This is a genomic window from Sulfitobacter sp. 1A13353, assembly GCF_043557255.1.
Lineage (GTDB): Bacteria > Pseudomonadota > Alphaproteobacteria > Rhodobacterales > Rhodobacteraceae > Sulfitobacter > Sulfitobacter faviae.
This window is the reverse complement of sequence record NZ_JBIFFS010000002.1, coordinates 54,627-282,176: the sequence shown is the minus strand read 5'-3', so window position 1 is coordinate 282,176 and position 227,550 is coordinate 54,627. Positions and strand designations below refer to the sequence as shown.

Below are 227,550 nucleotides of genomic sequence, written 5' to 3'. Positions count from 1 at the left end.
CATCCAGCAAGAGCCCGCAGGAGGTTCGCGCGATGACCTCTGCCAAAAAGTCAGTTTCGGACAAGTCAGATTCTTCGAATGCGAGGTAGCTGGAGGGGTTTTCGAGCAGCATTTGCCGCCCTAAGACGTCTTGCACCTGATTGATATGCGCGGCGACGCGTGTCAGCGTTTCCTCGGTATAGGGCAGGGGGAGGAGGTCGTTGAGATACTCCATCCCATGGGTCGACCACGCCAGATGTTCGGAGAAGGACGCGGGCTGGGTTCGGTCACAGAGGGTCTTGAGCCGCGCGAGATGGTCGGTGTCGAGGGGGCCTTCGCCGCCGATCGACAGGCCGACGCCATGAACCGACAGGGCAAAACGTTCCTGCAAGGCACGCAGCTGCGCATGGGGGCGGCCACCGTCGCCCATGTAGTTCTCGGCATGCACCTCGATCCAGCGGACCTGGCCGGGATCGGCCATCAAACCATCGAAGTGCCGGGATTTATATCCGACCCCGGGGGCATTGGGCAGCGTGGTGAGAGGGGGGGTATCGTCGCGCATATCGGCCTCCGGCATGGGGCGGGGCAGGGTCCGGGCGGGTGCCGCCCGGACCGCTTTGATTAAGCGGGCAGGTCGCGGTCGAGCGGCTCCAGAGAGCCGGTCCGCTCGGTCCCGTCGGCCATGGCGGGCAGGTCGATCTCGGCGCAGGTGCCTTCGTCGACGAGGGTCCATGCGTTGCCCTGGTAGTCGGTCACGGAGGTGCCGGCGCAGGTCGTGCCGGGGCCAGCGGCGCAGTCGTTCTCACCAGCCAGCGACACGCCGTAGCATTTCTCTTGCGAGGCGGCGGTTGCGGTGGTGGCGTGGCTGCCGAGTGCGGCCGCGACGGCCCCTGCGATGGCGGCGGTCTTGAGTGTATTGGACATTGTCATTTCCCTTCCTGACGGTGTTGACAGGCTTACTAGAGCAGCCCGTTCGCTCACAAGCCAGTCACGAGCGAGTGTGTCACAGTCCCGTCAGAATTCACGCGGAAAAACGGCGAAAGTTGTAATGATCCCGCGCAGGAAGGGAGGGATTGTTACAAAAACGCTCCGGCAGGCAGGGGGCATATTGCCCGCAAACCCGCCGGAGCGCATGTTTGTTACAGCGCTTTAGCGCAGGTCAGGCGGGGTCGCGTCCTGTGCCAGTTCGGCGGTGAGTGCGTCGAGCGGCTTTACGGATGTCTGCTTTTGCCCCAGACGCCGCACCGAGACCGTGCGCTCTTCGACTTCGCGCGCGCCCACGGCGAGGATTACCGGCACCTTGCCCAGCGAATGCTCGCGGACCTTGTAGTTGATCTTCTCGTTGCGCATGTCCGCCTCGGCGCGGACGCCGGCGGCGCGCAATGTCTCCACGACCTCTGCCACATAGTCATCAGCCTCGGACGTGATGGAGGCCACAACGACCTGCCGCGGCGCGATCCAGAAGGGCAGCTTGCCGGCGTGTTCCTCGATCAGGATACCGATGAACCGCTCGAAACTGCCCAGGGTGGCGCGGTGCAGCATCACGGGGCGATGCTTATTGCCGTCCTGCCCGATGAAGCTCGCCTCCAGCCGTTCGGGCAGGTTCGCGTCGACTTGCAGGGTGCCGCATTGCCAGTTGCGCCCGATGGCGTCGGTCAGGGTGAACTCCAGCTTCGGGCCGTAGAAGGCGCCTTCGCCCTCCAGCACCTCGAAGTCATAGCCCGCGGCCTTGCAGGCATCGCCAAGCGCCTGTTCCATGTGGTCCCAGGTCTCGTCCGAGCCGATCCGCTTTTCGGGGCGGGTGGAGAGTTTGATGGTCCAGTTATGGAAGCCGAGGTCGGCATAGACTTTGGACAGGAAGGCGATGAACTTCGCGGTTTCCGAGGTGATCTGATCCTCGGCGCAGAAAATATGCCCGTCGTCTTGGGTAAAGCCGCGCACCCGCATGATGCCGTGCAACGCGCCCGAAGGCTCGTAGCGCGCGCAAGAGCCGAACTCGGCCATGCGCAGCGGCAGGTCGCGGTAGGATTTGAGACCTTGGTTGAAGACCTGAACGTGGCAGGGGCAGTTCATCGGCTTGAGCGCATTCACCGCCTTTTCGCGGGCATGGTCCTCGTCGACTTCGACGATGAACATGTTCTCTTGATACTTGTCCCAGTGGCCGGATTTTTCCCACAGCTTGCGGTCCACGACCTGCGGGGTGTTCACCTCGACATAGCCGTCGCGGTCCTGCATCCGCCGCATGTAATCTTGCAGGGTGGTGTAGATGCGCCAGCCGTTGGGGTGCCAGAAGACCTGACCGGGTGCCTCTTCCTGCATGTGGAACAGGCCCATTTCCTTGCCCAGCTTGCGGTGGTCGCGTTTGGCGGCTTCCTCCAGCATGTTGAGATGGGCGCGCAGTTTCTCCTTGCCGGTGAAGGCCACGCCGTAGATGCGCTGGAGCATGGCGCGGCTGCTGTCGCCGCGCCAATAGGCGCCGGCGATGGACATCAGTTTGAAAGCGTCGCCCGGCACTTGGCCGGTGTGTTGCAGGTGCGGACCACGGCAGAGGTCTTGCCAATCGCCGTGCCAATACATGCGCAGAGGCTCGTCGCCGGGGATCGCCTCAATCAGCTCGACCTTATAGGGCTCGTTCAGGTCTTCGTAATGTTTGATCGCGCGGGCGCGGTCCCAGACCTCGGTGCGGACTGGGTCGCGCTTGTTGATGATCTCCTTCATCTTTTTCTCGATGAGGCCGAGATCCTCAGGAGTGAAGGGCTCTGCGCGGTCGAAGTCGTAATACCAGCCATCCTTGATCACCGGGCCGATGGTGACCTTGGTGTCGGGCCAGATTTCCTGCACGGCGCGGGCCATGATATGCGCAAGGTCGTGGCGCACCAGCTCGTTGGCCTGTTCTTCGTCGGCCATGGTGTGGATTGCGATGCTGGCGTCGGTTTCGATCGGCCAAGCCAGATCGTAATGCGCGCCGTTCACGGTGGCACTGATGGCCTTTTTGCCGAGCGATTTAGAGATATCGGCAGCCACTTCACCAGCGGTGATCCCGGCGTCGTACTGCCGGCTGTTGCCATCGGGAAGGGTGAGGGAGATTTGGGCCATCTTGGGCGCTCCTCGTCGGTTTGGCGCCTACGAGACGCCCGGTTGCGGGTTATGTGTTGGGCCTATGTGGCGGGGCGGGCGCGGCTTGTCAATGCAAGCGGGGCCACTTGGGGAAAGTTGCGGCATGGCGATGGCGCGCTATGTCAGGCGGGCAACAACGAGGATCGGTCAGATGCAAGACGACACGGCGCAGCGCGCATTCGAGACGATTTCGGGGGCGGACGACCCGGCACCGGGGTTGGACGACAAGGCGCAGCAGGCCGAGGCGCGCAACGGGCTGCGCCATATCGTGTCGCTGTCGATGACCAAAGTGGCCGATGGTCTGATCGACCCGAAACTGGTCTTGGCTTGGCTGTTGAGCGCCCTCGGCGCGCCTGCGGTTTTCGCGGGCGCCTTGGTGCCGATCCGCGAGGCCGGGTCGCTTTTGCCGCAGATCGCGCTGGCGGGCGTGGTGCAGCGCATGGCGCGGCGCAAATGGGCTTGGGTCTGGGGATCGGTCGGGCAGGGGGTGGCGGCGGGGCTGATCGCCCTTGCTGCGCTGAGCCTTGAGGGGGGCACGGCGGGCTATGCGGTCTGCGCCGCGCTGGCGCTGCTCGCCGTTTGCCGCGCGGCCTGTTCGGTGTCGTTCAAGGAAATTCTAGGCAAGACAGTGGGCAAGACCCGGCGCGGATCGGTGACCGGCTTGGCGGGGTCGGTCTCCTCGGTCGGGGTGGTGATCTTTGCGGGGCTTTTGATGTCGGGCCTTTTTCAAAGTCGGGGTGTCGTCGTGGCGGCCATCGCGCTGGCGGCGGCGCTATGGATCGGCGCGGCGCTGTTGTTCTCGACAATCATGGAAACGCCGAGCGAGACCGAAGAGGCCGATGGCGTGGATTTCAAACTGCTGCGCGGCAACCGGGAACTGTGGCTTTTCATTCTGGTGCGCGGGCTCTTGGTCTCTACCGCGCTGGCGCCGCCCTATTTGGTGGTGCTCGCGGGCTCGTCAGAGAGTGAGCAGTTGGGCCAATTGGGGGCCTTGGTGCTGGCCTCGGCGCTGGCGTCTTTGGTCAGCTCCTACGTCTGGGGGCGGCTGTCGGATATGTCGAGCCGCCGTGTGCTGATGCTGACCGGCATCGTTGGCGCAGTGGCGATGGCGCTGGCGGTGGGGCTGTGGTTCCTTGGTCTGGCGCAGGCGGTCTGGGCGATGCCTGCCGTGCTCTTCATCCTGATGATCGCCTATCACGGCGTGCGGCAGGGGCGGTCGACCTATCTGGTCGATATGGCCCCGAAAGACCAACGCGCCGCCTATGCTGCCGTCAGCAATACGGTGATCGGGCTGCTCTTGCTGCTGGCGGGCGTGCTGGGCGGCGGGGCCGCGCTGATCGGGGCGCAAGCAACGCTGATGCTTTTTGCCGTCATGGCGCTGGCCGCCGCCGTGTTGGCCCATTGGCTGCCGGAGGTTGAGCATCTGGCCGAGGACTGACTTGCCCTCATCCGCCGCGATGCCCATGATTGGACGAACGACGGAGGCAGCATGGCAGACAGCAAATTCATCGACACGCCGCAGGGGCGGCGCATCGCCTATCACAAGACCGAAGGGGCGGGGCCCTGCGTGGTGTTTCTGGGCGGGCTGAAGTCCGACATGATGGGGACCAAGGCGGTCTATCTTGAAGACTGGGCCCGGGCCGAGGGGCGCGCCTTTCTGCGCTTCGACTATTCGGGCCATGGGGAATCGTCGGGCCTATTCACCGAAGGGTGCATTGGCGATTGGCACGAAGACACGCTGGCCGCGGTCGCGGCGCTGACCGAGGGGCCGCTGATCGTCGTCGGCTCCTCCATGGGCGGCTGGCAGGCGCTGCTCTTGGCGCGGCATCTGCCCGAGCGGATCGCCGGGTTGGTCGGCATCGCCGCGGCGCCCGATTTCACCGAAGATGGCTATTGGGCGAATTTCACCGAGGCGCAAAAACAGGCGTTGGAAGAGGTCGGGCTGGTCGAATTGCCGTCGGACTATATGGAGCCCTACGTCATCACCCGCCGGATGATCGAGGACGGGCGCGCGCGGTTGGTGCTGCGCGACCCGCTGAGCCTGCCGTTCCCCGTGCGCCTGTTGCAGGGCACGGCGGACACCGCCGTCAGCACGGCCACGGCGGTGCGGCTGTTGGAGCATGCGCAGAGCCCCGATATGCAACTGACGCTGGTCAAGGATGCCGATCACCGGTTCTCGGACGCGCGCTGTCTGGCGATGATCGTCGAGGCGATCAACACGGTCTCCGGCATCGCGGGGTGACCAAGGGCGCGGGCATGGAACCGCCGACGCGCCCGCGTCCCGCTGCCCCCCGAAACCACCCATGCTAAGAGACCGCCAAACCCAAGGGGGACGGCATGAAACCACGTTATTTCAATCGCATACCGCACCGGAGCCTGCCCAATGGCTGAGCCGATCGTTCTGCTGCCCGGCATGATGTGCGACGCGCGTGTCTTCACGCCGCAGATCCAAGCGCTCTCCCCGCGCGGGACCGTGGTGCTGGCCCCGATCACCCAAGGCGAACGGATCGAAGAGATTGCCTCGGGCCTGTTGGATCAACTGCCGCCGCGTTTCGCGCTGGTGGGGCAGGGCATGGGCGGTGTGGTGGCGCTGGAATTGCTGCGCCGCGCGCCCGACCGGATCAGCCGTATCGCCCTCTTGGCGACCCAAGTGCTGGCCGAATTGCCCGCCATTGCCGCGGACCGTGAACCGCAGATCATCATGGCGCAATCGGGCAAGCTGGGGGAGGCGATGCAGGCACGGATGGCCAATGGTTTCCTCGCCCCCGGCAAGGGGCGGGGCGAGGTGCTGACCCGCGCGATGGAGATGGCCGAGACGCTGGGCGGCGATGTCTTCGTCCGCCAATCCCGCGCTTTGCAACGGCGGCGCGATCAACAGGCGGTGCTGCGCAAGTGCAAGGTGCCCGCGCTGGTGCTTTGTGGGGAGCATGACGCGCTCTGCCCGGTCAAACGCCATGCCTTCATGGCCGAGATGATCCCCTATGCCAAGCTGACGGTGCTCGAAGACGCGGGCCATCTGCCCAGCCTAGAGCAGCCAGAGGCGACCACCGCCGCGCTGCGCGACTGGCTGCATCAACCTCTGGTGCTGCAATAGGGCAGCGGGTCAGGCCGCTGCGGGTTTATCGCTTTTCTTGGCCTCGGGTTTCTGAGAGGCGGGCTTTTGCAGCTCGGGGGTTTGGGGCGCAGGGCTCTGTGGCTCAGGCGTGCCGTTGTTCGCGTCGATAAAGTCAAGCACCAAGGGCCGGATGTTGTTGCGCCAGCTTTTGCCCGCGAAGATCCCGTAATGGCCCGCCCCCTGCTCAAGATGGCTGGCCTTCTTGGCATCCGGTAGCCCGGTCAGCAGATCAAGCGCCGCGATGCACTGGCCGGGGGCCGAAATGTCGTCCTTGCTGCCCTCGACCGTCTTGACCGCCACGGTGGTGATCTTGCCGATGTCGACCTGACGGCCCGCCACGGTAAAGACGTTGCGCGCGATCTCGCGCTCTTTGAAAATCCGCTCGACGGTCGAGAGGTAGAACTCCGCCGGCATGTCCATCACGGCGAGGTATTCGTCGTAGAACTTGTTGTGCTTGTCATGCTCATGCGCCGTCTTTTGCGCCACGCGGGTGATCTGATTGGCAAAGGCATCGCGGTGGGTGTCATTATTCATCGAAATGAAAGAAGTAAGCTGCAACAGCCCCGGATAGACCTTGCGCCCCACGCCCGCGTATTTGAAGCCGACCTGCTGGATCATCATCTGCTCAAGCTGGCCCATGGTCACGCTATGGCCGAAATCGGTCACGTCTGTAGGTGCAGCATCGGGATCGATCGGTCCGCCGATCAGCGTCAGCGTGCGCGGCTGTGCTTCGGGCGCTTCCTCGGCCAGATAGGCAGTGGCGGCCAGCGTCAGCGGCGCAGGCTGACAGACCGCGATCACATGGGTGTCAGGGCCAAGGTGATGCATGAAATCAACGAGGTAGAGCGTATAATCCTCGATGTCGAACTTCCCCGCACTAACTGGAATATCACGCGCATTGTGCCAGTCCGTCACATAGACGTCGCAATCAGGCAGCAGGGAGATCACAGTGGAACGGAGCAGCGTGGCGTAATGACCCGACATCGGCGCGACCAAAAGAACCTTGCGGCCCGTCTCTTTGCGGCCTTGGACCGAGAATTTAAGCAAATCGCCAAAGGGCCGTTCCATCACAGGCTCGATGCTGACCAGACAGTCCTGCCCCGTGGGGCCGACCACCGGGGGGATGTCCCAATCGGGTTTCACGACCATGCGGGCAAAGGTCCGTTCCGTCACCTCACCCCAAGCGGCGAGCCATTCCATCGCAGGGTTTGGAAACAGAGAGAAAGCCGGGTAGGATGCCATAGCAAGCGCAGAAGCGCCGAGCCATTGATTGGTGTTCCGGATGGACTCCATCATGTCGTAGGTGGCCATATAGCGCATGTGGGGGCTCCTTTATGCTGCACCTGCGAAGATAGGAGGTAAGGGTTAAGATGACAACAGAATCCGAGAATCCCGAGATTGCCGAGCCTCAAGCCCTGTCTCGTATGGCGCAAAACTTGAAAAAGGTTGAAGAATTAAGCCAGCGCCTGACCCGTGTGATGGCGCAGCGCGAAGGACATCAGCCTGCGTTGGACGCGCCGAACCAACAGCTTTTCGCCAAGGCGGCACAGTCTTACTGGGCCGAGGCGATGACCAATCCGGCCCGTTTGATGGAGCATCAGATGGGCTATTGGACCAAATCGGTCGCGCATTTCGTCGAGGCGCAGCAGGCGCTGGCCAAGGGCGGTTTGGCCCCGGTTGAAGAGGACGCGCCGACCGACAAACGTTTCGCCAACCCGCTGTGGCAAACGCATCCCTATTTCAACTTCATCAAACAGCAGTATCTGATCAACGCCGAGGCGCTGCGCCAAGCGGTCGAAGATGCCCAAGACATGGACCCGGCCGAGAAGAAGCGGCTGGTCTATTTCAGCCAGCAGATCATCGCGATGATGTCCCCGACCAACTTCCTCGCCACCAATCCCGATGTGTTGGAACGCGCGGTGGAGACCGAGGGCGAGAGCCTCGTGAAAGGTCTGGAGAACCTGATCGCGGATCTGGAGGCCAATAACGGCGAGCTGGTCGTGAAACTGGCGGATGACAGCGCCTTTGAGCTGGGCCGCAACATCGCCACCACGCCGGGCAAGGTGGTGTTTCGCAACCGCATGTTCGAGTTGATCCAATACTCCCCCAGCACCGAAGAGGTCCATAAAACCCCGCTGTTGATCTTCCCGCCGTGGATCAACAAGTTCTACATTCTCGACCTCAAGGCGCAGAACAGTCTCGTCAAATGGCTGGTCGATCAGGGGCACACGCTGTTCATCGTCTCATGGGTGAACCCCGATGCCAGCTATGCCCAGATCGGCATGGAGGATTACGTCGAAGAGGGCTACCTCGCCGCGATTGAAGAGGTGAAGGCGATCACTCAGGAAAAGCGCCTCAACGTGGTGGGCTATTGCATCGCCGGCACCACACTGGCGCTGACCCTGTCGCTGTTGAAAAAACGTGGCGATAGCTCGATCAAATCCGCGACCTTCTTCACCGCGCTCACCGATTTCTCGGATCAGGGGGAGTTTCAGCCCTTCCTCACCAATGACTTCATCGACGGGATCGAGGCCGAGACGGCGGATAAGGGCATTTTGCCCTCGGTCGTCATGGCGCGCACCTTCTCATTCCTGCGCTCCAACGATCTGGTCTATGGCCCCGCCGTGCGCAGCTACATGATGGGCGAGACGCCCCCGGCCTTTGACCTGCTCTATTGGAACGGCGACGGGGCCAATCTGCCGGGGCAGATGGCAATGCAATACCTGCGCGGTCTCTGCCAGCGAAACGAATTGGCCGAGGGCGGTTTCAAACTTCTCGGAGAGCGGCTGACGCTGGATGATATCGAGGTGCCGCTCTGCGCCGTGGCCTGTGAGACGGATCACATCGCGCCGTGGAAAGACTGCTACCGCGGGGTGCAGCAGATGGGCTCGAAGGACAAGACCTTCATCATGGCGCAATCGGGCCATATCGCGGGCATCGTCAATCCACCCAATCGGAAGAAATACGGCCACTATGTGAACGGCGATCTCACGCAGGACTACGCCGCATGGCGCGAGGCCGCCGCCTTTCACGAAGGGTCTTGGTGGCCGCGGTGGGGCAAGTGGCTCACCAAACGGGCAGGGGCAATGATTCCCGCACGGTTTCCCGGCGACGATGGCCGGGAAATTCTCGCCGATGCCCCGGGCAGCTATGTGACCCGCAAGGCAAACGACTGATTACCTTAGGTAATCCAAACACCCTTCGGGCTCATGCTGCAATGCAGAAAAAACCTTGAAATGCTGCGCTGCGGCATCTATGTTGTGGTCAGACGCGAAACGGACGGGTCTCCCCGCTCCCTTGCCACAGTAGCATTAAAAGGATTGAGACATGACCAAGACACCTGACATGACCGCGATGTTCAAAGACGTTCTGGGCGCTTTCCCGGTGGATAACGCCGCCATGCAAGACGCATTCAAAAACACCGCCACCCTGAACGAGAAACTCTCCGGCGTTGCCTTCGACGCGGCTGAAAAATCCGCCGACATCTCCACAGCCTGGACCAAAGAGACGCTGGCCCGCCTGACCGAGATGACCAAGGTCAAAGCCGAGCCCACGGACTATGCCAAAGCGATGACCGATTTCGCCTCCGCCTCCGCCGAATCCGCTGCCGAGCATATGGCCGCCTTCGCCGAGATCGCGAAAAAGGTTCAGATGGACACCGTCGAGCTGATGATGTCGGCTGGCAAAGACCTGCAAAGCGACGCCAAAGCCGCGACCACCGAAGGCGTGGCCACCGCACAGGCTGCCGCTAAAAAAGCGACAGTGAAGTAAATCTGACGCTGGGCTTTCCAGCGCCAGGGAATGCTTAAAGAAAGGGCAGGTCCAGACGGGCCTGCCCTTTTGTCATGCGCTCTTTCTATTTGCCGATCGCTGTCCTAAGCTGCGATGCAGCACCATTGGTCGGGAGTAACATCATGGCGGACAAACCGAAGCCCTTGCTGATAAAACGCTACGCCAGCCGCAGGCTCTACAACACCGAAACAAGCGATTACGTCACGCTGGAGGATATCGCCGGTTTCATCCGCGATGGCCGCGAGGTTCAGATCGTCGATCTGAAATCCGGCGATGACCTGACACGGCAGTATCTGTTGCAAATCATCGCCGAACACGAAAGCCGGGGCGAAGCCGTTTTGCCGGTCGATGTGCTGACCGATCTGGTGCGCAGCTATATGTCAGGCAATGTCTCGGTGGTGCCGCAGTTTCTGCAGGCCTCCTTCGACATGCTGCGCGATGGCCAATCCAAGGCGATCGAAAACATGAGCGCGATGAACCCGATGGCCAAGATGCCCGGCATGGAAGCGATGCAGGCGCAGCAAGAAGCCTTCATGAAGGCGATGACCGGCGGCTGGGCCAAATCCACCACGCCAGAGCCGCCCAAACAGCAGGCCGAACAGGGCGACGATCTGGACGCGATCAAAAAGCAGTTGGCAGAGTTGCAGGATAAACTGTCAAAGCTGAACTAACCCCAGAAGACGCGGGCGTCGCGCGCCCGCCTCAGGCCGCCTGCGCCTCGGCCACATCCCTCAGCGCGCCCAAAATCACATCCGCCACGGCGTCGATCTCCTCCAGTGTCAACTGCACCGGCAGCCGCACGTCGCAGGCCCGCATCAGCATGGCGCGGGTGCGCGGCAGCTCGGGCAGGTCTTCGATGAATTGCCAGTTCCAAAAAGCGCGGGCGTTGTCGGTGCTTTGGCCAAAGACCTGCACCTTCACCCCCACCGCCTCCGCCGCTGCCGCGAAAGCGCAGATGCTGGCATCAGAGAGGCCCACCAGATTGAACTGGATCGAATCCGGCGCCCGGGTCTCACCGGGCAGGGGGCTCGGCACCTCGATCAAGGGGGAGGCCGCCAGCCGCGCCGCCATGTGATCGTGATTGCGCAGCCCATCGGCCACCCGGCGCGGCAAATGCGGCAATTGCGGCCGGATGATCGCAGCCGAAAGGTTGGACATGCGCAGATTGTACAGCGGCAGCCGGTTCTGCCATTTGGCAAAACTGTCTTGCAGGGCCGCGTGTTTCTTCCAATTATGCTCATAAGCGCCCGACATGATGATCGCCCGCGCCACCAGATCGGCGTCATCGGTGATCAGGATACCGCCTTCGCCCGCGTTAATCATCTTGTAGGACTGGAAGGAAAAACAGCCGATCTTGCCAATCGTCCCGATTTTCCGCCCCCGCCAAAGCGTGCCCAGCGAATGGGCCGCGTCTTCGATCACCGGCACGCCAGCGGCCTCGCAAAGCCCCATGATCGCATCCATATCCGAAGTATGCCCCCGCATATGGCTGATGATCACCGCCCGAACGCCCGGCAGTTTGGCGGCGAAATCCTCCAAATCCACACGGTAATTCTCGCCCACCTCACAAAGCACCGGCTTGCAGCCTGCGTGGATCACTGCAGAAGGCACGGCAGCAAAGGTGAAACCCGGGATCAACACCGGCGCCCCAACCGGCAAGTCCAAAGCAAGCAAGGACAGAAACAGCGCGGCCGAGCAGGAGGACACGGCCAGCGCATATTCACTGCCCATCATCTGCGCAAATTCGACCTCCAACAGGGAAACAGGCGCGTCCTTGGCCGCAGTATAGCGAAAAAGATCGCCACTTTGCAAAAGCTCCGCAATGGCGGCCTCCGCTTCGGCAGGGATCGGTTCGGCACGGTGCATGTCGGGCAAAGCCATATTTCAAAATCCTGAATAATGATTTCCAGAATAGTAAAACAAACGCCCGCGCAAACCAAGGGGGGATGCCCCCACAACAGGCCACCCCCTCTTCCCCTCCATCCTTTCTCAAATACCCTCGGGGGAATCGCGCCAAAGGCGCGATGGGGGCAGAGCCCCCGCACTCCACCACCAGCCAAACCCGCGCGACCGCTCAGAGCGAAGTCAAAGCCCCAACCGATCCCGCGTCGCATACCAAAGCATCGCAAGCACCAAAAGCGGGCTCCGCAGAGAGGCCCCGCCGGGGAAAGCCTGCGTCGGGATCGCGGCCATCGTGTCGAAACCCGCGGCATCGCCTTCGATCGCCTTGGCCATCAGATAGCCCGCATGGGTCGCGGTCCCAACCCCGTGACCGGAATAGCCCGAGGCCGAGAGGATGTTCGGCGCGAGCCGGGCCACATAGGGCAGGCGCTTCATCGTGATGCCAAGAGTGCCGCCCCAAGCGTAGTCGATCTTAACGTCCTTCAAATGCGGAAAGACCTGCGACATCGGTTTGCGCACCTTGGCGGCGATGTCCTGCGGGAAGCGATAGCCATAGCTCTCGCCGCCGCCAAACAGCAGCCGTCCGTCGTGCGACAGTCGGAAATAGTTTACCACAAAGCGGCTGTCGGCCACGGCCACGTCGCGGGGCAGCACGTCTTTCACGCGCGCGCCCAAGGGTTCGGTCGCGGCGATGAAATTGTTGATCGGCATGACCTTGGCGGCCACGTCGCCGTTGAGCTTGCCCAGATAGCCGTTGCAGGCCAGCACCACATGATCGGCGCTGACGCTGCCGGTGGCGGTTTGCACCAGCGCCTTGCTGCCTTCGACGATGTTCTCGGCGGGGCTTGTCTCATGAATGCGCACGCCTGCGGCGGCAGCGGCGCGGGCAAGGCCGAGGGCGTAGTTCAATGGGTGCAAATGCGCGGCCCCCATGTCGAGCACGCCGCCCTTGTAGTCGGGCGAGGGGCAGACCGATTGCAGCGCGGCGTGATCCAACACTTCGATCTCATCATAGCCATAGCGCTTTTGCAGATGCTCTGCATAATCGTGCAGATGCCGCACGTCAGATGTGGTGGAGCCGGTCCAGGCCACGCCGGGCTTCAGGTGACAGTCGATCTCATGTTTCGCGATGAGGGATTTGACCAGTTCCTTCGCCTCTTCGCCCATCTGCCACAGCTTGGCGGCATGGTCTTCGCCCAGCATCTTTTCGAGCCCATCTTGCTCGACCCGTTGGCCCGAGCCTAACTGTCCGCCATTGCGCCCCGAAGCGCCGAAACCCACGCGCTGCGCGTCCAAAAGCACCACGTCGTAACCTGCCTCGGCCAGATGCAGTGCGGAGGAAAGCCCGGTGTAGCCGCCGCCAACAACACAGACATCGGCCTTGGTATCGCCCTGAAGCGGCGGGTAGGCCGCATGTTTCGTGGCGGTGGCGGCGTACCAGCTGGTAGGGTACTGGCCGGGCGTGTCATTGGCGTAGAGCAGGTTCATCGGGCCTCCGGGCGTTAGACGTTCATCAGCAGATGTTCACGTTCCCAAGGCGAGATGACCTGTAGGAACTCCTCATATTCCGCTCGCTTCACAATGGAATAGACGCGGGCGAAATCCGGGCCCAAAGCCTCGTGCAGCTCTGTCGCCTCCTCGAAAAGGTCGAGCGCTTGGCCCAGAACTTGCGGAATATCCCCTTCGCCGACATAGGCATCGCCCTTGAATTCGGGCAGCGGGTCTTTCTGCTGGATCAGCCCCAGATAGCCGCAGGCAAGGCTGGCGGCGATGCCGAGGTAGGGGTTGCAGTCCATCCCGGCGAGACGGTTTTCCACCCGGCGCGACTTTGGCCCCGAGAGCGGCACGCGAATGCCCGTGGTACGGTTGTCGCGGCCCCATTCAAGGTTGATCGGCGCGGCGTGATCCTTGACGTAGCGACGGTAGGAATTGACATAGGGCGCGATCACGGCGAGCGCGCTCGGCATGTGGTTTTGCAAACCGGCGATGAAATGGCGGAAGGGGGCGGTCTCTTCGCCTTCGGCATCGACAAAGATGTTTTCGCCGGTTTTCACATCCAGCACCGAATGGTGGATATGCATGGCGCTGCCCGGCTCATCGGCGATGGGTTTGGCCATGAAGGTGGCGTAGCATTCATGCCGCATCGCCGCTTCGCGGATCAGCCGTTTGAAATAGAACACCTCATCGGCCAGCCGCACCGGATCACCATGTTGCAGGTTGATCTCAAGCTGGCCTGCGCCGCCCTCTTGGGTGATGCCGTCGATCTCGAAACCCTGCGCCTCGGCAAAGTCGTAGATGTCGTCGATCACGGGGCCGAATTCATCCACCGCGGTCATCGAATAGGCCTGACGCGCCGCTGCCGGACGGCCCGAGCGGCCCATCATCGGCAGGATTTCCTTGGCCGGGTCGATGTTGCGGGCCACAAGAAAAAATTCCATCTCGGGGGCCACGACCGGCTCCCACCCCTTGTCGCGGTAAAGCTGCACCACGCGTTTGAGCACATTGCGCGGCGAATAGGCCACCGGCTTGTCGTTGCGGTCATAGGCGTCGTGGATGACCTGAAGCGTCCAATCGCCGGTCCAAGGTGCGGCGGTGGCCGTGTCCATATCCGGGCGCAGGATCATGTCTTTTTCGATGAAACCGTCATCGCCCGCCGCTTCGCCCCATTCGCCGGTGATGGTCTGGTAGAAGATGCTGTCGGGCAGGTGGAAATATTCTTGCCGCGCGAATTTCGACGCCGGGACGGCTTTGCCCCGGGCGATGCCGGGCAGGTCGGGGATGATACATTCCACTTCGTCCAGACGCCGGCCCTCAAGATAGGCGCGCGCCGCTTCGGGTAGTGCTTCTGTCCAATCCTCGGCCATCAGGCCCTCTCTTTCCTGTTGTCTTTAAAGAATGCGGCCATTTGGTCCGCGATTTTTTGGTTGTCGATGGGGCCGCCCAAGGCGGCTGTCGCCTGCTCCAGCAGATGCTCGGGCACCACGCCCTTGCCACGGGTTTTGATCAAGCCGTCGATGAAGTCATGGCCGAATTCGGGATGCGGCTGCACCGTCCAGATGCGGTCGTCATAGGCCAGCGCTGCATAGGCGCAAAAGTCAGATGAGGCGACGACACGCGCGCCTTCGGGCAGTTCCACGATCTGATCCTGATGCCATGCGTTCAGCGCTAGTTTGTCACCGTCCATATCGTATTCGGTGCGGCCAATGGACCAGCCGTTGGTAAACTTCTCGACCTTGCCGCCAAGCGCTTGGGCGATGATCTGATGCCCAAAGCAGACGCCGATCAGGGGGCGGCCATCGGCATAGGTCTGGCGGATGAACTCCTCCAGCGGCGGGATCCAATCGTGATCCTCATAGGCGCCGTGTTTCGATCCGGTGATCAGCCAGCCGTCGGCCTGCGTCACGCTGTCGGGCAGGATGCCATCGACGACCGACCAGATTTGAAAGTCAAACCCTTGGCCATCCAGCAGTTTGGTGAACATCTCCCCATAGTCGCCGAGCTGTTCGCGAAAGTCATCGGGGGAGTGGCCGGTTTGCAGAATGCCGATTTTCATGTGTCACCTGTTACACAGTGTCGAGGTAGATCTCGACCTGTTCCTCTGGGGTCAATTCCTGCATGTAATGCAATTCTTGGCGTTTGGTCAGCACGAAGTTGCGGATCATCTCGGGCGCGAAGATGCGCGCCACATGGGGGCAACTTTCAAACAGGTCGATGGCGGTTTTCCAATCGCTCGGCATGCGCGGCAATTCGGCGGCATAGGCGTTGCCGGTGATCGGGGCGGGCGGCTCAAGCGCATCTTCGATCCCGTTGAGCGCTGCACCCAGCACGGCGGCGAGCATCAGATAGGGGTTCACATCCCCGCCCGAGACGCGGTGTTCGATGCGCCGCGCCTTGTGGCTGCCCGAGGGGATGCGGATCGCGGCGGTGCGGTTCTCATAGGCCCAGCAAACCCCGGTGGGCGCATGGGATTCCGGCACCATCCGGTCAAAGCTATTGGCATGCGGGCAAAAGACCAGCGCCGAGCCCTGCATCGCGTTCATGCAGCCCGCCACAGCATGGCGCAAGGTGTCGGTCCCCTTCGGTCCGCCATCGTCGAAGATGTTGTCGCCATTTTCATCCAGCACCGAGAAATGGGTGTGCAGGCCGGAGCCGGAGTAATCCTCGTAAGGTTTCGCCATAAAGCTTGCGGCAAAGCCGTGCCGCCGTGCCAGACCCTTGACCAGCATCTTGAACAGCCATGCGTCATCGGCGGCGCGCAGGGCGTCATCGCAATGCATGAGGTTGATCTCGAACTGACCCAGACCCGCCTCGGAAATGGCGGTGTCGGCGGGGATGTCCATCTCTTCGCAGGCGTCATAAAGATCGGTGAAGAACAGATCGAACTGGTCGAGCGCGCGGATCGACATCGTCTCGGCCGCTTTGCGCCGCTTGCCCGACCGGGGGGAGACGGGCACCTGAAGGTTGCGGCCCGAATCGTCGATCAGGAAGAATTCCAGCTCAACGGCGCAGACCGGCGTCAGCCCGCGCGCCTTGTAGCGATCCAGCACCGCGCGCAGCGCATGGCGCGGATCGCCGGGATAGGGGCGGCCATCTTCGCGGAACATCCAGATGGGCAGCAGGGCCGAGGGCGCGTCGAGCCATGGCATCGGCATGAAGCCCCGCTCGGTCGGTTTCAGCACGCCATCCGCATCGCCCGTTTCGAACACCAGCGGACTGTCGTCGATATCCTCGCCCCAGATGTCGAGGTTCAACACTGAGACGGGAAAGCGGGTGCCTTCGGTCGTGACCTTATCGGCAAAACGCGAGGGGATGCGCTTGCCCCGGGCTTGGCCATTGAGGTCTGCGGCGGCCACACGAATGGTGCGGACCTGAGGATTTTTGCGAAGCCAGTTGTTCATACATCACCTGAAAGGGCGGTGGGCATGTCACAAAGCGGTTCGCCCGGGGGCAAAAGCGGTTGGCGCCCACGCGCCGCGTAATTTGATCAAATAATGGATACTACCGGATCAAATTAGGACGCAAGCGAATTTTACGGCGTTGCGCCTGGGGCAGGTGGCGGTTGAGGCGGGAATTGATCAAACCGAAGACGCCGATGATGCAGAGCGTCAGAAGGATGAAATAACCGGCAAGAATGGGATAGGGGACGAAGGGGTTGAAGGTCTTATCCGCGAAATAGCTGGCGTAATAAAGCGCGTCACCGCGCTGTTGCCATGCCGGGAAACCGCTGAAAAACACCAGTGTCGTGGCGTGAAACAGGAAAATCGCCTCATTCGTATAGGCGGGCCAAGCGAGCCGCAGCGAGGTGGGCCAGATCACCCGGCGAAAGCGCGACCAGCCCGACAGACCATAGGCATCCGCGGCCTCCACATCGCCCTTGGGGATGGATTGCAGCGCGCCGTAAAAAATTTCGCCCGAATATGCGGCAGTGTTGAGAAAGAGCACGATCAACGCGCCCAGCCATGCCGCCGTGAAGGGGGCGAAGAAGGCGTATTCCGATTTCAGCGACAGAAACAGGAAGTAGCCAAAGAAGAACTGGATGAAGAGCGGCGAGCCGCGGAAGATGAAGATGAACCACTCCGCCGGTTTGCGGAACCACGGGTTCGCGCTGGCCTTGCCAACGCCGAGCGCCGTCGCAAAGAAAAAGCCGGTCAGCAAAGCGACGACGCCAAAATATACGTTCCAGATCATGCCCGAGCCAATCAGCGTGAACTGCTCGCAAAGCGTGAAACCGTCGCGCGGCAGCAGCCGCTCGCCATAGCCCAAGGACCGCAGGCCGTAGTCCTGAATCGTTTGCAGACAGCTCATGCGTCGGCCCTCCGCTGGGCTTCGCCGCCGGTGGTGGCTTGGCCGCGTGTCAGTCGTTTCATCAGACGGTCCAACGTGATCTCGGAAATGCGGGTGAAGAGCAGGTAGAACACCAGCAGCGCGAGGAAGTACCACATGCGCCAGTCAGGGTGCGGGTAATCGGTAAAGCGCGGCGTCTTGGTGCCGCCCAGTTCACGCGCCCAATAGACGATATCTTCGACCCCCAGCAGGAACAGCAGCGGCGTGGCCTTGATCAACACCATCCACAGGTTGCTGAGGCCGGGCAGGGCATAGACCCACATCTGCGGCACCAGTACCCGCCAGAAGGTCTGGCGATGGTTCATGCCGTAAGCCTCGGCTGTTTCAAGCTGCGCCTGTGGCACGGCGCGCATCGCACCGAACAGCACATTGGCCGCAAAGGCGCCGAAAACGATGGCAAAGGTAAAGACGGCGAGGCCGAAGCCATAGGTCTCATGCACCCATTGGGCGGCATTGCCCAAGGGCATCTTGGCTTCTTGGCAGACGACGAAGTCGCTGCCTTGGCGGATCGGCATATCCCAATCGGGGCAAAGCACCTTGTGGCGCAGATACTCGATGCCCTGATCGAGCGCGATCACGAAAAACAGGAAAAAGGCGATATCCGGCACACCGCGCACCAGCGCGATATAGCCCTTGCCGACCCAGCTGAGCGGCGCGAAACGCGCGCGTGCCATCATGGCCCCGCCAAAGCCGAAGGCCAGTGCCACGGGGGCGGTAACCGCCAAAAGCAGCAGGACCTTCAGGAAGGACAGGTAGAAGGACATATGGACGCCGGTGGTCAGGTAACAGGCGGTCCAGAGCCAGTCATTCAGGGTCGACGGATCGGTGCAGAAAGAGAACATGGGCCCCCGTGGGCTGATCTGCGCGCGGGGCCCGCGCAGGCGTGGTCAGGCGCGCCGCGACGGGCGCGCCTGAGATGGAATCACTCGTAGGTGGTGGTGTCTTCGCCGAACCACTTCTTGAGCATCTCGTTGAGGGTACCGTCTTCCTTCATCTCGGTGATGACGGCGTCGAAGGTGTCGCGCAGTTCGGTGTCGGACTGGCGCAGGCCCATGCCGATGCCACCGCCGAGCGGCACATCGTCGCCCACGAACATCAGCTCACCGCCGGATTCCTCGACGATCGGCACGAGGTAATCTTTGTCGGCGAAGACCGCGTCGGCCTCACCGTTGCGCACGGCGGCGACGGTCTCTTCCGGGGTCGCGAATTCGATCAGCGTGGCGCCGCTTTCGGCGACATAGCCCGCTTGGATGGTCGCGGTCTGACCGGCGACAACGCCGCCTTCGAGATCCGCGTCCTCAGATGCCGCCACATAGGCCGAGGCGGTGGGCGGATAGTAGTTCTGCGTGAAGGCGATGACTTCCTTACGCTCGTCGGTGATGCTCATGCCCGCCATGATGGTGTCGTAGTTGCCCGACACGAGGTTGGGGATGATGCTGTCCCAGTCGTTCTTGACCCATTCGCAGGTCAGCTCAGCGCGCTCGCACAGCTCGTCGCCCAGCTCACGCTCGAACCCGTCGACTTCGCCGGCGTCGTTGATGAAGTTGTAGGGGGGGTAGGCGCCCTCGGTGCCCATGCGGATGGTTTTGCCATGGGCTTCGGCCATCGCGAAGCCAGCGGTCATGCTGAGCGCGACGCTTGCCAGTAGGATCTTTTTCATTTGGTAACTCCCTTTGGTTCTTGTTTACGCAGGCTGGGTTGCCGAAAGGAACCCACGCAGACGTTCCGATTTGGGCGCGCCGAAGACTTCTTCGGGCGTCCCTTGTTCTTCGATCAGACCTTGGTGCAAAAAGACGACATGATCGCTGACATCGGCGGCCAGCTTCATGTCATGGGTCACGATCACCATCGTGCGCCCCTCTGCGGCCAGATCCTTGATAACCTTGACGACTTCCTGTTCCAACTCGGGGTCGAGCGCGCTGGTCGGCTCATCGAACAGCAGCGCCTCGGGCTCCATGCACAGTGCACGGGCAATCGCGGCACGCTGTTGCTGGCCACCGGAAAGCTGCGCCGGGTAGACATCGCATTTGTCGCCGATCCCGACCTTTTCCAGATAGCCGCGCGCGGCGCGTTCCACCTCGGCCCGGTCGCGGCCCAGTACGGTCAGCGGCGCTTCCATCACGTTTTGCAGGATCGACATATGCGCCCAGAGATTGAACTGCTGGAACACCATCGACAGGTTGGTGCGGATGCGCAGCACCTGTTTGGCGTCCGCCGGGCAGCGCTGGTGGCCGTCGCCCTTCCACCGCACCGGTTCGCCCTTAAAGATCACCTCGCCCTGTTGGCTGTCTTCCAACAAGTTGCAGCAGCGCAGCAGGGTCGATTTGCCCGAGCCGGAGGACCCGATGAGCGAGATCACATGGCCACGCGGGGCGGTCAGATCGACCCCTTTGAGAACCTCCAGCGCGCCATAGGCCTTGTGGAGGTTCTTGATCTGGATAACCGGGGTGTCTGTGGTCACGGAAACTGTCGCCAATCTGTCATTTCAGTGCGCTATAAAGCGACGAATCGACGGAAATTGCAACGCAGAGTTTGCCCCGCGTTGCATCACAGTCCCGGTGCTGACGCTAGGTCAGTTTTCTTTGGCAACACGCTGGCGGGCCATGGCGCTGTCGGTATCTGTGACGCCCAGGAGGTTCGACACCAGCCGCAGCAACGCGTCTTCTTCGTCGGAACGGCTGCCGTCGGCCAGAACCACCTGCCAAAGCGCCTCGATGACCTCCAGCCGGTGCTCATAGGGCACCGCATCCTTGATCGCGCGGGTAAAGCGCACGGTGTCGGGGGCTTGGGCCTCCAGCGCCTCGGCCTCTTTACGCAGGGCGGTGGCGTCGGCCTCGTTCAGGCCGTAGCGCTCGGCGGCGATCCGGTCGATCAGACGCCGTTCGCTCATCGCGTAGTCATTGTCAGACCGGGCGATGCGCACCAAAAGCGCGGTCAGCGCGAGGCGGGCGTCATTATCGGCCAATGGATCGGGTTCGGGCTGGGTAAGCCGTTTGAGAAAGTCACCAAACATATATGCGTCATCATCCTGCTGCGGGAAAAGGGAATGTCATAGCTCGTTCAAAGCGTTGGCGCGGGCCAAGGCCATATCCTCATCCGACAGGCCAAGCGCGGTTTCGATGGCGACAAGCTGGATCTCCTCGTCATCATTGCGCGCCCCGTCCGAAAGGGCCACCTGCCACATCGCTTCGCCCAATGCCTTGCGGTCGGCATAGTCGACCTCTTCGCGCAGGATGCGGGTGAACTCCGGCGTGCCGGGGGCGTCGCGCTCAAGCGCTTCGCAAGTGGCACGCAGTTTCGCCGCCTCGATGGGTTTGAGGCCAAAGGTCTGCGCCAGAATGAGGTCGATCTGGCCAATCTCAGAGGCGCGATAGTTGCGATCGGCAAAGGCCACACGCACCAAAAGCGCGCCCAGTGCCAGTTGGGCATTGGGCTGCGGCAAAGGTTTCGGCTGTGCCTTGCGGCGGGGGAAAAGTCGGTTCAGCATGGGGCTCACTTATCGCAGGAAACAGGGTCGCCATAGAGGAAACTGCGCACCGGGGGCGCGGGTTCCTGCAGGGGGCCGCATCGGCTTAGCCGTCATAGCCTTCGACGATCACCAAAGACCCGTCCGCCACGTTCAGGCGAATGTCTTTCGCCCGCTGGTAGCCGGGGCTTTCGTAACAAGCGACCGCATCGGCGTAGCTGTCGAATTCCAAAACAACGGTGCGGGCGCGCATCTGCCCTTCGCGGATCTGCTGGGTGCCGCCGCGAACAAGGAAGCGTGCGCCGTAATCCGCAAAGGGTTTGGCATTGGCAGCACGGTATTTGTCGTAAATCGCAGTGTCGTGGATATCCATGGTGGCGATCCAATAGCCCTTTGGCATCTGTTATCTCTCCTGTTGGGTCAAGGTGGCGAAACGGGCGGTGAGGTTCTTTGCCTCATTGTCGAGCCCGTAGGGGGGATTGATCACGAACATGCCCGAGCCGACCATACCATGCCCGGGCCGCGCGGGGGGAAAGCGCACTTCGTGGCGCAGCGCATCGGGGTGGTTGGCGGTGAGCTTGTCGAGCATCGGCTCATGCGCGCGATTGGTCAGGATCGGATACCACAGCGCGATGATGCCCACGTTCCAAGCGCGGTTGAGTTTGGCGATCTGGCGCGGAATGGTCTCGTAATCGGTTTTGATCTCGTAAGAGGGGTCGATCAGCAGCATCCCCCGGCGCGGTGTTGGCGGGGTGAGGGCAAAGGCCATCTCGAACCCGTCGCTGAGGTGGCATTTCGCGGGGTAGGGCGACATCGCTAGATCAAGGGCGCTGTGTTCTTGCGGGTGCAACTCGGCCAGATGGATGCGGTCATCGGGGCGCAGCAGTTTCGCGGCCAGCAGGGGAGAGCCGGGGTAGGCGCGCGGGCCGTGGGCCTCGCGCAGCGCTTCCAGAACCTGCCTGTAAGGGTGATCTGGGGCGAACCAATCGCGCACCTTGTCGATGCCCTGCCGCGCCTCGCCGGTCTTTTCCGCCGCCGCATCCGACAGGTCATAGAGCGCCCGGCCTGCATGGGTTTCCAGATAGGTGAGCGGTTTGTCCTTGCGGGTAAGATAGGACAGCATCCACGCCAAAAGCGCGTGTTTCTGCACGTCTGCAAGGTTTCCGGCGTGGTAAATGTGTTGATAGCTCAGCATGGCCTAGCTGTAGCGGAGTGGTTGGCGGGTGCAACGTGAAAGAGGGGGGAGGGCCAGCGCCTGTCCGCGGGTGGGCGAACCAAACCGCGATCCATGCCACTTTATGGTGCTACCGTGATGTGTTCTCGCAGAAGTACGCGCCCGTCGCGAAATCGCCTACCCGACGCACCGCAGGTGCGCCGAATGAATGATGGCACGCCTACGGCGTGGCGGGCGGGCAGGCGATGGCCCGGCGCCTGCGGCTTGATTCCGGGCCTTTTAGTGGTTGCCCGGCAGAAAAAAGGCCCGGCGCAAAACGCACGGGCCTCAAGAGCTTATACCAACCGCGACACATCCTTGGCGGCGCGCACGAAATCCTTGAACAGGGGGTGCGGGTCGAAGGGCTTGGACTTCAGCTCAGGGTGGAACTGAACGCCGATGAACCACGGGTGATCCGACCATTCGACAATCTCAGGCAGCTTGCCGTCGGGCGACATGCCCGAGAACTTCAGCCCGGCCTTCTCAAGCTGGTCCTTATAGGCGATGTCGACCTCGTAGCGGTGGCGGTGGCGCTCGTCGATGGTGGTGGTGCCATAGGCTTCGGCCACGCGCGACCCTTCGACCAGCGTCGCGTCATAGGCGCCCAAACGCATGGTGCCGCCCTTGTCGTCATCGACTTTGCGCGCCACCTTGTGGTTGCCCTGAACCCATTCCTTGAGGTGATAAACCACCGGCTCAAAACGCTTTTTCCCGGCTTCATGGTCGAATTCCTCCGACCCTGCCGTTTTCAGACCCGCCACGTTGCGCGCCGCTTCGATCACGGCCATCTGCATGCCAAGGCAGATGCCCAGATAGGGCACCTTATGCTCGCGGGCATATTGCGCGGCCTTGATCTTGCCCTCGGTCCCGCGCTCACCAAAGCCGCCGGGGACGAGGATCGCGTGGAACCCTTCGAGATGCGGGCCGGGGTCTTCGCTGTCGAAAATCTCGGCATCGACCCATTCGACTTTGACCTTCACCCGGTTCGCCATGCCGCCATGGGTCAGTGCCTCGGCGATGGATTTATAGGCGTCTTCAAGCTGAGTGTATTTGCCGACGATGGCGACTTTGACTTCGCCCTCGGGGTTGTAAATGCGGTCGGCCACATCTTCCCAACGCGACAGGTTCGGCTTGGGCGCGGGGGTGATCTGGAAGGCATCCAGAACCGCCTGATCCAGCCCCTCGCGGTGATAGGCGAGCGGGGCTTCGTAGATCGATTTCAAATCCTGCGCGGCGATCACCGAGTCCGGGCGCACGTTGCAGAAGAGCGCCAGCTTCTCACGCTCTTTGGCGGGGATCGGCCCTTCGGAGCGGCAAACCAGAATGTCGGGCGCGATGCCGATAGAGCGGAGTTCTTTGACCGAGTGCTGCGTCGGCTTGGTCTTCAATTCGCCGCTGGCCTTGACGTAGGGGAGCAGCGTGAGGTGCATGAAGATACACTGGCCGCGCGGCTTGTCTTGGCTGAACTGGCGGATCGCCTCGAAGAAGGGAAGCCCCTCGATATCGCCCACGGTGCCGCCAATTTCGCAAAGCATGAAGTCGACCTCATCATCGCCAATGTCGATGAAGTCTTTGATTTCATTGGTAACGTGGGGGATCACCTGAATGGTCTTGCCCAGATAATCGCCGCGGCGCTCTTTCTCTAGCACGGTGGAGTAAACCCGGCCCGAGCTGATGCTGTCGGTCTTGCGCGCAGCAACACCGGTGAAACGTTCGTAATGCCCAAGGTCGAGGTCGGTCTCTGCGCCGTCATCTGTGACGAAGACCTCGCCATGCTCGAAGGGCGACATCGTGCCGGGATCGACGTTCAGATAGGGGTCCAGCTTGCGCAGACGTACCGAAAAACCGCGTGCCTGAAGCAAGGCACCCAAAGCCGCCGAGGCCAGACCCTTGCCCAGCGACGAGACCACACCGCCTGTGATGAAGATATAGCGTGCCATGTGATCGGAGACTCCCGTGAATTCAAAGTTTGTTGCAGGCAAAAACCAGCCAAACGCGCTGCGGAAAACCGCAACGCCACGGGATTTAAGCCTTACAGGATTCGTGCGTGTGAGGCAAGGCCTGCCGCAACATACAGTTGCGGAACCTGGCCGTGCCTCAAGGTTTTGTGTTCGTTAGCTTAATCGGCCGCAGGGACCAGCGGTGTGTTGCCATCCGCGGAAGGCGGCAGCAGATCGTCGCCCGCGGGCAGGGCCGGGCTGCCATCTTGGCTCTGGGCGGGCGGTGTCGCGCTCAGCCGGTCGATGACCGACGAGCCTGCGGATTTTTCCGCCGCGATGATGGTCAGCGTGATCGATGTGGCGATGAAACCGGCTGCTAGCGCCCAAGTCACCTTGCCCAATGCCGTGGCCGCCGCGCGGCCCGAAACGGCACCGCCGCCACCACCGCCCATGCCAAGGCCGCCGCCCTCGGACCGTTGCAGAAGTACCACGGCGATCAGGCCAAGAGCCAGAATCAGGTGAATGATCAGAACGACATTTTCCATGGGTACGACAGCTTTCGGTTTTGGTTGGCGGGTATCTATTCGTCTTTGCCCATGGGGGCAAGGGTGGATTGCCGCCGGGTGGCGATCGGATCAGGAGGGGGCGGCCTAAGGGATCAAAGGCACGCGCAAAGACCGCCGCATGGGGGCGACGGTCTTTTGAAGCAGTACTCAACCACAATATGTAAGAGGGCTATCCTGGAATTAAGGTGGTGCAGACTCGCTTCGTACATTCACTATAGCATGAAATGCGGGCAAATTCGCCCATATTCTTTGCAGAGAAATGAAGGGATTGCCCGTGATCGGCGATGGACAGCCGAGTGCCGCTGGGGCAGTCTGCCGCCATGCCACATGATCATTCGGACCACGACCACCCCCATGCCCTGCTGCCGCCCGAGCCTGCGCTCAGGGTCAAAGCGTTGGAGACGCTGCTGACGGCCAAGGGGCTTATCGACCCCGCCGCCTTGGATGAGATCATCGACACCTATGAAAACCGCATCGGCCCGCGCAACGGGGCCGAGGTCGTCGCCCGCGCCTGGAGCGATCCTGATTTCCACGCGGCGCTGCTTGAGGACGCGACCGCCGTGGTGGCCGAGATGGGGTTTTTCGGGCGGCAGGGCGAACATATGGTCGCGGTCGAAAATACGGATGAGGTGCATAATATTGTCGTCTGTACCTTGTGCTCTTGCTACCCTTGGCCGCTTTTGGGCATCCCGCCGGGCTGGTACAAATCCGATGCCTACCGCGCCCGCGTGGTGCGCGAGCCGCGCAAAGTGCTGGCTGAATTCGGCGTCGACCTGCCCGAAGAGACCGCCGTGCGCGTTTGGGATTCGACGGCTGAGGTGCGTTATCTGGTGATCCCGCAACGCCCGGCGGGGAGCGACGGCATGGATGTCGCCGCGCTGGCCGATCTTGTCACCCGCGACAGTATGATCGGCACCGGATTGGCGAAAGCGCCATGACCCGCGTGCATGACATGGGCGGACGTTTCGGCGATGGCGCGGTAGTGCCCGAGGGCGAAGATGTGGTCTTTCACGCCGATTGGCACCGCCGCGCGCTGGCGCTGACCTTGGCCACGGGGACGTTGGGCAAATGGAATATCGATGTGTCGCGCCATGCCCGCGAATGTCTGGCCCCGACCGATTACATGCGGTTCAGCTATTACGAGAAATGGATTGCCGGGGTGGCCGATATGCTGGTCGCCCGCGGGGTGGTCAGCCGTGAGGAACTCTCGGGCGAAGCCGCGCCCACGCCCAGCCCGCTAGCGGAAAAGGCGCTGAAACCGCCGCAGGTGGCCGGGGTGCTGGCCCGTGGTGGTCCGGCGGACCGCCCTTCGGACATCACGCCGCTCTTTTCGCCGGGCGACAGGGTCGTCACCCGCAAGCAGCCGGAAAACACCATTGTTCCGGGCGGGCACACCCGGCTGCCCGCCTATGCCGCGGGCGCTTCAGGGCGGGTGCTGCGGTTGCATGGCGCGCATGTTCTGCCTGATAGCAACGCCCATGATCTGGGCGAAGCGCCTGAGCCGCTTTACGCGGTGGCCTTCCCGGCCTCTGAACTTTGGGCGCACCCTGAACATCCCCGCGATGAGGTCGTGCTTGATCTCTGGCAAAGTTATCTGGAGGCCCCATGAGCGCCCCGGAACCCGTGTTCGAGGCGCCATGGCACGCGCAGCTTTTCGCGCTGACGGTGCATCTGAACGAAAGCGGCCTTTTCGACTGGCCCTTCTGGGCCGACCGCTTTGGCGCAACCTTGGCGCGCCACGGACTGACGCGGGCGTTGAACGGCGGGGAGGACTATTTCAACGCTTGGCTCGAAACCCTCGAAACCCTGTTGATCGACGCGGGCCATGCCCGCCCGGGTGATCTGCGCGCTCTGCGCGACGGGTGGGAGGCCGCCTATCTCAGCACCCCGCATGGCGAGCCGGTGCATCTGAAGGCGGGGCAAAGCGTCTAAATCCGCTCCCGCGTTTTTTCGAGTTTCACACGCCTGCCACTGTCGCTATACGGGCGCGGGACATCGCAAAGGAATATATCATGGCCAATGTCGTCGTTGTCGGCGCCCAATGGGGTGACGAGGGAAAAGGCAAGATCGTTGACTGGCTCAGCGAACGCGCCGATGTGATCGCACGCTTCCAAGGCGGGCATAACGCGGGCCACACTCTGGTCATCGACGGCAAGGTTTACAAGCTGCATGCGCTGCCTTCGGGCGTGGTGCGCGGCGGCAAGCTGTCTGTCATCGGCAATGGCGTGGTGCTGGACCCGTGGCACCTGCTGAAAGAGATCGAAACGATCGAAGGGCAGGGGGTTGTGATCAATCCCGAGAACCTGATGATCGCGGAAAACACGCCGCTGATCCTGCCCTTCCACGGTGAGCTTGACCGCGCCCGCGAAGAGGCGGCGAGCAAGGGCACCAAGATCGGCACCACCGGACGCGGCATCGGTCCGTGCTATGAGGACAAGGTTGGCCGCCGCGCCATCCGCGTGGCCGATCTGGCCGACGCCGCGACACTGGAAGCCCGCGTCGACCGCGCGCTGCAGCACCACGACCCGCTGCGCAAGGGGCTGGGGGTCGAGGCCATCGACCGCGACGCGCTGATCGCGCAACTGCAAGAAATCGCTCCGAAAATCCTGCGTTTCGCCGCCCCCGTCTGGAAGGTGCTGGCCGAGAAGCGCAAGGCGGGCAAGCGCATCCTTTTTGAGGGCGCACAGGGCGCACTTTTGGACATCGACTTTGGCACCTATCCCTTCGTCACCTCCTCGAACGTGATCGCGGGGCAAGCGGCGACCGGTGTGGGCCTTGGCCCCACCGCCATCGACTATGTGTTGGGCATCGTGAAGGCTTATACCACACGCGTTGGCGAAGGCCCTTTTCCGACCGAATTGGAAGACGCCGACGGTCAACGTCTGGGCGAACGCGGCCATGAGTTTGGCACCACCACCGGGCGCAAACGCCGCTGTGGTTGGTTCGACGCGGCGCTGCTGCGCCAGACCTGCGCGACCTCCGGTATCACTGGCATCTGTCTGACCAAGCTCGACGTGCTTGACGGCTTCGAGACGCTGAAGGTCTGCGTGGGCTACGAGTTGGACGGTGAACGGCTGGACTATCTGCCCACCGCCGCCGAGCAGCAGGCGCGGTGCACGCCCATCTACGAAGAGCTGCCGGGCTGGTCCGAATCGACCGAAGGCGCGCGCAGCTGGGCCGATCTTCCGGCCAATGCGATCAAATATGTGCGCCGGGTCGAAGAGTTGATCCAATGCCCCGTGGCCCTCGTCTCGACCTCGCCGGAGCGGGAGGACACCATTCTGGTGACCGACCCTTTCGCGGACTGATCTGATGGCGCTGAGCTACAAAGCACGTCGCCGTTGGGCGCTGGTGATCCTGCTGATCGGGCTGCCGAGCTATATCGCGGTGGCGGTCTGGACGGTGGCCCAATTCGACCGCCCGCCGGTGCTGCTTGAGCTTGGCATCTATGTCGCCCTTGGCATCGTCTGGGCACTGCCGTTCAAATTTGTCTTTAAAGGCATCGGACAGGCGGACCCGGACGCGGACGACGACCAGTAACACGCAATAAAAAAGCGCCCCGTGGGGCGCTTTTTCGTATCAGCACTGTGGCTGGGTTTAACCCACGGCGCGGTGATCGGGGCGGTAGCCGATTTCATCCGAAACGGTGAACCGCCCGCCTTTGATTTTCTCGATCTTACCTGCGCGCAGCAGTTGACCGAAGGAGCGCAGCCCGTCTTCGCGGGTGAAGTCCGGCAGCCCGATCGAGCGGACCTTGCCCATCAACTGCGGGCGGGAGAACTGGTCGCGCCCCTCGACAAAGGACATGTAAGACGCCGCCGCCTCAAGCAGTTCGGGCAGTTTGGTGGCGCCCATGTCGGCGGCGAAATCGGCAAAGCTTTCCGCGTCGGGGTTGGTTTTGACCGGCTCTACCACGGCGGCCACCCGGCGCGGACGCACGGGGCCCGCGCTGCGCAGCTTGTCGACGTCGATGCGCTGCTCGGCCACCAATTTCAGCGGCGCGGAGCGGGCATCGGCCTTGGGCCGCTCGGTCCGGGCCGGGCGGGTGACGGGGCGGCGCGGGCGGACCACATCGGCCAAGTCTTCGCGGTAGGCGTCATCCGAGGTCGCGGTGGTGGCGCGGCCCCCCATCGCTTCGTCGGCTTTCTTGGCGGCTACGGCGGCGCGCAGATGGGCAAAGGCATCGCGGCGCGTGGTGCTTTCGGCCTCGTCCATCTTGCTGTCGGTTTCCGCCATCAGGCGCGACATGTCGGGGCCGGTCTCATCGTCGATGGTGGGCAGGCTGTGGCGGGCCGCTTGAGCTGGCTCGGGCTGCTCTTCGACCGGCTCCGCTGCGGCTTCGACCTCTTCGGGCTCTTCCTGAGCGGGCGCCGCTTCCGCCTCGGCCATCTCAACCGCAGGCGCAGGCGTCTCTTCAGCCTCTTCCGGGGCGGCGGCACCGAGTTCGGCTTCCAAAGCGGCCAATTCGCGGGCCAGCTCGTCTTCATCCTCGGGCGACAGGGAAGAGCTGCGCTTTTCCTCTGTCTTCGCGGCAGGTGCCTCTTGCGGTGCCGGGTCCGAGACTTCTTCGAGATCGCCCCGCGCCACGGCGGCTTCGAGATGCGCGCGCTTGACCTTGATCACGCGCCCTTTGCGCGGCAGGTCGGCAGCGTCGATTTCGGGTGCGGCTTCGGCTTGGGCTTCGGCCTCAGGCTGTTCATCGGCCTCGGCGTCGAACAGGCTCTCGTCGGTCTCGGCGCTTTCCGCCTCATACTCCTCTTCGGCCTCAAGCCGGTTGAGGATATCGGCGAGATCGTCGTCCTCATCCTCCGCAGCCTCCTGCGTCATTTCGGTCGCTTCATCGGCCTCCAGCGCGTCTACGATGTCACGGCGGGCGGCGGCGATGGCGGCATGGCTCTCTTCCGGCGTTGCTTGCGTTTCGGCGGTGGCGCGGGCCACGGGCGCGGCTTCTTCCTCGTCATAGCCAGCCGCTTCGTCTTCGTCCTGCTGGGCGACGACGGCGCGGATGCGCTGCAGCTTCGCGGCGATGCTGTCGGCAGGGGCGGCGCTTGCGGCGGGCAGCTCTTCGACGCTGGCATCCTGCGCTTCGTCCTCGAAATGAGTCTGCGGCTGCGGGCTGGCGGCAAAGAAGGCTTCGGCTTCGCTGGTGTCCCCGGCTTCGGCAGCCGGTGCAGGCTTTGGGGCAGGCGCGGGCTCTTCGGCAGGCGCGGGCTCTTCAGCGGTCTCTGCGATCTGGGGTTCCGGCGTGGCGGGCGCTTCCACCGCGGCGGTGTCGGCGATCTCGGCCTTGAGGGGGGCGGGGGCCTCTTCCTCTACCGGCGCAGGCTGTGCTGCGACGGGGGCTTGCGGCGCTGCGGCCTCGGTTTGAGCCGGCGCGGCGGCGGGGGCCGCCGCTGGGGGCGCTTGGGTTGGAGCTTCGGCGCTTTGGTTCTCCAGCGCACTCAGTACGATCTTGCCTTCCTGCTCACGGGCTTGCACCCGGCGGGAAACTTCGCGCTGCGCGATCCGGGCGAGCATCTCGGCATCGGGTTGCGGTGGTTCGGCACCGAAGTAGCGGTCATCCGAGGCCAGATCGCGGAAATACTCGGCAATGGCCTTCATCGTGCCGAAGGAATCGTCGAAGCCTTCCAGCGTGCACGAAAAAGTGCCATAGGAGACCGTCAAGATTTTGTTGCTGTTCATCATCGGATGCTCGTCCTCTGCGGTGTTGCAGGTATCGTTTACCACGATGTCCAAGACCAAAGCGGCTCGAATCTGTGCCATTCAACGTATGATTTCAAGGCAAGATTAAGGCAGATTTCCAAAAGGGGCATTAATTGACCACTTCAGAGCATATCGTAAGGGAGGAGGGGCCAGTCACGCTGCTCGGCGGCGGAGAGGTCTTTGCAGGGGACATTGAAGCGGCGCTGGCGTTGGCCCCGACCTGCGTGGCGGCAGACAGCGGGGTTGCGGTGGGCGTGGCGGCGGGGGTGGAACTGGCTGCGGTCATCGGCGATCTTGATTCCGCCCCGGCAGAGGTCTTGGCCCAGATCCCGGCCGCGCGACGCCACCGCATCACCGAGCAAGAGAGCACCGATTTCGACAAGGCGCTGACGCGGATCGACGCGCCGCTGGTGCTCGGGGTCGGTTTTACCGGGGCGCGGTTGGATCATCAGCTTGCGGCTTTCAACACGCTCGCCACCCATCCGCATCGCTCCTGCATCCTGTTGGGCGCGCATGAGATCGTGCTGCTGGCCCCGCCGCGGATCACGCTGCCGACGACGGCGGGGGATGTCGTCTCTCTCATGCCTCTGGCCCCGGTGACGGGGCGCAGCCAAGGGTTGGAATGGTCGATCGACGGGCTGGATTTCGCGCCGGGTGGCCGGACCGGCACGTCGAACCGCGCCTTGGGGCCGGTCACGCTTGAGATCGATGGCCCTGATATGCTGCTGATTCTGCCGCGCCGTCTTATGGCGCCACTGGCGGCGCAACTGCTGCGGCCAGAGCACGCGCCGTGGCCCGCTCGCGCATGACGATGTAAAGCCCCGCGCCCACGGTGATCAGAATGCCGAGGCCCGCCAATGGGTTGGGCAAGTCGGAGAAGATCAACAGCCCAAGCAGCGTGGCAAAGGGAATTTCCAGATATTGCATCGGCGCCAAAGTGGCCGAGGGGGCAAAGCGCAGGGACCAGGTCATCAAAAGATGCGCCACCGTGCCGAGCACCCCGATGCCGAGCAGGAGGGTCCAGTCGAGCGCATCGGGTTGGATGAGCCGAAGCGGCGCGATCTGTGTCATGGTGCCAAGCGCGAGGAGCGGCAGGATCATCACCACCGCCATGACCCCGCTGACGGCTTGCAGGCTGATCGGATCGGTTTCTTTCGCGATCTGGCGCGTCACCAGCATGAAGAAAGAAAAGACGACCGCCACGACGACGGGCAGCAGCGCGGGCCAGCCGACATTGGCAAAGCTCGGCTGCACGATCAAAAGCGTGCCGAGAAAGCCCACGATGCTCGCGCCCAAACGTCTGGGGCCGACCTCTTCGTTCAGGATGAACTTGCCGAGCAGCAGCATGAAAAAAGGCATGACGAATGCGATGGCGACCGCATCGGCGAGGGGCAGGTATTTCAGCGCGGTAAACATCGCCGCGATGCCCGCCATATGCAAAAGGGTGCGTAGAAAGGTCAGCCGTAACACCCGGCCCCGCATCCGCCAGATGCGCCCGGAGTACCAGACGATGGGGATCAGGATCAGCGCCTGAATGGCAAAGCGGAGCAGCACCACCTGCCCCAAGGGGACCGAAGCGCCCAGTAATTTGGCCACCGCATCGCCCACGGGGGCGACGATGCAGAAGCCCATCATGAGGGCTATTCCAATGAGGGGCCGATCCTGTTGCATTGCGTTACGCTAAGGAAGCTTTGTTGCAAATGCAATCTTTGGTTGAAGTTTGATTGCTGTTGTCTCGTGTTTGTTCTCAGAGGCAGAGGCAGAGGCAGAGGCAGAGGCAGAGGCAGAGGCAGAGGCAGAGGCAGAGGCAGAGGCAGAGGCAGAGGCAAGGGTCCGATCAGCACCCGCTCTTGAAGGCAGTCAACGCTGTGCACCTTCCAGCGGCAACGCGCCCCGCCTATCCGAACCTCAGGCCGCGGGGCGGCTCAGGTTCACCCGATTCCGGCCATGGGTTTTCGCCGTGTAAAGCGCACGATCCGCTCGCGCCATCAGGGCCTCGGCCGAAAGCGGGTGGCCTTCCTCTTCCATAGGGCCGACGGAAAGGCCGATGCTGATGGTCACATGGATCGGCTGGGGCGTGTCGGGGACGACAAAGCCGCGGTTGCCGATATCGGCACAGATGGCCGCCGCCGTCTTCTCTGCATCCGCAAGGCCGGTGCCGGGCATGACGATCAGAAATTCCTCCCCCCCGATCCGGGCGACGAGGTCCATGCCGCGCAGGTTATTGCGCAGCCGTTCCGCCGTTTGCACCAGAACGGAATCCCCCGCGGCATGGCCGTAACGGTCATTGATGCCTTTGAAGTGGTCCAGATCGGCGACCATTACCGAAAAGGGGCGGGCAGTCGCGACGGCATGTTCCGCGATATGGTCCAGATGGGGCAGGGCATAGCGGCGGTTGTGCAGCCCTGTCAGCGGGTCGAAAACGGCGGCCTTCAGCCCCGTGCGCACCGTGTCGCGCAGTTGGTCCGTCATCCGCTTGCGCCGCAAGATCGCATGCAGGCGCAGCGCCATTTCCGCCGGGTTGAAACCTTCGGTCATCAAATCATCCGCCCCCAGATCAAGGGCGGTGGCGGCAAGCGCCGCATCCGGGGCCAGTTGCACCACCAGCAGCCCGGTATGGCGGGTCTGGGCGTTGGCCCGGAGCGTCGAGATCAGACGCAAGGCTGCCGTGGCGGGCACGGGGTCTTTTGGCAGAACCAAAACGAAAGCGTCGGGCGGTCCATTGGCGGCGGCGGCGCGAATGGCCTCCTCCGGATTGGCGAGGGTGAGGCGCGCGCGCAATTGAGGGCGGAGTTGTTTCGCCCAATTCACGCTTACCGCGCTGTCGGAATGGATGATCACACAGTGACTGCGGGCGGTGAATTCCGCCGCAGGCTCCGCCAGCCCGAGCGCGCGGGACGTATCCTCGCGCATTTCCCATTCGTCCGCCGCGTTGCGGGCGCGGATAAGGCTGCGGGTCCGGCCCAACAGCAACGTGCAATCGAGCGGTTTCAGCAACACATCGCTCGCTCCCGCTTCGAGCGCGGTGAACCGATCCACGGCCTGATCGCTATTCCCGATGGCCAAAACCGGGAGCTGCGCGGTATCGGGAGTGGCTTTGAGCACGCGACAGAGGTCCGCCGCCCCGCCACCCGGCAATGTCAGCGCGCAGATCACCAGATCCGGCGGGTTTTCCCCCAGGCAGGCCAAAGCCTCTTCCATGTCTTCGGCCTGAACGACGTGATAGTATGCCGCACAAAGCTTGACCTTGAGGGCGATGCGATTGGTCGCGATCGCATCTGCAATAAGGATGGTCCCTTGCACGACAACTCCTTCACCGTACAAATCAGTTTGATGCGAGAGTCTTTGCCCCCTAATGGTTAACAAAGGGTTTCCAACCTTCAGCAAAAGACGGTTTTCCAATGTCCTATACCCAAGACACCGCTGAGACTTTGGCGCTTCAGGCGCTGGGCTGGCTGGCGGCGAATGATGATCTGTTGCCGGTGTTTCTGGGCAGCACCGGTGCCTCCGAAGCGGACCTCAAAACACAGGCCAGCGACCCTATTTTTCTGGGCGCTGTGCTGGATTTCCTGATGATGGACGACGCGTGGGTGATCGGGTTTTGCGACCATCTGGCGATCCCCTATGAGCGGATCATGCAAGCCCGCGCGGCGCTGCCCGGGGGGGAGCAGGTGCATTGGACTTAAGAAATGTTAAAGCGCTGCTGTTCGACAAGGATGGCACGCTTTTCGACTTTGCCGCGACTTGGGAGCCTTGGGCCGAGGCCTTCTTGCTGCGGGTCTGTGAGGGGGATCGCGGGCTGGCCGCACGGGTGGGCGCGGGCATCGGCTTTGACCTCGCCACGCGCCGTTTCGCCCCGGACAGTATCGCCATCGCCGGCACGCCGCAGCAGGTGGTCGATGCCTTGGCCCCGCATTTTCCTGACCGCCTGCCAGCGGACCTGTTGGACATCATCAATGCCGAAGCCAGCGCCGCGCCACAGCGCGAGGCGGTGCCGCTAAGACCGTTTCTGCAAGGGCTCCGCGACCGGGGTCTGCGCCTTGGCGTGGCGACGAACGATGCCGAACACCCCGCGCGGGCCCATCTGCTGGCGGCGGGGGTGGTCGATATGTTCGACTTTATGGCAGGATTTGACAGCGGCCATGGGGGCAAGCCTTCGCCGGGGCAGTTGCACGCCTTTGCCGCCCATGTGAACCTTCCGGCCGCCTATGTCGCGATGATTGGAGACAGTGTTCACGATCTGGAAGCCGCGCGGGTGGCGGGGATGCTGCGGGTCGCGGTGCTGACCGGCCCCGCCACGGCGGAAGACCTCGCCCCATACGCCGATCTGGTCTTGCCGGATATCGGCCATTTGGCGCAGCGCTTGGCTTGAGGGCGCTTTATTTTTCGACCATGCGCGCGCCTTCGAGCAGCCCCTCTTCAAGAGTATCGCCATGGAGGACCGAGATATCGCCCGTGGTCTCCAACACCACGGCGCGCACATCAGAGAAGCGCAGTGCATTGGCCTCTCGCAACTTGGCGATCAGGTCGGCGCGCGCGACGCGGGTCTCGCTGAGGGCGGCATCGAAAATCTCACCCTCTCGCATCAGGATCACGGGTTCGTTCTGCACGGCCTGCTCAAAGCTGTCGGAAGCCTGCCGTATCTTCGCGATGACGAATTGCGCGCCGAGCAGGGCGGAGATGGCCAAGGTCGGCTGGGCGAATTCCGGCCAAGTGGTGGCCTGACAGGCGCCGGCAAGCAGCGAGCCGGTGGCGACCGTGGCGACAAAGTCAAAAGCGGTCATTTTTGAGAAGGTGCGCAGCCCGATGACCCGGACCACGATGATCACCCAAGTCAGCGCAATGGCCGAAAGCAGCAGCGCCCGGGCGAGGATGTCCAGCGGGACGTGATCAAAGAACATCAGCCGTGCCCCCCGTTCAATGCCCGGCCCCGTTGGATAAAGAACCGCCCCAGCAGCACCACCATCGCCATGGCAATCAGGCCCAGATAGCGCTCATAGACGCCATCAATGCCGGTGGGCAGAAAAAAGAACGGCGGGGCCGAGACCAGCCAGAGGAGCGAGATCACCTTGAGCGATTTGGCAAGGAAGCTTGATGTATCGGCGAACCCCTTCGACAGCAGCCAAGGCACGGTGAGCATGATCAGGCCGAGCGCGTAGACCAGATAGATATGGATCACCACACCGTCGGAATCGCGGTCTCCGTACTCGTTGCGCGCGCCGACGAGAAAGACGATGAGCCCCAACAGGGCGAGCCCGATGGTGGCGATGCTCCACCAACGGTCGCCAAAATGTACGTGAGCGCAAAGCAGGGCGCAGGCGATGAGCGCGGCGGAGAAGGCATAGATGCCGATGTCGACGATGAACTCATACCGTCCCGCGCCCAGATCGCTGATCGTGTCGGCGATCCAATCGTGATCCGGCACGACGAAATCCGCGATCAGGATCGATATGGCGAATATCACACAGCCAAGGATGGCCACCCAGCCCAGACAGACCATAAACCCCGGCGCGCTGTGCTGCCGGGGTGCTGTGACGTCATTGTTCATGTTGCGTAACCCTTCTTGGCCGCCTTGGTCGGTCAAAGGTCCGACCCCTTGGTCGGACCCAATGCATCAATCCGAAAGCCGCGAGCGTTCTTCGGCGTTGGGGCTGCCGGCGGGGGCTTCGTCCAATGTGGCCTCGGGGCGGTGCAGGTCTTCTTGAGGTTTCTTGGGCGGTGTCTTGTTCTCGTGCTTGGGGTGTTTGGGATCATCGCTCATGAAAAGTCTCCTCAGGCTGGGGAGAGGCGGGGCATCGCCTCTTCTTCCTTTACCGAACGCGCAGCATATAGCGGCGGTTCCGCGCGCGGCGCGGGGCGGGGCGGGGCCAAGGCAATTTCCCGACAACTGTATTCATCAGGTCAATCTTAACCACTGCCCCCGCAATCTGGGGTTGGGAAAATGGGAATGAGGCAATCATGCACGGGCTTATCAACCGCAGCATACAAAACTACTTTTGCGCGAACTACGGGCAGAGGCTCTGGGCCGATGTGGCCGCGCGGGCCGGGTTGGATTTCACCGAATTCGAGGCGATGCTGACCTATCCGGATCACGTCACCCCGGCGGTGCTCGAAGCGGTCTGTGCCGTGCTGGACCGGCCCCTGGCCGAGGTGATGGAGGATGTCGGCACCTTTCTCGTGGCGCAGCCGGGCTATGAGGCTGTGCGGCGCTTGCTACGGTTCGGCGGGGTCAGCTTCAGCGATTTCCTGCAATCGCTCGACGATCTGCCGGACCGGACCCGCCTTGCCCTATCGGAACTGCATCTGCCCCCGGTCGAACTGCGCGAAGACCCTGATGGCCAATATTCCCTGATCTGTGAGGCGCCGCTGGTGGGATACGGCTATCTGATGATGGGCGTTCTGCGGGCCATGGCCGACGACTATGGCGCGCTGGTGCTGCTGGAACATTGCGGGCGATCCGAAGGCGCCGAGGCGTTGAAGATCATTCTGGTCGAAGCCGAATTCTCCGAAGGGCGCCGGTTTGAGCTTGGGGCGCGGGCATGAGTGGCGCAGGCCACGATCCGGCGGTTCTGGACAAGCTCTGCCCGATGCATCTGCTGCTCTCGGCCAGCGGCAGAATTCGCCACGCTGGGCCCACGATCCAGAAGTTGCGCCCGCAGGCGCCGCTGGCGGGGCGGCGGTTTCTGGATACGGTCACCGTCAAACGGCCCCGTGGCATAGCGGGAATGGAAGACCTGCGCCGGGCCGCCGGGGTCAAACTACACCTCGCCTTTCGCGATGCGCCGCGAACCGAGTTGAAGGGCCTGCTGGTGCCGCTGGGGGATCGGCGGTTGATCGTGAACCTCTCTTTCGGGATTTCGATTTTCGACGGGGTGCAGGACTATGCGCTGACCAATGCGGATTTCGCCGCCACCGATCTGGCGATCGAGATGTTGTACCTGATGGAGGCGAAATCCGCCGCGATGGAAGCCTCGCGCCGTTTGAACCTGCGTCTGCAAGAGGCGCGGATCGCGGCGGAGGAACAGGCCTTTACCGATACGCTGACGGGGCTGAAAAACCGGCGCGCGCTCAACGCGGTGCTGGAGCGGTTGATCACCGCCGGTGAGGGGTTTGCCGTGATGCATGTCGATCTCGACTATTTCAAAGCGGTGAACGACCGTTTGGGCCATGCGGCGGGCGATCATGTGCTGCAAGTCGTCGCCCGGATCATGCAGCAAGAGACGCGCAGCTCTGACATGGTGGTGCGTTTGGGCGGGGATGAGTTCACCGTGGTTCTACCCGATGTGCGCAGCGAGGGCATCCTGCGCGGGATCGGCCAGCGGATCATCGACCGGCTGGAAGAGCCCATTCATTTCAAGGGCGAGGTCTGCAAAGTCTCCGCCAGCATCGGCACGGTCTGGATTCAGCGGGGGGACCGGCGATCGCGCGACGTGGTCTTGGCCAATGCCGATGCCGCGCTCTATGCCTCGAAACACGCAGGCCGGGCGCGGCATACCTTCTTTGACCCGGCCCTGCGTGCGAGGGGCGGGATGGTCGCCGCACCTGTCGAAAAGGGCGGCGGCTAATCGCTCGGGGGCGCTGCGGGGCAGGGCGGAAGGGCACGGGGACAGTGGACCGCGCAGAGCGGCTGGCGTATCACAAGGGCATGAAATCGCCCCTGCATCTGTTCCGCCGCCTGCGCCAACGCCTGATCAACGCCCGCCGTCGCGCGCGCTTTGCCGCTTCCTTGCAGCATCTGCATGGGCCGAGCAAACTCGACACCGCCCCGGGCGAGGTGGTGCTGATCGCCTTGGTGCGCGACGGCAGCTATTACCTCGACGCTTTCTTTCGCCATTACCGCGCGATGGGGGTGCAGCATTTCGTCTTTATCGACAACGGCTCACGCGATGACACCATCGCCCGGATCAAGGCCCAAAAGGGCACGGTGATCGACCGTTGCACCCTGCCATTGGCCGAATACGAAGACCTGATCCGCCAATACCCCGCGCAGACCTATGGTAAGGACCGCTGGTGTCTCTATGTCGATATGGACGAGATTTTCGATTTCGAAGGGCGCAGCCAGATCGGCATCAAGGGGCTGACCGCCTATCTCGACCGACAGGGCTATACCGCCTTGGCCGCGCAAATGCTTGAGATGTTTCCCAAAACCAGCCTCGCGGCGGCGGCGGGGATGCCCTACAAACAGGCGCTGCAATCCTTCCTTTATTACGACATCAGCGCGGTGCGCAAAATCGATTACCACAGCCCAGAGATTCCGTTTTCCGCCCTGCTGGCAGACAACGAACTTTCCAACGACGCAGTGAAATTCGCCTTCGGCGGCGTGCGTGGCAAGGTCTTTGGCGAAGACTGCTGCCTGACGAAACATCCGCTGATTTTCAATGGGACAGAGGTCACGCCCGCGCCGCATCCGCATCTCTCTTCGGGGGTGCGGGTGGCGGATATGACGGCGGTGATCAAACACTATAAATTCGCCAATGACGCCGCCGCGCGGGATGCCGAGACGCTGGGCGCGGGCAACCTGTCTCACGGCGAGGATGCGCGGCGGATGGCGGTGATCGGGCAGAACCCCGATGTCTCGCTCTTCTCGCTGGACGCGCGGCGCTGGAACCGGGTCGAACTTCTCTATCGCGCGGGCTTTCTGGTGCCGTCGGAGGCCTATAGCGCCCATGTCGCCGCTTGGCGTGAAGAGCATGCCGCATGAGCATCGGTGCTGTCGTCATCGGCCGGAATGAGGGCGCGCGGTTGGAGCGGTCCTTGCAAGGACTGGCAGGGCAGGTGACGCAGATCGTCTATGTCGACAGCGGCTCGACCGATGGCTCGGTCGCCATGGCGCGGGGGCTGGGGGCCGAGGTGATCGAGCTTGACATGCAGCAGCCCTTCACCGCCGCGCGGGCGCGCAATGCGGGCATGGCGGCATTGGGTGAGGGGATCACGCTGGTGCAGTTCCTTGACGGGGATTGCATCCTTCGAGACGGTTGGCTGGCGGTGGCGGAGGCCCATCTGAGCGCTCATCCGCAGGTTGCCGTGGTCTGCGGCAGGCGGCGTGAGGAAAACCCCGAGACCTCTGTCTACAACAGGCTGATCGACCGCGAATGGGATACGCCCGTGGGCGAGGCGCGCGCCTGTGGCGGTGACGCGCTGATGCGGTTGGAGGCGCTGCGCGCCCTGGGCGGCTACCGGGCCGAGATGATCGCCGGGGAAGAGCCGGAGCTTTGCCAAAGGCTGCGCCGCGCGGGCTGGCAGATATGGCGGCTCGACGCCGAGATGACATGGCACGACGCGCAGATCACAAAGGTTGGCCAGTGGTGGTGGCGCAGCCTGCGTGCGGGCCATGCCTTTGCCGAAGGAGCCGCGCTGCATGGCCGCGGGCCGGATCGGCATTGGGTGGCCGAAACGCGCCGCGCGCTGCTCTGGGGGGCGCTTCTGCCCGCCGTGATCCTGCTCTTGGCGCTGATGCTCCCTTGGGCCGGGCTTGGGCTGGCTCTGATCTATCCGCTGCAACTGTTGCGGTTGATGCGGCGGGGCGGGGCGGCTTGGGGCTTCTTCACCCTGCTGGGCAAATTTCCCGAAGCCTTGGGCGTGCTCAAATACCACATGCGCCGCGACGGGCGGATCATCGAATACCGCTGAGGGCTAGCGCGCCCGCCATGCTGCAAGAGTCAACCGCGGCAGGATCGCGAAACAACGGGCATAGCGCGGCACCATCCGCGCCGGGCTTTGCATAGCCCGCCAAAGCCACTCCAAAGCCAGCATCCGCATCCATTTCGGCGCGCGGCGCTGCCGCCCGGCGAGGAAGTCCAACCCCGCCCCGATCGAGGCAAAGCCAACCCCCGGCGCTATGTCGCGCCCGCGAGCGGCAAGGATTTCTTGCTTAGGCGCGCCAAGGGCCAGAAAACACAGGCGCGCGCCGCTTTGGGCGATCTCCCGCAGGGCGGTATCCGCCTCGGCACTTTCGGGGTCAAAGCCCATGGGCGGGGCGGCGATATGGCATATCTCCAACCCCGGCAGGCGGGTCCGCAGGGCCACTGCGGCCCCTTGCAGCGCGTCTTTATCGCTGCCGAAAAAGGCGACAGGCAGCGAGTGTGCGGCGGCCAATTCGCAAAGCGGAAGGATCAGATCGGAGCCGGGCATCAGCTCGACCGGCTGTTTGGCGAGTTGCGAGAGCCAGACCACGGGGCGGCCATCGGCCACGATGAAATCCTGCGCGCGATAGGCGGCGGCGAAGCCCGCATCGCGGGGCAATTTGGTCAGATGGTCGAGGTTAAGCGTGGCAAGGGCGAATCCCTGACCCGTGGCAAAGCGGGCGCGCAGGGCCTGAAACAATGCGGCCCGCGTCGCCACATTGACCTCCACGGCGGCAGTGCCCGTGCCATACTTCATGCCGCGCCTTCCGCTGTCGCACCACCACGGGCAGGCGAATGAGCATAAACTGCGCGATCTATTCCATTGATTTCATGTGCCATCTGTCAGCCACGCCCGCACCAAAGTGAACCTGCGGCAAAACTAGCGGGATGACAGGGCTGGGGCCAGATGGTATTTTCGCCCGGCCCCATCCTGCCGCGCCCCGACGCGGCTTTCGCGAAGGACGTCATGCCAAATCCCGTCGCCTATCTGATGTTGCTGATCTGGCCCTTCGTCTGTCTGGCCCTGTTTCGCAACCTGCCGCTCCAGCGGGCGCTGATCTGGTCGATCCTCGGCGGCTATCTGTTCCTGCCCCCGCTGGCGGAGTTCAACCTGCCGCTGGTGCCGGGGCTCGACAAAGTGTCGATCCCGAACCTGAGCGTTTTGCTGATCATCTGGCTGGGCAGGCAGGAGAAATTGCAGCTTTGGCCCGCCTCCCGTGTGGCGGGGCTTTTGGTGCTGGGGCTGGTCTTTTCGGCGGTGCCCACGGTGCTGACCAATGGCGATCCGATCCTGTTTCAGTCGATCCGCGGCTTTGAGCCGATCCTTTTCCCCGTCGACACGCTGCCGGGGCTTTCGATCCGGGACATCGGGTCGGTGTTGATCGGGCAGGTGCTGATGCTGGTGCCCTTCCTGCTGGCGCGGCAGTTCCTTGCGGATGAAAAGGGGCTGCGGGAATTGCTCTTGGCCTTCATGGTAGGCGGGGTGATCTACTCCGTGCCTTCGCTGTTCGAGATCCGTTTTTCACCGCAGCTCAACACATGGATCTACGGGTTCTTCCAGCACTCCTTTGAACAGATGATGCGCAATGGGGGCTTTCGCCCCATCGTGTTTCTGCCCCATGCGCTGTGGCTGGCGCTGTTTATGTGTATCGCGCTGCTGTCGGCGGTGGCGCTGGCGCGGCAGACCCCGGTGATCGACCGCTGGAAGATGCTCTTGCTGGCGGCCTATCTCGCCGTGGTTCTGCTGCTGTGCAAAAGCCTTGCCTCGCTGGCCTATGCGCTGCTTTTGGTGCCGATGGTGCTGCTGACCCCGGCGCGGTGGCAGATCCGTCTGGCGGTGGTCTTTGCCATCGTGGCGGTGATCTATCCGATGCTGCGCAATGCCGGTCTGGTGCCGCTCGATGCGATCCTTGCACAGGCCGAGGCGATCAGCGCGGACCGGGCGCAATCGCTTGGCTACCGCTTTATGAACGAAGAGCAACTGTTGGCACGGGCCGCCGAGAAACCGTGGTTCGGCTGGGGCGGATGGGGGCGCAACCTGATCCGCGATGCGACGAACGGCAATATCCTGTCGATCCCCGATGGCCGCTGGATCATCGTTTTCGGCACTTTCGGCTGGCTGGGCTACCTATGCGAGATGGGCCTTCTGGCGCTGCCGATCATCCTCGTGGGGCTGCACCTCTACCGGATGGGCGATGCGGGCCTATCCCCATGGCTCGCACCGCTGCTTTTGATCCTTGGCATTACCATGATGGACATGTTGCTTAATGCCACGCTGACGCCGCTTACTTGGCTCACGGCTGGGGCGATCCTTGGCCATGCCGAAGGGTTGGCGGCGGCGCGCAAGGGGCGGAACAGGATCGACGCCCCCGCGTTGAACGCAAAGCGGACGGTTTTCTAAACCGCGTCCCATTCACGGCGCTGTGAAGTGATTTGGGCCGAAAGTGACCCTAGGGCACGTTATCGGCTCATTTTCGCCAGATTTGCCTGTTGTATGCTTCACCCGAAGCTTAAATTGAACCTCAAGGGTGCCGCACTCTGGCCAAGCGGGCGGTGGGACATGTGTCGCAATGAATAGCACGGACAACACTCTTTCGCGCGGTGACATCGCGATCGTCGGCATGTCGGTGACGGTGCCGGGCGCCGAAGGGATAGACGCCTATTGGGCGAACCTGCGCGACGGGGTGAGCGCGCTCAAGCACCGCGAGGCGGCAGAGCTGCGCGCCGCCGGAGAGAGCGCCGAGCGGATGGCCCGGCCAAACTATGTGCCCGTCACCGCCGATATGCCCGGCTATGACATGTTCGATGCGGAGTTCTTTGGCTTTTCGCCAAAAGACGCCGCCATCCTCGACCCGCAGCACCGCAAGTTTCTTGAGATCGCTTGGGAGGCGATGGAACAGGCGGGGCATATGCCCGAAAGCCTCTCCGGCCCGGTGGGCGTCTATGCCGGCTGCGGCATGGGGAGCTATTTTTATTTCAACATCTGCTCGAACCCAGACCTCGTCGACGATGTGGGCATGTTCCTGCTGCGCCATACCGGGAACGACAAGGATTTCCTCTCGACCCGGGTGAGCCATGTGCTTGACCTCAAAGGTCCGTCGATCAACCTGCAAACCGCCTGTTCGACCTCGCTGGTGGCGATCCACTACGCGGCCCAAGCGCTGCGCGCGGGTGAGATCGACATGGCGCTCGCAGGCGGGGTGACGATCGAACTGCCGCAGGGGCGCGGCTATGAATTCAAGGAAAACGAGATCCTTTCGCCCGACGGCGAATGCCACGCTTTCGACCACCGCGCGCAGGGCACCGTCTTTGGCTCCGGCGCGGGCGCCGTGGCGCTCAGACGGTTGGAGGATGCCATCGCCGATGGTGACCACATCTGGGCGGTCATCAAAGGCTCGGCGGTGAACAACGACGGGGCGGCAAAGGCGGGCTATCTGGCACCTTCGGTGGACGGGCAGACCGCCGCCATTGCCCGCGCGCTCGATGATGCGGGCGTGGCGGCGCAGAGCATCGGCATGGTCGAATGCCACGGCACCGGCACCTATCTGGGCGACCCGATCGAGGTGGCCGCGCTGACCCAAGCCTACCGCGCCGAGACGCAGGCCGAAGATTTCTGCCGCATCGGATCGGTCAAGACCAACATCGGCCATCTCGACACCGCGGCGGGGGTGGCGGGGCTGGCCAAGGCGGCGCTGTCGCTGCACCACCAGCAGATCCCGCCCTCGCTAGGCTATGAAGCGCCGAACCCGGCGATCCCTTTTGAGGGCTCGCCCTTCCGCGTCAATGACCGGCTCTATGACTGGCCCGGGCAAAACACCCCGCGCCGCGCTGCCGTCAATGCGCTTGGCGTGGGCGGCACCAATGCGCATATGATCTTGGAAGAGGCACCGGCCCGCGCGGCCTCGGAAGACAGCGATTTCCCTTTCCATGTGCTCTGCCTTTCGGGGCGCAGCAAAGCGGCCTTGGACGCCAATAGCGCCGCGCTCGCGGCACATCTGCGCGCCCATCCCGAACAGCCTTTGGCCGATGTGGCTTTCACCCTGAAAGAGGGCCGTCGCGGTTTTGACAAACGCCGCGTCTTGGTGGCCGAAAGCCATGAGGAAGCCGCGGCCCTGCTGGAGGCGGGCGACAGCCGCCGTGTCTTTACCCATGACCACCTCGGCCCTGATCCCGAAGTCGTTTTCATGTTCCCCGGCGGCGGCGCGCAATATGCCGATATGGCCCGCGATCTTTACGAGACCGAGCCGGTCTTTGCCGAATGGATGGACCGGGGGCTGGACCATCTGGCCCCGCAACTCGACTACGACATTCGCGCGATCTGGCTGCCGGAGGCTGAGGGCCGCGCAGCAGCCGAGGCCAAGCTGAAACGCCCCTCGGTGCAACTGCCGCTGATCATGATCGTTGAATATGCGCTGGCGCAGCTTTGGCTGTCTTGGGGCGTGAAACCCGCCGCAATGGTCGGGCATTCCATGGGCGAGAATGTCGCCGCCTGCCTTACCGGGGTGATGCGCTTTGAGGACTGTATCGACCTTGTGCTGCTGCGCGGGCAGTTGTTTGACGAGGTGCCGTCGGGCGGGATGATCAGCATTGCCGCGCCGCTGGACCGGATCACGCCGCTTCTGGGCGAGGCCCTTGATATCGCCAGCGTGAACGGCCCGGAACTGATCGCCGTTTCCGGCCCCGAAGACGCGCTAAAGGCGCTGCAAGAGCGGCTCGACGCCGCCGGTCTTGACCATCAGCGCATCGCCATCGACATCGCCGCGCACTCGCGGATGTTGGACCCGATCCTTGACCGATACCGCGCCTTCCTCGCCACGCTTGACCTGCGCGCGCCGCAGATGCCCTTCCTGTCGAACCGCAGCGGCGAGGTGATCACGGCGCAGATGGCGACGGACCCCGATTATTGGGTCGAACAGCTCCGTCACACGGTGAATTTCGCGAATTGCATCAACACTTTGAGCCGCGATGCGCCGCGGGTTTTCCTTGAGGTCGGGCCGGGCAAGGCGCTTTCCGCCTTGGCGCAGATGCACGCGGATGTGGCCCCGGGGCAGGTGATGTCTTCGCTGCGCCACCCCGAGCAAGAGATCGCGGATGATGCCTATTTCCTCGGGGTGATCGGGCGGCTCTGGGCCTGCGGGGTCGAGGCTGATTGGGCGCAGATTTGGGGCGAGGCACGGCGCAACCGCGTGGTGCTGCCGACCTATCAATTCCAACGCGCGCGCTATTTCATCGCGCCGGGTGAGGCGGCGGCGCGCCCTGCCGAGCAACCGCTGCAACGGCTGGAGGATATCGGCGACTGGGGCGCGCTGCCGCATTGGCAACCGCGCTATGCCGAACGGGATTTGGACCTGTCCGGCCCGCTGAACTGGCTTGTCTTTGCCGATACGGCGGGGCTGGGGGCCGAGGCGGCGGCACGGTTGCGGGCCGAAGGGCACCGGGTGGCAGAGGTCACGGCGGGGGATGCCTTTGACCGCGTCAGCGCCGATCATTTCACGCTTGCCGCCGAACAGGGGCGGTCAGGCTATGACCAGTTGATCGCAGCGCTTGAGGCCGATGGGCGGAGGCCCGACCGGATCGCGCATTTCTGGCTGACCGATGATCAGGCCGCCCCGCGCCCCGGCTCCAGCCGGTTTGACCGCAACGTCGAACAGGGGTTCTGGAGCCTGACGTGGCTCGCCCAGTCCTTGGCCGAGGCCGAGAACCCCGCGCCGATGCACCTCAGCGTCTTCACAACCGGTGCCGCGCAGGTGGCAGAGGAGGGGCTGGCCTACCCCGAAAAAACGCTCATTTCCGGCCCCGTCGGGGTCATGGCGCGCGAGGTGCCGGGGCTGACGGCGGCGCAGATTGACCTGCCCGAGGCCGCCCCTGTCGCGCTTTCCGGGTGGTTCGCGAAGCCGGTGACGCCCGCGCCGGTGATTGACCCCTCGGACCTAATCGAAGAGCTTTTGGCGACCCCCGCCAACCCCCAAGTCGCCCATCGTGCTGGCCGCCGCTATGAGTTGGGCTACCGCGCCGCCGCGCTGCCCGAGGCTGATCTGCCGGGCTGGAAGTCACAGGGAAGCTACCTCATCACCGGCGGTTTCGGGGGCATCGGCATGACCCTCGCGGCGGATATTCTTGACACGCCCGGCACCCGCGTGATCCTGCTGAGCCGCGCGGCCCTCCCGATGCGCCATGAATGGGAAAGCTACCTTGCCAGCCACGGCCCGGCTGATGCCACAGCGCGCCGCCTGCGGGCTGTCCTGCGGCTTGAGGCCAAGGCGGCGCAATCGGGCGGCGCGGTCGAAGTGGCCCGCGCGGATGTCGCCAACCTTGCGCAGATGCGCCGGGTGATCGACGACCTGGCCGCGCGCCACGGCGGGCTGACGGGGGTGATCCATGCCGCGGGGGTGCTGGATGACGCGCCGCTTTTGGCCAAAACGGATGCGAATATCGACGCGGTGCTTGCGCCCAAGGTGCAGGGGCTGCGGGTCTTGGATCAACTGCTGCCCGATGGCACGCTCGACCTCATGGTGCTCTTTTCCTCGACCTCCACCGCGACCCGCGCGGCGGGGCAGGTGGATTATGTGGCGGCCAATGCCTGGCTCAACGCCTTTGCCCAATCGCGGCGCGCGGCGCAGACCCGCGTGGTGGCGGTGAACTGGGGCGTTTGGGCCGATGTCGGCATGGCGGCAGAAAGCCTTGGCGGCGGCGGTGCCGTGGCGCTGCCGGCCCGCCCGATCAAGGCGGCGCTGCTGGAAACCGCCGGGTCGGGCGAGAGCGGCGCGCCCGAATTCACGACCGAGGTTGCAGCCTCGCATTGGCTGCTTGACCAACACCGCACCTTGGATGGCCGCGCGATCATGCCCGGCACGGGCTATATCGAGCTTTTGGCCGAAGCGGCGGCGGCCCAAGGGCTAGGCGGCTTCACCCTGCAAGACCTCTATTTCCTGCGCCCCCTGCCGCTGGCCGATGGGGCGCGGCGCAGGATCAAGATCACCCTGACCCCGGAGGGCAAAGGTTTCGCCGCCGAGTTGCACAGCGCTTGCGTGGTCAACGGCAAGCCTGCGTGGCAGTTGCATGTCCAAGCGCGGCTGTCTCGGGCGGGCGACAGTGCCGAATCGCTTGACCTCGCGGCCATCGCCGCCCGTTGCGAGGATGTGGCCGAGGCCGCCCCCGGGCGCCATCTGCCCGCGGTTCAAGAAGCGCATTTGAAGTTCGGCCCGCGCTGGCATGTGCTGCAATGCACCGCCCTCGGGCAGGGTGAGGGCATCGCCACGTTGCACCTGCCCGAGGCAGCACAGGGTGATCTGACCGATGGCTACCTGATGCACCCCGGTCTGATGGATATCGCCACCGGCTGGGCCATGGCGCTGATCCCCAGCTATGCCGCGCGCCACCTTTGGGTGCCGCTGTCCTATGGGGAGATCACGCTCCACGCCCCGCTGCCTGCCGAAGTCCGCTCGCATGTCCGGCTGGCCGAGGGCACGGGGGCCGAGGGTTTGGCCCGTTTCGACGTGACGATCACCGATCCGCAGGGCATGGTTCTGGTCGAGGTTCGCGATTTCGCGATGAAGCGGCTCGAAGGGGCCTTTGCCGATGTGCCCCCGCCCGACGCCCGCGAAGTGATCTTTGAGGATGCCGACAACAGCGAGAGCCTCAGCCCCGCCGAAGAGCGTCTGGCCCGTCTGGTGCGCCAAGGCATCCGCGCGCAGGAGGGGCCAGAGGCGCTGCGCCGCGCGCTGGCGCTGGAGGCACCGCAGGTCATGGTCTCTCCGCTGCCCTTGCAAGGGCTGATCGCGCAGGCCGATGCGCCGCTGACCGATGCCGCCGCCCAAGGGCAGAGCTTTGAGCGGCCCGATCTCGACGGCTCCTTCGTGGCCCCGCGCAATGGGATCGAAGAGAGATTGGCCGAGATTTGGTCGAACCTTTTGGGTGTCAGCCCCGTGGGGGTCGAGGACAGTTTCTTTGACCTCGGCGGCCATTCCCTGATCGCGGTGCGCCTCTTCGCGGCGGTCAAACGTGAGTTCAAGGTGGAGTTCCCGATCTCCGTCCTTTTCGAAGCGCCGACCATCGCCAAATGCGCAGCCCTGATCGCGGCGGAACGCGGGGATCTGGCGCAGGCGGAGGCGGTCGAGACAGACGCGGCGGGCTCGCAACAGCGCTTTGACTACCTGGTGCCGCTCAACCAGTCCTCGCAGAACGCGACGCCGCTGTTCGTGGTCGCAGGGATGTTCGGCAATGTGCTGAACCTGCGCCACCTTGCCTTGCCGTTTAGCAATGAGCGCCCGGTCTATGGGGTGCAGGCCCGTGGGCTGATCGGGGACGCGGCCCCCCATGAAGAGGTGCAAGCCGCCGCGGCGGATTACATCGCCGAAATCCGCGCCTTGCAGCCCCAAGGGCCTTATTTGCTGGCCGGATACTCCGGCGGCGGGATCACGGCCTATGAGATGGCGCAGCAGTTGAAAGCCGCGGGGCAGGAGGTGGCCGTTCTTGCGATGCTCGACACGCCGTTGCCCGTACGCCCGTCGCTCAGCAAGATCGACAAGGCGCATATCAAGCTGGCCGAACTGCGGCGCAAAGGCCCGGTCTATCTGCTGGAATGGGCGCGCAACCGCTGGGCGTGGGAGCGTGAGCGGCGCCGGGCGCCGCAAGAGACGAGCGGCGAGGGCGAGGGGGTTTCCTTTAACAGCCTGCGCATTCAGGCGGCGTTCCTCCGCGCGGTGGGACGGTATGAAACCCCGCAGTGGGACGGGCCGATGACCCTGTTCCGCCCGCCGCTGGATCGGCATTGGGCGGTCTCTGACGGGCAGTATGTCACGGCGGAAAAGGAATATGTCTATGAGGACAACCAGTGGCGGCAATACGCGCCGCGCTTGCAGGTGATCGAAGTGCCGGGCGATCACGTCAGCATGGTGCTGGCCCCGAATGTGACCGTGCTGGCCCAAGAACTGGCCGAGGTGATTGTGGCAGCCCTGCCCGAAGGCGCAGGCCAAGACCACACCCAAGCCACGGCGGCGGAATGATGCAAAAACCGCCCCGCCTTCTGGTCGTCATCCTCAATTACCGCACCGCAGAGATGACCCTGCGCGCGGCTGAGGCCGCATTGGCCGATATGCCCGATGCGGGTGCCGAATTGGTGATCGTCGACAATGACAGCGGCGATGGCTCTGCCGCGCTACTGGCGCAGGAGATCGCCGCGCGGGGCTGGGGCGCGGGCAACCGGGTGCGGCTGATCGCATCGCCCCGCAACGGCGGCTTTGGCGCGGGCAACAACTTGGCCATGCGGGCGGGAATGTCGGACGGGTCCGCGCCGGATTTCGTGCATGTGGTGAACTCGGATGCCTTCCTCGATCGCGGCTGTATCGGGGCGCTCTTGGACCACCTGCAAAACCACCCCCGCGCCGGATTGGCCGGAAGCCATGTGCGCGGGGAGGATGATGTGCCTCATGCGACTGCCTTTCGTTTCCCCTCAGCCGCCGGAGAGTTGGAGGCCGCTGCGCGCTTTGGCCCGCTGACGCGGCTGCTCTCTGCCTCGGTCGTGGCGCCGCCCCTGCCTGAAAAGGCGGCGCAGGTCGATTGGGTGGCCGGTGCCAGCGTCATGATGCGGTGGGACATGCTGGCCGAGATCGGCCTCTTCGACGAAGCCTATTTCCTCTATTACGAAGAAACCGACCTTTGCCTTCGGGCCGCGCGGGCGGGTTGGGACTGCTGGTATGTCCCGCAGGCGCGCTGCGTGCATGTCGGCTCGGTCTCCACCGGGATGAAGGAATGGCGGCGCATGCCGCGCTATTGGTTCGACAGCCGCCACCGCTATTTCGCCAAGAACCATGGCCGCGCCTATGCGGCACTGGCCACGCTCGCCCGGCTTGCCGGGGGCGGGTTGCACCATCTGCGCTGCCTGCTCACCGGGCGCCGCCCGGAAGACGCGCCGGGTTTCTATCGCGACCTTGCGGCCCATGCGCGCACCGCGCGGCGCGCGGCCCCCGCCGTTCAAGACCCAAGCCGTAGCCCCGCCACGGAGGACCGTTGATGACCGTCAGCTTCAAGACAGACCCGTTCACCGCCTTCCTGATGGGCGACGAATCCCTGACCATCGCCTGCGGCGACATGCTGCTGGCGGGCGGGCACCGGATCGCTGCCGTGATCACCCGCGACGACGCGGTGCGCGCTTGGGCCGAGGGGCAGGGGCTGGCGCTTTGCCGCGATGCCGAGGAACTCTTGCCGATGGGGCTGTCCGCCGACTGGCTGTTAAGCATCGCCAACCTGCGGCTGATCCCCGACACGGTTCTGGCGCTGCCCAAACGCGGGGCGGTCAACTTTCACGATGGTCCGCTGCCGCGCTATGCCGGGCTCAACACACCCGCTTGGGCAATCATCAATGGCGAGGCGCGGCATGGGGTCAGTTGGCATCTGATCGAGACCGGCGTCGATACCGGCGACCTACTGGCGCAGCGCAAGGTTGATATCGCAGCCGATGAGACGGCCTTTAGCCTCAACTCCAAATGCTACGCCGCCGGGATGGAAAGCTTTGGCGAGGTTCTGGCCCAGTTGGAAAGCGGCAGCCTGCAAGGCACCGCCCAAGACCTGAGCCAGCGCAGCTATTTCGCGAAGGACAAACGGCCCGAGAACGGCGGGCTGATCGATTTTACCAAAACGGCGGAGGAGATCGGTGCGCTGGCCCGCGGCCTTGATTTCGGAAGCTATTGGAACCCGCTGACCACGGCGAAAATCCTAGGCGCGGATGGCGCGGTGCTGGCCGTGTCCCGCGTGGAACGCGCGGCGGGGCAGGGCGGCACGCCCGGCGAGGTTGTCGAGGTCGACGAGGCGCGGGTGATCGTGGCGGCGCAGGACGGGCATATCGCCCTCCATGACCTGCGCGATATGGCGGGCGAAAGCGTTGCACCTGCGCAGTTTTTCGCCCCCGGGGATATGTTGCCCCAGACGGCAGGCCCGGTTCCCGCTCCGGCTGATGAGGTATATTGGCGGCGCGCTCTGACCAGCTTCGACGCGCTGCCGGTCCCCTTGGCCACCGCAACCGAAACGCCGGAGGCATGGGTGGCGCGGGAGATCACCTTGCCGCAGGGAAGCGACCCGTTGCACCAAGTCGCCGCCGCCGCCCTCGTCGCGCTGCGCAGCGCCGGGGCCACCGAAGGCGGCATCGCCATGCGGCGTAAAGGCGCGCCCGCGCTGCTCATCGCCGATTGGCTGCCGATCACCATCTCGGCAGAGGCGGAGACACCGGTGGCGGAACTGCTGGCTCAGTTGGACCCGCAACTTACCCGCGCGAAAGATGCCGTCGGTTTCGCCCGCGACCTGCCGCTGCGCGATCCGGCGATTGATGTGGCTGCCACTCCGGAGTTCGCGATCTCCTTTGACGATGAACCGCTTGCGGGGTCGGCGCTGACCCTCTGCCTCACACCACAGGGCGCGCGGCTTTTTGCCGACGGTGCGCGGCTGTCCGACGCCGCGGTCGACCTCCTCGCCGCACGCCTTGAGGCGGCCTTTGCCAAGATCATCGAGGCCTCGGACTGCGGCACCGTCTGGGCGCTCCCAGAGACTGAGGCGCAGACCTTGGCCCGCGTCAACGCGACGACGCGCGCCTATGACCCCCACACCATCCACGCCGCTTTCGAGGCGCAGGTGGAGCGCACCCCCGACGCGCCCGCGCTGGTCTTTGAAGGTGAGACGCTGAGCTACGCCGCATTGAACACCCGCGCCAACCAATTGGCGCATCTGCTGCGCGATAGGGGGGCGGGGCCGGGGATGCCGGTGGCGCTTTGCGTCGCACGGGGCGTAGACCTGCTGGTCGGCACGCTTGGCATTTTGAAAGCCGGGGCCGCCTATGTGCCGCTTGATCCGGCCTATCCGGCAGACCGTCTGGCGCACTACCTCTCAGACAGCGGCGCATCTATTGTGGTCGCGCAATCGGCCCTCACCGCCAGCCTGCCCGCGCATGGCGCGCAGGTGGTTGAGATCGACCGCGACCCGCGCCTTGCCACGGCACCGAGGGCGAACCCCGCCGCCAGCGCCGGGCCGGATGACCTCGCCTATCTGATCTACACCTCCGGCTCGACCGGGACGCCCAAGGGGGTGATGGTCAGCCATGGCAATGTGGCGAATTTCTTTGCCGGGATGGACGACCGGATCGACCATGAGGCGGGGGCGGTCTGGCTTGCCGTGACAAGCCTCAGCTTCGACATTTCGGTGTTGGAACTGTTTTGGACCCTCGCGCGGGGGTTCAAACTGGTGCTGGCGGGCGATGACAGCCGGGCGCTCATGTCGAACGGCCCAATTGCCACGAGCGACCGCAGGATCGACTTTAACCTGTTCTATTGGGGCAATGACGATGGTGTCGGCCCCAAGAAATACGAACTGCTTCTTGAAGGGGCGAAATTCGCCGACGCCCACGGGTTCAACGCGGTCTGGACGCCCGAGCGGCACTTTCATGCCTTTGGCGGCCCTTACCCCAACCCCTCCGTCACCGGCGCGGCGGTGGCGGCGGTGACGCAGAACCTCGACGTGCGGGCAGGGTCTTGCGTGGCGCCGCTGCACCATCCCGCACGGATTGCCGAGGAATGGGCGGTGATCGACAATCTGACCAATGGGCGCGTCGGTCTCGCCATTGCCAGCGGCTGGCAGCCCGACGATTTCGTGCTGCGCCCCGAGAACACGCCGCCCGAAAACAAGCCCGCGATGTATGACGCCATCGACCAGCTGCGCAGGCTCTGGGCCGGGGAGCCGGTAGAGTTCCCCCGCGCCGATGGCATGCCCCACGCGGTGGTGACCCAGCCGCGCCCCGTCTCTGACAAACTGCCGATCTGGGTGACCACGGCGGGCAATCCGCAGACTTGGAAGGAAGCGGGGGAGATCGGGGCGAACGTGCTGACCCACCTACTGGGGCAGTCGGTGGAGGAGGTTGCCGAGAAGATCAAGATTTACCATGACGCCCTGCGCGCGGCGGGCCATGATCCGGCGGGCCATCGGGTTACCGTCATGCTGCACAGCTATCTCGCCGCCACCCGGGCCGAGGCCGAAGAGACGGCGCGCGGGCCGATGAAGGACTACCTGCGCTCGGCGGCGGGGTTGATCAAACAATACGCATGGGCCTTCCCGGCCTTCAAGAAACCGGCGGGGACGACGAACCCGTTTGAGATCGACCTCGAAGGTCTCTCGCCCGAGGAAATGGATGCGATCCTTGAGTTTGCCTTTCAGCGCTATTTCAACGACAGCGGCATGTTCGGCACCGTGGCCGATGGTCTGGCGCGAGCCGAGCAGCTCAAGCGGATCGGCGTGGATGAGATCGCCTGTCTGATCGACTATGGCATTCCGACCGACAAGGTGATGGCGGGGCTTGCCCCCTTGGCCGAGGTGTTGCACCGCGCCAATGCGGGCGGGCAACCGGCGGCGGATGACCACTCCATCGCCGCGCAGATCATCCGCCACGGGGTGACCCATCTGCAATGCACGCCTTCGATGGCGCAGATGATGGTGATGAACGACGAGGCGCGCGGCGCTTTGGCGCGGATCAAATCGCTGATGATCGGGGGGGAGGCGCTGCCCGGCACCCTGCTGCGCACCCTGCGCGGTGCGACCTCGGCGCAGATCCAGAACATGTATGGCCCGACCGAGACGACGATCTGGTCCACGACCCATATGCTCGACAGTGCCGAGGCCACCACCGCGCCCATCGGCAGGCCAATTGCCAATACGCAGGTTCATATCCTCGACCCCGCGCGGCAGCCGCTGCCCATCGGTGCTTCGGGGGAGCTTTGGATCGGGGGCGATGGCGTCACGCAGGGCTATTGGCAACGGGCCGAGATGACAGCGGCGCGTTTCATCGACGATCCTTTCACCGGCAGGGGCCACCTTTACGGCACGGGCGATCTGGTGCGGATGGACGCCGAGGGCGTGCTGCATTTCGAGGGCCGCGCCGATGCGCAGGTCAAGATACGCGGCCATCGGATTGAGCTGGGCGAGGTTGAGGCGCGTCTCGCCGAATTGCCGGGCGTGCGCCAAGCCGTGGCGGTGCTGCGCGAGGATGCCGGGCAGGGTGGCGCGCAGTTGATCGGCTATGTGGTCGCGGAAAAGACGGTTGATAGCGACGCCGCGCGGCGGCAATTGGCCGCGCATCTGCCCGATATCATGGTGCCGCAGGCCATCGTCACCCTCTCTGCCATGCCGCTGACGCCGAACAAGAAAATCGACCGCAAGGCGCTGCCCGCCCCGATCCGACAAAGCGCGCCGACCCCTGCCGCGCCGCAGGCCGAGACGCCCGCGGGCGGCAGCCAAGCGGCGATCGCGCAGGTCTGGAGCGCGCTTTTGGGGCTAGGGGACATTCGCGGCGAGGATAACTTCTTTGCCCTCGGCGGCCACTCGCTGCTGGCGGTACAGGCGCATCGCGACATCAAGGCGGCTTTGGACGTCAGCGCGCTGTCGATCACCGATATCTTCCGTTTCCCTACCCTTGCCGGACTGGCGGCACATATCGACGGGCTGGGGGGCAAGACCGCCGCACCGGCCAAGGCACCCTCCGCCGCCGAGACGCCCGCACGGTCCGAGACCATGTCGAAACGTCGCCTCATGCGGGCCGCGCGTGGCCGCGGGCGGGGGTGAGGTGACGACGGAGGGCGAGATCAGGGCGGCTGTTCAGGCTATTTTCGATCTGCCGGTCGCCGTCGCTGTGACCCGCCCCGGCAGAGCCTATCCGCCCTTGCTGGCGGGCGAAGCCGCCCTCATCGCACGGGCACAGCCAAAACGGGTCGCCGAGTTTACCGCCGGACGCCACGCCGCGCGGGAGGCGATGCAGGCGCTTGGCCATCCGCCCGCGCCGGTGCTGGCCAGCGCCGACCGCGCGCCGATTTGGCCACCCGCCCTGACCGGCTCAATCAGCCACTGTGACGACTGGTGCATCGCGGTTCTGGCGCGCAGGGCAGAGGTGGAGACCCTCGGCGTCGACATCGAAGACGACAGCCCACTGCCCGCAGACCTGCTCACCGAAATCTGCCTTCCGGCGGAAATCACCCGCCTCGGCGGCGCGGACCTAGCGGCTGCGAAACGCATCTTTTGCGCCAAGGAGGCGGCCTATAAGGCGCAGTACCCAGCGACCAAGGCGCTTTTTGGCTTTGATCGGCTTGAGGTCACCCTATCTGGCGGTAATACCACCTTCGACGCGCGATTTACCCAAGACACAGAGGGCTTTAGCCGCGGCGATAAGCTGCCGGGGCGGATCGCGTCGGTGGCGGGCCACCTTGTCAGCGGGGTGGCGATTGGGCAGATTGATCGCAAAGGAGCTTGATCTCATGGTCGCACTCTCACGCCGTCTCTTTCTGGGGGGCGCCGCGCTTGCCAGCCTCGGCGGCGGGTCTTGGGTCTTTCGCCGGGCGCAGTTGCAGGACCGGGCGGAGGAACTCTATGCCACGCCGCTGAGCGCGCCTTCGGGGCCGATGCAGGTCTATCATCTGGGGCATTCACTGGTGGGCCGCGACATGCCCGCGATGTTGGCGCAGTTGGCAGGGGCGGGGCATAGCTATCACAGCCAGACCGGCTGGGGCAGTTCGCTGCGCGACCATTGGGAGCCGGATGTGCCGGTGAACGGGTTCGAGCGGTCCAACGATCACGCGCAGCACCGGCCCGCCCGGGCGGCCATCGGCTCGGGCGATTACGACGCGGTGGTGCTGACCGAAATGGTCGAGATCGCCGATGCCATCCGCTATCACGACAGCCCTGACTACCTTGCCCATTGGGCGCGGCTGGCCCATGCCGCCCGGCCCGACACCCGCGTCTACCTCTATGAGACTTGGCACCATACGGATGACGGCCAAGGCTGGCTGAAGCGCATCGACCGGGACTTGGATAAATACTGGCGGCGGCAGGTGATCTACCCCGCCTTGCAGGAAGCGGAGGTGCCCATTCATCTGATCCCCGCGGGGCAGGTCATGGCGGCCTTTGTCCGGGCGGTCGACGCCGCTGGCGGGGTGGGCGGTATCATCAGCCTGCATGACCTCTTTTCGCGCGATGAGAATGGCCGCCCCGATACGATCCACTTTAACGATCAGGGGGCTTACCTCGTGGCACTGACCCATTACGCGACCCTCTATCACCGCGACCCGGCAGGGCTGCCGCACGAATTGCTGCGCGCCGACGGCACCCCGGCGCAGGCGCCAAGCGCGGAGGCCGCGCGGCTGATGCAGCGGGTGGTCTGGGACGTGGTCCGCGCCCATCCCGACAGCGGGGTCGCGGCATGAGCGGTCTGGGCGGGCTGTTCTCGGTCCTGATGGTGGGCCACAGTCTTTTTGGGGCCGACGGGCCGGATATGCTGCAAGAGGCGCTGCGCGCCGGGGTGGGCCAAGGCGAGGTGCGCGCGCAGATCATCAACGGCGCGCCCCTGCGCTACAATTGGGATGAATCGGACCGGGCCGAGGGCGTGGATGCCCGTGCGCTGCTGCCCGAGGGGGACATCACCCATCTCATCCTGACCGAGGCGATCCCGCTGGCCAATCATACCCGTTGGTCGGACACCGAAGTCTATGCGCAGGCCTTCTTTGGGCTTGCTGCGGCGGCCAATCCGGAAGTGAAAGTCTATCTGCAAGAGACTTGGCATTCGCTGAAAAGCGGCAGCGGGGAGGCGGTGGCCTATGACGATCACGCCCATATCCCGTGGCGCGAGAGGTTGGAGAGCGATCTGCCCGCGTGGGAGGGGATCGCATCGGCGGTGCGCAGTTCGGAGAACGCGACGATCGAGGTGATCCCAGCCGGGCAAGCGATGGCCCGGCTCTATGATGAAATCGCTGCCGAGAACCTTTCCGGGCTGACCGGGATCGACGCGCTCTTCGCGGATGACATCCATTTGAACGACCTCGGCCACTACTTCGTCGCCATGGTACAATATGCCACGCTGACGGGCAAAGACCCGCTGGGGCTGCCGACGGATTTTAACGATCGCTGGGGCAAGGCTTTCGACACGCCCCAGCCTGATCTTGCCCGCGCCCTGCAGCGGGTGGCCTGGGAGGCGGTGCAGGACTATCAGGGCGGTGCCGTGATGCCGGCGCCCCTCGCGACGCGGCCCGTGGCCGAGGACAACGCCCAGACCGCGCCGATAGCCCCGACCGGCCCGCCCGCGCCCAGCCCGGACAGCGATGCGCCCGAGGCGGCGAAACCTCTCGATCCGCCAGCCCCATTTAAGATTACCGCCCCCGAGGAGGCCGTTGCGGGCACCCGCGACATGGGCATCGGCCTCGCCGCCATCGCGGATTGGAGCGTGCAAGCGCCCTTCCTCGACTTGATGAAAACCGCCCGCCCGTGGCTTGGCCATGTGGCCGGGCGCTTTGGCGGGATGGAATATGCGCAGCTGGTCCAAGGCGGCTATCTCAATGCCGAGGGCTGGCCGGTGAAGATGCCGCGCGAACTTGGCAGCATTGGCACGCTGATCCTGACCGATATGCCGGCGCAGGCGGCGACGCTTAAAGGCCGCTATCTGCTCCGCTTCAAAGGGCAGGGCGTGATTGAGGTCACGGGCCGGGCCGAGAATGTGCGCTATGGCAAGAACGAGGTGCGGTTCGACTATGCGCCGGGGCCGGGCAGTGTCGACATTCGCATTCAACGCATGCACCGCAGCGACCCGCCGCGTGAGATCACCGTGGTCCGCGAAGACCGCGTGGCCGATTACGACGCCGGGGCGCGTTTCAACCCCGATTGGACGCGGCATCTGACGGGGATGAAGGTACTGCGCTTCATGGATTGGATGGCCACCAACGACAGCCCCATCGCCAGTTGGGAAGACCGCCCGCGCCCCGAGGACGTGACCTATGCCCTGCGCGGCGTCCCGGTGGAGGTGATGGTCGCATTGGCCAATGAACTGGGGATCGACCCATGGTTCAACATGCCGCATCTGGCGGATGATGGCTATGTGACCGCCTTTGCGACCTATGTCGAAGAGGCGTTGGAGGGCGAGCGCAAAGCCTATGTGGAGTTCTCGAACGAGGTGTGGAACTGGCAATTCGCCCAGACCCAATGGGCCGATGAGATGGCGCAGGCCCGCTGGGATGAGGCCGAGAAGGGGATGCAGTTCTACGGTCTGCGGGCCGCTGAAGTGGCGCGCATCTGGACGGATGTTTTCGGCGGAGAGGCCGAGGCGCGGTTGCGCAATGTGATCGCGAGCCAAACGGGGTGGCCGGGGCTTGAGCGCGAAGCCTTGGACGCGCCGCTTTACGTGGCCGAGCAGGCGGGCAACAGCGCCCCCGCCACGGCCTTCGATGCCTATGCGATCACCGGGTATTTCGGCGGCGTGCTGGGGTTGGAGGAGAATGCCGAGTTGGTCAGCGGCTGGCTGTCGGACAGCCTTGCTGAGGCTCGCGCCGAGGGGGAGGCGCTGGGGCTGAGCGGCGGCGCTTTGGCCGATTATATCGCGGCCCACCGCTTCGATGCGGCCACAGCCCTTGCGGCGCAGGACCTGCGCCACGGTGGCACCAGCGGTTTGGAGACTGACACGCTGGCCGATCTCATTGGCCGGGTTTGGCCCCATCACGCCGCCGTGGCGCGGGCGCATGACCTCGATCTGGTGATGTACGAAGGCGGCAGCCATGTGGTCGGGCTTGGGGCGCAGGTGAATGACGAAGGACTGACCGAGTTCTTTCACCATCTGAACTACGCCCCCGAGATGGGCGCGCTCTATACCGATCTGATGGCGGGCTGGTTGGCCGTGGGCGGGCAGCTTTTCACCCATTACGCCGACGTCTACGCCCCGACGAAATGGGGCTCTTGGGGGGCGCTGCGCTATCTGGCGGACGACAATCCGCGGTGGGACGCTTTGACCGCATGGAAGTGACCAATGGCGCGTTCCAAGGGGTGAGCGTGTTGATCCCCGCCCATGATGAAGCCGACTGGCTGCCCGCCTGCCTTGATGCGCTCTGCGCCTCCGCGCCGCTGGCGGGGCCGGTCGAGGTGATCGTCGTGGCCAATGGCTGTTCGGACAACACCGCCGAACGCGCCCGTGCAGCGATCCCCTCATTCGAGGCGCGGGGCTGGGTCTTGCGGGTGCTGGAACTGGCCCAAGGCAGCAAGCTGGGCGCGTGGAACGCAGGCGAGGCGGCGGCGCGGGGGGGCGTGTTGGTCTATCTCGACGCCGATGTGCTGGTCTCACCGCCCTTGCTGAGCCAGTTGCAAGAGGCGCTGGCGGGGGACGCGCCGCGCTATGGCAGCGGGGTGCCACGGGTGACGACCTCGGGCGATTGGGTGACGCGCCATTACACGCGGTTCTGGCGGACGACCGGTTTCATGACCCATGGCGTCCCGGGCTTTGGGGCCTTTGCGATGAACCGCGCCGGGCGGGCGCGGTGGGGGGCGTGGCCCGATATCATCTCGGACGACACTTTCGCGCGGCTGAACTTTCGCCCCGAGGAGCGCATCGCCGTGCCCGCCCGCTATGACTGGCCGATGATCGAAGGTTTCGCGCCGTTGGTGCGGGTGCGCCGGCGGCAGGACGCAGGCGTGGCCGAGGTGGCGCGGCTGTTCCCCGAATTGATGCGCAATGACGACCCCCATGACCGACTGCGCCCCTTTTGGCGGCGGGCGCTGGCCGATCCCTTGGGCGCGCTAGTCTTTGTTGCCGTGCGGCTTACGATCCATGCGCCGGTTTTGCGCAGCGCCAACCGCTGGGTGCGGGGGCGCTAGCGGGCGGCCTCTTGCATGTGCTGGGCCAGTTTCGCCGCCTCGCGGGCGACATCATGGCGTGCAAAGACCCGCGTCCGGGCTTTCGTGCCCATTTCCTCTAACGCGGGGAGGGGGGCGTCGTGCAGGGCGGCCATCGCCTCGGCCAAGGCCGCCACATCGCCTGCGGGCACCAGCCATCCGGTCTCGCCCGGCTGCACCAATTCCGGCGTGCCTGCGATATAGGTGGCGATCACGGGGCGGGCGGCGGCCATCGCCTCCATCACCACCATGGGCAGACCTTCGGCGAAACTGGGCATCACAAGTGCATGGGCGGCGCCAAGTTCCGCCGTCACGCGGGCCTCATCGACCCAGCCGGTCAGGGTGATGCGTTCTTGCAGGCCGTGGCGGGCGATCTCGGCATCGATCGCGCCGCGCAGGGGGCCGTCGCCGATCAGGGTGAGATGCAGATCGGGGTGGCTCTCGCGCAGCCGGGCCATGGCGTCGATCAGGGCAAGCTGGCCTTTCTGCTCTACAAACCGTCCGATGGAGACGAGGCGGCGCGGGCCATCGGGCAGGGGGGCGGGGGCCGGGAATTTGGCAAGCTCGATGCCGCAATGCACGACCTTGATGCGCGGCCAATCCGCCGGGGCGGCCCAACGGCACAGCTGGCTGCGCCCGAACTGGCTGATCGCCACGGCAAAGGCCGCGTGGTGGGTTTTCGCACCGAGCGAAAGGGCGCGCGGGCTGTCGAATTCCTCGGGCCCGTGGGTGGTGAAACTATAGCGCGGCCCGCCCAACCTGTGGCAAAGCATCGCGACCATCGCGGCGTTTGTGCCGAAATGGGCGTGCAGATGTTGGATGCCACTCCCCTCAAGCCGGGCGCGCAGATAACAGGCCTCGGCCAGATAGATCAGATGGCGGGCCAGTCCCGTCTCGGCCCGGCGGGCGGCTTGCCGGACATCGCGCAGCGCTTGGCCGAACCGCCGCGGCGCGCGCAGCATCATGCGCAGACTGGCACGGGCGAGGGCGCTGCCACCGGCGGCCAGCACATACTGGGTCGCTGCCGCCTCGGCCTTGTCTTGTGGATCAACCAGCGGCACATCGGGGCCACGCATGGCGAAACGGTCCACCTCATGGCCCGCCGCCTCTAGCGCCGCGATCTCGCGCCGGATGAAGGAATGCGAGGGCTGCGGATAGGTGTTGAGAATATAGGCGATCTTCACGGGCGGTGCGGCCTTGGCTTGGGGCTGATAAACCTTGTTACCCGCCCGCTTGCCACTGGCACAAGGGCGGGCAAGGCTTTAGGCTTTCACAGAGAACTGGCAGAGGCGCAGCAACGGGTGTTTTCCAAGCTTTCCCAAGCGGTAACGGGCAATCGCCTGATGGCACGGGCGCTGCGCTCGACCTCTTGGATCGTCTTGGGTTATGGCGGGTCGCAGGCGATCCGGCTGGCGTCGAACCTGATCCTGACGCGGCTGCTCTTTCCCGAAGCCTTTGGTCTGATGGCGTTAATACAGGTGGTGATTGTCGGGCTGACGCTGTTCTCGGACGTGGGCATCGCCCCCTCCATCGCGCAGAGCAAGCGTGGCGATGATCCGGACTTTCTGAACACCGCTTGGACAATCCAAGCGATCCGGGGGGCGTGTCTGTGGCTCGTCGCCTCTGCATTGGCATGGCCGGTGGCGGCGTTTTACGGCGAGCCGCTCCTGCTGACCTATCTGCCCATCGCCGCGCTAAGCCTCGTGGTCGCCGGGTTCAATCCGACGCGGATCGAGACGGCGCATCGGCATTTGCAAATGGGGCGGCTGACGCTACTGGACCTGACATCGCAGGTGATCGGCATCGTGGTGATGATTCTGGGCGCGGCTCTGTATCAATCGGTGGCGGCGCTGGTGGTCGGCGGCGTCGTGGGCGCCTTGGCGAAACTGGCGCTGACCCATGCTTTCCTGCCGGGGCCGGGCAACCGCTTTCGTTGGGAGCGTCCGGCGGTGCGCGAGTTGGTTCATTTCGGCAAATGGATCTTCCTGTCGACCATGTTCTGGTTCTTTGCCAGTCAGGGTGACAAGGCGATCTTGGGCAAGTTCCTATCGCTCGAAGGGTTGGGCATCTACAACATCGGTTATTTCCTGGCGAGTTTCCCGCTGCTGCTGGGGCAGAATGTCACCGGGCGGGTGATGATCCCGATCTACCGAGAGGCGGGGGGCGGCGACCATCCCAAGCTCAAGCGGATGCGCTATGGGCTGAGCGGCGGGCTGCTGGCACTTTTGGTGGTCATGGCGCTGGCGGGGCCGTGGTTGGTCTCGGTCCTCTATGACCCGCGCTATCTGCAAAGCGGCGCGATTCTGGTGATGCTGGCGCTGGCGCTGATGCCGCAGGTGATCGGGATGACCTATGACCAAGCGGCCCTTGCCGCGGGGGATTCGCGGCGGTTCTTCATCTCTTCTGCCTCAAGGGCCAGCCTGCAAGTGGGGCTGCTGCTGGCGGGGGTGGTCACCGCCGGTTTGCCGGGGGCGCTGATCGGGTTGGGGGCTGCGATGGTGCTGTCGCATCTGGTGCTGATCTGGCTCGCAAGGGCGCATGGCGTCTGGGACGCGCGGCATGATCTGACCTTCGCCCTCTTGGGGCTGGCGCTCGGCGCGCTGGCGCTTTGGTTGCATTGGGACCGGGTGCTGGGGCTGAGTGCCACGGTCTGAGCGGTTCAGCTCTTTTGCTTGCGGGCCATCCGCGCGGCGCGGCCTTCTTTCCCGGCCTTCAAGCGCTCCTGCCAAACCTTGCCCAAGGTCCGGCGCTTTTCGCGCGGGCTGAGGTCGGGGATCGACACGACTGGGATCAACCCCGTCTCGCGCGTCATCTGCCGGGCCGAGCGGATCACCGGGCGGCGCAGTTCCAGCAGGAAGGCCACGATCAGCGCCAGCGCCAAGCTGGCCATCCCGCCCACCGCCGCGCGTTTCTTGCGGCTGAGCGATACGGGGTAATCAGGCAGTTCGGCCTGCTCCAAGGTGATCAGCTTCTCGCCCCGCTGATCGGATTCGAGAGAGAATCCCACCTCCGCCTCATTCCGGCGGGCGGTGATCACCTCCAACTGGTCTTGCAACTGGGTCAGACGGCGTTCGAACCGGGCCAGCTCCCGCTCGACCTCGGGCGAGGTTTGCAGGCTGGCGGTCAGGGTTTCGCGCTGTTCTTGCAGCAGGTCGCGCTGCGTGGTCAGGCTTTCGAGCGTGGCATCCAACTCGGCCTGTTCGCGGGCGATGGTGGCGGCGCGGGCATCGGGGTTGACCCGATCGCGCGCCAGCCGCGTGGCGATGATTTCACGGTCAAGTTCAAGAATGGCGTCATTGAGGCTGCTGATCTCGCCGCGGCGAAACTCAAGACTGCCTTCGAGCGACAGGTCGTTTTCGGCCCGGTAATCGGCCAGTTCGGCCTCAAGCTCCGAAATGTCGCGGATCAGGTTCTGCTCTTGGCGCTGGAAAAACTCCAAGGTTTCTTGCGTCTGGCTCTGGCGTCGGGCGGCGGACATCTGGCGCGTGCGGTCGGCGAATTCGCGGGCCACGGCCTGCGCATCGGCGGGGTTGTCCATCTCGGCGGTGAAGGTCATGACCGAGATGGTCCCGTCATCCGCATAGCCTTCGCGCGGGGCGGCGACGCCGGTGATGGTGACCGAACGGCGCAGCAGATCGACTTTCTCGGACATGCGCAGCGCGGTCAGATCGTCATAAAGATCAAAGCGTTGAATGATATCGACCAAGGTGCCGCGCGCCATCAACTGCTGTTCGATCAATTGCAAACGCCGCGCCGAAGACCCTTCGACCGTGGAGGGGGCCAGATCATTGGCGATCTTGGGCTGCTCGATCTGGATGACTTCGGAGGATTGGTAGACATGCGGGGTCGCAAGCGCCCAGTAGACCGAGGCGATACAGCCCAGAAGCGTGATCAAAATGATCACGCCCGCGCGGCGGCGGATCATGTCGATGAAGTCATCGAATGTATAGATCGGTCCCATGTGCCTCTTTCCAACCTGCCCAAAGCCCCCGACCGTTGCCCGGCGGAGTTTCCCTGCCTAGATCAGATGACTTGGGCGATAATAGGGCGCAAGCAAGGACGGCGACAGGGGGTGTCAGGCATATTTCGGCAGGCTAGAGGCCCGCGCCCGGTTCAGCACGATGCCCAAGAGCGGCACCTGACCTTCGAGCATCCGTTCGCATTCGCGCAGGTGACGCGCCATGGTTTGGCTGCCGTCTGAGATCAGCAAGACCCCGTCCAATTGCGGCAAGAAGGCCGAGAGATCGTCATGCTCAAGCATCGGCGGCATGTCGTAGAGGACGATTTCAGGCTGGAGCGAAGCACGCAGGCGCAGCAGGGTTTCCGCCGTGGCACTGTCTTGCAGGATTTCGGCGGCATTCACCTCGGCCCGGTCATTCAGACCGAGGGCCAACGTGTCGCTCACCCGCAGCATGCCTTTGCCAAGGTCGGCGCGACCGCTCAGCAAATCGCTCATCGCGCCGGGGGCCTGCATGTCGAACGCACGGGCCAGACCGGGGCTGCGCATGTTCATGTCCATTAGCACGGTGCGCGATCCCGGCACACGCGACAGGCTCAGCGCCAGATTGGTCGCGGAAAAGCTGTTACCGCAGCCCGAGGTGGGGGCGGTGATTGCGATATTGACCCAGCGATGCTCTAACGTGGTTTGACGCAGGCGCGTACGCAGCAGGTCAAAGGCCCGCGCGGCGGCGCTGTTGCGGTGATCGTCGACCAGCGGCATGTCTCCGCCGGGGCCGGGTGTGGCGATGGGCAGATCTTGCCAGCGCGGCGCGCGGTCGTCACCGATGTAGCGGGAAACGGCAGGGGCGGCGGGCAGGCTGTCTTCAACGGTCAGGTCGCCTTCGGAGAAATCGCCGTCGAACTCATCTTCATGGTCGATCACGGTGCGGCGCGGGCGGATGCTGTGGCGCATCCCCGGGCCGCCGAACTGCGCCGTCACATCGCTGTTGTCCGCGCCGAGGGCATCGGATGCGTAGAGGTCTCTCATCGTCTTCCCTTTCGATTTCTTGAACATAAGGCGCTGAATTTCTCGTTATTGCCGGGCGCGGCGAGCATCGCTCAGCACCCGGTCCGGCGCAAGACGACGCCGACGGTTTTCAGCAAAATGGTCAGGTCCATCGGCAGCGACAGATTGCGGCGATAGGCGGCGTCGACCTCATTGCGATAGGTGAAACGGCTGTTGTTACGGGCCGAGACCTGCCACAGCCCAGTGATGCCAGGGCGCAGCGCGAAATAGGCTTTCGCATCGCCGTACATCTTAAGCTGGTCGGGCATCATGGGGCGCGGGCCGATCAGGCTCATGTCACCCTTGAACACGTTCCAAAGCTGCGGCAGCTCATCCAGCGAGGTTGCCCGCAGGAAAGCGCCCACCCGCGTGATGCGCGGATCGTCCTTCAGCTTTTGCATCTCATCCCATTCCGCCCGCATTGCCGGGTTCGCGGCAAGGTAGCTCTCCAGCACCGCGTCGGCATCGCGCACCATGGTGCGCAGCTTCAGGATGGAGAATCCTTTGCCGCTCCGGCCAAGGCGCTTTTGCGTATAGAAGGGCTGACCGCTTTCGATCCACAGCGCCAGCGCGCAAAGCGCGATGATCGGCAGGGCGATGGGCAGGGACGCGAGGATCAGCAGCCGGTCGAGAAGCGGTTTCGCGTAGCGGCCATAAAGGCCGGTCGGACGCAGACGAAGGGCCGCCAGCGCGCGCGGCGCGGGCAGCACCGCAGTCCCCGCCATGACAGGCTGTGCACGGCCCAGCACAGGACCGGCGATCACTTCCATCGAGCCATAGGCATGGCTGTGTGCGTCAAAGTACTTCATTCCAAACCCCCCAGGGTTGAATCGCATTCATTCGGACCGTTTCGGCCCACGGCGCCTTCGCACCGCTCCGTCTCAACGACCTATCCGGCCTATACGTTCAGGTAGGATATGTATCATTTGTTACCACCTTTTCGCCTTATTCGATCCTTTTTCTCAGAAACAGACTGTTTCGCGGGGCGGCGGGCAGGTGGAGATTTAGGAGTGAGTTGAGGGCGTTATGGGGGCGCCATGGGGTGCAGATGTGTGGCGTTCGATGGTGGAGGGGAGGGCGTGCGCAGGCGTAGATCGGGTGTCAAGTCATTGATAAAAAGGGTCTTATGGGGCGCTGGAGTTCCGGATGATCATCTGCCTCAGGTCTCGGCCGCTAAGCCTGTGCGCCTTCGGATAGCGAGGGTATCTAGGCGCAAGCCACCACCCGTCGCGCAATTCTCACAATAATGTCAGGGCGATAAATGGGCGACAGTTGGGCGCAGGGCGCAGGTGGGCGAACGCCAGAAACCCCGGATCGGCAGCGCAATTCCGGGGATATTCTTCGGTGCCTCTAAAGGCTTGTCTATGTATTCTGGAGAAGAAAAGTGGCAGCCCGTAGGGGAATCGAACCCCTCTTTCCAGGTTGAAAACCTGGCGTCCTAACCGATAGACGAACGGGCCACTCTTTTGTCAGTCCAGTGCAGCGTTTGGTGTGTGCTGCTCTGTCTGTGAGCGGACGTTTAAGTAATACTGCGGGGGGCTGCAAGCGGAAAAATGAAGTTTCTTCAGAAAAAGTTTTCAGGCCCGCGCGGCGTCCTCCAAACGCAGTTGAACGGTGCGCCGACCGCGGAAATTGTTAATGTCGAGACGGCCCGCGAGGTGGAAACGCGCGCCGCCGTGGTTTTCCAGCGCGGGGCCGAGGGGGCCGTCGTAAGCGCCAAATGAAATCGCCTCGAGGTTCGCGCCCAGCCCGTCGCCGAAACTTACTTTGAGGTGGTTCTCGCCCACGCGTTTGGCAAAGCGGATTTGCATGTCCGCAAAGGCATAGCGCGGGGCAGGGGCGCCGGCGCCGAAGGGGCCGGCTTGGTCGACCATCTCGGCCAGCTCCACGGTGGCTGCGCCGGGCATCATCATGCCGCAGAGGTTGAGGTCGGCGGGGCCTGCCAAATGCGCGCCCTGTTTGGTGAGTAATTCGCCCAAGCGCGCCATCGCCGCGTCGATCTTGTCTTCCGCCACGGTCAGGCCGGCTGCCATCTTGTGCCCGCCACCCTTGATCAGCAGCCCTTCGGCAGCCAGACGCTGAATCGGCGCGCCGAGGTCGATGCCGCTGATCGAGCGGCCTGAGCCTTTGCCGATGCCGTCTTCGACGCCGATAACGATAGAGGGGCGGTTGGCGGCTTCCTTCAGGCGTGAGGCGACGATGCCCACCACGCCGGGATGCCAGCCGGGGCCAGCGGCCCATGCCAGCGGCCCGTCAAAGCCGCGCTCTTCGGCCTGTGCCATGGCGCTGGCGCGCACGGCGGCCTCAACCTCGCGGCGGTCGGTGTTGAGCTGGTCGAGGCGTTCGGCCAATGCGGCGGCCTCATGCGGGTCGGCGGTGGCCAAAAGCCGTGCGCCAAGGTCGGCTTGGCCAATGCGCCCGCCCGCGTTGATGCGGGGGCCAAGCAGAAAGCCCAAGTGATAGGCCGTGGGGGCCGTGTCCATCCGCGCCACATCCGACAGGGCGGCAAGGCCGGGCCGCGCGCGCCGAGCCATGACCTTGAGCCCCTGACGCACGAAAGCACGGTTGACGCCGGTGAGTGGGGCCACATCGGCGACGGTGGCCAGCGCCACCAGATCAAGCATCGTCATCAGATCCGGCCCCTTGCGCCCCGCTTCGCGCAATTGCCGCCCCACTTCGACGAGCATCAAGAACACGACGGCAGCGGCGCAGAGATGCGCCAGCGTGCCGTCTTCGTCCTGTCTGTTGGGGTTCACCACGGCCAGCGCATCGGGCAGCGTTTCGCCGCCAAGGTGGTGGTCCAACACGATGACATCCGCGCCCTTGGCGGCGGCGATGGGGCCATGGGACAGCGTGCCGCAGTCGACGCAGACGATCAGGTCATGCTCGGCGGCGAGGGCCGACATCGCCTCGTCATTCGGGCCATAGCCCTCGTCGATACGGTCGGGGATATAGAGCGTCGCACGGTGGCCCATGTCGCGCAGCCAGACCAGCAGCAGCGCGGCGGAAGAGCCGCCGTCCACGTCATAGTCCGCGAAAATCGCGATGCGTTCGCGGTTTTGCAGGGCCGAAAGAAACCGCGTCGCTGCCGCCTCCATATCGCGCAGGGATCGGGGATCGGGCAGCAGGTCGCGCAGGGCGGGGGCCAGAAAGCCCGCCGCTTGGGTATCGACCACGCCGCGGCGCGCCAGCACTTGGCACACCGGATCGGGCAGGCCCGCGCGCTGCACCAGCAGTTCCGCCGCGCGGGTCAGTTCCACGTCAGGACCGATCCAGCGCCGCCCGGTCAAAGATGTTTCGACACCGAGAAAGCTCATGCGGACCTCATTTGGCCGTTATGGAATAGGGTGGGAAGGGCCAGTCTGGCCCTCATTCCGCCGGGGTGCGGTAGTTGATGCGGCGGACCGAACCGGTGCGCGAGCGCATGATCAGCGTCTCGGTGGTCAGCCAGCCCGGCTCTCGTTTCACGCCCGGAAGGATGTTGCCGCCGGTGACGCCTGTCGCGGCAAAGATCACGTCCTGGGTGACCATCTCGTCGCGCGAATAGACGCGGTCGAATTCGGTGATCCCGGCCTTGGCGGCGCGGCCCTTTTCGTCTTCGTTGCGGAACAGCAGGCGGCCATACATCTGCCCGCCCATGCATTTCAGCGCCGCGGCGGCCAGCACGCCTTCGGGCGCGCCGCCTTGGCCCATATACATGTCGATGCCGGTTTCGGGGTCGGCGCAATGCATCACGCCCGCCACGTCCCCATCGGTGATCAGACGGATGGCCGCACCAGTTGCGCGGACCTCGGCGATCATGTCGGCGTGGCGGGGGCGTTCGAGGATGCAAACGGTGATGTCGGACGCCGCGCAGCCCTTGGCGCGGGCCAGCGCTTCGACACGCTCACCGGGGCTCATGTCGAGGGTGACGACATCGGTCTCAAAGCCCGGCCCGATGGCGAGCTTGTCCATATAGGTGTCGGGCGCGTGCAGCATGGAGCCGCGCGGGCCCATGGCGATCACGGTCAGTGCGTTGGGCATGTCTTTGGCGGTCAGCGTGGTGCCTTCGAGCGGGTCCAGTGCGATGTCTACGCCGGGGCCTTTGCCGGTGCCGACCTCTTCGCCGATATAGAGCATCGGGGCCTCGTCCCGCTCGCCTTCGCCGATGACCACGACGCCCGCGATGTCGAGCATGTTGAGCTGTTCGCGCATGGCGTTCACGGCGGCTTGGTCGGCGGCTTTCTCGTCACCCTTGCCGATCAGCTTGGCCGAGGCCAGCGCGGCGGCTTCGGATACGCGGGCGAGGCCCAGAGAGAGCATGCGGTCTTGGAATTCGGCGGAAGCGGTCATGGAGTATCCTTGGGTGCAATGTGTTTCCTGTCCTGTACCCTCGCGCGGGCCTCGGGGCAAGTTTTGGGTTGGGGGAGCGGCTGCCCCTTCGGCCGAAACTGCCACCCCGGCCCGGAATCAAGCCGTAGGCGCCGGGCCATCGGCTGCCCGCCTCGTCACGCCGAAGGCGTGCCGGTCTATCTAGGTGCACCTTTGGTGCGACCGGGTAGGCGATTTGGTGGGGCTGGGTGCGCCCCCGCGGGCGCACACCATGGTTAAGCCATAACGTGGCACGAAGCACCGTCTCATCGCCGACCCGCGGGCAGGAGATGGCCCTCAGCCTCAGACCTCTTCGATCCGCAGCGCCACCGGTTCACCGGCCAGCACGCCCGTCTTGTCCATATTCGCCAGTGCCTCCAGCAGCGCATTGCGGCTGGTCTTATGCGTCACGATCAAAACCGGGGCAGAAGTGTCGGAATGCTCATACTGGCGCATCCGGTAGATGCTCACACCCGCTTCGCCCAGCACCGTGGCGATTTTCGCCAAAGCGCCGGGTTTGTCGACCAGCGCCATGCGCAGGTAGTAGGGGGCAGGGCGCTGACTGCTGGCGGGGGTGGTTTGCTCAAGCGTTCCGGCAGACTGGCCAAAGACCGGCCCGCGCAACCCGCGCGCGATGTCGCAGACATCGGCCATCACGGCGCTGGCCGTCGGCCCTTCGCCCGCACCGGCACCGCGCAACACGATCTGGCCCACGGCATCGCCTTCGATCACCACCATATTGGTGCCGCCATCAAGTTGCCCCAAAGGCGAGGTATGCGGCACGAGGCAGGGCATCATCCGCTGCTCCAGCCCGCGGCCGGTTTTCTGGGTCACGCCCAGCAGTTTGATCTTGTAGCCCATGTCAGCGGCGGCGCGGATGTCTTCGATGGCGACCCGCTCGATCCCCTCAAGCTGGATGCCGTCAAAGTCGATCTTGGTGCCAAAGGCGATGGAGGACAAGATCGCCAGCTTATGCGCCGCGTCGATGCCGCCCACATCCAATTGCGGATCGGCTTCGAGATAGCCCAGCCCATCGGCCTCGGCGAAAATCTCTTGATAGGTTTTGCCCGAGTCCTCCATCCGCGTCAGGATGTAATTGCACGAGCCGTTCATCACCCCCATGATCCGGGTGATCTCATTCCCGGCAAGCCCCTCCATCAGCGTCTTGATGACCGGGATGCCGCCCGCCACAGCCGCCTCATAGCGCAGGGCTACGCCCGCGCCCTCGGCCTGTTCGGCCAGCGCTTGGCCATGGATCGCCAGCATTGCCTTGTTGGCGGTGACCACATGTTTGCCGGCCGCTAGTGCGGCTTCGGTCGCGGCCTTGGCGGGGCCGTCCGCGCCGCCCATGAGTTCGACGAACACATCCACGTCATCGCGGGTGGCCAATTTGACGGGGTCATCCTCCCAATCATAGGAAGAGAGTGACAGCCCGCGGTCCTTGTTCCGGGTGCGGGCCGAGACCGCAGAAACCGTCATCGCGCAGCCGGTGCGGGCCTCTAATAGGGCGGCCTGCTGGCGCAGAATGCGCAGCACACCCACGCCCACGGTTCCCAATCCGGCAATCCCGAGGCGAAGCGGCTTAGACATGGCGGTGGTCCTTCTGGTCTGATCCGAAAGGCCCGGCAGGCGAGGCCGGGCATAGCCGCGATGTAGCGGGTTCGGCGCCTGCGTGCAACGCGCATACGCATCACGGGGATGCCCGTTTATTCAGCGCTTTCGCTGTCCTCGGCGGCTTGGCGGGCGCGCTGGAGTTCGGCAGCACGCGCCCTGAGCCGCGCCACCCGCGCGGCACTGGCGGATTGGGCGCTTGTGCGGCTGACGCGCGCCGCGCGGGCTTCAAGATTGGCCGCACGCCCCGTGAGGGCCGCTTCGGTCCGCGCCGGGTCGATCCGCCCGGCGGTGGCCTTGGCCAGAAGCGGGTCGATCGGGACCAGATCGGGGTAGGGGGCGGCCTCCAACGCGGGTGTGATGGTGCGGTCGAGTTCGGGAAACTGCGTGCAGCCCGCCAGCAGCGAGACGCCCAGAAGCAGGGCGATGGTCGAGAGGGGGCGGGGCGGGCGCGCTTGGGTCATGCCTCGTTCTGCCCCAGCCGTGATCTTCGCGCAAGCGGGGTTTGCTTTTGAACGCTTGTTCATTAAATTGCCGCCATGGCAAGAACCACAGGCTCCCACTCCGATATCACCGGCCCGCGTGTCCGCGCAGCCGCGCTGCGGCTTTTTGCGCGGGGCGGCTATGCCGCCGTGTCGATGCGCGCCATTGCCGCCGAAGTCGGCGTGCAGGCCGGGGCGCTCTATAACTACACGCCCGACAAGCAGAGCCTGCTGTTCGACCTGATGCAGGCGCATATGACCGACCTGCTGGCCGAAACGCCCCATAATCCGAGCCGCCCCGCAATGCAGCAGTTGCAGGATTTCGTGGCCTTCCATATCCGTTTTCACGCGGATCGGCCCGATGAGGTTTTCATCGCCTATATGGAGTTGCGCAATCTGACGGAGGAGAATTTCGCCGTGATCGAGCGGCTGCGCCGCGACTATGAGGACCGGTTGGAGACGATCCTGCGCGCCGGGGTGGCGAGCGGCGATTTCGCCGTCGCCGACACCAAGATCGTGACGCTGGCGATCATCGCCATGCTGACCGGGGTGAACACTTGGTACCGCGCGGGCGGACGGCTCTCGCTTGACGAGGTCGTCGCACAGTATTGGGACATGGTGCGCAAGGCCGTGACCGTCTGAGCGGCCACGGCCCTTTGGGTCAATGGGCGGGGCGGATGAAGGTCCCGTTGTTGAGGTCGCGCATTGCCTGTTGTATCTCGGCGCGGGTGTTCATCACGATCGGCCCGTGCCACGCCACCGGCTCTTCAATCGGCGCGCCCGAGATCAGCAGGAAACGCACCCCCTCTTCACCGGCCTGCACCGTGACCTCATCGCCGGTGCCAAAGCGGATGAGCGTGCGGTCCCCGGACATGTCGCGGATGTTGACCTCCTCGCCGGCGACCTCTTTCTCCAGCAGCACGCCCGACGGGGCGGAAGCATCGGCGAAAGCGCCCGCGCCTTGGAAGACATAGGCAAAGGCCCGGCGGTAGGTGTCGATGCGAAAGGTCTTTTTCACGCCCGCAGGCACGAAGATATCCAGATACTGCGGATCGGCGGCGATGCCATCGACGGGGCCGCGTTTGCCCCAGAACTCGCCGGTGATGATTTTGACCCTCGTGCCGTCGTCATCGGTCACCACCGGGATGTCGGCGGATTTCATATCCTGATAGCGCGGCGCGGTCATCTTCTGGGCCGAGGGCAGGTTGCCCCAAAGCTGGAAGCCGTGCATCTGCCCGTTGGCATTCCCGCGCGGCATTTCTTGGTGCAGGATGCCCGATCCGGCGGTCATCCACTGCACGTCGCCCGCGTTCAGATCACCGGTATTGCCGAGCGAATCCGCATGGGCCACAGTGCCTTCGAGCACATAGGTGATCGTCTCGATCCCGCGGTGCGGGTGCCAAGGGAAGCCCTTCTCGAAGTCGCGCGGATGCTCGTTGCGGAAGTCGTCGAACAGCAGAAAGGGGTCAAGCTCCGACGGGTCGTGGAAGCCGAAAGCGCGGTGCAGTTTCACCCCGGCGCCTTCCATCGTGGGCGTGGCGCGGCGGGTTTCCAATGTGGGTCTGAGGGACATGATGCTCTCCTTTGCAGTTGCTCAGAAGATAGGGGGCGGCGGTCACCTCAACAATTCGCCCCGGCGAACGGGGCCTGTGCAAATTTGCGCAGCTTCAGCAGTTCGGCACATTCACCGCCAACCCGCCGAGGGAAGTTTCCTTGTATTTCTCGCTCATGTCCGCGCCGGTCTGGCGCATGGTCTCAATACAGGCATCGAGCGGCACAAGATGCGTGCCGTCGCCGCGCAGCGCCAGAGAGGCCGCCGAGACCGCCTTGATCGCGCCCAGGCCGTTGCGCTCGATACAAGGCACCTGCACCAGCCCTTTGACGGGGTCGCAGGTCATGCCGAGGTGATGCTCCAGCGCGATTTCGGCGGCGTTTTCGATCTGCTGCGGGGTGCCGCCCATCACGGCGCAGAGCCCGGCGGCGGACATGGCGGCGGCGCTGCCGACTTCGGCCTGACAGCCTGCTTCGGCGCCTGAGATCGAGGCGTTGTATTTCACCAGCCCGCCAATCGCGGCGGCGGTGAGCAGGAAGTCTTCGATATGCGCCTCAGACGCGCCGGGGACATGGTCGAGGTAATAGCGCAAGGTCGCCGGCATCACGCCTGCGGCCCCGTTGGTCGGCGCGGTCACGACCTGCCCGCCGGCGGCGTTCTCCTCGTTGACGGCCATGGCATAGACGCTCATCCAATCGTTGATCGTATGCGGGGCGGATTGGTTCTGTCCGCGCTCCGCCATCAGCGCGTCGTAGATGCCCTTCGCGCGGCGTTTCACCTGCAACCCGCCGGGCAGAGTGCCCTCGGAGGTTAGGCCCCGGTCGATGCAGTCGCGCATGACCTGCCACAGCCGTTTCGACCCGGCGCGCAGGTTCTCGGCCCCGCCACGCGCCTCTTCATTGGCGCGTTTCATGCCCGCGATGGTTTTGCCGGATTTGGCCGACATCTCAAGCATTTCCGCGGCGGACTTGAAGGGGAAGGGCACCGGCGCGCCCTCATCCGTGTCCTTGCCTGCGGCGAGTTCCTTTTCGGTCATCACGAAGCCGCCGCCGATGGAATAATAGGTCTCGCGCAGTGTCACGTCGCCTTGGGCATCGGTGGCCATCAGCATCATGCCGTTGGCATGGCCCGCAAGCTTGGTGTCGTAGTCAAAGATCATGTCGCGCTGAGGGTCAAAGCGCAGTTCGGGCAGGCCGTCGACGCTGATGCGGCGGGTCTGTTTGATCTCTTCCAACACCTTTTCGGCGGCATCGGCGTCATAGTCCTCGGGCGTGAACCCGGCGAGGCCGAGGATCGTGGCGCGGTCGGTCGCATGGCCGACGCCGGTAAAGGCGAGGCTGCCGTGCAGCGAGGCGCGCAGCCCGGCGAATTGGAAGGGCGATGCGCGCATCTGGTCAAGGAAACGCCCCGCCGCCACCATCGGCCCCATGGTATGCGAAGACGAAGGGCCGATGCCCACTTTGAACATGTCGAAAACCGAAAGAAACATCAGGTGGCGGACCCTTTTATGGTTGCGGGTGGCGGGCGCGGTGGGACGGGTATCGCCCAGACCTTTGGCGCATTGCAAGCGGCCTGGGCCCGATCCAACCATTTCCCGCCGCCCCGCGGCGCGCCGAAAGCGACAGGCCGTGCGCTCTGCCCGTCCTGTCGGCGTGCGGCACCGCCAAAAACCGCCGACTTGCCCCTCGCACCCTATGCCAATTCGCCCTATAACGCGGCAAACGCCTGCAAGGGAGCACCCGATGTCCGGAGACCTATCACCGATCGACAAGGCCAAATTCGTGGCCGCGAAACGGGCGTGCGAATTCGTGGAAGACGGGATGCGCGTGGGGCTTGGCACCGGATCGACGGCGGCGTGGCTGGTGCGCTGTCTGGGTGAGATGGTGCGCGACGATGGGCTGCGGATCAAAGGCGTGCCGACCTCCTCGCGCACCGCGCAACTGGCGCGGGATGTGGGGATCGAGGTGATCTCCCTCGATGAGGCGAAATGGCTCGATCTGACGATTGACGGGGCAGATGAATTTGACGGTGACCTGAACCTCATCAAGGGCGGCGGTGGGGCCCTGCTGCAAGAAAAGATCGTGGCGACGGCCAGCGATCAGATGGTGGTGATCGCCGATATCGGCAAAGAGGTGCATCATCTGGGCGCATTCCCCCTGCCGATCGAGGTGATTCCCTTTGGCTGGCAGACCACGCAGGCGCTGGTCGAAGAGACGCTGATCTCGATGGATGTGCTTGGCCAAAGCTCGACCCTGCGGATGAATGGCGAGGTGCCTTTTATCACCGACGAGGGGAACTATATCCTAGACCTGCGGCTGGGGCGCATCGGCAACGCACGGCAATTGGCGCTGGTGCTGAACCAGATGCCCGGCGTGGTGGAAAACGGCCTGTTCATAGATATCTGTGACGCGGTTGTGATCGGTTACGGGGATGGCAGGGTAGAGGTGCGCGACATAAATGAAGGCACCGTGGCGACCGACCGTTTGGAATTCGTCGAGACCGACAACCTGTTTTCCGACCTGAGCGATTAACGCCGACAAAGCGAGACACGCGCGACCCCGCGCAACACCGAAATATGCGCGATCCCGCGCAAGACCCAAAACGACTAAGAGAGGCGCCAAATGGCCAAGAATGAATTCGACTACGACCTGTTTGTGATCGGTGGCGGCTCGGGCGGTGTGCGCGCGGCGCGTGTCGCGGCGGGCGAGCATGATGCCAAGGTCGGTCTGGCCGAGGAAGACCGCTATGGCGGCACTTGCGTGATCCGGGGCTGCGTGCCGAAAAAGCTGATGGTCTTCGCCTCGGGCTATGCCGATGTGGTGGATGAGGCGAAATGCTTTGGCTGGGATCTCAAGGCTGGGCCGTTTGACTGGCATGACTTCAAGGGCCGTTTGAACACCGAGTTGGACCGTCTCGAAGGGGTCTATCGCAAGCTTCTGAAGAACTCCGGCGTTGACACATTCGACGCCCGCGCGCGGATCAAAGACCCCCATACCGTGGCCCTGTCCGACGGGACCGAGAAGACCGCGAAACACATCCTTATCGCCAGCGGCGGCCGCCCCGTGCGCCCCGAGATCGAGAATGCGGAACTGGGGCTGGTCTCTGACGATCTGTTCCATCTAGAAAAACTGCCCAAGTCGATCCTGATCATCGGCGGCGGCTATATCGCCTGTGAATTCGCCTGTATCCTCAATGGTTTGGGTGTCGAAGTGACGCAATACTACCGCGGCGCGCAGATCCTGCGCGGCTTTGACGACGAAGCCCGCGGCATGGTGGCCGAGATGATGCAGGAAAAGGGGATCGACCTGCATCTGGGCACCAACATTCTGGAGATGACGCCGAGCCACGAAGACGGCAGCGGCCCGATGAAGGTCAAGCCGACCAACGGCACCGAAAAGATGTTCGACCAGGTGCTCTTTGCCACAGGCCGTCGCCCCAACAGCGATGACATGGGGCTGGAAGACTTGGGCGTGAAACTGGGCCGCAGCGGTGAGATCGAGGTGGATGAATACAGCCAGACGGCGGTGCCTTCCGTCTATGCCATCGGCGACGTGACCAACCGCATCAACCTCACGCCGGTGGCGATCCGCGAGGGCATGGCCTTTGTCGAGACCGTCTTTGGCGGCAACCCGACGCCGGTGGATCATGATCTGGTGCCTTCGGCGATCTTCACCCAACCCGAGATGGGCACCGTAGGGCTGAGCGAGGAGGCCGCGCGGGAGGCGGGGCCGATCGAGGTCTATGCGACCTCTTTCAAACCGATGCAGGGCGCTTTTGCGGGCAAGGCTGACCGGGTGCTGATGAAGCTCATCGTCTGCGCCGACACGCGGGTGGTGCTGGGCTGTCATATCGTCGCACCCAATGCGGGCGAATTGATCCAGATGGTCGGCATCGCGGTCAAGATGGGCGCCACGAAAGAGCAGTTCGACGCCACCTGTGCGGTGCACCCGACCATGTCCGAAGAACTGGTGACCATGCGTAATCCGACTCGCACGGCTTGAATATCACGCGAAAGCGTACAATTTTTGGAACGATAGGCCGCATGGGCGGCCCAGAGGGGAACATATCAATGGCAGGAAATTCGCAAGGCCCCTGGGGGGGCGGCGGAGGCGGCAACCGGGGCAACGGCGGAGACCGGGGCAACGGGGGCCGCAACGACGGGCCGCAGGGCCCGCAGGGTCCACGCGGGCAGGGCGGTGACCGCCCGCAGATGCCCGAGATCGACGATTTGGTGCGCAAGGGCCAAGAGCAGCTGCGCGTTCTGATGGGGGGCCGTGGCGGCGACCGGGGCAATGGCACCGGCGGCGGCGGCCGCGGCACTGGTGGGCCGGGCGTGACACGTTCGACCATTGGCATCGCGCTTTTGGCCGGTGTGGCGCTTTGGGGCTTTGCCAGCTTTTACACCGTGCGGCCCGAACAGCAGTCGATCGAACTGTTCTTGGGTGAATTTTCCGGCATCGGCACCGAGGGTCTGAACTACGCCCCATGGCCGCTGGTCACGGCAGAGGTATTCGACGTCACCACCAACCGCACCGAGGAGTTGGGCGTGCGGCGCGGCGGCGGCGGCAACGAAGGCTTGATGCTGACCACGGACGAGAACATCGTCGACATCGACTTCCAAGTGGTCTGGAACATCAAGAACGCGCGCGACTTCAAATTTTCGCTGCGCGATCCCGAAGCCTCGGTCAGGGCGATCTCGGAATCCGCCATGCGTGAAGTCATTGCGCAATCCGAACTGGCGCCGATCCTCAACCGGGATCGTGGCGCGGTGGCGGATCGGGTGAAGGAGTTGATCCAGAACACCCTCGACAATCGCAATACCGGCATCAACGTGCTGCGTGTCAACGTGAACAAGGTCGACCCGCCCAGCCAGACCGTGCAGGTCACCGATGCCAATGGCAACACCACCACGCAGTCGGTCGTCGATGCTTTCCGCGACGTGCAAGCCGCCGAGCAGGAGCGTGACCGGGTGGAGCGTCAGGCCGACGCCTATGCCAACCGGCGCACTGCCGAGGCGCGCGGTGAATCCGCGCAGCTTCTGGAAGCAGCCGAAGGTTACCGCGCCCGCGTCGTGAACGACGCTGTGGGTGAGGCCAGCCGCTTTGAAGCCGTGTTGGAAGAATACCGCAACGCCCCCGATGTGACGCGCAAACGTCTGTATCTTGAGACCATGGAAAAGGTGCTGGGCGACGTGGATAAAATCATCCTCGAAAACGGCAGCGGCCAAGGTGGGCAGGGCGTCGTTCCCTATCTGCCACTCAATGAATTGCGGCGCGGCGGAGGGTCGAACTGATGCGGAAAACAAGTCTTATCATCCCCATCGTGGTGATCGCCATCGTGGGAATCCTGTCGGCTGTCTTTGTCGTGGACGAGCGTGAAAAAGCGCTGGTGCTGCGTTTTGGCCAGATCAAACAGGTCCGCAACGAGCCGGGCATCGGGTTCAAAGTTCCGCTTTTGGATGAAGTCGTGCGCTACGAAGACCGCATTCTGTCGCTGGAAACCCCGGTGATCGAAGTCACCCCCGCCGATGACCGGCGCCTTGAGATAGACGCCTTCGTGCTCTACCGCATCGACGATATGGTGCAGTACCGGCAAGCTTTGGGTGCGGGCGGCGAACGTCAGGCCGAAAGCGAGATGGGCGGCATCATGGAAAGCCAAATTCGTGCCGTGCTCGGCTCGCAGGGCGTGACCTCAAACACCATCCTGTCGCCCGAACGGGCCGACCTGATGGAGCAGATCCGCGTCCGTGCTGATGCCCGCGCGCAGGCGCTTGGCCTCAAGGTTGTGGATGTGCGTCTGCGTCAGACAAACCTGCCCGAGCAGAACTTCGACGCGACCCTGCAGCGGATGATCGCCGAGCGTGAGCGTGAAGCGACCGACGAACGCGCCCGTGGCCGCGAAGCCGCGCAGCGTGTCATCGCCCTTGCTGATCGTACCTACGAAGAGATCCTCTCGGAGGCCCGTCGTGACGCGCGGATCATCGAAGGTGAGGCGGACGCGCAGCGGAACAACATCTTCGCGCAGGCCTATGGCAAGGATCAGGAATTCTTTGAATTCTACCGCTCGCTCAGCGCCTATGAGCAGGCTTTGCAGGGGCAGAACTCCACTATGGTGATGTCGCCGGATAGTGAGTTCTTTAACTACCTGCGGTCGGATCGCAGCGCCACGACCTCGGTCGATGCGGTTGCACCACCGCAGACCCCCGCCGCCGATGCGCCCGCGGCTGATCCTGCGCCGGAGGCAGATAACACCACCGCGGCAGAGGATACGCAGGAGGAGGCTACCCCCGCGGCCCCTTCCACGCCAGCCCCCGCCGCACCGGAGGCTGAGACTGATCTGCCAGCGGCACTAGAAGAATGACGCTGGTTCTACTGGCTTTAGGGTCGGTTCTGATTTTCGAGGGGCTGGTGTACGCACTGGCCCCTTCGTTTTTGGAACAGATGCTCGAAATGCTCCGCCGCATCCCAGAGGCCGCGCTGCGCCAGCTTGGCGCGCTGGCGGTGGTGGTCGGGTTGATCTTGGTTTGGCTCGCCTTTCAACTGGGGTTTTGACGCCGCGCGGGCGGGGTGAAACGGCGTCCGTTTTGCCCACGACCTCGCAGGGCGGGGTCGCAAATCGTCACACGCCCACCCGTTGAAATGCCCGTGATCGGCCCCATCTTTGCTGTTGCAGCGCGTCCTTTCGGAATGCACTCTGCCCACGTTGGCAACAACAGGAACAATCAGGAGACGATGAATGCAGGCCAAGGCGGTTTCCCTGTCCACAACAGCACAACACACCCAATGGATGCGAGCGATGGCAATGGGGGTGATGGCGCTGACCCTCCTGATCCTGCAAGCCAGCATGGCGCTGGCCAAACCCGAAAGCCTCGCCCCGCTGGCCGAGAAAATCAGCCCCTCGGTGGTCAATATCACCACCTCCACCACGGTTGAGGGCCGCACCGGGCCGCAGGGCATCGTGCCCGAAGGCTCGCCCTTCGAAGACTTCTTTCGCGAGTTTCAGGACCGCAACAATGGTGAGGGCAACCGGCCCCGCCGTTCCTCGGCCCTTGGCTCGGGTTTCGTGATTTCCGAAGACGGCTATGTGGTGACCAATAACCACGTCATCGAAAGCGCGGATGAGATCACCATCGAATTCTTCTCAGGCGAGGAATTGGTCGCCGAGGTCATAGGCACCGACCCCAAGACCGACATCGCGCTTTTGAAGGTCGAAGCGGACGCGCCGTTGCCCTTCGTCTCTTTCGGTGACAGCAACGCCGCGCGGGTGGGGGACTGGGTGATTGCCATGGGCAACCCGCTTGGGCAGGGCTTTTCGGTCTCGGCTGGCATCGTGTCAGCGCGCAACCGGGCGCTGTCGGGCACCTATGACGATTACATTCAGACCGACGCCGCGATCAACCGCGGCAACTCCGGCGGGCCGCTGTTCAACATGGATGGCGAGGTGATCGGGGTGAACACCGCGATCCTGTCGCCCAACGGCGGCTCTATCGGCATCGGCTTTTCGATGGCGTCGAATGTGGTCACCCGCGTGATCGACCAGTTGCAGGAATACGGCGAGACCCGCCGCGGCTGGCTGGGCGTGCGCATTCAGGACGTGACCGATGACGTGGCCGATGCCATGGGCCTCAAGAAAGCCGTCGGCGCCCTGATCACCGATGTGCCCGAGGGGCCTGCGCGTGAAGCGGGGCTCAAAACCGGCGACGTGATCAAATCCTTCGACGGTGTCGAAGTGGTCGATACCCGTGGTCTCGTCCGTCAGGTGGGCAACAGCCCCGTGGGCGCGACGGTGCGCGTGACCGTGCTGCGTGACGGCAAGACCCAGACCATCAAGGTCGTACTTGGCCGCCGCGAAGAGGCTGATGGCGCGGTTCCTGCCGGTATGGATGACAACGCCGATGAGGGGGCCGAGGCCGAGCCGCAGTCGACTATGCTGATGGGCCTGACCCTGATGCCGCTGACAGACGAGCTGCGCGCAGAACTCGGGGCCGATGACGATATGACCGGTCTTGCCGTGACGGATGTGGATCAAACATCGGAGGCCTTCGAGAAGGGCCTGCGCATGGGCGATATCATCACCGAAGCGGGGCAGGAGCAGGTGTCGAGCATTGCCGATCTCGAAGCCCGGATCGAGGCGGCAAAAGAGGCGGGCCGCCGGTCTCTGCTGCTGTTGGTCCGCCGCGGAGGCGACCCGCGCTTTGTGGCACTCTCACTGGCAGAGTGACCTTGCATCAAGGTTTGGGGAAGGGGCGCCTACGGGGCGCCCTTTTTTGTTGCGGGTTCAGCCGCCCTGACGCGGCACCGCCACAAGTCCAAGCGCGCGGGCGGTGTTGAGCGACAGCACCTCGCTGTTCGGCCCTTGCCGCGCCTGATAGCGCCGCACCGCTTGCCGCGTGGCCGCGTCCATTTCACCCGTGATCGGTCCCGCGTAGAACCCGCGCGCCTCTAGCGCCCGTTGCAGGCTGCTGTTGAACTCGGGCGTCAGCACATCGGGGCAGGGGGTTTCGAACCAATTGTCGACCCGCGCGCGCACAATCTCTTGCCGGGTTTCTGTCTTATAGACGGGCGGTTTGGCGATGCTGCCATCGGGGTTCATCTTGGCCGGGGTCACTTCGACCTGTTCGGTCACCGTCTCGATCACTGCAGGGCTGACCGTGCGGCCCCAGCAGCTTCCCTCCGGCGCGCCTGCGGGGCCGTTGCGGGTGGCCTCTAGCACCCCCGGCTCGGGGCGGGGCGTAGCCGGTGCCGCTGTCTCGCAACCCGTCAAGGCCGCGACGGTCAGCAGCAAAGCGGCGCAGCGCCGCGCGGTTCTGGGGGGGAGGGGCTGTGTCATGCCGGTCTCTCGGGCTCGCCTGTTGTTCGCGGGCAGACTAGCCGGATGCGCAGGCCTTGCCCACCGCAATGTCGGGCGCGCCGTGACCTTGCGAAAAGGGGGCTGGAACCGGCTGCAATAGCCCGTTAAACAAGGCCGAACTTTTAGGACGAAAGGGCATCATCATGGCCAAAATCACCTATGTCGAACACTCCGGCACCGAACATGTGGTCGAGGTGGCCAATGGTCTCACCGTCATGGAAGGCGCGCGGGACAATAACATTCCCGGCATCGAAGCCGACTGTGGCGGGGCCTGCGCCTGCTCCACCTGCCATGTCTATGTCGATCCGGCTTGGGCCGAAAAACTGCCGCCGATGGACGACATGGAAGAAGACATGCTCGACTTCGCCTTTGAGCCCGATCCCGCGCGCTCGCGTCTGACCTGCCAGATCAAGGTCACCGATGCGCTGGACGGTCTGCGCGTGCAGATGCCGGAAAAGCAAATCTGATGCGAGCGGTCGGCGCGGCACTGCTGGCGCTGATCGCAACGGGCGCGGCGGCGGAGACGATCACCGCCGCGCATTACATCGCGCCCACGGGGCGCTACGCCCACGGCATTCTTGGCGACGCGCTGGAATGGGGCGGCTTGCAGGTCTCTCTGGCAAATGGCGGTGCGCGGCGCTTCCATCTGCCGCGCGACCATGTTTTCGAGGATATCGCCCCCCGGCTTGTAGATGTGACCGGCGATGGCGCGCCCGAGGTTCTGGTGGTCGAGACGGACGTGAATCGTGGCGCGGCGCTGGCGATCTACGGCCCCGAGGGCAAGATCACCGAGACCCCGCATATCGGCCAAAGCAACCGGTGGCTCGCCCCCATAGGTGCCGCTGATCTGGATGGCGATGGCGCGATTGAGATCGCCTATGTCGACCGGCCGCATCTGGCGCGGGTGCTGCGGGTCTGGCGCTTTGCCGATGGGCATCTCAGCGAAGTCGCGCAAATGACGGGGCTGACCAATCATCGCATCAATGACGGGGCTGACCAATCATCGCATCGGAGAGCGGCATATCTCAGGCGGTCTGCGCGATTGTGGGGCAGGGCCGGAGATGGTGCTGGCGGATGCCGATTGGGAACGTGTGGTGGGGGTGCGCCTGACAGGCGGACAGCTGACGAGGCGCGATATCGGCCCCTTCGCGTGGGCCGAGAGCTTTGCCAAGGCGCTGGCCTGTGAATGAGGGGCGGCTGCGGCTCTGGTAGAGCCGCCACCCGTCAGCTCAGCGCGCGCCAGCCGATGTCGCGGCGGCAGAACCCTTCGGGCCAATCGATCCCATCGACCATCGCATAGGCACGTTCCTGCGCCTCGGCCAGCGTGGCCCCGCGCGCGGTGACGTTCAGCACGCGCCCGCCATTGGCCAAGATCGCCCCGTCCTGCGCCTTGGTGCCTGCGTGGAACACCATATTCGCGCTGTCCTCTGGGAGGGCGGAGAGGCCCTTGATCTCACTGCCCTTTTCATAGTCACCGGGGTAGCCTTTGGCGGCCATCACCACGGTCAGCGCGTGATCTTCGGCCCAGTTCACCTGCATATCGGCAAGCGCCCCCTTGGCCGTGGCCTGCATCAGGTCGAACGCTTGCGCGCCGAGGCGCATCATCAGCACTTGGCATTCCGGATCACCGAAACGGACATTGTATTCCACCAGACGCGGCTGGCCGTCTTTGATCATCAAACCGGCATAGAGCACGCCCTGATAGGGCATTCCGCGCTTGGCCATCTCGGCCATACAGGGGCGGATGATCTGATCTAGCGCGCGTTTGGCGATCTTGTCGCTCAGCACTGGGGCGGGGGAGTAGGCGCCCATGCCGCCGGTGTTGGGGCCGCTGTCGCCGTCGCCGACGCGCTTATGGTCTTGGGCCGTGCCGATAGGCAGCACCGTCTCCCCGTCGCAGAGCACGAAGAAGGACGCCTCTTCGCCCTCCATGAACTCTTCGATCACCACTTCCGCGCCTGCCTCGCCAAAGGCACCGTCGAACATCTCATCCACGGCGGCCAGCGCTTCGGCGTCACTCATGGCGATGATGACACCCTTGCCCGCCGCCAGACCGTCGGCCTTGATCACAATCGGCGCGCCTTGCTTTTCGACATAGGCGCGGGCGCTGGCGGCATCGGTGAAATGGCCATAGCCCGCCGTGGGTGCATTGCAGGCGTCGCAGATTTCCTTGGTGAAGGCTTTGGAAGCCTCCAGTGCCGCCGCTGCTTTGGAGGGGCCAAAGACATCGAAACCCGCCGCGCGCAGATCGTCGCCCACACCCGCGGCAAGGGGCGCTTCGGGGCCGATGATGACGAAATCGATGTTATTGCCCTCGCAAAAGGCCACAACCGCCGCGCCATCCATGATGTCGAGCTTGGCGCATTGCGCGATGGCCGCGATCCCCGCATTGCCCGGTGCCACGATCAGCTTGTCGCATTTGGGGTTCTGCATGACCGCCCAAGCAAGTGAATGTTCGCGGCCACCGCTGCCGAGGATCAGGATATTCATGCCGCGCACTCCCTTGGACTTCGTTGCTCCGCGTTCTAAGCTGGGGGGCCCACAGACACAAGGTGCCCAGATGGATCTGTTCGACGACCCCGCCCCCGGTGGCAACAGCCCCGAATTCACGGTGACCGAGCTTTCGGGCGCGATTAAACGGGTGATCGAGGGGGAGTTCGGCCATGTGCGGATTCGCGGTGAAGTGGGCCGCGTCAGCCGCCCGCGCTCGGGGCATGTCTATCTCGACCTCAAGGATGACCGCTCGGTCATCTCGGGCGTGATCTGGAAAGGCGTGACCGCGCGGCTTGAGACTCAGCCCGAAGAGGGGATGGAGGTCATCGCCACCGGGCGCATCACCACCTTTGGCGGTCAGTCGAAATATCAGATCGTCATTGAGGACATTAAACCGGCGGGCATGGGCGCGCTGATGGCGCTGTTGGAGAAACGAAAGGCGGCGCTGGCGGCGGAGGGGCTGTTCGCCCCCGAACGCAAACGCCCGCTGCCCTATCTGCCTGAGATCATCGGCGTTGTGACCTCGCCCTCGGGGGCGGTGATCCGTGACATTCTGCACCGGCTGCGGGATCGTTTCCCGCGCAAGGTGTTGGTCTGGCCGGTCGCCGTTCAGGGCGCGAAATGCGCGCCCGAGGTGGTGCGCGCCATCCAAGGGTTCAACCGGCTCACCCCCGGTGGCGCGTTGCCCCGGCCCGAGTTGATCATCGTGGCCCGTGGCGGTGGCTCGGTCGAAGACCTCTGGGGCTTTAACGAGGAAAGCGTCGCCCGCGCGGCGGCGGCTTCGGACATTCCGCTGATCTCTGCCGTGGGGCATGAGACCGACACGACGCTGATCGACTTCGTCTCGGACAAACGCGCGCCCACGCCGACAGCGGCGGCGGAATTGGCGGTGCCCGTGCGGCATGAATTGGCGGCATGGCTGGAGGGGCAGGGTGCAAGGATGCGTCAGGCGCTGAGCCAAGGATTGACCCGTCGCAGCCAGCGGATGCGGGATCTGGCGCGGGCCTTGCCCCGGGCCGACACGCTGCTGGAGGGGCCGCGCCAGCGTCTTGATCGCGGGGGGGAGAAACTGGCCCCCGCGCTGATTGCGGGCGTCCAAGGCCGCCGCGTCAAGCTGGCTGATATGTCTGGCGCTCTGCGCCCCGGCACCCTGCGCCGCCAGTTAGAGGCGGATCGCCAACGTCTGGCGCAGCTCTCGGCACGGATCGACCCTGCGTGGCAACGCAATTTGGCCGGGCAGCGCGAGCGGCTGGCCGCGCGGATTGACCGGTTCCACCCCGAGGTGCTGCACCGTCAGATCCTCCGCCGGCGCGAGCGGTTGGTCGATCGCACGCAAACCTTCCGCCCCGAGGTTTTGCGCCGCGACCTGTCGCGCCAAGACCAACGGTTGAAAGAGGTGTTGGCCCGGCTGGCGCGCGCAGGCCGCGCCGATCAGGACCGCCGCCGCCGCCAGATCGACGCGATGGGCCGCACGCTCGGCACGCTCGGCTATCGCGAAACGCTGGCCCGTGGTTTCGCCGTGGTGCGGGGCGATGGGGATGTGGTGACCAGTGCGGAGGCTGCCAAGAAGGCGGCGCATCTGGAGATCGAATTCGCCGACGGTCGGCTGCCCGTCAAAGGCGAGGGCTGAACTGGCCTAGACCCCGACCTGCGGCCCAAGGCACAGCAGCGGCTCGGTCATTTCCCGCGCCTCATAGAGCGCGGTCTCGGTCGGGTCATTCTCGAACCGCGCGACCAGCCCGGTCGGGCTTTCGGTAAAGCTCCAGCATTGCGGGGTGGGGTCGTCTTCGTAGACAAAGCAGATCAGCCCATCGGCCTCATACCAGCGCCCCTCTTTGCAGTGGCCATCGAGAAAGGACCACTGCACGCGCCGGTCCTCGTGGTAGATTTCCGCCCCATAAGGCGCGCCGGATTGGCCGAAGTAGAGGGTTTTGCCCTCAGTATAGGCTTCGAACTCCGCCGCCGACATCTCTGCCAAGGCAGGCAGCGGAAGGAAGACGCAGATCAGGGCGAGGGCATGTCTCATACTCTCAGCCTGCCAGAAGCCCGCGCGCCGCGCCAGTGGGATCAATGCTGGCCCCACCGGGCGAGGCGGCGGTCCATCACCCGCCGCCAGAGCGGGGGGACGAGGGCGATCACCGCCATGACAGGCAGGGAATAGGGCAGTTTCGGCATCTCCTGCGTCACTTCCAGCGCTGGAAAAGCGCGGGCGGGGCGCATGTGGTGATCCGAATGGCGCGGGGCGTTCAGCATCATCGCGGCGGAGTACCATTTGGGCGCGTTCCAACTGTGCTGCGGGCCCATCGGCTCAAGCCGGCCATCGGGGCGCTGCTCTCGTCGCAGCCCATAGTGTTGCACATAGTCCGACAGCAGCAGTTGCATCTGCGCATAGGCCGCCAGCCCGATATAGGCGAGCAGCACGGCGACCCCGCCCAGCAGCAGCGCCGTGTGCAGCGCCAGCGCCGCACCCCCGAGGTAGAGCGTGTAAGGGTGCAGCCCCTGCGCCCCCCTCTTGCGCGCCCGCTGCGCGCTGTCGGCCTGCCACCCGGCGCGAAACTCCCCCCAGCTTGCGCTCAGCAGAAACCGCCAGAACCCCATGCCCCTGGGTGCGGAGTTGGGGTCAGCCGGGGTGGCGGCGGCGGGATGATGCACCCGCAGATGGGCCGAGACGTGATGCCCGTGCAGCAATGAGATATAGATCGCCGTGCCGATCCGCCGGGGCAGGCGGCGGCTGGCGTGGATCAACTCATGGGCGTTGGAATTGCTGATCTGGCCCAGAAACAGGCCAAGGGCGGCAAAGATCAGGGCGCGGTCCAACCCCTCAAGATGCGGGGCTGCGCCAATCGCCCAGACCCCGAGCGGCAGCAGCAGGAAATGCGCGGCGGCCAAGGTCAGCGTCAGGGCGCGGCCTGAACTGTCGGAAAGGCGCAGCGCGCGGCCCAATCGGTCCATGAAGACCACATGCACCGTGATCGACAACAGTGCCAGCACGGGCCAGACCCCGCCCCAGAGGGCGGCGGCGATCAGCACCGCCGGTGTCAGACTTGCGATCACATACCACAGCATGCGTTTTCCCCTGCGACCCCGGCCAATCGGCTCGGCACCCGTATTCTGCCCGCCGCAGGGGCCGTGCACAACGCAAACACCCGCGCGATTGTCGCTTTTTGATCGCGCCTCGGGCTTTGGATTTGTTACCAAGGCGGAAAGCAAGGCGGGGGGGAGAGACATGGCGCTGGACGATCACGGCAAGGCTGCGGCGGGGGCGCCGCGAAAGGGCGTTTGGAAATCCGGCAAGGGCAAGGGGCGTCATCACCCCAAGGGGCGGCAGTTGCAGGATACGGCGTGGGAGGAGGTCCGCGCGCTGTTGGGCGACCGTCCGCGCGCCCGCGATCTGCTGATCGAGTTTCTGCATCTGATCCAAGACCGCTTTGGCCATCTGTCGGCCGCGCATCTGCGCGCCTTGGCCGAAGAGATGCGCCTGTCGATGGCCGAAGTCTATGAGGTCGCCAGTTTCTACGCCCATTTCGACGTGGTGAAAGAGGACGAGACCCCGCCGCCCGCGCTGACCATCCGGGTCTGCGATTCGCTGTCTTGCGAGTTGGCCGGGGCGCAGGCCTTGAAAACCGCGTTGGAAGAGGGGCTGGACCCGACCGAAGTGCGCGTCCTGCGCGCGCCCTGCATGGGGCGCTGCGACACGGCGCCGGTGCTGGAACTGGGGCATAACCATATCGACCACGCGACGCCCGAGAAAGTCCTCGCGGCAATTGGCGCCGGAGATACCCATGCCCAGCTGCCCGACTATGAGGCTTACGAAACCTACGCGGCATCAGGGGGTTACGACGCGCTGTTGAACCTGCGTCAGGGGGGCGATTGGGAAGCGGTGCAGGAGCAATTGTTAGAGGCCGGGCTGCGCGGTCTTGGCGGAGCGGGTTTCCCCTCGGGCAAGAAATGGGGCTTCGTGCGCGGCAATCCCGGCCCGCGCTATCTGGCGGTGAATGGCGATGAGGGCGAGCCGGGCACCTTCAAGGACCGCTGGTATCTCGAACGCAGGCCGCATCTCTTCCTCGAAGGTATGTTGATCGCCGCTTGGGCGGTGGAGGCGGAGAAGGTCTTTCTCTACATGCGCGATGAATACCCGGCGGTGCTGGAGAGCCTGCGCCGTGAGATCGCCGCTCTGGAAAGCGCGGGCCTCATCGCGCCCGGCTATGTCGATCTGCGCCGCGGGGCGGGCGCCTATATCTGCGGCGAGGAAAGCGCCATGATCGAAAGCATCGAAGGCAAGCGCGGCTTGCCGCGCCACCGCCCGCCCTATGTGGCGCAGGTCGGTGTCTTTGGCCGCCCGACCTTGGTGCATAACGTGGAGACTCTGCATTGGATCGCCCGCATTTTCCGCGAGGGGCCGCAGGTGTTGAACGGGGTCGAAAAGAATGGACGCAAGGGGCTGCGGAGCTATTCCGTTTCGGGCCGTGTGGCGCGCCCGGGGATGTATCTGCTGCCCGCAGGCTCGACCATCACCGATATCATCGCCACGGCGGGGGGCATGGCAGAGGGCCATCTGTTCAAAGCCTATCAACCGGGTGGCCCGTCCTCGGGGCTGTTGCCCGCGTCGATGGCGGATCTGCCGCTGGACTTTGACACGTTGCAGCCGCATGGGTCTTTCATCGGCTCGGCGGCGGTGGTTGTCCTGTCGGAACACGACAGCGCACGGGCCGCCGCCCTCAACATGCTGCGGTTTTTCGAGGATGAAAGCTGTGGCCAATGCACGCCCTGTCGGGTCGGCTGTGAAAAGGCGGTGAAGCTAATGCAGGAGGACCGCTGGGACCAAGCTCTGCTGGAAGAGTTGTCGACCGCCATGGTCGATGCTTCGATTTGCGGGCTGGGGCAGGCGGCGCCGAACCCGATCCGGCTGGTGATGCAGCATTTCCCCGATGAAATCTGACCCCGCCCCCTCCCGGCGGGCTTGATCTGCCCGGGCGCCCTTCCATCTGCGCGGGCAAGCCTATAGATCAAGACGAAACTGCATGGGAGACGCCGATGGCCTTCTTCACGAAGCTCAAGGACCGCTTGTTCAAATCCTCGTCCAAACTCGACGAGGGGTTGGAGGCAATCGTCAGCGATGGCGGGGAGGCGGAGGCCGAAGCGGGCCCCGTGGATGCGGTGATGGACCAGCCCGGCGCGGCCTCTGACGTGATGCCCGATAGGCAGGAGGACAGCGGCCCAATGTTGGCGGCAGAGCGGGAGGCGGAAGAGCCGACCCCCGCGCCTGAACCCGCCCCGGAACCCGAGACGCTCCCAGAGCCCGAGCCGCAGCCTGCGCCTGAACCGCAGCCCGAACCGACTGAGCCCCAGCCGGACCCCACACCCGCGCAGGAACCACCCGCCGCTGATCCTGAGCCCGCCCCGGCCACGGAGGAAGTTCCCGCGGCGACCGACCTGCGCCAAGCGATGACACCCGTCGCCCCGGCGCTGGACGAAACCCCAGCCGAGGCCGCCCCCGCCAAACCGGGCCTTTTGGGCCGTCTCATGGGGCGCGGCGCCGCGCAGCCCGTGGTGCGCCGGACGCTGGATGACGAGATGCTCGAACAGCTCGAAGAGTTGCTGATCAGCGCCGACATGGGCGTCGACACGGCGCTGCGGGTCACCGCGAATATGGCCGAGGGGCGCTTTGGCAAAAAACTCTCGGTGGCAGAGATCAAACAGCTGCTCGCCAGCGAAGTCAGCCGCATCATGGAGCCTGTAGCGCGGCCCCTGCCGCTCTATGCCAAGACCCCGCAAGTGGTGCTGGTGGTCGGCGTGAACGGCTCGGGCAAGACGACGACCATCGGCAAATTGGCCTCGCAATTTCGTACGGCGGGTAAGAAGGTCGTGATCGCCGCGGGGGATACCTTCCGCGCCGCCGCGGTGGAGCAATTGCAGGTCTGGGGCGAACGCGCAGGCGTGCCAGTACTCACCGCGCCTGAGGGCAGCGACCCGGCGAGCCTTGCCTTTGATGCCATGGGCCGCGCGCAGGAAGAGGGGGCCGATCTGCTGCTGATCGACACGGCAGGCCGCTTGCAAAACCGGGGCGACCTGATGGAGGAATTGGCCAAGATCGTCCGCGTCATCCGCAAGAAGGATGAGACAGCGCCGCATAACACCCTATTGGTGCTGGATGCGACGACGGGGCAGAATGCGGTCAATCAGGTGAAGGTTTTCCAAGAGATCTCCGATGTCAGCGGTCTGGTGATGACCAAGCTCGACGGCACCGCCAAGGGCGGGGTGCTGGTGGCGCTGGCGGACCGCTTTGGCCTGCCGATTCATGCCGTGGGTGTGGGTGAGCAGATTGACGATCTGTCGCCCTTTGACCCGGATGAATTCGCCGCCGCCTTGGTGGGCACGGATGGCTGAGAGTACACTGGCCGCCGAGAGTGGCGGCCCTGTTCAGTCATGGGTGCCAAGCTTTCGTTCGATCCAGCGCAGAACGGTCAGAACCAGCACCACGACCCCTGCGGTCAGACAGGCCAGCAGGATTTGCCCCGCGCCGCAGGACAGGCCGATGGCCCCGGCCAGCCACATCGACGCGCCGGTGGTGATGTTGCGCACCTCGCCGTTAGAGGTAAAAATGATCCCCGCCGCGAGGAAGGCGACACCTGCGGTCACCGCTTCGATCAGACGCAGCGGATCAAAGCGCATCTGGTCACCTTCGCCGAACTCCAAACTGCCCAGCTCTTGTCCGATGATGATGAAGAGACAGGCGGCGATGGCCACCATGATGTGCGTTCGCAGACCCGCAGGTTTGTCGCGCCGCTCGCGTTCATACCCGACGATACCCGCCAGAAAGGCCGCCATGAGCAGCCGCGCCGCGGCCACGGTAACCGGCACTTTGGAAAAACTGTGGGTGAGATCCGCGATCAGGCTTTCAAACATGGAATTTCCGTTGGTTATAAAGGCTTTGAAGTATAAACCTCTCGCCGCGGTGGTGGTTCCGCGATGACCGATTGGATCCTGTCGATCGAAGGCACCCCCGCGGGCCATACCGCGGCCCTGTGGCTGGCGCTTTCCGCAGCCTTCCTGCACGCGGTTTTCGGCGCGCTGCAAAAGGGGCGGCATGATCCTTGGCTCACGCGCGGGGCGATCGATGTCTCTTATGGCGTGATGGCGGCCCCCTTTGCGCTTTTCGTCGTGCCATGGCCCGAACCGCATATGTGGGTGATCTTCCTCGGCGCTTTCGTGATCCATGTGATCTACAAGCTGTTGCAGGCATGGGCCTATACCAAGGGCGCCTATACGGTGGTCTACCCGGTGGTGCGCGGCACGGGGCCGCTCTTTGCCGTGGTCGGCGCATATTTGATTTTTGGTGAGCGGTTCAACGCGGTGCAATGGCTTGGCGTGGCGGTGCTGCTAAGCGGCATCTTTGGCCTTGCTCTTTATAACCTGCGCAATCTGGTCGCCGCGCGCGACACGCTGCACGCAGCGCTCGGGCTGGCGGTGCTGACGGGCTTGTTCGTGGCGCTTTACACCACATATGACGCTTACGGCATTCGCGCCACGGCGGATCCTTTCACCTTCCTTGCATGGTTTTTCATGATCGACGGGCTGGTGATGCCGGTGATCGCATGGCGGCGCTGGCATAGGATGGAGAACCCGCCCGAAGTTGCCCCGCTGATGCTGCGCGGCTTTATTGGCGGGATCATCGCATTCGCGAGCTTTGGGTCGGTCATGCTGGCCACGCGGCTCGACAAGGTGGGCGAGGCGGCGGTGCTGCGTGAGACCTCGACCGTCTTTGCCGCGCTGATCGGGGTGCTGGTGCTGAAAGAAACCGTCGGCCCGCGCCGCATCGCGCTGATGGCGCTGATCGCAGCCGGGGCGGTGATTGTTGAAATGGGCGGCTGAAGGAACAGGCATGTCAGAACCAAGAGAGATCAACCCAGTGCTGCGGGCAGGCTTGGAATACGGGCCGGTCTTGGCCTTCCTCGTGGCCTATCTGTGGCTCAAGGATAACACCTACACTTTCGGCGGGACGGAGTATGACGGCTTTATCGTCGTCACCGCGATGTTTGTGCCGCTGCTGGTGCTCTCGACCGGCGCGCTTTGGGCGCTGACGGGCAAGCTTAGCCGGATGCAGGTCGCCACCGTGGTGCTGGTGGTGATCTTTGGCGGGTTGTCGGTCTGGCTGAACGATGACCGCTTCTTCAAGATGAAGCCGACGCTGATCTATGTGCTCTTCGGCGGCCTTTTGGCCGTCGGCCTGCTGCGCGGGCAGTCCTACCTGAAATACGTCATGGAAGAGATGATGCCCCTGCGCGATGAGGGCTGGATGCTGCTGACCAAACGGCTGATGTATTTCTTCTTTGGGCTGGCACTGGCGAATGAGGTGATTTGGCGGTTCTTTTCGACCGACACATGGGTCTACTTCAAAACCTTCGGCCTGACGGCGGCGATTTTCGTTTTCTTCATGGCGCAGGGCAAGCTGTTCGAAGCCTACGGCGAAAAGAAAGACCAAGGCTGATCCGCGCAAATTTAACGAAGGCCCCGCGCGAAACTGTTGACCTGTAGCGTCGCGCGGCGTAATCCACCCCGCGTGGCGATTTGTTACCGGATTGTGGGCCACGTTAAACATGCCGCTAAAAGGTCAGGATGAAAGACCCCTTTCGCTTGGCCGCGTCTGGGGTTTTTTTATGCCCGCGAGTCCGGGCCGGAAGGATGAGATTGATGAACAACGACCGTCACGCGCGCACCCAAGCGATCCACGCAGGCACCCGCCGCAGCCAATATGGCGAGGTCAGCGAGGCGATCTACCTGACCCAAGGTTTCGTTTACGACAGCGCCGAACAGGCCGAAGCCCGGTTTGAAGAGATCGGCCCGGATGAGTTCATCTATGCCCGCTACGGCAACCCGACGGTGGCGATGTTCGAAGACCGTATCGCCACGCTGGAAGGCGCCGAGGATGCTTTTGCCACGGCCAGCGGCATGGCAGCTGTCTCGGGTGCGCTGATCTCGATGCTGAAGGCGGGCGATCATGTCGTCTCGGCCCGGGCGCTATTCGGGTCTTGTATCTATGTGCTGGAAGAGATCCTTGGCCGCTACGGGGTAGAGGTCACTTTCGTCGACGGCAGCGACCTTTCCGCTTGGGAGGCCGCGATTCGCGAGGACACCCGCGCGGTCTTCTTCGAATCCGTCGCCAACCCCACGCTTGAAGTGATCGACATCGAGGCCGTTGCCAAACTCGCCCATGCCAAGGGCGCGCTGGTGGTGGTCGACAATGTCTTTGCCACGCCGGTCTTTTCGCGCGCGATCTCGCAGGGCGCGGATGTGGTCGTCTATTCCGCGACTAAACATATCGACGGGCAGGGCCGTGCGCTTGGCGGTGTGGTGCTGGGCAGCCGCGAGTTCATCCGCGGCACGCTTGAGCCTTACATGAAACATACCGGCGGCTCGATGAGCCCCTTCACGGCTTGGATCATGCTTAAGGGGTTGGAGACCATTGACCTGCGGGTGCGGGCGCAGGCGGCCAGCGCACAGGAATTGGCCGAGGCGCTGGAAGGTCACGCGGCATTGGCGCGGGTGCTTTACCCGGGCCTTGCGGGCCATGCGCAGAACGCACTGGCGATGCGCCAGATGGGGGCAGGGGGCACGGTGCTGTCCATTGACCTCAAGGGCGGCAAGGCGGCGGCTTTCGCTTTCCTGAATGCGTTGCAGGTGGGGGTAATCTCAAACAACCTTGGCGACGCCAAGACCATCGTCACCCATCCGGCCACCACCACCCACCAGCGTCTGCCGCAGGACACCAAAGACCTTTTGGGCATCACGCCGGGGCTGGTGCGGATCAGCGTAGGGCTGGAATATAGCGGCGATCTCAAGGCCGATTTGCTGCAAGCCTTGGATGCGGCGGCGCAAGCCTGACCTGATGTGTCGCGGGCGCGGTGGCATTTTGGCCCCGCGCATCATACATTGAGAGCGACAGACCGGAGGGCCGCGCAATGAACATCGTGACTGAGATGTCCGAGACACCGGACCGGGAGGCGGCGCAATCCGCGCTCGCCACGCTGCGCGCTTGGGCCGAAACGGCCACCCCGGCTGAGATTGCGGCGCTGGACCCGGCCATGGCCCGGATGCTCGCGCCCGCCGAATATCCCGCCCTTAGCCGCGCCTATCCCGAAGATTTCACGGCGGGCGACAACTACCGCGCCAGCCTGCCGGATCTGCAAAACGGCCCCTCCAGCCTGATCCGCGGCGCGCAGCAGTTGATCCAGCATGTCGGTATCTCGAACTTTCGCCTGCCGATCCGCTATCGCAGCCGAGAGGGCGGGGATCTGCGGCTTGAGACTTCCGTGACCGGCTCGGTCTCGCTCGATGCGGAGAAGAAGGGCATCAACATGTCCCGCATCATGCGCAGTTTCTACCGCCATGCCGAGGCGACCTTCAGCTTCGAGGTGATCGAAGCGGCGCTGGACGATTACAAGGCCGATCTTGAGAGCTTGGACGCGCGAATTCAGATGCGCTTTTCCTTCCCGATGAAGATCGGTAGCCTGCGCTCGGGCCTCACGGGCTATCAGTATTACGACATCGCGCTGGAGTTGGTCGAACAGAACGGCGAGCGCAAGAAGATCGTGCATCTCGACTATGTCTATTCCAGCACCTGCCCCTGTTCGCTGGAACTGAGCGAACACGCGCGCCAGACCCGCGGGCAATTGGCGACGCCGCATTCGCAACGCTCCGTCGCGCGGATATCGGTCGAGACGCGGGACGAGGGCGATTGCCTGTGGTTCGAAGACCTGATCGAGATTTGCCGCCGCGCCGTGCCGACCGAGACGCAGGTCATGGTCAAACGCGAAGACGAACAGGCGTTTGCAGAGCTTAACGCCGCCAATCCGATCTTTGTCGAGGATGCCGCGCGGCTGTTTTGCGAACAGCTTTTGGCCGATGACCGGGTGGGCGATTTCCGCATCGTCGCCAGCCATCAAGAAAGCCTGCACAGCCACGATGCGATCAGCGTGCTGACCCAAGGTGAGACCTTTGCCGCGCAGAGCATCGACCCCAAGCTTTTCAACACCCTCTTCCACGTCGGCTGACCCCGCACGGCGCGGCAATCGCGCGACGGTTGTTCGCAGCCCGCGCCGCGCCTCTTTGCGGGGTATTCCGCCTGTCTTAGCGCACAATCTGCGAATGTCGCCCTGTCAGCCCTGCAACTCCCGACCAGCGGCTATGCGAAAACGTCGGTTCTGCTGCGGCGCAGCATTGCCTATCTAACGGTCATCGAAATACTGGAAATTGCAAAGGCAATCAGATGACCTACCAGAGCACTGCTCACCCCGCCCACTCCGTCTCTCCCCTCGAAGGGCTGCGGCGCGCCGGCGCCGGTCTGCGCCGCTTTTTCGCGGGGATCGGCCATGGCATCATGATGGGCTCCACCGCCCAACGCCGTTTTGAGCAGGTCCAAGGCCTGCAAGTGAAAAGCGACGAAGAACTGGCCGCCATGGGCATCAAGCGTGACGACATCGTTCACCACGTTTTCAAAGACCTCTACTACATCTAAGACGACACGGACCGGGGCCAAATCGCGCCCCGGTCCCGTCTCGGCTTGACAGCGACGAGCGGCCAAGCCAACGCTGCGCGCATGTTGGATATACGACCTGTCGGATATGTCGTGGGCCTTTTGGTGGCCGTGCTCGGCCTTGCCATGATCATCCCGATCTTGGTCGATCTGGCCGAAGGCCGGGGCCAGTGGTGGGTCTTTGTCGAAAGCGCGCTGATCACGACGCTGGGTGGCGGTATGATCGCCCTCGCTAGCGCCAATGGAGTCCGCGAAGGGCTCACCATTCAACAGACATTCATGCTGACCACCGGCGTCTGGCTGATGCTGCCGCTGTTCGGGGCTTTGCCTTTCGTGCTGGGCGCGACCGAGGCCAGCGTGACCGACGCGATGTTCGAGGCGATGTCGGGGCTGACGACCACCGGGGCCACGGTGCTGACCGGGTTGGAAGACCTGCCCAAAGGTCTGCTGATCTGGCGTGGGATCCTGCAATGGCTGGGCGGCATCGGTATCGTCGTTGTCGCCATGGTCTTTCTGCCCGAGCTGCGGGTCGGTGGTATGCAGATCTTCAAATCCGAATCCTTCGACACTTTCGGGAAAATCCTGCCCCGCGCGGGGCAGATCGCAACGCAGATTTCGGTGATCTACCTCTGGCTCACGCTGGCCTGCATGCTGAGCTATCTGGCCCTTGGGATGTCTACCTTTGACGCGACGGTGCATGCGCTGACCACGGTCTCAACAGGTGGGTTTTCTAACTACGACGCCTCCTTCAGCACCTTTTCCGGCCCCGCCGAATATGTCGCCGTGATTTTCATGATCCTCTCCGCGCTGCCCTTCGTACGCTATGTGCAGCTGATCAACGGCAACCCCGTGGCCCTGCACCGCGACCCGCAGGTGCGCGGCTTTTTCATGACGATGACCTTTCTGGTGGTGATCGTCTTTTTCGTTCTGCGCAGCGGCACGACCTATGAATCCGAGCGGGTCTTGCGCGAAGCGCTGTTCAACATCACCTCGATCATTTCGGGCACCGGCTATGCCTCGGCGGACTATATGCAATGGGGCAGCTTTGCCGTGGCGCTGTTCTTTTTTATCGGCCTGATCGGCGGCTGCGCGGGCTCGACTACCTGTTCGATCAAAATCTTCCGCTATCAACTGCTCTTTGCGTCGATCCGCGCGCAGCTGCGGCGGATCCGTTCGCCCCACGGTGTCTTTACCCCGCGCTACGATGGCCGCCCGGTGGGGGCGGACGTGCTAAGCTCGGTGATGTCCTTTTTTATGTTCTTCGTCGTATCGCTCGGCCTGATCTCGGTCGCGCTGAGCCTGACGGGGTTGGATTTCGTCACCTCGGTTTCGGGGGCGGCGGCGGCGCTGGCGAACATCGGCCCGGGCTTGGGAGAGATCATCGGCCCGGCGGGGAACTTCAGCAGCCTCAACGACACGGCGAAGTGGATTTTGATCATCGCCATGTGGATCGGGCGGCTGGAGCTGATGGCGGTCTACGTCATGTTCACCGCCAAGTTCTGGCGCGCTTGAAACGTAAAAGGGCGGCGCTGATGGCACCGCCCTTTGTCTTTGTCGCTAGGGGCTGAGCCCCCCGCGTTATTCCCAGCAGCTGACCAAGACGGTCATGCCCTGCGCGCGCAGCGTCAGGTCGCGCGGCGCGATCGGGCCTGTGGCCCCCTGCGCCTGTTTGCTGCCCAACCCGGCATCCTGCGCTGCCTTTAGGATCACATCGCCATCAAGGGCAAAGCTAACGTCTTCGGGCAGTTTGCGGTCCGCTTCCGTCTGGGGCAGCAACATGCCCACGACATGGCCATTCTCGTCGAATACCGGACCCCCGGCATCGCCGGGCTGGGCCTTGACCGACAGGCGCTTGAGGGTCTCATCCCCGTTCAGCCCCTTGAGGTCCGACAGCGCGCCAAATGTCAGTGTCGCGGCGCTCAGCACGCCCTCGTAGGAGTAGCCCGCGACGGAGATTTCCGATTGCAGGCGCGGGGCCGCGTTGCTGAACTCGGCCACCGCCAGCGGGGCGAGGCGGCTTTCGGGCTTGAGCAGGGCAAGGCCGCGCGCCTCATCGGTGGCGACCACCGTGGCATCGGTATCGGCGTCCAGCGTCACCCGCCCGCAAGAGGCCACGACTTCGCTGGTGGTGACCACTGCGCCATTGCCATCGATGAAAAAGCCGCTGCGGGCGATCTTGGGCTGGCGGATTTGCAGACCGGCGACCAGATCAATCGCCTGCGCGTCGCTGTTGCCTGCGCCGGCGTCGAGCACGCCGGGCAGGCGCGTGAGGCTTTTCGACATCTCGGCCACCACGCGGCGGCGGCGGTCTTCGTCCCCGGCGGGCCAGATCAGCGTGAAGCCCTTGATCTGACCGTTCTCCAGCGAGACCTGCGTCTGGCTGATGATGCTGCCGTTCTCGCCGATCAACTCAAAGGAATTGCGCTTGCGCTCGCGCGGGCCATCCAAGGGGACGATCTCAAGCGTTTGCATGATGTCATAAAGGCCATAGAGCGTATCTTGATTGCCCGGCTGGCTGATCAACAAGACCCGCGCGCCGATGTTGCCACTGCTGTCGTAATGGGCAAAGGGCGGCTCGTAGCGGGCGAAGTCGACCTCGGCGGTGGGCATCATGATCTCGATCCCGGCCTTTTCGTCGCGCACCAGTTGCAGCCCCAGCCCGTCGAGCACGGCGTTATACTGCGCCATCAGCGCGGCGCGCTGGCGCGTGGTCAGCACACCGGTCGGCTCATAGCTGTTGGCCCCTTGCCACGCGCGCATGGAGGCACGGGTGCCCCGGCCAAAGGCACCGTCAATCGCGGCATCGTAAAAGCCCGCCCATTGCAGGGCGATTTGCAGGTCCTTGCGCTCCTGCGCCGAAAGGGCGCGTTCCGAGCGGCGCGCCTCTGCTGGGGTTTCATCCGGTTCGGGCGGGGTGGGGGCCGGTGCGGTCTCGGCCTCTGCGGCTTGGGTTTCACCCTCCGTCCCTGCCGGATCAAGCGGGGTTGTCGTGACATCGGGGGTGCTGCTGCCCGCGGCGGCTTCCTCTGGCGCAATGCCATCCACGCCCACGGGGGCGTCGATCACGCCGGTTTCCAGAACGTTGTCACCAACGGGCCAGAACTGCTGCTGGAAACGGTTGGATTGCTGGATGAAGCTGTCGCGCGGCACCAGACCGTCGCGCACATAGCTGCGCAGCACCAGTTCCGCATCCTCGCGCCGGTAGGGGCCCACGGCGATGCCGTACCAGCCACCGCCCAAGGCAAAGCCATTCACGTCATCCAACAGGGTCTCATAGGCGCGCGCCCGGTCCGTGGCTTCGGCCAAGGACGGCTGCGCCTCGATCTGAACCCAAACGACATCCTCTGCCGATTGCGCCCGCGCAAGGCCCGCCCAGGTCAGGCTCAGGGCCAAGAAGATCGCCACGGGGGCAGGTAGAATTCGCTTCATCGTCACTCAACTCTCGCAAAACCAAATCCGAGCCAGATTACGCCGGAAAGCGGCGCAAATGCCATGCCAAAGGGGGCGAAATTCTGATAAAGCTGTGATTGACCCCCATGGTTTGCAGACGTAGGAAAGGCGCGCATCATTAAGGGGCAATCACCATGTCTGACGCAGCGCAGAAACCACGCTCTTTCCAAGAGATCATCCTTGCTTTGCAGAGCTATTGGGCGCGGCAGGGCTGCGCGGTGCTGCAACCCTACGACATGGAAGTGGGCGCGGGCACCTTTCACCCGGCCACCACGCTGCGCAGCCTTGGCACGCAGCCTTGGGCCGCAGCCTATGTCCAGCCCTCGCGCCGCCCCACGGATGGGCGCTATGGTGAGAACCCGAACCGTTTGCAGCATTACTACCAGTATCAGGTGCTGATCAAACCCAGCCCCCCCAATTTGCAAGACCTGTACCTCGGCTCGCTCGAAGCCATCGGCATCGACATGGCGCTGCATGACATCCGCTTTGTCGAGGACGACTGGGAAAGCCCGACGCTCGGCGCTTGGGGGCTGGGTTGGGAGGTCTGGTGCGACGGCATGGAAGTCTCGCAGTTCACCTATTTCCAGCAGGTCGGCGGCCATGACTGCCACCCGGTTTCGGGCGAGCTGACCTATGGGCTGGAACGTCTGGCGATGTATGTGCTGGGTGTCGATCACGTCATGGACATGCCCTTCAACAGCCCCGACGCGCCGATCCCGCTGACCTACGGCGATGTTTTCAAACAGACCGAAGAGGAGTTCGCGCGCTGGAACTTCGATACGGCCAACACCGAGGTGCTGCTCGATCAGTTCAATGAGGCTGAGGCGCATTGCAAATTCATCCTCGAACAGCCCGCCGAAGACCCCAAGACCGGCAAGCGCATCGTCATGGCGCATCCGGCCTATGACCAATGCATCAAGGCGAGCCATATCTTCAACCTGCTGGATGCGCGCGGCGTGATCTCGGTCACCGAGCGGCAGGCCTATATCGGGCGGGTGCGGGCGCTGGCCAAGCAATGCGCGGATGCCTTCGTGCAAACACGTGCGGGCGGCTGGACGCCCGAGGCGGACAGCGCGGCATGAGCGGCAAGATTGTTGGCATCGTGATCCTCGTCTCCGCAGTGATCGCCGGTGCGGCGCTCTATTACCTTCAGATCTACGGCTTTTACCACGATGTGCCCGAGGCCAAGGTTGAACTCGTCTCTCTGACGACGGAGGAGCCGGAGGAGATCGCGGCGGAGAACCTACAGGCCATCGACGCCGACAGTTCCCCGATCCGGTTTCGCGCCTGTTTCGAGCATGACATCAGTCTCGCCATGGCGACCGAGACCTATGAGATGACCGACCATACCGATCCGCGCAACGCGCCGGGCTGGTTCGATTGTTTCGACGCCCCCGCCATCGCGGCTGAGATCGAGGCGGGCAGCGCGCTGACCTTCCTCGGCGGCAAAAACGTGCACTACGGCGTCGACCGGATCGTGGCACTGACCGACGACGGGCGCGGCTATATCTGGCATGAGCTGAACGACTGTGGTGAGAAGTCCTATGACGGCACCGTGGTGGGCGAGGCCTGCCCGGAACGCCCCGCCGACTGATCTTATCCCCGCGCGCGGACCCTTTCGGCGGAACCTTTTGACGCTGCCGAACGCTTGTCCCCACATAGAACGGGGGCGAAAATGTCAGAGAAAACACATGAGGGGCTGAAATGGGTGATGCGCGCAGGCTATGGCGCGCGCGGGGTGATCTATACGATCATCGGGGGGCTGGCGCTTTTGGCCGCCCTGAAACGCACCCAAGCCTCGGGTACGAAAGACGCCCTCGCGGCACTGCGGGATGAGCCCTATGGCATCCCCGCGCTATTTGCCATCGGCATCGGGCTGCTGGCCTATCTGGTCTGGCGTGTGGCCGCGGGTGTGAAGGATGTCGAAGACCACGGCACCGACGCCAAGGGGCTGATCGCGCGGCTGGGGCAGATCACGACCGGGCTGATCCACGGCGGTATCGGCGTCTCGGTTCTCGCTCTGGCGCTGAGCGGCAAGAACTCCGGCGGCAGTTCCGCGCAGGACTGGACGCAAAAGCTGATGGCCATGCCCGCCGGGCGCTATATCGTGGCCGCGGGGGCGTTGATCCTGCTGGGCGCAGGGATTTACTACGCCTACAAAGGGCTGAGCGGGAAGTATAAGGGCCATCTGGCCCGCACCCATTTCACCGAAAGCATCGACCCCATCGTGAAAATCGGCCTTGTCATCTATGGCGGCATTCTCGCGCTCGTCGCCTTTTCGCTGGGCTATGCGGCGCTCACGGCCAACCCCGAACAGGCGGGCGGTCTGGGCGAGGCGTTGCAAGACCTGCGCGGCATGGCCTTTGGGCGCTTCCTTCTGGGCGGGGCCGGGCTGGGGCTGATCGGTTTCGCGGTCTATAACTTCGTCGAGGCGGGCTACCGCGTGGTGCCGAAATTCTCCGACCCGGATATCCGCACCTTGTTGGATTAAACGCGGGGCGGGGGGCTAGACCCTCCGCCTAGCACTCGTTATCCAAGCGCCCGATGAGACGCCGCCGTCGCGGCAAGAATTGGGGGCCCCCCGTGCCAGATCTGCTGATTGAACTTTTTTCCGAAGAAATTCCCGCGCGGATGCAGAAACGCGCGGGCGAAGACCTGCAAAAGCTAGTGACCAATGGTTTGGTCGAGGCCGGTCTGACCTATGGCTCCGCCGCCGTCTTCACCACCCCGCGCCGCCTGACGCTGGCGCTTGGCGACATGCTCGCCGCCAGCCCCCGACAGGTGGAAGAGCGCAAGGGCCCCAAGGCGGACGCGCCCGAGAAAGCCATCGAAGGCTTTTTGCGCGGCGCGGGTCTGACGCGCGACCAGCTTGAGGAACGCGAGACACCCAAGGGCAAAGTGCTTTTTGCCAAGATCGAGAAACCGGGCCGCCCCGCCGCCGAGATCGTGGCCGAGGTGCTGGAACAGACCATCCGCAACTTCCCCTGGCCCAAGTCCATGCGGTGGGGCAGTGGTAGCCTGAAATGGGTCCGCCCGCTGCATTCCATCCTCTGCGTGATCAGCGACGAGGCCGGGGCCGAGGTGGTGCCGCTGACCATCGACGGGATCACCGCCGGGAACACCACGCGCGGGCACCGTTTCCTCGCCCCCGCCGAGATCGAAGTCGCGGGCTTCGAGGATTATCAGGACAAGCTCAGCCGCGCCTTCGTCGTGCTCAACCCCGCCGCGCGCGCCAATACGATCTGGCATGACGCCACCAACATGGCCTTCGCCGCCGGGCTCGAAGTCGTTGAGGACGCAGGGCTTCTGGCCGAGGTCGCGGGACTGGTCGAATACCCCGTCGTGCTGATGGGCCGGATCGGCGAGGATTTCCTTGGCCTGCCGCCAGAGGTGCTGCAAACCTCGATGAAAGAGCATCAGAAGTTCTTCTCGGTCCGCAACCCGAAGTCGGGGCAGATCGAGCGGTTCATCACCGTCGCCAACCGCACCACCGCCGACGAGGGCGCCACGATCCTTGCCGGGAACGAGAAGGTGTTGGGCGCGCGGCTCTCGGATGCGAAATTCTTCTGGGACAACGACCTGCGCACCGTCACCGCCGGGGGCGGGATGGAGACTTGGGTCAAAGCGCTGGAAAACGTGACCTTCCACAACAAACTCGGCACGCAGGCCGAGTTGATCGACCGCATGGCGACGCTCTCGCGCGAATTGGCGCCGCTGGTAGGTGCTGACGCTGACGAGGCCGAGAAGGCCGCCCGCGTCGCCAAGGCCGACCTCAGCTCCGAGATGGTCTACGAATTCCCCGAGTTGCAGGGCCTAATGGGCAGCTACTACGCGCGCAAGGCGGGGATGTCGGATGCCGTGGCCGATGCGGCCAAGGACCACTACGCGCCGTTGGGGCCGTCCGACGACGTGCCGACCGCGCCGATCTCCATCGCCGTGGCGCTGGCCGAGAAGATCGACAAGCTTACCGGCTTTTGGGCCATCGACGAGAAGCCGACCGGTAGCAAGGACCCCTTCGCGCTGCGCCGGGCGGCCTTGGGCGTGATCCGGATTTTGGTGGAGAATGATGTGTCGCTGTCACTGAACGACGTACTGGGCCAAAGCGCCGAGATCGTCGGCGACCGTGACGCGGGCCGGGCTGACACTGCCGACATTCTGGGCTTCATCCACGACCGCCTCAAAGTCTACCTCCGCGACCAAGGCATCCGTCACGACGTCATCGACGCCTGCATCGCCATGGACGGCAGCGACGACCTGACCCTCTTGGTAAAACGCGCCCGCGCCTTGTCGGACACGCTCAAAACCGACGATGGCGAAAACCTGATCCAAGGCTTCAAACGAGCCAACAACATCCTCAGCCAAGCCGAAGAGGCCGATGGCGTGGAATACTCCTTTGGCGCCGATCCGAAGTTTGCCGAGACGGAGGCCGAAAAAGACCTCTTCGCCGCACTCGACAAGGCAGAGGCCAAGATCACCCCGGCAATGGCGGCGCAGGATTTCTCGACCGCGATGGCGGCCATGGCGGAATTGCGCGGGCCGATCGATGCCTTCTTTGAGGCGGTACAGGTCAACGCCGAGAACCCCACGGTGCGGCGCAACCGGCTTAATCTGCTGAGCCGCATCCGCACGATCTGTAGCGCCGTGGCGGACTTGACCAAACTGGACGGCTGACCCCAGAGGGGGCGAGATCCCTTGCCCCTTCTGCCTCAACCCCTATGCTGCATCGGAACGATTAAGGTGCTGCAGTGCAGAACGATCCCCATACCACGCTGGTGACCCCCACCGCGCCGATTGCCAATACCACCCACGGCGGGCGGGCCAAATGTTTGCAACGTCTCGTGCGGCTCGACCTGCCGGTGCCGCGCACCATTGCGCTGTCCTTTGACGCGGTGCAGCAGATCGCGCGGGGCCAGATGCCCGACGTGCAAGCGGTGGTCGATCAGTTTCCCAAGGGTGCGCTGCTTTGCGTGCGACCCTCCAGCCAAGACCCCGATTGGGGCGGGCCGGGGGCGGTGCTGAACATCGGGATCAACGACGCGCTGTTTGAAAGCTATGCTGGCACCATCGGCGAAGGGCCGGCGGCGGCGCTTTATTCGCGTTTCGTGCAGTCCTATGCGGTCAATGTCGCGCGGCTGGATCCCGATATGTTCGACGAGGTGAACGGCGATGGTCGCGCGGCGCTGATGGAATCACTACGCGCCTATGAGGCCGAGACCGAAGAGCGTTTTCCCCAAGACCCGGCGACCCAGCTTGCTGCTGTGCTGCGCTCCATGGCGCGGGCGTGGAACGGCACCTCGGCGCGGCTGCTCCGGCAGGCTAAGGGCGCGCCTGCGGATGCGGGGCTGGGGCTGGTGGTTCAGGAAATGGCCTTTGGCGTGGGGCAGGGGCAGTGCGGTTCGGGCGTGTTGCAACTGGTCGATAGCGATACCGGCCTGCCGCAGATCACCGGGCGATACCTCAGCCAAAGCCAAGGGCGCGATGCGCTCGAAGGCGATGCGGCGGCGATGTATCTCACCCGTGATCCGCGCGGGCCATCGCTTGAAGAATTGGTGCCCGAAGCCTTTGCCGAGTTGAAGGATCACGCGGCGCTGATGCGCAAGAGGCTGCGGGCCGAGATGCAGGTCGAGTTTGTGATCGATCAGGGCAAGCTGCATATCTTGGACGGTGTGAAGGTTGCGCGTTCCTCTCGGGCTGCCGTGCGCATCGCCGTGGCGCTGGCCGATGAGGGGATCATCAGCCGCGAGGAAGCGCTCATGCGGGTGCAGCCGCGCACGCTGTCGGAACTGCTGCACCGCCAAGTCGACCCAAGTGCCAAGCGGGACGTGATCGGGCGCGGCATCGCCGCCAGCCCCGGCGCGGCCACCGGGCGGATCGTCTTTTCCGCCAGCGACGCGCAGGCAAGTGCTGCACGCGGTGAGCCTTGCATCCTCGTCCGGCGTGAGACGTCGCCCGAGGATATTCGCGGCATGCATGCCGCCGCCGCCGTGCTGACCGAACGCGGCGGCATCACCAGCCATGCGGCGGTGATCGGGCGCGGCATGGGGCTGCCTTGCGTGGTTGGTGCCTCGAACATGCGCTTTGTGGTGACCCAACGGCAGATCATTGCCCCCGACGGGCGGGTCTTTGTCGAAGGCGATCAGGTCACTGTCGATGGCTCCACCGGGCAGGTGCTGGCGGGGGTGGCCAAGATGCAGGAGGCCGCGCTTGACGATACCTTTAACCGGCTGATGGGCTGGGCGGAGGATGTGGCCGACATCGGCATCCGCGCCAATGCCGACACGCCGACCGATGCGCAGACCGCGCGCAACTTCAATGCCCATGGCATCGGCCTGTGCCGGACCGAGCATATGTTCTTCGAGCCGGGCCGCCTCACCGTGATGCGCGAGATGATCTTTGCCGAAAGCGGCGAAGACCGCCGCGCGGTGCTGGAACGTCTGCTGCCCATGCAGCGCGAGGATTTTACCCAGCTTTTCCGCATCATGCAGGGTCAGCCGGTCTGCATCCGCCTGTTCGACCCGCCGCTGCATGAGTTCCTGCCCTCCGACAAAGCCGGGCAGCGCGAATTGGCCGAGGCGCTTGGCCTTCAGATGTCCGACGTGACGCGGCGTGTGGCGGCGATGACGGAGTATAACCCGATGCTGGGCCTGCGCGGCGTGCGCTTAGGGGTCACGGTGCCCGAGATCTACGAGATGCAGGCCCGCGCCATTTTCGAGGCCACGATTGAGGCCAGCCGCGATGGCGAGCCGGTGGTGCCCGAGATCATGATCCCGCTGGTCAGCGCCCGGCGCGAGGTGGAACTGGTCAAAGCCAGCGTTGATGCCGTGGCCGCCGCAGTGCGCAGCGAGCGTGACGCGAGCTTTACCTACCGCCTTGGGGTCATGGTGGAGACCCCGCGCGCCTGCCTGCGCGCCGATGGTATCGCGCCGCATTGCGCCTTCCTCAGCTTCGGGACCAACGACCTGACGCAGATGACCTACGGACTCTCGCGCGACGATGCGGGGCGCTTCATGTCGAACTACGTGCAACAGGGGGTCTACCCGGAGGATCCGTTCCATGTGCTCGACACCGATGGGGTCGGCGAATTGCTGCAACTCGGGGCGGAAAGAGGGCGCAGGGCGCAGCCCGGAATCACCCTTTCCATCTGTGGGGAGCATGGCGGCAACCCCGAATCCATTGCCTTTTGTCGCGAATCGGGGTTCGATTATGTTTCCTGTTCGCCATTTCGCGTGCCAGTTGCACGTTTGGCCGCCGCCCAGCTCGCCATTGCCCACAAGATCGGGTAGGGGCGGCGGGCGCCAGCCCAATTTATACCATAATTCGGCGAGTTTCTGCACATAACGTCTGATTGGGTTTACCGCCGGGAACCTTTTGGCTATCCGCCCCGCAGCCCTAACAATGATGCGAGGCGCATAATGCGTTTTATCCGGTCGATCTCTTTTGCTCTTTCCGTGGCGCTGTGCAGCAGCCCGCTGGCGGTTCAGGCCAGCTCTGAAAGTGCGAGCGATCTTGCGCAGATTGAAATTCAAGGTCTGAAGTCCGCCGGTGCGGCGCGGCTTCAGGAGATGGTCGCACAGCCCGTGTCGGCCAGCGAGACAGATGTGAAATTCTCCACGGCTTGGATCGACAGCCAGCCCAAGGCCGAAGGCAACGCCGAATTGCAGTGCCTTGCCGAAGCGCTTTACTTCGAGGCGCGCGGTGAGACGGTCAAAGGCCAGTTCGCCGTGGCCGAAGTGATCATGAACCGGGTGAAATCCGCCCGTTTCCCCGGCACGCTCTGTGGCGTGATCAATCAAGGGACGGGGCGCAAGTATCAGTGCCAGTTCACCTACACCTGCGACGGCCACAAAGAGGTCATCAATGAGCCGCGTGCCTTTGCCCGTGTCTCAAAAGTCGCGCGTGCGATCATCGACGGCAGCGCGCCGAAGCTGACCAATGGCGCGACCCACTACCACACCACCGCAGTGAACCCCAACTGGGCGCGGGTCTATACCAAGACCGCGCGGATCGGGCAGCATCTTTTCTATCGCCACACATGGAAGACCGCTTCGAACTAAGGTCCGGGATGTGCCTTCGGGTGCTGGCCTGCCGCCGGTGGGCCTGCTAAATGTGCAACGAAGCGCCCCCGACGGGGCCCGTTACCCTGATCCGATAGGCGCTGCCGATGTCCGACGACGAAATTCGACTTGCCTTTGCCCACCCTTCCGAGCGGGCAGAGACGATGGCCGGCCCCGAGCCGCGTGATCGTATCTCCCTGCGCGATCATATCGTCGAGGTTGAGATCGGTGCCTTTCAGGCCGAGCGGGACGTCACCCAGCGGGTCTGTTTCAACGTGGTGGTCGAGGTGGCCCCCCTGACGGGTGTGGTGGACGACGATGTCGACCGTATCCTGTCCTACGACCGCGTGACCGAAGCCATCGCCGCCGAGCTTGCCGCCGAACGGCTCAACCTTTTGGAAACGCTGGCCGAACGGGTGGCCGACCGTATTCTGATCGAGCCGCAAGCGATGCGGGTTTTCGTGCGGATCGAAAAGCTCGACCGGGGCCCCGGTGCGCTTGGCGTCGAGATCGTCCGCGCGCGGGAGGAGGCGGCAGCGCATGACGCAGCCCAAAAGTCCCCGCAGCCGCGCGTGGTATACCTCTCCAATGCGGCGATTGCCTCGACGCGTTTGGCGGAATGGCTGGATCAATTGGAAGGGGCGGCGGAGCCGGTAATCCTCTGTGTCGGCCCCCCCGACACCCCTTTGCCACAGGCCGAGGATGAGAAAGCGCAGCGCCACATTGACCTCTTAGCCATCGAACAGAACGCTTGGATGCTTTCAACCCGCGATCCGCGCGGCGCGGTGGTCGGCAGCCGGACGGAGTTGGATTGGGCGACGAAAAACGGCCAGATCAGCATCTGGGCGCCTGCGCGGATCGTGCTCGACGCAGTGGACGGCCCCGCCGCCCCGCCAAGCGCGGCACCCGCCTTGGCCGCATGGTTCGCGGAGAGTTCATCGGCCTGCGAATTGGTGCTGATTGGCGCGGAGCGGCCCGAGGGCACGGCGCTGCCTATGCGCCTGATTGACGTCGACAGCGCGGAGATCGTTTGATGACCGAGTACCATCGCCCCTTGGTTCAGATCGGCCCCGCACGGCCCGAAGGCGCGCTGACCCTCGCGGGCGGTTGGGGCTGGTTCACCCATGTTGAAGTCCTGTCGCGGGGGCAGGCGCCGCGCGTGATCCCGGCAGATGCGCTCCCCTCCGCCGCGCGCGATGCCCTAACCGCGCCGCGCCCGGCCATCGCGGGGTTAAGTTTCGACCGCCCCCGCGTGATGGGCATCCTCAATGCCACGCCTGACAGTTTCTCCGACGGGGGCCGCCATGTCGACCCGCAGGTCGCGGTCGCCGCGGGGGTGGCGATGCGGGCGGCGGGGGTCGATATGCTCGACATCGGCGGGGAATCCACCCGCCCGGGCGCGGAGACCGTGCCGGAGGAGGAAGAAATCGCGCGTGTCCGGCCGGTGATCGAAGGGCTGCGGGCGGCCGGGGAAGGGGCGATCAGCATCGACACCCGCAAAGCTGCCGTGGCCGAAGCCGCCGTGGCGGCGGGGGCGGATCTGGTCAATGACGTGGCAGGGCTGACCTTCGACCCGGCGCTTGCGCCCTTCTGCGCGGCGCGGGGGCTGCCGGTCTGTGTGATGCACGCCCAAGGCGACCCGGCCACGATGCAGCGCGACCCGCGCTATGATGACGTGCTGCTCGACGTCTATGACTATCTGGTCGAGCGGATCGCGGCGCTTGAGGCGCAGGGCATCCCGCGCGCAAATATCATCGCCGATCCGGGCATCGGCTTTGGCAAGACGCTGGAGCACAACCTTGCGCTGCTCGCGCGGCTGAGCCTGTTCCACAGCCTCGGGGTGCCGATCTTGCTCGGTGCGTCGCGTAAACGTTTCATCGGCACGATCGGCGGCGGCGCGGCGGGGGAAGATCGCGCGCCCGGCTCTATCGCGGTGGCCCTGGCGGCACTGAACCACGGGGTCCATGTCTTGCGCGTCCACGATGTGGCGCAAACCATTCAATCCATTTTACTTTATCGTTCGGCATTGGCAGGAAAAGAGATATGACAAAGCTCTTTGGTACAGACGGCGTGCGCGGCACCGCCAATATTCACCCCATGTCCGCCGACATGGCGCTGCGCATCGGTGCCGCCGTCGGGCGCTATTTCCGGCGTGAGAAACGCGGCGTGCACCGTGTGGTTATCGGCAAAGACACGCGGCTGTCGGGCTATATGTTCGAGAACGCGCTGACTGCGGGCCTCACCAGCACCGGCATGAACGTGTTGCTGCTGGGGCCGGTGCCGACACCGGCGGTGGGGCTTTTGACGCGCTCCATGCGGGCCGATCTGGGGGTGATGATCTCAGCCAGTCACAACCCGGCCAGCGACAATGGCATCAAGTTCTTCGGCCCGGATGGGTTCAAACTCTCCGATCAGGTCGAGCAGGAAATCGAAGCGCTGGTTGCCGAAGGGGTCGAGCCATCGGCACCGGATCAGATTGGCCGGGCTAAGCGGATCGACGACAGCCGCTTTCGCTATATCGAACGGGTGAAATCCTCTTTCCCGCGGCAGATGCGTCTTGATGGGCTCAAGGTGGTGATCGACTGCGCCCATGGCGCGGCCTACCATGTGGCGCCGATGGCGCTGTGGGAATTGGGCGCGAATGTGATCCCCGTGGGCGTGGACCCGAACGGGTTCAACATCAACGACGGCTGCGGTTCCACCCAGCCGCAATCGGCGGCTGAGGCTGTGGTGGCCAATGGCGCCGACGTGGGCATCTGCCTTGACGGCGACGCTGACCGGGTGATCCTGATTGATCAGAATGGCCGCATCGGCGACGGCGATCAGTTCATGGCGCTGATGGCCGCGCGTTGGGCCGAGGAGGAGCGTCTTGCGGGCAAGGCGCTTGTCGCCACGGTGATGAGCAATCTGGGGCTGGAGCGTTTCCTGAACGACCGTGGTGTGCGGCTGGAGCGGACCGGAGTCGGCGACCGCTATGTGGTGGAGCGGATGCGCGAAGGAGGCTTTAACCTCGGGGGGGAGCAGTCGGGCCATATCGTGATGACCGACTATGCGACCACGGGCGACGGGCTGATGGCTGGAATGCAGTTTCTGGCCGAGATGGTCCGCTCGGGCAAACCTGCTTCGGAACTGCTCTACCAATTCGACCCGGTGCCGCAGCTGCTGAAAAACGTGCGCTTCTCCGCCGGGCAGACCCCGCTGGAAGACGCGCAGGTCAAAGCCGCCATCGCGCAGGCCGAAGCCGATCTGGCGCAGGGTGGGCGGCTGTTGATCCGCAAATCGGGCACGGAACCCTTGGTGCGCGTCATGGCCGAACATGAGGACGCGGCACTGATGGAGCGTGCGGTCGATAGCGTGGTCGAAGCGGTGAATACGGCGGTGGGCAGCTAAGCTGTTCTACCCGCGCTGGAACAACCGTTTCAGCGCGCCGTATTGGCTGAGCCCGACCCCCGCAAGGATCAGCGCCATCGCGTAAAGCAGCGACATTGGCAGCGGCTCTGACAGGACCAGCGCACCCAGAAGGACCGACCAGACCGGCACTTGGTAGTTCACCAGTGACATGAAGACCGGCCCCGCGGTGCGCACCACATAGACCCGCAAAAACGCCGCGCCTGCGGTGGGGATGAGGCCGAGAAAGGCCAGCACGGCCAGTATCTTGGGCGTGGGCAGGGGCGGCGGACCCTCGCTGAGGAAGGCTGCGGGCAGCATCACCGCGGCGCCGATCAGCATCAGCACCGTCCCCAGCCCAATCGGATCCACAGAAGGCAGCCGGCGCATGAGGATCGAGCTGACCGCATAGCAAGAGGCCGCGGCGACGCAGGCCATCCGCCCCGCCGTTTCCATCGCAGCGCCAGTGCTTTCAAAGGCTTGCCCGCCGATCAACACGACGACACCGACAAAACCGATGACGAAGCCGCCGACTTTGCACGGGGTCATGCGCTCTCCCGGCAGCAGGAAATGGGCCATGGGTAGGACGATCAGTGCGACAGAAGCCATGGTCACCCCGGCAAAGCCCGAGGTCACATATTGCTGCCCCCATGCCAGCAGCGAAAAGGGCAGGGCCGAGCTGATGATGCCGATCGTCACCAGCACGAGGATGTCGGAGGCCGAGGGGCGCGCGGTGAAAAGCGCGAACCCCCGCAGGGCCCAGAGCGCCAGCATCACCACCGCCGCCAACCCGATCCGCGAGGCGGCGAGCCAGAAGGGCGTGATCCCGGTGAGCGCCACTTCGGTAAAAAGAAAGGTGCCCCCCCAAACAAACCCCAAAAGGGCGATCAGCAGCCAGCTTGTCAGCGTGATTTGAGGCGTGGTGTTCATCGGGGCTCCGGCGTAAAGGCAAAGACCCCGGCGCGAGGCCGGGGTCGATGTCGTCTTATCTTTGGGGAGATTTGGCTCAGTTCTTGGCCTTGTCCACCATCTTGCCTGCGGAAATCCACGGCATCATCTCACGCAGCTTCTCGCCGACCTGTTCGATGCGGTGCTCGTCGTTGATGCGACGGGTCGCTTTGAACGAAGGCTGGCCCACAGCGTTTTCCTGCATGAAGTCACGCACGAATTTGCCGTTCTGGATGTCGGTCAGCACGTCTTTCATGCGCTTCTTGGTCTCGTCGTAGGGCAGAATGCGGGGGCCGGAGACATATTCGCCGTATTCCGCGGTGTTCGAGATCGAGTAGTTCATGTTGGCGATGCCGCCTTCGTAGATCAGGTCCACGATCAGCTTCACCTCGTGCAGGCATTCGAAATAGGCCATCTCGGGGGCGTAGCCCGCCTCGACCAGTGTCTCGAAGCCCATGCGGATCAGTTCGACCAGACCACCGCAGAGCACGGCCTGTTCGCCGAAGAGGTCGGTCTCGCATTCCTCGCGGAAGTTGGTCTCGATGATGCCGGAGCGGCCGCCGCCGATGGCGGAGCAATAGGAGAGGCCGATTTCCAGCGCCTTGCCGGAGGCGTCTTTGTCGACGGCCACAAGGCAGGGCACGCCGCCGCCTTTGGTGTATTCGCCGCGCACGGTGTGGCCGGGGCCTTTGGGGGCCATCATGATCACGTCCACGCCTTCTTTCGGCTCAATCAGGCCGAAGTGGACGTTCAGACCGTGGGCAAAGGCAATGGCGGCACCCTCGCGGATGTTGTCATGCACGTATTTCTTGTAAGTTTCGGCCTGAAGTTCATCGGGCATGGTGAACATGATCAGGTCGGCCCAAGCGGCGGCTTCGGCGATGCCCATGACCTTGAGGCCTTCGCCCTCGGCTTTGGCGGCGGACGCGGAGCCTTCGCGCAGGGCCACGACGAGGTTCTTGGCACCCGAATCGCGCAGGTTCAGCGCGTGGGCGTGGCCTTGGGAGCCGTAGCCGAGGATCGCCACCTTCTTGTCCTTGATGAGGTTCACGTCGCAGTCGCGGTCGTAGTAAACGCGCATGATCTTGTCCTTTGGTTTGTCTCTTTCTGGGTCTCACCATAGCGAAGTTGTGCTTAGTGGCCATTGTCATCGCAGAGGTATTTGTGAAAGGATGAAGATAGTTATTCGTGGTATCGCTATAAAACGGAAAAATCATGCTTGATGATCTGGATCGCCGTATTCTGCGCTATTGGCAGGCGGAGCCGAGTCTCAGCCCCGGGGAGTTGGCGGAGCGGTGCAATATCACCTCCGGCAAAGCGGCGCGGCGGATTGCGCGGGTCCAAGATCAGGGGATCGTGCAGGGCAGCGGGGTGGTGATTGATTGGGCGGCGCTTGGCTATGCTTTGGAGGTGTCCTTGCGGGTGACCTTGGACAAGACGCAGGCGAATGCTTTTGATGTTTTCATGGCCGAGGCGCGACAGGTGCCTGAGGTGATCGAGTTGCAGACCTTTTTGGGGCGGGTCGATCTGCGGCTGTCGATCATTGCGCGGGACATGGGACATTATCAGCAGATTTACCGCAGTCGCATCCTGACCCTGCCGCATATCGCCGAGATCGAGGCGCTGATGCATGTCGCGCGGATCAAGACGCAGGAGGGGCTGCCGCTGTGATCGATCTTGATGATATTGACCGCGCCTTGCTGCGGGCGCTGGCGCGGGACGCCAATCAAAGTGCCAGTGCCTTGGGGCGCCGTTTGGGCCTGTCGCAGCCTGCGACATGGCGGCGGATCAAACGGCTGGAGGAGGGCGGCGCGATTGCCGGGCGGCGGTTGCGCTTGAATGCCGAGGCTTTGGGCTTTGGCGTTACGGTGTTTCTGGGGATCAAGCTGGCCACGCGCGGGCGGGTCAGCTTGGAGGATTTCGAGCGGGCGGTTTCGGCCATTCCCGAGGTGCAGACGGTGGAGCATGTTTTGGGGCTGTTCGACTATCGTCTGCGGGTCGTGGCGCGAGACCTGCCGGATTTCGAACGTGTTCTCAGGCGGCGGATCATGACCCTGCCCGGCGCGGGCGAGGTGGAGGCCAATGTGCTGTTGAGCGAAGAGCGCCTGCCGGGGCCGCTCTAGCCGTATTTGCCTTTTGCCGTGGCGGGCCATATGCCTTTGCTTCGAATGATGGAGGAAGAACAATGGCATTGCTCGACACGGTAGACCCTTCGGGGCTTGATGAATTCAGCGTGGTCTTTACCGACCGATCGCTCAACCACATGTCGGCGGAGTTTCAGCAGGTCATGCGCGACCTCTCGACCTGGCTGGGTGAGGTCTATAACGCCGATGCCGTGGCGCTGGTGCCCGGTGGCGGCACCTATGCGATGGAGGCCGTGGCGCGGCAGTTCGCGCGGGGGCAGGATGTGCTGGTGGTGCGCAACGGCTGGTTTTCTTACCGCTGGAGCCAGATCATCGAGAGTGCCGATCTGACCAATAGTGCCGAGGTGATGAAGGCGCGGATGCAGGGCAATGCCAGCCCCGCGCCCTTCGCGCCCGCCCCGATCGACGAGGTCACCGCCGCGATCCGCACGCAGAAGCCACAGGTGGTGTTCGCCCCGCATGTGGAGACAAGCTCGGGCATGATCCTGCCGGATGACTATATCAAGGAAATGGCCACGGCGGCCCATGAGGTGGGCGCGCTGATGGTGTTGGATTGCATCGCCTCGGGCTGTGTCTGGGTGGATATGAAGGCGCTTGGGGTCGATGTGCTGATCTCGGCCCCGCAGAAGGGGTGGAGCGCCTCGCCCTCGGCCGGTTTGGTGATGATGTCGGCGCGTGCCGAGGCGCGGCTGAATGAGACCACGTCGGACAGTTTTGCCATCGACCTGCGCAAATGGCGCGACATCATGAAGGCATATGAGGCGGGCGGTCATGCCTATCACGCCACCATGCCGACGGACGCGCTGCGCGTTTTCCGCGATACGGTGAAAGAGACGCGGGACTATGGGTTCGACCGGCTGAAAGAGGCGCAGTGGCGTTTGGGCGAAGCGGTGCGTCAGGCCTTGGCCGACCGCGGTGTGACATCCGTCGCCGGAGAGGGGTTCGCCGCGCCGGGGGTGGTCGTGTGCTATACTGCTGATCCCGATGTGCAAAACGGCAAGGCTTTCGCCGCCCATGGCATGCAGATCGCCGCCGGGGTGCCGTTGCAGGTGGGGGAGCCGGATGATTTCCGAACCTTCCGTCTGGGGCTGTTCGGATTGGACAAGCTCTATGACGTCGACGCGACCGTGGCTCGGCTGACAGCGGTGTTGGACGAGGTTCTGTAAGACCCTCTGCGCCGCGGTCAGCGGCGCAGGCCAAGCCCCATTTGCATCAACATCTTACGCACCGGGGGCAGGGCGTAGAGCGCGTTGAGCCCCGCCGCGCGCGCGTCTCGGGCGAGCGGGCTGCTGGCTTGGCTGGCGCGGTTCAGCAGGTCGATGCCCCGGACCCTGAGCGCGATATCGGCGTGGCGGGCCTTGTGATAGGCCTCCAGCATCTCGGCATCGCCGAGGCGTTCGGGCGCGGCGCGGGCGAGCTCCAGCAGAGTCGCCATATCGGTCAGCGACATGTTCAACCCCTGTGCCCCGATGGGGGGCAGCACATGGGCGGCTTCCGCCACGAGAGCCAGCCGTTCGGCAGAAAGACGTTTGGCCTCTTGGCTGATGATGGGCCAGAGGGCACGGGGGCTGGCGAGGGTGAGCGGGCCGAAGAGATTGGCCGACCGGGCGGTCGCCTCGGCCTCAAAGGCGGCGGGATCGAGCGTGGCGCGGGCTTGGGTTGCGGGCCCATCGTCCATCCAGACCACGGCGGAACAGGGCATCCCGTCGCGATCCGGCAGGGGTACGAGGGTGAAGGGCCCGCCCGAGCGGTGTACCTCGGTCGAGACATTTTCATGCGGGATCGGGTGGGTCACGCAGAAGGCCAGCGCCTTTTGCCCGTAGCGGCGGGTGGTGACCTCGATCCCGGCGGCCTCGCGCATCGGGCTGTTGCGTCCGTCGGCGGCGATCACCAAGCGTGTTCTGATCCGGCTGCCGTCGCTCAGGCCCACGCGGGCCTCGCTTTGCCGGGTGAAAAGTGTCGTGGTGCCGGTGCCGGGGCGAAAATCGACGTTGGGCAGCTCGTTTAGGCGGGTGAGAAGTTCACGGCGCAGCAGCCAATTTGGGAAGTTCCAGCCGAAGGGTGCATCTGAGATATCGGCGGCGTCGAACTCGCGCGTGACCCGCGGCGTCGGGTCTTCGCCGCCCGCATCGACGATCCGCATGATTTGCAGCGCGGCGGCATGGGGGGCAAGACGGTCCCAAAGACCCGCGTCCTCCAGCAGGCGCCGCGCCGGTTGCAGCAGCGCGGTGGAGCGCATGTCGGCCCCCTTGGCGGCGCCATCGGTGACGGGCGGGGTGGGGTCGACGCAGATCACATCGAAGCCCGCCGCGCCAAAGGCAGCCGCCGCGGTCAGCCCGGCGATGCCGCCGCCGGAAATCAGGATATCGCAATCGAAGGTCATCAGCCCGCCACCCGTGTTAAGAATTCGCAAAGGTCTTGCGTATGGTAGTGGATGTGATCGCCTTCGCCACGTTCCGGGGCCACATGCACCGTGCGCATCCCCAAAGCGTGGGGCGCGGCGAGGTTGCGCGGATCATCCTCGAACATGGCGGCGGATGCGGTCTGGAACCCGTCGATGCCAAAGACCTTGTCATAGGCGGCGGCTTCGGGTTTGGGCAGGAAATCGGCGTGTTCGACACCATAGACCGCGTCGAAAAGCCCCGAAAGGCCGCGGGCCTCAAGCACCCGTTCGGCGTAAGGCGCGCAGCCGTTGGTGTAGACGATCCGCCGCCCCGGCAGCACGCGAATGGCCTGAGCGAGCAGCGGGTCGGGGGTGAGCCGATCCATCGGGATGTCGTGCACCTCGGTCAGGTAGGGGCCGGGGTCGACGCCGTGTTCGCGCATCAAGCCGGCCAGCGTGGTGCCATAGGTCTGCCAATAATGCTGGCGCAGGTGGTTGGCCTCGGCGCGGTCGACCTTGATCGCGCGCATCACCCAATCGACCATACGGGCTTCGATCAGGTCGAAAAGCCGCGCCTCGGGCGGGTAAAGCGTTTGGTCGAGGTCGAAGACCCAGGTGGTGACATGAGAAAAAGCATCGCGCGGCATGGCGCAGAGGTAGGCCGAGACGCGCAGCCGCGCAAGCCCTGCCGGGTTGCGCAAATGGTCGCGGTGAGTAAGGTGGCGCAACTTTCAAGGACTGATAGCTGATGCCCGACCCCAAGACCGGCCCGACCGACGCCTATTCGATGATTCTGGAGGCCATCGACATTGGCACCTATCGCCCCGGTGACCGCTTGGTGGAAAGCGAATTGGCCGAGCGTTTCGGCGTCTCGCGCACGCCGATCCGTGAGGCATTACAACGGCTTGAGACGCAGTCTCTGCTCATGCGGGACGGGCGTAGCCTGATCGTGGCCTCGCTGGATCACAACCAGATGGCCGAGCTTTACGTCGTCCGGGGCGAGCTGGAGGGGCTGGCCGCGCGTCTGGCCGCGCGCCATGCCACCGCCGAAGAGGTGCGCGTGCTGCGTGAGATGGTGGATGCCGACAATGCGCTGGCGGGCAATCCCAATGCGCTGGCACGGGCGAACAAACGGTTTCACAAGCAGATCCATCTGGCGTCGCACAACCGCTATTTGGTGCAGCAGCTTGACCTTGTGCATCGCTCCATGGCCCTGATGGCGACCTCATCGCTCGCGGTGGAGGGGCGGGGGGAGATTGCGCAGGCCGAACATAACCGCATCGTGGAGATGATCGAAGCCCGGGATGAGGATGGCGCGGATGAGGCGCTGCGCACGCATATCTCCGTCGCTTTCATGACCCGGTTGAAGCAGGAAGCGGCCCGGCGCGAGGATGATTTTTGAGCCTTTTGCGCGGTTTCACATAGCGCGGCAGGGTGTGACCATGGGCAGTTTTGTCCCAGAAATGTGGGCTGCGATAGAGCTCAAACAGTGCTTTGGCGGCGGCTAAGGCGCCTAATGCGAAGTAGAGCGGGCAGGTGATGACCCAAGGCAGCAGATGCCGTTGACCCCGGTTTGAGACCGCGATGGTGGCGGCGCAGAAGTTCAGCAATTCCGCCATAATGAACAGCGCGAAGATCGCCGTCAGGACGGGTGGCGCAAGGCAGTCCGTGACCGGGTGATACAGCCCGAAAAAACTCAGCCACAGCGACCAGAGAAGTGGCGCGAGGGCGAATTGCGAAACCGTGGCGAGAAAGATCGCCTGTACGCCGATGAACCGCAGGGGGCCGAGGTCTTTCAGCAGGGCGCGCGGTCTTTGCATATGGACCGCCCAGGTGATGAGATAGCCCTTCAGCCAACGGGATCGTTGCCGCACCCAAGGCCAGGGGCGGCAATTGGCCTCTTCATAAGTGGTGGTGCGCATCAGTTCGGTCACATAGCCGCGCCGCGCCAGCCGGAGGCCCAGATCGGCATCCTCGGTCACGTTATGGGCGTCCCAAGCCCCGATCCGTTCGAGGATGTCGCGCCGGAAAAACAGCGTGGTGCCGCCCAGCGGGACGACCAGCCCCAGCCGGGCCACGCCCGGTAGGACCACCCGCCACCAAGTCGCATATTCGATCGAAAAACAGCGGGCCATCCAATTGCCGCGGCCGTTGTAGAAATCCAGAACCCCCTGCAAACAAGCGGTATTTTCGGGTGCATTGTGAAAGCGGGTGACAATCTGTTCGATCTGGTCGGGCTCCGGCGCATCCTCCGCATCCCAAACGCCGATGATGCTGCCGCGGCAGAAATCGAGTGCGTAGTTCAGGGCGCGGGGTTTGGTTTTGAGCGCGCCGGCATCGGGCACTTCGATCACGCTGATCCATGGCGGCAAGGGCGTGCGTGCGATGGTCGCACGGGTGAGCTTATCGCTCGCTTCGAGGACCAGAACCACCTCCAGCAGCGATTTCGGGTAGGTGAGCCGCGAAAGCCGCGCGATCAGCGCCTGCGCGATCTCTTCCTCATGCAGCAAGGGCACGAGGACCGAGACACGGGGCAGGCGAAATCCCTTAATCTCTGCGGCATTCGGCGGCGACCGTGGGGGCTTGGGCCGGGTGAGTGAGGCCCAAAGGGCCGCGGCTTTGAGCCCGCTGGTTAGCAGCAGAGTGAGCGCGCCACAGAGGAGAGCGAGGATAAGAACGGCGGAGGGGGAGAACATCAGTAGCGCAAAGAGCGACAGCAAAACAGCTCGCAGCGCAAACCGTCGTTTCCAGCTGCGCACGCCCCAGTTCCGACAGCTTTCCGCATCCGTGACGCGGGTGACGGCATGTTCCGCCAGTTCCGCGGCATAGAGCCTGCCGATCTGGGTCCGCACCTGCCGGGGGTCGGCGACGACCAACACCAAGGTTTTCCCACGCTCCCCCAAAGCCTTGCAAAGCCGAGGAAATTCCCCGGGGCGACCGCTGGCCACGAAAAGCCGGTCCCCAAGTTCCAGCCATGGCACGGCGCCGTATTGCAGACAGAGACGCGCGGGTATCCGAGCCGCAAGGCGTTGATCGCAGGGGCTGCGGGACAGGTCGACAGGTTGGGCGCCATACTGCCGGGCAAGCGCTTTGACGATGTCATCGGGGGCGACCAAGCCTTCGGTGGCCAGAACTTCGCCAAGAGGGGCGTCGATGCGGCGCTGTAGGTCAAGCCCGTGCAGCAGATCGCGCGGGCCAATGACCCCTGCGGCGATCAAATGTTGGCCCAACCGCATCCGGCGGGCGGGCGCGGTGGCCATCCGCGGCGCTGAGAGTTTCAGGCGAAGGTTGCTCATTCCGTGCCCCGTCGAGGTTCCGGATTGAGACTGGCAGGCGACCGTTAATCGAGAGTTAAAAGTCGCCTGTGCAATCAGTGCATGTAGAGAATTTTACGCGCCGCGCTCAGCCATCGCCTCGCTAAACCGTTCGAACAGGTAGTAGCTGTCTTGCGGGCCGGGGCTGGCTTCGGGGTGGTGCTGGACCGACCAGATCGGGCGGCCATCGACGCGGATGCCACAGTTCGACCCGTCAAAGAGCGAGACATGCGTCTCGCGCACGCCCTCGGGCAGGGATTGCCCGTCGACAGCGAAACCGTGGTTCATCGAGGTAATCTCGACCTTGCCGGTGTCGTAATCCTTGACCGGGTGGTTGGCGCCGTGATGGCCGTGGCTCATCTTAACGGTGGTCGCCCCAAGCGCTAGCGCAAGCATCTGGTGGCCAAGGCAAATGCCAAAGACCGGCAGATCGGTTTTGTCCAGAACCTCGCGGATCATCGGCACGGCATAGGCGCCCGTCGCCGCCGGATCGCCGGGACCGTTGGAGAGGAAGACGCCATCGGGCTCATGGGCCATGATGTCCTCATAGGTCGCGGTGGCGGGCAGAACGGTCACATCGCAGCCCGCAGAGGCGAGGCAGCGCAGGATGTTGCGTTTCGCGCCATAGTCCACGGCGACGACCTTGTGCTTGGCTTCGGTCTGTGGCGCGTAGCCGTCGGGCCATGCCCACCGCATCTCATTCCAGCGATAGGTCTGGGCGCAGGTCACGTCCTTGGCCAGATCCATCCCTTCGAGCCCGGCAAAATCGCGCGCGGCGGCGACCAGCGCTTCGATGTCGAAGTTGCCATCCGGGTCGTGGGCGAGGGCGGCGTGCGGCGCACCTTGCTGGCGAATTGCGCGGGTCAGGCGGCGGGTGTCGACACCGCCGATGGCGATGCGGCCGCGCGATGCCAGCCAATCCGACAGCGGCTGAATGTTGCGCCAGCTGCTGGGCGTAGTGGGCATCCATTTGACGACCATGCCCGCGGCGACCGGATCGCCGGTCTCATCATCTTCGGGGTTGGTGCCGACATTGCCGATATGCGGGAAGGTGAAGGTCACGATCTGGCCCGCATAGGACGGGTCGGTCATGATCTCTTGGTAGCCGGTCATCGCGGTGTTGAAGCACAACTCCGCCACGGTCTGGCCGGTCGCGCCAAACCCCATGCCGTAGAAAATCGATCCATCCGCAAGGGCAAGGCAGGCGGTTGGGCGTGGGCGAGCGGGCGCGGACATGGGGCAGTCTCCGGGCAGAAAGGGGCGGGTAAACGGGTGGCAACCTAATCCCGCGCGGGCGCGGGGTCAATAGGCGGAGGGAAATGAGATATCGTTTCAGAACAGGGGTTTACCTGTGGTCGCCCCCCATTGCTCCGCAGCCAGAGAGCCGCTAAGCTGCGACCCTTGGATTTAGCGAAACACAGGAAACCACCATGTCATTGCGGATGCGCATCTCGGATGCTTTGAAACAGGCCATGAAAGACAAGGCGGCGGACCGGCTTTCGACGCTGCGGCTGATCAATGCCGCGATCAAGGACAAGGACATCGCCGCCCGGGCCAACGGCAAGGATGAGGGCGTGTCGGATGCCGAGGTGCTGGGCATCCTCAGCAAAATGGCCAAACAGCGTCAGGAATCGGCGCGCGCCTATGAAGAGGGCGGACGGCTGGACCTTGCGGAGCGCGAGCGCGAAGAGGTCGAGGTGATCGAAGAATTCCTGCCAAGGCAGCTCAGCGTCACCGAAACCGCCGCCGCCGTGGATAAGGCCGTGGCCGATGTCGGTGCGACCTCGATCCGCGACATGGGCAAGGTCATGGGGCTGTTGAAAGAGCGGTATACCGGCCAGATGGATTTCGGCTCAGTGGGCCCGGTCATTAAAGACCGCCTGAGCTGAGCCGCGCTTGAGTTGAAAAACAGAGGGCTGGGCCGCAAGGTCTGACCCTTTTTAGTGTCTGGCCCTTTTCAGTTTTGCAGATGACGCGCCAGATCGTCGTAGAGCGCGATGCGCTCTTCTTCGCTGAGAAAGGCGCCGATCTCAACCTCGCGGCCCTCGCCGCGTAGGGTGACGTAATGCGGCACGGGGCCGTCATCGTCGTATTTCTTCACTTGGGTCCAGTAGCGGTTACAGTCCCAATCCTTGACCTCGCCCTTGGCGGTGGTGTGCACCAGCCGCGCCGTGGTGTCGTCGAGGGTCAGCACCTCTTCGATCTGGCGGGCGCGGTGATTGTGTTGCAAGGCCCAATAGACCGCCCCCAAGGCCAGAAGCACGAAGGGCAGCAGCCCCCAGAGCAGGGCGGTGCCGAGCATGGCAAAAAACGGAATCATCGCCAGCGTAAAAGTGGCCAGCATGAAGGCCGCAAAACCGCGCGCAGGCAGGGATTGATGCGGCCAAAGGCGCATCTGCTGCGGAGTGGCGCGGGGCGGGGTGGTCCATTCGTAGGGCATGGGATCGCTCAGGCTCAGTCAAGGGCCAAGATAGCGGTCGGGCGGGCAATGGCAATGCGGCGCGGAGCCGCGGGCGGGGTCAATCACCCAGCAAATCCCAGCGGTTTCCGAAAGGATCGCGAAAAACGGCCACTTTGCCATAGGGCTCATGACGCGGTTCTTCTTCGAAGGTCACGCCCGCAGCGGTCAGACGGTCGAATTCCGCCGCGAAATCCTTAACCTTCAAGAACAGCCAAACACGCCCCGCGCCCTGATTGCCGATGGCGGCGCGCTGCGCCTCTCCGTCCGCCCGGGCCAGAACGAACCCCGTCTCGCCGCCGGGCGGGGTGACGCGGACCCAGCGTTTGCGGCCTTGGTCGACGTCCTCGGTCAGTTCGAACCCCATGACGCCGCAGTAAAAGGCGATGCCGGCGTCATAGTCGGGGACGATCAGGGTTATCGCAGAGAGGTGCATCGGCTCGCTCCTGGTGGGGGCGCGGCAAGGGACCGCGCCCGGGGGGTGATTTACTCTAACTCGACGAGCAGGTCCTTCGCATCGATCTGGCCACCGGCCTGCACATGCACGGCCTTTACCACTGCATCGCGTTCCGCGTGGAGGCCCGTCTCCATCTTCATCGCCTCGATGGTCAATATCAGGTCGCCCGCCTTGACCGGCTGGCCCGCCTTCACCCCGACGGAGGCCACAACCCCCGGCATTGGCGCGCCGATGTGGTCGGGATTGCCCGCCTCGGCCTTGGGGCGCTGCACCGTGGCATCCTTGACCAGCCGGTTCGCCACGCGGATCACCCGCGGCTGGCCGTTGAGTTCAAAGAAGACCTTCACCTCGCCATCCTCTCCGGCCTCGGATTCGGCCTGAAGACGGATTTCCAAGGTTTTGCCGGGGTCGATCTCGGCCGAGATCTCCGCCCCCGGTTCCATGCCGTAGAAGAAGGTATGCGTGGGCAGGGTGCGCACCGGGCCATAGATGCGGTGGCGGCCCATGTAGTCGAGGAACACCTTGGGATACATCAGGTAGCCGCAAAGGTCTTCGTCGTCGATCTGCATGCCGTCCAACTGCTCGGACAGTTCCTTGCGAACGGCCTCAAGATCGACGGGTTCCAGATGTTTGCCGGGGCGTTCGGTGTTCGGCGTCTCGCCTTTCAGCACCTTCTTGACGATGCCCTCCGGGAAGCCATTCGGCGGCTGGCCGAGGTTGCCGCGCATCATGTCGATCACGCTGTCGGGGAAGGAGACATCGACATTCGGGTCTTCGACCTGCGCCCGGGTCAGCCCTTGGGAGACCATCATCAACGCCATGTCGCCTACGACTTTGGACGAGGGCGTGACCTTCACGATGTCGCCGAACATCTGATTCACGTCCGCATAGGTGCGCGCCACCTCGGGCCAGCGGTCCTCCAGCCCCATAGAGGCGGCCTGCGCCTTGAGGTTGGTGAACTGGCCGCCGGGCATCTCGTGCAGGTAAACCTCGGAGGAGGGCGCCTGCATCCCGGTCTCAAAGGCGGCATAATGGCCGCGCACTTCTTCCCAGTAATCAGAGATTTCGCGCACGGCTTTCATGTCGATCCCGGTGTCGCGGTCGGTATGTTGCAGGGCCGAAACCACTGTGCCGAGCGTCGCCTGAGAGGTGTTGCCCGAAAGCGCATCCATCGCGCAGTCGACCGCATCGACGCCCGCCTCGGAGGCGGCGAGGATGGTGGCCGTGGCACTGCCTGCCGTGTCATGGGTGTGAAAATGGATTGGCAGACCAACCTCGGATTTCAACGCCTTGACGAGCGCGCGGGCTTGGGCGGGTTTCAACAGGCCTGCCATGTCTTTCAGCCCCAGCACATGCGCGCCGGCGGCTTTCAGATCCTTGCCCATGTTGACGTAATACTGAAGGTCGTATTTCGCGCGGTCCGGGTCAAAGATGTCGCCCGTGTAGCAGATCGTGCCCTCGCAAATCTTGCCGGATTCGACGACCGCATCCATCGCCACGCGCATGTTCTCAACCCAGTTGAGACTGTCGAACACGCGGAACACATCGACGCCGGTATTGGCCGCCGTGGCCACGAATTTCTGCACCACGTTGTCGGGGTAATTGGTATAGCCCACCCCGTTGGAGGCGCGCAGCAGCATTTGGGTCATCACATTGGGCAGGGCCGCGCGCAGGTCGCGCAAGCGTTGCCACGGGCATTCCTGCAAGAAGCGATAGGCCACATCGAAAGTCGCCCCGCCCCAGCATTCGACCGAGAAGAGCTGCGGCAGATTGGCGGCATAGGCGGGGGCCACCTTAATCATATCGAGGCTGCGCATCCGCGTGGCCAAGAGCGACTGATGCGCATCGCGCATGGTAGTGTCGGTGATGAGCAGTTGACGCTGTTGGCCCATCCACTCGGCCACCGCCTCGGGGCCCTTTTGTTCCAAGAGGTTACGCGTGCCCATCTGCGGCTCGCCGCGCAGTGCGGGCGGCCTCGGGTCACGGACATGGGCGGCGGGCAGGGCGTGGCCCTTGGTCTCTGGATGGCCGTTTACGGTGATGTCGGCGATATAGGTCAGCACCTTGGTCGCACGGTCGCGGCGTTGCTCGAACTGGAACAGCTCGGGCGTCTCGTCGATGAATTTGGTGGTGTATTCATTGCTCAGAAACGTCGGATGTTTCAGCAGGTTCTCGACGAAGGCGATGTTGGTGCTGACCCCGCGCACCCGGAACTCGCGCAGAGCGCGGTCCATCCGGGCGATGGCCATCTCGGGCGTCGGCGCCTTGGCGGTGACCTTGGTCAGCAGGCTGTCGTAATAGCGCGTGATGACCCCGCCCGCGTAAGCAGTGCCACCGTCGAGGCGGATGCCCATGCCGGTGGCCGAGCGGTAGGCGGTGATGCGGCCATAGTCGGGGATAAAATTGTTCTGCGGGTCTTCGGTGGTGACGCGGGTTTGCAGGGCGTGGCCGGTGAGGGTGATGTCCTCCTGCCGCGCCTTGCCCGTCGCTTCGGCCAGCGGTTTTCCCTCGGCGATGAGGATCTGGGCGCGGACGATGTCGATGCCGGTGACCTCTTCGGTGACGGTATGTTCGACCTGCACGCGGGGGTTTACTTCGATGAAGTAGAAATTGCCGGTTTCCATATCCATCAGGAATTCGACGGTGCCCGCGCATTCATAGTTCACATGGGCGCAGATTTTGCGGCCCAATTCGCAGATTTCGGCGCGTTGCTCCTCGCTCAGATAGGGGGCGGGGGCGCGTTCGACGACCTTTTGGTTGCGGCGCTGGACCGAGCAGTCGCGCTCGTACAGATGGTAAATGTCGCCCTGTTTATCGCCGAGGATCTGCACTTCGACATGGCGGGCGCGCAGGATCATCTTCTCCAGATAGCCCTCGCCATTGCCGAAAGCGGCTTCGGCCTCGCGGCGCCCTTCGCGCACTTTCTCCTCCAGTTCCTTTTCGGACATGATCGGTCGCATCCCGCGCCCGCCGCCGCCCCAAGAGGCTTTGAGCATCAGCGGGTAGCCGACCTCGGCCGCCTCGGCGCGGATCGCGTCCATGTCTTCGCCCAGTACTTCGGTGGCGGGGATGACCGGCACGCCCGCCTCCATCGCGACGCGGCGGGCAGAGGCTTTGTCCCCCAAGGCGCGCATCGTCTCGGCCCGCGGGCCGATGAAGGTGATGCCGTTCTTCTCGCAGGCATCGACGAATTCCGGGTTTTCCGACAGCAGGCCATAGCCCGGGTGGATGGCATCGGCACCCGCCGCCTTGGCCACGCGGATCATCTCGTCAATGCTGAGATAGGCCGCGACGGGGCCGAGGCCTTCACCGATGCGATAGGCCTCATCCGCTTTGAAACGGTGCAGGCCCAGCTTGTCCTCCTCGGCGTAGACCGCGACCGTTTTCTTGCCCATCTCATTGGCGGCGCGCATGATGCGGATCGCGATCTCACCACGGTTCGCGATCAGGATCTTTTTAAAATCGGTCACTGGCTGGTCTCCCCTGCTGGTTTTAAAGGCAGCTTAGGGATGCTGCGGTGCAGCGCAAGAGGGCTGTGGCCGTCTTTGTCACATTTCTGCAAGCTTTCCGATCAGAGCGGCGACAGATCAAAGGGGGGAGGGAGGTCGCGCAGGTTCTGCGCGCCCAGCTGTCCCATATTGGCGGTCAGGTCGCGGGCAAGCACATCAATCAGGTGATCGACCCCGCGCGGCCCAAGGGCGGCGAGGGCAAAGTGGAAGGCCCGGCCCAGCATGATAAAATCCGCGCCGAGCGCGAAGGCACGCAGGATATCAAGGCCCGATTCCACGCCGCTGTCAAAGATCACCGGCAGTTTCGTGGCGGCACGAATGGCGGGCAGCGCCTCGGCGCTGGCGGGGGCCGCGTCGAACTGACGGCCCGCGTGGTTCGAGACCCAGATCGCATCGGCCCCGGCCTTTTCCATTTTCGTGGCGTCTTCGGGGCGCAGCACGCCTTTGATCACCAGCGGACCCTGCCAGTGGTCGCGCAGCCAATGCAGATAATCCCAATCGGGCGCGGTGCGCAGCAGATAGCCCACATGGGCGGTGGGCGGCAGGTTCGCGGTGGCCGTGCCGTCGGTGTATTTGTCGAGCATTTTCATATGCGGCAGACCCCGGCGGGCCATGCCCATTGCCCAAGCCGGGCGCATCGCAACCTGCGCCATCAGCCGTGGGGTCAATTTGGGCGGGCTGGTCAGGCCCGAACGGGTCTGCCGCTCACGGCGCGAGGCGACCGGCACGTCGACGGTCAGGACCAAAGTCGTGAAACCCGCAGCCTTGGCCCGCGCCAGCATATCGGTCCGAATTTCCGGGTCGCGCGGGGGGTAGAGTTGGAACCAACCATGCGCGCCCAAATGGGGCGCTACATCTTCCGGGCAGGTCGCGGCCACGGTGGAAAGGCCAAAAGGAATGCCGGCGCGATCCGCCGCGCGGGCAAGATGGGCTTCGGCATCGGGCCAGATCAGGCCGGACATGCCCAAGGGGGACATGCCGAAGGGCAGGGGGAGTTTTTGCCCCATCAGATTAACGCTGAGGTCAGGCGTGAATTCGCCGTGCAACACCGAGGGCATCAACCCGACGCGGTCTAGGGCCGCGCGGTTGCGGTGTTTGGTGGCCTCCGTCCCGGTGGCGGAATCAAGGTATTCCCAAACGAATTTAGGCAGGCGCGACTGCGCGCGGCTGCGAAGGTCCGAAAGGGCGGGGTAGGTTGCATGTAGGTCCATGGCGGCATTTGCGCCAAAGGGTTACGGATTGTCCAGATGGCGTGGCTGCGTCGGAGCCGGGGTGAGGGTGCTGCCGTCCGGGTGGGGCGCAACCAGTTACTGTCGGAAAATGGACCGGGCGAGCGGTGCGGCCTCGCTTACCTTGCGGCCCGGCGGTGTCGGTAGGTTGTCGGCCATATCCACAAGCGCCGCGATGGCTGCTTCGATTTCGTCACCTTCGCTGGCGGCGGCGCCTTCCATGTCGATCAGGTGGACGGTCGGATTGGCCTCGGCATCCAGCCGTTCCTGCGCGATGGAGCGTAGCTCTTGCATGGTGCTGTCGATGGCGCGGCAGAGCCCGGCCAGCATCCCTGCCGACCCGGTAAGCTTCGCCGGATCGATCAGCCCTTTTTCGGCGGCATCCAGCACCGTCGAGATTTGTTCGAGTTTGAACGAGGATGTCGCCGCGAAATAGCGGACATCTTCAAAAGCGAGGGTATCGCGGTTGTCCCGCTGCACCCGCTCCACAACGATGGCGCTGCCCACCACCCGGTCAAGACCGCGGTAGGATTGCACATGATGCAACGTGGTGTCCCAAATGAGCGGCCCGCGGGGCATATGCAGCATCTCGCGATAGCGGATTTGCCCCGCGTTCGAGACGCAGCGCGCATAGCGTTCATTGACCGCCTCAGCCTCTTCATGGGGCATGAAACTGTGCAGGGGGCGGTTTATCACCTCACTCATCACCATGCCGCTATGCGCCTCATGGGCGGTGTTGAGGGCCAAAAGTTCGAAATGCCCGCTGTCGGCGTTCAATTCCGCAATGAACATCGGCAGTTTGAACCGGTCAATCTCTCGGCGCAGTACCGAAGTATCATCGTTTCTGAACATGAGCGGTTCCTCTCGTTTATCGTTGTGTCAGCACATTGCCGCCAAAGCATTATCAACGGGTAAAGATTTCCCCCGCATTTTAAATTCACCCGGTTTTGCCCGCAGCGACGCCAAATCGGGACTTGAATATCTTTCGAAAGAACATTTGAGGAACGTCTCTTTATCTCGTACCCCGGACGCGCTAGATTGCGGGCATGAGTGATTTTGACGAAATGCACGCCTTTGAGGGCGCCTCCCTGTCCGCCCGCGCCATGGCCGCGCGTCCGCAGCCTTATCTGGAGGGGTTGAACCCCGCCCAACGGGCCGCGGTCGAGACGTTGGATGGCCCCGTGCTGATGCTCGCCGGGGCGGGCACCGGCAAAACGCGGGCGTTGACGGCGCGAATCGTGCATCTGCTTAACACCGGGCGCGCGCGCCCGCATGAGGTTCTGGCGGTCACCTTCACCAACAAGGCCGCGCGGGAAATGAAAACCCGCGTGGGCCAGATGCTGGGCCAGCAGGTTGAGGGGATGCCATGGCTCGGCACCTTTCACGCGATTTGCGTCAAACTGCTGCGGCGGCATGCGGAATTGGTGGGGCTGAAAAGCAACTTCACGATTCTCGATACGGATGACCAGTTGCGCCTGCTCAAACAATTGGTCGCCGCCGAAGGGATTGACGACAAGCGCTGGCCCGCGCGGATGCTGGCGGGGATCATCGACGGCTGGAAGAACCGCGCGCTGACCCCGGACAAGATTCCGAGCGCGGATGCCGGGGCATACAACCACCGCGGGCCGGAGATTTACGCGCAATATCAACGCCGTCTGATCGAATTGAACGCGACCGATTTCGGCGATCTGCTGCTCCATATGGTGACGATTTTCCAGGCGCACCCGGATGTGTTGGCGCAGTATCAGCGTTGGTTCAAATACATCCTCGTTGACGAATATCAGGATACCAACGTGGCCCAATACCTGTGGCTGCGGCTCTTGGCACAGGGGCACAAGAACATCTGCTGCGTGGGCGACGACGACCAGTCGATCTATGGCTGGCGCGGGGCTGAAGTGGGCAACATCCTGCGGTTTGAAACGGATTTCCCCGGCGCCCATGTGGTCAAGCTTGAGCAGAATTACCGCTCCACCCCCCATATCCTCGCCGCCGCCTCGGGCGTGATCGCGGGCAATGAGGGGCGCTTGGGCAAGACGCTCTGGACCGAAGAGACCGAGGGCGAAAAGGTCCGCCTGATCGGCCATTGGGATGGCGAGGAAGAGGCGCGTTGGATCGGGGATGAGATTGAATCCGCGCAGCGCGGCACAAGAGGGCTCGACCCCTTCTCGCTTGACGATATGGCGATTCTCGTCCGGGCGAGCCACCAGATGCGCGCCTTTGAGGACCGGTTTTTGACCATCGGCCTGCCTTATAAGGTGATTGGCGGCCCGCGATTCTATGAGCGTTTGGAAATCCGCGACGCCATGGCCTATTTCCGCGTGGTCACCAGCCCCGATGATGATCTGGCTTTCGAGCGGATTGTGAACACGCCCAAGCGGGGTTTGGGCGAAAAGGCGCAGCAGAAAATCCAGCGCACGGCGCGGGATCATGGGGTGAACCTTGTCGAAGGTGCGCGAATCCTTCTCGCCCATGGCGGGATCAGCGGCAAAGGGGCGGCGCAACTGCGGCTTTTGATCGACGGGATCGACCGTTGGTCGTCCATGCTGCAAGGTCCTCGGATTGAGATCAGCGAGGACGACTCGGTGCTCGATGATGGTGCCGCACCGCTGCGGGTGGATTACGGCCCGCCTGAAGTGTCTCATGTCGAACTGGCCGAGATGATTCTCGACGAAAGCGGCTATACCGGCATGTGGCAGAATGACAAAACGCCCGAAGCGCCGGGGCGGCTGGAAAACCTTAAGGAACTCGTCAAAGCCTTGGAGGGGTTCGAGAACCTGCAGGGCTTCCTCGAACATGTTAGCCTGATCATGGATAATGAGCAGGAAGGCGATGGCGAGAAGGTCTCGATCATGACGCTGCACGCGGCCAAGGGCTTGGAATTCCCCATGGTTTTCCTGCCAGGCTGGGAAGATGGGCTGTTCCCCTCGCAGCGTTCGATGGATGAAAGCGGGATGAAGGGGCTCGAAGAGGAGCGGCGGCTGGCCTATGTCGGCATCACCCGGGCGGAGCAGATTTGCACCATCTCTTTCGCCGCCAATCGCCGGGTCTTTGGCCAATGGCAGAATGCGATGCCGTCGCGTTTCATTGATGAGCTGCCCGAAGAACATGTGGATGTGCTGACTCCGCCGGGGCTTTACGGCGGTGGCTTTGGCGCGGCCATGCCGCAATCGGACCTACATGACCGTGTCGCAAGCGCGAATGTCTATAATTCACCGGGTTGGAAACGCCTGCAATCACGCAGCGGGGCGCGGGGCACCAGCCAGCCGCGCGAAAGCCGCAATGTCACGATCGATATGCAGGCGGTCGCCGCGTTTGAGATGGGCGAGCGCGTTTTCCACGATAAATTCGGCTATGGCGAAGTGATTGGCATCGAAGGTGACAAGATGGAAGTCGCCTTTGAGAAGGCCGGGACCAAAAAGGTCGTCTCACGTTTTTTGACCGGCGGGAAAGACGTGCCCTTCTAAATTGCACCCTGTGGCGGGCTGCCAAAAGCCTGCCTGCACAGGACCTTACAAACAAAAACGACGACACCTTGGGAGGAAGGTGCCGCCGTTTCTATGTCGGCCCGAAGCGTCGAGGGAGGGTCGGCTTCGGGTCTCCTTGCGGGGTCCGCCTCATTCAGGGAGGAGGAAAGTGACGCGCACCCCGGCTTTCAGACGGCAGAACAGGGAGGGGTTCTGACGTCCGATCTCTATCTCTGCTTAGCCGCGGGAAGATTCCCACGCGACGCGGCGCAGTTCGGAACGGCTCAGGCCAAGGTCGGCCAGTTCGCGGTTGCTCAACGCGCTCAGACCGTCGAAAGTTTCACGGTAAAGACGGTGCTGTTTGTAGCGGGTTGCCAGTGCTTCGAATACGCCGCCGATACGGGCAAAGACGGAAGTTGTGTTTGCAGTGGTTGTGTTCATGTAAGCCATTTCGGCGCCTCTTTTTTCATCTGTGGATCATCTCGTTGCCTGCTATTTACGCCCTTTCTGCATTTGCACAACGGGCATAAAGTCAATGCCGCTATGCAGAAAGCGCATAGGTTCTGAGTGGCGCAACTTGTTGATAAAAAACGGTTTTGCCCGCGCGGCAAAAGGGCGCAGGGTCATAAAGCTGTCATATATGGGGAGGGGGGAAAGGGGGCGACAACATCTGGGAGGAGGTAGATGTCGCCGCCAATAACAGACACATCCGGGAGGAGGATGGACGCGTCTGGTCTTTCCAAACTTGCCTGCATCCGGGAGGAGGAGTGGATGCATCCAAGTCTTGGTAAAATCAGACACATTCGGGAGGAGGAAGAATGTGTCTGGTCTTTCCGAAAGCGGGGCGCTTGGCCCTGCCTATGAACCCAAGTTAGCGCTAATTGCTGCGCGTGCACAATATTTCTTTTTGCAATGCTGCTATGCGGCAAAAACATGGTACCCCTGCGTAATCCTTGGGCATTGCGCCTCTTTCCTATGCAAAAAGGGCCGTCCCCTTGCGCTTGGCGCAGAACCTGCCATTTCAGAAGCCGTAATAGAGGAGAATTTGCGCATGTCTGTGACCAAAGCAGAAGTCGAAGCGGCGCTGGCGCGGGTGCAACTGCCCGACGGCAAAAGCCTGCTGTCCCATGATCTGGTCCGCGCGCTGGTGGTCGAAGGTGATAAGGTGCGATTCGTCATCGAAGCGCCCAATGCCGATGTGGCGCGGCAGATGGCACCGTTGCGCGACGCGGCAGAGCAGGTGGTGCGCGATCTGCCGGGGGTGGGTGATGTGTCGGTCGCGTTGACCGCGCATGGCCCCGCACCGAAAGCGCCCAGTCTCAAGGTCGGTGGGCATCCCAAGCCGCAAGAGGGGCCGATGAAACCCAGCGGCGTGAAGCGCATCCTCGCCATCGGCTCTGGCAAGGGTGGTGTGGGTAAATCCACCGTCAGTTCCAACCTTGCCGTGGCGCTGGCGCGGGCCGGGCGCAAGGTGGGGCTGCTCGACGCCGATATCTATGGGCCCAGCCAGCCGCGCATGATGGGGGTCAACAAGCGCCCCGCCAGCCCCGACGGCAAGACGATCATTCCCTTGCAGGCCCATGGCGTCACCATGATGTCGATCGGCTTCATGTTGGAAGAGGGCAAGGCCGTCGTCTGGCGTGGGCCAATGCTGATGGGCGCGCTGCAGCAGATGCTCGGGCAAGTGGAATGGGGTGAGCTTGACGTGCTGCTCGTCGATCTGCCCCCCGGCACCGGCGATGTGCAACTGACGCTCTGTACCAAGTCCGAGCTTTCGGGCGCCATCGTGGTCAGCACTCCGCAAGACGTGGCCTTGATCGACGCGCGCAAGGCGCTCGACATGTTCGCCACATTAAAAACCCCGGTGCTGGGACTGATCGAGAATATGTCGACATTCGTCTGCCCCGATTGTGGCTCTCAGCATGAGATCTTTGGCCAAGGCGGTGTGGCGGCGGAGGCCGAGAAGATGGGCGTGCCGCTTTTGGGCAGTCTGCCGATTGATCTCGATACCCGTTTGGCCGGGGACAGCGGCACGCCGGTCGCCACGGGCGAGGGGCCGATGGCCGATGCCTATGCCCGGCTCGCGAAGGGCTTGATCGAGGGTGGCATGGCCTGAGGAGGGCGGCGCGGGCGGTTAACCCAGCTCGCGCCCTTCGATCAGGTGGCCGTAAAGTGTGGTCAGCATCGAGACGAAAACCAGCCCCTCTATAAGGTAGAGCAGGGAATCCAGCATCAGCCGCAGGCCGGGGTCGGCGGGCAGCAACATGCTGGCGATCACGCCGAGCAACGTATTCACCACCGCCAGCAATACGGCCAGCGCCCAAAGCGTGCCGGCCAAAGGCTCGGTCGCGCGCCAGCTGTCGCGGACCGACATGACGTGGCCCAGAGCGGCGGCGGGCAGCACGAGGCTGAGCCGCAGCGCCAGCCAAAGGAAGGCCACCCCCGCCACCAGCCCGATCAACAGCAGTGCCGCCGGGCTCGACCCGGTCAGCCCGCCCAAGAGTAGCATGGCAAGGCCGATGGGAATGGCCGCGAGAAACTGCGCGAAGCCCAGAACGATAGCCCGCCAGACATAGGCCCAGAACAGCCCCATGCCCGGGCGCAGGGCGCTCCCGTCGTGATCAAGCAAGACATAGCGGTGCCAGAGGATGGCCATCAGCGCATAGCCAAGGATGCCCGCCAGCCCGCAGGCGATCAGGATCAGAAGTTGACCCGCAGGCGGCGGGGCGGCGTTCTCGATCACCTGATCCATGGCCCCAAGCGCATCCCCCGCCAGCAGGCCCGCGGCAGCGGCGGCCCCCATCACCCAAAGCACGGCAGGCAGGATCACCCGCAGCGTGGTTGAGGGCGCGTGAAAAAGCATGTTCAGCGCGTGGGTAAATAGAGCCGTGGCTTGGATCATGAAGCACTCCCTCCGTTTCGCGCCATTACATGCCGTGCGTGGGCCGAAAGGACAAGATACCGCTGTCAGGAGGGGCTATGCGGCTGGGAAGGCATGGGCCGCTGGGAGGCCATGGGAAAAGTCGCGGGAATGCATGGGACGTCTGGGAAATCATGGGCGCCCCTTGCGCCATTGGGGGGCTTGCCCGATTCGCAGCCACGGGAATTGGCGTGCAATTCGAACGCCCTGGACGCATTCTGCGGAACAGGCAACGAACACGTCCTGTGGATAACTATGTGAGCAAATTTTAGTGGGAAACTGTGGGATATTGTGCAGGTCGCAATTCGTTAACAAGATATAGTGTTTCAGGCTTAAGCGATCCCAAATTAAGCCACGCTGCGCCCGAAAAGTTATACCAGATGTTGTTCTCACAGCCTGTGCAAAACAAAATATTGGGCGGAAATCCAAAAAATATCTAGACGCCCATCAATTCCCATGGCATCCCTAATGCATCGGATGAGAACGGGACACGGGGCAGCAAACGACCCCAAAATAAATCAAAACCTAGCAGGTTTCATACAGGCACCTCGCTTTCATCAGACCAAAGAGATCCGGCGCGCGAGCGAGCAGACATCCCCCCAGGTGGCGCGCGCAGTCGGACTTCCCCCGCCAAGCTGCGGGACGTGGGCGGCGGGTTGATCAGTGGCAGCAGATCAACCCGCCGTTTCCATTTCCGGGGCAGGGGATTGAGGCGGACAACGAGTTTAAGCGCAAAGGCGCAAGAGGCAGGGACAACAAGTGAGCCGCAGGTTCAGAGGCGAAAGCCACCACAAGGTCGATACGAAGGGGCGGGTGTCTATCCCAGCCTCTTTTCGGCGTGTGTTGGAGGCTGGCGACCCGAACTGGAAGAACGGCGACAATCCCGAACTGGTCATCGTCTATGGCGACCACCGCCGGAACTACCTTGAATGCTATACCATGGAAGCCATCGAAGAGGTTGACGCCAAGATCGACCGCATGCCGCGTGGCTCCATGCAGCGCAAGGCGCTTCAGCGTCTGTTCCATGGTCAGTCTTTCCCCACGACGGTAGATGAGACAGGCCGTTTGGTGCTGCCCGCCAAGCTGCGCAACAAGATTGAACTCAACGGCGAGGCGTTCTTTATCGCCGCCGGTGACACCTTCCAAATCTGGAAGCCCGAAACCTACGAGACCGAGGAAGAGGCGTGGCAGCAAGAACTGCCCGACGATGTCGATCCGCTCTCGTTCCTTGATGGTGATATGGAGATCTGAGGGAATGGTTGCTGCCTCTGACCCTTCCGCCCCTCACACCCCCGTTCTGCTGCGCCCGATCCTATCTGCCGTGGCGCCCGTGGAGGGGGTTTGGCTGGATGGCACCTTTGGCGCGGGCGGCTACACCCGTGGCTTGCTTGAGGCCGGTGCCGCGCGTGTGGTGGCCGTCGACCGCGATCCACTGGCCTTTGAGATGGCGGCGGCATGGGCCGGTGACTATGGCGATCGGATCACCATGCAGCAGGGCGTCTTCTCGCGCATGGATGAATATGCCCAAGACCTCGATGGTGTGGTGCTGGACCTCGGCGTTTCCTCCATGCAGCTCGATCAGGCGGAGCGTGGCTTTTCCTTCATGAAAGATGGCCCGCTCGACATGCGGATGAGCCAAGATGGCCCCTCGGCTGCCAATCTGGTCAACGAGGCCGAGGAAGAGGTAATCGCCAATATCCTCTTTCAATACGGTGAAGAGCGCGCCTCGCGCCGGATCGCCAAGGCGATTGTCCGTGCCCGGGAAGAAGCGCCGATCACCACCACGTTGGAATTGGCAAAGCTGGTCGAAGGCTGCCTGCCGCGCGCTAAGCCCGGTCAGAGCCATCCGGCAACCCGCAGTTTCCAAGCGCTTCGGATTGCGGTGAACAATGAATATGGCGAACTCTTTCAGGGTCTTATGGCCGCCGAGCGGGCGTTGAAGCCGGGCGGGAAGCTGGCCGTGGTAACCTTCCATTCGGTCGAGGACCGCATGGTCAAACGCTTCCTCACCGCGCGTGCCGGGGCCGGGGGCAATGCCAACCGTTTCGCCCCCGCGCTTGAGCAAGCGCCGCCGCAGTTCACCCTGAAATCCCGCAAGGCGATTGGCCCTGACGCGCAGGAATTGGAAGAGAACCCGCGCAGCCGGTCGGCCAAGCTGCGGGTCGCCACGCGCACCGATGCGCCCAGTGGTGAGATTGACGCGAAAACCATCGGCATGCCGATGGTCAGGGGGATCTGAGTGATGCGCACGGTGATGTATATCCTCACCACCATTGCCGTGGTTGGATTGGCCTTCTGGGCCTACCGCGAGAATTACGCGACCCAGCAGGCGCTGAGCGATGCCGACAGGCTGCATGCCAATATCCGCGCGGCCCATGCCCGTCTGGCCGTCCTGCGCGCCGAATGGGCCTTTCAGAACCGCCCGGACCGGCTGCGCGATCTGGCGGATCTGAACTTTGACCGTCTGGGCCTGTTGCCGCTGCATCCCGGCCAGTTTGGTCAGGTCGATCAAGTCGCCTATCCGCCCCAGCCCATGCTGCCGATCACCGATCCTGTGGATGTCTCGACGATGAATTACGAGGCGCTGAACGGTCTTTCCGAGGAGAAGGTTGAATGATCCGCACCCCGCTGCGCCCGCTGGCCCGCATCCTCGAGGCCCGCGAGAAGGGGGAAAACCCCGATGCGATCGAACGTGAGAACAAGCGCATCCGCCACGAGCAGATGCGCGACAAGGCGCGGATGCGCGCCGAGGGGCGGCTTCTGGTGCTGGGGGTTTGTTTTCTTTGTGCCTTTACCGTGATTGGCGGACGCATGGGGCTGCTGGCGATGTCGGAACCGTCTGAGCCGCGCGGCCATGCGCCGGGGGCCGTGATCTCGGCCTCGCGTGCCGATATCACGGACCGGAACGGCAACCTTCTGGCCACCAATTTCGAGACCCACGCGCTCTATGCGCAGCCGCGCCACATGATCGACCCGGAGATGGCCGCGAAAAAGCTGGTCAAAATTTTTCCCGATCTGAAAGAAGAGCGCCTGATTAAGGATTTCACAGGCAAGCGCAAGTTCCTGTGGATCAAGAAGAAAATCAGCCCCGAACAGATGCAGGCCGTGCATGATATCGGCGATCCGGGGCTTTTGTTCGCGCCGCGCGACATGCGTCTTTACCCCAACGGCTCGCTTGCAGCCCATGTGCTGGGCGGAGCGAGTTATGGCAAGGAAGGCGTCCATGCCGCCGAGGTGATCGGCGTGGCGGGGGCCGAGAAGTATTTCGACGATTATCTGCGCGACCCGGCCAATGGCAACAAACCTCTAGAGCTGTCGCTCGACCTCACCGTGCAGGCCGCGGCGGAGCGGGTGCTTTATGGCGGCATGAAGCTGATGAACGCCAAAGGGGCCACCAGCATTCTGATGGATGTGCACACGGGCGAGGTGATCTCGGTCGCCTCGCTGCCGGATTTCGACCCCAACAACCGGCCCCGGCCCTTGACCCAAGGCGATGCCTCCGACAGCCCGCTGTTCAACCGCGCGGTGCAGGGGGTCTATGAACTGGGCTCCACCTTCAAGATTTTCGCCGCTGCACAGGCGGTGGAACTGGGGCTGTTCAACGCCGACACGATCATCGACACCTCCGGCCCGATGAAGGTTGGTGGCTTCCGCATCGGTGAGTTCCGGAACAAGAACTACGGCAAGCTGAGCGTCGCCGACATCATCGTGCATTCCTCGAACCGGGGCACGGGCCGGATGGCGCTGGAAATCGGTATCGAACGGCAGCAAGAGTTCCTCAAAAGCCTCGGTTTCTTCGAGCCGACCCCCTTTGAGATCGTCGAAGCCTCGGGCGGCAAGCCGCTCTTGCCGAGCCGTTGGACTGAATTGTCCAGCGTGACGATCTCCTACGGCCACGGGCTGTCGAGCACGCCGATGCACCTTGCCGCGGGCTATGCCGCCATCGCCAATGGCGGGCGGGCGGTAAAGCCCACGCTGCTGAAGCAATCCGCCCCCCAACTCGGCCCCCGCGTCATGTCCGAAGAGACCGCCGCGCAGGCCCGGATGATGCTGCGCAAGGTGGTGACCGATGGCACGGCCAGCTTTGCCGAGGTGCCGGGCTATCAAATCGCGGGCAAGACCGGCACCGCTGACAAGCCCAAGCCCACGGGCGGCTATTACGACGACAAGGTGATCAACACTTTCGCCAGCATCTTTCCGATCAACGATCCGAAATATGTGCTGATCGTCACGCTGGACGAACCGGTCGAGACCTCGGGCCCGAAACCGCGCCGCACGGCGGGGTGGACCGCCGTGCCCGTGGCCGCCGAGATGGTGCGCCGCATCGCGCCTTTGCTGGGGCTGCGCCCCGCTGTTGAACCGGTGAGCGACGCTGTGCTAACGCTGACCAGCAGCAACTGAAAAGACATTTCTATGACCGACCGGGCCGTACCGCTTTCCTCTCTCGGGCTGACCGCGCGGGCGGGGGCCAACCCTATGATCACCGGCATCGCGGTCGACAGCCGTGAGGTGCGCGAGGGCACGCTCTTTGCGGCTCTGCCCGGCAGCCGTGTGCATGGGGCCGAGTTCATTCAATACGCCCTGCGCATGGGCGCGGCGGCGGTGCTGACCGATGCGGCGGGCGCCAAACTCGCCGCCGAGGAACTGGCAGGCTCGGATGCCGCGCTGGTGGTCTCCGACCTCCCGCGTGAGGCGCTGACGCGCACGGCGGCGCTTTGGTTCGGCGGCCAGCCCGCCACGATGATCGCGGTCACGGGCACCAATGGGAAAACCTCGGTCTCGACCTTCGTGCGCCAGATTTGGGTTGAGATGGGATTGCCTGCCGTGAACCTTGGCACCACCGGGGTCGAAGGCGCATGGGCCGCCCCCTTGACCCATACTACGCCCGAGCCGATCACCCTGCACCGCACGCTGGCCGAGGCGGCGGCGAATGGGATCACCCATGCCGCGATGGAAGCGTCCAGCCATGGGCTCGACCAGCGGCGGCTGGATGGGGTGACGCTCAAGGCGGCGGGCTTTACCAACTTCACCCAAGACCATCTGGACTATCACGAGACATTCGAGGCCTATTTCGCCGCCAAAGCCGCGCTTTTCGCCCGTGTCCTGCCTGAAGATGGCACGGCTGTGGTCAATATCGACGATGAAAAAGGCGTCGACATCGCGGCCATCGCCCGCGCGCGGGGCTGTGAGGTGATCACCGTGGGCCGCGACGGGGGCGATCTGCATCTGCAAGGCCAGCGGTTCGATGCGACGGGCCAAGACCTGCGCTTTAGCTGGCGCGGCAAGACCTATCAAAAGCGGCTCAACCTGATCGGCGGTTTTCAGGGCGATAACGTCTTGCTGGCCGCAGGGCTGGTCATCGCCTGCGGCGCCGACCCGCAGGAGGTTTTTGACACGCTGCCGCATCTCACCACCGTGCGGGGCCGGATGCAGCTTGCCGCCACCCGCGACAATGGCGCTGCGGTTTTCGTCGATTACGCCCATACGCCCGATGCAGTGGCCACCGCACTCGCCGCCATGCGCCCGCATGTCATGGGCCGGCTTGTCGCCATCGTCGGCGCGGGCGGTGATAGGGACCGGGCCAAGCGCCCCTTGATGGGGCAGGCGGCGGCGCAACATGCGGATATGGTCATCGTCACCGACGACAACCCGCGCAGCGAAGACCCGGCCAGCATCCGTGCCGCCGTGCTGGGCGGCGCACCCGAGGCTTGGGAAGTCGGCGACCGGGCCGAAGCCATCCTGCGTGGGGTGGACGCGCTGGAGCCGGGCGACGCGCTGCTCATCGCGGGCAAGGGGCATGAGACCGGGCAGACCGTGGGCGACGACGTGCTGCCTTTCGACGATGTGGAACAGGCCAGCGTGGCCGTGGCGGCACTGGACGGGAGATTGGCATGAGCCTTTGGACAGCGAGCGAAGCGGCGGAGGCCACGGGCGGGCAGGCGCAGGGCGATTGGGCTTGCAACGGTGTCTCGATCGACACGCGGACCTTGCAGCCCGGCGATCTCTTCGTCGCACTCAAGGCCGCGCGGGACGGGCATGAATTTGTGGCCCAAGCGCTCAGCAAAGGGGCCGCTGCCGCGCTCGTGACCCATATCCCAGAAGGCGTGGCCACTGATGCGCCGCTGCTGATCGTTGAGGATGTGCAACAGGCGCTGGAAGCGCTTGGCCGGGCAGGGCGCGCCCGCCTCGGCCCACAGGCAAAGGTGGCGGCGGTGACAGGCAGCGTCGGCAAGACCTCGACCAAGGAAATGCTGCTGGCGATCTTTGGCGATCAAGGCCGGGCCCATGCCAGCGTCGACAGCTATAACAACCACTGGGGCGTGCCGCTGACCTTAGCGCGGATGCCGCGCGATACCGATTACGCGGTGATCGAGATCGGCATGAACCACCCCGGCGAGATTGCCCCCCTCGCCAAACAGGCGCGGCCCGATGCGGCGATGGTGACCAATGTCGCCGCCGTCCACCTCGAAGCCTTTAAGGATGTCGCCGCCATTGCGGTTGAAAAAGCCAGCATCTTTGACGGGATGGAGCCGGGTGGCGTGGCGGTGATCAACGCGGACCACGAGCACAGCGATATCGTCTTGGCCAAAGCGCTGGAGCGCGGCCTGCGCGAGACGACCTTTGGGCAGGCAGGGCATCACTACAAGCTGGGCGAGGTCAAGGTTCAGGGCGATGCCACCGTGGCACAGGCCGAGGTCGAAGGCGCACCGCTGATCTTCAAGATCGCCACGCCGGGGCGGCATTTCGCGATGAACGCGCTTGGCGCACTGGCAGTGGCCGAGGCGCTTGGCGCGGATCGGGCGCTGGCCGTACAATCGCTGGGCCGCTGGTCGCCCTATGCCGGGCGCGGGGTGCGCGAGCGTATCCAGTTCGACCCCGTAGACACCTATCTGGCGCTGGAATTGATCGACGACAGCTATAACGCCAACCCGACCTCCATGGCCGCCGCGCTTGAGGTGCTGGCCGCCTCGGAAGTGACACATGACATTGGGCGCGTCAGCAAGGGGCGGCGGATTGCCTTTGTCGGCGATATGAAAGAACTCGGCCCCGAGGCTGTGGCGCTGCACGCCGGTCTCGCCGATCTCGAAGCCACCCGCGCGCTTGACGTGGTGCATTGCGTCGGCCCGTTGATGAAAGCCTTTTACGACAATCTACCCGAACATCAGCGCGGCGATTGGACGGAAACCGCCGAAGAGATGTTGCAAGGACTCCGCGCAAGGCTCGATTCCGGCGATGTCGTGCTGATCAAAGGGTCGCTTTCGATGAAGCTGGGCGGTATTGTTGACGCCATCCGCAAAATGGGCCATCCGGTCCCGACCGCCTGATCGGCGATTCACCCCACATGATGAGTTAGGACGCGATATATGCTCTATTGGTTGACGCTGCTGTCGGATGGCGGCGATTTTTTTAACCTGTTTCGCTATATCACCTTCCGCGCGGGCGGGGCGTTTCTGACGGCATTGGTGTTCGGCTTTATCTTCGGCAAACCGCTGATCGAAGTGCTGCGCAAGCGGCAGGGCAAGGGCCAGCCGATCCGCGATGACGGGCCAGAGGGGCATTTCGCCAAGGCGGGCACGCCCACCATGGGCGGGCTGCTGATCGTGGGGGCCTTGCTGACCTCGACCCTGCTTTGGGCGCGGCTCGACAATCCCTTTGTCTGGCTGGTGCTTTTCGTCACCATGAGTTTCGCCGCCATCGGCTATGCCGACGACCACGCCAAGGTCAGCAAGCAAAACACCGATGGCGTGCCGGGTAAGCTGCGGCTTTTGCTAGGTTTTCTGATCGCGGGTATCGCGGGCTATTGGGCCGCGCAATACCATCCGGCAGAGTTGCAGTACCAGCTGGCGCTGCCGGTGTTCAAAGACACGCTGATCAACCTCGGCGTGCTCTTCGTGCCGTTCGCCATCATCGTGATCGTCGGCTCCGCCAATGCGGTAAACCTGACCGACGGGCTTGATGGTCTGGCCATCATGCCGGTGATGATCGCCGCCGGAGCGCTTGGCGTCATCGCCTATGCCGTGGGACGGGTTGATTTCACCGATTATCTTGACGTGCATTACGTTCCGGGCACGGGCGAGATCCTGATCTTCACCGCCGGTCTCTTTGGCGGGGGCCTCGGGTTCCTGTGGTACAACGCGCCGCCCGCCGCCGTCTTCATGGGCGACACCGGCTCGCTGGCGCTTGGCGGGGCCTTGGGCGCCATCGCTGTGGCCACCAAGCACGAGCTGGTGCTGGCGGTCGTTGGCGGGCTCTTCGTGGTTGAGGCGCTTTCGGTGATTGTGCAAGTGCTCTACTTCAAACGCACCGGCAAACGGGTCTTCCTGATGGCGCCGATCCACCACCATTACGAGAAAAAGGGCTGGGCCGAACCGCAGATCGTGATCCGTTTCTGGATCATCTCACTGATCCTCGCCCTGCTGGGTCTGGCGACGCTGAAGGTGCGCTAAGCCCTTAGAAAATCGACCAATCCATGTGACGCGCCAAAAGGGCCAGTGCTTCGGTGCCCTTTTGGCTGTTGCCATAGCGGTTCAACCCCGGTGACCAGACCGCGATGCTGGCGCGCCCCGGCACGATCGCCAGAATACCGCCGCCCACACCTGACTTCCCCGGCAGGCCAACGCGATAGGCGAAATCGCCTGAGCCATCGTAATGCCCGCAGGTCAGCATCAGCGCGTTGAGCCGTCGGATGCGGCTGGGGGCCACCAAGCGCGGCACGTCCGGCGCTTCGATCAAGAAACGGCCTGCCATGGCCAGTTGCTCCACCGTCATCTCCATCGCGCAATGGTGGAAATAGGTGCCAAGCGTCCGTTCCGGCGCGTTGATGAGGTTCCCGTAGCTCGCCAGAAAATGCGCCAGTGCAAAATTGCGGTGGCCAAAATCGGTCTCTGACGCGGCGACGGTGTCATTGATGTGGATGTCGTCGGTCCCCGCCGCTTCGCGCACGAAACGCAGGATCTCGGCCAGCGCCTCGCGCGGCTCGCGGTTGCCCAAGACTTCATCCGTGGTGACGATCGCACCTGCGTTGATGAAGGGATTGCGCGGGCGGCCCTGTTCCTGCTCCAACTGCACGATGGAGTTGAAGGCCCGCCCCGAAGGCTCGCGCCCGACGCGGTGCCACAGTTGGTCGCCCGAGCGGCCAAGCGCAATGGCCAGCGTAAAGACTTTGGTGATGGACTGGACCGAAAAGGGCACCTGCGTGTCGCCCGCCACATGACATTTGCCATCCGCCGTCACCACGGCGATGCCGAATTGCGCCGGGTCCACCTTGGCCAGTTGCGGAATATAGGCCGCCACGTCACCCCAGCGGTCATCCTCGCGCATCATGGCATTGAGGCGCGGCAACACATCGTCAAGGTCAGGTTTGGCGGGGCTGGACATCTTCGGCGGCCTCTGGCTTGTGATGGGCGCATCATGCCCCCATTCTGGGGTCAACGGGTAGCAGGGGATTGCAGATGATTCCAGTACAGGGCTTGGAAGGCACACGCGTGGCGGTGCTGGGATTGGGCCGCTCGGGCCTGAGTGCGGCGCGCGCGTTGCAAGCGGGCGGGGCCAAGGTCAGCTGCTGGGACGACAACCCCGCCGCACGAGCACGGGCCGAGCGGGAAGGCTTCGCCTGTGTTGATCTGAACGCCCCCGGTGCCTTGGACAAGATCGCCCGGCTGATTGTCAGCCCCGGCATCCCACATCTCTACCCCGCGCCGAACCCGGTGGTGGCATCGGCGCTTGCCGCAGGGGTGCCGGTGGACAATGACATCGGCCTTTTCTTCCAAAGCTTCGCCACGCTGGCATGGGATCATTACGACGTGGCCCCGCGTGTGGTGGCGGTGACCGGCTCGAACGGGAAATCGACGACTTCGGCGCTGATCCATCATATCCTTGAGCATGTCGGGCGGCCTTGCCAATTGGCGGGCAACATCGGGCGCGGGGTGCTGGACCTCGACCCCGCCGTGGATGGGGAGGTCGTGGTGCTGGAGCTTAGCAGCTACCAGACCGAACTGGCGCGCGCGCTGACACCCGATGTGGCGGTCTTCACCAATCTCAGCCCCGACCATCTGGACCGCCATGCGGGCATGGGGGGCTACTATGCCGCGAAGCGTCGCCTCTTTGCCGAAGGTGGCCCGGACCGCGCGGTGATCGGCGTGGATGAGGCCGAGGGCCGCTTCCTTGCCGGGCAACTCAGCGAGGGGCCGAGCGACGACCGTGTGATCCGCATCAGCGCCGAGACCAAGCTTTCCGGCCCCGGCTGGCATGTCTTTGCCCGCAAAGGGTTCTTGAGCGAATATCGGCGCGGCAAGCAGGTCGGCGCGATCGACCTGCGCGGCATCCAAGGGCTGCCGGGCGCGCATAACCACCAGAACGCCTGCGCCGCCTATGCCGCCTGCCGCGCGCTTGGCCTTGCCCCGCGGGTGATCGAGGCGGCGTTTCACAGTTTCGGTGGCCTGCCGCACCGCAGCCAGACCGTGGCCGAGGCGCATGGCGTCCGCTACGTCAATGACAGCAAGGCCACCAATGTCGACAGTGCGGCCAAGGCGCTGGCGGCGTTCAAGAACATCCGCTGGATCTGCGGCGGGCTTGAGAAAGAGGGCGGTCTGAAAGGGTTGGCAGAGGCGCAAGGATCGGTCCGCAAAGCCTATGTGATCGGGCGCGAAGCCGCGCATTTCGCCATGCAACTCACCGCAGAGACCGAAGTCTGCGGCACGATGGAACAGGCCGTGGCGCGGGCGGCGGCAGAGGCCGAAGAGGGCGATGTGGTCCTGCTGGCCCCGGCGGCGGCGAGTTTCGATCAATACGACAGTTTCGAGCGCCGCGGTGAGGATTTCGTGGCGCAGGTGCAGAAGGTGCTGGCGGAGTAGGGCGGTGCCTAGCCCGCAATCGCCCGCGCGGCGGCCATGCCCGAAGACCACGCCCACTGAAAGTTATAGCCGCCGAGCCAACCGGTCACATCCACGGCCTCGCCGATAAAATAGAGCCCCGGCACCCCTTTCGCCGCCAGGGTCTTGGAAGATAGCCCGTCGGTATCGACCCCGCCCAGTGTGACCTCTGCCGTGCGATACCCTTCGGTCCCGCCGGGGTGAAGCTGCCAGTTCTCGATGCCTGTAATGAATGCGGAAAGCCGTGCGTCGGACCAATCCGCCAGATTGCCCGACAGGTCGAACGTCTGCCCCAGATGTTCCACCAGCCGCGCGGGCAGATGTTGGGCGAGCACGGTGGTGAAGTTCCGCCGCCCCGCGCGTTGCCGCTGGTCGCGGAGCGCGTCCAGCAGGGTGCCTTCGGGGGCAAGGTTCACGGTGATTGCCTCGCCTTCGCGCCAGTAGGAGGACGCCTGCAAGACGGCGGGGCCAGAGAGGCCGCGATGGGTGAAGAGCAGTGCCTCGTCAAACGCGGCCTCTCCGGCGGTGATACGCGCCGGGGTGGCCACACCGGCCAGCGGCGCGAAGCGGCCTTCAGCAAAGGTAAAGGGCACCAGCCCGGCCCGCGTATCGGTGACGCTCAGCCCAAATTGGCGCGCGATGTCATAGGCGACCCCGGTCGCGCCCATCTTGGGGATCGACTTGCCCCCGGTGGCGATCACGAGGTTTCGGGCCGTGACTTTCACCGACTTATCAGGCGTTTGCAGGTCGAAGCTGAACTGCCCATCGACCTTCGTGAAATTGCTGGCACTGCTCTTCAGTTGCAGATCGACCCCGGCCTGCTGCATCAACCCGCGCAGCATGGCGATGATCTCTTTCGCGCTGGTGTCGCAGAAAAGCTGGCCTAGGGTTTTCTCATGCCACGCGATGCCGTGACGGTCGACCAACTCAATGAAATCCCACTGCGTATAGCGGGCCAAAGCGGATTTGGCGAAATGCGGGTTCTGGCTCAGAAACGCCTGCGGCTCGCAATACATATTGGTGAAATTGCAGCGCCCGCCGCCAGAGATGCGGATTTTCTCGCCCGCGGCTTTGGCATGGTCCACCACCAGCACCCGCCCGCCCGCATGGGCAGCGCACATCATGCCCGCGGCACCGGCTCCGATAATGGCTGTATCGACTTGCATGGGCGCGCTCTGCCTCAATGTGCCGCCCCGGTCAAGAAGACGTGAGACCGGTTGCCGCTTTGCCAAGGCGCCATAGCTGGGGTGCAACGCAACTGACGAAAGGAGCAGAGAATGACCAAACTGACCGCAGAACAGGATTTTCCGAAGATGGACGTGAGCAAGCTCGGCGGCGGCACGCTGACCTTGGGCCAGCCACAAGAGGGGCGCGATTGGCAGTTGGTGGTGGTCTACCGCGGCCTGCACTGCCCGATTTGCAAGAAATACCTCGCGCAATTGGAAAAGCTGCAAAGCCAGTTCCATGAGATCGGCGTCGATGTGATCGCCGTTTCCGGCGACCCCGAAGAGAAGGCCAAGGCCATGGCCGAGGAAGACAGCCTGACCCTGCCCATCGGCTATGATCTGAGCCTCGACCAGATGGCGGACCTGGGGCTCTACATTTCTGACCCGCGCAGCCCGCAGGAGACCGACCGGCCCTTCGCCGAACCTGCGACCTTTGTCATCAACGACAAAGGCAAGGTGCAGATCATCGACATTTCCAACGCGCCCTTCGCGCGGCCTGAGTTGGAAGGTCTGCTGAACGGCCTCAAATTCGTCCGCGACAAGGGCTACCCGGTGCGCGGCACCCATAAGGCCGCCTGATCGCGCGCGTTGAAGGGGCGAGCTGATCGCCCGTCAGCGGGGCTTGGCAAAGCCCCGCTGACCCCGCCCGCCTTAGCGGGGTGAAATGCACTAGCTTCATATGACAATTCGGGCTATTCTGCCCGGATGAGACCCCGCAAAGGGGCCGTTGAGGCAGTTAAGGCAGATACCCATGACAGAGATGGTCTATGGCGCGGTCCCGGTGCGGGATGGTGAACCGATCCTTCCAAAATGGTGGCGCACGGTCGACCGTTGGGCTTTGTCCTGCGTGTTGATCCTTTTTGCCGTCGGCATGCTTTTGGGGCTGGCCGCATCCCCGCCCTTGGCTGCGAAAAACGGCTTTGATGCTTTCCACTATGTGCAGCGGCAGGCGTTCTTCGGCGGATTGGCGCTGATCGCGATGCTGCTGACTTCGATGATGTCCCCGGTGCTGGTGCGGCGTCTGGCCGTGCTGGGCTTTGTGGTGGCCTTTGTGGCGTTGGCGTTGCTGCCTTTCTTCGGCACCGATTTCGGCAAGGGGGCGACGCGCTGGTATTCGCTGGGCTTCGCCTCGTTCCAGCCTTCCGAATTCCTGAAACCCGGTTTCATGGTCGCCGCCGCATGGATGATGGCTGCTGCGACCGAGATTAATGGCCCTCCGGGCAAATCTTGGTCCTTCGCGCTGTGTATCTCCATCGTGCTGATGCTGGCGATGCAGCCCGACTTCGGGCAGGCTTGCCTCGTGCTGTTCGGCTGGGGCGTGATGTATTTCGTCGCCGGTGCGCCGATGGTGCTGCTGGTCGGCATGGCGGGGCTGGTGGTTCTGGCGGGCACATTCGCCTATTCCAATTCCGAACACTTCGCGCGGCGCATCGACGGTTTTCTCAGCGTCGATGTCGATCCGACCACCCAGCTTGGCTATGCCACCAATGCCATCCGCGAGGGCGGGCTTTTCGGCGTTGGCGTCGGCGAGGGTGAGGTAAAATGGTCGCTGCCCGATGCGCATACCGACTTCATCATCGCCGTCGCCGCCGAGGAATATGGCCTGATCATGGTCGTCTGCATTATCGCCCTATATACTGTCGTGGTCGTCCGGTCGCTGCTGCGTCTGGTGCGCGAGCGTGACCCCTTCATCCGGCTGGCTGGAACCGGGCTGGCCTGCACATTCGGAGTACAGGCAATGATCAACATGGGTGTGGCAGTGCGGCTTTTGCCTGCCAAGGGCATGACCCTACCTTTCGTGAGCTACGGCGGCTCTTCGGTGATCGCCAGCGGCATCGCCGTGGGCATGTTGTTGGCCTTTACCCGGACCCGCCCGCAGGGTGAGATCAGCGATATTCTGGGCCGGGGCCGCCGCTGATGGCCGCCCCACTGTTGATCATCGCCGCCGGGGGGACCGGTGGGCATATGTTTCCTGCGCAGGCCTTGGCCGAGGTGATGTTGAAGCGCGGCTGGCGGGTGAAGCTCAGCACCGATGCGCGCGGCGCGCGCTATACCGGCGGCTTTCCCGAAGCGGTCGAGATCACCCAGATCAGCAGCGCCACCTTTGCCCGGGGCGGGGTGGTGGCCAAGGCGCTGGTGCCCTTCCGCATCGCCGCCGGTGTGGTCCGCTCGGGCCTCAACATGCTGCGCGACCGGCCTTCGGCTGTGGTGGGTTTTGGGGGCTACCCGTCGATCCCCGCACTCGGCGCCGCTTGGGCGTTGCGCATGCCGCGGATGATCCATGAGCAGAACGGCATTCTGGGCCGCGTGAATGAGATTTTTGCCAAACGGGTCCACGCCGTGGCCTGTGGCATCTGGCCCACGAAACTGCCCGAGGGCGTGCAGGGCTGGCATGTGGGCAATCCGGTTCGCGCCGCCGTGCTGGACCGCGCCGGTGCCGCCTATATCCCGCCGGGTGACTACCCAATGGAGGTTTTGGTCATGGGCGGCAGCCAAGGCGCGCGCATCCTTTCGGACGTGGTGCCCCCGGCGCTTGCAGCCCTGCCGATGAACATGATCCGCAACATCCGTGTCAGCCATCAGGCCCGCGACGAAGACGGCCAGCGGGTGGCGGACTACTACGCCAAATCCGGCATCAGCGCCGATGTGCGCCCCTTCTTTGACGATGTGCCCCGCCGCATGTCCGAGGCGCAGCTGGTGATCAGCCGCTCCGGGGCCTCCAGCGTGGCCGACCTATCGGTGATCGGGCGTCCGTCGATCCTGATCCCCTTTGCCGCCGCGGCGGGGGATCACCAAAGCGCCAATGCCCGCGGCTTGGTTGAGGCCGGGGCAGCGATCATGGTGCCCGAACGCAAAGCCAATCCAGATATCATGACCGACCAGATCCTCGCCGTGCTTGAGATGCCCGAAGGGGCGATGCAGATGGCGCGCGCCGCGCTTTCGGTCGGCAAACCCGACGCGGCCGAGACATTGGCCGATATGGTTGAGCAGCTTGCCGCCCAAGGCACGCTCACCCCCGCAGAAGAGGAACACCCGCAATGAACGCCGCCGCCACCAAACTGCCGACCGATGTTGGCCCGATCCATTTCGTCGGCATCGGCGGCATCGGCATGTCCGGCATCGCCGAAGTGCTTTTGAACCACGGCTACAAGGTGCAGGGGTCGGACCTCAAAACCACCAAGATCACCGTGCGGCTGGCCGAATTGGGTGGGCGCATCTTCGAGGGGCAGGCGGCTGAGAATATCGAAGGCGCGGCTGTGGTCGTGATCTCCTCGGCGATCAAGCCGGGCAATGCTGAGTTAGACGAGGCCCGTCGCCGTGGCTTGCCCGTCGTCCGCCGGGCCGAGATGCTGGCCGAGCTGATGCGGCTCAAGTCCAACATCGCGGTGGCGGGGACCCATGGCAAGACGACGACCACCACGCTGGTCGCAGAACTGCTGGTCGCGGGCGGCATTGACCCCACCGTCGTCAACGGCGGCATCATCCACGCTTACGGCTCCAACGCGCGCATGGGGCAGGGCGACTGGATGGTGGTTGAGGCGGATGAAAGCGACGGCAGTTTCAACCGCTTGCCCGCCACCATCGCCATCGTCACCAATATCGACCCCGAGCATATGGAGCATTGGGGCGACTTCGACACGCTGCGGCAGGGGTTCTTGAACTTCGTCTCGAACATCCCCTTTTACGGGCTGGCGGTCTGTTGCACCGATCACCCGGAGGTGCAGTCGCTTGTGGGCAAGCTCACTGACCGCCGCGTGATGACCTATGGGTTCAACGCGCAGGCCGATGTGCGCGCCGTGGGGCTGCATTACAAAGACGGGGTGGCGCATTTCGACGTGCATCTTCAGTCCGAAGACAAGGTGATCGAAAACTGCGCCCTGCCGATGCCCGGCGATCACAACGTATCGAACGCGCTGGCGGCGGTGACCGTGGCGCGGCACCTTGGGATGAAGCTTGAGCAAATCCGCGACGCTTTGGGCAGCTTTGGCGGGGTGAACCGCCGCTTTACCCGCGTGGGCGAGGTGGACGGCGTGACCATCATTGATGACTACGGCCACCACCCGGTTGAGATCGCCGCCGTGCTGAAAGCCGCGCGGCAGGCCAGCGCGGGCCGCGTGATCGCCGTTCACCAGCCGCACCGTTACTCTCGACTGTCGCATCACTTTGACGAGTTCTGCGCCTGTTTCAACGATGCCGATGTCGTGGGCATTGCCGATGTCTATGCCGCGGGCGAAGAGCCCATTCCCGGTGCCGACCGTGACGGGCTGGTCGCAGGATTGATCCAGCACGGCCATCGCCATGCCTATGCGGTCGAGGATGCCGAGGCGCTGACGCAGCTCGTCCTGCGCGAGGCGCGCCCGGGCGATATGGTGGTCTGCCTTGGGGCGGGTACGATCAGCGGCTGGGCCAATGACCTGCCCGAGGCGCTGCGCGCGGCCAAGGGGGCGGCTGCGTGACCCTCGTCTGGCTGTCGATCCTCTGGGTCTTCGCCGCCGTGACCGTGGCCATGCTGCCGCTGCGCTCTCAATACCTGCCGGGGGTGGTTCTGCTGATTGCCGCGCCCTTGCTGATCATCGCCATCGGTGTGACCCAGTCTTGGGCCTATGCGCTTTTGGCGCTGCTGGCGTTCCTGTCGATGTTCCGCAACCCGCTGCGCTATCTCTGGGCGCGGCTGCGGGGCCAAAAGCCGGAGCTGCCGAAATGAGCCTCTCTCTCATCCTCGCCTGTTTCTGGTTCGTGATCGCGAACATCCTTGCCATGACGCCCAGCAAGGATTCCCATTGGCGCAGCGCCTATCTGCTGATCGCCGTGGGCATACCGATCGTCGGTTTCGTCACTGCGCAGCACGGCCCGTGGCTGGGCCTATTGGTGCTGGCGGGGGGCTGTTCGGTGCTGCGCTGGCCCGTGGTCTATTTCGTGCGCTGGCTGCGCCGCGGGGCAGGCCGGGTCAAAGGCCCGGCGGAATGACCCTGACGCCAACCCTTGTGGCGCTGCTGTCGGTCTTTGCCGTCTGGATGATCGCCTGTATCTGGGCCGGTTTTCGCGCCCGTGTGCTGTGGTTCTTTCTCGTGCTGGCGATCGGTCTTGCGCTGAATGCCACATGGATGGTCTTCGGGCTGAACGCACGGGTGTTCGAGCCCCATGCGCTTTTGGCGCAGCTTTCCGTCCTGTTCTATGCCGTGGGCGGTTTCGGTCTGGGCTGGCTCGCCGGACGGGTGGCGAAACGCTGGCGCGAGAGCCGTGTCGATCCGCCGTCTTCTTGATGGTTTGCCCTGCCTTATAAATGCGCTAAGTCCGGCGCCATGATTAAGCTGAACATTCCCGACCTGCGCGGCAGGCTGACCCCAAATCGCGCCCTGAGCGACCTGACATGGCTACGCGTCGGCGGCCCTGCGGATTACCTGTTCCAACCCGCCGATGTGGAGGACCTGTGCCTTTTCATGCGGCGTTTGCCGCAAGGGGTGACGGTTTTCCCCATGGGGGTGGGCAGCAACCTCATCGTGCGCGATGGCGGGCTTCGGGCGGTGGTGATCCGGCTGGGCCGCGGTTTCAACGGGATTGAGATTAACGGCGATCAGGTGACGGCGGGGGCGGCGGCACTCGATGCCCATGTGGCACGCAAGGCGGCGGATGCGGGGCTGAACCTGACCTTTCTGCGCACCATTCCCGGCAGCATCGGCGGCGCGTTGCGCATGAATGCGGGTTGTTACGGCAGCTACACGGCGGATCACTTCGTCTCGGCTCAGGCTGTGACCCGCGCGGGCGAGGTGGTGACCCTTACGGCGGATGACCTCAACTTCCGCTACCGGCAGAGCGATCTGTCGCCCGGCGCGGTGCTGATCGGGGCAACATTTGCGCCGCTTAAGGGAGAGCCGGAGGAGTTGCACGCCCGGATGGAGCAGCAGCTTGCCAAACGGGATGAGAGCCAGCCCACGAAAGACCGCAGCGCCGGATCCACCTTCCGCAACCCGGCGGGCTTCTCTTCGACCGGGAAGGCGGATGATGTGCATGATCTGAAGGCGTGGAAAGTGATCGACGACGCCGGGATGCGTGGGGCCACCGTAGGCGGCGCGCAGATGAGCCCGAAACACTCAAACTTCCTGATCAACACCGGCGGCGCTACGGCCCATGATCTTGAGACATTGGGCGAAGAGGTGCGAAAAAAGGTTTACGCTTCAAGCGGTATAAGGCTAGAATGGGAAATTAAGCGCGTCGGTGAGAAATTGGGCGATCCGGCGCCGCAAAGCTAAGCCGCGGCGCAGCAGCTAAGCCACGGCAGAAGCAAAGAAAACAACGATAGGGGCCGCAAACGGTCCGAGGCGAAGAGGCACTTTGGTGGGTAAGTCGAGCGGACAGACCCCGACAGTGGCGGTATTGATGGGTGGCCCCTCGGCCGAGCGTGAGGTGTCCCTGTCCAGTGGGCGTGCATGCGCCGCTGCCTTGCGGGAACATGGCGGATATAACGTGATCGAGGTCGAAGCCGACCGCGATCTTCCAGCCGTTCTGGCCGATCTCAACCCCTATGCCGTTCTGAATTGCCTGCATGGCCGTTGGGGCGAAGATGGCTGCGTGCAGGGGCTGCTGGAATGGCTCAAGCTGCCCTACACACATTCCGGCGTGCTGGCCTCGGCGCTTGCGATGGACAAACAGCGCTCCAAAGATGTCTTCCGCCACGCGGGGCTGCCTGTGTTGGAAAGCGTCATCGCGCCCAAGGCCGATGTGATGGCCGCCCATGTCATGGCGCCGCCCTATGTGGTGAAGCCCAATAACGAAGGCTCTTCGGTCGGGGTGTACCTCGTGGCTGAGGAAAACAACGGCCCGCCGCAACTGTCCGAAGACATGCCCGCCGAGGTGATGGTCGAGACTTTCGCGCCGGGGCGTGAGCTGACCACCACCGTGATGGGCGACCGGGCGTTGGCGGTGACGGATATCATCACCACCGGCTGGTATGACTATGACGCGAAATACAAGCCCGGCGGCTCGCGCCATGTGGTGCCCGCCGATCTGCCGCAAGAGATCACCGATCTGTGTTTCGATTATGCCCGCCGCGCCCATGCGGCGCTTGGCTGCAGGGGCATCAGCCGCACCGATTTTCGCTGGGACGAAGCGCGCGGGCCCGAGGGGCTGATCCTGTTGGAGACCAACACCCAGCCCGGCATGACCGCCACTTCGCTCTCGCCCGAGCAGGCCGCAGCCTGCGGCATTTCATTCCCTGAGCTATGCGCTTGGATGGTGGAGGATGCTACATGCGATCGCTGATCCGCCGCCGCCCGGAAACGGTCAAGGCCGATCCCGCCCCATCGCGGTGGTCATGGCGCATGCAGCGGTTGATGCTGACGCCGGGTTTCCGCTTTGCCCTCCGCGTGGGGCTGCCCTTCACGCTGAGCCTGCTGGCGGGCACGATCTATATGGCGGACGAAGAGCGGCGCGGCACCGTGGTGCAGGCCATCGCCGACGTGCGCGCCAGCATCGAAGAGCGGCCCGAGTTCATGGTCAAACTCATGGCCATCGACGGGGCGAGCGACATGCTCTCGTCCGAAATCCGCACCGCGCTGCCGCTGGAATTTCCGCTGTCCTCCTTCGATCTCGACCTGCCGCAGATACGCGAGAAGATCACCGGCATCGACGGGGTAAAACAGGCCAATGTGCGCATCCGCCCCGGCGGCGTGCTGCAAATCGACGTGACCCCGCGCGTGCCCGTAGCCGTATGGCGCAGTGAAACGGGGCTGGCGTTGGTGGACAATACCGGTGCCCATGTGGCACGGATCGAGGCGCGGCGCGATCATGCCAACCTGCCGCTGATCGCCGGGGCAGGGGCCGACAAAGCGGTGCCCGAGGCGCTCAAGCTGATCGGGGCCGCGAATGTCTTGGGCGACCGGCTGCGCGGCTTGGTCCGCGTCGGCCAGCGCCGCTGGGACGTGGTGCTGGACCGCGATCAAACGATCATGTTGCCCGAAGAAAACGCGCTGCAAGCGCTGGAACGGGTGATCGCGCTGGAAGGCGCACAAGAGGTTCTTACGCGGGATGTGGCGCGTGTGGACATGCGGTTGGCGGCAAGACCGACCCTTAGAATGAACGAAGATGCCACCCGCGAATGGTGGCACATCAGGCAGCTTTCCGGCCAGTAAGATGGCCATTGGACTCGGGACAGTAACGAAATGATGGACCTATACGACAGTCAGCGTTCGATGCGGCACATGCGCAAATTGGCGATCCAACGCGGGGTGGTCGCCATTTTGGATGTGGGCAGCTCCAAGATCGCCTGTTTGGTGCTGCGCTTTGACGGTGCGGGGCTTGATAGCGACAGCGGCGACATCGGGTCCTTGGCCGGGCAGTCGGGGTTCCGGGTTATCGGGGCGGCCACCACCCGCTCACGCGGGGTCCGTTTTGGTGAAATTTGCGCCATGGGCGAGACCGAGCGCGCGATCCGCACCGCGCTTCAGGCCGCACAGAAAATGGCTGGCATCCGCGTCGATCACGTCATCGCCTGTTTCTCGGGCGGGGAGCCGCGCAGCTATGGGCTCGACGCCTCGGTCGAGTTGGAGGGGCAATCGGTCTCGGAGCAAGACGTGGCGCGGGTGCTGGCGGGCTGCGACGTGCCGGAATATGGCGAGGGCCGCGAGGTGCTGCACGCCCAGCCGGTGAACTTCGCGCTGGATCACCGCAGCGGTTTGGCCGACCCGCGCGGCCAGTTGGGCAACAGCCTCTCGGTGGACATGCATATGCTCACCGTCGACGCCGATACGGTGCAGCATCTGGCCCATTGCATCAAGCGCTGTGATCTGGAACTTGCCGGGATCGCCTCATCATCCTATGCCTCGGGCATCTCGGCGCTGGTCGAGGATGAGCAGGAGCTCGGTGCCGCCTGTATCGACTTTGGCGGTGGCACCACCGGCCTGTCGATCTTTATCAAGAAACATATGATCTATGCCGATACGGTGCGGATGGGCGGGGATCACGTCACTTCCGACATCTCCATGGGCCTGCAAGTGCCGATGGCCAATGCCGAGCGGATCAAGACCTTCTACGGCGGGGTGCATGCCACCGGCATGGACGACCGCGACATGATCGAGATCGGCGGCGAGACTGGTGATTACGAACACGACCGCCGCACCGCCAGCCGGGCGGAGTTGATCGGCATCATGCGCCCCCGGGTCGAAGAGATCCTTGAAGAGGTCCGCGTTCGGCTGGATGCCGCCGGTTTCGACCACTTGCCAAGCCAACAGATTGTGCTTACCGGGGCGGGCAGTCAGATACCGGGCCTTGACGGGCTGGCCAGCAAGATCCTGGGCCAGCAGGTTCGTCTGGGGCGCCCGCTGCGCGTGCATGGTCTGCCGCAGGCCGCGACGGGGCCGGGCTTCGCCTCTGCCGTGGGGCTTGCGCTTTTCGCGGCGCATCCGCAGGACGAATGGTGGGATTTCGACATTCCCGCCGATCGCTACCCGTCCCGCTCGCTCAAACGCGCGGTGAAATGGTTTAGAGACAACTGGTGACCCCAATATCGGGTGAGAAGCCCGAGATAAGGCGGAAACTGGCAAGTTTCTGCCCATATTTAGCGTCAAAACGATGTTTTTTAGGTGACGATGCGGCCCTAGCCCGGTAGGGTCGGGTAAATTTGGTCGAAAAACTCCCGCAGAACGCGGATAACTGGACAGGCGGACAGCACATGACACTCAACCTTTCAATGCCAGGACATGATGATCTGAAACCCCGTATCACCGTCTTCGGTGTTGGCGGGGCAGGCGGCAACGCGGTCAACAACATGATCGAAAAGCAACTTGACGGTGTTGATTTCGTCGTGGCCAACACCGACGCGCAGGCGCTGCAACAGGCGCAGGCCGAGAACCGCGTGCAACTGGGCATCAAAGTGACCGAAGGTTTGGGCGCAGGCGCGCGCGCCTCTGTCGGCGCCGCCGCTGCCGAAGAGAGCATCGAGCAGATCGTCGACCACCTTGCGGGCGCGCATATGTGCTTCATCACCGCTGGCATGGGCGGCGGCACCGGCACCGGGGCGGCTCCGATCATCGCGCAGGCCGCGCGTGAACTGGGCGTGCTGACCGTCGGCGTCGTGACCAAGCCCTTCCAATTCGAAGGCGCCAAGCGCATGCGTCAAGCCGAAGACGGCGTCGAGACGCTGCAAAAGGTCGTCGACACGCTGATCATCATTCCGAACCAGAACCTCTTCCGTCTGGCGAACGAAAAGACCACTTTCACCGAAGCCTTCTCGCTTGCCGATGACGTGCTGTACCAAGGTGTGAAGGGCGTGACCGACCTGATGGTCCGTCCGGGTCTCATCAACCTCGACTTCGCCGATGTCCGCGCCGTGATGGACGAGATGGGCAAGGCGATGATGGGAACGGGCGAGGCCGAGGGCGAAGATCGCGCCATCCAAGCTGCCGAGAAAGCCATCGCCAACCCGCTGCTGGACGAAATTAGCCTGCGCGGTGCCAAGGGCGTGCTCATCAACATCACCGGCGGTCAGGACCTTACCCTGTTCGAACTCGACGAAGCGGCCAACCGCATTCGCGAGGAAGTGGACCCCGAAGCGAATATCATCGTCGGCTCCACGCTGGACGAAAGCCTTGGTGGCCTGATGCGCGTCAGCGTTGTCGCCACTGGCATCGACGCCACCGATGTGAACACCGAAATCCCGGTCCCGCGCCGCTCCATGAGCCAGCCTTTGCGTCAGAACGTATCGGTTGACGATGTGGCACAGGTTTCCGCCGCGCAGGCACCGGTTGCCGCATCAGTTACTGCCGAAGCGCCGCAGGAAGTTGAACAGGCTGCCCTGTTCCAAGACCTCCAGCCGACACAGCGTGAGCAGGACCAGTATGAGGACGAGAACGTTGTCGAAGATGACGACGGTCTGCCCGCACCGGCCTACCAGCCCGAAGTGGCCGCATTCGAGCCGCGTCAGGAAGAGAACATCGAAGCGGAGCCTGAAGCCTTCGTCGCACCGCGTGCGCCGACCCCCGGCACACCGTCCCCCGAAGCGCTGGCCCGTCTGCGCGCCGCCGCTCAGAAGGCCGCGCCTGAGCAGCACCGTCAGGCCCAGCAGCAGCAGGGTGAGCAGGGCGACAAGGGCCGTTTCGGCATCAACTCCCTGATCAACCGGATGACCGGCCACGCCGAAGGCGAGGCGCAAGCCCGCCCCGCGCGTCAGCAGCCGCCGGTGCAAACCCGCGCCTCTGCCGCCGCGCCGCAGCCGCAGGAAAACAACGATCCCGATCAAGAACGCATCGAAATCCCCGCGTTCCTGCGCCGTCAGGCCAACTGAACTGATCACGATAGATGACGAAAGGGCTGCCTTAGGGCGGCCCTTTTTCTTTTTAGAACAACGCCTTGCTCCCGGATAAGCGCAGCCGCGCTCAAATGTTGCAGTGATGTTTCAGACCGTTGCAAAGATTGAGTTGAGCAAAACGAACCCGCCCCTTAATCCAGAGTTCAACACACAAGAAGATGTTCGAAGCTTGAGGATGACCCGGTGCAGACAACGATCAAATCAGCGGTAAGTTTTACTGGCACAGGCCTGCACTCCGGTCTGCCTGCGACGGTGACACTGCGCCCGGCGTCGGCCCATCACGGCATCTGGTTCTCGCGCAGCGATGTGGCGGTCGGTGACCGTCTGATCCCCGCCCGCTGGGACGCGGTGAACCGCTCGCCGCTCTGCACCAAGCTGGAAAACCCCACCGGCCTGTCGATCTCGACCGTCGAGCATCTGATGGCCGCCGTGGCGGGCTGCGGCATCCACAACCTTTTGATTGAGATCGACGGCCCCGAAGTGCCGATCCTCGATGGTTCCTCCGTGCCTTTCGTGCGCGGCATCATGCAGCGCGGTCTGCGCCAGCTTGCAGCCCCCGTGATGGCCTTCGAAGTGCTGAAAACCGTCACCGTGCAGGATGGCGACGCGGTTGCGACGATCTCGCCCGCCGATACGCTGCGCATCGACTTTGAGATCGACTTTGCCGATGCCGCCATCGGCCAGCAGCGCAAGTCGCTGGTGATGAACAATGGCTCTTTCGCGCGCGAACTCTGCGACAGCCGCACCTTCTGCCGTCAGGCGGATGTCGAGGCCATGCAGGCCAATGGTCTGGCGCTTGGTGGCGAAGCGGGTGAGAACGCGGTGGTTTTTGACGGCGATGCCGTCGTCAGCCCCGGCGGCCTGCGCCACGCGGACGAACCTGTGCGCCACAAGATGCTCGATGCGCTCGGCGATCTGGCGTTGGCCGGGGCACCGCTCTTGGGCCATTACGAAGGCAAACGCGCGGGCCATTCGCTGACCAACACGCTGCTGCGCGCGCTCTTTGCCACGCCGGACGCCGTGCGTCTGGTGGCCTGCGATGCGGCGCAAACGGCGCGGCTGCCCGGCTCCGGCCTGATCTGGGATGAAATCCCGCAGGTTGCCTGATCCCGGGGAAGGGGAACAGCACCGCGAAGCGCAGGGCGCTTAGGCGGCGAAGTGCCATTGAACGCCCTGCCAATGCCTTGTATTCACTAAGCCGAAGTGACAAGCCTGACCCAGCGATGCGCCGCCGCGCAGCCGCCTGCGGGCGGGGGCGGAATGGGCGTTTTGCAACGCAGTTTATTGTGCTAGTCACATGCGCAAGAGGGTCAAAGACCATGGGTTGGACGATGCAAGGGGTGCGGGCATGACGGTAGCGGGATCGCGCAAGCGGACGATCAGTGCGGTGCTTCTGGTCGCGACATTGGCAGCCTGCGGCGGTGGTGACGGACGCTCTGACGGGAACTTCTTTAACCCGCAGGAAATCCCGCTTGAAACCTATTCGGCTGAGCAGATTTTCGAGCGTGGCGAATATGAGCTGACCAACAACAACCCCGGCGAAGCGGCATTTTATTTCGCCGAGATCGAGCGTCTCTATCCCTATTCCGAATGGGCCAAACGCGCCCTGATCATGCAGGCTTTCGCCTATCACAAGGATCAGGACTATCCCAACAGCCGCTCCGCCGCGCAGCGCTTCATTGATTTCTACCCCGCCGATGACGATGCCGCCTATGCGCAGTACCTCTTGGCGCTGAGTTATTACGATCAGATCGACGAAGTGGGCCGCGATCAGGGGCTGACCTTCCAAGCGTTGCAATCCCTGCGCGCCGTGATCGAAGGCTACCCGGACAGCGAATATGCCCGCTCTGCGATCCTGAAATTCGACCTCGCCTTCGACCATCTGGCGGGCAAGGAGATGGAGATCGGCCGCTACTACCTGCGCCGCGATCACTATACCGCCGCGATCAATCGCTTCCGCGTCGTGGTCGAGGATTTCCAGACCACGACACACACTGCCGAAGCGCTGCACCGTCTTGTCGAAGCCTATCTTTCGCTCGGCCTGAACCATGAGGCGCAGACGGCGGGGGCCATCCTTGGCCACAACTACCGGGGGTCTGAGTGGTATGAGGACAGCTACAAACTGCTGACCGGGCGCGGCCTTGAGCCTGCCTTCTACAAAGACAATTGGCTGGGTGCAGCCTATCGCCAGACCATCAAGGGCGAGTGGCTTTAAGGGGGGTGGGGTCGCCCATCCAACGGTTCTAGATGCTGCGCGGACTTGATATTTCAGACATGCTGATCATCGACCGGCTGGAGCTTGGCTTCCAGCCGGGGCTGAACGTGCTGACCGGTGAGACCGGCGCGGGCAAGTCCATCCTTTTGGATTCGCTCGGCTTTGTTCTGGGCTGGCGCGGTCGTGCCGATCTGGTGCGTCAAGGGGCCGAACAGGGCGAGGTGACCGCATGGTTCGATCTGGCGCCCGACCATCCGGCCCATGCGGTGCTCGAAGATGCGGGGCTGCCCGCCGGGGATGAGTTGATCCTGCGGCGCATCAACACTTCCGACGGGCGTAAGACCGCTTGGGTCAATGACCGCCGCTGCTCGGGCGAGGTGCTGCGCCGCCTGTCGGAGACATTGGTGGAACTGCACGGCCAGCATGATGACCGCGGCCTGCTGAACCCACGCGGCCACCGTGCCATTTTAGACGACTACGCCGGAAATGCCGCTGCGATTGCCAAGGTGCGCGAGGCGTGGAACGCCCTCGGCGCCGCCCGCAAAGCCGCCGCCGCCGCTGCCGCCGAACGCGAGGCCATCGCCGCTGAGGAAGAGTTCCTGCGCCACGCCGTGGCCGAGTTGGACAAGCTCGACCCCGAAGCGGGGGAGGAGGCCACCCTCGACACCCGCCGCCGCCAGATGCAGGGGGCCGAGAAAATCCGCCGTGACGTGGTCAACGCTTATGAGTTGTTGGGCCAAGGCGGGGCAGAGACCGCCATGGGCGACGCGCTGCGCTGGCTCGACGGGGTGGCCGACAAGGCCGAAGGCGCGCTGGAGGGCCCGCTCGCCGCGCTCAACCGCGCCATGGTGGAGCTGGACGAAGCGATGTCTGGCGTGGCCGATGCGATCGACGGCATGTCGTTCGACCCCTATGAGTTGGAAGCCTGCGAAGAGCGGCTCTTTGCAATCCGCGGCTTGGCGCGCAAACATGACGTGCAGCCCGATGAACTGGCCGGTTTCGCCGACATGCTGCGCGCCAAGCTCGACGCGCTCGATGCAGGCGAAGCGGCGCAGGAGGGGCTGGAGAAAGCGGTTCGCGACGCGCAGGCGCTTTACGACGAACGGGCCACTGCGCTGACCGAGAAGCGCCGCAAGGCAGCGGCCAAGCTCGACAAGTCCGTGGCGGCAGAGCTTGCCCCGCTCAAGATGGAACGCGCAGTGTTCCAGACGCAATTGACCGAAGAACCCGCAGGCCCCGAGGGGCGCGATGCGGTCTCTTTCACCGTCGCCACAAACCCCGGCGCGCCTGCCGGGCCCTTGGGCAAGATCGCCTCGGGCGGTGAACTCAGCCGTTTCCTTTTGGCGCTAAAGGTTTGCCTGACCCAGACCCAATCCGGCCTCACCCTGATCTTTGACGAGATCGACCGCGGGGTAGGGGGCGCGACCGCCGACGCCGTGGGCCGCCGCCTGAAGGCGCTGGCCGCCGAGGGGCAGGTCTTGGTCGTCACCCATTCGCCGCAGGTCGCAGCCCTTGGCGCGCATCACTGGCGTGTGGCGAAATCGGTGACTAAGGGCATGACCACCTCCACCGTCACCCCCCTTGCCGCCGAAGAGCGCGTTGATGAAGTCGCACGAATGCTCGCGGGCGATACGATCACCGATGCGGCCCGCGCGGCGGCGGAGGCATTGCTTAACGGGCAACAGGGCGCGACGACTTCTTAAATGGCGGTTTTACCCAAGGTCAGCTTGCCCTAGACAGAAAGGGTTCAACTGGTCTTAGTCCCATGCCCCTGCAAGATAACGCATTCTTTTCCCAACAACTTCAGCAGGCGCTCGGCGGCTGCAAACAGGGCTGGACGGTGCTGCGCACCCGCGGGCCGGGGAAGGTCACATTCTGGTTTATCGCGCTGCTGGCGGGCATCGCCGCGGGCTTTGCCGCCCTGTTCTTTCGCAAGGGGATCAACTGGTTGCAGGCCACGCTTTATGGCACGGACGATGTGCAATTCCTGCACAGCTTCCTTGCCGGGCTGCCGTGGTATTGGGTGGTGCTGATCCCCACCTTGGGTGGGTTGCTTGTGGGATTGATCCTGCACCGTTTCACCCGCGACGGGCGCGCGCGCAGCGTGGGCGATGTGATCCTCGGCGCTGCTATGCACGACGGTCGGGTCGAGACGCGGGCCGGGGTGGCCTCGGCGCTGGCCTCGCTCATCACCTTGTCCACGGGCGGCTCATCGGGGCGCGAAGGGCCGGTGGTGCATCTCGCCGCCGTGATCTCGACCAAGATTAGCCGCTTTATCAAGGCCGATGGGATCACCGGGCGGGATCTTTTGGGCTGCGCCGTGGCGGCGGCAGTCTCGGCCAGCTTCAACGCCCCCATCGCTGGCGCGCTTTTCGCCCTCGAAGTGGTGCTGCGCCATTTCGCCGTCCATGCCTTTGCCCCCATCGTCATCGCCTCCGCCGCGGGCACGGTCATTAACCGGCTGGAGTTCGGTGGGCTCACGGAATTCGTCCTACCGGGCCTTGGCGACGTGCAATTCTACGTCGAACTGCCCGCCTTCCTGCTTTTGGGGCTGACCTGCGGTCTGGTCTCGGTCGTGCTGATGCGCGCGATCTTCTGGGCCGAGGATTTCGGCAACTACTTGCAAGCCCGCACCGGCCTTGCCCGCTGGCTGCGCCCGGCGGTGGCGGGGGCGATCCTTGGCGTCATCGCGCTCTGGTTCCCGCATATCATCGGCGTGGGCTATGAGACGACTTCCCGTGCGCTGGTCGGCGAACTGGTGCTGCATGAGGCGATCATCTTTGCCGTGCTCAAGGTCGCCGCCGTGGCGATCACGCTTGGCGGGCGGATGGGCGGCGGGGTGTTCTCGCCCTCGCTGATGCTGGGCGCTTTGACCGGGCTTGGCTTCGGGATCATCGCCACCGGTGTCTTCCCCGAGATTTCGGGCTCTTCCTCGCTCTACGCTCTGGCGGGGATGGGCGCGGTGGCCGCCGCCGTGCTGGGCGCGCCGATTTCAACCACACTCATCGTATTTGAGATGACGGGCGACTGGCAGACCGGTCTGGCCGTGATGGTCGCCGTCAGCATGTCGACCGCGCTGGCCTCCCGGCTGGTCGACCGGTCCTTCTTCCTCACCCAGATGGAGCGGCGCGGCATCCATCTGGCCGCAGGTCCGCAGGCCTATCTGCTCTCGATGTTCATGGTGGGCCGCATCATGCGCCGCCCCGATGATGAAGACGCGGCCTCGGAAGACGCCTGTTGGGATTTGATCGACAAGGGTACCTATATCGACGGCAGCGCTACGCTAGAGGCCGCTTTGCCGCTGTTCGACCAGACCCATTCCGACTTTATCCCGGTGGTCACCCTCAGCGCGGATGCGCCGCCCGAATTGCTGGGCGCGCTGTTCCACGTCGATGCGCTGAAAGCCTATAACCGCGCCCTCGCCGCCACGGCAGCTGAGGAGCATTCCTGAGCCGCGCTCAGATCCGTTCGATGGCGATTTCCTCCATCGGGGTGAAGGCCAGATAGCCCTTGATCTCGGCCACATCCGCCTTCGGGTCTTCATAAGACCAGACGGCGTCTTGCAAGGTCCGGCTCTTGGTCACCACCGAGAAATAGGTCGCATCGCCCTTATGCGGGCAATGGCTGGTCTTCTCAGTGCCATCGAGGAAAGCCATGGCGATGTCGCCACGCGGGAAATAGATCACCGGCGGATAGTCCCCCTCGCGCAGTTCCAGCGCGCCCGTGGACTCGCCCAATACGGCCCCGCCAGCGCGAACAACCCATGTGCCCTCAGCCGGAGTAATCTTGATATGGTCGGCCATGCCGTACCCCCCTTTACTTAAATCGGACGCTCACAGGGGCGCCGTTGCCGCATCCAACCACAGTTTTGTAACAGGTGATACCCGCGGCCCGATCTTTTCCGCCACGTCGCGGTGATAGGCGTTCAGCCAGTCCCGCGCCTCGGGGCTGAGCGCCTCCACATCAATCAAACGCCGATCGATCGGCACCAGCGTCAGCGTGCGCCAATCAAGCATCTTGCGATGCGCATCACCGCCGGGCAGGGCGGGGGCTTCTTGCACCACCAACAGGTTCTCGATCCGAATGCCAAAAGCCCCCTCGCGGTAATAGCCCGGCTCGTTGCTGAGGATCATACCCGGCTCCAGCGGCACATGGCTCATCCGGCTCAACCGCTGCGGCCCCTCATGAACCGACAGATAGGCGCCCACCCCATGGCCCAAACCGTGATCGAAATCCTGCCCCGCCATCCAAAGCGGCAAACGGCCCAGCATCTCGATATCCCGCCCTGCGAGCCCGCGCGGCCAGCGCAGGCGGCTCATGGCGATCATCCCTGAAAGCACCCGCGTGAAAGCCGCGCGCGCCTCCGGATCGGGGCTGCCGATGGCGATGGTGCGGGTGACATCGGTGGTGCCGTCCAGATACTGACCGCCGCTGTCGAGCACCAAAAGATGCCCCTCCTGCAACACGCTGTCGGTCTCTTCATTCACCCGGTAATGGATGATCGCCCCGTTGGGCCCGGTGCCCGAAATCGTCTCGAAACTGATGTCACGCAGGGCGGGATCGCGGCGGCGCAGGCCTTCCAACTGCTGCACCACCTCCGTCTCAGTGACCGTGCCGGGCGCCTGTGCATCCAGCCAAGCGAGCAGCTCGACCATCGCGGCACCATCGCGCAAATGCGCCTCTGCCGCCCCGGCAATCTCGGCGTCATTCTTGCAGGCTTTGGGCAAGGCGCAGGGGTCTTCACCAGCCTGCGCCCGATCCCCCAGCAAATCCGCGAACAACAGCGGGGCCGACTGCCGATCAAGCCGCACCGGCCCCTCAAGCGCGCGCAGGTAATCGGGCAGCCCCTCAGGATCCCGCTGCACCACCTCTGGCCCCAGATGCTCTTCCACATCTACCAGTTTCTCAGCCGCCATGAAAAGATCGACCCGCGCATCGTCATGCAATACGGCAAACCCATGCGCGACCGGGTTGCGCGGAATGTCTTGCCCGCGAATGTTCAGCAGCCAGTTGTGGCTGTCGGGCAGGGTGATCAATGCCGCCTTCTGCCCAGCCGCGCGCAAATCCGCGGCCAAACGCCGGCGCTTGGCCTCATGGCTTTCGCCGGCAAAACGCTCAGGATGCGCCGCCACCTTGCCCATCGGGGCATCGGGCTGGTCTTCCCAAATACGGTCGACCATATTCGAGACGCGCCGCATCTCGATACCAGACCCCGCCAAGGCCTCGAACAAAAGATCCATCTGCGCGGGCGTATGCAACATCGGATCAAAACCAACCACACCGCCCGCGGGCAATTGATCTTTCAACCAATCGGCCAAAGACACCTCGGGCCAAGGCACCGGGGTAAAGACATCCGCCACCTGCGCTTTGACCTGCGTCCGATAGCGCCCGTCGATGAAAACCCCGGCCACATCGCGCAGCGCCGCACAGAACCCGGCAGAGCCGGTGAACCCCGTCAGCCAAGCCAGCCGATCATCCCGCGGAGCGACATACTCACCCTGATGCGCATCGGCGCGCGGCACGAGAAACCCATCCAACCCCGCCGCCTGCAACTCCGCCCGCAGCGCCGCCAAACGCGGGGGACCCTGTTCCGGACGCGCGGTGACCTCGAAACTCTGGAACACGCGGCCCCTCCTTCATCCTTTTTCAAATACCGATCCGACGGTTCAGCCGACGCGGCGCATGCCCATGACACGCGCCCGTTTCCGCGGATCGCTGTCAAACAGCGCTGCAAGCTGTTCCGTCATCGCCCCGGCAAGCTGATCCACATCCGTGATCGTGACGGCGCGGTCGTAATAACGCGTCACATCATGGCCAATCCCGATCGCCAAAAGCTCGACCGCGCGGCGTTTCTCGACCATTGCGATCACGTCGCGCAGGTGTTTTTCCAGATAGTTGGCCGGGTTCACCGACAGGGTGCTGTCATCCACCGGCGCGCCGTCGGAAATCACCATGAGGATCTTGCGCGCCTCATGCCGGGCCAGCATCCGCCGGTGCGCCCATTCCAGCGCCTCGCCGTCGATATTCTCTTTCAGCAGACCCTCTTTCATCATCAGACCCAAGTGGTCGCGCGTCCGGCGCCACGGGGCGTCGGCGCTTTTGTAGATGATGTGGCGCAGATCGTTCAGCCGACCGGGCTGCGCGGGGCGGCCATCGTTCAGCCAAGCCTCGCGGGCCTGTCCACCCTTCCACGCGCGGGTGGTAAAGCCGAGGATCTCGACCTTCACGTTGCAGCGCTCCAGCGTGCGGGCCAGCACGTCGGCGCAGATCGCGGCGATGGAGATCGGGCGGCCCCGCATGGAGCCGGAGTTGTCCAAGAGCAGCGTCACCACGGTGTCGCGGAACTCGGTGTCCTTTTCGATCTTGAAGCTTAGCGGCGTCGTGGGGTTGGCCACCACCCGCGCCAGACGGCCCGCGTCCAACGTGCCCTCTTCAAGGTCAAATTCCCACGAGCGGTTTTGCTGCGCCTGCAAGCGGCGCTGCAATTTATTCGCCAGACGGCCCACAGCGCCTTTCAGCGGCTCGAGCTGCTGGTCCAGATAGGCGCGCAGGCGTTCCAATTCGATCGGCTCGGCCAGTTCCTCGGCCCCGATCACCTCGTCATGCTCGCCCTGATAGACACGGTATTCCGGGTCGGCGTCCGAGACGGGCGGCGGGGGCGGCGGGTCCATCGGCGCGTCGCCCTCGGGCATCTCCGCCTCGTCGCCTAGCTCCTGATCGGCCTCGTCATCCATCGAGACCTGCGCCTGACTTTCGTCCTGCTGCTGCTCTTGGCTGTTTTCGGGGGTGCCTTCGGCCTCTTCCTCGTCCTGATCGTCTTGGCCGGTGCTGTCGGGATCCTGCTCCTCTTCGGTGCCCTCTTCGGCCTGATCCTCTTGATCCTCGTCTTGGCTGTCGGGATCGTCGCCCAACTGATCGCCATAGCCGAGGTCCGAGATCATCTTGCGGGCCAGCCGCGCGAAATCCGCCTGATCGGCAAGGCTGCCGTCGATCCCTTCGAGCGTGCCGCCCGCCTGATCTTCGATAAAGCCGCGCCAGAGTTCCATGGCGTTCTCGGCCCCCGCGGGCAGGTCCCGCCCGGTGGCCAGATGGCGCACCATATAGCCCGCCGCGACCGAGAGCGGCACGTCGCTGGCCTGTTTGGCCTGATCGTAGCCGCGGCGCAGGGCCTCGTGCTTGATCTTGACGTCGATGTTGCCGGCGGTGCCGGGCATGTCGCGTGCGCCCATGGCCTCGCAACGCGCCGTCTCCATCGCCTCGTAAAGCTCGCGCGCCATGTCGCCTTGGGGCGCATAACGGGCGTGGGTCGCGGCATCGTGGTAGCGGCGGTTCAGCGCCAGCGCATCGGCGGTGCCGCGCGCCAGCAGCACCTCTTCGCGGGTCATCCGGCGGCTCACTTGCGGCAGGCGCATCGCATCGCCCGAAAGCCCCGAAGGGTCGACCGAGTAGCTGACCGTCAGTTCGGCGTCATCGGCCATGACCTTGGTCGCCTCGGCCAGCGCCTTTTTGAACGCGTCAGCGGGGTTGTCGCTTTGTTTACTCATGCCGGTCCCCTTGTCTGTCAGGCAGGCGCGCGTCTGGGAAGGGCAGGGCGCCTTTGCGTGCCGAAACGCGTCCTGCAGGGCGGCGGGCGAACCCGCCGGGGCGGCTTAGCCCAAGCTCAGGCTGGCCGCGCTTTCGGGCAGTTCCTCGTCGAACAAACGCTGATAGAACTCGGCCACGGTCTGACGCTCCAGCTCATCGCATTTGTTGAGAAAGGACAGCCGGAAGGCATAGCCCACATTGCGGAAGATCTCGGCGTTCTGCGCCCAAGCGATCACGGTGCGCGGGCTCATCACGGTCGACAGCTCGCCGTTCATGAAGGCGGTGCGGGTGAGGTCGGCCACGGTGACCATCTGCTTGAGGGTCTTGCGGCCCTTCTCGGTGTTGTAATGTGGGTTCTTGGCCAGCACGATGGCGGTCTCGGCGTCGATGCTGAGGTAGTTCAACGTGGCGACAAGGCTCCAACGGTCCATCTGCGCTTGGTTGATCTGCTGTGTGCCGTGGTAAAGCCCGGTGGTGTCGCCCAAGCCCACGGTGTTGGCCGTGGCGAAGAGGCGGAAATAGGGGTGCGGGGTGATGATCTCGTTCTGATCCATCAGCGTGAGCTTGCCGTCATGCTCCAGCACGCGCTGGATCACGAACATCACATCGGCGCGGCCCGCGTCGTATTCGTCGAAGACAATCGCGGTCGGGTTGCGCAGCGCCCAAGGCAGGATGCCTTCGTGGAATTCGGTGACCTGTTTGCCGTCGCGCAGCTTGATCGCGTCTTTGCCGATGAGGTCGATCCGGCTGATGTGGCTGTCGAGGTTGACGCGCACGGTGGGCCAGTTCAGCAGGGCGGCGACCTGTTCGATATGGGTCGATTTGCCCGTGCCGTGATAGCCTTGAATCATGACGCGGCGGTTGTGGCTAAAGCCTGCGAGGATCGCCAGCGTGGTGTCAGGGTCGAACTTATAGGTGCTGTCGATGTCCGGCACGCGAGAGGTGCGCTGCGGGAAACCCTTGACGACCATATCGGTGTCGATGCCAAAGACATCGCGCACCGAGACCTCTTCGGTGGGTTTCATGTCATGTTCCAGTGCACCGTCGGCCATCGCTCGTCATCCTTTTCCTTAGGCGCGCGGTCGGGGCCGCGCGCGTATCTGGTGCAACATATCGTGCATATCCGCAAGGGGAAGGGGGCAACTGGCATTATCCGCAACCGGCCGCTGGTCCGGTCGCGGGATCAGTCCTTGAAGTTGCGGCTGCCTTTGATCTGGTCCCATGCCCAGACGACCAGTTGCAACTGCTCTTCCTGACTGCGGTCACCGCCGTTCATATCGGGGTGCAGCACCTTGATCAGCGCTTTGTAGGCTTTGCGGACCTCGGGCTTTGTCCAAGTGTCCTTGGCCTCGAGAATCTCGATCGCGCGGCGTTCGGTGGGCGGCAGGCGGCGGCCCGCTTGCTGGCCCTTGCCGGGGTTCTGGGTTGCGTTCTTGCCCAGCACCTGATGGGGGTCTTCGATGCCAAGACGCGCCCATGCGCGCTGCTCGGGGTCGCCCAGTGGTTTGGTGCTGCGCTCCCAGACCTTGTCCTTGGACATCTGCGCGTTCAACTCGGCCTCTGTGGTACCGTCGAAAAAGCTCCACTTCGCGTTATATTCGCGCACATGTTTCTGGCAGAACCAGAAGTAGTCATCCAGCACATCGGGCGCTTTGGGCGCGCGGAACTTGCCCGGCTCGTCGCAGCCTTCGTGGTCGCAAATCCGGGTCGAGGTTTCCGACGCACCGGACATGCCGCGGCGGCCGCGGGGGTTTTTCTTTTTGGAGGACGACACGGACATGTCGAATCCGAAGGGATCAGGTTTTGGCATGTGGATAGACCTTTCCGACTCAGGCCGGTCACCATATACCCTGCGTCGCAGGATTGAAGGGGGCCGGGGGTAAAAACATGTCCACAACACAAGAGATTTCGGATCGGCTGGAAGCCGCTTTTGCGCCGCGTGAACTGGAGGTGGTGGATGACAGCGAAAGCCATCGCGGTCATGCCGGATTTCAGGAGGGGGGCGAAAGCCACTTTAACGTGCGCATCCGGTCAGAGCGTTTCAAGGGCCAGAACCGGCTGGCGCGGCACCGGGCGGTGCACAGCGCGTTGGGGCCGGACCTGATGGGGCGCATTCACGCGCTGGCGCTTGACCTGGACGAATAAGCGCCGCGTTTAGGGCTTTGTTTTATCGTCGTCTTCGTCGCTGCCTTGCGGCGAAGCTTCATCCGCTGAGGGGCCGGACAGAAACGCAGGCGGCGTCGCCGCTTTGGCGGGGTCCTCTTTCGCGGGCGCGTCATCCTCGGGCGTGATGGAGGCGGGCGCATCGGCCTGAAGCGCGGTATCTTCGCCTTCGATCGTGGCGGCCAAGGCGGGCGTTGCGGCAGCAGTGGCGGGCGGCAGCAGATCGCCATCCTCCTGCGGACCCGCAGCAGTCGCCAAGCGGCGGAACACGAGCACATTGCGCCATTCCGTGGTGGTCGAGGTCAGACCCGAACGCTCTTGCGAAGGCAAGGTCTCGGCCCGCTGGTATTCCCAGCCCTCGGCGGCCTGTTCGTTGAGGCATTCTTCCAAGGTTTTGGCGAAACGCGCTTCGGGGGCCTTCAGACCTTTGGCTTTCTGCCCTTTGCTGGGGGCGGGAAGGATCTTGTATTCGTAGCGCATAGGGGCCTCGGCTGGGTTGGCGACATGAGCCGCGTCAGGTGAGTTTCAGACGGATTTGCGGCGGATGCCGATGCTGCGACCGGCCTGCGCCGGTTTGGGCAGTTTGGCATGGTTTTGCCGCATCGCGTCAAGACGGGTCAGGATGTGCTCCGGCATGGGGGCCACACGCGGGCCGGACTGGTCCACATGCAGCGTCAGCCCCTCGGCGGTGGCGGCAAGCCAGCCGTCGACGTGCCACAGCTCCTGAAAGCTGTGAAACCGCTTCTCGTCATGGTCGAGCAATTGGAAGGTGGTATAGACGCGGTCACCCTTATGCAGTTCGCGCAGGTAGCAGACGTGGAATTCAGCCACATAGGTGGTGCAACCCGTGCGTTGATACTCCGGCCCCAGACCGATTTCGCTATAGGCTTGGTCAACGCCCTGATCGAACAGGACGTTGTAATAGGCCATGTTCAAATGGCCGTTGAAGTCGATCCATTCGGGGAGAACCGTCATCTCGCCCGAACGGAAGGGGGCCGGGGTGTCGCTCATTGCTGGGCGAGCTTGCGCGACACGATTTCGTTGACGGCCTTGGGGTTGGCTTTGCCGCCCGTGGCCTTCATCACCTGACCGACGAACCAGCCCGCGAGCTTCGGGTTCTGCTGGGCCTTTTCGACCTGCGCGGGGTTGGCGGCGATGATCTCGTCCACTGCCGTCTCAATGGCGCCGGTATCGGTCACCTGCTTGAGGCCCTCGGTCTCCACGATCTCTTCCGGCTCGCGCCCGGTTGTATAGGCGATTTCAAAGACTTCCTTGGCGATCTTGCCGGAAATCGCATCCGAGGCGATCAGATCGACAATGCTGCCCAATTGCGCCGGGGTGACCGGGCTTTCGGTGATGCCCTTGTCGTCTTTCTTCAGACGCCCGAAGAGTTCGTTGATGACCCAGTTCGCGGCCATCTTGCCGTCGCGGCCCTTCGCCACGGCTTCGAAATAGCCCGCGCTGTCGAGATCGGCGGTCAGCACAGAGGCGTCATAGTCCGACAGGCCGAAGTCATTGATGAAACGGGATTTCTTTTCGTCCGGCAGTTCCGGCAGGTTGGCCTTGATGTCGTCCACCCATGCCTGTTCGATTTCCAGCGGCAGCAGGTCGGGATCTGGGAAATAGCGGTAGTCATGCGCCTCTTCTTTGGAGCGCATGGAGCGTGTTTCCTGCTTGTCGGGGTCGAAAAGGCGGGTTTCCTGCACCACCTCGCCACCGGCTTCGACAATCGCGATCTGGCGTTTGGCTTCGACTTCGATGGCCTGCTGGATAAAACGCATGGAGTTCATGTTCTTGATCTCGCAGCGGGTGCCGAGATGCGAGAAGTCCTGCGTTTCCTGATACTTCTCATACTGACCCACACGGCAGACCGAGACGTTGACGTCCGCGCGCATCGCGCCCGACTGCATGTCGCCGTTGCAGGTGCCAAGGTAGCGCATGATCTGGCGCAGTTTGGCGAGATAGGCGGCGGCCTCCTCCGGCCCGCGAATGTCGGGGCGAGAGACGATCTCCATCAGGCAGACGCCGGTGCGGTTCAGGTCGACGAAGGACATGTTCGGGTCCATGTCGTGGATCGACTTGCCCGCGTCCTGCTCCATGTGGATGCGCTCGATCCGTACCAGCCGCGCGGTGCCGTCGCCCAGTTCCACCAGCACTTCGCCTTCGCCCACGATGGGCTCATAAAGCTGGCTGATCTGGTAGCCCTGCGGCAGGTCGGGGTAGAAGTAGTTCTTGCGGTCAAAGGCGGACTTGAGGTTGATTTCGGCCTTGAGGCCCAGCCCCGTGCGCACCGCCTGTTCGACGCAATATTCGTTGATCACCGGCAGCATCCCGGGCATCGCGGCATCGACAAAGGCCACGTTGCTGTTGGGCTCGGCGCCGAACTTGGTCGAGGCGCCCGAGAAGAGCTTGGCGTTCGACGCGACCTGCGCGTGCACCTCCATCCCGATGACCAGTTCCCAGTCATGTTTGGCACCGGCAATCACGCGCGGTTTCGGGGTGTCGTAACTCAGATCAAGCATCGCGGCCGCCTTCGGTCAATTGGAACTTGGCCGGTCATACTGGAGCGCACCACGCGCTTCAAGAGGCAGGCTTAGCCCGGCACGGCAATCTGGCGGCGGCCTTCGGTGAAAATGACCCGTTTGCCCGCTTCGATCTCGCGTTGGAACAGGCCGGTGATGATGCGCATGGCCTCGTCCCGGCCCGAGGCGGCGAAACGCCGGGCAGAGCGGACGCGCAGGTTGTTGTCAAAGCCGCGCGCGGCATGGGCCCAGAGCATCGGGTGCAGTTCGGTCATGTGATCCCGCACGATCCAACGCGCGCAATCGGCAATCTCGGCCCGCACGGCCCCGGCGGCATCCTCTGTCTCTGGGGCCTGACCGATGGCGCTGGCGCAATAGGCGGCCAGCAGGTTGGCGGTATGCGGATCGGGGCGGCGGGCGAGGATGTCGTGCAGCCCTTCGATGAAAAACGGCACATCAAGGTTGGCACAGGCCTGCGCATCGCAGCTGATCGCGTCGAATTGCACCCAAGTGTAGCCGCCCGCGCCCCATGTCTCTTGGGTCCGCGCGGCGGTGCGGCGGGCCTCGAGTTCCAACTGGTCATATGAGCCATGCCACCGCGGCAGAAGGTGGTTGCCCATGGCCCGCATGGGGCGCGGGTTTGCGGGGTTCAGGTCGATGAGCCGGGCGTAGCGGTCTGCCACGGCGCGGGCGTCACCGCCGGTTCCCCCAAGCAGGGCACAGTGCGTCGCCGCGAGCAGGGGCGAGGCGGCTGTGTCCTTGTCGAATGGCGCGAGGATTTGCTCGGCGCGTTCAAAATGCGCGGCGAAGGCCGCATGGTTGCGGGCGGGCACGTCGCTGTCCCAGCCCGTGCCGCGCCAGGCCCAGCCGATGTCCATATGCGCCTGCGCTACGATGGCGGCGATCATGGCGCTCCCGGCGTGATCGGCCAGCACATGTTCCAGCGCTTCGATCCCGGCCATGAGGGGCGCGTCACTCGCCGGTTTGCCGTCGTAAAGCGCATGTTCCGCGGCGAGAATCACATCCGCCCGCGCGCCAAAGGCCATCAGCTCGGCCACCGGCATGGCGCCCGGTGTCATCTCGCGGTTCTCGTCGGCCTCCTGCAAAAGCTCTGCCATCTCCTCCCAACGTTCTTGGCGCACCAGCCATTGCGCGCGGTACTGGTGACGGTCGCGCTGCATCTCTTCGGCGGTGGGGTCGGGGCAGGAAATGCGCAGCAGCGCGTCGCGCGGCGCACGGCGGCGCAGGAGCGGCATTTCCAGCGGCTCGAACTCGGGCGCTTGCGGTGCGGGCTTGGCAAAGAACCCTTGCAAGGCGGACGGGATCATATGCGAGAGTTTCTTCATCGGGGCCGGTCCTGCCTGCTGTTTGTCGATGATTTAGGTTTGACCGGGCAATGGGGCGGAACCGTGTCCGGCGTGCGGAGCTTTCGGGAAAATTCTGCAGCGCAGTCGGGCAGGCGGGTGCGATCCATCGCGACAATCCGGCGGCGCGGCGGGCGCTGTTTCCCGATCAGAGGAAATCTGCCGACCCCGCGCCCCCGCCGCGCTTGCCAAGCGCGTTTTGGGGCGGTCTTATACGCGCCATGAAACCTGCCATGATTGCCCTCTTGCTCTGCGCCAGCCCCACCATGATTTGGGCCGAACTGCCCAAACAGCCCGCCCCGGTGGTGGAGGTGGATAATGTGGTGCAGACCGCCGCCACGTCTTTGTCCTTCCCCGATGAGGTCGAGGCCGAGGACGAACCGCCCGCGCTTGAGACTGCGCCCTTCACCACAACGCTGCGCCCGCCCGCGCGTCCGGGCAACCTGCCGCGCACACGCTGGCAGCATATGCGGGGGCATTCGCTTTGGACCCGCGCGGCGATCTCGGCGCTGAAATCCCATGGCAAGCCCTTGGTGGATATGGTGCCCGCCGATGTGGCGGAGTGGTGCCCGGCCTATCCCACGGCATCCGACAGCCAGCGCCGCGCTTTTTGGGTCGGCTTCATGTCGGCGCTGGCAAAACATGAAAGCACCTATCGGTCTTGGGCCGTGGGTGGCGGGGGCCGCTGGTACGGGTTGTTGCAAATCCTGCCGGGCACCGCGCGGGGCTACAAATGCAATGTCGGCAGCGGTGATGCGCTCAAGAACGGCGCCGCGAACCTGAGTTGTGCCGTGCGGATCATGGCGACGACCGTGCCGCGCGACGGGGTGATCGCCGGAAACGGGCGGCGCGGCGTCGGGGCCGATTGGGGGCCGATGCGCAGCGCGTCCAAACGGGCGGATATGTCTCGCTGGCTCCGGCGGCAGTCCTATTGCAAACCGTTGAACGCGACTCGACCCCGCAGCCGTCCCTAGATTACTGGATCAGCGTGAAGTGATGCCGTTCCGTCGTGATGCCGCGCGCCTGAAGCGCGGCTTCCAATGCGCGGTGCGGTGGGGTGGCCTCGAAAGGCAGTTTGATCTTGCGCCCGGTGCGGAGAATGACCGCGGCGCGCACGGACATATCCAGGCGCGTATCGAGCCGAACCCGGTCGACCTGCGCCAGCGCGATTTTCGCATCCCGTTTGCCGGTGAACCACGACAGGCTGTTCTGATCGAGCGTCAAGCCGCTGGCCGGATTGCTAAAAACCTCCCATAGCGCGGGCAGGGTAAAAAGCCCCAGCAGCCCGATGATCCAGCCCGAGGCGTCGAGCCAGAGCCACGCCGCCGTGAGGGCCGCCCAGATCATGGGCAACAGCAACAGGGCCGTTCGGCTGCGGGCACGGCGGCGGTAAGTGAAGGCCGCCATGCCCTCTGTTTGAGCAGGCGCGTCAGGCACCGCGAATGCGGCTGAGCATCTCCGACGTGTCCCGGCTGAGGTCGGGGCTGGCGAGGATGCGGTCGAGCTGCTTCTCAATCATCTCTTGCCGCGCCATGTCATAGCGCCGCCATGTCTGGAAGGCCGAGCACATCCGCGCCGTTGTCTGTGGGTTGACCGGGTCTAGCTTGATCAGCCAGTCGGCCAGCAGGGCGTAGCCCTTGCCGCTCTCATGGTGGAACCCTGCGTGATGCATGGCAAGGCTGCCAAAGACCGCGCGGAAGCGGTTGGGGTTCTTCCAGTTGAAATCGGCATGCTCGGTAAGCCGGCGCGCCACTTCGGCCGCCTCTTCCGGCGCGGCTTGGCTGACTTGCAGCCCGAACCATTTGTCCATCACCAGACGGTCCTCCCGCCACAGCGCCTCAAAGGCGGCCAGCGCCTTGTCGCCTTGGCCCGCGCGCAGCAGGGCGGCGAGGGCGCTGAGCTGTTGGGTCATATTGTCGGCATCGTCGAACTGCGCCTGCGCGCGCGCCGGTCCCTCAACCCGGGTCAGCAGGGCAAGTGCTGCATTGGTCAAGGCGCGTTTGCCCGCTTGCGCCGCATTGGGCTGATAGGGGGCGTCGACCCTGTGGCGGTCATAAAGATCGCCCAGCAGCGCGGCAAAACGCTCGGCCATGGCATTGCGGGTGGCCTCCACCGCCTGATGGATCGCCGCCGGATCCGGCGTTTTGCCTGCGTCATGCAGGGTGCTGGCCAGATCGGCATGGCTGGGCAGCCCCAGCATCAACGCGCGGTAGGCAGGCTCAAGGGTCTCATCCTCCAACACGGCCCGCAGGGCTTCGAGCCATGCGTCATCCGGCGCGCTGCCTTCGGTGATCACGGCCAGCAAGGATTGCCGCGCCAAGGTGCGCCCGGCCTCCCACCGGTTGAAGGGATCGCTGTCATGGGCGAGCAGCAGCAGGCGCTCTTCTTTCGAACGGTCTTGCTCCAGCACCACCGGGGCGGAGAAGCCGCGCAGCACCGAGGCTACGGGGCGCGCATCCAACCCGTCGAAGGTAAAGCTCTGTTCGGCCTCGGTCATCTCCAACACGCGAGAGGGGGCCACTTCGGCTCCATCCGCGCCGATCAGCCCCACGGTGATCGGCAGAACCTGCGGTTTCGGCTGGGGCGTTGCGGTGCTGGGCGGGGTGTGCTGTGTGAAGGTCAGCGTGAAGATGCCTTTACCCGCATCCCAAGCCTCCACCACCGAGAGGCGCGGCGTGCCCGCCTGCGAATACCAGCGTTCGAACTGGGTCAGATCACGGCCCGTGGTGTCTTCGAAGACCTTCAGCCAATCTTCGATCGTCGCCGCATCACCGTCGTGACGCTCGAAATAAAGGTTCAGCGCTTTGGCATAGGCGTCATCGCCCACCAAGGTCTTGAGCATGCCGATCACCTCGGCGCCCTTCTCATAGACGGTGGCGGTGTAGAAGTTGTTGATCTCTTGAAAGCTTTCGGGCCGCACCGGATGGGCCAACGGGCCTTGATCCTCGGCGAATTGGCGTGCGCGCAGGTCGATCACATCGCCGATGCGTTTCACCGCCGGAGAGCGCATGTCGGAGGTGAACTGCGCGTCGCGGTAGACGGTCAGCCCTTCCTTGAGACAGAGTTGAAACCAATCGCGACAAGTGATGCGGTTGCCGGTCCAATTGTGGAAATACTCATGAGCGATGATCGCTTCGATCCGCTCGAAATTATCATCCGTCGAGGTTTCGGGCGAGGCGAGAACGGCGGCGGAGTTGAAGATGTTCAGCCCCTTGTTCTCCATCGCGCCCATGTTGAAATCATCGACCGCAACGATGTTGAAGATGTCGAGGTCGTATTCACGACCGTAAACCTCTTCGTCCCATTTCATCGAGGCTTTGAGCGCCTCCATCCCGAAGGCGCATTTGCCTTCGTCGCCGGGGCGGACATAGAGGTTCAGATCGACCTCGCGGCCCGACATGGTGGTGAAACGGTCGGAATGGGCGACCAGATCGCCCGCCACCAGCGCGAAAAGATAGGCAGGCTTGGGCCATGGGTCATGCCACTCGGCATGGTTCTGCCCCTGCGCCACGGGATTGCCGTTGGACAGCAGAACGGGATGCGGGCCGTTGATGGTCACGGTGAAGACGCTCATCACATCGGGGCGGTCGGGATAATAGGTGATTTTGCGAAAGCCTTCTGCCTCGCATTGGGTGCAATACATGCCGCCCGACATATAAAGCCCTTCGAGGGCGGTGTTGCCCTTGGGGTCTATCTCAACCTCGGCCTCCCAGATAAAGGGGCAGTCGGGCACATCGCAGGTCAGACCGCGTTCTGTCACCTTCGGGGTGACCGGCTTGCCGTCGATCTGCGCAGAGACAAGCTTGAGTTGTTCACCATGCAAGAAAAAGTCAGCCTCCTGCGCCGCCGGGTTGGGGCGAAAGGCGATGCGGCTTTTAACCCGCGTCTTATGGGGATCGAGGTCAAAGGTCAGGGCCACCTCATCCACCAGAAAGCCGAAGGGCTGGTAGTCACTGAGATAGATCGTTTGGGGGGTGGCGTCGCGCATTGGGCCTCCAGTCGCGGGAACGTAATTGGTCTGGGAAATGTTATGTCTCCAGAAGGCGGCCTGCAAGCCGAGCTGCCCCAACTTCGAGCAATGAGGTGTATCCATGTCCGCCCCCGACACCGATACCGAAACGCAGAAGAAACGTCATCGTCCCGCTTTGATCGGTATCAAAACCGCGATCATCGCAGGGGCGCTCTTGATGATTGCCGGCATCGTCTACGCGGTGTTGCAGGCCACCGACCCCTCGCCGGAAGGTGAGGTTCAGCCCGTCGATGCCCCGGCGGACGCCGAGCCTGCGATCGCCACCCCGGAGCCGGTGGCCGACTAGCGGCGCTACCGCCTGCCTGCCCGCGCTTGCGCCGCTTTGCCTTTCTGCTAGACCTTTCACCAAGGTATCCAGCGCGGGAGAGGGCGGAGAATGACGGGTAGAATTGACAAGAACGGTTTGCAGGTAGAGCCTGCGCTGGTCGACTTCATCGAAGGATCGGCGCTGCCGGGCACGGGTGTAGACGCGGATGTCTTTTGGGCGGGGCTGTCGGACCTTGTGCATGACCTCGGGCCGAAGAACCGTGCGCTTCTTGAAAAGCGGGCAGAAATTCAGGCCAAGATTGATGAGTGGCATCGCGCGCGCGCAGGCCAGCCCCATGACGCGGAAAGCTACACCGCCTTCCTGCGCGAGATTGGCTATCTTCTGCCCGAAGGGCCGGCGTTCCAGATTGAGACGCAAAACGTAGACCCCGAAATCGCGCAGGTGCCCGGGCCGCAGCTTGTGGTCCCGATCACCAACGCACGCTTCGCGCTCAACGCCGCCAATGCGCGCTGGGGCAGCCTTTATGATGCATTCTATGGCACCGATGCGCTGGGCGATCTGCCGGTGGGTAAGGGCTATGACGCCGCGCGCGGCGCGCGGGTGGTGGCGCGGGCAAAAGCCTTTTTGGATGACGCCGTGCCGCTCTCGGCCGGCAGCCATGCAGATTTGGCGGGGTATCGCGTTGTGGACGGGCACCTAGAAGCTGTGATGGCGCAGGATGCCGCGCCCTGCGGCTTGGCTGATCCGGCGCAGTTTGCGGGCTACCGGGGCGCGGCAGAGGCGCCCGACGCGGTGCTTTTGCGCAACAACGGGTTGCATATCGAGATCAGGATCGACCCCGATCACGCCATCGGCGAGGACGACCCCGCCAGCGTTGCGGATGTGATCATCGAATCCGCTCTTTCGACCATCATGGATTGTGAAGACAGTGTCGCGGCGGTGGATGCCGAGGACAAAGTGCTGGCCTATGGCAACTGGTTGGGCCTGATGAAAGGCGACCTGTCGGAAACATTTGAAAAGGGCGGCGAGACCGTCACTCGGCGTATGGCCGAAGACCGTCGCTACACCGCGCCCGATGGGGAGGCGGAGGTCACGCTGAAGGGCCGTTCGCTGATGCTGGTGCGCAATGTCGGCCATCTGATGACCAACCCCGCCGTACTCGACCGCGAAGGGCGCGAGATTGGCGAAGGGCTGATGGATGCCATGGTGACCACGCTGATCGCCATTCATGATCTCAAACGCGCGGGCGGCAACTCGGTCACCGGCAGCGTCTATGTGGTGAAGCCCAAGATGCACGGGCCCGAGGAAGTGGCCTTTGCCGATGAGATTTTTACCCATGTGGAAAAGACACTCGGCCTGCCGCAATATACCGTGAAGCTCGGCATCATGGACGAAGAGCGCCGCACCAGCGCCAACCTCATGGAATGTATCCGTGCAGCCAAACACCGTGTGGCCTTTATCAATACCGGTTTCCTCGACCGTACGGGGGACGAGATCCATACCAGTATGGAAGCCGGTCCGATGGTGCCCAAGGGCGAGATGAAGAACAGCGCTTGGATCGCCGCCTATGAGGACCGCAACGTCGATATCGGCCTCGCCTGCGGCTTGCAGGGCCGCGCGCAGATCGGCAAGGGCATGTGGGCCATGCCCGACCGTATGGCCGAGATGCTGGAGGCCAAGATCGGCCATCCCCAATCCGGGGCCAATTGCGCATGGGTGCCATCGCCCACCGCGGCTACCCTGCACGCCACCCATTACCACAAGGTTAACGTCTTGGCGCGGCAGGAGGAGATTAAAGAGGGCGGCGCACGCGCCACGCTTGACGCGCTGCTGACCATCCCGGTGATGGAAGGTCGCAACCTCAGCACCGAGGAAATCACCCGCGAGATCGAGAATAACGCGCAGGGCATTCTGGGCTATGTGGTCCGCTGGATCGATCAGGGCGTCGGCTGCTCCAAAGTGCCGGACATCAACGATGTGGGCCTGATGGAAGACCGCGCGACCTGCCGCATCTCGGCCCAAGCGCTGGCGAATTGGCTGCATCACGGCGTCATCAGCCGCGAGGAAGTCGAGGCCGCGCTTAAAAAAATGGCAGCCGTGGTGGACCGTCAAAACGCCGACGATCCCAGCTACCGCCCCATGGCCCCGGGCTTTGACGGGGTGGCCTTTAAGGCCGCCTGCGATCTGGTGCTGAAGGGGCGCGAACAGCCCTCGGGCTATACCGAACCAGTGCTGCATGCGCGCCGGTTGGAGCTGAAGGCGCAGAGCTGAGGTTGAGACCGCGGCGCGAAGCGCCTATGTTCGGGCCATGGTGAATAAGAGGTAACTCATGGCCCGACCCGTCGTTGGTATCATTGGCAATTCCTACCTGCTGAACGATCAATACCCCGTCCACGCAGGCGGGCAGATGAACACCGAAGCGATTGCCGAGGTTTCGGGCTGTCTGCCGCTTATCGTGCCGAGCGATCCGCGCTTTGTCTCGGTCGAGGAATTGCTGGAGGTCTGCGACGGTTTCCTGCTGACCGGCGGGCGCCCCAATGTGCATCCCGAAGAATATGGTGAGCCTGAGACGGAGGCCCACGGTGCCTTTGACCGCGCGCGCGACGCCGTCGCGCTGGCGCTGGTACGGGCCTGTGTGGCGCGGGGCCAACCCTTCCTCGGCCTTTGCCGCGGGTTTCAGGAAGTGAACGTCGCCATGGGTGGGTCGCTCTATCCTGAGATTCGCGATCTGCCGGGGCGAATGAACCACCGGATGCCCCCCGATGGCACCATCGAAGAGAAATTCGAACTGCGCCATGACGTGAGCTTTACCGAAGGCGGCGTGTTCCACCGTGTGATGGGCGCGTCCAAGGTGCTGACCAACACGCTGCACGGGCAGGGGATCAAGGAACCCGGCCCGCGCGTGGTGATCGACGGGCACGCGGATGATGGCACGCCCGAGGCGATCTATATCAAAGACGCGCCGGGCTTTACCCTCGCCGTGCAGTGGCATCCCGAGTGGAACGCGGCCAATGACCCCGTCTCGCGCCCGCTGTTCGAACATTTCGGCGCGGCGGTGCGGGCTTGGGCGGCAGATGGATCGGCCATGCCGGTGATGACCGCCGCGCAATAGGGCCGGCCACAGGGCGCGCGCGTTGCACTCTCGATGACCGCGCGCCGCGCTTCTCGGGGCGCGGCAACCTGCATCGCGATGCAGTCGTTCTGTCGGCCCCCCGCGACCCCGATCGCGCCGTCAACAAGTGCCTTATCTCAACGCCTCTCAACTGTGCAGCCCGCTCAATGGCGCAACAGCTTGGGCCGCATGGTTCAGCGGCGTCACATCATCATCCAAGACCGCGTCCTCCTCTAGCGGCCCCGCCTCTGCGCCCTGAAGCGCTGCCGGACCTGAGCAGGCGCGGCGATAGGAGCTATAGGGCCAAGCCTCAGGACGATCACAATAGCCCGCGTGCACCGGGCTGAGGTGCACCAAACTGCAATGCCGTTCGAAATCCGCGGGGTCGCGGATCCGATGCTCCCAGAATCGCCGCTGCCAAATCCCTTTCTCGCCCCGTTTGATCTGCCGCAGACTGCGATGCGGGGCCGGGGGGAGATGGCGGGAAAACCGCCCCTTCCACATGCCGATCCGATTGCCGTAATCGGTATCGTCGGGCGGCAGGGTCCAGACCGTATGGAGCACATCTGGCAAGATGGCGATGGCATCGATCCGGAAGGGTTTGCGCGCCAAAGTCTCACGCATCGCTTGGCGCAGGGCCGTGATATGCCGCAGCAGCGCATCATCATCGCGCCGCGAGAGGCGCAGGGTAAAGAAATAGCTGTTCGGGCCATGGGGTGAAGGGCTGTCTCTCATGGCCCTGAGCTTGGCGCAGCTTGGTTAAAGCAACCTTAACGGCGCTACATTTGCCCGCCAGCGATTTCGATCGACTGGCCGTTGATGCTTTCGGAGCCTTCGCCAACCAGCCATGCCGCCGCAGCAGCCACTTCCGAGGGCGCGATCAGACGTTTGTGGCGGTTGGCATTAACCATGACATCGCGGGCCTTTGCCTCGGACAGCCCGGCGCGTTTGGAGATCGCCTGCGTATTGCGCGCGATGATCTCGGTATCGACGTAACCGGGGCAGAGCGCGTTGAAGGTAAACGGCTGGCCCATGTAATCTTCGCTGAGCGAGCGGATCAGCCCGATCATCCCGTGTTTCGAGGCCGAGTAGCAGGCCGCCCCCGGCAGGCCGCGCAGCCCGGCCATGGAGGACACGGCGATGACCCGGCCCCAATCGGTCTGGCGCATGGATTTCAGGCTCTCGCGGATGGTGAGAAAGGCCCCGTCGAGATTGGTCGCCATCATGTCACGCCAGAAATCGAGGTCGGTTTTATGCAGGGACCGGCCTTCGGCCACGCCCGCATTGGCCACGCAGATTTGCACCGGGCCATTGGCCTCGACCACGCGGGCGATGGTCTCGGTGACCTGCGCCTCGTCGCGCACGTCGATCGCCATGCCGCTGATGCCATCGCCTGACACGGCGTCGAGCACCTCCTGCCGCCGCCCGGTGATGGTGACCTTCGCGCCCTTGGCGGCCAAGTCCTGCGCGATGGCAAGGCCGATGCCTGTGCCGCCGCCGGTGATGAATGCGTGTTTGTCTTTTAGTGTCATAATGCCTCCCCTTTGCGGGCAGGGTGGCGCGGAGGGGGCGGCAGTACAATAGGCAGCTTGTGATGACGGGGCGTTATGTGCGGGGCGGCTGGCACGGCGATAGGCCAAATCTTGCCGCCCGCCGATCACATTTGCGGAAGCCTTACGCCTGACTATTGCAGCGCTCGCCGCCTTGGCGCACTGGTCGGATGGGTAACCTGATGACAGGGCCTTGCCAGAACCATTGGAGCAGTAAAATGAAACACATAGAATTTTCAGTTCTCGCCCTTTCCGCAGCCCTCGCTTTTGGGGCAACCACAGCGCAGGCGGTCGAAGTGACGGGTGGATCGGTCGGCCTTTCCTATTCCGCATTCGCGGACGACACCGATTTCAGCCGGCTTGGCCTTGATGGGTCGGTAGAGCTTGGCTTTAACCGCAACCTTAGCTTGCAGTTCGACGCCGGTTACAGCGACTTCGACTTTGTCGATGAAGACAGCCATTTGCTGGGCCTGCACGGCATTTACCACTGGGATGAAGCAACCTCTTTCGGGGCCTTCTACACCCGGGAGGAAGCCTTGGGCGGAGATGCGGATATCTTGGGTCTCGAAGCAGGCTATGAAATGCTGGATTGGGACTTCGAAGGCTATCTGGCCCATGTCGATACCGATGCAGGTGACGGCACGCTTGGCGGTATCAAGGCGCGTTATGCGCTGGCGGAAGGCTTTGGCATCAGCGGCTCCTATGATCGGCTAGGCAGCGATGGAGACGACCTGTCGCGTTTTGCCATGCGGCTCGATCGTGAGGTTTCCCCGACCACCAATCTGTTCTTGGAAGTCGGGTCTGCCAAGGTGGACGTGGGCAGCATCAGCGAGTCCGAGCCCTTCGTCGGTCTGGGCGGTGAGATCAACTTCGGCGCGGATCGTGGCACCACCTTTGACCAGCGCGGCTTGGCGCGTCTGATCCCCGGTCTTTGATCACGACTTAGCCGTCGTTTGACACTTCGGCATGGCCCTCGGGCCATGCCATTGGCGCAGGGTGGAACGGCTGTTCCATCTCTGCGCCGAAAACAGCAAACCGTTCTTCCGATGTCGCGGTGCAGCAATTTTGCACCGTTTCACCCCGCGGTTTGCTTGTACTATTGCTGCGCGCGCGCTATCGCTCTGACTAACAAAGTTGCGCCAGAGCGGCGCGACGGGCCAGCAAAGGGGGACTCTTGGTTTGAAGATCGGGACACCAAAAGAAATATTTGAGGGCGAGAACCGGGTCGCGATGACCCCGGAAAGCGCGCTGCAACTGCAAAAGCTCGGGCATAGCTGCGTCATCGAGAGGGGCGCCGGGGCGGCTGCGGGCTTTGACGATGCCGCCTATGAAGCCGCGGATGTCGAGGTGGTGCAATCCGCCGCCGCGCTTTACGAGACTGCCGATGTGGTCGCCAAGGTGCGCCCGCCCTCCGAGGATGAGGTCAAGCACCTGCGCGAAGGCCAGACGCTGATCTCCATGTTCAATCCCGCCGGCAACACCGCGTTGATGGAGGCCGCTGCCGAGAAGGGCGCGACCGTCATGGCGATGGACATGGTGCCGCGCATCAGCCGTGCGCAGAAGATGGACGCGCTTTCGTCGATGGCGAACATCGCGGGCTACCGCGCGGTGATCGAGGCGGGCAACAATTTCGGCCGTTTCTTCACCGGTCAGATCACCGCGGCGGGCAAGGTGCCCCCGGCCAAGGTGCTGGTCGTCGGCGCGGGTGTCGCGGGGCTTGCCGCGATCGGCACGTCAACCTCGCTCGGCGCGATCACGCTAGCTTTCGACGTGCGCCCCGAAGTGGCCGAACAGGTCGAATCGATGGGCGCGGAATTCGTCTATCTCGACTTCGAGGAAGAGCAGCAGGACGGCTCCGCCTCGGGCGGCTATGCCTCTGTTTCCTCTCCCGAATTCCGTGAAGCACAGCTCGCCAAGTTCCGCGAGTTGGCGCCGGATGTGGACATCGTCATTACCACGGCGCTGATCCCCAACCGCGAGGCGCCGGAGCTTTGGACCGAGGACATGGTGCAGGCGATGAAGCCCGGCTCGGTGATCGTGGACCTCGCCGCCGAGAAGGGCGGCAACTGCAAGCTCACCAAGATGGACGAGAAGATCGTCACCGACAACGGCGTGACCATCATCGGTTACACCGACTTCCCCTCGCGCATGGCGACGCAGGCCTCGACGCTTTACGCCACCAACATTCGTCACCTGATGGCGGACCTCACGCCCGAGAAGGACGGGGTCATCAACCACGACATGGAAGATGATGTCATCCGCGGCGCCACCATCACCCACGAGAAGGAAGTGACCTTCCCGCCGCCACCGCCCAAGGTCGCGGCCATTGCGGCGGCGCCGAAGAAGGAAAAGCCGAAGGAGAAGACGGCGGAGGAAAAACGCGCCGAGGAATTGGCGGCCTTCAAGCAGCAGACCAAGAACCAGGTCACGCTGCTGGCCGTGGGTGCGGCACTGCTGCTGGGTGTGGGCCTCGTGGCCCCCGCCAGCTTCATGCAGCACTTCATCGTCTTCGTTCTGGCGGTCTTCGTCGGTTTCCAAGTGATCTGGGGCGTGGCGCACAGCCTGCACACGCCGCTGATGGCGGTGACCAACGCGATCTCCTCGATCATCATTCTGGGCGCGCTGATGCAGATCGGCTCGGGCTCTTGGCTGGTGATCCTTCTTGCTGCCCTGTCGGTCTTCATGTGTGGGATCAACATTTTCGGCGGCTTCCTCGTGACACGGCGCATGCTCGCCATGTTCCAGAAATCCTGAAGGAGCGAGCATCATGGAATACGGATTCACGACAGCGGCCTATGTGGTCGCAGCGGTTCTCTTCATCCTGTCGCTCGGCGGTCTGTCGGGGCAGGAAAGCGCAAAACGCGCGGTGTGGTACGGGATCGCCGGCATGGCGCTGGCGGTTATCGCCACGCTGATCGGGCCGGGGGCGGGGCTGTGGCTCCTCTCGCTGATCCTGATCGCCGCGGGCGGGGCCATCGGTTACCAACTGGCCACCCGCGTGCAGATGACGCAGATGCCCGAGCTGGTCGCGGCGATGCACAGCCTCGTGGGCCTCGCCGCCGTCTTCGTGGGCTACAACGCCCATATCGAACTGGGCAACGTGCTGGCGATGGACGATGTGGCGCGCAAGGCGACCGAGGGCTTTGCCGCGCTGCTGGCCAAGAAGGACAGCGTCGAGATCGCGATCCTGCGGGTTGAGCTGTTTCTCGGCGTCTTCATCGGTGCGGTGACCTTCACCGGCTCTGTCATCGCCTATGGCAAGCTCGCGGGCCGCGTCAGCTCTGCGGCCACCAAGCTGCCGGGTGGTCACCTGCTCAACGCGGGCGCGGCGGTGATCTCGCTGCTCTGCCTGATCTGGTACTTCAACACCGGGGGCTTCCTGCCGCTGTTCCTCATGACGCTGGCGGCGCTCTTCATCGGGTATCACCTGATCATGGGCATCGGCGGCGCGGACATGCCGGTGGTTGTCTCGATGCTGAACAGCTACTCCGGCTGGGCCGCGGCGGCGATCGGCTTCTCGCTCGGCAACGATCTTCTGATCGTGGTCGGCGCGCTGGTCGGCTCCTCGGGTGCGATCCTCAGCTACATCATGTGCAAGGCGATGAACCGCAGCTTCATCTCGGTCATCCTCGGCGGCTTCGGCGGCAGCGCTGGCCCCGCGATGGAGGTCGAGGGTGAGCAGGTGGCGATTGAGGCCGACGGTGTGGCGCAGGCGCTCAACGAAGCCGACAGCGTCATCATCATCCCCGGCTACGGCATGGCGGTGGCACAGGCCCAAGGTGCTGTCAGCGATCTGGTCAAGAAACTGCGCGCCAAGGGCAAGAACGTGCGTTTTGCTATCCACCCGGTGGCGGGCCGTCTGCCTGGGCATATGAACGTGCTTCTGGCCGAGGCCAAGGTGCCCTATGACATCGTGATGGAGATGGAGGAGATCAACGAAGACTTCCCCGAGACCGACGTCGCCATTGTCATCGGCTCCAACGACATTGTGAACCCCGCTGCACAGGACGATCCCAACAGCCCCATCGCCGGGATGCCGGTGCTGGAATGCTGGAAGGCGAAGACCGTCATCGTCTCCAAGCGCGGGCAGGGCACGGGCTATTCCGGCATTGAGAACCCGCTGTTCTTCAAGGAGAACACGCGCATGTTCTACGGTGACGCGAAGGCTAGCCTCGACAAGCTGCTGCCGCTGATCGACTAACGTTTTCTTTTAAAGAAAACGGCCGGGAATTTTTGAAAAATTCCCGGCCCATCCCATGAACGCCCCGCCGGAAACGGTGGGGCGTTTTCCGTTATGGTCTTGCGGTATACCTCTGTATGCATCAACCCGTTGAAAAGGCGTGATTTTTCACTGTTCATCGGCGGCAATGGCGCTATTCTCGGTGAAATACACCCAACAGCGGACCCCGTCATGGCCCCGATCAAAGACCACCCGCAGCGGCTTGCCCTTACCGGCGAAATGCACGCGCGCCCGTTTCCGCAGCTTGCCGCGCCCTCGCGGGTTGCCTTTCTCGCGGTGAAACCCGCGCCCGATGCCGTGCCGCAAGCCGAGTTGAACGCGCTGCTGGCCCATTACGGCGCCCCGAGCGCCGATGCGGCGGCCACGCATTATTACGGAGAGATGGGCCGCTTCACCCTGAAATGGGAGCAGCATACCGAGTTCGTCACCTATACGGTCATCGCCCCCTCAGGGCGGAGCCTGCCCTTCGCCGCCACGGATTTCGACGCCTTCCCAGAGGATTGGCTGGCCGAGGTGCAGGGGGAGCGGATCACCTCGGCCCTGCTTGCGGTGCTGCCGAAGCCGGAAGCCGACGATGAGATCGCCGCGCATTTGCAAGACTGGTTCGTGCCCGAAAGCCTCGCCGTGGCGGAGGTGCTGGACGGGGCGGCGGTGGTGGCCAGTGACTTTCGGATTGATCCCGCCGGCCATCTGCGCCTCGCGCTTTTCACCGATGCGACGACCGGCCAGCGGCGGATTGGGCGGATCGTGCAGCGGCTCTGCGAGATCGAGACCTATAAGGCGATGTCGATGCTGGGGTTCATGCAGGCCCGCGACATGGCCGGGGCGTTGAACGATCTGGACGGGCAGCTCTCGACGCTCATGGGAGCGATGCGCAGCGGGGCGGGCACGGCGGCTGAGGAAACGCTGCACGCGCTTTTGGACGTGTCGGTCGCGCTGGAGGCGCTAACGGCGGAGACTGCCTATCGTTTCGCCGCCACGGGGGCCTATGAGGCCATCGTCTATGAACGTATCTCGGCCCTGCGTGAGGCGCGTTTTCTGGGGCGGCAGGGCTTTGGCGAGTTCATGATGCGCCGCTATGCGCCCGCGATGCGCACGGTGAAATCGACCGAGACGCGCTTGCACACCCTCGCCGCGCGGGCACTGCGGGCAGCGGATCTTTTGCGGACGCGGGTGGATGTCGAACGCTCGGCCCAGAACCAAGCGATCCTTGCCAGTATGGACCGCCGCGCCGACCTGCAACTGCGCCTGCAACATACTGTAGAGGGGCTGTCGGTCGTGGCGATCAGCTATTACGCGGTGTCGCTGGCAGGCTATTTGCTCTACCCGCTTGCTGGGCCATTGGGGGTCAGCAAGGGGCTGCTGACCGCCGCCGTCACTCTGCCGGTTGTGCTTGGCGTGTGGTGGACGCTGCGCCGTCTGCGGCGGAAGATCGGTTGAGCAGCGCCTGCATGGCCAAGCCGCCCAAAGCGATCATCACGATGGCCTCGATGGCTGCGACCGAAAGCGTCGGCACCCCGGAGAGCCCCGCGCCCAAGGTGCAGCCCCCGGCCAGCACCCCGCCCACGCCCATCATGGCGGCCCCGGTCAGGTAGCGCCCGGTCTGGCGGGGGGCGTCAAAGCTCTGCCACCGGAACTCCCGCGCGAAAAGGCTGGCAATCAGCGCACCGACAAAGACGCCGCCCAGAAGTCCGGTGCCAAAGCCCGCGGGGATCGAACTGCTGGCAATGGTCCAGAACAGCGTATCGGCGGAGGGGGAGGTGAAGCTGAGGCTTTCCATCGCGATCGGGTCGAATTCATCAAGCAGGATGAACCCGGTGCCGACCCATGCGGCAGGGACCAAAAGTCCGATCAGCGCAGCCATCGCCAATTGCCCCGGACGGTTGCCCGAGCGCAGCGCATAGGCCAGCGCCGCCACGGCGATCACACCAGCCCAGAGCAGCGCACCGCCGGGCAGGGCGGCGAGGCTCACGTTCTCTCCCATATTTACGGTGACGGAGCCGAGCGCCACGCGCAGCGGTGCCAAGACGCCTTTCAGCGTCGCATGGGCCACCACGGCAAAGACCAGCACCACCAGCGCCGCCCGCAGGTTGCCGCCGCCTGTCAGCACCGTGAGGCGCGAGATGCAGCCGCGTGTCAGCACCATGCCCGCGCCAAAGAGCAGCCCGCCCACAGCAATCGCCAAAAGCGGCACGTCGCTGGCCATGAAGCGATGCGCGTCAAAATTGATCCATCCGGCGGCCACGGCGGCCTGCGTGCCGATCACGGCCAGCGCCAGTGCGGTCAGCCAGATGCCAAGCGCTTGGCGCCGGTCTTCTCCCACGAGGCTGCGGCGAAAGCAAAACCGCGTGCGCTGCGCCAGCACGCCGAACGCCAGCCCGATGAGGGCCGCCAGCAGAACGGACGCCTCTTTTGCTGTCGTCTCTTCAAAGCCGAAAGACTCAAACATCGCGAAAACCCTCGAAAACGGAATTATTTCCCATTTGGAGCGGGTGCGGGTCACAATCAAGTGAAAGCGCACAGGGCCGACCCCCAGAGGGGTGAATTAAATTCCGTATTGATGAGAAAAGGGGCGACGCTGTCCACCCTGCGTCAAGGGGCGCAAAACAATCGGCCCCCGCCTCAGGGGGCAGGGGCCGGTCGGTTCTTATTTTGCTCAGCGTCCGCGAATGCGCGGGTCGAGCGCGTCGCGCAGACCGTCGCCGAGGTAGTTCACCGCAAGCACCGTCAGCGAGATGGCGATGCCGGGCAGCATCACCCGCTCGGGGAACTCCTGCATGCGGTCAACGGCATCGGCCAGTTGCTTGCCCCATGTGGGGAAGTCCGAGGGAAAGCCGACGCCAAGGAAGCTCAGCGCGCTTTCGGTGATGATTGCCGTGGCGAGGCCCAAGGTCGCCGAGACCATGATGGGCGAGATCACGTTGGGCAGCAGGTGGCGGCGGATGATCTTGCCCGGCGTGGTGCCGATGGAGCGCGCGGCGAGGATGAACTCACGCTCTTTCAGCGCCAGAATATCGCCGCGCACGATCCGCGCGGTCTGCATCCATGAGGTCAGGCTGATGACCGAGACGATGAGGATGAACATGCCACCCTCCGGCCCGAACTGCGCCCGCAGCGGTTGGCCAAAGAGCGTCACGGCGAGCAGGACCAGAGGCAGGATCGGCAGGCTGAGGATCAGGTCCGTGAAGCGCATCAGCCAGAAATCCATACGTTTGAAAAAGCCCGAGAGCACGCCCACGGCGGTGCCGATGATCAGCGCCAGCGCCATTGCCATCCAGCCCACGGCCATCGACACGCGCCCGCCAAAGAGCATCTGCGCAAGGATGTCGCGGCCCAACTGGTCGGTGCCGAAGGGATGGGCCCAGCCCGCCTTGGCATCGCCATCCCACAGCAGGGTATAGATCGGCCGCCAATTCTTGTTGCGGATGTCCAGCTTCTTGGCGTCAATGTCCCACAGATAGGGGCCAAAGATCACGGCCAGCGTGATGAAGATCAGGAAACCTCCGCCAAAAAGCGCGCCTTTGTGCTTGCGGAACTGGTCCCAAACATCGCGCCATTGGCTGCGCGGCGGCTTTTGCGGGCCCTTGTCTTGCAGGGCCTTCATGAACTCGAGGTCGGCTTCGACCGGGCTTGCGGGAATGGGTTGCTCAGTCATAACGGATCCTTGGGTCAAGCAGGCCGTAGAGGATATCTGCGATCAGGTTGAACAGCACGATCAACACTGCGAAGATGAAGGTTAGGGTCATCACCATCGGCAGGTCGTTGGCGCGTAGCGCGGTCAGCAGCAGTTGGCCGATGCCGTTCACCTTGAAGACGTTCTCGGTGATGATGGCGCCGCCGAAGATCGCGGGCATGCCAAGCGCGATGACGGTGACCACCGGGATCATCGAGTTGCGCAGCACATGCACCATGACCACGACGCTTTCCTTCAGACCCTTGGCGCGGGCGGTGCGCACGTAGTCTTGGTTGAGGTTGTCGAGCATGGCACCGCGCATGTAGCGGCTGATCTGCGCCGTAGTTTGCAGCGCCAGCACCATCACCGGCATGATCATCTGGAAGAACTGCACCTTGAAGCTCTCCCAATCGTTCACGACATGTGTCGTATCATAGATCGACGGCAGCCAGCCCAAAGAGACCGAGAAGATCACGATGAGCAGCGGACCGGTGAAGAAGGGCGGGATCGAAAAGCCGATCATGGTGATGAACGTCCCGGCCTGATCGAAGACCGAATAGTGCCGGTAGGCCGAGTAGATGCCGATCGGAATGGCGATGACGATGCCCACGATATAGGCCAGCCCCACGACCCAGAGGGTCTGCGGCATGCGCTGGATCACGATGTCCATCACGGGCGAACGGGTCTGCCAAGAGATCACGCGCAGCTTGCCGTCCGACAGGTTGGTGTCGGGCAGCCAGCTAAACAGGGCAGAGCGGTTGGTCAGGTAGTCGATGAAAACCTGCGGCTCGATCCAAAAGACCTGCACAAGCCATTTCCAATATTGGATATAGATCGGCTGGCCGAGGCCAAGCGCCTCGCGCATCTTCTCTTTCACCTCGGGCGGGACCGTCAGCGGCACTTGGGCCATCGGGTCGCCGGGGGCGAGTTGCAGCAGCAGGAAAATCACCAGGCTGATAAACAAAAGCGTCGGGATCGACAAAAGAAGTCGTCGGATGGTGAAGGTCAACATGGGCGTCGCCTTTGTAGGTCAGTCTGTGAGGGGGTGGGGGCGAGACGGGGGCGCGCGGATGACGCACACCCCCGAAGGTCGTTGAAGGGAGGCGCGGGCCAGCCGCGCCTCCGTCCTAGATCACTCTTCCATGCGGTACCAATCGGCGGCATTCCACAGTTCGGAGTCCCATGTGTTCAGCACAACGCCACCAAGGGTGTTGGAAGCAGCCGAGACGCGACCACGGTCAACCAGCGGCAGGATCGAGTAGCTGTCTTTGGTCAGCATGTCGTTCAGCTTTTTGGCCAGTTCGCCACGCTTTTCCATTTCGCCGGTGCGGCCCAGTTCGGCCACCATCGCATCATACTCTTCGTTACAGAAGCGGTTGATGTTCTCGCCCTGCCACTGTGTCTCGGGGCTGGGGAACTTGGCGCAGGTCCGCTGAGCCAGATAGCTTTGCGGGTCGGTGCCGTCGAAGTTGTTGGCGTACATTTCAACGTCTGCATAGAAACGCTGGAACGTGTCGGTCGAACCGGGGTCGCCACCGAAGAAGACCGAAGAGTCGATGTTGCGCAATTCGGTTTCAACACCGATCTGGCTCCACCAATCCTTGATCAGCGCTTGGAAATCCTGACGCACGGCGTTGGTCGAGGTCTGGTAGAGCAGGGACAGTTTCTCGCCGTCCTTCTCGCGCACACCGTCGCCATCGCTGTCGACCCAGCCCGCTTCGTCCAATAGCGCCTTGGCGCCTTCGATGTCTTGGGTCAGACAGTCGGTGTTGTCCGAGGCGTAGAGCTCAGGCGCAGGCACCATGTTGCAGGTGGCGCGGCCCGCTTGGCCGTAGCCGACCTCGACCAGCAGTTCGCGGTCGATCGCCATGGAGAGCGCCCGGCGGACTTTCTCATCGCTCAGGATCGGGTGCGGATGTTTAGCTGTGGCGCGTTCACCTTCGGGAAGGTCTGGCGAGGCATCGGTCATGTTCAGCTCAAGACGCTCAACCAACGTGCCGAATGCCGACATGGGCTTGCCTTTGCCGCCTTCGGCCATCTTGGCGATGACATCGGGGGCCAGCTGCAGGTTCCAGGCGTAGTCGAACTCACCCGTTTCCATCACGGCACGGCCCGCCGCTGTCGCGTCACCGCCGCCTTTGAAGGTCAGCGTGGCGAAGGCAGGTTTGCTCGGGTCGCGGTAGTTCTCGTTCGCGGCCATGGTGATCACGTCGTTCGGGCGGAACTCGGTGACGGTGAAGGGGCCGGTGCCGATGGGGTTGAAGTTGGCCTCGGTGCACTCAGGCGCTTTGGCGCCGGTGCAGTCGGCAAACTGTGCCGCCTGAATGATCGGGGATTGGCCGCCCATGAAGGGGCCGTAAGGGTTCGGCATCGGCTCGGAGAAGGTAACTTTGACTGTCTGGTCATCGACCACGTCAACCGAGGAGACACCTTCGAATTTGGCCAGCTGCGCACAGCCGCCTTCGGGGTTCATGCAGTAATCGGCGGTGAACTTGACGTCATTGGCGGTGACGGGGGTGCCGTCGGACCACATCAGCCCGTCTTTCAGCTTCCATGTGATGGTCTTGAGGTCTTCGCTCACGCCGCCGTTTTCCAGCGTCGGAATCTCGGTCGCCAGATAGGGCACCAGCGCGCCGTTCTGGTCGTAGCGGCCCAGCGGTTCGAGAACCAGCGAGGAGGCTTCCACGTCTTTTGTGCCGCTCGACAGATAGGGGTTCAGGATCGAAGGCGCCTGCCAATAGATGATCTTGACTTCGCCGTCGCGGCCCCGCTCGCCCTCATGGGCTTCGGCAAAGGCCATAGGGGCAAGCGCCGTCGATGCGACAGCCCCCATCAATAGGGTCTTCAATTTCATATCTTACTCCATGTTGGACACGTGGGCGTGCCGCTTATTGTCGACGGGATGTTCCCCGCCTTGTTGTTGTCGCCCCGGACAGAACATGAGCTTCGCCAGCTAAACATAACAAAACAAGCAATATTCAACCTGTGATCGAAGCGCTCTTTCCAAACCGCATGGGCTATATCGAAACAGGTTTGCCGGAAATTGCAAGGGCGGACGTGGCGCAATTATGACAAAGCTCGAACTCTGCGCGTCAGGTTTGACAGTCTCGTGACATTCGCCGTAGCGTCGGGCAAAATCTGCGCCAATAAAAACAACAGGGAAACAGATGCTGGATCACACCAATGGGGCGCCAATCGCCCAAATTCAGGGCCTGCGCGTCGAATTTCAAACCAAAGATGGCCCCGTGGTCGGTGTTGAGGATGTCAGTTTCGACATCAATCCCGGTGAGACGGTTTGCGTGGTCGGAGAATCAGGATCGGGCAAATCGGTGTCCTCCCTGTCGCTGATGCGACTGGTTGAGTATGGCGGCGGTGAAATTGCAGGCGGTCGCCTGCTTTTTGAGCGCGGTGAAGAAGGCCAGGTTGATCTCGCGGCCAGCGGCGGCAATCTGATGCGCAAGATTCGCGGCAATGAGATCGGCATGATCTTCCAAGAGCCGATGACCGCGCTGAACCCCGTGTTCACCATCGGCAAGCAGATGACCGAAGGTCTGCGCCTGCATCTGAACATGACCCGCAAACAGGCCGAGGCCCGCGCGCTGGAACTGATGAAACAGGTCCGCATCCCCGAGCCGGAGCGGCGCCTCAAGCAGTACCCCCACGAACTTTCAGGCGGCATGCGCCAGCGCGTGGTAATCGCCATGGCACTGGCCTGCGAGCCGCGTCTCCTGATCGCGGACGAGCCCACCACCGCGCTCGACGTGACCATTCAGGCCGAGATCCTCGCCCTGATGGACCGGCTTAAGCGCGAGACCGGCACGGCGGTGATGTTCATCACCCATGACATGGCCGTGGTGGCGCAGATGGCCGACCGGGTGGTCGTGATGTTCCGCGGCAAGAAGGTCGAGGAAGGCACCGTCGAGGAGATCTTCGAGAACCCGCAGCACCCCTATACCAAGGCGCTGCTGGCCGCGGTGCCGAAGCTCGGCGAGATGACGGGCAAGCCATACCCCGAGCCGATGAAACTCTTGGGCACACCCGACAAGGAGATCGTGCCGATCAAGGGCCGCGAAGAGACGCTTCTCTCGGTCAAGAACCTCACCACGCGCTTCCCGGTGCAGGGCGGTTTCCTGCGCCGCACCGTGGCCAATGTGCATGCGGTCGAGGACCTGTCGTTTTCGCTCAACAAGGGCCAGACGCTCAGCCTCGTCGGCGAATCGGGCTGCGGCAAATCTACCGCAGGGCGCTCGATCCTGCGGCTGGTAGAGCCGATGTCGGGGGAGGTGAAGCTTGACGGCGTCGACATCATGTCGCTGGACCAATCGGCGCTGCGCACCGCGCGGCTCGACATGCAGATGATCTTCCAAGACCCCTTCGCCTCGCTCAACCCGCAGATGCAGCTAGCCGATCAGGTGGCCGAACCGATCCACAACTTCGGCACGCTCAAGGGCGGGGAGATCAACAAGCGGATCGAGATGCTGTTTGACCGCGTGGAACTGCCGCGCAGCTTCATGCGCCGCTTCCCGCATGAGCTTTCGGGCGGCCAGCGCCAGCGCGTGGCCATCGCCCGCGCGCTCGCGCTGAACCCTAAGCTCATCATCGCGGACGAAGCGGTCTCGGCGCTGGACGTGTCTGTGCAGGCGCAGGTGCTGAACCTGATGATGGAGCTTCAGGCCGAGATGGAACTGTCTTTCCTCTTCATCAGCCACGACATGGCCGTGGTCGAACGCGTCAGCCACTATGTCGGCGTCATGTATCTGGGTCGCATCGTCGAGATGGGCTCGCGCCAGCGGGTCTTCGAGAACCCGCAGCACCCCTATACGCAGGCGCTGATGAAGGCCGTGCCGATTGCCGATCCGCGCCGCCGCAAGTCCGAGAAGGATTTGAACTTCAAGCCGATCCCCTCGCCAATCCACCCGGTCAGTTACCGGCCCGAGCCTTCGGTCTACCGTGAGGTGGAGCCGGGGCACCATGTGCTGACCACCGACAGCGGCTATTGAAAGAAGACCCATGACCGAACGCCTGACCCCGCTCGAGTTGATGACCAAACTCATCAGCTTTCCCACCGTGTCGCGCGACACCAATATCCCGCTGATCGACTGGGTGGCCGACTACCTCGCCTCGCACGGGATCGAGAGCCACCGCTACATCGATCCCGACCAGCCGAAACATGCGCTTTTTGCCCATGCGGGCCCGTGGGAGGAGGGGGCCGTGGTGCTCTCGGGGCACACGGATGTGGTGCCGGTCGACGGTCAGGCTTGGGACACCGATCCCTTCACCGTGACCGAGAAGGAAGGCCGCTACTACGGGCGCGGCACCTGCGACATGAAGGGCTTCGACGCGTTGGCGATCTGGGCGCTGGTCGAGGCGCATTATGCAGAAGTCAAACGCCCGCTGCAGATCGCACTCAGCTTCGATGAGGAGATCGGCTGCACCGGCGCGCCGCCTATGATCCAAGCGATGCAGGGCGTGGTGCCCAAGGGCTCGGCGGTGATCGTGGGCGAGCCCTCGACCATGCAGGCGGTGACCGGCCACAAGGGCGGCATCGGCTTCAACACCCATCTGGTGGGTTTCGAGGTGCATTCCTCGTTGCTGCACACCGGGGTCAATGCGATCATGGCGGGCGCGAAGCTTATCGAATGGGCCAATGACGTGAACAGCGACAACATGGCCGCCAAACCGACCGAGACGGCGGCGATGTTCGATCCGCCCTTCACCACCGCCCATGTCGGCGTGATCGAGGGCGGCACGGCTCACAACATCACCGCCAAGGACTGCAAGTTCGCGATGGATTTCCGCGTGGTCCCGGGCGAGGACAAAGACAAATGGGGCACCGCCTACCTCAAAAAGGTGCGCGAGGTCGAAAAGCAGATGCAGGACGTGGTGCCCGAGACCTATATCGAGACCTCGACCCGCTTCGACGTGCCCGCGCTGCAGCCCGAGAAGGACGGCGAGGCCGAGCAGATTGTGCGCCAGATCACCGGCGACAACGCCAGCCACAAAGTGAGCTACGGCACCGAGGCCGGGCAGTTCCAGGAGGCGGGCTATTCCGCCGTGATCTGCGGCCCCGGCGACATCGCGCAGGCGCATCAGCCTAATGAGTTCATCGAGGTGGCGCAATTCGACGCCGGCCACGACTTCATGCGCCGTCTGCTGACCCGCTTGCAGGGCTGAGCTTTCCCTGACAGACCTGTGGCTGGCCCCGGGCGGGGCCAGTCCTTTTCACGGCCGCCCGGTGCAGCCGCGCGGCGTCAGCCACCGGGGTCCGCATGTCCGCCTTTCCTATCACCCTTGCCACCCCCGCCAGCTACCCGCGCACCCCGCCGCGCGAGAGCGAGGTCGTCGTCATCGGCGGCGGCGTGATCGGCGTGTGCACTGCGCTGTTTCTGGCCCGCGCGGGCAAACAGGTGACCCTGCTTGAAAAGGGCCGCATTGCCGCCGAACAATCCAGCCGCAACTGGGGTTGGATACGGCAGCAGGGGCGCGACCCGGATGAACTGCCGATCATGGTCGAGGCCGCGCGGCTGTGGCGCGAACTGGCCCCGAAACTCGACCGCGATATCGGCTTACAACAGACCGGCGTGACCTATCTGGCAGGCTCGGACGCCAAAATGCCGGGCTACGCTGACTGGTTGCCCCATGCCAAGGCCAATGGTGTCGACAGCCGGTTGATGGACGCGGGCGAGGTCGCCGCCGCCTTTCCGGGGCTGAGCAAAAGCTACGCCGGGGCGCTGGTGACCCCTTCCGACATGCGCGCCGAACCTTGGGTGGCGGTGCCAGCGCTGGCCGCCTTAGCGGCCAAGGAAGGCGTGCGCATTATCGAGAACTGCGCGGTCCGCAAGCTCGACCTTGCCGCCGGACGGGTTGCGGGGGTGGTGACCGAAGCGGGCGCGATCCGCACGACATCGGTCGTGCTGGCGGGCGGGGCGTGGTCGGCGCTGTTCCTGCGCGCCCATGGCGTCAGCCTGCCGCAGCTTTCGGTGCGCGAGAGCGTGCTGGCCACCAATGTGCTGCCCGAGGTCCACGCCGGGGCCGCCGCCGAGGCGGGTCTTGCCTTCCGCCGCCGCGCCGATGGCGGCTATACGCTGGCGCCCGGCGGGCGTCCCGATCTCTATGTCGGCCCCGATGCCTTCCGCGCGCTGCGGCACTACCTGCCGCAACTGCGCCAAAGCCCCTTCGGTCAGCGTCTGCGTGCCGCGGCCCCGCGCGGCTTTCCCGATGCGTGGCGCACGCCCCGGAACTGGGCGGCTGACGCGCACAGCCCCTTCGAGGCGATGCGCATCCTCGACCCCATGCCGGACCACCGCGCGCTGCGCCGGGCGCGCAAACGTTTTGCCGCGCTTTATCCCGATCTGCCGCCCGTCACCGCCCGCGCCTCATGGGCCGGGATGATCGATGTGATGCCCGATATGGTGCCGGTAGTGGACACCTGCGCGCAGATCCCCGGCCTTGTCATCGGCACCGGCATGTCCGGCCACGGCTTCGGCATCGGCCCGGCGATGGGGCGGGTGTTGGCGGCACTGGTCATGGGCGACGCGCCGGGCCATGATCTGAACAGATTCCGCGCCGACCGTTTCAGCGATGGCAGTGCCATCCGCCTCGGTCCGACGCTCTGAGCATATTTCGAGAAGGACATTCCATGCCGATCAAGAACCGCTTTGCCGAGACCCACGCCGAGATCACCGCCTGGCGCCGCCATCTGCACCAGCATCCGGAACTGATGTTCGACCTGCCCGAGACCTCGAAATTTGTCGAGGAGAAGCTGCGCAGCTTCGGCATCACCGACATCACCACCGGCATCGCCGAGACCGGCGTGGTCGCGGTGATCGAGGGGCAGAGCAACACCTCGGGCCGCACCATCGGGCTGCGGGCGGACATGGATGCCCTGCCGATCACCGAGGCGACGGGGCTGCCGCATGCCTCGAAGAACCCCGGCAAGATGCATGCCTGCGGCCACGACGGTCATACGGCGATGCTGCTGGGGGCGGCGCAATACCTCGCCGAGACGCGCAATTTCGACGGGCGCGTGGTGCTGATCTTCCAGCCCGCCGAGGAGGGCGGCGGTGGCGGCAACGTCATGGTGCAGGAGGGGCTGATGGACCGCTGGGGCATCGATGAGGTTTACGGCATGCACAACATGCCCGGCCACCCGACCGGGCAGTTCGCCATCCGCGAGGGCGCGCTGCTGGCGGCGGCGGACGAGTTTGCCATCACGCTGACGGGCCAAGGCGGCCATGCCGCGGCCCCGCATGAGGCGGTGGACACGAACCTCGCCGCCGCGCATGTGATGATCGCGCTGCAATCCATCGCCAGCCGCAACACCGATCCGCTGAAACAGGTCGTCGTCTCGGTCTGCACCCTGCGCAGCGACACCGACAGCCACAACGTATTGCCGCATCAGGTGCTGTTGCGCGGCACGGTGCGGACGCTGGATCCGGAGGTTCAGGATTTGGCCGAGCGTCGGCTGCACGACCTCACACGTCTGACGGCGGAGGCACATCAATGCCGGGCCGAGATCGACTACCAGCGCGGTTACCCGGTCACCCGCAACCACGCCGATCAAACCCGCTTTGCCGCTGAGGCCGCCGACAAGGTCACTCCCGGCACCGACCGGGACACGCCGCCGATCATGGCCGGAGAGGATTTTTCCTATATGCTCAATGCGCGACCGGGTGCCTATATTATGATCGGCAACGGCGAAGGGGCGACGGTCCATCACCCAGAATATGACTTTGACGATGCCGCGATCCCGGCGGGCTGCTCATGGTTCGCGCAGGTGGTTGAGGACCGGCTGGCAAGGGCGTAAGCATATGGCAGATAAATGCGACTGCATGAAAACAGCGCCCAACCCAACTCCGGAGGATACTTCCTAAATGCCCGTTAAGAACCGATTTGCCGAGCTGCACGCCGACATCACCGCATGGCGCCGCGACCTGCATGAAAACCCCGAGATCCTGTTCGAGACCCACCGCACCTCGGCCACCGTGGCCGAAAAGCTGCGCAGCTTCGGCTGCGACGAAGTCGTCGAGGGCATCGGCCGCACCGGTGTCGTTGGCGTGATCAAGGGTAAGGAGACCGGCTCGGGCAAGGTCATCGGGTTGCGCGCCGACATGGACGCGCTGCCGATCCACGAACAGACCGGGCTGGACTATGCCTCCAAGACCGACGGCGCGATGCATGCCTGCGGCCATGACGGCCACACCGCCATGCTCTTGGGTGCCGCGCAATACCTTGCCGAGACCCGCAACTTTGACGGCACTGTCGTGGTGATCTTCCAGCCCGCCGAAGAAGGCGGCGGCGGTGGTCGCGAAATGTGCGAAGACGGCATGATGGAGCGTTGGGGCATCCAGGAAGTCTACGGGATGCACAACTGGCCGGGCATGCCCACCGGCTCCTTCGGCATCCGCGCAGGCTCCTTCTTTGCCGCGACCGATCAGTTCGACATCACCTTCGAAGGCCGCGGCGGCCATGCCGCCAAGCCGCATGAGACCGTCGACACCACCGTGATGTCCGCTCAGGCCGTGCTGGCGCTGCAGACCATCACCGCGCGCAACGCCGACCCGGTGGAGCAGATCGTGGTCTCCGTCACCTCTTTCGAGACCTCCTCGAAAGCCTTCAACGTGATCCCGCAGAAGGTGCAGATCAAAGGCACCGTGCGCACCATGTCCGCCGAGATGCGGGAACTGGCCGAAAAGCGGATCAACGAGATCTGCACCGGCATCGCAGGCACTTTCGGCGGTAGCGCCGATGTGACCTACCATCGCGGCTACCCGGTCATGGTGAACCACGAGGAGCAGACCGAGTTTGCTGCCGACGTGGCACGCTCGATCTCGGGCCAATGCGAGGAAGCGCCGCTCGTGATGGGGGGCGAAGACTTTGCCTTCATGCTGGAGGAGCGCCCGGGCGCCTATATCCTTGTCGGCAACGGCGACACGGCGGCGGTGCACCACCCGGAGTATAATTTCAACGACGAAGCCATTCCGGCGGGGTGTAGCTGGTGGGCAGGCATCGTCGAGCAACGGATGCCTGCGGCCTGATCCTACCTTCAGTAATGACTAGAGCGCGCCTCCCTTGGGGGGCGCGTTTTGCTTTGGGGGCTAGCCGCGCTCCCAAAGCGCGTTGTAGACGGCTTCGATCCCATCAGCCTCGGCCCGGGCGCTGAAACGCTGTTCGGCCCAGTGGCGCGCGGCCTCGGAGAGGGCGGCTTGATCCTCGCGCTCTAGCAAGGAGAGCGCGGCTTGGGCCGCAGCCTCTGCCGCACCCAGTGGCACGACCTTGCCCACGCGGCCCCCGTTCGAGAAAGCGCCGTAATAGCCCGCATCGCTGCCCACGAAAGGCACGCCCGAGGCCAGCGCTTCGAGCGGGACCATGCCATAGCCCTCGTAGCGTGGCAGTTGCACCACCAGCGACAGGGCGCGCATCAGTTTCGGTAGATCGGCGGCGGGATATTCGCCGATGAAAAGCAGCCGGTTGGCAAGGCCCGCGGCCTCGACCTGCGCCTTGAGCTTGGTCAAAAACGCCTCATGTTTGCCGCCCGCCCGGCCAATCACCAGCGCCACCGCGCCGGGGCGTTGGGGCAGCAGGCGCAGCATGGCCTCGACGAAAAGGTCGGTGCCTTTCTCAGGCCGGATGCGCCCCACGGTGGCGATGCCATGGGTGCCGCCAAAGCCCAATTGCTCCCAAGCGTTCGCCCGGTTGGTGGCGGGGGAGAAGACATCGGTATCCACCCCATGCGGCACCACGGCGCGGACATGGGGCACAAACTCCGCCGCGCGTTCGGTCGTGGCGATTACCGCGTCCATCTGCCGGATCAACCAACGCGGATAGGCCGAATGCAGCCGCTGCGCGGCAGAGGTAAAGACGATCCGGATATTTGCCCCACGCACATCGCGCAGCCAAAGCGCGCTGCGCATTTCCGTGTTGCGGCGCACATGCCAAATGGCGAAGGGGCGCTCTTGGGGGGGATGTTTGCGGGTGATCCGCCCCGCCGCGACGCGGGTCAGCGGCACCGGACAGCCGGGCAGGGGCTGGCCCACCAGCGTCAAGTCATGCCGGTCGACCTGTTGCCGGACCACATTGGCCGCCGTGGCCGAGACCCCGGTGAAATTACGGTTGTAGTTGGTGACGAAAAGCTCAGGCATCGCTGTCCCCTCGCAGGCGCAGGGCCGTGATCAGCCGCTCGGCAATACTGTCGAGCTTGTCGGTCTGCCCGGCGGCATAGGCCTTGGCCGCGGCCACGCCAGAGGCGCGGGCGACATCGTTGCGCAGCAGAGCCCCCACACGGTCCGCCAAATCCTGCGTGCCCGCTACCAGACGCGCGGCGCCCTCGGCTTCCATCTCTGCATAGGTCTCGGCAAAATTGGCGACATGGGTGCCCGAGAGCACCATCGCCCCGGCCTGCGCGACCTCATAGGGGTTGTGCCCCCCAATCGGGTGCAGCGACCCGCCCAGAAAGACGATGTCGGATAGCGCGTACCATGTGCCCAACTCGCCCAGAGTGTCGGCCAGATAGACCTGTTCGCGCGGCATGTCGCCCCGTGTTCTACGCCCATGCGTCAGACCGTAGCTGGCGATGAGACCGGCGACTTCGTCACCCCTCTCGGGGTGGCGGGGGGCAAGGATCAAGCACAGCTCGGGGATGCGCTCCAGCAGTTGGCGATGCGCCTCTAACACCGCTTTCTCCTCGCCCGGGTGGGTTGAGGAAGCGATCCAGACAGGGCGGCCCTCCAAGGCCTCCCGCGCTTCGGCAATGGTCCCCTCGTCCTGCGGCAGGGGGCCTGCCATGGACTTGAGGTTGATCCCCGGCGTGACCCGGTCAGCCGGGGCGTTGATCGTGGCCATGGCCCGGGCCATCGCGTCATTCTGCGTCAGGATCAGGTCGAACACGCCAAAGAGGAACCCCGCCAGCGCGGGCCGTTTCTGCCAGCTTTCGATTGAGCGTTGCGAGAGGCGGGCGTTGATCAGCGCCATCGCCGTGCCCCGCGCATGGGTCCGCCGCAGCATCTGCGGCCAAAGTTCGCTTTCCACAAAGAGCGCCGCATCGGGCCGCCAATGGTCAAGGAACCGCTTCAGCGGGCCGGGGGCGTCGAGCGGGGCGAACTGATGCCGCGTGCGCGGGGGCAGGCGGCTGCCCACCAAACGGGCCGAGGTGGCGGTGCCGGAGGTGATGAGGAAATGCGCCTGCGGCAAAGCGCGCCCCATCCGGTCGATCAGCGCCAGAACCGACAGGCTCTCCCCAACCGAGGCTGCGTGAAACCAGATTAGCTGCCCCCCGGGGCGGGGTTGGCTGGCATGGCCCAGCTTTTCGCGCGCGCGTTCCGGTGTGACCTCGGCGCGGCGCAGTTTGGCCATGGAGCGCCGCCCGGCCACGGGCAAGATCATACGGCTCGCCGCGACCCATGCCCGGTAGAGAAACGGCACAGCCAAGGGCTCAGCCGCCCGTGTGGCTCATGTGGCGGGGCATCTGCCCGTCAACACGCTGCCGCGAATAGTCGAAATCATGGCCTTTGGGCTTGCGGTCGATGGCCGCGCGAATGGCCTCCTGCAACGGCAGATCCGTGTCCGGGTGATCGCGCAGAGGCTTGCGCAGGTCGGCCACATCCTCTTGGCCCAGACACATGAAAATTTCGCCGGTGCAGGTGACCCGCACGCGGTTACAGCTTTCGCAGAAGTTGTGGCTCAGAGGCGTGATGAAGCCGATCTTTTGCCCGGTCTCCTCCAGCCGCACGTAGCGCGCGGGGCCGCCGGTGCGCTCGGCCAGATCGGTGACGGTGTAATGCTCGGCATAACGGGCGCGCACGGCGCGCAGCGACCAGTATTGGCCGAAACGATCCTCGTTGCCCAAGTCGCCCATCGGCATGACCTCGATCCATGTGAGGTCAATGCCCCGCTCGGCGCACCATTCGGTGATATGCAGCAGTTCCGGCTCGTTGAAGCCCTTGAGCGCCACGGCGTTGATCTTGATCTTGAGGCCCGCGCGCTGCGCTGCGTCGATTCCGCGCAGCACCTGCGGCAACCGGCCCCAGCGGGTGATATCCGCGAATTTCTGCTCGTCCAGCGTGTCGAGCGAGACATTCACCCGGCGCACCCCGGCGGCATAGAGATCGTCGGCGAAACGCTCCAACTGGCTGCCGTTGGTGGTCAGCGTCAGCTCCTTCAGCTTGCCGCTGTCGAGATGCCGTTTCATGCCGTCGAAGAAAGTCATGATGCCGCGCCGGACCAGCGGCTCACCCCCGGTGATGCGCAGCTTCTCGACGCCGAGGTCGATAAAATTGCTACACAGGCGGTCGAGCTCCTCCAGCGTCAGCAATTCCTTCTTAGGCAGGAAGGTCATGTTCTCCGACATGCAGTAGACGCAGCGAAAATCGCAGCGGTCGGTGACGGAGACGCGCAGATAGGTGATCGCGCGCATGAAAGGGTCAATGAGGGGTGCTGTCATGCTTCATAGGTAATGCCCCGCCCAACCCGGGGCAAGCGCCATTTGGGCGATTGATAAGGGGGCAGGGCGCGGATAGGCTGCGTGGATGACACGTATAATCTTACCGCTTTTCATTGCCGCCGCCACCGCCGGTTGCAGCAACCTGACGGAACGCCTCGGGATGGATGCTAGCCAGGCTGAGCCTGCACCCGCATCCGCATCGGTCGATGCCACGGCTGAGGTTGCAACGCCGAGCGGACCGGCCCCTGCATCGCCGCCCGCCGCCTCTCCCATCGCCACCGCGGGCAGCAGCGCCGAGGCGCTGGATACCACCACGGCGGCAGAGCGCGAAGCGGCCGCCCGCGCGCCTGCCAGTGCCGGTGCCGCCTTGGGGTCGACCGTGGTCAGCTTGGGCAGCGCGACGGAGCCGGGGCTGTGGTTGAAAACACCTCTGGTCGACGCGGAACAGCCGGGGCGGGTGACCAACCCCGCGACGGGCAAATCCGCCGCCGTGACGCTGATCCCGCTGGAGGGGCCCGCAACCGCAGGCAGCCGCATGTCGCTGCCCGCCTTGCGTTTAATCGGGGCGTCGCTGACCGACCTCACCACGGTCGAAGTCTCGACCGAGGGGTAGGGGGTCAGCCTGCGCCTTCTGACTTTTTCAGCAGGCGCAGCGCTTCTTTCACCGCGAAAGGTTTCATCGCCTCCCCATGGGTGGCGATGAAAGCGCGGGTGCGGTCAGCGTCGTGTTTTGACAGGTCGCGCAGCCACCAGCCGATTGCCTTCTGAATGAACCAGCGGTGATCCGGCACCATCGTCGCGGCCCAGCCGAGGATACGGTCGCGGGCGGCCAGTTCCTCAGGCTTAGGATTGTTCTGTTTGGTCCATGGCAGGGTAGAGACGAGCGCGGCGCGCCGGGTCCAAAGGTGATCTGAGGCGACCCAATCTTCCACCTCGTCCAAACGGGTGGGGTCGGCCACCAAACGTTTCTGCGCCGCCATGCTGGCATGATCGGCAATCGCCCAACTGTCGAAATCCGCGGTCCAACTTGCAATCAACGCCCAAGCGGCCTGATCATCGGGGCGCAGCCGCGCTTGGGTCAGCAATTTGGCCGCCGCCACACGCGCCTCGAAAATGTCGGACTGCCAGAGCCCATAGGAGAGAGCGACACGCCCTTCGATGTCAAGCGCCGCGCGCCAGTTTTGCGCAAGCGCTGCGATCTGTGGGTTGGTCAGGCCGAGATAGCGCCGGTCAACCTTGTGATAGGCGCGCATCTCTTCCGCGCGGGCCGGGTTGGCCTGCGCTTCGAGCTCCTGCAAAGCGGTTTCGGGGGTCATTCCACCGTCACCGATTTCGCCAGGTTGCGCGGCTGGTCCACATCCGTGCCCTTCGCCACGGCGGTGTGGTAGGCCAGCAACTGCGCCGGAACCGCATAGAGGATCGGCGCCAGCGCATCCGGCACCGGGGGCATCTCGATGCTGAACCAGACGCCGTCATTGGCCTCGGCCTGACCTTTGGCATCGGAGATCAAGATCACCTTGCCCTTGCGCGCCATGACCTCTTGCATGTTGCTGACGGTCTTGTCGAAGAGCGCGTCGCGCGGGGCCATGACGACCACCGGCACATGCTCATCCACCAGCGCGATGGGGCCGTGTTTCAGCTCACCCGATGCATAAGCTTCGGCGTGGATGTAGCTGATTTCCTTGAGTTTCAACGCGCCTTCAAGGGCGAGGGGGTACATCTGGCCCCGGCCAAGGAACAGCACGTCGCGGGCATGGGAAAGCTTGAGCGCGGCCTCTTGCATCGCGTCGTTCTGTTCAAGCGCGGTGCTGATGGTCGCGGGTAGCCCCCGCAGGGCTGAGATGTGATCGGCGAAGGCATCGGTGCTGATCACCTCGCGGTCCCGCGCGGCTTTGAGCACCAGCGCGAAAAGGACGACCAACTGGCAGGTGAAGGCCTTGGTTGAGGCCACGCCGACTTCGACACCGGCGTGGATCGGCAGCGCCAGATCGCTTTCGCGGGCGATGGAGCTTTCGGGCACGTTGACGACTGACAGGATACGCGCGGCCTTGCCCTCGCAATAGCGTAGGGCGGCCAGCGTGTCGGCGGTCTCACCCGATTGGCTGACGAAAACCGCCAATGTGCGGGGCGGGATCGGCGGTTCACGGTAGCGGAATTCCGAGGCAACATCGATCTCGACCGGCAGGCGGGCGATCTGCTCAAACCAGTATTTCGCGGTAAAACAGGCGTAGGAGGCCGTGCCGCAGGCCACCATGAGGATCCGGTCAAATTGCGTGAAATCAATGTCCTGCGCGCTGATGTTGATCTCGCCTTCGGGGGTGAGGTAATGGCCGATGGCCGCGCCGATCACGCCGGGTTGCTCGGCGATTTCCTTGGCCATGAAGTGTTTGTGCCCCGCCTTGTCGATGCGGGTATTGTCGATCTGCACGGATTTGATCGCGCGGTTGGCGAGCGCCCCGTTGCGGTCGGTGACCTCGACCGAGGTCCGGGTGATGACCGCACAATCCCCTTCTTCGAGGTAGGCGATCTGGTGGGTCAGCGGGGCAAGCGCGATGGCGTCACTGCCCACATACATTTCACCCTCGCCATAGCCGATGGCCAAGGGCGAGCCCTTGCGCGCCGCAATCATCAGGTCGTCGTGCCCGTCAAAGAGAAAGGCCAGCGCGAAAGCGCCTTCGAGGCGGGCAAGCGTCTGGTTGGCGGCCTCCACCGGGCCTGCGCCCTGCGCCATGTGATGCTGGGTCAGGAGGGCAACGGTCTCGGTATCGGTCTCAGACACGAATTGCGCGCCATGTTCGGCCAGTTCGGCCCGCAATTCACGGAAGTTTTCGATGATCCCGTTATGCACCACGGCCACTGGTCCCGCCTGATGCGGGTGGGCATTGGTGACGCTCGGCGCGCCATGGGTGGCCCAGCGGGTGTGGCCGATGCCTGACTTCCCCGCCAGCGGCTCATGCACCAGCGCGTCCGAGAGGTTTACCAGCTTGCCCAAGGCGCGACGGCGCTCAAGCTTGCCTTCGTTCAGGGTCGCGATGCCCGCGCTGTCATAGCCGCGATATTCCAGCCTTTTCAGTGCTTCTACCAAGATCGGGGCGACTTCATGGGTGCCAAGCACCCCAACAATTCCACACATTATTAGCTGCCCCTCTGCATTTTTGCCTTTTTGGCCTTTAAAATTTCGAACATTTTGCGCGCCATGCCGGGCTTCTCGACCTGCGGTGCGCGTGACAGGGCCAGCGCTTCGGGCTCCACGTCCGAAGTGATGACCGAGCCCGAGCCGGTCATAGCACCCTCGCCGATGGTCACCGGGGCCACGAGCATGGTGTTGGACCCGATGAAAGCGCCAGCGCCGATGGTCGTGTGATGCTTCATCACCCCGTCATAATTGCAGGTGATCGTGCCCGCGCCGATGTTGCTTCGCGCGCCGACGGTGGCGTCGCCGATATAGCTTAGGTGGTTGACCTTGGCCCCTTCGGCGATTTGCGCGTTCTTCACCTCGACGAAATTGCCGATGCGCACGTCTTCGGCCAGTTCCGCGCCGGGGCGCAGCCGGGCGTAGGGGCCGACGACCCCGCCGCGTGAGACATGGCAGCCTTCGAGATGCGAGAAGGCGCGGATGGTGCTGCCGGATTCCACGGTGACATTCGGGCCGAAGACGACATTCGGCTCCACCACCGTATCGCGCCCGATGAAAGTGTCGCGCGACAGGAAGACGGTTTCGGGGGCGACCAAGGTCACGCCGTCTTCCATCAACAGATCGCGGGCGCGGGATTGGAACGCGGCCTCGGCCCTCGCCAGATCGGCGCGGGAGTTGACGCCCATGGTCTCGGCCTCGTCGCAGGTAACAACCGTGGCGCTGCGGCCCTCGGCGCGGGCGATGCCGATGATATCGGTGAGGTAGTATTCTTCCGAAGCGTTGTCGTTGCCGACCTTGTCGATCAAGTCGAAGAGCAGTTCGGATTTGCAGGCCACCACGCCGGAGTTGCACAGGGTAATGGCGCGCTCTTCGGCGGAGGCGTCTTTGAACTCGACGATCCGTTCCAAGGCGTCGCCCTGCATCACCAAACGGCCATATCGGGCGGGATCGGCAGCCTCAAACCCCAGAACCACCACGTCATGTGTCGCCAGCGCTTCCTGCATCTTTTCAAGTGTCTCAGGCTGGACGAAGGGCGTGTCACCGTAGAGCACCAGCGCCATGCCATCGAACCCGTCCAGCGCCGGGCGGGCTTGTGCCACCGCATGGGCCGTGCCCAATTGCTCGGTCTGTTCGACGACCTGCGCGTCTTCGTCAAAAAGCGTGGCGGCGGCGCGGACCTGATCGGCGCCGTGGCCTGCCACCACGACCGTATGGCGCGGGCCGAGCATGGCGCCTGCGGCCATGGCGTGTTCCAGCATCGGGGCGGAGGCCACGCGGTGCAGCACCTTTGGCAGGTCCGAGTTCATCCGTGTCCCCTTGCCCGCGGCGAGGATGATCAATGCAGTTTCCATGTAAATCTCTTTGTCCTTCAGCTTGCATTCTCTTTACGCGCTTCGCACAAAGGCGCAAGGTTGCGGCCCATCAAACTAGGTTGCGGACTGCAACACGATGCCATTTTGCAAGGCGGGGTTCCGCCCAAGGAGTATCCAGTGAAGACAGTGGTTTTCGATCTCGACGGCACCTTGGCCGATACCTCGGGCGATTTGATCGCCGCCGCCAATGCCTGTTTCCGTGACATGGGCGAGGGCGATGTGCTGGTCCATGCCGAGGATGCGGGCACCGCGCTGCGCGGCGGGCGGGCGATGCTGACCTTGGGGATGCAAAAGCTGGGCCGTGCCGATGACGCGGCGACGATCGACCGCTATTACCCGATGCTGCTTGAAGCCTATGGGCGGGACATCGACACCCATACCATCATGTACCCCGGCGCGATGGAGGCTGTGGCCGCGCTCAAAGCCGCGGGCTACCGCGTGGCGATCTGCACCAACAAACCCGAGGCTTTGGCGGAGTTGCTGCTGACCCGTCTTGGCGTGCGCGATGCATTCGGCGCGATGCTGGGGGCTGATACGCTGGCCGTGCGCAAACCTGACCCGGAACACCTGTTCGAAACCGCCCGCCGTGCCGGGGGCGATCCGGCGCAATGCGTGTTGATTGGCGACAGCGACACCGACCGCAAGACCGCCAAGGCCGCAGGGGTTCCTTGCGTGCTGGTGACCTTCGGCCCCTCGGGCGAAGACATGGCTGCGCTGGAGCCCGAAGCGCTGTTGGACGATTTCGCCGACCTGCCGGAGGTCATCGAACGTTTGATCGGCAAAGCCGCCTGATGGCCGAGCGGTTTACCGGTAGTTTCACGCAGCAAGAGCCGATCCCCGAAGATGCGATCGAGGCGGCAGTGGCGGTGATGCGTCACGGACGGTTGCACCGCTACAACACAGCCCCGGGGGAGGTGGCCGAGGTTGCCCTGCTGGAGCAGGAATTCGCCGCGATGACGGGGGCGAAATATTGTCTCGCTGTGGCCTCGGGCGGCTATGCCATGGCCACGGCGCTGCGCGCGGTGGGGGTGAAACCGGGCGACCGGGTGCTGACCAACGCCTTCACGCTCGCCCCGGTGCCGGGGGCGATTGCGGCATTGGGCGCGGTCCCGGTTTTCGTCGGCGTGACGGAGCAACTGGTGATTGACCTTGATGACCTCGCCGCCAAGGCGGATCAGGCCGATGTGCTGCTGCTCAGCCATATGCGCGGTCATCTGGTGGACATGGACGCCCTAATGGCGCTTTGCGATGCGCGCGGCGTCACGGTGATCGAAGATTGCGCCCATACGATGGGGGCGGCGTGGAACGGCAAACCATCGGGCACACAGGGAAAGATCGGGTGTTTTTCCTGCCAGACCTATAAACATGTGAACGCGGGTGAGGGTGGGCTGCTGATCACCGATGATGCCGAGGTCGCGGCGCGGGCGATTATGTTGTCGGGGTCTTACATGCTCTATGACCGCCACGCCGCCGCGCCGGGGCCGGAGGCTTTTGAGACGATCCGCTATGAGACCCCCAATATCTCGGGCCGGATGGACAACCTGCGCGCTGCGGTCCTGCGCCCGCAGTTGCGACGGCTGCCGGAACAGGTGGCCCGCTGGAATGAGCGTTATCGGGTGATCGAGGCGGGGCTGCGCGACACGCCGGGGCTCACGGTCATCGACCGGCCCGAGGCAGAGAGCATCGTCGGCTCGTCAATCCAATTCCTGTTGAAAGGTTGGTCGCCGGAGGATGTCGAGGCAGTGCTGGCGCGCTGCGCTGCACGCGGGGTGGAGTTGAAATGGTTCGGCAGGGCCGAGCCTATGGGCTTCACCAGCCGCTACGACACGTGGCGCTATGTGCGGGCTGAGAAAATGCCCGCCAGCGATGCGGTGCTGGCGGGGCTGATCGACATGCGTGTGCCGCTGACCTTCTCACTGGAGGACTGCGCCCTGATCGCGCGGATCATCCGGGCCGAGGTCAGCGCCGTTTTTCAGGGAGGGTAGGCTTAGAATCGGATGGTGCCATGTTTGCCCATGTCGGGCTTTTGGCCGGTCATCTGCGCCTTGCCGATCTCATAGAGGAACTTGAACCCACCATCGGTCGCCCAAACCTCGGCTTCGGTGAGGTCAAAGCGGATCAATTGCACATCCGGGTCTTGCTTGCCGTCCTCGAACCATGCGCCCGCGATGGCGTTCCAAATCTTGTCCAGCTCGGTCGGGTTGGTCACGGCGGAAACATGGCCGTCGATCCGCGCCCAGAGGGATTCGTCCTTGCTGGCGATCAGGTATTGGGCGGCGGCGCGTCCTTCGGCGGATTGCGCCAGATCGGTGCCTTTGGCGGTGATGAACCACAGCACGGCGGCGCGGTCGTCTTCGTCGATGTAGTGTGTCATTGGGATCGCGCGGGCGGTCTTGGTCATCAGCATCCCGGCGCGGGTGTCGTCCAGACGGTCCCAAAACTCTTTTTTCAGATCATCGCTCATTTGCATCTCGCTTTGTTGTAGTGTTCGCTTGGTCGCAGGGCCAACCCGCCGCGGCGCGGGGCGGTTCCACATCGCGCCGCTTGACGCAAAGCGGGTGGGGCGGTAGGTAATGAACAAGCGTTCAATAAATCGGGGGGAGAAGCCGTGTTCAACGCAAGTATGCAGTTTGATCTGGGAGAAGACGTCGCGGCCATGCGGGAGATGGTGCACCGCTGGGCGCAAGAGCGCGTCAAGCCGATGGCCGCCGAGATCGACAGCAAGAACGAATTCCCCGCTGAGCTTTGGCAGGAGATGGGCGAGTTGGGCCTTCTGGGCATGACTGTCGAAGAAGAGTTCGGCGGATCGGGGTTGGGCTATGTTGCCCATACCGTCGCGGTCGAGGAAATCGCCCGGGCCTCGGCCTCGGTCTCGCTGTCTTACGGCGCGCATTCCAATCTTTGCGTGAACCAGATCAAGTTGAACGGCACCCCGGAGCAGAAGGCGCAGTTCCTGCCCAAACTCTGCTCGGGCGAGCATGTCGGCGCGCTGGCGATGTCCGAAGTGGGCGCGGGCAGTGACGTGGTCAGCATGAAGCTGCATGCCGAGAAGCGGAACGACCACTTCCGCCTCAACGGCAACAAGTATTGGATCACCAACGGCCCCGACGCCGAGACGCTGGTGGTCTATGCCAAGACCGACCCCGAGGCGGGCTCCAAGGGTATCACCGCCTTTTTAATCGAGAAGTCGATGAAGGGGTTCTCGACCTCCAAGCATTTCGACAAGCTCGGCATGCGCGGCTCGAACACCGCCGAGTTGATTTTCGAGGATTGCGAAGTGCCCTTCGAGAATATCCTCGGCGAAGAGGGCAAGGGCGTGCGCGTGCTGATGTCGGGCCTCGATTACGAGCGCGTCGTGCTGGCGGGCATCGGCCTTGGCATCATGGCCGCCTGTCTCGATGAGATCATGCCCTACATGGCCGAGCGCAAGCAGTTCGGCCAGCGCATCGGGGATTTCCAACTGATGCAGGGCAAGATGGCGGATATGTACACCGCGATGAACTCGGCGCGGGCCTATGTCTACAGCGTGGCGCAGGCCTGCGACCGGGGCGACGTGACCCGTCAGGACGCGGCGGCCTGCTGTCTCTATGCCTCGGAGCAGGCCATGGTGCAGGCGCATCAGGCGGTGCAGGCGATGGGCGGCGCGGGGTACCTCAGCGACAATCCGGTGGGCCGCATCTTCCGCGATGCCAAGCTGATGGAGATCGGCGCGGGCACCTCGGAAATTCGTCGCATGCTGGTGGGCCGTGAGATGATGGGGGCAATGTGATGCGCGCCCTCCTGCTGGCCTGCGCGTTTCTGGCGGGGCCGGTGGCCGCGCAGGACATCACCTATTCCGATGCCGCCACGGCTGACTGTCTGGCCGGGGCCGAAGAGTTTGCAGACCAGCGCGCCTGCATTGGCCTGTCGGCCAACCTCTGTATGGAAGGGCCGGGCGGCTATTCGACCGTCGGCATGGGCGCGTGTCTTGATGCTGAGTTGACCTTTTGGGACGGCCTGCTGAACGAGAATTACCGCGCCCGCATGGTGCAGGCGAAATCCGCCGATGAGGAGAATGCCCTCTACCAGCCGCAACTGCCTTCGCAGGCCGAGGCGCTGCGTGACATGCAGCGCGCGTGGATTACCTTTCGTGATGCCGCCTGCGATTATGAACGCAGCCAATGGGGCGGTGGCACAGGCGGCGGGCCTGCAACCTTGGCCTGCCTGATGCAGATGACGGGGGAACAGGCGCTGCGTTTGGGGGCGGCCTATTAACCGCGTCTCGCTGTGTCGGCCAAACAGGACGGAGGGATCAGGATGGAAAACCTGATAGAACTGGAGACAGAAGGCGGTGTCCTGCACCACTTTCTGCCTTGGCTGATCGAAGGTTTCGAGATTCTCGCCGCGGTCATCGACATCGCGGCCATCATTCTGCTGCTGATCGGTGCGGCACGTTTCCTGACCGGGGTGACGATCGCCGAGATCGCCCAGAAGGGGCCAGAGCGCGTCCGCCGCACCAACCGCGAGCGGATCGAACTGGGGCGCTACATCCTCGCGGGGCTGGAGCTTTTCATCGTCTCGGACGTGATCCACACCGCGATCAGCCTGCGGTTTGCCGACCTGCTCTTCTTGCTGATGCTGGTCATCATCCGCTCCATCACCTCTTTCTTCCTTGATCGGGAGTTGGAGCAACTGAAGAAGGAACTCGGCCGTGACTGACTATTCCGATCTCAAGGCGCTCTACGTCAATTGCTCGCTCAAGAAGACCCCCGGCGACAGCCACACCCAGCTTTTGATGAACGCCAGCGCAGGCATAATGGAGACGCAGGGGGTGGGGGTGGAGCATCTCTACCTGCTGGATCACCAAGTGCCGCCGGGCGTCTATCCGGACATGACTGAACACGGCTGGGACCGCGACGACTGGCCCGCGATCTGGGAGAAGGTGCTGGCCGCCGACATTCTGATCATCGGCACGCCTTTGTGGCTGGGCGAGGAGAGCAGTTTCTGCCGCGTGCTGATCGAGCGGCTCTATGCCATGAGCGGTGAGCTCAACGACAAAGGCCAGTCGGTCTTTTACGGCAAGGTCGGCGGCACGGTGGTCACCGGTAACGAGGACGGCATCAAACATGTCGCCATGACCACCGGTTTCGCGATGAACCATCTGGGCTACACGATCCCTCCGCAGGCCGATTGTGGCTGGATTGGCGAGGCCGGGCCGGGGCCGTCTTACGGCGATGAGGTGGACGGCAAACGCGCGGGTTTCGACAATGAATTCACGCAGCGCAACACCACCATCATGACATGGAACGCCCTGCATCTGGCACGGATGCTGAAACACGCGGGCGGCTACCCGCGCGAGGGCAACGACCGCGAGGCCTGGGACGCGGGCGCGCGGTTCGATTTCGAAAATCCGGAGTACCGAAGCTGATATGAAGAACGAAGGCGACTGGCCCATCTGGCAGGGCAACATGGCGGCGCAATGTCTGGCACAGCCCGAGGACGCCGTGGCGATCATCGACCTGACTGGCCCGGATCGGCGCGACGTGAGCTATGGTGCGCTGCACGAGATGGTCAACGGTCTGGCACGAGCGCTGCAGGCCGAAGTGCGCCCCGGCGACCGCGTGGGTGTTTTGCTCAGTCAGTCGCCGTGGTGCGCAGCCGCGCATTTGGCGATCTGGAAGATCGGCGCGATCTCTGTGCCGCTGTTCAAACTGTTCAAACATGACGCGCTGGCCAGCCGGGTGGGTGACGCGGGCTGCGAAATCGTGCTGACCGATGCGGAAGGCGCGGAACTGCTCGGCGATCTGGCCACCCCGTGGATCGCGGCGGAGGCTGGCGTGGACGGTGAGGCGGTGGAATTCGCCGAGGTCGGCCCCGAAGACCCCGCCGTGCTGATCTACACCTCCGGCACCACCGGCACGCCGAAAGGCGCGTTGCACGGGCACCGGGTGCTCTCGGGCCATCTGCCGGGCGTGTCTATCAGCCATGACCATCTGGGGCAGACGGGCGATTGCCTTTGGACCCCGGCGGATTGGGCGTGGATCGGCGGGCTATTCGACGTGGCGATGCCCGCGCTGGCGCTCGGCGTGCCGGTGGTGGCCACCCGGATGCCCAAGTTCACCGTCGAGGGCTGCGCCGAGGTGATCGCGAAAGGCGAGGTGCGCAACGTGTTCTTTCCGCCGACCGCGCTGCGGATGCTGAAAGCGGCGGATGTCGCGCTGCCGGGCCTGCGCGCGGTCGCCAGCGGCGGTGAGCCTCTGGGAGCCGAGATGCTGGCATGGGGCAGCGAGGCGTTTGGGCTTGAGATCAACGAGTTCTACGGCCAGACCGAATGCAACATGGTCGCCTCGAGCTGTGGCGTCGATTTTCCCGCGCAGCCCGGCTGTATCGGCAAGCCGGTCCCCGGCTTCGAACTGGCTGTGCTGGACGAGAACGGTAAGCCCACCGATGCGGAGGGCGACGTGGCGGTGCGCAAAGGCGCGCCTTCGATGATGCTGCGCTACTGGAACCGGCCCGAGGAGACGGCGGCGAAGTTCCACGGCGACTGGCTGCTGACCGGCGACCGCGGCATCTGGGAGGGCGACTACCTGCGCTTCGTGGGGCGCGAGGATGACGTGATTACCTCCGCGGGCTACCGCATCGGCCCGGCGGAAATCGAGGATTGCCTGCTCACCCATCCCGCCGTGGCGACCTGTGGCGTGGTCGGCAAGCCCGATGCGCTCCGCACCGAGATCGTGAAGGCCTATGTGGTGCTGAAACCGGGTGCCGTGGTCGATGCGAAGGAATTGCAGGACTGGGTGAAGGACCGGCTCGCCAGCTATTCCTACCCGCGCGAGATTGCATTCGTGGAAGACTTGCCCATGACCGTCACCGGCAAGGTGATCCGCAAGGAATTGAAGCGTCTGGCGGCGCGAGAGAATGAGGACGTAACATGAAACTGACATCGCAAGCCCTGCCATCCTCGGATGCCTATAAGGCCAACGAGATGGCGCATCTGAAAGCGCTCAGCGAGGTCCGCGAGGCCGCCGAGGCCGCCGCCCTAGGCGGCGGCGAAAAATCCCGCGCCCGGCATGAAAGCCGCGGCAAGATGCTGCCCCGCGAGCGGGTGGCGAACCTTCTCGACCCCGGCAGCCCGTTTCTGGAGATCGGCGCCACAGCAGCGCATGGGCTTTATGGCGGCGCGGCACCCTGTGCGGGGGTGATCGCGGGCATTGGTCGGGTGCAGGGCCATGAGGTCATGGTGGTCTGCAACGACGCCACCGTGAAGGGCGGCACCTACTACCCGATGACGGTGAAGAAACACCTCCGCGCGCAGGAGATTGCCGAGGCGAACCATCTGCCCTGCATCTATCTGGTGGACTCCGGCGGTGCGAACCTGCCCAACCAGGACGAGGTTTTCCCCGACCGCGACCATTTCGGCGCAATCTTCTACAATCAGGCGCGGATGAGCGCCAAGGGCATCGCCCAGATCGCCGTGGTCATGGGCTCCTGCACCGCGGGCGGTGCTTACGTGCCCGCGATGTCGGACGTGACCATCATCGTGAAGGAACAGGGCACGATCTTCCTCGCCGGCCCGCCGCTGGTGAAGGCCGCGACGGGCGAGGTCGTCTCGGCCGAAGACCTCGGCGGTGGCGACGTGCACACGCGCCTGTCGGGCGTGGCGGATTATCTGGCCGAGGACGACGCCCATGCGCTGGCACTGGCGCGCCGCGCGGTTGGGCAGCTTAACAAGAGCAAGCCCAAGACGGTGGACTGGGCCAGCCCGGAGGAACCGGCTTACGACCCCGCCGAGATGCTGGGCGTAGTGCCCGCCGACCTGCGCACGCCCTACGACATCCGCGAGGTCATCATGCGGCTGGTGGATGGCAGCCGCTTTGAGGAGTTCAAGGCGCGCTTCGGCGAGACGCTGGTCTGCGGCTTTGCCCATGTCAAAGGCTGTCCCATCGGCATCATCGCCAACAACGGCGTACTCTTCTCAGAAGCGGCCCAGAAGGGCGCGCATTTCGTGGAGCTTTGCAGCCAGCGCAACATCCCGCTGGTGTTCTTGCAGAACATCACCGGCTTCATGGTCGGCCGCAAATACGAGAACGAGGGCATCGCCCGCCACGGCGCCAAGATGGTGACGGCGGTGGCCACCACCAATGTGCCCAAGATCACCATGCTGGTGGGCGGCTCCTTTGGCGCGGGCAACTACGGCATGTCGGGCCGGGCCTACCGGCCGCGGTTCCTCTGGACATGGCCCAACAGCCGCATCTCCGTGATGGGCGGCGCACAGGCGGCGGGGGTCTTGGCCACAGTCAAGCGCGACGCGATGGAACGCGCGGGCGAGACTTGGACCGAGGAGGAAGAGACCGCCTTCAAACAGCCCACGATCGATATGTTCGAGGAGCAGAGCCACCCGCTCTATGCCTCCGCGCGCCTGTGGGACGACGGGATCATCGATCCGCGCAAGAGCCGCGACGTGCTCTACCTGAGCCTCTCGGCCAGCCTGAACGCGCCGATCGAGCCGACGAAATTTGGATTGTTCCGGATGTGATCGGGCCGAGGGAACCGGGGGGGCAGCCCCCCGGACCCCCCGAAATATTTGGAGCAGAAAGAGATGAAAAGGGTAGGGCATGTTTGACACGATCCTGATTGCGAACCGGGGTGAGATTGCTTGCCGGGTGATGGAAACGGCGCAAGCCATGGGGGTGCGCTGCGTGGCGGTGTACTCGGACGCGGATGCGGGCGCGAAACATGTCGCCATGGCGGATGCCGCGGTGCATATCGGCGGCTCGGCGCCGGCGGAGAGTTATCTGAAGGGCGATGTGATCATCCAAGCCGCGCGCGATACCGGCGCGCAGGCGATCCATCCGGGCTACGGGTTTCTCAGCGAGAACCCCGATTTCGTGGAGGCGGTCGAGGCCGCCGGGCTGACCTTCATCGGGCCTTCGGCCAAGGCTATCCGCGCCATGGGGCTGAAGGACGCGGCCAAGGCGTTGATGGTCGAGGCGGGCGTGCCCGTGGTCCCGGGCTATCACGGCGCGGATCAGGACGATGCGCTGCTGGCGCGTGAGGCCGAGAAGATCGGCTATCCGGTGCTGATCAAGGCGGTTGCGGGTGGCGGCGGCAAGGGAATGCGTCTGGTCGAGGAGGCCGGAGGCTTTCAGGCGGCGCTGGAGTCTGCGCGCTCCGAGGCCAAGACCGCCTTCGGCAATGCGGACGTTTTGGTCGAGAAATTTGTCACCAAGCCGCGCCACATCGAAGTGCAGGTCTTCGGCGACGGGACCCATGCGGTGCATCTGTTCGAACGCGACTGTTCGCTCCAGCGCCGCCACCAGAAGGTGATCGAGGAGGCGCCCGCGCCGGGCATGACGGAAGAGATGCGCGCGGCCATGGGTCAGGCGGCGGTGCGCGCGGCCGAGGCCATCGGCTATGCCGGGGCGGGGACGGTGGAATTCATCGTCGACGGTTCGGGCGGGCTTTCGACCGACGGGTTCTTCTTCATGGAGATGAACACGCGCCTGCAGGTGGAGCATCCCGTAACCGAGCTGGTCACCGGGGTTGATCTGGTGGAATGGCAGCTGCGGGTCGCGGCGGGCGAGGCCTTGCCGAAAGCGCAGGATGAACTCACGATCGACGGCCATGCTTTCGAGGCGCGGCTCTATGCCGAGGACGTACCGAAGGGCTTTCTGCCCGCCACCGGCACGCTCACGCATCTGTCCTTTACGCCCCAGACCCGCGCCGACAGCGGTGTGCGGGCGGGCGATACGATCAGCCCCTTCTACGACCCGATGATCGCCAAGGTCATCGTGCATGGGCCCACGCGGGACGTGGCGCTGTCGCGGCTGCGCGCGGCGCTCAAGGGGTGCGAGGTCGGTGGCACGGTCACCAACCTCGCCTTCCTCGGCGCGCTGGCCGAGCATGAGGGTTTTGCCAAGGGCGACGTGGATACGGGCCTGATCGCGCGCGACATCGAGGCGCTGACAGCGCAGCCCGAGGTGCCGGGGCGGCATTTTGCGCTGGCGGGGATGGCGGCCTTGGGGCTGGACCAGCCGCAGGCCGAGGCCGGGTTCAACCTTTGGCGGCCGCTGCGGCTTCAGGTGATGCTGGGCCGCGATGGCGAGGAGCATTTGCTGAAGGTGCGGGTGCTTTCGGAGGATGTGCAGCTTTGGACCGTGGGCGATCACGAGGTGCGCGCCGAGCGCATCGCGGGCCGCTGGAAGATCGACGGCCATATAGCGCCCCCGGTCTCGGTCGCGGGCGACGTGGTCACGGTTTTCGACGCCTATGGCATCGCCTTTGACGTGATCGACCCGCTGGCGCGTGCCGCCGCCGCCCATGGCGACGGCAATATCGTCGAGGCGCCGATGCCGGGGCTGGTGCGTGCCATCGACGCCGAGGTCGGCCAGAGCGTCGCCAAGGGCGACCGTCTGGCGGTGCTGGAGGCGATGAAGATGGAACATTCGCTGCTCGCCGCGCGCGACGGCGTGGTGGCCGAGGTGTTGGCAGAGGCCGGTGATCAGGTCGAGGCGGGCGCGGCGCTGGTGCGTCTGGAAGCCGAGGAGGGCGCATGATTACGCTGCATCACTGTCCGCAGACCCGCTCGATGCGCACGCTCTGGCTGCTGCACGAGCTGGACGACGTGGAGTTTCAGGTCAAGATGCATGCCTTCGACCGCAGCCTGCGCGATCCGGAATACCTCGTGCTCTCGCCCGCGGGCCGGGTGCCGGCGCTGGAGATCGACGGTGAGCGCATGTTCGAGACCGGGGCGATCACCCAGTACCTTTGCGAGCGCTACAGCCCCGACCGGATGGGCCGCTCGGTGGGTAGCCCCGACCGGATGGCCTGGCTGGTCTGGGTGCACTTCGCCGAGACCATCAGCCAGCACGCGGCGGCACTCACCCAGCAGCACATCGCCCTGCGCGAGGATCACATGCGCAGCCCCATCGTGATGAAGCTCGAGGCGGCGCGGATCGGCAAATGCTACGACGCGCTCGAGGCGCGGCTCTCGACGCCGCTGGAGAACCGCGACTACCTGCTGACTTCCGGCTTTTCTGCCGCCGACATCTCGGTCGGGCAGGCGGTCTACATGGCGCGGCATTTCGTGAAATTGGATGACCACCCCTCGGTCGCGGCGTGGTATGAACGGATCACGGAGCGCGACAGCTTCGCGCAGGCGCTGCCCGAGGGAGCCAAGCTCTACGAGAAGGATTTCTACGCGCCATGGCCGGTCGAATGACCATGGCTCAGTCAGGGAAGGAAAGCGGCCAATGAGCCTTGGACCATGTGAGATTTTCGAGGTCGGCCCACGGGACGGTCTGCAGAACGAGAAACGCGAGATCCCCGTGGCCGAGAAGGTCGCGCTGGTGGACAAGCTGAGCCAAGCGGGCTTTGCCCGCATCGAATGCGCCAGTTTCGTCAGCCCCAAATGGGTGCCACAGATGGCCGGTTCGGGCGAGGTACTGGGGCAGATCTTCCGTGCCGAGGGTGTGCGCTACGCCGCGCTGACACCGAACATGCGCGGTTACGAGGATGCGGTAGCGGCCCGCGCCGACGAGGTGGCGATCTTCGCCTCCGCTTCCGAAGGATTCAGCCAGAAGAACATCAACGCCAGCATCGACGAGGCTTTCGAGCGTTTCGCCCCCATCCTCGAAGAGGCGCGGCACGTGGACATCCCGGTGCGGGGCTATGTCTCCTGCGTGGTGGAATGCCCCTATGACGGCAAGGTCGATCCCGGCGACGTGGCCCGCGTGGCCGACAAGCTCTTTGCCATGGGCTGCTACGAAATTTCCTTGGGCGACACCATCGGCGCGGGCACGCCCGACAGTATCGCGCGGATGCTGCTGTCGGTGCGCGACGTGGTGCCCGCAGGGCGGCTTGCGGGGCATTACCACGACACCCATGGCCGGGCGATCGCCAATATCGACGCCTCATTGTCGATGGGCCTGCGGGTCTTCGATGCCGCCGTGGGCGGCTTGGGCGGCTGTCCCTATGCGCCGGGGGCGGCGGGCAATGTCGCCACCGAGGCGGTGAACAAACATCTGACGGCGCTTGGCTACGACACCGGCGTCGATCAGGCGGTGGTGCTGGAGGCCGCCGAAATGGCACGGGCAATGCGAGGCTGACATGTACGAGACTTTGACGATCGAAACCGACGCGCGCGGGGTGGCGACGCTCACCCTCAACCGGCCGGAGAAACACAACGCCATGTCGGCGCAGATGCTGGCCGATCTGACCGCGGCGGCGGGCAAGCTGGCCGGGGATGACGCGGTGCGCGTGGTGGTACTGACCGGTGCGGGCAAATCCTTCTGTGCAGGCGGCGATCTGGGCTGGATGCGCGACCAGCGCGACATGGACGCCGAGACCCGCTCGGCCGAGGCGGGCAAACTGGCGACAATGCTGGGCGCGCTTAACGCGCTGCCGAAGCCGGTGATCGGCAAGCTGCAGGGCAATGCCTTCGGCGGTGGCGTCGGCATGGCCTCGGTCTGTGACGTGGCCGTGGGGGTCGATACGCTGAAGATGGGCTTCACCGAGACCCGTCTGGGCATCATCCCGGCCACCATCGGACCTTATGTGCTGGCGCGGATGGGCGAGGGGCGCGCGCGGCGGGTCTTCATGTCTGCGCGTCTGTTCGATGCGGCGGAGGCGGTCGATCTGGGGCTGCTGGCCCGCGCCGTACCGGCCGAGGAGTTGGACGCGGCGGTGGAGGCCGAGGTCGTGCCTTACCTCTCCTGCGCGCCGGGGGCGGTGGCAGCGGCCAAGAAGCTGGCGCAAGACCTGGGTGGAATCGCCACGCCCGAGGCGGTGGAAATGTCCATTGATGCCCTCGCGGCGCGTTGGGAAACCGATGAGGCCGCCGAGGGAATCGGTGCCTTCTTTGACAAGCGCAAAGCCGCTTGGGTGGTCTAGCTCAAGGCTTTGGCGAAATGGCTCTATTGCGGACCCGTGGGCGGCATTAACCGGGCTTGGCCCGTTGACCCTACCCACGGGCAGAGTTAAACCCGTTCCAAGTTTGTCTGCGCGGGCTTTTGGCCTTTGCCTCATGCCGCGCACCGCGAAAGGAGCATCCCCTTGGACGACATGCTGCGGGAATACCTGCCCATCCTCGTTTTTCTGGCCGTGGCGATTGGCCTTGGCCTTGTGCTGATCCTCGCCGCTGTGGTCGTGGCCGTGCGCAATCCTGACCCGGAGAAGGTCTCGGCCTATGAATGCGGGTTCAACGCATTCGACGATGCGCGGATGAAGTTTGACGTGCGTTTCTATCTAGTCTCGATCCTCTTCATCATCTTCGACCTCGAAATCGCCTTCCTCTTTCCATGGGCCGTGGCCTTTAAAGAGGTGAGCATGGTGGGCTTCTGGTCGATGATGGTGTTCTTGGGCGTGCTGACGGCGGGCTTCGCCTATGAATGGAAGAAGGGAGCGCTGGAATGGCAGTAAAAGATGACGCACTCGTCACCCCGGTGATGGGCGATGGCCACCAAAGCCCACGGGTTAAATCCGGTGCCTCCGCCCCTGCGGCCTACGGTCAATATGGCGCGGGGCCGGACCCTGAGTTCGCCACCCAAAGCCTGAATGCCGAGTTGCAGGACAAGGGCTTCCTGCTGACTTCGACCGAAGACATCATCAACTGGGCGCGCACGGGCAGCTTGCACTGGATGACCTTCGGTCTGGCCTGCTGCGCGGTTGAGATGATGCACAGCTCCATGCCGCGCTATGACCTTGAGCGTTTTGGCACCGCGCCACGCGCCTCTCCGCGGCAGTCGGACCTGATGATCGTCGCGGGCACGCTGACCAACAAGATGGCCCCGGCGCTGCGCAAGGTCTATGACCAGATGCCAGAGCCGCGCTATGTGATCTCGATGGGGTCCTGCGCCAATGGCGGCGGTTACTATCACTACAGCTATTCGGTCGTGCGCGGCTGTGACCGCATCGTGCCGGTCGATGTCTATGTGCCCGGCTGCCCGCCGACGGCGGAAGCACTGCTTTATGGTATCCTCCAGTTGCAGCGCAAAATTCGCCGCACCGGGACGATCGTGCGCTAAGGCAACCGCCTGCGCCGCAAGCGGGGCAGGCAGAAGGACAAAGCGCCAAAGGCGCGGGACAGTGAGATGGCGTTGATCGGCGCGTGGAAGGAAGATTTGCGATGAGCGAACAACTGCAGGAACTTGGGGCCTATATCGAAGCCAAACGCCCCGATTGCGTGCTCGGATGGGATGTCACCAAGGGTGAGTTGAACATGGATGTGGCGCTGGCCAATGTCGCCGGGCTTGTCGAGTTCCTCAAAGGTGACCCGACCTGCCGCTTCTCGACTTTGGTGGACATTACGGCGGTGGATTATCCGGGCCGGGCCAAGCGTTTCGACGTGGTTTACCACTTCCTGTCGATGTACCAGAACCAGCGCATTCGCCTGCGCGCCGCCGCGCGGGAGAAGGACATGGTGCCCTCCATCACCGGCGTGCACCCCAGTGCCGATTGGTTCGAGCGTGAAGTCTTTGACATGTTCGGCATCCTCTTTTCCGGGCACCCGGACCTGCGCCGTATTCTGACGGACTATGGTTTCCGCGGGCACCCGCTGCGCAAGGATTTTCCGACCACGGGCTATACCGAGGTGCGCTATGACGAAGGCGCCAAGCGCGTGGTCTATGAGCCCGTGAGCCTCGTTCAGGAATACCGCCAGTTCGACTTCATGTCGCCGTGGGAAGGGGCCGATTACATCCTGCCCGGCGATGACAAGTCGGCACCCGACGGTCATGCGAGCAAGGACGCGAAGTAATGGGCGGGTTCGGCTGGCTGATCCTTTCGGCGCTGACCGCCATTCCGATGGTCAAACTGCTGCCGTTCTTCGGCATCAACAAATACTGGGCGGTGGCCTGTCTGATCCCGCTGGGCACGATTGCCTTGCTGTGGTGGATGGGCATGAAGCTGCAAGAACTGGAGAAACGGTAATGGACGGCGACATTCGCACAAAAGCCTTTGACGACGGGTCGACCGACTTTGAGTCCGGCGAGCAGAAGATTCGCAACTTCAACATCAACTTCGGCCCGCAACACCCTGCCGCACACGGGGTTTTGCGTCTGGTGCTTGAGCTTGACGGTGAGGTGGTAGAGCGTTGCGACCCCCATATCGGCCTGCTGCACCGTGGCACCGAAAAGCTGATGGAAAGCCGCACTTACCTGCAAAACCTGCCGTATTTCGACCGGCTGGATTACGTGGCCCCGATGAACCAAGAGCACGCTTGGTGTCTGGCCATCGAAAAGCTGACCGACACGGTGGTGCCGCGCCGTGCCTCGCTGATCCGGGTGCTGTTCTCGGAAATCGGGCGCATTCTGAACCACCTTCTCAACATCACCACGCAGGCGCTGGACGTGGGCGCGCTGACGCCGCCGCTCTGGGGCTTTGAAGAGCGTGAGAGCCTGATGATTTTTTACGAGCGGGCCTGCGGCGCGCGTCTGCACGCGGCGTACTTCCGCCCCGGCGGCGTCCACCAAGACCTGCCGCCCGCGCTGCTGGACGATATCGAGGCCTGGTGCGAACAGTTCCTCAAGAAGTTCATGGTCGACATCGATGAGCTGCTGACCGAGAACCGCATCTTCAAGCAGCGCAACGTCGACATCGGCATCGTGACCGAAGAGGACATTCTCAACTACGGCTTCAGCGGTGTGATGGTGCGCGGGTCTGGCTTTGCTTGGGACCTGCGCCGCGCGCAGCCCTATGAATGCTACGACGAATTCGACTTCCAGATCCCCGTGGGCAAGAACGGCGACTGCTTTGACCGCTACCTCTGCCGGATGGAAGAGATGCGCCAGTCGACCTACATCATCCAGCAAGCGATCGAGAAGCTGCGCGCCCCCGAAGGGCGGGGCGATGTGCTGGCCCGGGGCAAGATCACCCCGCCGTCGCGCACCGCGATGAAGACCGACATGGAAAGCCTGATCCACCACTTCAAGCTTTACACCGAAGGGTTCCACGTCCCCAAGGGCGAGGTTTACTGCGCCGTCGAAGCGCCCAAGGGCGAGTTTGGCGTCTACCTTGTGGCCGATGGCTCCAACAAACCCTATCGCTCCAAAATCCGCGCGCCGGGCTTCTTGCACTTGCAAGCGATGGACCATGTGGCCAGCGGTCACCAGCTTGCCGATGTGGCCGCGATCATCGGCACCATGGACGTCGTCTTTGGAGAGATTGACCGGTGATGCCGCTGGCGTCACCCCGTTTTGAAGAAATTTACGCCGGGGGCATCATTTGCCTCCGCCTGACCATAGGTTCGAACTAATGCTCCGCCGTCTACACCCTGACCAGCCCGACAGTTTTGCCTTCACGCCCGCCAACCAAGAATGGGCCGAAGCGCAGATCACCAAATACCCCGAAGGCCGTCAGGCCAGCGCGATCATCCCGCTTTTGTGGCGCGCGCAGGAGCAAGAGGGCTGGTTGACCCGCCCGGCGATCGAACATGTCTCGGAGATGCTGGGCATGGCCTATATCCGGGGCCTCGAAGTAGCGACCTTCTACTTCATGTTCCAACTGCAACCCGTTGGTTCCGTGGCACATATCCAAGTTTGCGGGACCACCTCCTGCATGATTTGCGGGGCCGAGGATCTGGTCGCCGTCTGCAAAGAGCGTATCGCCGCCAAGCCGCATGAGTTGTCGGCGGACGGACGTTTTTCTTGGGAAGAGGTCGAATGCCTCGGCGCCTGTTCCAACGCCCCCATGGCGCAGATCGGCAAGGACTATTACGAAGACCTGACCACCGCGCGGCTGAACGAAATCCTTGATGAGTTGAGCGAGGGGCACGTGCCCGTGCCCGGCCCTCAGAACGGGCGCTATGCCTCCGAGCCTCTGGGCGGGTTGACCAGCCTCACGGATCACGAAAGCGGGCGCACGCAGTATAACGCCAGCGCGCAAGCGGCGGTCGATATCGGCGATACGGTTAAGCGCATCGACGGCACCGAGGTGCCGCTGCTGACCCCATGGCAGCGCAAGCCCGACGCGCCGCAGCCTGAAACCGTGGAAGAGGTCGAAGCCGAAGAGCCGCGTCCCGCCGAGGGCGAAAGCGCCGACAAGACCGGTATCACCGAGCAGGAGGCCGAGGCCGCCTCGAAAAGCAAGCCGCGTTCCAAGCGCGACCCCGCGGGTGAAACCGTCGATGCCGCCGAGGCCGAGACTGACACCCCCGCGACGCCCGGCCAAAAGCCGGCACAGTTGGACGGCCCGCGTGAGGGCGAGGCGGATGATCTGAAAAAGATCAAAGGCGTCGGTCCGAAGCTGGAGCAGATGCTTAACGGCATGGGTTTCTACCACTTTGATCAGATCGCCCAATGGGGCCCTGAGGAGGTCGCTTGGGTCGACCAGAACCTCGAAGGGTTCAAAGGCCGCGTCAGCCGCGACAATTGGGTAGAGCAGGCCGCGCGCCTCGCAGAAGAATAAGACGGAGATTAACAACGGGCCAAGGACGGCACCCACACCACCCCGCAGAGCCATAAGCCGCATCGCCCGCATCAAGGGAGAGAAGGACAGTCATGACGGATATTTCGGAACGAGAAGCCTGCACCAAGCGCTGCTGGTGGCTGGGTGCCGGTGTCGGTTTGCTGGTGGCATTCCTGTTGCTGGCTTTCGGCATCTGGGGTCTGTTGATGTCTATTTTGGCCGGTGTGCTGGTGGCGGTGATTGTGGGCTATCTGGCGATGACCCTGCTGTGCAAAGACGTGCCAGCCGCCGCACCGCAAGATAACACGCGCAGCGCGGCAGCAGCATCGGTTGCGGCGGCGCCGACAGCATCGGACAGCGTCTCGCCAGCGGTGGGCACGGTCCCTGCCGGTGACGCAGGCATCGGGGCCGCGCGAAAGGCCAGCGCGCCGGTTGAGCCTGTGGCAGAGACATCGCCGAATGCGCCGGTGGCCGATACGGCTGCCGTTGAGGCCGCGCCGGATGATGTTGCCGAGGTCGATGTGGCGGGCGAGGAAGAACCCGCCGAAACCTCCGAGGAAACAACGCCGACGCCGCCCGTGGCCGACACAGCCGCCGTAGAAGCCGCCCCGGAACAGGTTGTCGAAGCCGAAGAGGCGCCCGCCGTGGTGACTACCCCGGAAGAGACCGTCGAAACCGCGCCCAAGGGGGCGACAGGCAGCGCATCGACCGATGGCAAACCCGCGCTGCTGGATGCACCCCGTGCGGGTGGGGCGGATGACCTCAAGCGCATTGGCGGCATCGGGCCGAAGCTGGAACAGACGCTGAATGAATTGGGCATCTTCCATTTCGATCAGGTCGCGGCACTTGAGGGAGAAGAGATCGACTGGGTCGATTCCCGTCTGCGTTTCAAGGGCCGTATCCGGCGCGACGATTGGATCGGTCAGGCCAAGGCACTTGCCAGTGACGGCAAGGCCGAGGGCTGATCGGGGTAAGAGAGAGACATGAGCGAAGCCGAAGACAGAGCGCTTGCCCGCAAGGGCCGCACCGCAGGGCTGGTCATTGCCGTGACCATGTGCTTGTGGCTGGCCATGCAATGGGCCGGCCCGGCGCTTGGCCTGCCGGGGCGTTATGCGCTGCTCTTCGACTTTGCTGCACTGGCCGCGCTTTTCTGGGCGATGGTCGTGATATATCAAATGTGGCAGGCCCGCCGGGCCAGCCGTGAGAACCAAAGGTAGGCATCATGCTTCAGGACAAAGACCGCATTTTTACCAACATCTACGGCATGCATGACCGCACCCTGAAAGGCGCGCAGGCGCGCGGCCATTGGGATGGCACCGCCGGGATCATTCAAAAGGGCCGCGATTGGATCGTCGACCAGATGAAAGCCTCTGGCCTGCGGGGCCGGGGCGGGGCGGGCTTCCCCACGGGTCTCAAGTGGTCCTTCATGCCGAAGGAAAGCGATGGCCGCCCGGCCTATCTTGTGGTCAACGCCGACGAATCCGAGCCGGGCACCTGCAAGGACCGCGAGATCATGCGCCATGATCCGCATACGCTGATCGAAGGCTGCCTGATCGCCTCTTTCGCGATGAACGCGCATACCTGCTATATCTACCTCCGCGGCGAATACATCCGTGAGCGCGAAGCCCTGCAGGCCGCGATTGATGAAGCCTATGAGGCCGGTCTGGTGGGCAAGAACGCCAGCAAATCGGGCTGGGATTTCGACATTTACTTGCACCACGGGGCAGGGGCCTATATCTGTGGCGAAGAAACCGCGCTGCTGGAAAGCCTCGAAGGCAAGAAAGGCATGCCCCGGATGAAACCGCCGTTCCCGGCGGGCGCGGGCCTCTACGGTTGCCCGACCACGGTGAACAACGTCGAATCCATCGCCGTGGTGCCGACCATTCTGCGCCGTGGCCCTGAGTGGTTCGCGGGCTTTGGCCGCGCCAATAACGCGGGCACCAAGCTCTTTGCGATCTCGGGTCACGTCAACAACCCCTGTGTCGTTGAAGAGGCGATGTCGATCTCCTTTGAAGAGCTGATCGAGACCCATTGCGGCGGCATCCGCGGCGGCTGGGACAACCTCAAGGCGGTGATCCCCGGCGGGTCGTCGGTGCCGCTGATCCCCGGCAAGGATATGCGCGACGCGATTATGGATTTCGACTACCTGCGTGAGCAGCGTTCGGGCCTCGGCACCGCGGCGGTGATCGTGATGGACAACTCGACGGACGTGATCAAAGCGATCTGGCGGCTGTCGAAGTTCTACAAACACGAAAGCTGCGGCCAGTGCACGCCCTGCCGCGAAGGCACCGGTTGGATGATGCGCGTGATGGACCGTCTGGTCTCGGGCGATGCCGAGCCGGAAGAGATCGACATGCTGCTCGACGTGACCAAACAGGTCGAGGGCCACACGATCTGCGCGCTTGGCGATGCGGCGGCTTGGCCGATCCAAGGTCTGATCCGCCACTTCCGTGATGAGATCGAAGATCGGATCAAACACAAGCGCACGGGCCGCGTCAGCGCGGTCGCGGCGGAGTGAAACCCTGCGCGGCGGCGGGCCTCACCGGCTTGACGCTTGGCGCAGGAGCGGCGATAGCGGGC

202 protein-coding genes, 1 tRNA gene and 1 riboswitch (1 of these 204 cut by a window edge) are annotated in these 227,550 nt (G+C 64.0%); of the genes, 121 read left to right on the top strand and 82 right to left on the bottom strand.

Annotated elements, in window-relative coordinates; all coding sequences use genetic code 11:
* From ACGYLO_RS05060 to thrS, 3 genes are all read right to left on the bottom strand, one after another.
* Positions 1–541: the 5' portion of a DUF692 domain-containing protein gene (locus tag ACGYLO_RS05060; RefSeq protein WP_271687885.1), read on the bottom strand. It extends 305 nt beyond the left edge of the window; 541 of the gene's 846 nt are visible here — the first part of the coding sequence; the start codon lies at positions 539–541; the stop codon falls past the left edge of the window.
* Positions 542–600: 59 nt separating this feature from the next.
* Entirely contained in the window at positions 601–903 is a 303-nt protein-coding gene (locus ACGYLO_RS05055; protein WP_271687884.1) for a DUF2282 domain-containing protein, read from the bottom strand.
* 225 nt (positions 904–1,128) lie between these two features.
* The gene (thrS, locus tag ACGYLO_RS05050) at positions 1,129–3,075 is read right to left on the bottom strand and encodes a threonine--tRNA ligase (protein WP_271687883.1); all 1,947 of its coding nucleotides are present in this window, start codon (positions 3,073–3,075) and stop codon (positions 1,129–1,131) included.
* Between the two features lie 172 nt (positions 3,076–3,247).
* Between thrS and ACGYLO_RS05045 the strand changes: the two genes are divergently transcribed.
* From ACGYLO_RS05045 to ACGYLO_RS05035, 3 genes are all read left to right on the top strand, one after another.
* The gene (locus ACGYLO_RS05045; protein ID WP_271687882.1) at positions 3,248–4,534 is read left to right on the top strand and encodes an MFS transporter; all 1,287 of its coding nucleotides are present in this window, start codon (positions 3,248–3,250) and stop codon (positions 4,532–4,534) included.
* A 51-nt stretch (positions 4,535–4,585) separates the two neighbouring features.
* Positions 4,586–5,338 carry an alpha/beta fold hydrolase gene (locus tag ACGYLO_RS05040; RefSeq protein ID WP_271687881.1) on the top strand — a complete coding sequence of 251 codons (753 nt, stop codon included), beginning with the start codon at positions 4,586–4,588 and terminating at the stop codon, positions 5,336–5,338.
* 141 nt (positions 5,339–5,479) lie between these two features.
* A complete protein-coding gene (locus ACGYLO_RS05035; protein WP_271687880.1) occupies positions 5,480–6,190 on the top strand; it encodes an alpha/beta fold hydrolase in 711 nt (236 codons plus the stop codon).
* 9 nt (positions 6,191–6,199) lie between these two features.
* Here ACGYLO_RS05035 and phaZ read toward each other — a convergent pair whose 3' ends face one another.
* Positions 6,200–7,531, bottom strand: a complete 1,332-nt coding sequence (gene phaZ / locus ACGYLO_RS05030; protein WP_271687879.1) for a polyhydroxyalkanoate depolymerase — start codon at positions 7,529–7,531, stop codon at positions 6,200–6,202.
* Between the two features lie 50 nt (positions 7,532–7,581).
* On the opposite strand from phaZ, the gene ACGYLO_RS05025 reads away from it, so the two are divergent.
* The 3 genes from ACGYLO_RS05025 (at position 7,582) to phaR (ending at position 10,674) form a co-directional block, all read left to right on the top strand.
* A complete protein-coding gene (locus tag ACGYLO_RS05025) occupies positions 7,582–9,387 on the top strand; it encodes an alpha/beta hydrolase (RefSeq protein ID WP_271687877.1) in 1,806 nt (601 codons plus the stop codon).
* A 151-nt stretch (positions 9,388–9,538) separates the two neighbouring features.
* Positions 9,539–9,982, top strand: coding sequence for a phasin family protein (locus ACGYLO_RS05020; protein WP_067260985.1), 444 nt, complete (start codon positions 9,539–9,541; stop codon positions 9,980–9,982).
* A 143-nt stretch (positions 9,983–10,125) separates the two neighbouring features.
* The gene (phaR, locus tag ACGYLO_RS05015; RefSeq protein WP_271687875.1) at positions 10,126–10,674 is read left to right on the top strand and encodes a polyhydroxyalkanoate synthesis repressor PhaR; all 549 of its coding nucleotides are present in this window, start codon (positions 10,126–10,128) and stop codon (positions 10,672–10,674) included.
* 31 nt (positions 10,675–10,705) lie between these two features.
* Here the strand turns inward: phaR and ACGYLO_RS05010 are convergent, their stop codons facing one another.
* From ACGYLO_RS05010 to secG, 15 genes are all read right to left on the bottom strand, one after another.
* Entirely contained in the window at positions 10,706–11,884 is a 1,179-nt protein-coding gene (locus tag ACGYLO_RS05010; protein ID WP_271687874.1) for a DegT/DnrJ/EryC1/StrS aminotransferase family protein, read from the bottom strand.
* A 204-nt stretch (positions 11,885–12,088) separates the two neighbouring features.
* Entirely contained in the window at positions 12,089–13,393 is a 1,305-nt protein-coding gene (locus ACGYLO_RS05005; protein ID WP_271687873.1) for an FAD-binding oxidoreductase, read from the bottom strand.
* A 14-nt stretch (positions 13,394–13,407) separates the two neighbouring features.
* The gene (locus ACGYLO_RS05000; RefSeq protein ID WP_067260991.1) at positions 13,408–14,769 is read right to left on the bottom strand and encodes a glutamine synthetase family protein; all 1,362 of its coding nucleotides are present in this window, start codon (positions 14,767–14,769) and stop codon (positions 13,408–13,410) included.
* On the bottom strand, positions 14,769–15,458 hold the full coding sequence (locus ACGYLO_RS04995) for a type 1 glutamine amidotransferase (protein WP_271687872.1): 690 nt from the start codon (positions 15,456–15,458) through the stop codon (positions 14,769–14,771). Before ACGYLO_RS04995 ends, ACGYLO_RS05000 begins: the two co-directional genes overlap by 1 nt.
* A 10-nt stretch (positions 15,459–15,468) precedes the next feature.
* Positions 15,469–16,803, bottom strand: coding sequence for a glutamine synthetase family protein (locus tag ACGYLO_RS04990; protein ID WP_209219006.1), 1,335 nt, complete (start codon positions 16,801–16,803; stop codon positions 15,469–15,471).
* 100 nt (positions 16,804–16,903) lie between these two features.
* On the bottom strand, positions 16,904–17,710 hold the full coding sequence (locus ACGYLO_RS04985; protein WP_067260997.1) for an ABC transporter permease: 807 nt from the start codon (positions 17,708–17,710) through the stop codon (positions 16,904–16,906).
* Positions 17,707–18,591: an ABC transporter permease gene (locus ACGYLO_RS04980; RefSeq protein WP_271687870.1), complete on the bottom strand. Its 885-nt coding sequence runs from the start codon at positions 18,589–18,591 to the stop codon at positions 17,707–17,709. Before ACGYLO_RS04980 ends, ACGYLO_RS04985 begins: the two co-directional genes overlap by 4 nt.
* 80 nt (positions 18,592–18,671) lie before the next feature.
* Complete coding sequence (locus ACGYLO_RS04975) at positions 18,672–19,409, bottom strand: transporter substrate-binding domain-containing protein (protein WP_271687868.1); 738 nt, start codon at positions 19,407–19,409, stop codon at positions 18,672–18,674.
* Between the two features lie 24 nt (positions 19,410–19,433).
* Positions 19,434–20,210: an ABC transporter ATP-binding protein gene (locus tag ACGYLO_RS04970; protein WP_209219002.1), complete on the bottom strand. Its 777-nt coding sequence runs from the start codon at positions 20,208–20,210 to the stop codon at positions 19,434–19,436.
* 111 nt (positions 20,211–20,321) lie between these two features.
* Positions 20,322–20,762, bottom strand: a complete 441-nt coding sequence (locus tag ACGYLO_RS04965) for a TerB family tellurite resistance protein (RefSeq protein WP_209219001.1) — start codon at positions 20,760–20,762, stop codon at positions 20,322–20,324.
* A gap of 36 nt (positions 20,763–20,798) precedes the next feature.
* Positions 20,799–21,236: a TerB family tellurite resistance protein gene (locus ACGYLO_RS04960; RefSeq protein WP_394376364.1), complete on the bottom strand. Its 438-nt coding sequence runs from the start codon at positions 21,234–21,236 to the stop codon at positions 20,799–20,801.
* Positions 21,237–21,321: 85 nt separating this feature from the next.
* On the bottom strand, positions 21,322–21,615 hold the full coding sequence (locus ACGYLO_RS04955; protein ID WP_067261008.1) for a DUF1330 domain-containing protein: 294 nt from the start codon (positions 21,613–21,615) through the stop codon (positions 21,322–21,324).
* 3 nt (positions 21,616–21,618) lie between these two features.
* The gene (locus tag ACGYLO_RS04950) at positions 21,619–22,410 is read right to left on the bottom strand and encodes a 23S rRNA (adenine(2030)-N(6))-methyltransferase RlmJ (RefSeq protein ID WP_271687865.1); all 792 of its coding nucleotides are present in this window, start codon (positions 22,408–22,410) and stop codon (positions 21,619–21,621) included.
* Positions 22,411–22,724: 314 nt separating this feature from the next.
* Entirely contained in the window at positions 22,725–24,368 is a 1,644-nt protein-coding gene (locus ACGYLO_RS04945; protein WP_067262354.1) for a CTP synthase, read from the bottom strand.
* A 179-nt stretch (positions 24,369–24,547) separates the two neighbouring features.
* A complete protein-coding gene (secG, locus tag ACGYLO_RS04940; RefSeq protein WP_067262351.1) occupies positions 24,548–24,913 on the bottom strand; it encodes a preprotein translocase subunit SecG in 366 nt (121 codons plus the stop codon).
* A gap of 341 nt (positions 24,914–25,254) precedes the next feature.
* On the opposite strand from secG, the gene nthA reads away from it, so the two are divergent.
* The 5 genes from nthA to ACGYLO_RS04915 all read left to right on the top strand — a co-directional run bounded on the left by nthA (position 25,255) and on the right by ACGYLO_RS04915 (position 28,474).
* Positions 25,255–25,872: a nitrile hydratase subunit alpha gene (gene nthA, locus ACGYLO_RS04935; RefSeq protein WP_271687863.1), complete on the top strand. Its 618-nt coding sequence runs from the start codon at positions 25,255–25,257 to the stop codon at positions 25,870–25,872.
* Positions 25,869–26,543, top strand: coding sequence for a nitrile hydratase subunit beta (nthB, locus tag ACGYLO_RS04930; protein ID WP_271687862.1), 675 nt, complete (start codon positions 25,869–25,871; stop codon positions 26,541–26,543). Before nthA ends, nthB begins: the two co-directional genes overlap by 4 nt.
* Positions 26,540–26,866 carry a nitrile hydratase accessory protein gene (locus tag ACGYLO_RS04925; protein WP_271687861.1) on the top strand — a complete coding sequence of 109 codons (327 nt, stop codon included), beginning with the start codon at positions 26,540–26,542 and terminating at the stop codon, positions 26,864–26,866. Before nthB ends, ACGYLO_RS04925 begins: the two co-directional genes overlap by 4 nt.
* Before the next feature lie 80 nt (positions 26,867–26,946).
* Positions 26,947–28,242: an adenylosuccinate synthase gene (locus ACGYLO_RS04920; RefSeq protein ID WP_271687860.1), complete on the top strand. Its 1,296-nt coding sequence runs from the start codon at positions 26,947–26,949 to the stop codon at positions 28,240–28,242.
* A 4-nt stretch (positions 28,243–28,246) separates the two neighbouring features.
* Positions 28,247–28,474 (top strand): DUF2842 domain-containing protein, encoded by a 228-nt coding sequence (locus ACGYLO_RS04915; RefSeq protein ID WP_067626583.1) that lies wholly within the window; start codon positions 28,247–28,249, stop codon positions 28,472–28,474.
* A 57-nt stretch (positions 28,475–28,531) separates the two neighbouring features.
* On the opposite strand, the gene ACGYLO_RS04910 is transcribed toward ACGYLO_RS04915, so the two are convergent.
* Positions 28,532–30,697 (bottom strand): hypothetical protein, encoded by a 2,166-nt coding sequence (locus tag ACGYLO_RS04910; RefSeq protein ID WP_276154885.1) that lies wholly within the window; start codon positions 30,695–30,697, stop codon positions 28,532–28,534.
* 53 nt (positions 30,698–30,750) lie between these two features.
* On the opposite strand from ACGYLO_RS04910, the gene ACGYLO_RS04905 reads away from it, so the two are divergent.
* Positions 30,751–31,446: a thiamine pyrophosphokinase gene (locus ACGYLO_RS04905; protein ID WP_295037277.1), complete on the top strand. Its 696-nt coding sequence runs from the start codon at positions 30,751–30,753 to the stop codon at positions 31,444–31,446.
* Here the strand turns inward: ACGYLO_RS04905 and ACGYLO_RS04900 are convergent.
* Both ACGYLO_RS04900 and ACGYLO_RS04895 read right to left on the bottom strand, forming a co-directional pair.
* Complete coding sequence (locus ACGYLO_RS04900; protein WP_271687855.1) at positions 31,382–32,308, bottom strand: DMT family transporter; 927 nt, start codon at positions 32,306–32,308, stop codon at positions 31,382–31,384. The genes ACGYLO_RS04905 and ACGYLO_RS04900 overlap by 65 nt on opposite strands.
* A gap of 237 nt (positions 32,309–32,545) precedes the next feature.
* Positions 32,546–33,940, bottom strand: a complete 1,395-nt coding sequence (locus ACGYLO_RS04895; protein WP_271687854.1) for a diguanylate cyclase — start codon at positions 33,938–33,940, stop codon at positions 32,546–32,548.
* A 98-nt stretch (positions 33,941–34,038) separates the two neighbouring features.
* On the opposite strand from ACGYLO_RS04895, the gene ACGYLO_RS04890 reads away from it, so the two are divergent.
* Together ACGYLO_RS04890 and ACGYLO_RS04885 are read left to right on the top strand one after the other, a co-directional pair.
* On the top strand, positions 34,039–34,323 hold the full coding sequence (locus ACGYLO_RS04890) for a DUF3572 domain-containing protein (RefSeq protein WP_271687853.1): 285 nt from the start codon (positions 34,039–34,041) through the stop codon (positions 34,321–34,323).
* Positions 34,314–35,009 (top strand): HAD family hydrolase, encoded by a 696-nt coding sequence (locus tag ACGYLO_RS04885; RefSeq protein ID WP_271687851.1) that lies wholly within the window; start codon positions 34,314–34,316, stop codon positions 35,007–35,009. The genes ACGYLO_RS04890 and ACGYLO_RS04885 overlap by 10 nt, the downstream gene beginning before the upstream one ends.
* A gap of 7 nt (positions 35,010–35,016) precedes the next feature.
* Here ACGYLO_RS04885 and ACGYLO_RS04880 read toward each other — a convergent pair whose 3' ends face one another.
* The 3 genes from ACGYLO_RS04880 to ACGYLO_RS04870 all read right to left on the bottom strand — a co-directional run bounded on the left by ACGYLO_RS04880 (position 35,017) and on the right by ACGYLO_RS04870 (position 36,398).
* On the bottom strand, positions 35,017–35,538 hold the full coding sequence (locus ACGYLO_RS04880; RefSeq protein ID WP_271687850.1) for a DUF421 domain-containing protein: 522 nt from the start codon (positions 35,536–35,538) through the stop codon (positions 35,017–35,019).
* Complete coding sequence (locus tag ACGYLO_RS04875) at positions 35,538–36,185, bottom strand: DUF998 domain-containing protein (protein ID WP_394374262.1); 648 nt, start codon at positions 36,183–36,185, stop codon at positions 35,538–35,540. Before ACGYLO_RS04875 ends, ACGYLO_RS04880 begins: the two co-directional genes overlap by 1 nt.
* A 66-nt stretch (positions 36,186–36,251) precedes the next feature.
* Positions 36,252–36,398: a hypothetical protein gene (locus ACGYLO_RS04870; protein WP_271687849.1), complete on the bottom strand. Its 147-nt coding sequence runs from the start codon at positions 36,396–36,398 to the stop codon at positions 36,252–36,254.
* 197 nt (positions 36,399–36,595) lie between these two features.
* On the opposite strand from ACGYLO_RS04870, the gene ACGYLO_RS04865 reads away from it, so the two are divergent.
* Genes ACGYLO_RS04865 through ACGYLO_RS04850 form a run of 4 tightly spaced genes read left to right on the top strand, consistent with a single transcriptional unit; the run spans position 36,596 to position 40,267 of the window.
* Positions 36,596–37,180: a heme NO-binding domain-containing protein gene (locus ACGYLO_RS04865; protein ID WP_271687847.1), complete on the top strand. Its 585-nt coding sequence runs from the start codon at positions 36,596–36,598 to the stop codon at positions 37,178–37,180.
* Positions 37,177–38,202 (top strand): GGDEF domain-containing protein, encoded by a 1,026-nt coding sequence (locus ACGYLO_RS04860; RefSeq protein WP_271687846.1) that lies wholly within the window; start codon positions 37,177–37,179, stop codon positions 38,200–38,202. Before ACGYLO_RS04865 ends, ACGYLO_RS04860 begins: the two co-directional genes overlap by 4 nt.
* Positions 38,203–38,246: 44 nt before the next feature.
* Complete coding sequence (locus ACGYLO_RS04855; protein ID WP_271687844.1) at positions 38,247–39,338, top strand: glycosyltransferase family 2 protein; 1,092 nt, start codon at positions 38,247–38,249, stop codon at positions 39,336–39,338.
* Positions 39,335–40,267, top strand: coding sequence for a glycosyltransferase family 2 protein (locus tag ACGYLO_RS04850; protein ID WP_271687843.1), 933 nt, complete (start codon positions 39,335–39,337; stop codon positions 40,265–40,267). Before ACGYLO_RS04855 ends, ACGYLO_RS04850 begins: the two co-directional genes overlap by 4 nt.
* Before the next feature lie 3 nt (positions 40,268–40,270).
* On the opposite strand, the gene ACGYLO_RS04845 is transcribed toward ACGYLO_RS04850, so the two are convergent.
* Entirely contained in the window at positions 40,271–41,017 is a 747-nt protein-coding gene (locus ACGYLO_RS04845) for a WecB/TagA/CpsF family glycosyltransferase (RefSeq protein ID WP_271687842.1), read from the bottom strand.
* 150 nt (positions 41,018–41,167) lie between these two features.
* Between ACGYLO_RS04845 and ACGYLO_RS04840 the strand changes: the two genes are divergently transcribed.
* The 8 genes from ACGYLO_RS04840 (at position 41,168) to ACGYLO_RS04805 (ending at position 59,910) form a co-directional block, all read left to right on the top strand.
* A complete protein-coding gene (locus ACGYLO_RS04840; protein WP_271687841.1) occupies positions 41,168–42,661 on the top strand; it encodes a hypothetical protein in 1,494 nt (497 codons plus the stop codon).
* Between the two features lie 169 nt (positions 42,662–42,830).
* A complete protein-coding gene (locus ACGYLO_RS04835; RefSeq protein ID WP_394376363.1) occupies positions 42,831–49,265 on the top strand; it encodes a type I polyketide synthase in 6,435 nt (2,144 codons plus the stop codon).
* Positions 49,265–50,272 carry a glycosyltransferase family 2 protein gene (locus ACGYLO_RS04830; RefSeq protein WP_271687839.1) on the top strand — a complete coding sequence of 336 codons (1,008 nt, stop codon included), beginning with the start codon at positions 49,265–49,267 and terminating at the stop codon, positions 50,270–50,272. Before ACGYLO_RS04835 ends, ACGYLO_RS04830 begins: the two co-directional genes overlap by 1 nt.
* Positions 50,272–54,855, top strand: a complete 4,584-nt coding sequence (locus ACGYLO_RS04825) for a MupA/Atu3671 family FMN-dependent luciferase-like monooxygenase (protein ID WP_271687838.1) — start codon at positions 50,272–50,274, stop codon at positions 54,853–54,855. Before ACGYLO_RS04830 ends, ACGYLO_RS04825 begins: the two co-directional genes overlap by 1 nt.
* The gene (locus tag ACGYLO_RS04820; RefSeq protein WP_271687837.1) at positions 54,836–55,537 is read left to right on the top strand and encodes a 4'-phosphopantetheinyl transferase; all 702 of its coding nucleotides are present in this window, start codon (positions 54,836–54,838) and stop codon (positions 55,535–55,537) included. Before ACGYLO_RS04825 ends, ACGYLO_RS04820 begins: the two co-directional genes overlap by 20 nt.
* A 4-nt stretch (positions 55,538–55,541) precedes the next feature.
* Positions 55,542–56,486, top strand: a complete 945-nt coding sequence (locus ACGYLO_RS04815; protein ID WP_271687836.1) for a hypothetical protein — start codon at positions 55,542–55,544, stop codon at positions 56,484–56,486.
* Positions 56,483–59,065: a hypothetical protein gene (locus tag ACGYLO_RS04810; protein ID WP_271687835.1), complete on the top strand. Its 2,583-nt coding sequence runs from the start codon at positions 56,483–56,485 to the stop codon at positions 59,063–59,065. Before ACGYLO_RS04815 ends, ACGYLO_RS04810 begins: the two co-directional genes overlap by 4 nt.
* Positions 59,056–59,910 carry a glycosyltransferase family 2 protein gene (locus ACGYLO_RS04805; protein WP_271689981.1) on the top strand — a complete coding sequence of 285 codons (855 nt, stop codon included), beginning with the start codon at positions 59,056–59,058 and terminating at the stop codon, positions 59,908–59,910. Before ACGYLO_RS04810 ends, ACGYLO_RS04805 begins: the two co-directional genes overlap by 10 nt.
* Here the strand turns inward: ACGYLO_RS04805 and ACGYLO_RS04800 are convergent.
* The gene (locus tag ACGYLO_RS04800) at positions 59,907–61,112 is read right to left on the bottom strand and encodes a glycosyltransferase (RefSeq protein ID WP_271687834.1); all 1,206 of its coding nucleotides are present in this window, start codon (positions 61,110–61,112) and stop codon (positions 59,907–59,909) included. The genes ACGYLO_RS04805 and ACGYLO_RS04800 overlap by 4 nt on opposite strands.
* 159 nt (positions 61,113–61,271) lie before the next feature.
* Here ACGYLO_RS04800 and ACGYLO_RS04795 point away from each other — a divergent pair, with 159 nt between their 5' ends.
* A complete protein-coding gene (locus ACGYLO_RS04795) occupies positions 61,272–62,582 on the top strand; it encodes an oligosaccharide flippase family protein (RefSeq protein WP_271687832.1) in 1,311 nt (436 codons plus the stop codon).
* 5 nt (positions 62,583–62,587) lie between these two features.
* Here ACGYLO_RS04795 and ACGYLO_RS04790 read toward each other — a convergent pair whose 3' ends face one another.
* From ACGYLO_RS04790 to ACGYLO_RS04755, 8 genes are all read right to left on the bottom strand, one after another.
* On the bottom strand, positions 62,588–63,889 hold the full coding sequence (locus ACGYLO_RS04790; protein WP_271687831.1) for a DUF874 domain-containing protein: 1,302 nt from the start codon (positions 63,887–63,889) through the stop codon (positions 62,588–62,590).
* A gap of 114 nt (positions 63,890–64,003) precedes the next feature.
* Positions 64,004–64,915, bottom strand: coding sequence for a CpsD/CapB family tyrosine-protein kinase (locus tag ACGYLO_RS04785; RefSeq protein ID WP_271687830.1), 912 nt, complete (start codon positions 64,913–64,915; stop codon positions 64,004–64,006).
* Between the two features lie 71 nt (positions 64,916–64,986).
* Positions 64,987–65,703 (bottom strand): sugar transferase, encoded by a 717-nt coding sequence (locus ACGYLO_RS04780; RefSeq protein ID WP_394374278.1) that lies wholly within the window; start codon positions 65,701–65,703, stop codon positions 64,987–64,989.
* A 615-nt stretch (positions 65,704–66,318) separates the two neighbouring features.
* Positions 66,319–66,393 (bottom strand) — tRNA-Glu (locus tag ACGYLO_RS04775).
* Positions 66,394–66,510: 117 nt separating this feature from the next.
* Positions 66,511–68,250, bottom strand: coding sequence for a single-stranded-DNA-specific exonuclease RecJ (recJ, locus tag ACGYLO_RS04770; RefSeq protein ID WP_271687805.1), 1,740 nt, complete (start codon positions 68,248–68,250; stop codon positions 66,511–66,513).
* 52 nt (positions 68,251–68,302) lie between these two features.
* Complete coding sequence (gene glpX, locus ACGYLO_RS04765; protein WP_067266210.1) at positions 68,303–69,265, bottom strand: class II fructose-bisphosphatase; 963 nt, start codon at positions 69,263–69,265, stop codon at positions 68,303–68,305.
* A gap of 321 nt (positions 69,266–69,586) precedes the next feature.
* The gene (locus tag ACGYLO_RS04760; RefSeq protein WP_271687804.1) at positions 69,587–70,873 is read right to left on the bottom strand and encodes a homoserine dehydrogenase; all 1,287 of its coding nucleotides are present in this window, start codon (positions 70,871–70,873) and stop codon (positions 69,587–69,589) included.
* Positions 70,874–70,989: 116 nt separating this feature from the next.
* Positions 70,990–71,358 (bottom strand): hypothetical protein, encoded by a 369-nt coding sequence (locus ACGYLO_RS04755; protein ID WP_271687802.1) that lies wholly within the window; start codon positions 71,356–71,358, stop codon positions 70,990–70,992.
* 75 nt (positions 71,359–71,433) lie between these two features.
* Here ACGYLO_RS04755 and ACGYLO_RS04750 point away from each other — a divergent pair, with 75 nt between their 5' ends.
* Positions 71,434–72,018: a TetR/AcrR family transcriptional regulator gene (locus ACGYLO_RS04750; protein ID WP_271687801.1), complete on the top strand. Its 585-nt coding sequence runs from the start codon at positions 71,434–71,436 to the stop codon at positions 72,016–72,018.
* Positions 72,019–72,037: 19 nt separating this feature from the next.
* Here the strand turns inward: ACGYLO_RS04750 and ACGYLO_RS04745 are convergent, their stop codons facing one another.
* Both ACGYLO_RS04745 and ACGYLO_RS04740 read right to left on the bottom strand, forming a co-directional pair.
* Positions 72,038–72,949, bottom strand: coding sequence for a pirin family protein (locus ACGYLO_RS04745; RefSeq protein WP_271687799.1), 912 nt, complete (start codon positions 72,947–72,949; stop codon positions 72,038–72,040).
* Positions 72,950–73,043: 94 nt separating this feature from the next.
* Positions 73,044–74,417 carry an L-serine ammonia-lyase gene (locus ACGYLO_RS04740; protein ID WP_276154295.1) on the bottom strand — a complete coding sequence of 458 codons (1,374 nt, stop codon included), beginning with the start codon at positions 74,415–74,417 and terminating at the stop codon, positions 73,044–73,046.
* A 253-nt stretch (positions 74,418–74,670) separates the two neighbouring features.
* Between ACGYLO_RS04740 and rpiA the strand changes: the two genes are divergently transcribed.
* The 6 genes from rpiA to ACGYLO_RS04710 all read left to right on the top strand — a co-directional run bounded on the left by rpiA (position 74,671) and on the right by ACGYLO_RS04710 (position 81,148).
* Positions 74,671–75,459 carry a ribose-5-phosphate isomerase RpiA gene (gene rpiA / locus ACGYLO_RS04735; protein ID WP_067266197.1) on the top strand — a complete coding sequence of 263 codons (789 nt, stop codon included), beginning with the start codon at positions 74,671–74,673 and terminating at the stop codon, positions 75,457–75,459.
* 90 nt (positions 75,460–75,549) lie between these two features.
* Complete coding sequence (gene gorA / locus ACGYLO_RS04730; protein WP_168612717.1) at positions 75,550–76,929, top strand: glutathione-disulfide reductase; 1,380 nt, start codon at positions 75,550–75,552, stop codon at positions 76,927–76,929.
* Between the two features lie 68 nt (positions 76,930–76,997).
* Entirely contained in the window at positions 76,998–78,221 is a 1,224-nt protein-coding gene (gene hflK, locus ACGYLO_RS04725; RefSeq protein ID WP_394376362.1) for an FtsH protease activity modulator HflK, read from the top strand.
* Positions 78,221–79,288: a protease modulator HflC gene (gene hflC / locus ACGYLO_RS04720; RefSeq protein ID WP_271687795.1), complete on the top strand. Its 1,068-nt coding sequence runs from the start codon at positions 78,221–78,223 to the stop codon at positions 79,286–79,288. The genes hflK and hflC overlap by 1 nt, the downstream gene beginning before the upstream one ends.
* On the top strand, positions 79,285–79,479 hold the full coding sequence (locus ACGYLO_RS04715) for a DUF2065 domain-containing protein (RefSeq protein WP_271687794.1): 195 nt from the start codon (positions 79,285–79,287) through the stop codon (positions 79,477–79,479). Before hflC ends, ACGYLO_RS04715 begins: the two co-directional genes overlap by 4 nt.
* A 244-nt stretch (positions 79,480–79,723) precedes the next feature.
* A complete protein-coding gene (locus tag ACGYLO_RS04710; RefSeq protein WP_394374261.1) occupies positions 79,724–81,148 on the top strand; it encodes a Do family serine endopeptidase in 1,425 nt (474 codons plus the stop codon).
* A gap of 57 nt (positions 81,149–81,205) precedes the next feature.
* On the opposite strand, the gene ACGYLO_RS04705 is transcribed toward ACGYLO_RS04710, so the two are convergent.
* Positions 81,206–81,757: a peptidoglycan-binding domain-containing protein gene (locus ACGYLO_RS04705; protein ID WP_271687792.1), complete on the bottom strand. Its 552-nt coding sequence runs from the start codon at positions 81,755–81,757 to the stop codon at positions 81,206–81,208.
* A 164-nt stretch (positions 81,758–81,921) separates the two neighbouring features.
* Here ACGYLO_RS04705 and ACGYLO_RS04700 point away from each other — a divergent pair, with 164 nt between their 5' ends.
* Both ACGYLO_RS04700 and ACGYLO_RS04695 read left to right on the top strand, forming a co-directional pair.
* Positions 81,922–82,245: a 2Fe-2S iron-sulfur cluster-binding protein gene (locus ACGYLO_RS04700; protein ID WP_067266186.1), complete on the top strand. Its 324-nt coding sequence runs from the start codon at positions 81,922–81,924 to the stop codon at positions 82,243–82,245.
* Positions 82,245–82,964 carry an FG-GAP repeat domain-containing protein gene (locus ACGYLO_RS04695; RefSeq protein ID WP_394376361.1) on the top strand — a complete coding sequence of 240 codons (720 nt, stop codon included), beginning with the start codon at positions 82,245–82,247 and terminating at the stop codon, positions 82,962–82,964. Before ACGYLO_RS04700 ends, ACGYLO_RS04695 begins: the two co-directional genes overlap by 1 nt.
* Positions 82,965–83,002: 38 nt before the next feature.
* Here the strand turns inward: ACGYLO_RS04695 and purD are convergent, their stop codons facing one another.
* On the bottom strand, positions 83,003–84,268 hold the full coding sequence (purD, locus tag ACGYLO_RS04690; RefSeq protein WP_271687790.1) for a phosphoribosylamine--glycine ligase: 1,266 nt from the start codon (positions 84,266–84,268) through the stop codon (positions 83,003–83,005).
* Between the two features lie 70 nt (positions 84,269–84,338).
* Here purD and xseA point away from each other — a divergent pair, with 70 nt between their 5' ends.
* The gene (gene xseA, locus ACGYLO_RS04685) at positions 84,339–85,901 is read left to right on the top strand and encodes an exodeoxyribonuclease VII large subunit (protein WP_271687789.1); all 1,563 of its coding nucleotides are present in this window, start codon (positions 84,339–84,341) and stop codon (positions 85,899–85,901) included.
* A gap of 6 nt (positions 85,902–85,907) precedes the next feature.
* Here the strand turns inward: xseA and ACGYLO_RS04680 are convergent, their stop codons facing one another.
* Together ACGYLO_RS04680 and ACGYLO_RS04675 are read right to left on the bottom strand one after the other, a co-directional pair.
* Complete coding sequence (locus tag ACGYLO_RS04680) at positions 85,908–86,297, bottom strand: hypothetical protein (RefSeq protein WP_271687787.1); 390 nt, start codon at positions 86,295–86,297, stop codon at positions 85,908–85,910.
* Between the two features lie 41 nt (positions 86,298–86,338).
* Complete coding sequence (locus ACGYLO_RS04675) at positions 86,339–87,337, bottom strand: alkane 1-monooxygenase (protein WP_271687786.1); 999 nt, start codon at positions 87,335–87,337, stop codon at positions 86,339–86,341.
* Between the two features lie 160 nt (positions 87,338–87,497).
* Here ACGYLO_RS04675 and ACGYLO_RS04670 point away from each other — a divergent pair, with 160 nt between their 5' ends.
* A complete protein-coding gene (locus ACGYLO_RS04670) occupies positions 87,498–89,210 on the top strand; it encodes an NAD(P)H-dependent oxidoreductase subunit E (protein WP_271687784.1) in 1,713 nt (570 codons plus the stop codon).
* 95 nt (positions 89,211–89,305) lie between these two features.
* Positions 89,306–90,658 carry a signal recognition particle-docking protein FtsY gene (gene ftsY, locus ACGYLO_RS04665; protein ID WP_271687783.1) on the top strand — a complete coding sequence of 451 codons (1,353 nt, stop codon included), beginning with the start codon at positions 89,306–89,308 and terminating at the stop codon, positions 90,656–90,658.
* A gap of 33 nt (positions 90,659–90,691) precedes the next feature.
* Here ftsY and ACGYLO_RS04660 read toward each other — a convergent pair whose 3' ends face one another.
* Positions 90,692–91,177, bottom strand: a complete 486-nt coding sequence (locus ACGYLO_RS04660; protein WP_168611952.1) for an MgtC/SapB family protein — start codon at positions 91,175–91,177, stop codon at positions 90,692–90,694.
* Between the two features lie 63 nt (positions 91,178–91,240).
* Here ACGYLO_RS04660 and ACGYLO_RS04655 point away from each other — a divergent pair, with 63 nt between their 5' ends.
* The 6 genes from ACGYLO_RS04655 (at position 91,241) to ACGYLO_RS04630 (ending at position 97,316) form a co-directional block, all read left to right on the top strand.
* Complete coding sequence (locus ACGYLO_RS04655; RefSeq protein ID WP_271687782.1) at positions 91,241–92,143, top strand: DMT family transporter; 903 nt, start codon at positions 91,241–91,243, stop codon at positions 92,141–92,143.
* Positions 92,144–92,153: 10 nt separating this feature from the next.
* On the top strand, positions 92,154–92,759 hold the full coding sequence (locus ACGYLO_RS04650; RefSeq protein ID WP_271687781.1) for an inner membrane-spanning protein YciB: 606 nt from the start codon (positions 92,154–92,156) through the stop codon (positions 92,757–92,759).
* Positions 92,760–92,821: 62 nt separating this feature from the next.
* A riboswitch (SAM riboswitch) is annotated at positions 92,822–92,898 on the top strand.
* Positions 92,899–92,962: 64 nt separating this feature from the next.
* Positions 92,963–94,153, top strand: coding sequence for an O-succinylhomoserine sulfhydrylase (gene metZ, locus ACGYLO_RS04645; protein ID WP_271687780.1), 1,191 nt, complete (start codon positions 92,963–92,965; stop codon positions 94,151–94,153).
* Between the two features lie 77 nt (positions 94,154–94,230).
* Positions 94,231–95,322: a GTP cyclohydrolase FolE2 gene (gene folE2 / locus ACGYLO_RS04640; RefSeq protein ID WP_168611956.1), complete on the top strand. Its 1,092-nt coding sequence runs from the start codon at positions 94,231–94,233 to the stop codon at positions 95,320–95,322.
* 215 nt (positions 95,323–95,537) lie between these two features.
* Positions 95,538–95,786: a hypothetical protein gene (locus ACGYLO_RS04635; RefSeq protein ID WP_271687778.1), complete on the top strand. Its 249-nt coding sequence runs from the start codon at positions 95,538–95,540 to the stop codon at positions 95,784–95,786.
* Positions 95,787–95,867: 81 nt separating this feature from the next.
* Positions 95,868–97,316: a TrkH family potassium uptake protein gene (locus ACGYLO_RS04630; protein WP_271687777.1), complete on the top strand. Its 1,449-nt coding sequence runs from the start codon at positions 95,868–95,870 to the stop codon at positions 97,314–97,316.
* 66 nt (positions 97,317–97,382) lie between these two features.
* Here the strand turns inward: ACGYLO_RS04630 and ACGYLO_RS04625 are convergent, their stop codons facing one another.
* Complete coding sequence (locus tag ACGYLO_RS04625; protein WP_271687776.1) at positions 97,383–99,233, bottom strand: serine protease; 1,851 nt, start codon at positions 99,231–99,233, stop codon at positions 97,383–97,385.
* A gap of 155 nt (positions 99,234–99,388) precedes the next feature.
* Between ACGYLO_RS04625 and ACGYLO_RS04620 the strand changes: the two genes are divergently transcribed.
* The 9 genes from ACGYLO_RS04620 (at position 99,389) to glmM (ending at position 110,698) form a co-directional block, all read left to right on the top strand.
* Positions 99,389–100,336: a glycine--tRNA ligase subunit alpha gene (locus ACGYLO_RS04620; protein WP_271687775.1), complete on the top strand. Its 948-nt coding sequence runs from the start codon at positions 99,389–99,391 to the stop codon at positions 100,334–100,336.
* Entirely contained in the window at positions 100,333–100,848 is a 516-nt protein-coding gene (locus ACGYLO_RS04615; RefSeq protein WP_271687774.1) for a DUF6446 family protein, read from the top strand. The genes ACGYLO_RS04620 and ACGYLO_RS04615 overlap by 4 nt, the downstream gene beginning before the upstream one ends.
* Positions 100,849–100,929: 81 nt before the next feature.
* A complete protein-coding gene (locus ACGYLO_RS04610) occupies positions 100,930–101,745 on the top strand; it encodes a DUF1206 domain-containing protein (protein WP_271687773.1) in 816 nt (271 codons plus the stop codon).
* A gap of 92 nt (positions 101,746–101,837) precedes the next feature.
* Entirely contained in the window at positions 101,838–103,925 is a 2,088-nt protein-coding gene (glyS, locus tag ACGYLO_RS04605; protein ID WP_271687772.1) for a glycine--tRNA ligase subunit beta, read from the top strand.
* 74 nt (positions 103,926–103,999) lie between these two features.
* Positions 104,000–106,537, top strand: a complete 2,538-nt coding sequence (locus ACGYLO_RS04600; RefSeq protein WP_394376360.1) for a putative PEP-binding protein — start codon at positions 104,000–104,002, stop codon at positions 106,535–106,537.
* 129 nt (positions 106,538–106,666) lie between these two features.
* A complete protein-coding gene (locus tag ACGYLO_RS04595; RefSeq protein ID WP_271687770.1) occupies positions 106,667–107,308 on the top strand; it encodes a cell wall hydrolase in 642 nt (213 codons plus the stop codon).
* Positions 107,309–107,415: 107 nt separating this feature from the next.
* Entirely contained in the window at positions 107,416–108,342 is a 927-nt protein-coding gene (locus ACGYLO_RS04590) for a dihydroneopterin aldolase (protein WP_271687769.1), read from the top strand.
* On the top strand, positions 108,342–109,355 hold the full coding sequence (gene folP / locus ACGYLO_RS04585; RefSeq protein ID WP_271687768.1) for a dihydropteroate synthase: 1,014 nt from the start codon (positions 108,342–108,344) through the stop codon (positions 109,353–109,355). Before ACGYLO_RS04590 ends, folP begins: the two co-directional genes overlap by 1 nt.
* The gene (glmM, locus tag ACGYLO_RS04580; RefSeq protein ID WP_271687767.1) at positions 109,352–110,698 is read left to right on the top strand and encodes a phosphoglucosamine mutase; all 1,347 of its coding nucleotides are present in this window, start codon (positions 109,352–109,354) and stop codon (positions 110,696–110,698) included. Before folP ends, glmM begins: the two co-directional genes overlap by 4 nt.
* A 6-nt stretch (positions 110,699–110,704) precedes the next feature.
* Here glmM and ACGYLO_RS04575 read toward each other — a convergent pair whose 3' ends face one another.
* Positions 110,705–111,625, bottom strand: a complete 921-nt coding sequence (locus tag ACGYLO_RS04575) for a DMT family transporter (RefSeq protein ID WP_271687766.1) — start codon at positions 111,623–111,625, stop codon at positions 110,705–110,707.
* Between the two features lie 76 nt (positions 111,626–111,701).
* Positions 111,702–112,724: a ketol-acid reductoisomerase gene (gene ilvC, locus ACGYLO_RS04570; protein WP_168611968.1), complete on the bottom strand. Its 1,023-nt coding sequence runs from the start codon at positions 112,722–112,724 to the stop codon at positions 111,702–111,704.
* Between the two features lie 134 nt (positions 112,725–112,858).
* Here ilvC and ACGYLO_RS04565 point away from each other — a divergent pair, with 134 nt between their 5' ends.
* The 3 genes from ACGYLO_RS04565 (at position 112,859) to ACGYLO_RS04555 (ending at position 114,953) form a co-directional block, all read left to right on the top strand.
* A complete protein-coding gene (locus ACGYLO_RS04565) occupies positions 112,859–113,314 on the top strand; it encodes an Lrp/AsnC family transcriptional regulator (RefSeq protein WP_271687765.1) in 456 nt (151 codons plus the stop codon).
* Entirely contained in the window at positions 113,311–113,766 is a 456-nt protein-coding gene (locus ACGYLO_RS04560) for an Lrp/AsnC family transcriptional regulator (RefSeq protein ID WP_271687762.1), read from the top strand. The genes ACGYLO_RS04565 and ACGYLO_RS04560 overlap by 4 nt, the downstream gene beginning before the upstream one ends.
* 62 nt (positions 113,767–113,828) lie before the next feature.
* A complete protein-coding gene (locus ACGYLO_RS04555) occupies positions 113,829–114,953 on the top strand; it encodes an aminotransferase class V-fold PLP-dependent enzyme (protein WP_271687760.1) in 1,125 nt (374 codons plus the stop codon).
* Positions 114,954–114,970: 17 nt separating this feature from the next.
* On the opposite strand, the gene ACGYLO_RS04550 is transcribed toward ACGYLO_RS04555, so the two are convergent.
* A complete protein-coding gene (locus ACGYLO_RS04550) occupies positions 114,971–116,170 on the bottom strand; it encodes a UbiH/UbiF family hydroxylase (RefSeq protein WP_271687759.1) in 1,200 nt (399 codons plus the stop codon).
* The gene (locus ACGYLO_RS04545; RefSeq protein WP_209218181.1) at positions 116,170–116,817 is read right to left on the bottom strand and encodes a pyrimidine 5'-nucleotidase; all 648 of its coding nucleotides are present in this window, start codon (positions 116,815–116,817) and stop codon (positions 116,170–116,172) included. The genes ACGYLO_RS04550 and ACGYLO_RS04545 overlap by 1 nt, the downstream gene beginning before the upstream one ends.
* A 101-nt stretch (positions 116,818–116,918) precedes the next feature.
* Between ACGYLO_RS04545 and ACGYLO_RS04540 the strand changes: the two genes are divergently transcribed.
* Positions 116,919–117,572: a GntR family transcriptional regulator gene (locus ACGYLO_RS04540; protein WP_209217897.1), complete on the top strand. Its 654-nt coding sequence runs from the start codon at positions 116,919–116,921 to the stop codon at positions 117,570–117,572.
* Here the strand turns inward: ACGYLO_RS04540 and ACGYLO_RS04535 are convergent.
* Complete coding sequence (locus tag ACGYLO_RS04535) at positions 117,523–119,466, bottom strand: glycosyltransferase family 2 protein (protein WP_276154297.1); 1,944 nt, start codon at positions 119,464–119,466, stop codon at positions 117,523–117,525. The two genes, ACGYLO_RS04540 and ACGYLO_RS04535, sit on opposite strands and share 50 nt — an antisense overlap.
* 93 nt (positions 119,467–119,559) lie before the next feature.
* Positions 119,560–120,720 carry a glutamine-hydrolyzing carbamoyl-phosphate synthase small subunit gene (carA, locus tag ACGYLO_RS04530; protein ID WP_276154298.1) on the bottom strand — a complete coding sequence of 387 codons (1,161 nt, stop codon included), beginning with the start codon at positions 120,718–120,720 and terminating at the stop codon, positions 119,560–119,562.
* Positions 120,721–120,914: 194 nt separating this feature from the next.
* Here carA and ACGYLO_RS04525 point away from each other — a divergent pair, with 194 nt between their 5' ends.
* A complete protein-coding gene (locus ACGYLO_RS04525) occupies positions 120,915–121,373 on the top strand; it encodes a GatB/YqeY domain-containing protein (protein ID WP_271687755.1) in 459 nt (152 codons plus the stop codon).
* 68 nt (positions 121,374–121,441) lie between these two features.
* Here the strand turns inward: ACGYLO_RS04525 and ACGYLO_RS04520 are convergent, their stop codons facing one another.
* The 5 genes from ACGYLO_RS04520 to ACGYLO_RS04500 all read right to left on the bottom strand — a co-directional run bounded on the left by ACGYLO_RS04520 (position 121,442) and on the right by ACGYLO_RS04500 (position 127,989).
* A complete protein-coding gene (locus ACGYLO_RS04520; RefSeq protein WP_271687754.1) occupies positions 121,442–121,924 on the bottom strand; it encodes a DUF2244 domain-containing protein in 483 nt (160 codons plus the stop codon).
* Positions 121,925–122,003: 79 nt separating this feature from the next.
* The gene (locus ACGYLO_RS04515) at positions 122,004–122,378 is read right to left on the bottom strand and encodes a VOC family protein (protein WP_271687753.1); all 375 of its coding nucleotides are present in this window, start codon (positions 122,376–122,378) and stop codon (positions 122,004–122,006) included.
* A 50-nt stretch (positions 122,379–122,428) separates the two neighbouring features.
* Positions 122,429–125,869 carry a pyruvate carboxylase gene (locus ACGYLO_RS04510; RefSeq protein WP_271687752.1) on the bottom strand — a complete coding sequence of 1,147 codons (3,441 nt, stop codon included), beginning with the start codon at positions 125,867–125,869 and terminating at the stop codon, positions 122,429–122,431.
* A gap of 101 nt (positions 125,870–125,970) precedes the next feature.
* Entirely contained in the window at positions 125,971–127,119 is a 1,149-nt protein-coding gene (locus ACGYLO_RS04505) for an alpha-hydroxy acid oxidase (RefSeq protein ID WP_271687751.1), read from the bottom strand.
* Between the two features lie 96 nt (positions 127,120–127,215).
* On the bottom strand, positions 127,216–127,989 hold the full coding sequence (locus tag ACGYLO_RS04500; RefSeq protein ID WP_271687750.1) for a hypothetical protein: 774 nt from the start codon (positions 127,987–127,989) through the stop codon (positions 127,216–127,218).
* A gap of 194 nt (positions 127,990–128,183) precedes the next feature.
* Between ACGYLO_RS04500 and ACGYLO_RS04495 the strand changes: the two genes are divergently transcribed.
* Positions 128,184–130,601, top strand: coding sequence for an ATP-dependent helicase (locus ACGYLO_RS04495; RefSeq protein ID WP_271687749.1), 2,418 nt, complete (start codon positions 128,184–128,186; stop codon positions 130,599–130,601).
* Positions 130,602–130,838: 237 nt separating this feature from the next.
* On the opposite strand, the gene ACGYLO_RS04490 is transcribed toward ACGYLO_RS04495, so the two are convergent.
* Positions 130,839–131,051, bottom strand: coding sequence for a DUF1127 domain-containing protein (locus tag ACGYLO_RS04490; RefSeq protein ID WP_271687748.1), 213 nt, complete (start codon positions 131,049–131,051; stop codon positions 130,839–130,841).
* Between the two features lie 601 nt (positions 131,052–131,652).
* Between ACGYLO_RS04490 and ACGYLO_RS04485 the strand changes: the two genes are divergently transcribed.
* Positions 131,653–132,717, top strand: coding sequence for an Mrp/NBP35 family ATP-binding protein (locus ACGYLO_RS04485; RefSeq protein WP_271687746.1), 1,065 nt, complete (start codon positions 131,653–131,655; stop codon positions 132,715–132,717).
* A gap of 18 nt (positions 132,718–132,735) precedes the next feature.
* On the opposite strand, the gene ACGYLO_RS04480 is transcribed toward ACGYLO_RS04485, so the two are convergent.
* Positions 132,736–133,503 (bottom strand): hypothetical protein, encoded by a 768-nt coding sequence (locus ACGYLO_RS04480; protein ID WP_271687744.1) that lies wholly within the window; start codon positions 133,501–133,503, stop codon positions 132,736–132,738.
* A 777-nt stretch (positions 133,504–134,280) separates the two neighbouring features.
* Between ACGYLO_RS04480 and mraZ the strand changes: the two genes are divergently transcribed.
* The 7 genes from mraZ to mraY are packed head-to-tail and all read left to right on the top strand — an operon-like array spanning position 134,281 to position 141,968.
* Positions 134,281–134,772: a division/cell wall cluster transcriptional repressor MraZ gene (gene mraZ, locus ACGYLO_RS04475; RefSeq protein ID WP_082851962.1), complete on the top strand. Its 492-nt coding sequence runs from the start codon at positions 134,281–134,283 to the stop codon at positions 134,770–134,772.
* 4 nt (positions 134,773–134,776) lie between these two features.
* Entirely contained in the window at positions 134,777–135,760 is a 984-nt protein-coding gene (rsmH, locus tag ACGYLO_RS04470; RefSeq protein ID WP_271687743.1) for a 16S rRNA (cytosine(1402)-N(4))-methyltransferase RsmH, read from the top strand.
* Between the two features lie 3 nt (positions 135,761–135,763).
* Positions 135,764–136,138 carry a cell division protein FtsL gene (locus ACGYLO_RS04465; RefSeq protein WP_168611985.1) on the top strand — a complete coding sequence of 125 codons (375 nt, stop codon included), beginning with the start codon at positions 135,764–135,766 and terminating at the stop codon, positions 136,136–136,138.
* Positions 136,135–137,922: a penicillin-binding protein 2 gene (locus ACGYLO_RS04460; protein ID WP_271687742.1), complete on the top strand. Its 1,788-nt coding sequence runs from the start codon at positions 136,135–136,137 to the stop codon at positions 137,920–137,922. Before ACGYLO_RS04465 ends, ACGYLO_RS04460 begins: the two co-directional genes overlap by 4 nt.
* Positions 137,923–137,934: 12 nt before the next feature.
* Positions 137,935–139,416 carry a UDP-N-acetylmuramoyl-L-alanyl-D-glutamate--2,6-diaminopimelate ligase gene (locus tag ACGYLO_RS04455; RefSeq protein WP_271687741.1) on the top strand — a complete coding sequence of 494 codons (1,482 nt, stop codon included), beginning with the start codon at positions 137,935–137,937 and terminating at the stop codon, positions 139,414–139,416.
* Positions 139,413–140,846, top strand: coding sequence for a UDP-N-acetylmuramoyl-tripeptide--D-alanyl-D-alanine ligase (gene murF / locus ACGYLO_RS04450; RefSeq protein ID WP_271687740.1), 1,434 nt, complete (start codon positions 139,413–139,415; stop codon positions 140,844–140,846). Before ACGYLO_RS04455 ends, murF begins: the two co-directional genes overlap by 4 nt.
* Before the next feature lie 39 nt (positions 140,847–140,885).
* Entirely contained in the window at positions 140,886–141,968 is a 1,083-nt protein-coding gene (mraY, locus tag ACGYLO_RS04445) for a phospho-N-acetylmuramoyl-pentapeptide-transferase (protein WP_168611989.1), read from the top strand.
* 4 nt (positions 141,969–141,972) lie between these two features.
* Here mraY and ACGYLO_RS04440 read toward each other — a convergent pair whose 3' ends face one another.
* Positions 141,973–142,899, bottom strand: coding sequence for a glutaminase (locus ACGYLO_RS04440; protein WP_271687739.1), 927 nt, complete (start codon positions 142,897–142,899; stop codon positions 141,973–141,975).
* Positions 142,900–142,973: 74 nt separating this feature from the next.
* Here ACGYLO_RS04440 and murD point away from each other — a divergent pair, with 74 nt between their 5' ends.
* On the top strand, positions 142,974–144,374 hold the full coding sequence (gene murD, locus ACGYLO_RS04435; RefSeq protein ID WP_271687738.1) for a UDP-N-acetylmuramoyl-L-alanine--D-glutamate ligase: 1,401 nt from the start codon (positions 142,974–142,976) through the stop codon (positions 144,372–144,374).
* An 8-nt stretch (positions 144,375–144,382) separates the two neighbouring features.
* On the opposite strand, the gene ACGYLO_RS04430 is transcribed toward murD, so the two are convergent.
* Entirely contained in the window at positions 144,383–145,558 is a 1,176-nt protein-coding gene (locus tag ACGYLO_RS04430; protein ID WP_271687736.1) for an NAD(P)/FAD-dependent oxidoreductase, read from the bottom strand.
* Positions 145,559–145,669: 111 nt separating this feature from the next.
* Between ACGYLO_RS04430 and ACGYLO_RS04425 the strand changes: the two genes are divergently transcribed.
* From ACGYLO_RS04425 to ACGYLO_RS04350, 16 genes are all read left to right on the top strand, one after another.
* Positions 145,670–146,197, top strand: a complete 528-nt coding sequence (locus ACGYLO_RS04425) for a peroxiredoxin-like family protein (protein ID WP_271687734.1) — start codon at positions 145,670–145,672, stop codon at positions 146,195–146,197.
* A gap of 172 nt (positions 146,198–146,369) precedes the next feature.
* A complete protein-coding gene (gene ftsW / locus ACGYLO_RS04420; RefSeq protein WP_067261784.1) occupies positions 146,370–147,536 on the top strand; it encodes a putative lipid II flippase FtsW in 1,167 nt (388 codons plus the stop codon).
* On the top strand, positions 147,536–148,660 hold the full coding sequence (locus ACGYLO_RS04415; protein ID WP_394376359.1) for a UDP-N-acetylglucosamine--N-acetylmuramyl-(pentapeptide) pyrophosphoryl-undecaprenol N-acetylglucosamine transferase: 1,125 nt from the start codon (positions 147,536–147,538) through the stop codon (positions 148,658–148,660). The genes ftsW and ACGYLO_RS04415 overlap by 1 nt, the downstream gene beginning before the upstream one ends.
* Positions 148,657–150,075 carry a UDP-N-acetylmuramate--L-alanine ligase gene (gene murC / locus ACGYLO_RS04410; protein WP_276154299.1) on the top strand — a complete coding sequence of 473 codons (1,419 nt, stop codon included), beginning with the start codon at positions 148,657–148,659 and terminating at the stop codon, positions 150,073–150,075. The genes ACGYLO_RS04415 and murC overlap by 4 nt, the downstream gene beginning before the upstream one ends.
* Positions 150,072–150,323, top strand: a complete 252-nt coding sequence (locus ACGYLO_RS04405) for a DUF2484 family protein (RefSeq protein ID WP_067263245.1) — start codon at positions 150,072–150,074, stop codon at positions 150,321–150,323. The genes murC and ACGYLO_RS04405 overlap by 4 nt, the downstream gene beginning before the upstream one ends.
* The gene (locus ACGYLO_RS04400; protein ID WP_067263246.1) at positions 150,320–150,586 is read left to right on the top strand and encodes a DUF2484 family protein; all 267 of its coding nucleotides are present in this window, start codon (positions 150,320–150,322) and stop codon (positions 150,584–150,586) included. The genes ACGYLO_RS04405 and ACGYLO_RS04400 overlap by 4 nt, the downstream gene beginning before the upstream one ends.
* The gene (locus ACGYLO_RS04395) at positions 150,583–150,882 is read left to right on the top strand and encodes a hypothetical protein (RefSeq protein WP_394376358.1); all 300 of its coding nucleotides are present in this window, start codon (positions 150,583–150,585) and stop codon (positions 150,880–150,882) included. Before ACGYLO_RS04400 ends, ACGYLO_RS04395 begins: the two co-directional genes overlap by 4 nt.
* Before the next feature lie 39 nt (positions 150,883–150,921).
* The gene (murB, locus tag ACGYLO_RS04390) at positions 150,922–151,869 is read left to right on the top strand and encodes a UDP-N-acetylmuramate dehydrogenase (RefSeq protein WP_271687724.1); all 948 of its coding nucleotides are present in this window, start codon (positions 150,922–150,924) and stop codon (positions 151,867–151,869) included.
* A gap of 85 nt (positions 151,870–151,954) precedes the next feature.
* On the top strand, positions 151,955–152,878 hold the full coding sequence (locus ACGYLO_RS04385) for a D-alanine--D-alanine ligase (protein ID WP_271687722.1): 924 nt from the start codon (positions 151,955–151,957) through the stop codon (positions 152,876–152,878).
* On the top strand, positions 152,866–153,747 hold the full coding sequence (locus ACGYLO_RS04380) for a cell division protein FtsQ/DivIB (protein WP_271687720.1): 882 nt from the start codon (positions 152,866–152,868) through the stop codon (positions 153,745–153,747). The genes ACGYLO_RS04385 and ACGYLO_RS04380 overlap by 13 nt, the downstream gene beginning before the upstream one ends.
* A 30-nt stretch (positions 153,748–153,777) precedes the next feature.
* On the top strand, positions 153,778–155,112 hold the full coding sequence (gene ftsA / locus ACGYLO_RS04375; protein WP_067263257.1) for a cell division protein FtsA: 1,335 nt from the start codon (positions 153,778–153,780) through the stop codon (positions 155,110–155,112).
* Positions 155,113–155,285: 173 nt separating this feature from the next.
* Entirely contained in the window at positions 155,286–156,896 is a 1,611-nt protein-coding gene (gene ftsZ, locus ACGYLO_RS04370) for a cell division protein FtsZ (RefSeq protein ID WP_271687718.1), read from the top strand.
* Positions 156,897–157,103: 207 nt separating this feature from the next.
* Entirely contained in the window at positions 157,104–158,027 is a 924-nt protein-coding gene (gene lpxC, locus ACGYLO_RS04365; protein ID WP_271687716.1) for a UDP-3-O-acyl-N-acetylglucosamine deacetylase, read from the top strand.
* 241 nt (positions 158,028–158,268) lie between these two features.
* Positions 158,269–159,135 (top strand): outer membrane protein assembly factor BamD, encoded by an 867-nt coding sequence (locus tag ACGYLO_RS04360; protein ID WP_067263264.1) that lies wholly within the window; start codon positions 158,269–158,271, stop codon positions 159,133–159,135.
* 32 nt (positions 159,136–159,167) lie between these two features.
* A complete protein-coding gene (recN, locus tag ACGYLO_RS04355; protein ID WP_271687715.1) occupies positions 159,168–160,838 on the top strand; it encodes a DNA repair protein RecN in 1,671 nt (556 codons plus the stop codon).
* Between the two features lie 62 nt (positions 160,839–160,900).
* Positions 160,901–162,586, top strand: coding sequence for a chloride channel protein (locus ACGYLO_RS04350; protein WP_271687714.1), 1,686 nt, complete (start codon positions 160,901–160,903; stop codon positions 162,584–162,586).
* Between the two features lie 7 nt (positions 162,587–162,593).
* On the opposite strand, the gene ACGYLO_RS04345 is transcribed toward ACGYLO_RS04350, so the two are convergent.
* The 5 genes from ACGYLO_RS04345 to ACGYLO_RS04325 all read right to left on the bottom strand — a co-directional run bounded on the left by ACGYLO_RS04345 (position 162,594) and on the right by ACGYLO_RS04325 (position 168,529).
* Complete coding sequence (locus tag ACGYLO_RS04345; RefSeq protein WP_271687713.1) at positions 162,594–162,938, bottom strand: DUF427 domain-containing protein; 345 nt, start codon at positions 162,936–162,938, stop codon at positions 162,594–162,596.
* Positions 162,939–162,968: 30 nt separating this feature from the next.
* Positions 162,969–164,759: an aminopeptidase P family protein gene (locus ACGYLO_RS04340; protein ID WP_271687711.1), complete on the bottom strand. Its 1,791-nt coding sequence runs from the start codon at positions 164,757–164,759 to the stop codon at positions 162,969–162,971.
* 42 nt (positions 164,760–164,801) lie between these two features.
* Positions 164,802–166,679, bottom strand: coding sequence for a cobaltochelatase subunit CobT (gene cobT / locus ACGYLO_RS04335; protein WP_209217933.1), 1,878 nt, complete (start codon positions 166,677–166,679; stop codon positions 164,802–164,804).
* Positions 166,680–166,784: 105 nt separating this feature from the next.
* On the bottom strand, positions 166,785–167,771 hold the full coding sequence (gene cobS, locus ACGYLO_RS04330) for a cobaltochelatase subunit CobS (protein ID WP_067263280.1): 987 nt from the start codon (positions 167,769–167,771) through the stop codon (positions 166,785–166,787).
* Between the two features lie 131 nt (positions 167,772–167,902).
* Entirely contained in the window at positions 167,903–168,529 is a 627-nt protein-coding gene (locus tag ACGYLO_RS04325; protein ID WP_271687710.1) for a J domain-containing protein, read from the bottom strand.
* Between the two features lie 77 nt (positions 168,530–168,606).
* Here ACGYLO_RS04325 and ACGYLO_RS04320 point away from each other — a divergent pair, with 77 nt between their 5' ends.
* Entirely contained in the window at positions 168,607–168,864 is a 258-nt protein-coding gene (locus ACGYLO_RS04320; protein ID WP_067263286.1) for a BolA family transcriptional regulator, read from the top strand.
* 9 nt (positions 168,865–168,873) lie between these two features.
* On the opposite strand, the gene ACGYLO_RS04315 is transcribed toward ACGYLO_RS04320, so the two are convergent.
* The 4 genes from ACGYLO_RS04315 to ACGYLO_RS04300 form a co-directional block, all read right to left on the bottom strand.
* Complete coding sequence (locus tag ACGYLO_RS04315; RefSeq protein ID WP_271687708.1) at positions 168,874–169,362, bottom strand: DUF4177 domain-containing protein; 489 nt, start codon at positions 169,360–169,362, stop codon at positions 168,874–168,876.
* Positions 169,363–169,407: 45 nt separating this feature from the next.
* Positions 169,408–169,893 carry a thioesterase family protein gene (locus tag ACGYLO_RS04310; protein ID WP_271687707.1) on the bottom strand — a complete coding sequence of 162 codons (486 nt, stop codon included), beginning with the start codon at positions 169,891–169,893 and terminating at the stop codon, positions 169,408–169,410.
* Positions 169,890–171,404, bottom strand: a complete 1,515-nt coding sequence (gatB, locus tag ACGYLO_RS04305) for an Asp-tRNA(Asn)/Glu-tRNA(Gln) amidotransferase subunit GatB (RefSeq protein ID WP_168612013.1) — start codon at positions 171,402–171,404, stop codon at positions 169,890–169,892. The genes ACGYLO_RS04310 and gatB overlap by 4 nt, the downstream gene beginning before the upstream one ends.
* 71 nt (positions 171,405–171,475) lie before the next feature.
* A complete protein-coding gene (locus ACGYLO_RS04300) occupies positions 171,476–172,750 on the bottom strand; it encodes a hypothetical protein (RefSeq protein ID WP_271687705.1) in 1,275 nt (424 codons plus the stop codon).
* 251 nt (positions 172,751–173,001) lie between these two features.
* Here ACGYLO_RS04300 and ACGYLO_RS04295 point away from each other — a divergent pair, with 251 nt between their 5' ends.
* Positions 173,002–173,742, top strand: coding sequence for a transglycosylase SLT domain-containing protein (locus ACGYLO_RS04295; RefSeq protein WP_231886321.1), 741 nt, complete (start codon positions 173,002–173,004; stop codon positions 173,740–173,742).
* Position 173,743: 1 nt separating this feature from the next.
* On the opposite strand, the gene ACGYLO_RS04290 is transcribed toward ACGYLO_RS04295, so the two are convergent.
* Both ACGYLO_RS04290 and pepN read right to left on the bottom strand, forming a co-directional pair.
* Positions 173,744–174,175: a hypothetical protein gene (locus tag ACGYLO_RS04290; protein ID WP_271687703.1), complete on the bottom strand. Its 432-nt coding sequence runs from the start codon at positions 174,173–174,175 to the stop codon at positions 173,744–173,746.
* A 22-nt stretch (positions 174,176–174,197) separates the two neighbouring features.
* Entirely contained in the window at positions 174,198–176,756 is a 2,559-nt protein-coding gene (gene pepN / locus ACGYLO_RS04285; RefSeq protein ID WP_271687702.1) for an aminopeptidase N, read from the bottom strand.
* A 103-nt stretch (positions 176,757–176,859) separates the two neighbouring features.
* Here pepN and ACGYLO_RS04280 point away from each other — a divergent pair, with 103 nt between their 5' ends.
* The 3 genes from ACGYLO_RS04280 to ACGYLO_RS04270 all read left to right on the top strand — a co-directional run bounded on the left by ACGYLO_RS04280 (position 176,860) and on the right by ACGYLO_RS04270 (position 180,178).
* A complete protein-coding gene (locus ACGYLO_RS04280; protein WP_271687701.1) occupies positions 176,860–177,084 on the top strand; it encodes a hypothetical protein in 225 nt (74 codons plus the stop codon).
* A gap of 90 nt (positions 177,085–177,174) precedes the next feature.
* Positions 177,175–179,337, top strand: coding sequence for a malate synthase G (locus tag ACGYLO_RS04275; protein WP_394376357.1), 2,163 nt, complete (start codon positions 177,175–177,177; stop codon positions 179,335–179,337).
* 58 nt (positions 179,338–179,395) lie between these two features.
* A complete protein-coding gene (locus tag ACGYLO_RS04270; protein ID WP_168612018.1) occupies positions 179,396–180,178 on the top strand; it encodes a gamma-glutamyl-gamma-aminobutyrate hydrolase family protein in 783 nt (260 codons plus the stop codon).
* A 147-nt stretch (positions 180,179–180,325) separates the two neighbouring features.
* Here ACGYLO_RS04270 and ACGYLO_RS04265 read toward each other — a convergent pair whose 3' ends face one another.
* Both ACGYLO_RS04265 and ACGYLO_RS04260 read right to left on the bottom strand, forming a co-directional pair.
* Complete coding sequence (locus ACGYLO_RS04265) at positions 180,326–180,913, bottom strand: transposase (protein WP_271687699.1); 588 nt, start codon at positions 180,911–180,913, stop codon at positions 180,326–180,328.
* 44 nt (positions 180,914–180,957) lie between these two features.
* Positions 180,958–181,710, bottom strand: a complete 753-nt coding sequence (locus ACGYLO_RS04260; RefSeq protein WP_271687698.1) for an SDR family NAD(P)-dependent oxidoreductase — start codon at positions 181,708–181,710, stop codon at positions 180,958–180,960.
* A gap of 236 nt (positions 181,711–181,946) precedes the next feature.
* On the opposite strand from ACGYLO_RS04260, the gene ACGYLO_RS04255 reads away from it, so the two are divergent.
* From ACGYLO_RS04255 to ACGYLO_RS04240, 4 genes are all read left to right on the top strand, one after another.
* The gene (locus ACGYLO_RS04255; RefSeq protein ID WP_168612021.1) at positions 181,947–182,663 is read left to right on the top strand and encodes a porin family protein; all 717 of its coding nucleotides are present in this window, start codon (positions 181,947–181,949) and stop codon (positions 182,661–182,663) included.
* A gap of 244 nt (positions 182,664–182,907) precedes the next feature.
* On the top strand, positions 182,908–184,482 hold the full coding sequence (locus ACGYLO_RS04250; RefSeq protein WP_271687697.1) for a Re/Si-specific NAD(P)(+) transhydrogenase subunit alpha: 1,575 nt from the start codon (positions 182,908–182,910) through the stop codon (positions 184,480–184,482).
* Positions 184,483–184,495: 13 nt separating this feature from the next.
* The gene (locus tag ACGYLO_RS04245; protein ID WP_271687696.1) at positions 184,496–185,929 is read left to right on the top strand and encodes an NAD(P)(+) transhydrogenase (Re/Si-specific) subunit beta; all 1,434 of its coding nucleotides are present in this window, start codon (positions 184,496–184,498) and stop codon (positions 185,927–185,929) included.
* Between the two features lie 210 nt (positions 185,930–186,139).
* Positions 186,140–187,408, top strand: a complete 1,269-nt coding sequence (locus ACGYLO_RS04240; protein ID WP_271687695.1) for a DUF3422 family protein — start codon at positions 186,140–186,142, stop codon at positions 187,406–187,408.
* Here ACGYLO_RS04240 and ACGYLO_RS04235 read toward each other — a convergent pair.
* From ACGYLO_RS04235 to ACGYLO_RS04220, 4 genes are all read right to left on the bottom strand, one after another.
* Positions 187,344–188,417 carry a YeeE/YedE family protein gene (locus ACGYLO_RS04235; RefSeq protein ID WP_271687694.1) on the bottom strand — a complete coding sequence of 358 codons (1,074 nt, stop codon included), beginning with the start codon at positions 188,415–188,417 and terminating at the stop codon, positions 187,344–187,346. The genes ACGYLO_RS04240 and ACGYLO_RS04235 overlap by 65 nt on opposite strands.
* Before the next feature lie 207 nt (positions 188,418–188,624).
* Positions 188,625–189,623, bottom strand: coding sequence for an ABC transporter permease (locus ACGYLO_RS04230; RefSeq protein WP_067263326.1), 999 nt, complete (start codon positions 189,621–189,623; stop codon positions 188,625–188,627).
* A complete protein-coding gene (locus tag ACGYLO_RS04225) occupies positions 189,616–190,653 on the bottom strand; it encodes an ABC transporter permease (RefSeq protein ID WP_271687693.1) in 1,038 nt (345 codons plus the stop codon). The genes ACGYLO_RS04230 and ACGYLO_RS04225 overlap by 8 nt, the downstream gene beginning before the upstream one ends.
* 120 nt (positions 190,654–190,773) lie before the next feature.
* Positions 190,774–192,495 carry a peptide ABC transporter substrate-binding protein gene (locus ACGYLO_RS04220; protein WP_168612027.1) on the bottom strand — a complete coding sequence of 574 codons (1,722 nt, stop codon included), beginning with the start codon at positions 192,493–192,495 and terminating at the stop codon, positions 190,774–190,776.
* A gap of 313 nt (positions 192,496–192,808) precedes the next feature.
* Here ACGYLO_RS04220 and ACGYLO_RS04215 point away from each other — a divergent pair, with 313 nt between their 5' ends.
* The 5 genes from ACGYLO_RS04215 (at position 192,809) to ACGYLO_RS04195 (ending at position 199,678) form a co-directional block, all read left to right on the top strand.
* Positions 192,809–194,641, top strand: coding sequence for an ABC transporter ATP-binding protein (locus tag ACGYLO_RS04215; protein ID WP_271687690.1), 1,833 nt, complete (start codon positions 192,809–192,811; stop codon positions 194,639–194,641).
* A gap of 10 nt (positions 194,642–194,651) precedes the next feature.
* A complete protein-coding gene (gene argE / locus ACGYLO_RS04210) occupies positions 194,652–195,815 on the top strand; it encodes an acetylornithine deacetylase (RefSeq protein WP_271687688.1) in 1,164 nt (387 codons plus the stop codon).
* A gap of 95 nt (positions 195,816–195,910) precedes the next feature.
* The gene (locus ACGYLO_RS04205) at positions 195,911–197,257 is read left to right on the top strand and encodes an FAD-binding oxidoreductase (protein WP_271687686.1); all 1,347 of its coding nucleotides are present in this window, start codon (positions 195,911–195,913) and stop codon (positions 197,255–197,257) included.
* Positions 197,258–197,280: 23 nt separating this feature from the next.
* Positions 197,281–198,447: a M20 aminoacylase family protein gene (locus tag ACGYLO_RS04200; RefSeq protein WP_271687685.1), complete on the top strand. Its 1,167-nt coding sequence runs from the start codon at positions 197,281–197,283 to the stop codon at positions 198,445–198,447.
* 67 nt (positions 198,448–198,514) lie between these two features.
* Positions 198,515–199,678, top strand: coding sequence for a M20 aminoacylase family protein (locus ACGYLO_RS04195; RefSeq protein WP_276154301.1), 1,164 nt, complete (start codon positions 198,515–198,517; stop codon positions 199,676–199,678).
* A gap of 60 nt (positions 199,679–199,738) precedes the next feature.
* Here ACGYLO_RS04195 and ACGYLO_RS04190 read toward each other — a convergent pair whose 3' ends face one another.
* From ACGYLO_RS04190 to moaA, 3 genes are read right to left on the bottom strand one after another with little or no spacing between them, the layout of a single operon-like run.
* On the bottom strand, positions 199,739–200,782 hold the full coding sequence (locus ACGYLO_RS04190) for a glycosyltransferase family 4 protein (RefSeq protein WP_271687681.1): 1,044 nt from the start codon (positions 200,780–200,782) through the stop codon (positions 199,739–199,741).
* Positions 200,775–202,067: a 3-deoxy-D-manno-octulosonic acid transferase gene (locus ACGYLO_RS04185; RefSeq protein ID WP_271687679.1), complete on the bottom strand. Its 1,293-nt coding sequence runs from the start codon at positions 202,065–202,067 to the stop codon at positions 200,775–200,777. The genes ACGYLO_RS04190 and ACGYLO_RS04185 overlap by 8 nt, the downstream gene beginning before the upstream one ends.
* A 4-nt stretch (positions 202,068–202,071) precedes the next feature.
* Positions 202,072–203,079: a GTP 3',8-cyclase MoaA gene (gene moaA / locus ACGYLO_RS04180; RefSeq protein ID WP_271687677.1), complete on the bottom strand. Its 1,008-nt coding sequence runs from the start codon at positions 203,077–203,079 to the stop codon at positions 202,072–202,074.
* Between the two features lie 85 nt (positions 203,080–203,164).
* Here moaA and ACGYLO_RS04175 point away from each other — a divergent pair, with 85 nt between their 5' ends.
* Positions 203,165–203,692: a hypothetical protein gene (locus tag ACGYLO_RS04175; protein WP_271687676.1), complete on the top strand. Its 528-nt coding sequence runs from the start codon at positions 203,165–203,167 to the stop codon at positions 203,690–203,692.
* Between the two features lie 4 nt (positions 203,693–203,696).
* Here ACGYLO_RS04175 and ACGYLO_RS04170 read toward each other — a convergent pair whose 3' ends face one another.
* The 3 genes from ACGYLO_RS04170 to glmU are packed head-to-tail and all read right to left on the bottom strand — an operon-like array spanning position 203,697 to position 207,567.
* On the bottom strand, positions 203,697–204,395 hold the full coding sequence (locus ACGYLO_RS04170; protein ID WP_271687675.1) for a DNA alkylation repair protein: 699 nt from the start codon (positions 204,393–204,395) through the stop codon (positions 203,697–203,699).
* Positions 204,392–206,212: a glutamine--fructose-6-phosphate transaminase (isomerizing) gene (gene glmS / locus ACGYLO_RS04165; RefSeq protein ID WP_271687673.1), complete on the bottom strand. Its 1,821-nt coding sequence runs from the start codon at positions 206,210–206,212 to the stop codon at positions 204,392–204,394. The genes ACGYLO_RS04170 and glmS overlap by 4 nt, the downstream gene beginning before the upstream one ends.
* A 2-nt stretch (positions 206,213–206,214) precedes the next feature.
* Entirely contained in the window at positions 206,215–207,567 is a 1,353-nt protein-coding gene (gene glmU / locus ACGYLO_RS04160; protein ID WP_271687670.1) for a bifunctional UDP-N-acetylglucosamine diphosphorylase/glucosamine-1-phosphate N-acetyltransferase GlmU, read from the bottom strand.
* Between the two features lie 138 nt (positions 207,568–207,705).
* On the opposite strand from glmU, the gene ACGYLO_RS04155 reads away from it, so the two are divergent.
* Positions 207,706–208,380: an HAD-IIIA family hydrolase gene (locus ACGYLO_RS04155; protein WP_271687669.1), complete on the top strand. Its 675-nt coding sequence runs from the start codon at positions 207,706–207,708 to the stop codon at positions 208,378–208,380.
* Positions 208,380–209,573, top strand: coding sequence for a DegT/DnrJ/EryC1/StrS aminotransferase family protein (locus tag ACGYLO_RS04150; RefSeq protein ID WP_271687668.1), 1,194 nt, complete (start codon positions 208,380–208,382; stop codon positions 209,571–209,573). The genes ACGYLO_RS04155 and ACGYLO_RS04150 overlap by 1 nt, the downstream gene beginning before the upstream one ends.
* 2 nt (positions 209,574–209,575) lie before the next feature.
* Here the strand turns inward: ACGYLO_RS04150 and ACGYLO_RS04145 are convergent, their stop codons facing one another.
* On the bottom strand, positions 209,576–210,052 hold the full coding sequence (locus ACGYLO_RS04145) for a pyridoxamine 5'-phosphate oxidase family protein (protein WP_271687665.1): 477 nt from the start codon (positions 210,050–210,052) through the stop codon (positions 209,576–209,578).
* A gap of 144 nt (positions 210,053–210,196) precedes the next feature.
* On the opposite strand from ACGYLO_RS04145, the gene ACGYLO_RS04140 reads away from it, so the two are divergent.
* From ACGYLO_RS04140 to nuoF, 19 genes are all read left to right on the top strand, one after another.
* Positions 210,197–211,357 (top strand): isovaleryl-CoA dehydrogenase, encoded by a 1,161-nt coding sequence (locus ACGYLO_RS04140; RefSeq protein WP_271687663.1) that lies wholly within the window; start codon positions 210,197–210,199, stop codon positions 211,355–211,357.
* The gene (locus tag ACGYLO_RS04135; RefSeq protein ID WP_271687662.1) at positions 211,357–211,842 is read left to right on the top strand and encodes a lysozyme inhibitor LprI family protein; all 486 of its coding nucleotides are present in this window, start codon (positions 211,357–211,359) and stop codon (positions 211,840–211,842) included. Before ACGYLO_RS04140 ends, ACGYLO_RS04135 begins: the two co-directional genes overlap by 1 nt.
* Before the next feature lie 42 nt (positions 211,843–211,884).
* The gene (locus ACGYLO_RS04130) at positions 211,885–212,286 is read left to right on the top strand and encodes a DUF1622 domain-containing protein (protein ID WP_271687660.1); all 402 of its coding nucleotides are present in this window, start codon (positions 211,885–211,887) and stop codon (positions 212,284–212,286) included.
* The gene (locus ACGYLO_RS04125; RefSeq protein WP_271687659.1) at positions 212,279–212,995 is read left to right on the top strand and encodes a flavodoxin family protein; all 717 of its coding nucleotides are present in this window, start codon (positions 212,279–212,281) and stop codon (positions 212,993–212,995) included. The genes ACGYLO_RS04130 and ACGYLO_RS04125 overlap by 8 nt, the downstream gene beginning before the upstream one ends.
* A gap of 1 nt (position 212,996) precedes the next feature.
* A complete protein-coding gene (locus ACGYLO_RS04120) occupies positions 212,997–214,502 on the top strand; it encodes an AMP-binding protein (RefSeq protein ID WP_271687657.1) in 1,506 nt (501 codons plus the stop codon).
* The gene (locus tag ACGYLO_RS04115) at positions 214,499–216,103 is read left to right on the top strand and encodes a carboxyl transferase domain-containing protein (protein ID WP_271687655.1); all 1,605 of its coding nucleotides are present in this window, start codon (positions 214,499–214,501) and stop codon (positions 216,101–216,103) included. Before ACGYLO_RS04120 ends, ACGYLO_RS04115 begins: the two co-directional genes overlap by 4 nt.
* 79 nt (positions 216,104–216,182) lie before the next feature.
* On the top strand, positions 216,183–218,123 hold the full coding sequence (locus ACGYLO_RS04110; RefSeq protein WP_271687654.1) for an acetyl/propionyl/methylcrotonyl-CoA carboxylase subunit alpha: 1,941 nt from the start codon (positions 216,183–216,185) through the stop codon (positions 218,121–218,123).
* Positions 218,120–218,788 (top strand): glutathione S-transferase family protein, encoded by a 669-nt coding sequence (locus ACGYLO_RS04105; RefSeq protein ID WP_271687652.1) that lies wholly within the window; start codon positions 218,120–218,122, stop codon positions 218,786–218,788. The genes ACGYLO_RS04110 and ACGYLO_RS04105 overlap by 4 nt, the downstream gene beginning before the upstream one ends.
* 31 nt (positions 218,789–218,819) lie before the next feature.
* Positions 218,820–219,674: a hydroxymethylglutaryl-CoA lyase gene (locus ACGYLO_RS04100; RefSeq protein WP_271687651.1), complete on the top strand. Its 855-nt coding sequence runs from the start codon at positions 218,820–218,822 to the stop codon at positions 219,672–219,674.
* A gap of 1 nt (position 219,675) precedes the next feature.
* On the top strand, positions 219,676–220,458 hold the full coding sequence (locus ACGYLO_RS04095; RefSeq protein ID WP_271687649.1) for a crotonase/enoyl-CoA hydratase family protein: 783 nt from the start codon (positions 219,676–219,678) through the stop codon (positions 220,456–220,458).
* 162 nt (positions 220,459–220,620) lie between these two features.
* Positions 220,621–220,986 carry an NADH-quinone oxidoreductase subunit A gene (locus ACGYLO_RS04090; RefSeq protein ID WP_067263411.1) on the top strand — a complete coding sequence of 122 codons (366 nt, stop codon included), beginning with the start codon at positions 220,621–220,623 and terminating at the stop codon, positions 220,984–220,986.
* Positions 220,977–221,591 (top strand): NADH-quinone oxidoreductase subunit B family protein, encoded by a 615-nt coding sequence (locus ACGYLO_RS04085; RefSeq protein WP_231886322.1) that lies wholly within the window; start codon positions 220,977–220,979, stop codon positions 221,589–221,591. The genes ACGYLO_RS04090 and ACGYLO_RS04085 overlap by 10 nt, the downstream gene beginning before the upstream one ends.
* Positions 221,592–221,692: 101 nt before the next feature.
* Positions 221,693–222,322, top strand: coding sequence for an NADH-quinone oxidoreductase subunit C (locus ACGYLO_RS04080; protein ID WP_271687646.1), 630 nt, complete (start codon positions 221,693–221,695; stop codon positions 222,320–222,322).
* A complete protein-coding gene (locus ACGYLO_RS04075; protein ID WP_271687645.1) occupies positions 222,322–222,495 on the top strand; it encodes a hypothetical protein in 174 nt (57 codons plus the stop codon). The genes ACGYLO_RS04080 and ACGYLO_RS04075 overlap by 1 nt, the downstream gene beginning before the upstream one ends.
* Positions 222,495–223,739, top strand: coding sequence for an NADH-quinone oxidoreductase subunit D (locus tag ACGYLO_RS04070; protein ID WP_271687644.1), 1,245 nt, complete (start codon positions 222,495–222,497; stop codon positions 223,737–223,739). Before ACGYLO_RS04075 ends, ACGYLO_RS04070 begins: the two co-directional genes overlap by 1 nt.
* Before the next feature lie 79 nt (positions 223,740–223,818).
* Positions 223,819–224,970, top strand: a complete 1,152-nt coding sequence (locus tag ACGYLO_RS04065; protein WP_271687642.1) for an NADH-quinone oxidoreductase subunit E — start codon at positions 223,819–223,821, stop codon at positions 224,968–224,970.
* A gap of 92 nt (positions 224,971–225,062) precedes the next feature.
* Positions 225,063–225,935, top strand: a complete 873-nt coding sequence (locus tag ACGYLO_RS04060; RefSeq protein ID WP_271687641.1) for a hypothetical protein — start codon at positions 225,063–225,065, stop codon at positions 225,933–225,935.
* An 18-nt stretch (positions 225,936–225,953) separates the two neighbouring features.
* A complete protein-coding gene (locus ACGYLO_RS04055) occupies positions 225,954–226,187 on the top strand; it encodes a DUF5337 domain-containing protein (RefSeq protein WP_067263425.1) in 234 nt (77 codons plus the stop codon).
* 5 nt (positions 226,188–226,192) lie between these two features.
* A complete protein-coding gene (nuoF, locus tag ACGYLO_RS04050) occupies positions 226,193–227,488 on the top strand; it encodes an NADH-quinone oxidoreductase subunit NuoF (RefSeq protein WP_209218008.1) in 1,296 nt (431 codons plus the stop codon).
* Positions 227,489–227,550 lie beyond the last annotated feature (62 nt).

Bases quoted from the DNA above. Each gene is read 5' to 3' on its own strand.
- ACGYLO_RS05055 (WP_271687884.1), bottom strand. From the start codon at position 903: ATGTCCAATACACTCAAGACCGCCGCCATCGCAGGGGCCGTCGCGGCC.
- thrS (WP_271687883.1), bottom strand. From the start codon at position 3,075: ATGGCCCAAATCTCCCTCACCCTTCCCGATGGCAACAGCCGGCAGTAC.
- ACGYLO_RS05045 (WP_271687882.1), top strand. From the start codon at position 3,248: ATGCAAGACGACACGGCGCAGCGCGCATTCGAGACGATTTCGGGGGCG.
- ACGYLO_RS05040 (WP_271687881.1), top strand. From the start codon at position 4,586: ATGGCAGACAGCAAATTCATCGACACGCCGCAGGGGCGGCGCATCGCC.
- ACGYLO_RS05035 (WP_271687880.1), top strand. From the start codon at position 5,480: ATGGCTGAGCCGATCGTTCTGCTGCCCGGCATGATGTGCGACGCGCGT.
- phaZ (WP_271687879.1), bottom strand. From the start codon at position 7,531: ATGCGCTATATGGCCACCTACGACATGATGGAGTCCATCCGGAACACC.
- ACGYLO_RS05025 (WP_271687877.1), top strand. From the start codon at position 7,582: ATGACAACAGAATCCGAGAATCCCGAGATTGCCGAGCCTCAAGCCCTG.
- ACGYLO_RS05020 (WP_067260985.1), top strand. From the start codon at position 9,539: ATGACCAAGACACCTGACATGACCGCGATGTTCAAAGACGTTCTGGGC.
- phaR (WP_271687875.1), top strand. From the start codon at position 10,126: ATGGCGGACAAACCGAAGCCCTTGCTGATAAAACGCTACGCCAGCCGC.
- ACGYLO_RS05010 (WP_271687874.1), bottom strand. From the start codon at position 11,884: ATGGCTTTGCCCGACATGCACCGTGCCGAACCGATCCCTGCCGAAGCG.
- ACGYLO_RS05005 (WP_271687873.1), bottom strand. From the start codon at position 13,393: ATGAACCTGCTCTACGCCAATGACACGCCCGGCCAGTACCCTACCAGC.
- ACGYLO_RS05000 (WP_067260991.1), bottom strand. From the start codon at position 14,769: ATGGCCGAGGATTGGACAGAAGCACTACCCGAAGCGGCGCGCGCCTAT.
- ACGYLO_RS04995 (WP_271687872.1), bottom strand. From the start codon at position 15,458: ATGAAAATCGGCATTCTGCAAACCGGCCACTCCCCCGATGACTTTCGC.
- ACGYLO_RS04990 (WP_209219006.1), bottom strand. From the start codon at position 16,803: ATGAACAACTGGCTTCGCAAAAATCCTCAGGTCCGCACCATTCGTGTG.
- ACGYLO_RS04985 (WP_067260997.1), bottom strand. From the start codon at position 17,710: ATGAGCTGTCTGCAAACGATTCAGGACTACGGCCTGCGGTCCTTGGGC.
- ACGYLO_RS04980 (WP_271687870.1), bottom strand. From the start codon at position 18,591: ATGTTCTCTTTCTGCACCGATCCGTCGACCCTGAATGACTGGCTCTGG.
- ACGYLO_RS04975 (WP_271687868.1), bottom strand. From the start codon at position 19,409: ATGAAAAAGATCCTACTGGCAAGCGTCGCGCTCAGCATGACCGCTGGC.
- ACGYLO_RS04965 (WP_209219001.1), bottom strand. From the start codon at position 20,762: ATGTTTGGTGACTTTCTCAAACGGCTTACCCAGCCCGAACCCGATCCA.
- ACGYLO_RS04960 (WP_394376364.1), bottom strand. From the start codon at position 21,236: ATGCTGAACCGACTTTTCCCCCGCCGCAAGGCACAGCCGAAACCTTTG.
- ACGYLO_RS04955 (WP_067261008.1), bottom strand. From the start codon at position 21,615: ATGCCAAAGGGCTATTGGATCGCCACCATGGATATCCACGACACTGCG.
- ACGYLO_RS04950 (WP_271687865.1), bottom strand. From the start codon at position 22,410: ATGCTGAGCTATCAACACATTTACCACGCCGGAAACCTTGCAGACGTG.
- ACGYLO_RS04945 (WP_067262354.1), bottom strand. From the start codon at position 24,368: ATGGCACGCTATATCTTCATCACAGGCGGTGTGGTCTCGTCGCTGGGC.
- secG (WP_067262351.1), bottom strand. From the start codon at position 24,913: ATGGAAAATGTCGTTCTGATCATTCACCTGATTCTGGCTCTTGGCCTG.
- nthA (WP_271687863.1), top strand. From the start codon at position 25,255: ATGCCACATGATCATTCGGACCACGACCACCCCCATGCCCTGCTGCCG.
- nthB (WP_271687862.1), top strand. From the start codon at position 25,869: ATGACCCGCGTGCATGACATGGGCGGACGTTTCGGCGATGGCGCGGTA.
- ACGYLO_RS04925 (WP_271687861.1), top strand. From the start codon at position 26,540: ATGAGCGCCCCGGAACCCGTGTTCGAGGCGCCATGGCACGCGCAGCTT.
- ACGYLO_RS04920 (WP_271687860.1), top strand. From the start codon at position 26,947: ATGGCCAATGTCGTCGTTGTCGGCGCCCAATGGGGTGACGAGGGAAAA.
- ACGYLO_RS04915 (WP_067626583.1), top strand. From the start codon at position 28,247: ATGGCGCTGAGCTACAAAGCACGTCGCCGTTGGGCGCTGGTGATCCTG.
- ACGYLO_RS04910 (WP_276154885.1), bottom strand. From the start codon at position 30,697: ATGGCACAGATTCGAGCCGCTTTGGTCTTGGACATCGTGGTAAACGAT.
- ACGYLO_RS04900 (WP_271687855.1), bottom strand. From the start codon at position 32,308: ATGCAACAGGATCGGCCCCTCATTGGAATAGCCCTCATGATGGGCTTC.
- ACGYLO_RS04890 (WP_271687853.1), top strand. From the start codon at position 34,039: ATGTCCTATACCCAAGACACCGCTGAGACTTTGGCGCTTCAGGCGCTG.
- ACGYLO_RS04880 (WP_271687850.1), bottom strand. From the start codon at position 35,538: ATGTTCTTTGATCACGTCCCGCTGGACATCCTCGCCCGGGCGCTGCTG.
- ACGYLO_RS04875 (WP_394374262.1), bottom strand. From the start codon at position 36,185: ATGAACAATGACGTCACAGCACCCCGGCAGCACAGCGCGCCGGGGTTT.
- ACGYLO_RS04870 (WP_271687849.1), bottom strand. From the start codon at position 36,398: ATGAGCGATGATCCCAAACACCCCAAGCACGAGAACAAGACACCGCCC.
- ACGYLO_RS04865 (WP_271687847.1), top strand. From the start codon at position 36,596: ATGCACGGGCTTATCAACCGCAGCATACAAAACTACTTTTGCGCGAAC.
- ACGYLO_RS04860 (WP_271687846.1), top strand. From the start codon at position 37,177: ATGAGTGGCGCAGGCCACGATCCGGCGGTTCTGGACAAGCTCTGCCCG.
- ACGYLO_RS04850 (WP_271687843.1), top strand. From the start codon at position 39,335: ATGAGCATCGGTGCTGTCGTCATCGGCCGGAATGAGGGCGCGCGGTTG.
- ACGYLO_RS04845 (WP_271687842.1), bottom strand. From the start codon at position 41,017: ATGAAGTATGGCACGGGCACTGCCGCCGTGGAGGTCAATGTGGCGACG.
- ACGYLO_RS04840 (WP_271687841.1), top strand. From the start codon at position 41,168: ATGGTATTTTCGCCCGGCCCCATCCTGCCGCGCCCCGACGCGGCTTTC.
- ACGYLO_RS04835 (WP_394376363.1), top strand. From the start codon at position 42,831: ATGAATAGCACGGACAACACTCTTTCGCGCGGTGACATCGCGATCGTC.
- ACGYLO_RS04830 (WP_271687839.1), top strand. From the start codon at position 49,265: ATGCAAAAACCGCCCCGCCTTCTGGTCGTCATCCTCAATTACCGCACC.
- ACGYLO_RS04825 (WP_271687838.1), top strand. From the start codon at position 50,272: ATGACCGTCAGCTTCAAGACAGACCCGTTCACCGCCTTCCTGATGGGC.
- ACGYLO_RS04815 (WP_271687836.1), top strand. From the start codon at position 55,542: ATGGTCGCACTCTCACGCCGTCTCTTTCTGGGGGGCGCCGCGCTTGCC.
- ACGYLO_RS04810 (WP_271687835.1), top strand. From the start codon at position 56,483: ATGAGCGGTCTGGGCGGGCTGTTCTCGGTCCTGATGGTGGGCCACAGT.
- ACGYLO_RS04805 (WP_271689981.1), top strand. From the start codon at position 59,056: ATGGAAGTGACCAATGGCGCGTTCCAAGGGGTGAGCGTGTTGATCCCC.
- ACGYLO_RS04795 (WP_271687832.1), top strand. From the start codon at position 61,272: ATGGCACGGGCGCTGCGCTCGACCTCTTGGATCGTCTTGGGTTATGGC.
- ACGYLO_RS04790 (WP_271687831.1), bottom strand. From the start codon at position 63,889: ATGGGACCGATCTATACATTCGATGACTTCATCGACATGATCCGCCGC.
- ACGYLO_RS04785 (WP_271687830.1), bottom strand. From the start codon at position 64,915: ATGAGAGACCTCTACGCATCCGATGCCCTCGGCGCGGACAACAGCGAT.
- ACGYLO_RS04780 (WP_394374278.1), bottom strand. From the start codon at position 65,703: ATGGAAGTGATCGCCGGTCCTGTGCTGGGCCGTGCACAGCCTGTCATG.
- recJ (WP_271687805.1), bottom strand. From the start codon at position 68,250: ATGAGCTTTCTCGGTGTCGAAACATCTTTGACCGGGCGGCGCTGGATC.
- glpX (WP_067266210.1), bottom strand. From the start codon at position 69,265: ATGACCGCTTCCGCCGAATTCCAAGACCGCATGCTCTCTCTGGGCCTC.
- ACGYLO_RS04760 (WP_271687804.1), bottom strand. From the start codon at position 70,873: ATGTCTAAGCCGCTTCGCCTCGGGATTGCCGGATTGGGAACCGTGGGC.
- ACGYLO_RS04755 (WP_271687802.1), bottom strand. From the start codon at position 71,358: ATGACCCAAGCGCGCCCGCCCCGCCCCCTCTCGACCATCGCCCTGCTT.
- ACGYLO_RS04750 (WP_271687801.1), top strand. From the start codon at position 71,434: ATGGCAAGAACCACAGGCTCCCACTCCGATATCACCGGCCCGCGTGTC.
- ACGYLO_RS04745 (WP_271687799.1), bottom strand. From the start codon at position 72,949: ATGTCCCTCAGACCCACATTGGAAACCCGCCGCGCCACGCCCACGATG.
- ACGYLO_RS04740 (WP_276154295.1), bottom strand. From the start codon at position 74,417: ATGTTTCTTTCGGTTTTCGACATGTTCAAAGTGGGCATCGGCCCTTCG.
- rpiA (WP_067266197.1), top strand. From the start codon at position 74,671: ATGTCCGGAGACCTATCACCGATCGACAAGGCCAAATTCGTGGCCGCG.
- gorA (WP_168612717.1), top strand. From the start codon at position 75,550: ATGGCCAAGAATGAATTCGACTACGACCTGTTTGTGATCGGTGGCGGC.
- hflK (WP_394376362.1), top strand. From the start codon at position 76,998: ATGGCAGGAAATTCGCAAGGCCCCTGGGGGGGCGGCGGAGGCGGCAAC.
- hflC (WP_271687795.1), top strand. From the start codon at position 78,221: ATGCGGAAAACAAGTCTTATCATCCCCATCGTGGTGATCGCCATCGTG.
- ACGYLO_RS04715 (WP_271687794.1), top strand. From the start codon at position 79,285: ATGACGCTGGTTCTACTGGCTTTAGGGTCGGTTCTGATTTTCGAGGGG.
- ACGYLO_RS04710 (WP_394374261.1), top strand. From the start codon at position 79,724: ATGGCAATGGGGGTGATGGCGCTGACCCTCCTGATCCTGCAAGCCAGC.
- ACGYLO_RS04705 (WP_271687792.1), bottom strand. From the start codon at position 81,757: ATGACACAGCCCCTCCCCCCCAGAACCGCGCGGCGCTGCGCCGCTTTG.
- ACGYLO_RS04700 (WP_067266186.1), top strand. From the start codon at position 81,922: ATGGCCAAAATCACCTATGTCGAACACTCCGGCACCGAACATGTGGTC.
- ACGYLO_RS04695 (WP_394376361.1), top strand. From the start codon at position 82,245: ATGCGAGCGGTCGGCGCGGCACTGCTGGCGCTGATCGCAACGGGCGCG.
- purD (WP_271687790.1), bottom strand. From the start codon at position 84,268: ATGAATATCCTGATCCTCGGCAGCGGTGGCCGCGAACATTCACTTGCT.
- xseA (WP_271687789.1), top strand. From the start codon at position 84,339: ATGGATCTGTTCGACGACCCCGCCCCCGGTGGCAACAGCCCCGAATTC.
- ACGYLO_RS04680 (WP_271687787.1), bottom strand. From the start codon at position 86,297: ATGAGACATGCCCTCGCCCTGATCTGCGTCTTCCTTCCGCTGCCTGCC.
- ACGYLO_RS04675 (WP_271687786.1), bottom strand. From the start codon at position 87,337: ATGCTGTGGTATGTGATCGCAAGTCTGACACCGGCGGTGCTGATCGCC.
- ACGYLO_RS04670 (WP_271687784.1), top strand. From the start codon at position 87,498: ATGGCGCTGGACGATCACGGCAAGGCTGCGGCGGGGGCGCCGCGAAAG.
- ftsY (WP_271687783.1), top strand. From the start codon at position 89,306: ATGGCCTTCTTCACGAAGCTCAAGGACCGCTTGTTCAAATCCTCGTCC.
- ACGYLO_RS04660 (WP_168611952.1), bottom strand. From the start codon at position 91,177: ATGTTTGAAAGCCTGATCGCGGATCTCACCCACAGTTTTTCCAAAGTG.
- ACGYLO_RS04655 (WP_271687782.1), top strand. From the start codon at position 91,241: ATGACCGATTGGATCCTGTCGATCGAAGGCACCCCCGCGGGCCATACC.
- ACGYLO_RS04650 (WP_271687781.1), top strand. From the start codon at position 92,154: ATGTCAGAACCAAGAGAGATCAACCCAGTGCTGCGGGCAGGCTTGGAA.
- metZ (WP_271687780.1), top strand. From the start codon at position 92,963: ATGAACAACGACCGTCACGCGCGCACCCAAGCGATCCACGCAGGCACC.
- folE2 (WP_168611956.1), top strand. From the start codon at position 94,231: ATGAACATCGTGACTGAGATGTCCGAGACACCGGACCGGGAGGCGGCG.
- ACGYLO_RS04635 (WP_271687778.1), top strand. From the start codon at position 95,538: ATGACCTACCAGAGCACTGCTCACCCCGCCCACTCCGTCTCTCCCCTC.
- ACGYLO_RS04630 (WP_271687777.1), top strand. From the start codon at position 95,868: ATGTTGGATATACGACCTGTCGGATATGTCGTGGGCCTTTTGGTGGCC.
- ACGYLO_RS04625 (WP_271687776.1), bottom strand. From the start codon at position 99,233: ATGAAGCGAATTCTACCTGCCCCCGTGGCGATCTTCTTGGCCCTGAGC.
- ACGYLO_RS04620 (WP_271687775.1), top strand. From the start codon at position 99,389: ATGTCTGACGCAGCGCAGAAACCACGCTCTTTCCAAGAGATCATCCTT.
- ACGYLO_RS04615 (WP_271687774.1), top strand. From the start codon at position 100,333: ATGAGCGGCAAGATTGTTGGCATCGTGATCCTCGTCTCCGCAGTGATC.
- ACGYLO_RS04610 (WP_271687773.1), top strand. From the start codon at position 100,930: ATGTCAGAGAAAACACATGAGGGGCTGAAATGGGTGATGCGCGCAGGC.
- ACGYLO_RS04595 (WP_271687770.1), top strand. From the start codon at position 106,667: ATGCGTTTTATCCGGTCGATCTCTTTTGCTCTTTCCGTGGCGCTGTGC.
- ACGYLO_RS04590 (WP_271687769.1), top strand. From the start codon at position 107,416: ATGTCCGACGACGAAATTCGACTTGCCTTTGCCCACCCTTCCGAGCGG.
- folP (WP_271687768.1), top strand. From the start codon at position 108,342: ATGACCGAGTACCATCGCCCCTTGGTTCAGATCGGCCCCGCACGGCCC.
- glmM (WP_271687767.1), top strand. From the start codon at position 109,352: ATGACAAAGCTCTTTGGTACAGACGGCGTGCGCGGCACCGCCAATATT.
- ACGYLO_RS04575 (WP_271687766.1), bottom strand. From the start codon at position 111,625: ATGAACACCACGCCTCAAATCACGCTGACAAGCTGGCTGCTGATCGCC.
- ilvC (WP_168611968.1), bottom strand. From the start codon at position 112,724: ATGCGCGTTTACTACGACCGCGACTGCGACGTGAACCTCATCAAGGAC.
- ACGYLO_RS04565 (WP_271687765.1), top strand. From the start codon at position 112,859: ATGCTTGATGATCTGGATCGCCGTATTCTGCGCTATTGGCAGGCGGAG.
- ACGYLO_RS04555 (WP_271687760.1), top strand. From the start codon at position 113,829: ATGGCATTGCTCGACACGGTAGACCCTTCGGGGCTTGATGAATTCAGC.
- ACGYLO_RS04550 (WP_271687759.1), bottom strand. From the start codon at position 116,170: ATGACCTTCGATTGCGATATCCTGATTTCCGGCGGCGGCATCGCCGGG.
- ACGYLO_RS04545 (WP_209218181.1), bottom strand. From the start codon at position 116,817: ATGCCGCGCGATGCTTTTTCTCATGTCACCACCTGGGTCTTCGACCTC.
- ACGYLO_RS04540 (WP_209217897.1), top strand. From the start codon at position 116,919: ATGCCCGACCCCAAGACCGGCCCGACCGACGCCTATTCGATGATTCTG.
- ACGYLO_RS04535 (WP_276154297.1), bottom strand. From the start codon at position 119,466: ATGAGCAACCTTCGCCTGAAACTCTCAGCGCCGCGGATGGCCACCGCG.
- carA (WP_276154298.1), bottom strand. From the start codon at position 120,720: ATGTCCGCGCCCGCTCGCCCACGCCCAACCGCCTGCCTTGCCCTTGCG.
- ACGYLO_RS04525 (WP_271687755.1), top strand. From the start codon at position 120,915: ATGTCATTGCGGATGCGCATCTCGGATGCTTTGAAACAGGCCATGAAA.
- ACGYLO_RS04520 (WP_271687754.1), bottom strand. From the start codon at position 121,924: ATGCCCTACGAATGGACCACCCCGCCCCGCGCCACTCCGCAGCAGATG.
- ACGYLO_RS04515 (WP_271687753.1), bottom strand. From the start codon at position 122,378: ATGCACCTCTCTGCGATAACCCTGATCGTCCCCGACTATGACGCCGGC.
- ACGYLO_RS04505 (WP_271687751.1), bottom strand. From the start codon at position 127,119: ATGGACCTACATGCAACCTACCCCGCCCTTTCGGACCTTCGCAGCCGC.
- ACGYLO_RS04500 (WP_271687750.1), bottom strand. From the start codon at position 127,989: ATGTTCAGAAACGATGATACTTCGGTACTGCGCCGAGAGATTGACCGG.
- ACGYLO_RS04495 (WP_271687749.1), top strand. From the start codon at position 128,184: ATGAGTGATTTTGACGAAATGCACGCCTTTGAGGGCGCCTCCCTGTCC.
- ACGYLO_RS04490 (WP_271687748.1), bottom strand. From the start codon at position 131,051: ATGGCTTACATGAACACAACCACTGCAAACACAACTTCCGTCTTTGCC.
- ACGYLO_RS04485 (WP_271687746.1), top strand. From the start codon at position 131,653: ATGTCTGTGACCAAAGCAGAAGTCGAAGCGGCGCTGGCGCGGGTGCAA.
- ACGYLO_RS04480 (WP_271687744.1), bottom strand. From the start codon at position 133,503: ATGATCCAAGCCACGGCTCTATTTACCCACGCGCTGAACATGCTTTTT.
- rsmH (WP_271687743.1), top strand. From the start codon at position 134,777: ATGGTTGCTGCCTCTGACCCTTCCGCCCCTCACACCCCCGTTCTGCTG.
- ACGYLO_RS04465 (WP_168611985.1), top strand. From the start codon at position 135,764: ATGCGCACGGTGATGTATATCCTCACCACCATTGCCGTGGTTGGATTG.
- ACGYLO_RS04460 (WP_271687742.1), top strand. From the start codon at position 136,135: ATGATCCGCACCCCGCTGCGCCCGCTGGCCCGCATCCTCGAGGCCCGC.
- ACGYLO_RS04455 (WP_271687741.1), top strand. From the start codon at position 137,935: ATGACCGACCGGGCCGTACCGCTTTCCTCTCTCGGGCTGACCGCGCGG.
- murF (WP_271687740.1), top strand. From the start codon at position 139,413: ATGAGCCTTTGGACAGCGAGCGAAGCGGCGGAGGCCACGGGCGGGCAG.
- mraY (WP_168611989.1), top strand. From the start codon at position 140,886: ATGCTCTATTGGTTGACGCTGCTGTCGGATGGCGGCGATTTTTTTAAC.
- ACGYLO_RS04440 (WP_271687739.1), bottom strand. From the start codon at position 142,899: ATGTCCAGCCCCGCCAAACCTGACCTTGACGATGTGTTGCCGCGCCTC.
- murD (WP_271687738.1), top strand. From the start codon at position 142,974: ATGATTCCAGTACAGGGCTTGGAAGGCACACGCGTGGCGGTGCTGGGA.
- ACGYLO_RS04430 (WP_271687736.1), bottom strand. From the start codon at position 145,558: ATGCAAGTCGATACAGCCATTATCGGAGCCGGTGCCGCGGGCATGATG.
- ACGYLO_RS04425 (WP_271687734.1), top strand. From the start codon at position 145,670: ATGACCAAACTGACCGCAGAACAGGATTTTCCGAAGATGGACGTGAGC.
- ftsW (WP_067261784.1), top strand. From the start codon at position 146,370: ATGACAGAGATGGTCTATGGCGCGGTCCCGGTGCGGGATGGTGAACCG.
- ACGYLO_RS04415 (WP_394376359.1), top strand. From the start codon at position 147,536: ATGGCCGCCCCACTGTTGATCATCGCCGCCGGGGGGACCGGTGGGCAT.
- murC (WP_276154299.1), top strand. From the start codon at position 148,657: ATGAACGCCGCCGCCACCAAACTGCCGACCGATGTTGGCCCGATCCAT.
- ACGYLO_RS04400 (WP_067263246.1), top strand. From the start codon at position 150,320: ATGAGCCTCTCTCTCATCCTCGCCTGTTTCTGGTTCGTGATCGCGAAC.
- ACGYLO_RS04395 (WP_394376358.1), top strand. From the start codon at position 150,583: ATGACCCTGACGCCAACCCTTGTGGCGCTGCTGTCGGTCTTTGCCGTC.
- murB (WP_271687724.1), top strand. From the start codon at position 150,922: ATGATTAAGCTGAACATTCCCGACCTGCGCGGCAGGCTGACCCCAAAT.
- ACGYLO_RS04380 (WP_271687720.1), top strand. From the start codon at position 152,866: ATGCGATCGCTGATCCGCCGCCGCCCGGAAACGGTCAAGGCCGATCCC.
- ftsA (WP_067263257.1), top strand. From the start codon at position 153,778: ATGATGGACCTATACGACAGTCAGCGTTCGATGCGGCACATGCGCAAA.
- ftsZ (WP_271687718.1), top strand. From the start codon at position 155,286: ATGACACTCAACCTTTCAATGCCAGGACATGATGATCTGAAACCCCGT.
- ACGYLO_RS04360 (WP_067263264.1), top strand. From the start codon at position 158,269: ATGACGGTAGCGGGATCGCGCAAGCGGACGATCAGTGCGGTGCTTCTG.
- recN (WP_271687715.1), top strand. From the start codon at position 159,168: ATGCTGCGCGGACTTGATATTTCAGACATGCTGATCATCGACCGGCTG.
- ACGYLO_RS04350 (WP_271687714.1), top strand. From the start codon at position 160,901: ATGCCCCTGCAAGATAACGCATTCTTTTCCCAACAACTTCAGCAGGCG.
- ACGYLO_RS04345 (WP_271687713.1), bottom strand. From the start codon at position 162,938: ATGGCCGACCATATCAAGATTACTCCGGCTGAGGGCACATGGGTTGTT.
- cobT (WP_209217933.1), bottom strand. From the start codon at position 166,679: ATGAGTAAACAAAGCGACAACCCCGCTGACGCGTTCAAAAAGGCGCTG.
- cobS (WP_067263280.1), bottom strand. From the start codon at position 167,771: ATGGCCGACGGTGCACTGGAACATGACATGAAACCCACCGAAGAGGTC.
- ACGYLO_RS04325 (WP_271687710.1), bottom strand. From the start codon at position 168,529: ATGCCAAAACCTGATCCCTTCGGATTCGACATGTCCGTGTCGTCCTCC.
- ACGYLO_RS04320 (WP_067263286.1), top strand. From the start codon at position 168,607: ATGTCCACAACACAAGAGATTTCGGATCGGCTGGAAGCCGCTTTTGCG.
- ACGYLO_RS04315 (WP_271687708.1), bottom strand. From the start codon at position 169,362: ATGCGCTACGAATACAAGATCCTTCCCGCCCCCAGCAAAGGGCAGAAA.
- ACGYLO_RS04310 (WP_271687707.1), bottom strand. From the start codon at position 169,893: ATGAGCGACACCCCGGCCCCCTTCCGTTCGGGCGAGATGACGGTTCTC.
- gatB (WP_168612013.1), bottom strand. From the start codon at position 171,404: ATGCTTGATCTGAGTTACGACACCCCGAAACCGCGCGTGATTGCCGGT.
- ACGYLO_RS04300 (WP_271687705.1), bottom strand. From the start codon at position 172,750: ATGAAGAAACTCTCGCATATGATCCCGTCCGCCTTGCAAGGGTTCTTT.
- ACGYLO_RS04295 (WP_231886321.1), top strand. From the start codon at position 173,002: ATGATTGCCCTCTTGCTCTGCGCCAGCCCCACCATGATTTGGGCCGAA.
- ACGYLO_RS04290 (WP_271687703.1), bottom strand. From the start codon at position 174,175: ATGGCGGCCTTCACTTACCGCCGCCGTGCCCGCAGCCGAACGGCCCTG.
- pepN (WP_271687702.1), bottom strand. From the start codon at position 176,756: ATGCGCGACGCCACCCCCCAAACGATCTATCTCAGTGACTACCAGCCC.
- ACGYLO_RS04280 (WP_271687701.1), top strand. From the start codon at position 176,860: ATGTCCGCCCCCGACACCGATACCGAAACGCAGAAGAAACGTCATCGT.
- ACGYLO_RS04275 (WP_394376357.1), top strand. From the start codon at position 177,175: ATGACGGGTAGAATTGACAAGAACGGTTTGCAGGTAGAGCCTGCGCTG.
- ACGYLO_RS04270 (WP_168612018.1), top strand. From the start codon at position 179,396: ATGGCCCGACCCGTCGTTGGTATCATTGGCAATTCCTACCTGCTGAAC.
- ACGYLO_RS04265 (WP_271687699.1), bottom strand. From the start codon at position 180,913: ATGAGAGACAGCCCTTCACCCCATGGCCCGAACAGCTATTTCTTTACC.
- ACGYLO_RS04260 (WP_271687698.1), bottom strand. From the start codon at position 181,710: ATGACACTAAAAGACAAACACGCATTCATCACCGGCGGCGGCACAGGC.
- ACGYLO_RS04255 (WP_168612021.1), top strand. From the start codon at position 181,947: ATGAAACACATAGAATTTTCAGTTCTCGCCCTTTCCGCAGCCCTCGCT.
- ACGYLO_RS04245 (WP_271687696.1), top strand. From the start codon at position 184,496: ATGGAATACGGATTCACGACAGCGGCCTATGTGGTCGCAGCGGTTCTC.
- ACGYLO_RS04240 (WP_271687695.1), top strand. From the start codon at position 186,140: ATGGCCCCGATCAAAGACCACCCGCAGCGGCTTGCCCTTACCGGCGAA.
- ACGYLO_RS04235 (WP_271687694.1), bottom strand. From the start codon at position 188,417: ATGTTTGAGTCTTTCGGCTTTGAAGAGACGACAGCAAAAGAGGCGTCC.
- ACGYLO_RS04230 (WP_067263326.1), bottom strand. From the start codon at position 189,623: ATGACTGAGCAACCCATTCCCGCAAGCCCGGTCGAAGCCGACCTCGAG.
- ACGYLO_RS04225 (WP_271687693.1), bottom strand. From the start codon at position 190,653: ATGTTGACCTTCACCATCCGACGACTTCTTTTGTCGATCCCGACGCTT.
- ACGYLO_RS04220 (WP_168612027.1), bottom strand. From the start codon at position 192,495: ATGAAATTGAAGACCCTATTGATGGGGGCTGTCGCATCGACGGCGCTT.
- ACGYLO_RS04215 (WP_271687690.1), top strand. From the start codon at position 192,809: ATGCTGGATCACACCAATGGGGCGCCAATCGCCCAAATTCAGGGCCTG.
- argE (WP_271687688.1), top strand. From the start codon at position 194,652: ATGACCGAACGCCTGACCCCGCTCGAGTTGATGACCAAACTCATCAGC.
- ACGYLO_RS04205 (WP_271687686.1), top strand. From the start codon at position 195,911: ATGTCCGCCTTTCCTATCACCCTTGCCACCCCCGCCAGCTACCCGCGC.
- ACGYLO_RS04200 (WP_271687685.1), top strand. From the start codon at position 197,281: ATGCCGATCAAGAACCGCTTTGCCGAGACCCACGCCGAGATCACCGCC.
- ACGYLO_RS04195 (WP_276154301.1), top strand. From the start codon at position 198,515: ATGCCCGTTAAGAACCGATTTGCCGAGCTGCACGCCGACATCACCGCA.
- ACGYLO_RS04190 (WP_271687681.1), bottom strand. From the start codon at position 200,782: ATGCCTGAGCTTTTCGTCACCAACTACAACCGTAATTTCACCGGGGTC.
- moaA (WP_271687677.1), bottom strand. From the start codon at position 203,079: ATGACAGCACCCCTCATTGACCCTTTCATGCGCGCGATCACCTATCTG.
- ACGYLO_RS04175 (WP_271687676.1), top strand. From the start codon at position 203,165: ATGACACGTATAATCTTACCGCTTTTCATTGCCGCCGCCACCGCCGGT.
- ACGYLO_RS04170 (WP_271687675.1), bottom strand. From the start codon at position 204,395: ATGACCCCCGAAACCGCTTTGCAGGAGCTCGAAGCGCAGGCCAACCCG.
- glmS (WP_271687673.1), bottom strand. From the start codon at position 206,212: ATGTGTGGAATTGTTGGGGTGCTTGGCACCCATGAAGTCGCCCCGATC.
- glmU (WP_271687670.1), bottom strand. From the start codon at position 207,567: ATGGAAACTGCATTGATCATCCTCGCCGCGGGCAAGGGGACACGGATG.
- ACGYLO_RS04150 (WP_271687668.1), top strand. From the start codon at position 208,380: ATGGCCGAGCGGTTTACCGGTAGTTTCACGCAGCAAGAGCCGATCCCC.
- ACGYLO_RS04145 (WP_271687665.1), bottom strand. From the start codon at position 210,052: ATGAGCGATGATCTGAAAAAAGAGTTTTGGGACCGTCTGGACGACACC.
- ACGYLO_RS04135 (WP_271687662.1), top strand. From the start codon at position 211,357: ATGCGCGCCCTCCTGCTGGCCTGCGCGTTTCTGGCGGGGCCGGTGGCC.
- ACGYLO_RS04130 (WP_271687660.1), top strand. From the start codon at position 211,885: ATGGAAAACCTGATAGAACTGGAGACAGAAGGCGGTGTCCTGCACCAC.
- ACGYLO_RS04120 (WP_271687657.1), top strand. From the start codon at position 212,997: ATGAAGAACGAAGGCGACTGGCCCATCTGGCAGGGCAACATGGCGGCG.
- ACGYLO_RS04115 (WP_271687655.1), top strand. From the start codon at position 214,499: ATGAAACTGACATCGCAAGCCCTGCCATCCTCGGATGCCTATAAGGCC.
- ACGYLO_RS04110 (WP_271687654.1), top strand. From the start codon at position 216,183: ATGTTTGACACGATCCTGATTGCGAACCGGGGTGAGATTGCTTGCCGG.
- ACGYLO_RS04105 (WP_271687652.1), top strand. From the start codon at position 218,120: ATGATTACGCTGCATCACTGTCCGCAGACCCGCTCGATGCGCACGCTC.
- ACGYLO_RS04100 (WP_271687651.1), top strand. From the start codon at position 218,820: ATGAGCCTTGGACCATGTGAGATTTTCGAGGTCGGCCCACGGGACGGT.
- ACGYLO_RS04095 (WP_271687649.1), top strand. From the start codon at position 219,676: ATGTACGAGACTTTGACGATCGAAACCGACGCGCGCGGGGTGGCGACG.
- ACGYLO_RS04085 (WP_231886322.1), top strand. From the start codon at position 220,977: ATGGCAGTAAAAGATGACGCACTCGTCACCCCGGTGATGGGCGATGGC.
- ACGYLO_RS04080 (WP_271687646.1), top strand. From the start codon at position 221,693: ATGAGCGAACAACTGCAGGAACTTGGGGCCTATATCGAAGCCAAACGC.
- ACGYLO_RS04075 (WP_271687645.1), top strand. From the start codon at position 222,322: ATGGGCGGGTTCGGCTGGCTGATCCTTTCGGCGCTGACCGCCATTCCG.
- ACGYLO_RS04070 (WP_271687644.1), top strand. From the start codon at position 222,495: ATGGACGGCGACATTCGCACAAAAGCCTTTGACGACGGGTCGACCGAC.
- ACGYLO_RS04065 (WP_271687642.1), top strand. From the start codon at position 223,819: ATGCTCCGCCGTCTACACCCTGACCAGCCCGACAGTTTTGCCTTCACG.
- ACGYLO_RS04060 (WP_271687641.1), top strand. From the start codon at position 225,063: ATGACGGATATTTCGGAACGAGAAGCCTGCACCAAGCGCTGCTGGTGG.
- ACGYLO_RS04055 (WP_067263425.1), top strand. From the start codon at position 225,954: ATGAGCGAAGCCGAAGACAGAGCGCTTGCCCGCAAGGGCCGCACCGCA.
- nuoF (WP_209218008.1), top strand. From the start codon at position 226,193: ATGCTTCAGGACAAAGACCGCATTTTTACCAACATCTACGGCATGCAT.